Origin of the sequence: Streptococcus sp. 27098_8_82, assembly GCF_041431615.1 — a bacterium.
Taxonomy (GTDB): Bacteria; Bacillota; Bacilli; order Lactobacillales; family Streptococcaceae; genus Streptococcus; species Streptococcus sanguinis_K.
This window is the reverse complement of sequence record NZ_JAPVYB010000003.1, coordinates 57,672-288,357: the sequence shown is the minus strand read 5'-3', so window position 1 is coordinate 288,357 and position 230,686 is coordinate 57,672. Positions and strand designations below refer to the sequence as shown.

Here is a 230,686-nt window from a genome sequence, read left to right as displayed (position 1 = left end):
ACATAAAGGCCACTATAGAAGTCTTGAGTAGATTAGAACCCCATAGATTTTTAAATACAAAGGCTGAAAATCCAAAGCAGATATTAAAGAAAAAGTTAATCAGGTAGGCCAGCGTTAAGCTAAAGAGATAAAGGACAGTTAATCCCAGCACTTCTACAATCCCTTGCCCAGAAAGGATTTTTACCAATACAATGACACATAGAAATGGAACTCCAACAGAAATAAAAATCAACCACTTGGAACCAAGTTCGGTGAAGAGATAGGAGGCCGCAAAATGAACTGGTCTCAGCAAGCGCATGATAATGGAGCCATCCTTAACCTCCTCCCCAATCATAAAGGAAGAATCCGACTTGGTCAAAAGATTGGTCACAAAACTCATGATGATGTAGAGGGTGATATCTGCCATGCTGAAACCCTGAATCAAGGACTCTTGCGAGGAATCAAAGACTGCCTTCCAGAGATAAAAGGCCACAAAAGCTCCCATGACATCGCCAATTCGATAGAGAAGAAAGTTGACTCGATAGGTAATCAACTCCTGAACCCCTGCATTGATAAAGGGTTTGTAACGTCTCCACAATTTGACCATCTTAGAGCTCCTTTCGATAGAAGCGACGGATAATATCCTCAATATCCGTATCTAGCATCTTCAAATCACGAATTTCAAAATCAGACAGGGTTTGCTTGATAATATCAGCCGACTGGTAGCGGGAACTATCGAATTCAATATTGAGACTGTTTCCTTGTCTATCAATGGTCATATCCGAAAAATCTTCATAGTGAGAAACGAGGTGACTTTGACCTGGTAGTAGTTCAAAGGAGAGAGTCTTCATCTTGCCAAAGGTTTCCTTGAGCTGGTTAACCGTTCCATCAAAAATCTCCTGCCCCTTGTCAATCATAAAAATCCGATCACAGAGTTGCTCAATGTCGCTCAGGTCATGAGTGGTCAAGAGAATGGTTGTTTCTTCCTCCTGATTAATCTGGGTGATAGCCCGACGAATATTGTCCTTGACCGAAACGTCCAACCCAATGGTTGGTTCATCTAAAAAGAGAACCTTGGGATTATGAAGTAAGGAAGCCGCAATGTCCGCCCGCATCCGTTGACCAAGTGAAAGAGTCCGCACGGGATCTTTGATAAATTCCTTCAAATCCAAGACTTCATTCAAAAAGTCCATGCGCTTATGGAAAAGCGAGTCTGGCACATCATAAATTTCCTTCAAGACTGTATAGGTCTCTTGCAGTGCCAAATCCCACCATAGCTGGGTTCGTTGTCCGAAGACCACTCCAATATCCTTGACATAGTCTTGACGATTATCCTGCGGAATTTTGCCGTTGATTCGACAAAAACCAGATGTCGGTTTCAGAATTCCTGTCAGCATTTTGATGGTTGTCGACTTCCCAGCACCGTTGGCCCCGATAAAGCCTAAAATCTGCCCTTTTGGAACCTCAAAGGTTAAATCCTTGACCGCTTCAAAGGTCTGCTTTTCAGGATGAATAAAGGAGCGCAAAGCCCCCTTCAATCCCGGTTCCTTGACAGCCTTCACAAAATTTTTCTGAAGATGCTCTACTTCTATCATTGCCATACGTTTCTCAATATCCCATCATTCAATTCATGTTACAGATCATTTCCCTACTTAACTCAGGAAAATAGAATCTTATCTCCTCACTATACTACCACTTTTACTTTCAAACGAACATAGGTAATTTAAAAATAATTATCATATTTTGTCACACACCAAAAAAACCCACCTTTACAGGCAGGTTTCTGTTTTGTATTGTTCAGCTAGATTAAGCTTTACCTTCTCATTTCAATTCTTTAGCCAAGATACTCATGTTTTCTTCTAGATTCTCTAGGTAGTTTTTATCATTTTGAGGATCTGCTTCCAAAGGATTGAGAGTTTTTAGCCTGACACCTGTTGACTTTACGAGCGTTTCTGCCACTTTCGACGATGCATTACTTTCGGTAAAAATCGTCTTAACTTTATAGGTTTTCACAAATTCTTGAATTTCAGTAAGCTGCCTTGCATTTGGCTCTTGTTCAGGAGAAATCCCTGCAATACCTAGCTGCTGCAAACCAAACCGCTTTGCTAAATACGAGAACGCAGTATGTTGAGTGACGAAAGTCTTTTGCTTAGCCTTTTCAAAGATTGGTTGGTATTTTTTGGTCAATTCTTGAGCTTTAGCAATGAATTTCTTAGCATTTTTTTGATATATTTCCTTATGTTCTTTATCGAGTTCAGATAGCTTATCCGCAATAATCTGCGCTTCTTCACCAGCTTTTTCAGGATCTAGCCATGTATGAGGATCGTAGAGAGTTTTTTCATCGATTCCTTCGCCAGCTTCCACGTCTTCCAAACCCGGTACACGCTCCAAGGTCATTCCTTCGGATGCTTCCAGCACTTTCACCTTAGATTTTTGCAAATTTGGATCTAGGCTCCCCGCCCATGACTCTAAGGTATGTGAATGATAGACAAAAACATCCGCATCATAGATAGACGCTATATCATTAGCTGATGGTTCAAAAGAATGGATCCCTGTACTAGATTGAATCATGCGAACATCATTCAAATCACCAGATACTTCTTTAACCATGGCATAAACCGGATAAAAACTGGTCACAATCTTCAAACCTTTAGCTTGTTGTTCTTCTTTCTGAGTACACGCTCCCAGCATCAGAGCTAGTATACTCAGCGTTATTAATACTGCAGTTCTTTTCTTCATATTAACTCCAAAATTGTTGGTTCATCTTTTATTTATCAATAAAACATTCATATCTAAAAACAGATAAAAATCAAGGTGTTGTTTCTGTATTAGTAGCAGGTGTTGAAACAGCTGATTTCAACAAGGTTAACAGTTTTTCTACTTCTGCCATGATGTTATTATTATCCATAGTCCCTAAATTAAGATTATTTCGCAATCCTGTTAAGGTCTCAGTTGCATTGGATTTCAAACTTGGATCCGTCGTCTTTTCAAGTAAGTCTTCCGCCTCTTGCAACTTAGCTTCTACTTTAGCAGTTTCAACTTGAGGTACTTCTGGCTCAGTTGGTGTTTCCTCTTCAACTTCTTCTTGAGGTTTCTCTGGGCTAACAGCATCCTCCTTGTCATCTTTTTTACCTAAAACATGATCACTTGCATTCCCCCATCCATCGCTAGACTGTGGTCGCTCATCTGGATGTTCAACATAATACTTGATAGTTGCAAATAAATCCTCTAATGTATAGCCATTAGGAGCTCGGTAAGTCTTATCATCGAACCAAGCAAATTTGATGTTGTGGTAGTGATCCTTATGAGGGATAATCAGATTACCATTTTTTACTGCTACAGTATGCTCAACATTGTAAGGCAGACGAACGAGCGGTATCCGTTTCTCTCCTTGAACACGTTCGTAGATAGCAGACGCACTTTCTCCACTTGGATTGGCTTTGGAATCATCTGTTGGTGCAGGTGGAAGCAGACCTTTTTCTTTAGTATAGGTCTGAGCAGCTGCTTTTTCTTTAGCTGAAAGACTATCTTTTCCTATCCAGTGACTGTGTCCCATATGAGGGGTTACATAAGCATCTCCTTCGTCGCTGATAATATCGCGCGCATCAAAGATATATCCATCAGATGTCGTATATTTGTCAGCTAGCTGGGCTACTCGAACTTCGGTTTCAGTATACTCAATCTGTGAATTTGCTTTGCCTAGACGTTCTGGATGATTGATAGGCGCAAGAAATGCTAATAAGTCATCAATTAATTGCACCTTATCACTTGTTTCATCATTCAAACGCTTCACTAAATCATCCAAGGCTTGAAAATCTGACAAACGTCCCTTATTTTCTAGCAATTGCTGATGGGTCTGAGTCAGAAGACCATATACCTTATCATAAAACTCTTGATCTTTCGGTTCAACTGATTCTTTCTTAGCTTGCAGGACATGAGGTATGCTTTTCTGCTTCGCCAATTTATTTTCAATCGCTGTAATAATCTCTTTAGGCAAGTCTTTAGCTAAAAGATAGCGGGACACTCCTTTATCCTCTAGCACATAACCGTCAGCTATTTTCCTAACAACCTGCTGGATTAAATCCTTATCCAATGAATCCGCATGTTCCAAATTTAACTTTGGAGGAAGAATCGGTTTTAAAGCTGGTTGAGATGGAGTTAGTATCGGAGTTGGTATAGGTCTATAAGGTGTCAATCCTAACATAGGTTTATTAGGCTGACTTATAAGAGGAATTGTCCGAGCAAGCTTTTCTTCCAATGCCGACATTTGTGTATAAGGAATAAAGTGATAATGATTACCATGTGGCACTGCTACTCCATTTTGTGTTCGACTAGTAATTTGTGCTGGATCAAAGATCAAGCCATCTGATTCAACATGACGCTGACTAAATGGAAGATTATAAAGTTGCTGAAGGAGACCCTTAACATCTTCTCCTTGACTCGGTTGATAGTTGTTTGAAATTTGAGTAAAAGTAGGTTGTGTCTGTATCCAGCCACCGTTTCCATTATTATACGAACGGCTGACTACAGTACTAGCTACTTTTCCTCTACCTGATAGGTAAGCTTGAGCTGCAGCTAGCTCACTAGGCGACAAATCACTCTTTGGGATATAGTGAAAATGATTACCATGAGGTACGATATAGGCATCTCCCGTATCCTCAATAATGTCTGAAGCATTAAAAACATAGCCATCATCTGTTGTATAACGGCCTTGAGCTCTAGCTGCTGCTACTTCATTGCTTATTTTCGTAACATTATGACCATGTTCCTGCTTTTGACGATTAATCTCTTCCTTACTGCGAATATTATCCGCACGAGCTATATCTTTCAGATAAACATAATATTGCCCATTAACCTTGATAACATATCCACCCTTGACTTCATTGACAATATCCTCAGTCCTAAGTTGATAGTTGGGATCTTTCATCAAAAGATCTTCGCTGAAAATAGCATCATATGGAACTTTCCCATTATAATAATGATAGTGATCACCATGAGAAGTGACATAACCCTGATCAGTAATCTTGATAACAATCTGCTCCGCGTTAATCCCCTCTTTTTTGCTTACTTCGTCAGGCGTTAACTCCTCAGACTTTTGAACAGCTTGCTTACCATCAATATAGCTAACTCGATTGGATTTTTTAATCGAACTGTTTGCCTGATAATAACCTAGCTGATGAGCAAAAAGACCCACAGTAGCAATGACAACAATTCCTGTTAAGTATTTCTTATTTTTTTCCATTGAATATCACTTTCTTTTTTGATTATACAGAATTCGCTAAAACTTATCACAATTTACAATTAACTCATAATATACCCCCAAAGAAATCATCTAAATATTTTTTCTATAAAATATAGCAGAAACTCAATTTTTAACAACTTATTAAACTCATTAACTAGTTAATTAACTGGTTAATATTTTACTCCTCATCATCTAGTCTGTCAAGATTTTTTTATTAGATTGTAAGAAAAATATTATTTGTTCTTTATTTGTCCAATTGTCATAATACAAAAAAAGCTTATCCTTTCGGATAAACTTTTTTAAAAATATATCAAGCTTCTTAAGCTTTACCTTCTGAACCGAATACGTCGATACGTTCTTCAACTGATGCTTGGATAGCTTTTACACCGTCAGCCAAGAATTTACGTGGGTCGAAGAGTTTCTTCTTGTCGTATTCTGCTTCGTTTGCTTCGTAGTCGCGAGCAAATTTACGAGTTGCGTTAGCGAATGCGATTTGGCATTCAGTGTTAACGTTAACTTTCGCAACACCAAGTTTGATAGCTGCTTGGATTTGGTCATCAGGAATACCTGAACCACCGTGCAATACGATTGGGAAGCCTGGAAGAGCTTCTGTCAATTTCTTCAAGTGGTCAAGGTCAAGACCTTCCCAGTTTGCTGGGTATGGGCCGTGGATGTTACCGATACCAGCTGCCAAGAAGTCGATTCCAGTTTCAACCATTGCTTTAGCGTCTTCGATTGGAGCCAATTCACCTTTACCGATGATACCGTCTTCTTCACCACCGATAGTACCAACTTCAGCTTCTACTGAGATACCTTTAGCGTGTGCTTTTTCAACGACTTCCTTAGCCAATTTAAGGTTTTCTTCTACTGGAAGGTGTGAACCATCAAACATGATAGAAGTGTAACCAACTTCGATACACTCAAGTGCATCTTCGTAGTGACCATGGTCCAAGTGAATCGCAACTGGTACAGTGATGCCCATTGATTCTACAAGGTTAGCGATCAAGTTGCGAGCAACTTTGTAGCCACCCATGTATTTAGCAGCACCCATTGAAGTTTGGATAAGCACTGGTGCTTTCTTAGCTTCTGCCGCACGCAGGATAGCTTGAGTCCACTCAAGGTTGTTTGTGTTGAATCCACCAACTGCGTAACCATTGTCACGAGCTGCTTGGACAAATTTTTCTGCTGAAACGATTGCCATTCTTATCAGGCCTCCTCTTATTTTTTGTGGTTAAACCACTTACATTGTTTATTTTATCACTTTTTCACTGAAATTGCTAGTTTTTCCTGAAATTTTAAAGAATTACAGGTAGACCCTTAGCCTTTTTAAGCGTCTCTATCGCAAAAAGAAAAAGCTGGCCGAAGCCAGCTTACTTGATGCGGAGAGAGGGACTTGAACCCTCACGACCTAAAGCGGTCACAGGATCCTTAGTCCTGCGCGTCTGCCAATTCCGCCATCCCCGCGATTGAGTACCTTACTAGTATAACAGGACAGCTAAGGCTTGTCAAGAAAATTTTTGACTTTATTTCAAAAAATCAACTTTCTACTCAATCAGCAAATCTAAGAAATCTAAGCGAAAATGAAGCTAAGGCAGGAACATAGAAAACTCAAGGTTGCTGAGTCGCAATAAAGACAGCCACCGTTTGGTCGGGATCGTATTTTTCAAAGTCAATAGTGTAGTCCCGATGAAGCTCACCTGATTCTTCTGCCTGCCAAATCCTCTGCCAAGCATGAAGAATCGCTTGCGGATCCTCCTTATCCGCTTCAAAGACTTGATAGGTCTGCTCGGATGTGTCAAAATCATAGACTTCCCCATCTGTCAAACGGCAGATAGAGAGGCTGTAGTCTCCTTTGTAATCATTGGCATAGTCATGATAGACGGCATAAACCGGCTCCCCCTCAGCAAAAGCTTCTTTCACAGCTCCCTCTTGTTGCTGCCAGAGAGCTTGGATTTTTTCTATACAATGCTCATCTTGAAAATTATTAGTACGAATACTAGCTAAAATGTTTAGAAACATCTTCTTCCCTCCTTTTATTTTTCATTATAACATTTCTCTAGAAAAATCGCTTATCCTAGAAAAAGCAAGTCTATCTCTCCTGGCTCTTTTCTACCGCTGCTGTGACAAATGCCCTATAAAGACCTTCAGGTCGGTTCGGTCGGCTGGAAAGCTCTGGGTGATACTGACAAGCAACGAAGAATTTGTTTTCTGGGATTTCTACTATTTCGACCAAGCGATTGTCTGGTGAAACTCCTGAAAATACAAATCCGACCGCCTCAAACTGCTCGCGGAAAGCATTGTTAAACTCATAGCGATGGCGGTGACGGCGCTGCACGACTTCTTGATGGTCGTAAGCTGCTGCTGCCTTAGAGCCAGGCTTAAGCTTAGAAGGATAGAGCCCCAGTCTCAGCGTCCCACCCAAGTCTTCGACATCAATCTGATCACGCATGAGATCAATAATCGGAAATGCTGTGTCTGGATTGAGCTCCGCTGAGTTAGCATCTGCCAATCCCAGGACGTGACGGGCGAATTCGACACAGGTTAACTGCATACCCAAGCAAATACCCAACATAGGCACATCCTGCTCACGCGCATAGCGGATTGCCTGAATCTTACCCTCAGTTCCTCTCTGACCAAAGCCGCCCGGAACGATAATCCCATCCGCACTTCCAAGAAGCTCAGCTGCGTTTTCGGCCGTTACCTGATTCGCATCAATCCAGTTAATCTTAACCTCCGCATCATTAGCATAGCCGGCATGCTTGAGCGCTTCGACAACTGAAATATAGGCATCTGGCAACTCGACATACTTGCCGACCAGAGCAATCTGAACCTGCTTTTCCAGACTCATCACTTTCTCTACCATGGCTGACCATTCAGTCATATCCGCTGCCGGCACATCCAGCTTCAGATGGTCACAGACGATTTGGTCCATCTTTTGCGCCTGCAAATTGAGAGGAATTTGGTAAAGATGCTCCACATCTAGCGACTCAATGACCGCCTCCGGCGCCACATCACAGAATTGAGCCAGTTTGTTTTTGATATTTTGTCCAGCTGGCTTCTCTGTGCGGATGACCAGCATATTAGGCTGAATCCCCAAACCTCGCAACTCTTTGACAGAATGCTGAGTCGGTTTGGTCTTCATTTCGCCGGCTGCCTTGAGATAGGGCAGGAGAGTTGTATGGATATACATGACATTGTCTACACCGACATCCGCCTTCATCTGGCGCAAAGCTTCTAAGAAAGGAAGAGACTCGATGTCGCCCACTGTACCTCCGACCTCTGTGATAATCACATCCGAGTCCGTGGTCCGTGCTGCCCGCTTGATCTTGTCCTTGAGAGCATCTGTAATATGCGGAATGACTTGGACCGTCGCTCCCAGATACTCGCCTTTACGCTCCTTGCGTAGGACTTCGCTATAGATTTTACCAGTGGTGACATTGGAGTATTTATTGAGATTGATGTCAATAAAACGCTCATAGTGCCCCAGATCCAGATCCGTCTCGGCTCCATCATCTGTGACAAACACTTCCCCATGCTGATAAGGGCTCATGGTGCCGGGATCAATGTTGATATAAGGGTCAAATTTCTGAATCGTAACCTTGAGGCCTCGATTCTTCAAAAGCCGGCCCAAGCTAGCTGCCACAATCCCTTTTCCGATAGAAGAAACCACACCGCCGGTGACAAAAATATATTTAGTTGACATACGTACTCCTTTTCATAAAACAATTCATTCCAGCAACCACGTCGTTGCTGGAAACTTATCTAGAGGAGGATTTCCCATAATCTGTCTGAAAAAGAAAAATAGCTCCCTGAAAACAGGAAGCTCTGACCTCTAAAAGAGGTGCCCGAACAGTATAATATCGCAAACCTAAAAAATTGTCAAATATTTTCAGTCGGTTCTCATCCATTTTCCTCAATACTAATGACATGTGTTTCAAATTCTACATCGGGCATGCACTCTGCTAAATCGTGTCGGATTCGTTCCAAGGCTTCCAGACGCATTTCGACAGAGGTATTGGCATTCCCCTGAATGATGAAAATAGCATCCTTGGTCTCCTCATCAAACTTATAATAATCGCTGTCACGAACATCCAGCCAAGCCAAAATGCCTTTGGCATCCCGATAGACATAGTCCGTCTTGGCAACATGCTTCTCCTTGGACAAAATAGGCAGAAAAACATCTTCCTTTTGGCTTACGGTGAATTCTATCTGACCTTCAATCTTATCAAAATCATGCCCTCCAATAGCCAGTAGAGAATGCAGGGCTTCGACATTATAAATATCAATAATGCTATTAATATGAGGGAGCGATCCGCGGTGCTGGATATTGCGAATCAGAGCGGGAACCGTCGGAGGATTTTTCTTGACACTGCGACCTACGCGCTGCAGTATTTCTATATAACCTTTAACCACTGGCGACTCAAGCACCTCACCCAAGTCGCAGGATAAAGCCCAGTCTTCCATTTCCTTTTTCTTTTTTAGAAATGATGGGGATAGCTCTGCATGTGGATTAACATTCTTGGCAATCCCGATAACAACGCTCTTAATACCTAAATCACTCAAACTCTTATCAATGACAAATTTCATAGCAGCTTACCTCCGCCTTTTCTTTATTAAATTTTATTAGTATTCTACACCTTCCGAACTTATATTTCAAGGAACATTAAAAGAAACAAAGGATTTCGTCCCTTGCTTCTTTTGGTTGATTTATTCTTCCTCTTCGGTCTCCGTGTCTTCGTCAGAGTAGTCGTCATCTTCTTCGTTGAGTTCGACTTCTTCACCTAGATCATCCGGAGCAATTTCGTTGATTTCAGCATCGTAAGCTTCCACTTCATTCTTCTCATCGTCTGGATTTTCCTCATCGTATGAGAGAGCAGGATCAGCTTCGTAGCCGTCCTCATCTTCTGGATCGTCATCGCTGTAGTCAATGGCATCCTCGTCGCCATCCATAAAGGCATTGACGCGTTTCTTCTTGCGTTTCTTAGGTGCGTCATCCTCATCAGTCTCTTCTAAGGCGATGATTTCTTCATCCACTTCGTCGATAGCATACCATGAACGCAGGCCCCATTTATTATCTCCCAGCGGAATAAAGCTGCCGTCTACATTGAGTTCTGTGTAGAACAATGGCAGGGCATCACGAATCTCGCTGTTTGATTTTTCCAGATAATTTTGAATTTCATTGACCAGATCATTAAAATACATCTCATGGTCGCGGCCGCGGGCTTCCAAAATGGCACGCGCCACTTCAATCATAGAAAGCTCACTTTTTTCCTGTCCAGCAAATACTTCTAATTCCAAAGTTGATCTCCTTTAAGATTAAGTAAAGGCTTGTCGCCCTCTTACAATTTTTCGCTACTTTCTATTGTACGATAAATTTCTATTTTCGTCAAAAGAAAATCCAGGAAAAATCACGGAACAAGTACAAAAAGAAACTAATGCATTTATACACTAGTTTCAAATGATTTCATTTTGAATGATGAAGCTTTATTTCACTTTCGCAGTGCTTGTAATCACTTCAACAGCTTTCTTGATAGCAATGTCGTGTTTCAGCATGTCTTCTGACAGCAATTGACGAACACGTTCTACTTCCATGTTGTAGTCTGTAGCCAATGAAGTTACTTCTGCTTCGATTTCTTCTGCGCTAGCTTCAAAACCTTCTGCCTTAGCAACAGCTTCTACGACAAGGTTTGTCTTAGTACGTGACTCAGCATCTGCTTCGTATTGCTTGTGCAGGTCTTCCTGAGTAGTACCAGTGATTTGGAAGTACATGTCAGGTGAGATTCCTTGGCGTTGCATATTGCCCAAGAATTCATTGACTGCGCGGTGCACTTCTTCATGAACCATTTCAGATGGGAGCTCAACGATTTCAGCGTTTGCTACTGCTTGATCAATAGCTGCTGCTTCTACCGCATCCTTATAAGCTGTTTCCTTAGCTTCTGACAATTCTTTGCGGTACTTTTCTTTCAGCTCGTCAAGCGTTTCCACTTCTTCGTCAATATCTTTTGCAAGTTCATCGTCCAACGCTGGAACTTCTTTTTCTTTAACTTCGTGAATAGTTGTCACAAATTTAGCTTCCTTGCCTGCCAAGTCTTCTGCCTGATAGTCTTCTGGGAAAGTTACGACAACATCCACTGTTTCACCCGCACTGTGGCCAACCAACTGCTCTTCAAATCCTGGGATGAATTGACCGCTGCCCAGTCCAAGTGAGAAATTGTCACCCTTGCCGCCGTCAAATTCAACGCCGTCAACAGATCCAACAAAGTCAATCACAACTGTATCACCATCTGCTGCTGGACCTTCTTTGAGAACCAACTCAGCCAAGTTGTTGCGCTCACGCTCAATGCGCTCATCTACTTCAGCGTCAGTCACTTCTTTAGTAGCTTCAACAGTTACTTCCAAGTCTTTGTATGCACCCAGCTTAACTTCTGGCTTAGTGACTACTTCAGCTTTGATGACCCAGTCTTGACCTTTTTCCATAGACTCTACATCAAACTGAGGCTGAGCAACTACTTCGATACCTGCTTCTTTGACAGCAGCTTCGTATGCTTCTGGAAGAAGAGCGTTCAAAGCATCTTGGTAGAGAGCTTCTTCACCAAAACGTTGGTTGAAGATAGCACGTGGAAGGCGACCTTTACGGAAACCTGGTACAGCAATATCTTTTTTTACTGAGTTAAATACACGGTCCAAGGCTGGCTTGATTTTCTCTTGACTGATGCTAAAAGTCAAAAGACCGCGATTTGTTTCTTTGTTTTCAAATGATACAGACATTCTGTCATTTCTCCTTAAAATTTATTGAATACAACCCATTATAGCATAATTAGAGTTTTTTTCAAAATTATTTTTCCTTTTATCCCTTCCTGATTTTATCCTCTATATAGGCCGCTCTGGCGCCGCCAATCAGCTTGGGACGGCTGGCTAAAGCCGTGACATGGGCATCTCCCAATTCCTTGAGAATCGGTCGGATAGGAATCTGCACGTGCTTAACATGCATGCCGATAGCAGTATCGCCAATGTCTAGCCCCGCCTGAGCGACAATAAACTCTACCTCGACAGGATCCTTCATGTATTGGAAAGCAGCTAGCTGACCACTGCCGCCTGCGTGAAGAGTAGGCAGAACATTGACAATTTCCAAATCCTTCTTGTCTGCTAAGGCTCTTTCGACTACGAGGGCGCGATTGAGATGCTCACATCCCTGAACTGCTAGAAAGATACCCTTCTCTTCTAAGATATCCAGTATGGTTTTGACAATAACCTGTCCGACTTCCAGACTGGAATTCTGACCGATATGGCCTCCGACAACCTCACTAGAGGATAGACCCAGAACAAAAATATCTCCCTCGACCAAGGCAGCCTTGTCCAAAACATCTAGAACAATCTGACGAGTTTCTGCTCCAATCTTAGCTAAGTCCATGTCCCACCTCGTTTATTTCACTGTGACTGTCTTTTTCAAACTCTCCGGGAAAGCTTTGTAGAGGGCAAAACCGACTGCTAAACCAAAAGCATTCTGCATAAAATTACTTGAGATTTCGGCTAGGGCAGCCCCGACACCATTCATGATACTACCAAAGAGGGCATAGCCACCGACCATAGCCACCGTAGCCAAAACTAGCCCAAGGTAGCGTTTCTTGCCCTCCAAACCAGCAAAGAAACCTTGAAGTCCGTGGCAAATCAGGCTGAAAATCATCCACTGGGGATAGCCGGCAATCATATCAATCAAAAAGCCTGAAAGGCCTCCGACAATAGCCGCTTCCTTGCGGCCAAAGTAGAAGGCTGTAAAATAAATCCCTGCATCCAACAAGGTCAAAAAGCCAGTCGCCGTTGGGATTTTCACAAAATTCCCCAAAAGCACAGACAGTGCTGTGATGAAAGCTAAGATAACTAATTTTTTAACTTGATTATTTCTCATACTGAACTACCCCATATTGATCTGAGCGCTGAATCGCTCGGTAAACAAAATCTTTAGACAATTGAACTGCTGCAAGTGGAGACTTGCCTAGAAGCAGCTGACTGGCAATGCTGGAAGCAAATGTGCAGCCCGCTCCGGTATTGTTGCTGGCCAGCACTGGCGATTCAATGACCTCAAACTCTCGGCCGTCATAGTAAACATCCACCGCCCGCTCCTTGCTCAAGCGATTGCCACCCTTTATCACTACATGCTTGGCTCCTAAATCATAAAGCTCCTTCGCTGCTACCTGCATGTCCTCCAGAGTTTTGATTTCTTTTTGGGTCAATAGCTGAGCTTCTGCCAAATTAGGCGTGATGATGCTGACATAAGGGAAGAACCTGATGAGTTCTTCTCTCAATGCACTAACTTCCAGATCATGATTTTCCTTGCAGACCAGAACAGGATCCAGCACTACTGGTATGTCCGCATGTTGCTTGACAAAATCCAATGCCTGCTCTGCTATTTGCAGATTGGGTAAAAGCCCTATCTTAATAGCAGAAAAAGGAACATCCTTGAGACTGGCCAACTGTTGGGCAAAAACCTCCTCTTCAACCGGAATAACATCAAATCCTTTGTTTGTCATCGCAGTCAGGCAAGTCAAAGCTACAAACCCATGCAGACCATTGACTGTATAGGTAGCCAAGTCAGCGTGTAGTCCGCCGCCGCTGAAAATATCATTGCCCGAAAGGGCTAAAATCAACTTATTCTTCATAACGAATCTCCTTTAGATAAAGGCCGTTAGGGCCGGCTGTTGGCCCTGCCAGATGGCGATCTTTCTCCGCTAAAATCCTCTGAATCTGCTCCACCGGCATGCGCTTGTTGCCAATCTTGAGCAAGGTACCGACCATATTGCGGATCTGCTTGTAGAGAAAGCCATTGCCCGAAAAAGTAAAGACTAGAAAATTACGCTCCGCATCATAGCGGACCTTGGCCTCGGTGATGGTCCGAACCTTGTCTTCCACGCTGGTCCCAGAAGCCGTAAAGCCAGTAAAATCATGCGTCCCCTCTAACTGAGCAATCGCTTCTTCTATCAGACCCAGCTCCAACGGATAAGGATAATGCGTGGCATAATGGCGCATCATAGGATTTTTGGGCCGGCCGATATCCACCAAAAATTCATAGGTTTTGCTGTGCTTATTGTAGCGAGAGTGAAAATCGTCCGACACCTGCTCCACCCTAATAAAATCAATATCTTCTGGCGTCTGTGTATCCAAGGCAAAACGCAATTTCTCTTCATCCCGTCCCTCCGGTAAATCAAAATGCAGGACTTGTCCCAGAGCATGGACACCGCTGTCAGTCCGACCTGCTCCATGAATCACCACAGGCTGGCCTTTATTGATACGGGTCAGGGTCTTTTCAATCTCTTCCTGAACACTTCTGGCATGGGGCTGTCGCTGAAAACCAGCAAAGCCATAACCATCATAGGAAATAATAGCTTTATAACGTGTCATGTGTTTATTTTAGCAGGAAAAAAAGCCCCCAGCAAGCCCTAAAAGCAGGAACTGTCCGGGGACAGATTTTTTGAAAAATATTGTATAAGAAATAGGGATAATCTGCACTTTGACTTGCCATTATACAACAAAACAACCCATCTGAATCAGACCGTCAGTGACGACACAAACAGAGCAAATTCAAATGGGTTATTGATTACATATTGCTAAAGGTCATTATTTGCAGTTACACATCAGCAAATCTGACACTTTTTCTTAGGAACCCCAAATGGAGTTTTCATCCATAAAGCTGTTGGTGTTCTTGAGCAACTGCGTAAAGACAGCATACTTGAAGTCCTTGGTTGCCCGTTCATCGACACGAGATTTCTTCAGATCCTTGTCAACAGCTTCTGCAAAGCCACCTTTCAGCTCTTCAAAAGTACTGTAGACTTTTCCGTTGACTGTCACTGGCTTAATTCCTAAGTTTTGAGCTTTCTCAGCAACTTGTCTGAAGTAAGCTTTCTTGAAGGCTTCCATGGTTTCAAATTCGCCTTCAGAAATTTGCTTGATGATAAAGTTATCGCTCAAACCAGTCACACCTTGCTCATTGGCTGTCTTACGGTGTTTATTGGAAGCATAGCTTACAAAGCCTTTTTCATAGCCATAGTAACCCCAGATTCTGAAGGTATTATGCTTGAACATCAAGGCACCTGGCGCTCCAGTATTGTTTTGACCGCCACCATAGATACCCGTCATAAAGTCTATAGCAATATAACTAGAGTCGTAATCAGCAGGGTTATAAGTTCGATTGTCAACCGCACGGTTAGACAGCAAGCCTTGGTCAACCAAGTCCTCTACAGAAGAGACTGACATGGCCGCTTTCTCCTCTGCTGTCAACTCTCTCACGACATCATATTGAGTTCGAGCATCTACAACCTTCGGTTCAATCTTCTTGAACCATTTAGCTGCCGCTGCATTTCCTTTATCCACAACCGCTTGACCTTCAAGGTAATCCAGCAACATGAGGGTATCATTATAGCCCTTCATGTAATGGTCGATGTCTGCTCGGTTCTTGAAGAGACTTGGCGAGCTATTGAAAATGAGACTACCATTATTTGGACGATCAAAGGCCATATTGAGACCCAAAGCACCCCAGCCCGGCTGATCAGGAACAGGCGATTGGAGCATCCCTTGGGCATAGCCTTCTGGTCCAATCCCTTGTCGTCTGCCATGTCCGCCCAGATAAATATCTCTGTCATTGACGTGGGTAAGCTCGTGCGTGAAGACGGACACACCATATTCCGTCAAGAGGTCAAAGGCCTCGAAGTTCACACGGATTGAACCAGCAGCATGGGCGCCATAGCCATTTGACTTGTACCAGCCACCAGCTCTGCCACCAACTAGGTTAAAGAACTCGCGGGATGGTGCATAAGGATTGCCCTTATTATCATTTCCGTTGACATCAATCCAGCCACGTCCTTCTACATCGAAACCATCCCATACAGCTGTTACATTTTGCTTGACCATTCTGGACTTGATATCATCTGAGAGAAGCTTGTACCAAGTGTCTACGTGATTTCGATGCTGAGTCGCTACTTCCTTGATGCGCGCATTAAATCGTTCATCAGACCATGATCGGCGCTTGTCTCTGTTGACAAAGGCCATCGTGCTATAGTTTGACAGAATGGCTAAACGCGTATTCTTCAAGGTTAGAAGCGGAAGGATATAATTGCTGAAATATTCAGAGTTGAGGTTATCAAAGACGCGATACTTAGCAGACTTAATCTCCTCGACTTCTGACTGTCGTTCTTCAAACTGAATAAAGCCTCGGGTTGCATCCTTGAACCATGAATCCATATCCGCAAAGTCAGTCAGCAGGCGACGATTGTAATCCAAGTAAGCCACTAAATCACTAGACTTGGACTCAGCCTTCAACTGACGTGCAAACATATTGACATTGTCTGCCCCTTTCAGTTGATTTTCTGTCGAACGCCCAATCTTAATCAAGCGATCCAGCAATGGCACTTTTTCACCATAGAAGTCTGGTTTGAAGAGCACCAGCTCCTTGAGGTTGTAGTCGCCAAACTTGAGATCGTAATAACGGTTGAGGTAGGTCAGACCGAGCATGATAGCGGTCTTGTTTTCTTCGATTTTAGCTTTCAGAGCTTCGTTAGCTGCTGGATTGTCAGCATGGAATCTTGTCCATTCATTGGCTAGGAGCTTACTAAGCATATCCGACAAATTGGCTTTCACCTCAGCCAGAGATTCATCCAAGAAGAGGCGCTTCACTTTGTTGACCTTGTCATTATCATTAGGCAGACCAACAGAACGATAGACTTCATCACTGTATAGTTCAAAACTCTTCAAGCTCTCAGTCAGCTGAGTCAGCAGGTCTTCTTTGACTGCGGTTGAGTGATTTGGAGTATAGACTGTACCAAGCTCTGCAATCTGATATTCCGGCAGAGCCGTCTGTTCAAATCGTGCTTGATTTTGAAGATTGTAGATGGTCTTGCTTCCGTCTGCAAAATGGAGTAAGATCTTATCTGCATCTGTTACGCCAGCAACAAACTGATTGCCCTTCAGCGCTTGAACTGATAGGACTTTCTTAGTCAACAGGTCACCCGCCTTACCAGCATCCACCAGCTTATTGGCTTCATGAATCAAGAACTCTTGATTGTAGAAAGGCATAAAGCGCTCTAAGTTCTGATAAAGCTGTTCATTTTCTGCCTTGTATCCTGGCTTATCTTGATAAGTACTTGTTCTCAGGATAGCAGCATTTAGCTTCTCCGTTGTTACTTCGTTTGCGCTGGTTTGTTCAAGAGCCGTAATCCGATAGCTCTTGACTTTTTGCTCCGCTTCAGCTTCTGTCAAGCGACGGAACTTGGCATCTTTTCCTGTCTTGGTTCCAGAGCTTTGTCCCTGAACACCAAAGAGGTTTTGGAGTTTTTGTCCCATCCAAGCGTCGGTAATCTCATTATCTGAGCTAAAGAGCTCTTTACCGTTCACTACTGTGGCATAGCTGACTGTGTCATTGATAGTTCCATACGGCCAAATGGAAGCAGCGATACCAGCCGCATTTCTTGAGCCTGCATCCTCCAACTTACCTTTGGCAACTGATTGCATCAGCTTGCCCCAATTCCCCCAGCCTGAACCTGAATAGTCAGTGAAGTTTTGAGCGACCAGCATACCTGCATTTTGCCCACTCTTGACCCAAATATCCGCTTCGACATAAGCTCGGCTTACTAAGGACATGGCGTTGGTTCCAGCGATACCGGCTGTAACAGAGTTTCCACCCTTGGACTTAATACGACCCTTAAAGGAGACATTTTCAACTCGAGATTGGCCTTCTATATTGTTAACCAGACCGGCTATATGGTCTCTTCCTTCCAAGTAGCCTTGGACATTGACGTTTTCGATTACTCCTTTATTCTTCAAGCGAGCAGCAATTGTGGCAATCGTATCGCCCGCTTGCGAATCTGGATAAACCATATTGACCCGCTTAAAGTCAATATCCTTGACCGTTCCGCCAGTAATCGTATCAAATAAAGGATGCGCCAAGTCTAAAATAGCATGGCGTTCACCATTTTGACCACCAATCAGCTGACCTTTGAATTCACCTTGCAGGTAAGACTTGCTGTTGGCAGGTTTGTCAATCAGCTTGGCACTGATACTGCGGCCCAGAATAAAAGTTCCAGAAGGATCTTCCTTAATGCCGTCCAAGAGGTCTTGGAAGTCATAGTAGACATTTCCTTCACGCTTCTTGGCCTTTTCCAGATAGAAGTCAAAGCTATTTTGAAGACCAGTTGCACTTCTTTGCAGCAAGTCTGGCAGCTGAGCCTGGATCTTGAAGACAGGCTGGTTATCAACGACCACTTCCTCGATAGAGGTAACCGGCAGGACAGTGTCCTTAAATTGGTCTGATGTAAAGTGCAGGTAATATTGGTCCAGATTTGCTGGTTTTTCAGCCAAAGTAGGCATCAATTTTGTCTGGCCATTTTCAACCTTCATCAAAGCGACATTAGTGATGGATTTGAGTTCTACCTTCTTCAGATCAAGCTGGACTGTCTCTTGAGCTAATTCCTGACCTTCAGGGCCATTCCCTAAATCATAGGACAGAGTCGTCTCAATCTTATAAGGAGTATAGTAGTCCAAACCACTGAAGCTAGCAGTCAGCTGGCCTGCCATCAAGTTCTGCTCAGCTATCAGCTGGCCATCTTTCTTCAGACGAACATGAGCACTAGTAAAGGCTTGGTCCCTATCCGTCAGCTGGTATTGGACCTGAACTGACTTCTGCAATTCATCCTTCTTAACTGCTGAAACAGTCAGATTTGGCGCTGCTTTAAGGGCCAATAAGTCAGCTAAAGCCTGCTTGAGTTGGTTGACACCCGCATCTACTTCATCTTGACTAGACGAAGTTTGATAAACTGTCGCAGCCATATTCTTAATTGCTTGTAGCTGCTGATAGGATTGATTGGTGTAAACTCCTGGATCCACAGCCGCTGCTAAAGCTAGCTGCTTGCTCAATTCTTCTTTATTGATGCGAGCCTTGCTACCTCGAGTGACCACTGTATCAACTACTTCATGCAAGATTCTTTCAGTTGTTTGTGGCTCCGATATGCGATTACCGTCCAAGACTTCATAGCTGGTTACAATTTCTTTTTGTCCTGGAGTTCCATCGATAGTGGTCTCTTCATCAAGATACTTGCTATCATCTGTCTTGTTGACAACTTGAGGTTCAATCGTTTCTAGCTTGATGTCTGTATGTAGACTAGGCTGTTCTGGCTGAACTGTCGACTCACCATTAACGCCACCTGTGTATTCTGGCAAAGCTGGCTCAACTGGAGCCACGTCACTAACTGTAGCTACTGGAGCATCATAGACTGGATTGTCTGCTTGAACTGTCGATTCGCCGTTAACGCCGCCTGTATACTCTGGCAATGCAGGCTCAACTGGAGCTGTGTCGCCAGCTGTACCGACTGGTTCCGTGTAGACTGGATTGTCCGCTTGAACTACTGACTCGCCGTTAACGCCGCCCGTGTATTCTGGGAGGGCTGGCTCAACTGGAGCCGTGTCACTAACTGTAGCTACTGGAGCATCATAGACCGGATTGTCTGCTTGAACTAGCGATTCGCCGTTCACAGCACCGCTGTACTCTGGCAAGGCAGGTTCTTGTAAACTTTCCCCTTTTGCCGTTTCTATAGGTGGATTTGACGGCTGAGGAGCTGGACTAGGATTTGGAGTTGGAGCTGGAGTTGGAGCTGGAGCTGGAGTTGGAAGATTCCCTATCTGGCCAGAATCACTTTCATCAGGATTCAGCTGATACTGCAACCCTGCCTGAGCAGCTCGATCAATAGAATCAGAATCCTCTTTTGCAGCTTCTGATAATTCTGCTTGCGCTTGAGCCTCTTGACCAGCCGGCAGAGAGGTTGTCTTGGTCTCCGTCAAAGTACGCAAATCAGAAGCTGTAAAGTAACCGATATAGTTATAGCCTGCAATGGTCACATCCGCTTCAGAGACTGCTGACGACACCGCAACTTGACGATTATAAGAAAGCAATTCCCGATTTTCTAGCGCAAACGCTTGAGGAGACTGTAACACAGTTTGTCCCAAGCTACCTAGCAAAAGCACTCCTAGTAACTTACTAGATTTCTTACGTGAGAATACCAAGACAGCCAAAATAGCCGTTCCTGCAAATAAGCTGAGAAACGGCTGACCAGTATTTCCTGTACTCGGCAAGACAGTTTGCCCATCTTGCTTCCGATAAATCAGGTAATAATTTTCCCCTGTTTGCAGATTTTCAGGCAGACCTTTCTTAATCAGCCCTTTTTCCTGCTCTGTTAGCTCTTGCTCTTCAACATAAGTATAGTGAGCAGTCGCACCGCCTCCTACTTCATCTGCAGCAACTGTCGAACTGGACAAAGAGCTCCCAAAAATCAGAGCTGCAATGGCAACTGAGCCCACACCGACAGACAATTTGCGAATCGAATATTTCTGAATTCGCTCCTGCACTTTTTCAAAACGTTTCACTTTATAAATCCCCTTTTTCCTAAAATGTATAAAGTTAATCTCCCATTATCTTCCTAGCCAACTCCCCAGCAGGCTAAAAAGATGCGTCTTATACATATAGTATTATCATATATCTTTTAGGAAATTTTTACAATAGATTTTTCTTAAAAAAACAATTATTTTTTGTAAAAGTAAATAGAGAAAATCTCTTTACGCTTTTTATTGTGAATTTCTTTTGATTAAAGAGCTGATCAGAGCGGCTCTCTTCCTTGACTAGATTTACTTAAATAGCCTTCTAGAAAACACAAAAAGAACAGCATTAGGCTGCTCCTTTTTATATGATTACAAATCTTCCAAGGCATCTTTCATTTTGTCGAAGAAGCCTTTTTTCTTAGGATTGACCGAAATATTGCCAGCTTCCGCAAATTCTTTGAGGGCAGCTTTTTGACGGTCGTTGAGGCCAGTCGGCGTCACAACATTGACTGTAACATACTGGTCCCCCATGCTTCCACCACGCAGACTCGGTGCTCCCTTGCCACGCAGACGGAAACGCTTGCCAGTCTGTGTTCCTTCTGGGATATTCAGCTCCACATCCCCGTGAACAGTTGGAATATCCACACTGTCACCAAGAGCTGCTTGGACAAAGTTGAGATTGAGCTTGTAGTAAATGGTAGAGCCATCTCGCTCAAACTTGTCACTCGGCTCAACTTGGACCACAACATAAAGATCACCATAAGGACCGCCATTAAAGCCTGCTTCACCTTGACCAGACAGACGGACCTGCTGACCAGTTTCCACACCAGCTGGGATTTTCACCTTAACGCTGTGAGCCTGTTTTTCATGACCCGTTCCGTGACAGGTTTCACAAGGACTTTTGATTTCTTTTCCTCGGCCATGACAGACATCACAGGTCACTTGGCGACGCATCATGCCAAGCGGTGTCTGGGTATCAACATTGATAACACCTGATCCATGGCAGCGACCACAAGTAACAGGGCTAGTTCCTGGCTTAGCACCAGACCCGTCACAGGTACGACAAGTCGCTTCGCGGTTATACTTGATTTCCTTCTCAGCTCCGAAAATCGCTTCTTCAAAGCGGAGATTTACACGATATTGAAGATCATCCCCTTGGCGCGGAGCATTAGGATTACGCGAAGCACCGCCACCAAAGAAGCTAGAGAAGATGTCTTCGAAACCGCCAAAGCCGGAGCCATCAAAGCCACCGAAGCCGCCTGCACCACCGCCAAAGCCGCCATTAGCTCCCGCTGCGCCGTATTGATCATAGGCTGCCCGCTTTTGCTCGTCGCTCAGCGTTTCATAAGCCTCTTGGACTTCTTTATATTTGTCCTCCGCCCCAGCTTCCTTATTAATATCGGGGTGGTACTTTTTAGATAATTTCCGATAGGCTCTCTTGATCTCATCCTGAGAAGCATTCTTAGAGACACCTAGACGGTCATAATATTCTGTATTGTTCATGTAAGATACCAAGACCGTAAAATTCGACTGAAAAATAGGAAATCAGGCGACGGAGCGATGCTCCTAGGCTGATTTCTCTTTTTTCCAAGAATTTAGGTCGGGTTCAGTTCCTTTCTTTTATATTGAGTCAGAATTTTTGGAACCCGTGTTCAGTTGCGAACACCCATGTTCCTTTCTTTAAATTTTAGAAAATATTGATCAGAGGGTATTTTCAAATTCATGCTTCATTTCAGCAAACTCTTCTTCTGATAAAGTGAATATCAAGTCCTCTTCCGAATACTGATTACGTTCTTTAAAATAGTTATCAGCATTATCTACCAAACCTAGACTAAGAAGCACTTTTCTCGCAAACGCTTGATGTGCAAAGCCAACAGCCGTAATGATGTTCTTATTTTGCAGGACCGCTTGAGCTTTGAAATTCTCCCGTGGAAGAAATTCAAAATAGTCAAAGAAGTTTTGCCAAATCCCACCAGTAAATTTAGCGTCCTTCAACAAACCTGCTTTCGCCAATAAAATGGGTGCTGATGAAATAGCTGTAATTAAAACTTCTTGCTGCTTCAAACTTTTTAGGAAAGAAATCAATTTTTCATCATGCAAAGCAGGGACGATATTTATCATTCCTGGCAAAATGACACAAGAATAGTCTTCGATAACTACTTCATCCAGTATTCTAGTAGGTTGACAAGGAAGCCCATCTTCCGTTCTTATAACATTTCTATCTGAACTAGCATAATCAACCTCAACACCAAAAGATAGAGCTAAAGTACTGGTCAGACCAACTACTTCATAAAGTGAGAAATTAGGATAAATTAAACAGAGCACTTTCTTCATGAGCGTCACCCTCTAGTTTAGCGAAAAACAGAGGCTGGGTTGCAACCTCTGGATTTCTTCCTATCATTACGACGTGAAATTTTCAAAACAATATTTTTCGAAAAATTTTTGATGCGGTAGCTGATTGGATTTTAGGTTCGTCTTTCAGACTCCCAAAAATCCTAATCATCCTCGCGGGGGTTCGACTACGAACTAAAAACTTTCAATTTTTAGTTCTGTCTCACCGCCTATTTCTCAGTAAACTCTCCGTCTACAACATCGTCGTCTGCTTTAGTTGAGCCTGCGTTTTCAGCTCCTTCCGCTCCTGCTTGGGCTTGTTGAGCCGCAGCAGCTTGTTCGTAGAGTTTCACTGCCAACGCTTGAGCTTTTTCGTTGAGAGCTTCCAATTTCGCTTTCATGTCGTCCAAGTTATTATCTTCTTGCGCTTTCTTAAGTTCATCAAGAGCAGCTTGGGCAGCGTTACGCTCTGCGTCGAAGCCTTTGCCTTCTGTTTCCTTGATAGTCTTTTCAGTCGCAAAGATAGCTTGGTCAACTTCGTTACGAAGGTCAACTTCTTCTTTACGTTTCTTATCTGCTTCAGCATTCGCTTCTGCATCCTTCATCATACGGTCGATTTCTTCGTCAGTCAGGCCGCTGTTAGATTGGATAACAATGTGCTGTTCTTTTTGAGTTCCAAGGTCTTTAGCCTTAACAGATACGATACCGTTCTTGTCGATGTCAAATGTTACTTCGATTTGAGGGATTCCACGAGGAGCAGCTGGAATATCTGTCAATTGGAAACGTCCCAGAGTCTTGTTGTCTGCTGCCATTGGGCGTTCACCTTGAAGAACATGGATATCAACGGCTGGTTGGTTGTCTGCTGCTGTAGAGAAGACTTGTGATTTAGAAGTTGGGATTGTTGTGTTGCGGTCGATCAACTTAGTGAAGACGCCGCCCATTGTTTCAATACCAAGTGACAATGGTGTTACGTCAAGAAGGACAACGTCTTTGACATCACCAGTAATGACACCACCTTGGATAGCAGCACCCATGGCAACTACTTCGTCAGGGTTCACTGATTTGTTTGGCTCTTTACCAGTTTCAGCCTTAACAGCTTCTACAACAGCTGGAATACGAGTTGAACCACCAACCAAGATTACTTCGTCGATTTCTGACAAGCTCAAGCCTGCGTCAGAAAGAGCACGGCGAACTGGTTCTTTAGTGCGCTCTACCAAGTCACGAGTCAAATCGTCGAATTTAGCACGAGTCAGAGTCATTTCCAAGTGGAGAGGTCCAGCGTCCCCGGCTGTGATAAACGGCAAGCTGATTTGAGTTGAAGTCACGCCAGAAAGATCTTTTTTAGCCTTTTCAGCTGCATCTTTCAAGCGTTGAAGCGCCATCTTGTCATTTGACAAGTCGATGCCGTTCTCTTTCTTGAACTCAGCCACCATGTAGTCGATAATCTTTTGGTCAAAGTCGTCACCACCAAGTTTGTTATCACCAGCAGTTGCCAATACATCAAAGACACCATCACCCAACTCAAGGATTGAAACGTCAAAGGTACCGCCACCCAAGTCAAAGACCAAAATCTTTTCTTCTTTATCTTGTTTGTCAAGACCATAAGCAAGCGCTGCTGCAGTTGGTTCGTTGACGATACGTTCTACTTCAAGACCAGCGATTTTACCAGCGTCTTTAGTCGCTTGACGCTGTGCATCGTTAAAGTAAGCTGGAACTGTGATAACCGCTTTGCTTACTTTTTCACCAAGGTACTCTTCTGCATAGCCTTTCAAGTATTGCAGAATCATAGCTGAGATTTCTTGCGGAGTGTATTCTTTGCCATTGGCAGCTACTTTTTCAGATGTTCCCATTTTTGATTTAATAGAAATGATTGTATCTGGATTTGTTACTGCTTGACGTTTTGCCGCATCACCAACGATGATTTCACCATTTTTGAATGACACTACAGATGGTGTTGTACGGTTTCCTTCTGGGTTTGCAATGATTTTGCTCTCAGTTCCTTCAAGAACTGCAACTGCTGAGTTTGTTGTACCTAAGTCAATACCGATAATTTTAGACATATGTTTTTCTCCTTAAATTTTATATTCTATTTTCTTTTTGGTACTCTTCTTAGGTGGCGGCGCCGTCAGAGCTTGACTTTATCAATCTCTTTGACTAAACTTTGAGCCTAAGGTCTCAAAGTTTGCGCGAATAGCGCCACGGCGAAGAGTATCGTCTTTGGTTCGCTTCGCTCACTATTGCAAAGCTGAACAATTTTTTATCTTTCTTCATAGTTTATTGTCGTTTCGGACAAGATTTTTCAAGTTTTCTAGCCTAGTTATAGACCACTACCATTGCTGGGCGCAGGATACGGTCATGAAGTTTGTAGCCTTTTTGGAAGACCTGCGCTATAGTGTCAGCTGGGTGCTCATCATCAGCTGGAACTGTTTGAATGGCCATATGATAGTTATGGTCAAAAGCTCCGTCAGCTGGAATTTCTTCGATGCCCTCTTCTTTGAGAGCATGAATCAAGCTTTCCTGCACCATTTCCAGCCCCTTTTTGACATCATCTGTCAGACCTTCAACGGCAAGCGCGCGCTCCAGATTATCTATCGAAGGCAAAATAGCTTTTGCCAAATCCTGGCTGCGGTATCTTTGCAGCTGCTGGCGTTCTTCATTTGCTCGGCGCTGGATGTTCTGCATTTCTGCATGAGCGCGGAGATATTTGTTTTCAAAATCTTCTGCCCGCTCATTAGCTAGTTCTAACTCTGATTTTTCAGGGCTTACTGATTCAGCTTGCTCAGCTGTTTCTACAGCTTCCTCTTTTACTTCCACATCTTCTGGATGTTCTTCTTGTTTATGTTTTGCCACAAGGCACCTCCTTTTTAGGAATATTTATACTATATTTAGTGGACTTCGTAGTGATTACTGCTAAGGTAACGATAGAAGTCGGTTAGTTTCATAGTCAGCACGCGGTTGACGACATTCATCTGACTGACCAGTCGTTGGTAGTCAAGATTGACCGGACCGACAACTGCCAGCACTCCAAAGCCTCGATAAGGAATCAGGAATTTGCTGGAAATCAGTGTCAAATCAGCCAAACAGCTTTCTCTACTGTCTGCCACGCGCACGCTTTGCATCTGATCTTCAGCCAAACTATCGCGAATTTCAAATGCTACTTTCTGCGGGTCATCAAAAAACTGATAGGCCGTCAGGTCTGAGAATTCCAAGAGCTGAACCTTGCCAGACAGAATCACATTTTCCTTGAAAATATCACCAAAGATATGCTCAAAAAGCTGGATGACATTGTCCGTCGTAGTGAAATAGCGCTGGATAATCTGCGGAATTTCCGTCCGAATCTTGTAATGGATGTCCAGCACTGTCTGTCCCAAGAACCGCTCCCTTACTAGGCCTTTAAGCCTATCCAGGTCTTCTTTTAAGAAGTTGCGCGGAATCATAAACTGACTAGTGATGGTATTGGACTCATCCAAGGTGAAGACCGCCAGAGCCGTGTGCTGACTGAGCACAACGATGTCAAAAGCTGTCAAACGCTGCCGACTGGGTTCTACATCCAGTGCAACAACCGTGCATCCACTGAGCTTGGTTAAAAGGTCCGCTGCCTGTTGAAGAATGTCCTCCAAGTTGAAAAACTCATGGTCAAAGGCTTTGATAACCTCATAAAGTTCATTCTCAGCGAGACGATCAAAGGACAGAGAATGCTTGACAAAGTACTGAAAACCAGCCACGCTAGGCTTACGGCCGCTGGACGTATGCGCCTTTTCCAGAAGCCCCTGCTTTTCCAAAGCTGCCATATCGTTTCGGATGGTGGCACTACTGGAATTGATAGAATCCTGCAGGGCTTTGGAGCCGACCGGCTCGTGAGTCTTGGTAAAGATATCAATAATCAAATTCAAAATCTCATTTTGACGCTCCGTGACCACGGCATCACCTCCAATAAAGATTCTGCTGTCAATTAGCACTCAGCCACCTCGAGTGCTAACTCATGATTCTATTATACACTCTTCTACTCCAAAGTCAAGACAAAAACTCAAAAAATTAGCACTCTTTTTACAAGAGTGCTAAAAATCGGTCTAGCGACCTAGATTAGTCGTCCAAGATTTGCAAACGGCGCATCAAATAGAAAGAAATTCCTGAAAAAAGAAGCAGCCAAACTACAAGAGCCAAGAATTCTCCGCTCCATAAATGGAAATGAGACCAATCTTTCATATAACTAGTAAAGAGGCCCATAAAGCTATAACGCAGCACCTTAAATAAATCCTCGCTCATATTTGAAAACATAGGAATAAATGCCGCCAAGAGCATGGCTGGAACACTAAGAGATTGTGCCATGACCTGATTTTTACAAAACAGACCAACCATTAAAAAGAAGAAAATTAAGACCAGCATGGTCAATAAGAGAACCAAACTATAGCTGAACAGATGATTAGAAAGCTTGGCTCCCACCAAAAGTGGGGTAATAACGATATAAAAAATCCCAATAATCGCAGGCCAGATTAAAGCAGAGAGAATGTATTGACCCGCTGTCACACCAGCCAAGCGCAAACTTTGCAAATTACGTTTTTCCCTTTCCTCAGCTAAGATTATAATAATGGGTGTTCCAACAGACATGGCTAGAGAGAAAGGCAGAGAGATCGTAAGCAACATAATAGCTAGTTTATCCACTCCAATTTCCTTACCTGCTCCATTCAGAGAAAAAATAAATTTATAGAGAAAAATGAGGAAAATCGGCATAAAAACCTGCAATAGAATACTTTTATTAGCTAGTGTCACTTGACCTCTCAGCCAAATCATACCTTTGAATTTATTAGACATTTAAGGTACCTCCTGTCAACGTGATAAAAACATCTTCCAAAGTTGGTTCGCAGGAATGAATACTGATAACGTTGGACAAATCCAAACCACCTTGCAGTTCATCAAAGGTAACTGTCTTCGTCGTCAAATCTTCATATTCTAAACGAACCTTCTTATCTGTATTATACTTTTGGATTATCTCATGCGGACTGCCCACTTCGACTAATTTTCCTTTACTTAGCAAGGCCAAGCGATCACACAAGAGGGTAGCTTCTTGCATATCATGAGTCGTCAAAAAAATAGTTGTCCCCTGAGCTTTTAGTTCCAGCAGCAATTCGTGAATGGTGCGAGAGGTTGACGGATCTAAACCACTGGTTGGCTCATCCAAGAAGAGCAGTTTAGGTCGATTAATCAAGGCTCGGACCAGCAACATGCGCTGCTTCATACCCGTAGATAGTTTTTCAGCCACCTTGTTGCGACTATCATAAAGCCCCACTTTTCGGAGAAGTTCATCGACTTCTGTCATCTTAACACCAAAGAGCATAGCATAGGCTTTGAGATTTTTATAAAGTGACATCTTTTCATAAAAACCGCTGCCATCGCTGACAATCCCAATCTGCTCCAGCACTTCTGCCTTTAAATCCTCAACCGGTGCAGACAGCACATGAGCTGTCCCAGCATCTGCAGACAACTGACCAGTCAAGACATTGATAGTCGTCGTTTTACCAGATCCAGATGGTCCTAGGAAGCCAAAGATTTCTCCCTCTCGGATGGAAAAATCGATTCCTGCTAAGGCTTCTTGTTCCTTGAATTTCTTTTTCAAGCCTTGCACTTCAATAATGGTCTTTTTCATTGTTTTCCTCGCTTTCACAACAGTATTTAACAAAACTGCAATCAATCTTTCAGTTCCTGCCTCATTTTCCAAAAACGCAAGGCAATATGGACCAGTTGACAGAACAGAATGAGCAATATAAGACAGTCTATTGCTAAGATTGATTTGAATAACAGACTTGCTTTCAAACTTTTCTGGGAAATATCTAGAATGAGATAAGTCGTGACACACAAAACCATGATGGCTGGCAAAAATCGCCATACAAGCAAACGCTTGACCATTTCTAGCTTAGACCATGCGTCATTATAGATTTCAAGATCGCTGTCTGCATCAAGCTGAGAAACTGGCTTGCGGAAATAAGAGAACTGATTAAAGTTTGTAATATGCTCCCAGCCACAATCCTCAAACAGTTGATAATAGGATTCTTGCTCCGCCTTCTTTATGGGGCGAAAATCCAATTGATAGGCCACTTCCTGAGGCGGACAGGCTTCAAATGTATAACGAACTGCAACAAGAAAGGGAGAATAACTTACTTTCTTCAATTTCCAGCCTTGACTGTGCATTTTTTTAAAATAAGCTGCTTCTCTGTCATAGTCTGCAATGGTAAAGATTTTATAGACAATCTTCTTTTCCATCAAACTTCCTCCTTACTATTGCGGTAAAGGCGCTCAATCCGCTGGATTTCCAAGCCCAAAATTTTCTGTCCAAGTTCTGTAATCTGGTAGAGCTTTCTTTTTTCTTCCTCACGAACAAAGGCAATCAGACCATCTTTTTCCATCTTTGCCAAGGTCCCGTACATGGTCCCCGGGCTGATAGATAGCTGTCCTTCTGTCAGCTCCTTGACTTTTTGAGTAATACTGTAGCCATGCCTTTCTTTCTGAAGACAGAAGAGGATATAAAAACCTGTCTCTGTCATTGGCACATAGACTCTCCTAAGCTTTTCTGTCAATCCACTCATCTTCTCATCTCACTTTCACCTCGATATATCGAACCTTGATATAAAAAATTATATCGCAGTCCGATATAGTTGTCAAGGATTTATAAATATTTTTTTACAAAAAGTAATTCATTTTTATCTATCAATACTTGCAGCTGATTTGATCAGAAGCTAAAAGGATTAGAGACCTGCATCCTGATAAATCAGCATAAAAAAAGCCAGGAAATCCTGACTTACTTGTTTATTTCCCCGCTGCCTTGAGCAGGGCGATATATTCTTCCAGAACCAGATTGTGCTTCTGCATATACTGGGCATTCTCCACACCGACATAGCGGTAATGCCAATTCTCAAAGTCAACTCCGGTAATATCACTCTTGCCATCCGGATAGCGAAGGACAAAACCATACTGGGGAGCTAGCTCCGCAATCTTGGCTGCCAATTCATCCTCCTGGCCTTCTGGAGCGCTCATATCAATAGCCAAGCCCGTTTGATGCTCACTGGCTCCTGGAAGCTGCACTTGCTTCAGCACGATGTTGACTGCTTCTTCATTCGACAAGCCTTTGGCAACTTCCCCAGCAACTTTTTCGTTATAGAGTTCTTCCTGCTCAGCTCGGCTGCGATAGCCAGAGATTAAAGTTTCTTCAGGAGCTATCGCTTGGGCTGCTGCTAGAAATTGCCGAGTATTTTCAGCAATACGGCTGTCCACCTGGACCTCTCCAATCTGAGTCAGATCAGGTGTCTTTTCTTCTTGCTGGTTGTCACGATTGACCAAAATCAAATTCCAGTCAGCAGAAGAAACCTTGGGCAAATCAGACTGCGAACTCTCTGAGCCAGAAGAGCCTTTCGTAGCAGAACTGCTAGACGAACCCGAAAACTGAATCTTTGCAAGCAGATCTTGTAACAAGGACGGACGGAAATAAATCGCCGTTCCTCCAGCTGCCAGACACAAGACGATTAACAACAAAAGCGTTAACCCAATCTTCTTAGACTTCGATTTTCTCTTTTCTTTGCGATGTTTAGCGCGCTTCAACTTCTTCCTCCATTACTTTGGCACCGACCTCTCGATAAGACATGTCTCCGACGCAAGCTACTGTGAATTTACCGTCTTCATAGTCTATAACCGTCACACTGCCATTGTCCAAACCATGAGGCCGAGTTCGATTGATTAGATAGACAAAGGTTCCGATGGTCATGCCGTGGCTGACTACAAGAGCATTGCCGCCGCCAGCAGCTTCCAGCTCCTCAGCTACGGCTGAAAAACCTTCCCAGATTCGGCCGCTGAGTTTTTCCCAATTTTCTGCCCAGCCTGCTGTATCGACTTCTACAAGACCTTCTGCCAACTCAGCATAGCTGAGCTGATGAACGTGCTCAATATTGAAAACCCGGGGCATCACACCCATAAAGAGCTCTCCATCATAACCACCATCAAAACTGCCAAAGCACCATTCGCGAATCCGTTTGTCAAAGGTATAAGGAATCTGATCTGTCAGGCCCAGTTCCTCTAGAATAATGCTCATGGTCTGAATAGTCCGGCCGCTGTCGCTGGAACGAGCCATTTTGAAATCAAGCCCAGCTTCTCTCAAGCCAATGCCCAACTCATGAATGCCACGTTCCCCAACTTCAGTCAATGGGGTATCAGACCAGCCTTGAGCCCGGCCGATAGTATTAAACATGGTTTTGCCATGACGAACCAAGTATAATCTTGTTTTTGCCATTTCATTTCCTCCGTTGTTCTTTTCATATTATACCATTTTATGAAGAAATTGGCGCCATCTGGCTTTCAAAGCAAAAAGCAGGAGTTTCAAAACTCCTACTCATTCTTGGTTTTCTCGGTCTAATATGGCTGCGCCGACCTGACGGTAAGACACATCGCCCAAAGCTTGAATGGTAAAACGGCCATCTTCATACTCCAGCACTGTGACACTGCCATTTTCGACATTAGGATTTTTCGTGATATTCTCATCAACCAGATAAGCCAAAGTACCAATGGTCATACTGTGGCTGACGACCAGAGCATTGCCACCGCCTGAGGACTCTACTTCTCTAGCAATGGCTTCAAATCCTTCTAAAATCCGACCGCTAAGCTTATCCCAAGGCTCAGCCCAACCTGCCGAATCCACTTCTACCAGGCCATTCGCCAAATCTGGCCAACTGAGTTCTTTGTAATTATCCGTCTTAAGAACTCGTGGGATAACACCATGAAAGAGCTCACCACCATAAGCACCATCAAAACTGCCAAAGCACCACTCCCTGATGCGCTTGTCATAGCGATAGGGAATCTGGCCAGTCAGGCCCAGCTCCTCTAGGATAATCCCCATGGTCTGAATGGTCCGGCCGCTATCACTGGAAAAAGCCTTGACAAAAGGCAAACCCGACTCTCGCAATCCGATGCCCAGCTCACGAATACCGCGCTCGCCTTTAGCAGTCAGCGGGGTATCAGACCAGCCCTGAGCCCGGCCGATAGTATTGAACATGGTCTTGCCATGACGGATAACATAGAGTCTTGTTTTTGACATAGTTTACCTCTTTTATTTTTCCTTTGTTTATTATAGTATAGGCCTTCGTATTCTTTAGATAAAGAAGAGGGAGAACACGCTTCCTCATCATGATAGACAGCGGCTCACCGTGAAGTCAGCATCTAATCAACTATAGAGACTTAATATGAACTTTGACGGCACTGACACACCCAAGAATAATGTACAGATAATGGAGCCAATAATTAAGACCAAACTGTCCGGATAGAGCCGCTTTATTAATAGCGATAATGGCTTGCAAAATATTGCCTTCCCCTTGATAAAAAGAATTAGCATAGCCGATTTGAACAGCTACAAAACTCATCGCTAAAGTAAAAAAGAAACTTGCTACAATTCCTAAAACAGAAATGCCTTTGACAAACTTTTCATAGCAAGCAATGCTAAATAGCAGTGTAAAACCTGATATGAAGCCCATGGCCAAGGATGCACCTGTCAGAAAGAAGACAAGACATGCACCAAGTAAGCTCGTCAAGAATGCTCCGAGAACACCCAGAAAATAATGTATTTTCTGCGGATTTTGATGAGGAAGGGAGCGCTTTGTCGCCTTATCCAGCGAGATGGAGACCATCCGCTCATAGCTAGATGGCGTGAGAAAGAGCCAATCTCCTTTGAACTGATACAAGTCCACATCTCCGGTTTCACCGGTTTTTTCACAGGCGCTAACCAGCCCTTGCTCCTCAAAGTAGCGGGTGCAGTCCTCGATAGCCTCCTCCAAAATATCCGGCAGCAGATCCCGATCCTGATCAGCCAAAATCTGACAGGCTAGACAATAGCCAGCTCTCTCAAAATCAATCAAAACCTCGGAATCGTTGATCAGAGCTTCCAAGGTATCTCGACCGATATAGCCCTGCTCACATCTGACCGAGAAAAAAATCGCAAATTCATCGCCATCTGTTATGGTCTCTAGATAAAAAGCATAATCCCTTCTACGGCCATATATAATGCCGCTCTCTTTATCAAAATCCAAACCTAAATCAAGGGCCAGCTCAGCTAGCTCTCTTTTATTCATAACCTAAACAATCTCCTTATAATCCCCTACATTTCAAGCATCCAGCTAGATTCAATCCCGCAAACTCCTACTCGGAAACTGAATAACTGTCCTTTACGCTGCTTTCTTAAAAACTGTTTCAAATCTAGCTTTTTAGTTTTTAAAGCTGTGAATAGGCGCTGGAATCTGACCGCCCCGCGCGATAAAGGCAGCAGACGAAGCTTGATTGACCTTCATGACCGGAGCTGTTCCCAAGAGCCCGCCAAATTCAATCATATCGCCTTCCTTGCCTTTCGGAATAATCCGCACAGCTGTTGTCTTCTGATTGATAACTCCAATCGCCGCTTCATCCGCAATCATGGCTGCGATGGTTTCAGCCGGTGTCGCTTCTGGAATGGCAATCATATCCAAACCTACCGAGCAGATAGCTGTCATAGCTTCTAGCTTTTCTAGATTGAGCGAGCCGTTTTGCACAGCCGCAATCATGCCCTCGTCTTCTGACACAGGGATGAAAGCACCAGACAAACCACCAACTTGATTGCAAGCCATGACACCGCCTTTTTTGACTTGGTCATTGAGCAGGGCAAGTGCAGCTGTCGTGCCATGAGTGCCGACTGTTTCCAAGCCCATTTCTTCCAAGACACGGGCCACTGAATCCCCAACCGCTGGTGTTGGAGCCAGACTCAAGTCAACAATCCCGAACTTGACGCCCAGACGCTCGCTGGCCATCTGACCGACCAACTGACCGATACGAGTGATTTTGAAGGCCGTTTTCTTGACCGTTTCAGCGACCACGTCAAAGCTCTCACCACGGACCTTTTCCAAGGCCCGCTTGACAACACCTGGCCCAGAAACACCAACGTTGATGACCACATCTGCTTCACCGACACCATGGAAGGCGCCTGCCATGAAAGGATTATCCTCTACCGCATTGGCAAAGACGACCAGCTTGGCCGCCCCCATGTCAGAAAGCTGGGCCGTTTCCTTGATAATCCGCCCCATATCCGCAACTGCCGTCATATTGATGCCAGTCTTGGTTGAGCCGATATTGACAGAGGAGCAGACCTTATCCGTCTCAGCCAAAGCACGTGGAATAGAATTAATGAGGATTTCATCGCCTTTTTGATAGCCCTTTTGAACCAAGGCCGAGAAACCACCGATAAAATCAACACCGATTTCCTTGGCCGCCTTGTCTAAAGCCTTGGCCAATGGAACATAGTCAATGCTGTCTGTCGCTGCCCCAATCAGAGAAATCGGAGTCACAGATACCCGCTTGTTGACGATAGGAATCCCAAGCTCTGCAGCAATTTCATCCCCAACTGCCACCAGGTCTTTCGCTTTGGTCGTGATTTTTTGGTAAATCTTCTCCGCTGCCCGATCAATATCTGTGTCGATACAGTCCAAAAGTGAAATGCCCATGGTGATGGTCCGAATATCAAAATTCTGCTCCTCAATCATGGCAATGGTTTCTGTTACTTGTCTAATATCCATCCTTCACTCCTTAGATATTGTACATGGCATCAAAAATGGCTGCACTTTGAATGTTGATTTTGACATTGAGCTCTTGGCCGAAAGCTTCAAACTCATTGCGAAGGACCGTAAAATCTTGCTTTTCATCGCTGGACACCAAGGCCATCATGGTAAAATATTCCTCCAAAACGGTTTGGGAAATATCATCAATATTCAACCCCAGCTCCGCAATCTTAGTGGAAACTCCGGCTACAATCCCTGTTTTATCTTTTCCGATAACGGTAATAATTGCTTTCATGCTTGGCTCCAATCATTTTTAGTTTGTCTCATTGTAGCATAAATTCGAGGATTTTGTATACTATTTCAGAAAATAAAGGCAGAAGGTTCGGATATTGCAAATAGCACTTGAAACAAGGAAGATTCTCATATGCTCAGCAATTCACCTGAGAAACTATTTTGAACATCTTTGTATGTTTTTCTATTTTTGTTTGAAAGCGTTTTCGATATTTGTTATACTAAATATAGAATGTTTTACACAAAGGAGATTTCCTAATGAACGATTCATACAAGAAGCGTCTCTATACTCAGGCTTTGAGTTTATCAGCCGCTGTATTGATGGCTGTCTTAGCTCAGGGCAAGGCCACAGCTGACCAGCAGAACAGTACCGACTCACAGCCAGCCACCAATCAGGTAGAGGCTGTAACTCCTGCGACAGAAGCTGCTCCAAATCAGACAGGAGAAAAAGAACAGACTCCTGCTCCTGCAGCGGACAATCCAGCTGTCTCTGCAGCAGCTCAAACAAGAGCAGTTGCTTCTGAGGAAGCCAAGACCCAGCTGGCCGACAGTACCGTTTATATGTCCGAGCCTGCAGAGTTCAAGGAAACCGTCCAAGGACAGGCTTCTCAGGCGGGTAAGCTGACTTGGACTCTGGACAATAAACCAATAGCCGACTGGAAAACCTGGAATATGGACAGCGGCACCTTTACCGGCCAACCCTTTGTCACAATTGAGGAAAAGGTCGACGGTAACGACCTTCATCTGAATTTGCAGTTTCAAAAACTCTTCGGAGACGATCTCAGCCTTCGCTCTCCCCATAATATCCGCCGGACCTATCGAAACTTCATTGGCAGCCATGAACTGGTCGGTACGAGCCAGGACCTGAGCCTGACTATTCGCAAAAATATCGTCTTGCGTCCTTATGAAGACTTCCACAGCCATGAGGAGATGCTGGCATCTATTGAAAAAAGCAGACAGGATGCCAAAACAGATCGTTTGGTACAGATTGAGAACATTGGAAAGAGCGCTCAGGGGCGCGATATCAAGCTGGGTATCATCAGTTCTGACCAAAAGAGCATCGACGACTACCTCAGCACAACTAATCCGCAGGCCTTGACCAAACCAGCAGAAATGCTGGCAGCTCTCAAAAATGGCAACTTAGACTATAAACTGCCTGTGCTCATTAACAACACCCACGCTGATGAACAGCCTGCTATTGATATTATCACAGGTCTATTTAAGACCTTTGCCACCAAAGACCAAGTCAGCTTCAAAACAACCGCTGCCGATGGTTCTGAAAAACTTGTTACTCTCAAAATCCAAGATTTACTGAAGAAGTTTATCTTCCTCTTTGACTTTACGGAGAACCCTGACGGCGATGTCCTCAACACTCGGGCTCTGGCCAATGGCCTTGACCCTAACCGAGATACTGGCTACCAAGCCAATCCTGAAACCCGCACCGTTGCTGGATTGATTAACAAATGGAACCCAATTGCCCTCTATGATATTCACGGCTTTGTCAAGGAATTCCTGATTGAGCCAGCAACCCCGCCTCACGATCCTAACTTTGAATATGACCTTTTAGCCGACCTCATGCTGGACAATGCCCATCATATGGGGCGGGCCGGCGTTGCAAACTCTAGCTACGACAAATACATCATCCCAAAACTGGACTGGGGAGACGGATGGGACGATTCCTTCTCCGGCTACACAGCGGTTTATTCTATGTACCATGGCATCCTGGGACATACCATCGAAATTCCCGAGGGCAATCAAGAGTCCTACAAGGCTGGATATTACGCAGTTCTAGGAGGCCTTGACTATCTAGCCCAAAACCCAGACAAGCTCATGGAGATGCGCCTCAACTTCTACCTGCGCGGTATCAATAAAGTCGAAGATCCTAAGGCAGAAAATGAACTCGTCGGACCTGATGGTCAGGTCGTCGGCCGGATTAAAAAAGGCCAAGAAAAATTCTTCCCAGACTACTATGTCATCCCAACGGGAGTGGACAAGGACAACGATACCCAAGAAGCCTTTAATATGATTGACTATTTCAAGCGCAACGGTGTCCTTGTCAAAGAACTCAAGGAAGACAGCGGCAACTATAAAAAAGGTGATTTGGTTGTCGATATGGCACAGGCCAAGCGTGGCTATGCCAACCATGTCCTCTACAAAGGCTCAAATGAATCCAAGTGGGCTGCCATGTATGCGGAATTGGTTGTCAATTTCCCTGATATGAAAGGCTTCAAAGCCCAGCCAGTCTTTGGCGACAAGCTCTTTGAAGGCAAGCTAGGCGAGGTGACAGCCCTCCGTGCTGCACGTACCAGTCAGGTTGATCATAAAGCGCCTTATTACGTCATTGCCAATACGTCTGAGAGCGCGGTCAAGGCCGTCAACCAAGCTCTTGCTGAAGGCAAGAAGGTCTACCTGACAGATGACGGCTACATCGTTGATACACCGACCTTTACCAGCCTTTTAGATCGTTATGCTATTTACGGTGACGCCCTTTATAAGATTCCACAAGGACCGACTCTGAAGCCTCTCAAGGTCTACGCACCGCTGCATCAGTTTTACTGGGCAGGTGTGGACTCACCAGCTCACACTGCTTTGGCTCTGAAAAATATGGGCTTTGAAATCGTCGACAGCCCAGAAGAAGCGGACGTCATAGTTCTTGAAAGCAACAACTATGACAAGTCTCTTGTCGGACTTAAGCCAACCATCGTCGTCGGAGGTTCTGCTATGCAGCGCTTGGAAAAACTAGGTGTCCTAGATGGATTTGACGCTGAGCGCTTCAAGAACGGCAGTGACTATGAAGGATTGATGAAAGCCGTTATTCAAGACCAAGACCCGCTGACCAGCGGCTACAAGAAGGATGGACTCTTTTACTCCAACTCTGGTAACTGGATTGCTAAGATTCCTGCCAACTTTAGGACTCTTGCCAGCATTGCTGGCAGTGACTTCTACATCGCTGGCTGGTGGTCTGGCAATGAACAACTGGCCAACAAAGTCGTAGCCATTGCCGGCACTTATAAAGAACAACCTCTCTTTGTCTATGCTGGCAATCCGACCAACCGGCTTCACCCTGTTCACTTCTACCGTTGGATCTCAAATGCTATCTTTGGCAGCCAGTTGGCCGAACTGACAGACCTCCCAAGTCCTGCGACACCTGATCCAACCTATCAAGCGCCAAGTCAGACTGTCCTTGACTGGAAGCCTGCTACAGTGAATCCACCGGCTCAAACGGTAGTCCTGACCTACAAGAGTCAGCCCCTTCCGCAGACCGGCAGTCAAGAAAAAACTGCTAGCTTTGCTCTAGCTGGACTCCTAATCGCAGGGGCAGCTGGACTCTTACTTTTAAAGAAAAAGGAAAACTAATACTTAAAAACACACCTCCCAATTGATGCGGGAGGTGTATTTTTAGTTATAAGCTTTGTTATTTTTCCACATAGGTATGAAGTGGATAAGTCGGATAGGCCAAGTCACGCGCCAACTCTGAGGTTACATAACCTGCCGGTGCGTCTAACACAGAAGGGATTCGATTGACGATAGTGGCACAGGTCAAGGCTACGGTATTAGGCTTGCTGACTGAGAAGACTAGATTTGGCTCACCAGTAATTTCCCAATCACACATATCGCCGTCATTTTCACGATAGACCTTGCCAATACACTCTACTTCTAACTCAATTCCCTGATGGGTATGAATGGTTGTCACAGCTGACATACCCGTTACTTGCCCCGCTGGAACTGTGCGTCCCAGCGTTTCAGAATAAACATCTTCATCCAAAATGTAAGGAACACTCTTTTGCGAAATATCCTGAATGGTCCAGTTCATCTTAGAGCAAATAGCTTCAGCAGCATTCCACATATAGGACGGCAGACTCTCAGCACTGGCAATTTCCTTTTCAAATCGCTCTGAATCGTAACCAGCACCATGCGCTTCTGCCAAAGCCAGACCATAATCTTCCACATTATAGCTGACAATCCCTTTCACCTTTTGAATGCGATTAAGGCCAGACATAGCCAGGCAAGGCATATTAATCCAGTAAATATCCTGCATGCCTGAGCCCATTACAGTGACACCATATTCTTTAGCCAGCTTGTCCAAGCGGTTTGTTTCGGATGGCGACGTCGTCCAAGGGTAGATGGCTTCCTCACAGGTCGTGATGATATTAACTCCATGCTTGATGGCTGTTTCAAAAAAATCATACATTTCCGGCATATAAGAAGCAATGGTGACAATGGCAATGTCAGCGTCACACTCTCCAAAGACACGTTCAGCATTATCAGAAATCAGGACACCAGTCTTATAGCCTAACTCTGCAAAATCACCAACATCCTGCCCTACAACAGCTGGATTGTTATCAATAGCTCCGACGATTTCTACACCGTGATCCAGCAGATACTTGAAAATCACTTTAGACATCTTGCCGCAGCCATACTGGACAGCACGAATTTTTGTATTTCTCATGGCAAACCCTCCATTAATTGTTATTATTTTCACAATTATAGTATAATATCTCTAGTAACTAGAGAGTCAATAGAGGTTTTTAAAAAATGAAAAAAATTTTGCGTATCGGAGAGTTTTCCCAAATAAATCAGATTTCCATCCAAACTCTACGATTCTATGACCAAATCGGTCTTTTAAAACCCTATAAAGTCGATCCAGAAACCAACTATCGCTACTACCACATCAATCAATCTTCTCTGGTTGACTCCATTCAGTACCTGCGTCAACTAAATTTTTCTCTTGAAGACATCAAAGAAATCCTATCTGAGAAAGACCATTTTCAACTGCACCAGCTTATCGAGGAGCGCTATCAGCGCCTTCTAGAGGAAAAAGAGAATTTAGAAAAACAAATCCAAGAAATCGAAATCTTTCGGTCTGGTGCCCGTATCTATGGCGAAAAACAGAGCGAGCAAGAACTAGAAATCCAAACTTTTCCTGAACGGCAGCTGCTTACTTTTGAAATCGATCAAAATATTTATCAAATGAAAAGTGAGGAATACGAACTTGCTCTCCGCTGCTTCAAACAAGAAATCCTGCGTTACAGTCCTTTTTTCACCCATTTCAGTCGTGTTGGCTCCATTATGAAACAAGAAGATTTCCAAAAAGAAAGATGGATTTCCAAGCAACTCTGTCTCTTCCATCATACTCCCAATGAACTCCCTCACTTAAATCGAATATTGCTGCCGGCAGGAAATTATGCTGTTGCTTACTGCTCTTCCTTTGCAGATGAACTTAAAGCTCTGCCGCATTTTCACCAAGCTCTGACCCAAGCTGGATATACTCCTGTGGGCGATTATATCTGCGAGGTGATTCATGAACAGCCACAACTCCAGGAGCAGCACCGCGATATGTTCATCCGGATGCAAGTTCGGATAGAGGAGTAAAAAAAGAGGAAGATGGATGTGGCGAAATTTCTTGCCAGATACTAGAGCATGCTCAGCCAAAAAAGAATCATTTCGCAAGCCATAATTATATCAAAAAAGGACGGGAAAACCCCATCCTTTTTATGTGCAAATAACCATTGCTTAGCACCTTAGTCTTCTTGCTTCTTTCTTCCAGCTAGAAGCCCCATTCCCAGAAAAGCTAAACCAGCCAGAGGCAGAAACTTATCTTCTTGAGTGCCAGTCTTAGGCAGAGCTGAATCTGAATTTGGCTGCAATCTTGGCGACGGAATAACTTTCCCTTCCTCACCTTGCTTCAGAGCTTGAGGCTGGGTCCTTGTCAAAGGCTGTTTAGCACTTTCAGCCACCACCTTGCTTCCAACTTCTACTAGTTCGTCAACTGCTAGAGAGAGCACTTCCTGACCGAGGATGGTTCGCTGACCGTTCAAGACTTCTACAAAGACTCGCTTTTGACCTTTTTGGCCAGCTACAAGTATCCTCCTCTGTCCTCTTTCCAGTTCTGGATTTTCCTGTTCTCGAGTCTGATATGCAATCTCTTCCATTATGACTTCTAAGAAAGGCTTTTCTTCCACTAGGTCCTTTATCCCTTCTTCCGGAGTGACCTGATGACTTGGTTTCACAGCCAGAGCAGCAAGAGCTGTCTTCAGTTCCTGCTCTGCTCTATCTAAATCCGCCTGCTCCGCTTTTTCATCTGCCAAGAGAGACTGAGCTTGAGCCAAGGCTGCCTGGTAAGCCTGAACTGTCTCATCTGTGTAGAGGCTTGGATCTAGACTAGCCGTACTGTCTACCACTTTCTGCAGAGAAGCCTTATTAACTGCTGGCGCATGAAGATTGGTCACAAAGAAATTACGCGCTTCCAAGTCCCCATCCCAGAGTCCCAGACCGACGTAGGCATCATTATAATAAGGCTCAACCGTATCAAATTGGTGGTTCAGGTATTCTACACCATCCACAGATACACTGACACCATTTTTAGTTTTCACTAGCTTAACATGGTGGAACTGGCTGTCATCAAGATGCTTGCCATTCATGCTACTTTCTGCAATCGTCTCTCCCATAAAGCGGTAAAGTCGAATCTTATCATTATCGCCAAATTGAATAGAATAAGCATTGCGAGGATCAACATTTTCAGACGCATAGAAAATATTAATCAAGCCTTTTTGATACTTGAGATCCACATCCAAGTTATACTCAGAGAAAGGAATCTTCTGATCTCCCATATAATAATCATTGGCGCTGGTATTCTGATTATAGAGGCTTTCACCGTCGACATACCACTTACCGGAAACAGCTTTTAGATCTGGAACATTGGTCTTAAAGTCATTGCGGCTGATATTGATGGTGAAGACCTTGGAAAGGCTTGGATTTTCCTTAGAGGTCGCCGTTACCTTGACCACACCCCTTTGCAGAGCAGTCACTCGCAGCTTATTGCCATCTTCCGTGACAGAGACCAAGTCTGGCTGATCCACACTCCAGCTGACCGCTTGAGAGACACTTGCTGGCATGATATATGCTTTCAAATCCAAAGTATCACCGACATAAATATTATTTGTTACAGGAGAAGCCTGCACTAGTTCCAGTGGTTTGGTCACTGCCTGCTTGTCTTCCCAGATGCCCTTCAGCGGATAAAGAGCAATGTCAGCCTTAGCAGCACCACCTTCTACAAAAACACTAGCCGCAAGGCTATTTGGCGCAGGGAAAATCTGATTGGCACCCGCTACAGTATATCCTTTGGCAAAGACTTCTAGGCTGGAGCGATCTACGTAGAGATGCAGATCTATGCTGCCATCCGCATTGCGCTTGACAGACTGACTATCCACCTGAGCAAATTTATTACTGAGAAGAATGCCGGACCGGCTGCGGTCAATAGAGAGAGTTTCCTTTTCTAAATCATAGGTAACTCTAGTCACTTCTCCATCTCCAACCCGTAGGTTAAAACCGACTTTCTTGGTCGTTTCACTCGGCTGGAAAGTAGAGACAATTTCATACTGATCACCGGAAAAATCTTTCAACAGCTCATTCTTCTCACTAACTTCCACGTCTTTATACAACACAGCCTTGTCTTCCTGACGCAGAGACTGATAAGCTGTAATTGGCGTCTGAGTCAGCCGATAGCTGCCGTCTTGCTTGATAAGGCCTAGTTTGAGGTTAAGATTGAAGGTGCCGTTGAACTTCTGACCGACGGTATCGGCTACCAGATTACAGTAGTCCTCCCAGGTATTCATCCAGTTAGACGCGATAATGTCGGGTAGGGTTGGATTAGCCTTGCTGCCAAAGTCCTGAACGTAGTAAGTCATGGCCGCATAAGAGTCTTTACCAAAGTTCATGACCTGATCAGCCTGAGCAAACTCAGCCTCTGGGACGAAAGTCCACTTGCCCTCCACCTGTCTAAAATCACCGACCTTATAGGAGCGCCCGCCACGAGACAGGACCCACTTAAGGCTGCCATCGTCTGCCAGTAGAGGATAGAGATCTGGGCACTCCGTATGGAGATCCGCATAAGTTGACTCCACCTTCCAATTACGCAGATTATCAGACGAATAAATTCTCAGCGGTCCGCCTGCAACGACCATAAACCATTTGCCCTCCCAACGGAAGACCTTAGGGTCACGAAAATCTTGAGATTGCAGTGGATCATCCGTCCAGTCAGCTGCAATTTGATCAAGCTTCGTCCAAGTCCGGCCCTCATCTTTACTGTAGGCTAACTTAATGCGCTGACCGTTTCCGTCGGCAGTAATCAGTGCGACTAAACCGCCCTGGTCATTGTCAAACAAACCAGAGGAATTGGTGGTATCTGCTACTATTGATCCTGAGAACATAGCCCCATTAGCATCCGGATAAAAGGCAACCGGCTGTTCTTCCCAATGAATCAAATCCTTGCTGGTCGCATGGCCCCAGTGCATAGGCCCCCACTTGGTATCGTCATAAAACTGATAGAAGAAATGATAGACTCCCTTGTAATAAACCAGCCCGTTGGGATCATTGGCCCAACCGTCCTTGACCGAATAATGATACTGACCGCGATAGAGCTCATTGTAGTAAATCTCATCTGCCTGCCGACGATGGACATTGAGCCGGTAAGTTAGGCTGACCTCCTGCCCATCCGCATCCGTCACAGTGCTGGTTACAGTCAGATAGTTTGCCCCCACTGCCAGCGGAATATTCTTCAAATCACTATAAACCCTACCTGCAGCATCGGTCACGCTTACCTTGGCAGCAGGATTTTTTGCTACGACGGTCAAGTCTACAGTCTCAGCATCATGCTTGACATACTGGATGGTAATAGGAGCACTAAACTGACCTTTCTGTTCCACTTTCCCAACCGAAGAAGTCACCCTTATATCCTCCAACTCAGGATTAGACTGAGAAGTGATTTCTTTATAAAAGGTATTTTGAAAAAGCAGCTCGCTATTCCAGTTAAGTAAGCCAAAATAACCTTCTGACAGATAAGTATTCTGCCCCTTATCATCTCTCTGAAGCGTGTAATCTCCTGAGCTGGCCACTAGAATATCATTGACATAGTAGGATACCCAAGAGCCGATAGAAACGACCTTGAGTCGATATTTATTATCATCCGTTGGCTCGATATGTTTTTCATTGATAAACTGATAGTCACGCCCGCCTTGCCAACGCCAAAACTTCACATTGTTGCTACCACCATCAATATTAACTGCATAGCTGCTCTTGTCATCCGGATTATTATTACTGCGGAAAATGAGGGCTGCCGCCCCTTCCTTACTGAGGAAAGTTACATCCGTTGAGTAAACAAAATCCTTGCCCTGACTTTGAGAGTAAAGAAAACTATCACCTTTGCCTCTGGCATCACTATAAAGTCCTTGCTCCCGGACTTCCCAAACTCCATTTTTGTCTCCCTTGGCTTCTGCCAAATTAGTATTGAAGCCTGACTGCTTATCTACAGTCTCTGCGGCAGGGAGTTTTTCCGAAGCAACTTCCTTCGTTACTGGCTGTTCGTCTTCTTCCTGTTTGCTCTCTTTAGCATTTGCTGTGACTTGATCTTCCTTATCAGCCTTTCGATTAGCCGACTCTACTGCTGCATCCTGACTACCTGCTTCCGTCGCTACAGTTGCAGCAGTCTCCCCAGCTACAATGTTCTCTGTCTTATCGGCATTCCTTGTAGAAGCAGCTGTTTGCTCACTCTCAGGCTCCGAGACAGCTGATGAATCAGTCTGCAAGAACTGAGCAGGGGCTGGATTAGCCTTCCCCTCATCCGCATAAACCACTCCGCCACCATCTAACAAGAAAGCTCCAAAAGCAAGCAGGGCGCACCCAAACACCCAACGCTTGCCGCTTTTTCTCATAAACCAATTTTTACACACTTTTTCCTGATGATTTTTCATGACACACCTCAATATTCTAAAAATAAAATCAGACTCCTCACAACCAAATTTACTTCTACATAAGGCACTCCTTTCACCTTTTCTTGTTCAAAATGAACACCTCATTTAGCACCTAACTCCTTTATAAAAAAGAAGCAATCTCAATAATCTAAATATAACAAATTTTTGTAAGCGCTTCACCTGACGCTTGTCACAAAAACAAAATGACAGATGTCATATTTTGGAAACGAAGAACAAACAAAAAGCCTCCTAAACGGAAAGCTTTTGTTTGTTTTAAATTTATTCTGAATAGGATGCGGCCAGCTCGTTCTTTAGATATTCTGCCAAGTGCTGATGAGCAAAAATTCCTGCTTTTTCTTCTGCTGTCGGATTATAGTTGGTATTGGTGTTCACATCATAGACATAGATCTGACCTGCCTCCGACTCTACCCACTCAATAGCTGCCACATCAATACCAGCCTGAGATAGAAAGGTTTCATAAGCCTGTCTTTGACTAGCAGGCAGCGGCTCCGTGATTTGAAACTTATCCGATGTTTCCAACTGAGCAGGCTTTTGCCCAATCTGGCACCCATCTGCCGGACAAAGCTGAAAGCCATCTGATGAATCAATGGACACCGTATAAAGAAACTTCTGGTTAATAAACTCCGAACGACGAATGCGACCATCCGCAGGCTTGATATAGGCCTGAAGCAGAGTGATCCCATCCACAGAAGGCTCAAAAGCAGGACTGTCTACATAGGCTTCTAACTCTGCCTCACTATTGAAGAGCTGCACTCCCAAACCTTTCCCAGCCCGATTATGCTTGGTAATCAGGGGATAAATATCAAGCTTTCTAGCCGCCTCAAGAATATTCTCCTGTCCCAAAACGGCTACCGTCTCTGGATAAGCAATTCCAACCTCAGAAAGCTTCAAATACTGTTTAATTTTGCTGATTTCTAGATTAATAGCCCCGCTGCCGTTGATGACCTTGCGACCGTGAGCTTCCAGCCAAGTTAGAACTTGTTCTGTAAATTCCGGTGCATAGCGGTGTCCACGCGTATGAGAAGAAGCAGACATCCGATTGTAGAAAATTCCTGTTGGGGGCGGACTCTGCAGATCTAAGATCCCACTTGACAAATCCCACAGTTCATAAGGCACCTTGTCTTTCTCTAGCCATTTGACCAAGTGCTGGGTCCACTCCAAATTTTCATGAATAACATAAACTTTTGCTTGACTCATAATTCTTCTCTCCTTTAGGAATATCGAACAGCCAGCTTACTGCTTTTCGATTCTTCTACTACATTGACTTCCGTTTTTTCAATGACACTGACAGCCAAGACCTGACCTAGAACATTGAGGGCAGTACGACCAGCATTGACAAAGAAATCAACTGCAAAAATCAAAGCAACTCCTTCCACCGGCAGGCCTAGCTGAGGTGCAGCTGCCAGCAAGACAACAATCGCTCCAGAAGGCACTGTTGCAGCTGTTTTACCAATCAAAGTCAAAAGCAAAACAGTAAAGAAAAGTCCTGATACAGAAAAAGCAATCCCATAAGCATGAGCGATAAAGATGGTGGCTACTGAGAAATAGACAGCGGCCCCCTCAAGATTAAAAGTGTAACCCAAAGGCACAACCAAATCTATGACATGCTCATCATACCCCTGCTTCTTTAAATCTTTCAACAGCGGTGGCAGGACAACACTGGAACTACCAGAGACAAAAGCCAAAGTCAAAAGGCTCCAAATCCGTTGTAAACTTGTCAAATAAGGAATTCTGAAAGCAAGAGCAATCAAAGGAAAAATCACTAAAGCTAGCACCGCATAAGCCAGATAAGTCCCTGCTACAAATTGCCCCAAACCGACCAACTTGTCAACTCCTGTCGTAGCCACATCCTTAGCAATAAAGCCAAAAATGCCAATCGGAGACAGTTTCACAATCACACCGACAATTTTGTAAATCGCCTCAATCCAAATTTGCAATAAATCAATAAACTTCTGTAACTTGTCTTCCTTAAGATTTCCAAGACCATAACCCAAGAATATCGCAAAGACGATGATAGGAAGCAAAGCCCCTTCAGAAAGCGACTTAACAATATTAGCCGGAATGAAACTGAGAAAGAACTCATTTAACTGGATGCTCTTAGCAATCCCATCAATATTTCCTCCAGTCTGACCGATATTGACACCTTGACCAAAGCCTAGATAATAAGCAGCAAAGACAAAGATCAAAGTAATAACCGTCGTGACACCAAAGAAATAGAGCAAACTCTTTGTCAAAAGCTTCCCAAAAGATTTCTTACCAATCACACCAGCCACCGCTACAACCACAACCGGAAAGACCAGTGGAATAATCACCATATTAATCAAACTTATAAAAGCTTGACCCAGAAACTGGTAAAAAGCCGAAAACTGCGGCCAGATAAGAGCAACAAGAACACCCAAAATTAAAGCAATCAACAATTGCAAGCCCAGAGAAACCTTTGACCATAAAGAAACTAACTTCATTCCAAACTCCTTTAGTCTATTTTGATAGCTATTTTACTATGAGTGCCCCTATCTGGCTAATATATAATTTCTATGAAAGTAATAGAAGAATTTTATAGGTGAGTTGAATAGCGTAAAAAAGCCATCCAAGAAATAACTCCTGGATGTCTATTAGTTTTATCCCTATAGAATGATTCCTCTAACGAAGCATATATTATTAAAACTTTTCAAATTCCAATTAGTCAATCGGTTCACCTTCGATACTTATGTAATTACCTATAATCATTTCTTCAAGATTTACACTTTCATCATTATTAATCGGTATATCCACTCCCCACCCCGATTCTTCAATATTATTGATACGCCCAAAAACATTAATATAATACTCGGGATTTGTAAGACCGCCATCACTCCATTGCGTCTCTTCCCAATCAATCTGAACTGATTCGACTTTTGGACTTTGAGCTTTTACCAAATCTATAATTTCTTGCTCATGATTTTTTAGATAAGCGAGCTGTTTTTGCTTGATGGCTTCTTTATCATCTTTGATAGCCTTTTTTGAAGAAGCAACTTTCTTATCTTGTTTATTACTTTCTTTTTGAGTCATGGCACATCCTCCCAGACTTACGAGCGCCACTATTGATGCAATTGTTGCAATTATGCTTTTCGTTCGTTTTTTCATAACGTCTCCTTAAATTTTTTGATACCACAATAATTTTCTAAAACAGCTGGTAACATCCATACTAATTTTTCAGTCACTCAAAACTCAATATTACACATCTAGTGTACTATATAAATTTTTAAAAATCTATAAAATACTAAATCTTAGCAAGCTATTTACTTAGACTTATTTTACAAATCATAGCCACCCGTCTATGGACCACACACGCAAGGCAGGTGGTTTATTTTTCTTGTACCTTGGAGAGTGAGACAAGCTGAAAGCCACATAACTACTTTTCTATCTTCAATATCTTTGCCCCCTCTTCATTACAACTAATAGATCTCTGCTAACATTACTTCAATTTCTATCGGAGAAGTTGTTCTAAAATCTTTAAAACAAAGAGATAAGCAAAATCATTAAATTGACTCTTTTAATTTCTAATATGATATAATTATTTAAAATATCATATTAGTGAGAATATTATGTCAAAGACAAAAGGTAACAAAAAAAGAAATTCTTCTAAAGTAAAATACATCTTCGTAAGCGGAGCTTTAATTTTAGCCTCTACAGTTCTTCTGCCTAGAGTATTGAAAAAAACTAGGAATTATGTATATAAAAAACAAGTAACACTAACCAATCATCTAAAAACTAGTTTTGATGGGAAGGACACGTTAGTTAAAAAATCTGACTATAACAAAGGTAGAAGATAATGCAAATCAATACAGATAATATTGCGCAGCAATGTCTCAACGCGATTAATGATAAAATTAATAATTTAAAAAGATTAAACATCATCGTCATTGGCAAATCAGGTGTTGGCAAAAGCACACTAATTAACAGTTTGTTTAGAGGGAATTTTGCTGATACTGGACTAGGCCGACCAGTAACTCAGGAAATTCGCAAAATTGAAAAAACCGGATATCCTTTGGCTATTTACGATACACCTGGCTTTGAATTGTCATATACCCAACAGGAGGGTGTCAAAGATGAAGTCATTAAACTAATTAACAACGGTTACTCTTCTAATGATATCAATGAGGCCATTCACTGCATTTGGTATTGTATTAACGTCGGTTCAAACCGTACTTTCGATAGTTCGGAAGTGGAATGGCTCAGAGAGTTTTCTGAGAAGAATAAACAGTCTAAGGTCCCAATCATCGTTGTCCTTACTCAATCTGTACCTAAGAAGAAAGCACTAGAAATGAAAGCTCATGTTGAGCAGGAAAACTTAGATGTTTGTAAAGTTGTGCCAATTTTAGCTCAAGATATGGATTTTGATGAGGAATATGTCGCTAAAGCTTTTGGATTAGATACTCTGATTGATGTTATGTCTGAAGTCTTGCCAACTGAACTACAGGATACACTGCAAAATATCCAAAAAGTATCTCTGGAATCTAAAAAAAACATGCTAGGGCAGTCATTGCAACTGCAGTAGCAGCAAGTTTTGGTGAAGGTTTCGCACCAGTTCCATTTGCGGATGCCTTCATGCTTGTGCCGACCCAGATAAGCATGATTACTGGCATTACTGTAATATTTGGGCTTGATATAAATAAAACTTTTCTAACCGCCTTTGTATCCTCAACTTTAGGATCTGGGGGAGCAACATTCCTTGGAAAAACAATTGTCTCCAATATACTCAAATTTATTCCCGGAGTAGGAACAGCAGTTGGCGGAACGATTTCTGGAACTACTGCTGGATTAATTACAACTGCTTTAGGCGAGGCTTACCTATTTTTAATGGAACAAATATTTAAAGGAGAAATAAGCAAAGAAGCTCTAGGTACTGCTGCCGGACAAAAACAAATGACAAAACTTTTTAGAGAACAATTGTCTAAAAAAAGATAATACACCAAGATTTTGAATCTTGGTGTATTTTTAGATTAAATGACTTTTTACATCAAAAAAGACATCCAAGAGAAAATTCTTGAATGTCTGTAAAGGTTGATAACTCCATCAGTCCTATCAACAAACTGGGAATGATGATGTTATTGATTCGTTATCTCAAATACTGCTGTATGCACCCACTCATTATTAATCTGTAAATCATTTTCTATGATCCTAATAAAAGTGAAACCATTTTTCAAAAGCACTCTCTTAGAGGCCAGATTATCCGTTGCTGTTCCCGCAATGATTCTATTTAAACCATAAGTATGAAACGCCCTTTCTAAAACGAGTTTAACCGCTTCGCTTGCATAGCCTAAATTGGTGTAATTTTCTCCAATCCTATATCCAAGTTCTACTGTTTTTCTATCATTCCCTAAAACACTTAAATTGATTCTTCCGACCATAGCACCTTGCGAATCTCTAATAAGATGCATGTAGATGTCATGATTTGCTTGTTCCGTTAACAATTCCCTTGTAATTTCCTTAAAACTTTCTGGATCAAAATAGTTACCTGGTCTAGGAGGTAAATTCTGCTCAAAATACTCTTGATTTTCTTTTTCAAAAGTATATACATCTATACTATTTTCTTCAGACATCAACTCTAAACTTATCATTGCAAAACATCTCCCATCATTATCTACATTCAAATTTTCTCATCTTTACACAAAGTGAAATTTACAGAATTTAAACCAATACTTTTGTTTTGTCATATCTTTTCTACATTATAACACAAAAGAATATTAACAAAAGAATATTCAAGATTAAGGTAAAACTAAGGTGGATTTTGAGGTGAACTTTTTCAAAAAACACGAAAAAAGCACCCATGAGGTAAACTCTTGAGTGCTTTGAAATATCGATATAATCGTATTGATTAACGTTTTGAGAATTGTGACGCTTTACGAGCTTTCTTAAGACCTGGTTTGGAAAGTATGAATTTCAGTTGGACTAAAAACAGCGTAATATCAAGACTTTTCTCCGCTTTTATAAAAGCTTTTTTCCAATCAAATTCAACTAATTTTATCCGAATGGTGTGGATTTTACCCCCAAAATTACAGAGAATGGAGCTGATAAACACTAAACGTTCACACCATTAGTTAAATGATTTTTTGTTCATCATTTTTCTTAGATGATAGAACTTCTAATTTATTTCTTATTCAAGCAAAAACAACCTGCTATAAGTAAGAAAGAGGAAGATACAAGAAAAACACGGCGTAAAAACCGATTCAGTTCATTGTCCTCAATCCTTGTCTGCTTCATTTTCTTTTACGAGATCGTTTTGTGAATCTTTTTCAGAGAGTTTTTGATCAATATACTTGTCAATGTTTTCATAAAATTCCTTGGTCGCTTCACTATCTAATGTTGGCGAGTTCTGAACTTGATTCACTTTCAATTGAACAGATTGAATACCGTAAGAGGCTTGTTTTTGGTGGAGTGTTTCTAATTCTTCTTCTGAAATCGGATCTCCAACAACCGTCAAGACCAATTCATTGTTACTTGACTTGTAGACTTGATTAATAACCGTATAATTGGCGAACTCTTTTCCTACAAACTGTTTGATCCCTTCTTTGCGCGCTTGTTCTATTGTCAGAGTAACTGCCGAATAGCTAGCTGGAAGAATCAACAATACAATCAAAGATATCAAGCCAATTCTCATTTTAATGCTCAGCTCTTTAAATGAAGTTAAAGGAGATTTTCTCATCAAAATTCTTGTTCCAACAATGTTGGCTAGCATGATAAAGACACAGTTGATCAAGAAAAGATAGAGAGCCCCCAATAAAAATCGTACATTCCCATTAGCTAAACCATAGCCAGCAGTACAGATAGGCGGCATCAGAGCTGTAGCAATGGCTACTCCTGGCACGATATTGTTTGCTTCTTTTTTCCTTGAACCGATCACACCAGCAATCCCACCAGCAATAGCAATGAGGACATCCCAAATGGTTGGAGAGGTTCGTGCAATCAACTCGCTACTTGCATAAGACAAGGGAGAAATCCAGAAATACAGAGTCGAGACAAGCAAACTGACCAACACTTGAGTCAATAAAACCTCTAGAGATTGCTTGATTAAACGCGTATCAAAAATAGCTAAACCGAATCCCAGTCCAACAATCGGTGTCATGAGAGGTGAAATCAACATGGCTCCTATAATGACAGCTGTTGAATTCATATTTAGTCCGATAGAGGCAATAAAAATTGCACACATCAAAATCGCTGTATCTCTCAATCGAACATGAAGGTCATCGTATAATTTCTCACGGTATTCCCGTGTTGAATAATTGGCAGTCATTTGTCCTCTCCTCTTTCCTTATTTAAATTGGTATAATAATTAAAAATAACAGCTGATAAACAGCCAAAAAATATGAGCCCATAAATCGTCAAGAAGACACTGGTAATCCTTCCAATCAAGGTCACAGCTAGGAGATCCCCGTAGCCGACAGTCGTCGAAGTCACAAAAGCATACCAAAGACCGTCTCCGTAATTTGTGATAGCAGGTTCAACTAGGAAAAGCACGCCTCCTGACCCAAAAACAAAGGTCACAAAACTCAGAGCAAACCGAGTAAAACCCGTAACCTGCATAATATGCCATAACATTTTTAAACGTTTCATTTGTTCTCCTTATTCATACTAGCTCCTGACCGAGCCGTTTTTTTCCAATAATCAAAGTGAAGATAGGACATGATCTCCATCAGAGAAAGATAGACAAACTGATAGATCTGATTTAAGCTGATTATCAACTGATATTGTTTGAAAAATGACTGGAAGAAAGACCAGATATGACTGTCTTGAATCAGTCCCTTCTTAATATCAGACAGGATATTAGCTAAAGCTCCCAAGGACTGAAACGGTAAATCCTTGACATTTATATAGATCCGGTCCACCACATCATTCAGACTGGTATCTTGGATGGCATGAAATTCTCCAAAGAGAACTCCTGCCGCTCCAAGAGTAGAAACAAATTCCACCAAATAATTTCTGAGGAAATTTTCTCAACCTTTTCCCATAATGTGTTTAGTGCCATCCATAACGATCCCAACCAGAAAAAGGAAAGAAAACAAGCAAAGAAATTTTGCCGTAAATCCCAAAAAGCTTCAAGACTTGGTGTTGTTGGTTTTTCTAACTCTAAAACCAAGATGGTCATAATAATTGCTAGAACAGCATCTGTCAATGCAATTAATCTATCTTTCTTCATCGGATTACATTGCCTTTCATTTTGTAGTATTCTATCTCATCGTATAATATTTATTAATCTTAAATATTGGATAGTCACTTCATATTTTGAGTACAAACAAGATACACTAAAAAGCATGTATCTGTCATATTTTATTTAACTTTAGAAATATTCATCCATCTAATCAATAAATATATCATATTTCACAATAAATGACTACTATCAAAGATACATTTTCTTTCAGATTTCTCCCTTTTCAACTTGGCTAACTTGACCTGCATTACCTAGGTCGCTTTGCTTTAAATTATACTTTTTTCTTAAACATTTGCTACGAGTAGTCTTTTTTGTGAGTAATTTTCATCAAAAAATTTCATAGATAAGTCCTATATATAATCATGATAAAGTAGTAAAAATAGTTGTTATCCTAGTTGATTAAAAAAGTCTTTGATTTCCTCATCTTTTATAAAATAATATATAATTTTCCCCTCTCTTCTAGTATCCAAGATGTTTTGATTGGCTAGTTTACGAAGATGGTGGGAGGCAGATGCCATACTGAGATTTAGTAAATAGGCTATATCACAGACACAGAGTTCTTCAACAGCAAGGAGATAAAAGATGATATTTATCTGTTTATTATCGGTAAATTTTGATAAAATGCGAAGTGATTTTTGGACTTTTTCCTTTTCAAGGTAGTTCGTTGCGGTTGTAACATTTTGTTGATTAATAACATCCACTTGACAGATACTATCTTTTTTCATAATTTTTTCTCCTAGCCTAACACAGCCCTTAGCATGTCAAAGCTGTTGTTTTCAATCAGGATATACATCCCCAATCCTAAATAGACAACGGCAATAAACCATCTGCTATATTTTTCCAAAGTTTCTCCAACAGAAGGGACTTGTGCCAATTTTTGGGCAGAAAAAACCAAGAGATAAATCATGACTAGAAAGGTAAGTAAAGCCACTATCAAATTCGCTAAATTTAAGGTAATAAAATATGGGACAAAAACACCAATATTGTCAGCACCACAACTTGCAAAAGTAATCATAGCGACTAGAAAAATCAGGTTTTTATTATCTTTGCGCAAACCATCTTTTGCAATAGCTTCTCCATCAGAATCTCCTAAAAGCAAAACTTTGAGTCCTAGGAAAATTGGAATCAAACCGAGCAAACCTAAAATCTCTTTACTAGGAATATAATTTAAGACAAATGCAAAAAGTAAACTTAGCAATATTAGACTAACAGAGCCTAGAAATTGTCCTAAATAGATGTTAATGATGTCTTTTCTGCTTTTTCTTTTGGCAAAAAATAACATTAGGATAATAAGTAAGTCTACGGCTGTCCCAGAATACAGGATTATTGAAGTAACAACATTTTGAACCATAAAGCACCTCATTCAAATATATTTTTGAATGTATTTTAACATTAACCTTTGTAGATGTCAACTTAAAATCCACCAATTAATAATTGCATGTCAATATTTGTATTGTGAAACTAGTTTCAGAAATATATAGTCTTAAAGTATGTCCACTGCCAATGGTTTTTTCAATATTTAAAAGGAGAGAACCAATTTGGTCCTCTCCAGGGTATAATTTTCCACCAACCCACTACAGTTGACAAAGAGCCGTTATTCTCAAATGAGACAACTCCTTTTAGTTTTTATAACCTCAGCTTCTCGGTCTCTTACCTACTTTTAATAGAAAGACTACGAAGGACGATTCTTAAAGTAGTCAGATTGTGCAATATCGAAAGATTAGATGGGCTTAACCAATTTAACAACCCAAATCCAATTAAACTTCCATTTATTACAACTGTTTCTTGAATATTTCTTTGAATTAATTTCTGCAACGATTCAGATAAAGAATTCAATTCCTCGAAGAAATCTAAACGATTATCTAATAATAAAATATCACTCATCTGCTTAGAAATATCAGCACTTTCATTCATCACAACCCCAATATCTGCAAGCGTCAAGGCAGCAGAGTCGTTTAACCCGTCTCCAACCATCAAAATAGTTCGGCCAGCTTTCTGTAATTCCTGAACCAACTGAAACTTACCATCTGGTTTTAAATCAGTATAAACGTTGTCAAATGGCAGATCTTTAACCAACTCTTCTGTTCTAGCCAACGTATCACCAGTTGCCAGAATCAGTTTTTTCCCTTGGCGCTTTAGCTTTTTCAATGCAACTTTCGCCTCGCTTCTCAAGGGAGTGTGGATACAAAACATCCCAATTAATTCTTTCTTATAAGCCAAAAACAATAAATTGTAATGAGTCTTATATTGCTCAATCAAGGCCAGCTGCTCAGAACTAATTCTTACCTGTTCGTCTTGCATTAGTACATAATTTCCAATGACAACCGATTGACCATCAATTTGCGATTTAATCCCTTTGCTTGCAACATACTGAAGCTTGCCATGCATTTCTTCGTGTTCAATGCCTTCAATTTCAGCTTGTTTAACAATTGCATTGGCAATAGGATGATAGATATGTTCCTCCAAACATGCACTTATTCTTAAAATATCTTTCTCAGTATAATCTCCGAAAGGAAGAACCTTTTCAACCAAAGGATAACTCGTCGTGATGGTACCCGTTTTATCAAACAAGAAAGTATCCACTTCCAGATATTTTTCTAATACATCACCATCTTTAATAACCATTTCTCGATTTAGACCTTCCTTTATGGCCGTAAGGTAGGCTACAGGTGTGGATATTTTTAGAGCACATGAAAAATCCACCAATAAAAAGGAAATGGCTTTTGAAAACGAACCTGTTAACAGATAAGTCAAACCAGCACCTAAGAAGTTATATTTTACAACCTTGTCTGCCATCCTAATAAAATGACGTTGTTTTGTCTTCTTACTCTCTTCAGATTTTTTCATCAGATTGATGAGTTGCAAAATACGACTGTTTATCTGATTATCAGTCACACGAATTCTTAACTCTCCTGTTTCCAAAACAGTATTCGCACATACAGAATCTCCCTCTTTCTTTTCAACAGGGAAGCTCTCTCCAGTCAAGGAACTCTCATTGACCATGCCTAATCCTGAAACCACTTGGCCGTCAAACAAGATTTCATTACCTTGGGAGACAACTAATACATCACCTACTTGAACATCAGAACTCTTGATGCTGATGACCATGTCTCCCCGCACTAAGAAAACATCACTTTCTTTAGCAAGAAGGCTTTGTTCCAAATCTGTTGCTGTTTTTTTTAAAGACCACTGATCCAGATGATTACCCAAATCAAGCATAAACATGATGTTGCTAGCTGTCTTGGATTGGTTCATAAACAAGGACAACAAAATGGCCGAACAGTCCAAGACCTCCATGGTTAGTTCCTTGCGCGCTAAAGTTTGATAGGCTTCTTTGACATAACCCAAAGCCTGATAACAAGTCCAAATATAACGAATAGGGTAGGGTACAAAACTTCGAAACAGCAAACGCTTAACCGCTGCACCCGATACAATTGAATAAGCACTCTCTTCTCTACGAATGGGAAGAGTCATCAAGTCCGAAACTTTCCCCTTGTCAATTTTTTTTAAAAAGGCCTCTGCATTTTCTAATACAGAGAAGCCTTCTTTCATACGTAGAGTAAAGTGCTGCTGATCCATATAAAACTGAATAGAGTCGATCCCTTTTTCATCTTTAGCCAAGGAACGAAGATAATCTTGAATATCCAAGGTCAGTGAAAACGAGGACGATAATCGGATATGTTGATATCCTCTGTGTAGCACTTTAAAAGACATATTATTCACCTGTCAGGCTATCTAATTGTTCTTCTTTCTTTTCCTGTTCGTATAAATATTTAGCGTCTTGTAAAACATCATCACCGTGTTGTTTTACAACAGAAACAGATGCATCCAGTCCATCTTTCAATTTGTAAGCTTTAGCCAAGGCCTTAGAATAGCCTTTCTTAGCTTCTTTACTTGCTAAGACTTTCAAGCCAAGCGTCCCAAATGCTACCCCTCCTAAGAAGAGAGATGATTTTTTCGCAACTTTTGCGACGTTTAATACTTCTTTTAACATGTTTATTTCCTCCTTGTAACTATTGTAGCGAAAAATGACAGCAAAAGCAATTGCTGATATCTGATATATAGATAAAATTCTCTATACTGATATTTAATTATATTATGATGAAAACAATATACTTTATTTTTTGATACTGTAAATAATTATGTGTAAACACTTAAGTAGAGTTACGGAGTGTTAATTAAATAAGCTTTCAAGTGTATCAGAACATTGACCAAACCCTTTATGGATTCGTTGACTTTGCTTGAAATTATAATCTTCAAACAACGTAACTAAGTAACGTTCCAGAGCCTCCTCATTAGGAAAAAGAACCTTCTTTTTCGTTTGATGTTTGATTTCTTTGTTAAGAGACTCAATGAGGTTTGTCGAATACATGCTGTGCCAAATCTGGTAGGGAAACTGATAAAAAGTTAAAAGATTATCCGTCTTCTCCAGACTTTCCATGACTTTCCTATACTTTGGTTTCCATTCGGCGAGAAAGTCCTCTAAAGCTTGTCCTGCCATTTCTAAATTTTCAGCACGATAAATCATTATAAATTGCCCCAGAATAACCGCTCTATCTGCTCGTTTCACTTTACTAGCTAGATTTCGACTAATATGAATTAAGCAACATTGTTGTTTAGCTAATGGGTGAGCCTGACTGATAATCTGCTCAAGCCCCTTAAAGCCATCTGTAACTACAAGAGAAATCTGTTGGATTCCTTGGTTTTGAAGCTTGTCTAACAGGGTGGACCAAGAAGCATTGTTTTCTTGAGGCAACTGTGCATAGCATATCTCTATGCGACTAAAGTCGCTAGAGCTATCCTAATTGCGCACCGCCAGTTCTCATAGAAAAAAACACCTTGCAAGATGCAAAGTGTTTTCGTTTGTATTCTGCTGTCCAGCAACGAATTAACGTTTAGAGAACTGGCTAGCTTTACGAGCCTTTTTCAAGCCTGTTTTCTAGTATTTTTATATCTATTGGCAGATTATCCGACTTATCCCCATCAACATCTGACTCTAACTCAACCTCTGAAGAAATCCTAATATTGCGTACTTTGATATATTCGATATTATTGTTACCTACTAGATCCCCTTTTTAATAAATCTGGGATAGCCGATAATTTAGAAATGATGGATGAATCCTTTAAAATCAAGATATTTCCATATTCATCTGTATTTTCATCAAATAGTTTTTTGTCTGCATAGTAATTGGATAGAAGAACTAAGACCTGAGTAGCTTCACCTTCATAATTGCCATTTTTGCTTTCAAAAGGTAATAATTGCTTGTTCATAGCTTGGCGAATCAGTTGCACCAGCCAAATTAATTGTCTTGACCGACGAATAAAGCGACTTCTTTCAAGGATTCGACCATAAGGAAACAGTTGGCAGATTCTATAAAAGTGTCGATGTGATTCGGCACGCTCATCAGACTCGCTACACAGAGCTGGTACATAATATCTGCTATAATTTTCTGGAAGATTTGGTCAAGCGGTCTTTTAGCCGTGTGACAGGCATACAGGAAAAACACTATTTATTTACTTTTTGCACGGGAGGCTTTAAGATGTTGCTGGACGCCTTTCTTGATAATCACTCAGAGTCGCCAGAGTGTCTGGGCTGGGATATGGCAAAGATATACCGCTGCCTGAAACTGTTCTTTGACGCTGATAAACGCGACATATCAATTAAAATGTCGCACTAAAATGATTGAAAAGTGATTGAAATTGTATTATAATGAACGTATATATTTAGAAAAGAGGTACTAACTATGGAAAACCTAGTAGTTTCAGTCTTTAACACTGAAAGCGAAGCTTATCAGTCCTTTGCGGATTTGAAGGCTTTCCGCCAAACTCAGACGACCAAGGTTGCTCAAATCGCCTTGGTCAAAAATGAAAACGGTCACATCGTTGAAAAAGAACGCTATGACTTTGAAGATTCAACGACGGATGCAACCCTAGAAGGTGGCTTGCTCGGTGCAGTTATCGGGCTTTTGGGTGGTCCTATCGGCGTCTTGTTTGGTTATGGTATTGGCAGCCTCTATGGTTTGGCTGCTGGTGATACCGTTGATACGGCAGAAGCTGGCTTGATTGACGTTGTGTCTCAAAAATTGATCGACGGCGAAACAGCCGTTGTCGCCTTGGTGCAAGAAAACAACGAAGCAGTCATCGATGCTTACTTCACCAAGTACGACACCCAAATCGTGCGTTGGGATGTAGCAACCGTCGTAGCCGAAATCGAAGCAGCTCTGCAAGTCCAAGAAGACCTCTACAACCAGGCACGTGCACAAATGAAGGCTGAACGTAAAGCCGAACGCAAGGCTAAACTTGAAGAATTCAAGGCAAATGTCAAAGCAAAATTTGACAAATTGAAAGCCTAACGTCTAAGCGTCTCATAAATTTAAATGTGACTGAGACGCCATTTAAAATTTATGTGCGTCGGATTCTCACAGTTAAATAATTGCGTTGACAAAGCCGTTACAGCCGTTCTTCCATTCTTTGAAAAGAATGTTTAATAGACAAGAAATCTGGACTAGTATTGGTCTGGATTTTTTTGTGAATATAGAGGTCATAGCTTTTTGACTATGCTTCGTTATAATTAGAAAAATTTTAAGTTTTATCAAGATGAAATCAGTCAGACGAAGACATCCCGAATTAGCACCAGCATCACCACACAAACTAAGACATACTGGTGCTACTCTTGCTAAACAAGCAGGTGTTTCTCTTGAAGCCTTCTCAGAAGCTCTTACTCATAGTGATAAAGAGATTACAAAAACTTACGTTAATATCAAAGATAAAGTCAATCAGACTGTAGGTGATATTGCTTTTCGTAGTTTAAAAAATTGATGGGGTGAATATGGGGTGAATTTTGGGGTGAACTTTGATTTTTTGAAACAAAAAAGACATCCAAGAAATAATTCTTGAATGTCTGTAAACGTTGATATAATCGTATTGATTAACGTTTTGAGAATTGTGATGCTTTACGAGCTTTCTTAAGACCTGGTTTCTTACGCTCAACTTTACGTGAGTCACGTGTAAGAAGTCCTGCGCGTTTCAATGAATCGCGGAAGTCTGGGTCTACTTGAAGAAGAGCACGAGCGATACCGTGACGGATAGCTCCTGCTTGACCAGCGTAACCACCACCTACAACGTTAACGAAAACGTCGTATGAACCTGCAGTTGAAGTAACTGCGAATGGTTGGTTGATAACCAAGCGAAGGTCAGCGTGTGGGATGTACTCTTCAACATCTTTTTTGTTTACAGTGATTTTACCAGTTCCTGGAACAAGGCGAACGCGTGCAACAGCGTTTTTACGACGTCCAGTACCTGCATATTGTGCTTGTGACATAGCTTATTTGTTCCTTTCCTTAGATAAGTCCTGAAATATCAAGAACTTCTGGTTGTTGTGCAGCGTGAGTGTGCTCAGCGCCTACAAATACTTTCAGCTTCATACCTTGAGCGCGGCCAAGAGTATTGTGCGGAAGCATACCTTTAACAGATTTTTCGATCAAACGAACAGCATTCTTAGAGCGAAGCTCACCTGCTGAGATTTGTTTCAATCCACCTGGGTACATAGAGTGAGTGTAGTAGATCTTATCAGTCGCTTTTTTACCAGTCAATTTTACTTTTTCAGCGTTGATAACGATTACGAAGTCACCTGTATCAGTGTGTGGTGTAAAGGTTGGTTTGTTTTTTCCGCGAAGTACGCTTGCTACAACAGCAGAAAGGCGTCCAAGAGGGACATCAGTAGCGTCCACTACATACCATTTGCGTTCAACTTCACCTGGCTTAGCCATGTATGTTGTTTTGTTCATGATTTCTCCTATGAATATCGTTTTTGTTTACAGGGCGGATGTTCCGGTCCGCGAGTTATTTGAAAGGTTCCGGGGCCTTACAAATGGGGTAAACAATACCGCCTACTATCATATCAAAAATAGTAGGCAAAAGCAATAGATTTGAAGCAATTATTTATGAAATAGCGATTTCATGTTTTCTTAGTCTTGAATGTCTTGGGCAATACTAAAGAGTCCCAAAGTTCCAGGACCAGTATGGGTAGAAATGACAGGTCCCAGAGGCATGAGGAGAACTTCCTCTACTTGGTCGCTTTCCAGCAGCTGGGCTTTTAGACTCTCAGCAACTTCTTTGGCACCTGCATAGGCAATAACCACCCGCGGGTCAGCAACTCCTTCCAGAGTCATGCGGACTACTTCTGCCTGCGCCTTCTTCTTGCCGCGAACCTTAGCGACCGAGTCCAGAGTCCCATCTCCCCTGACAGCGATAATCGGCTTGATATTGACCAAACTCCCCATAAGCGCAGCAGTTTTGGAAATCCGACCTCCCCGCATGAGGTGATTGAGGTCATCAACCAGAAAATATGTCTTGACCTTAGGCACCAAGCTCTCAATCAGGTCCGCTGTCTGCTCCAAGGTCTGGCCTGCCGCTCTAGCTTCTGCCGCCTTCATGACTAAAAGTCCTTCACCCATAGAAGCCGCCTTGGTATCAATGATACGAATCAGTGCATCTGGAAAATCTTCTAAGACTATCTCCCGTGCCATGACAGCACTCTGATAAGTACCTGATAGAGCCGAAGCAAAGGCTACATAGAGAACTGGTGTCTCTTCCTTGGCATAGCTTCGAAAGACATCTTCAAACTGGCCGACATTAATCTGGCTGGTAGTCGGCTTGCTGCCGGACTCCATCTTGTCCAGAAGTTCTTGGCTGGTCAGCTTGTCCGCACCAACTGTCTCATAAGTTTGGCCATCCAGCTGAATGGTCAGGCCTAGGACCTGCACATCATTTTCCTGGATCCAGTTTTCTGGCAGGTCTGCTGTTGAATCGGTTAAAATTTTAAAGGTCATCTTTTTTCTCCATCATTTTTTGTAAATCGCGCAAAGATTGGCTGTCCATCGGTCGCAAGGGCGGTCTTTGCAGGTTGATTTGTCCGCTCAGCTTATTGAGGTCTGATTTGGTAACAGCCACTCGCTTCTCTAGCTCTCTAGCGGAAACTCTCAAAGCCCCTTGGGCAAAGACAGTCCACTGCTCATTGAGATCGCTGGTCGCAACCGACACCTGATTTTTGGGTGTATTGAGTTCAGCTGCCAAGCGCTCGATATAGTCATCCGCCGTTTCCTCCTCTTCAGTGAAAACGACCGTTACATTAAACTCCTCATAAGTCTGCCGGACTCCCGGCATATACTGGGCATCAAAGACGCAGATAACTTCCAGTCCTTCAAAACTGGCATAATTACTGAGCTTCTGAAGCAGAATCGTTCGTGCGGCATCTAGTTCTCCGCGGTTAAAGTAAGGACGAGTCTCCCGCCAAAAGGCCGTCATATTGTAGCCGTCCACCAGTAAGATTTTTCTTTTCATAGGCGATTGCGAAAGACTTCATACATGAGAATAGCCGCTGCGACACTAGCATTAAGGCTCTGGACATGGCCATTCATGGGAATGGAAATCATCTCGTCCACCTGCTTTTTAATATTGCTTGAAATCCCCTTGCCTTCGTTGCCGATGATGAGGGCCAGCTTTCCAGTTGTATTCCACTTATGAGAAGGCGTCCCCTGCATATCTGTACCGAAAATCCAGAAACCAGCTTCCTTGAGCTTGTCCAGAGTCTGGCTGAGATTGGTCACACGGGCAATGGGAATATGCTCAATGGCACCCGTTGAAGTCTTGGCTACGACTGGTGTCACACCGACTGCCCGGTGCTTGGGAATGATGACTCCCGCTACATTGGTCGCGTCAGCCGTCCGCAAGATAGAACCCAGATTATGCGGGTCAGTCAGTCCGTCCAAAATCAATAAGAGTGGATTGTCTTCCTGCTCTGCTTTTTTCAACAGCACCTCGAAGTCAGTATAGGCGAACTCCGCCACTCGCATGACAAAGCCTTGGTGAACTGCCCCATCAGTCATCTCCTGCAAGGTTTTCTTAGGCGTCCATGAGATGGAGACCTTCTTTTCTGCTGCTAAATCTTTGATTTTGTCGACCTTTTTACCACGCAGGTCATCTTGAATGTAGAGTTTATTTCCAGTGTTAGCTGCGAGAGCCTCTGTCACCGCATGCACACCGTAGACAATATCGTTTTTTTCCATAGGACTAGTATAACACAAAGGCGAAAAAATGGCGGCAGGATTTACTCGGGCGAGACAGAATTCTGCTCTGATAAAAAGCAATCAGCAGTCCCCAAGATTCCCCATTAGTCGTGCTATAATAAAAAGAAGTCTAAAAAAGGAAACTCTTACTCATGTCTCTTCTCCAACGCACCATCAAGCTGGTACTGGCTACCTGTTTAGCTGCTTGGCTGGCTGACTTTTTAGGTCTGGCCTACTCAACTTCAGCCGGAATTATTGCCATCCTCAGCGTGACCGATACCCGCCGCAGTACTGCAAAGCTAGCTGGCAATCGCTTTTTATCTACCCTGCTGGCTCTGGCTATCGGAAGCCTGGCTTTTCACTTTCTAGGTTTTCATCTCGGAGCATTGGCCATCTATATCGCGCTCTATGTACCTCTGGCCTTTCGGCTTGGCTGGGAAATCGGCATTACCCCCAGTACCGTCCTGGTCACCCATCTGCTCTTAGAAAAATCCACCTCCTGGTCACTGCTTGGAAATGAGCTAGCTCTATTTCTTATTGGAACTGGCTTTGCTCTGCTAGCCAATCTCTATATGCCCTCGCGCCAGCAAGAAATTGACAGCTACCATGAGCAAGTGGAGGAACAGCTGAAAAAGATTTTGCTACGCTTTGAATATTTCTTAAAAGCTGGAGACGGCCGAAATGATGCAGCTCTGATTAAGGAGCTGGACAAGATTTTGCAGCAGGCCTTGCAGCTGGTCTATCTGGACCACTCCAACCACCTCTTTCACCAGACCAACTACCATATTCACTATTTTGAAATGCGACAGGCCCAAAACCGCATCCTGCAAGACATGGCCAGCAATATTAATAACTGCCATCTAGCAGCCAGTGAAAGCTTGATTTTAGCCCGCCTCTTCTCCCAGACCGCTAAGCAGCTGAGCCAAGAAAATCCCGCCCGAGACCTCTTGGACGAGATTGACAACTATTTGACCGTATTTCGCGAGCGGCCGCTCCCTAAAACCCGCCAGGAATTTGAAACACGCGCCATGCTCCTGCAGCTCCTGCGAGACTTAGAAACCTTTATTAGAATTAAGGTAGAATTTTACGAAAATTATAAAGAAGACTAGCGGCTTTGTTTGGTAAATAAAGTACTAAAACTAAAAAAGAGATAAAGACTTTTAACCATCTTTATCTCCGCATTAAAACAACAAGTTTTTATTTCATGACATCGGCTATATAGCTGATGTCTTTTTAATTAGGTTCCTTAATATCATAAACCTTGTTTCCCTTAAAATAGACGTAATAGTCCTTATCATCCTCGTCCGCCCAAACGAAGCGAGTAAACATACCTGTCACATCCAGTCCACGTGGTTTACCTAGTTTTTTGACAACATCTTGGGCTGACATTCCTTTAGAAATACCGCTTAAACTTTCCACCTGCTTAGAAGAAGTGAATGTAATCAGCTTATTCATGACAACAGAATTTTCATCATAAGCAATAAGGATAGTATAATTATCTGATTTCCACAGGTCACCTCCACTACTGAGCTCTGAAGTTGGCTGACCCAACTTAGCACGTACTTCATCCTTTTTAGTAGCAACCCGATCAGACTCCTCTTCAAAATAAATGAGATTGATTGATTTAAATTCTTCCCACTTATCAATATCTTGCATATCAGTAAGGGCATCCAAAGATTGACCAAAATCATTAAAGAGAGTATATGGATCATCTTCAATTGCAGAAGACGAACTAGATGAGCTATAGTCATAGTCGTCATCAGAGTATTCTTTTTTCGAAGATGAACTCTGTTTTCTAGAGTAGCTAGAGCTAGATGAGGACGAAGTATTGCCACTTCGTCTGAAAAGAGGGACAAACATGCAGGCGCTAAGTGTCATCAGACTAAATAAGCATACTGCAAACAATATAAATTTTTTCATAAGATTCCTTTATTCAATTTAGATACATTATTTTACTGTATCTTAGGTTTATCTATCGCTTTTTCATAAAACATAAGAGCGTTATTACTAAATATTACTCTTCGATATCAATTCCTTTGGATTCAAATAAATCACGTACTTCTTTAGAAAATGGAAAGATTGTTCCGTCTATGGTTTTTAAATTCGAAAACTGTGATAGCTCTTTTTCACTCACATTTTCCAAATCAAATTGATCATCTTCACCATCCCATAAAGGGATTAATTGCGCATAGATATCATTACCTCCATCAAAGAAGAGGCTTTCCACATTCTGCGCATACTCTTTAGGTATTTCCAACTGTTTAAAATAAGTCTCTACTTCAGGAATTGGTGTCTCATCGAAGTCTTCTGGATCTACAGATAATTTCTCAGATTCACAAAAACTGTAAACGTTAAATCGTGGCTCAAGCACGTTTTGTTCATACATCAACTCCTGAATAATAGCCAACTTGAAATTAAAATTGTCAAATTGTAAGAAATCACTCATAAATTGGTTCCTTTCATAATCAGAACGAACCCTCTATCTTCCGAATACACCAGTCAATCAGCTCTTCCAGTCGCTCAATGGCTTCGGTCATATGCAGGTAGCCCATGACTGCCTCAAAGCCGGTAGACATCCGATAGGTGACGATATCTGTATTCTTAGCCTTGGTGTGGCTGTTGGCATTGCGGCCGCGCTTGTAAATATCCTCTTCCTTCTCCGTCAGAAATCCTTCTTCCAACATCAGAGAGATGAGATTAGCCTGAGCCTTGGCAGAAACGTACTTGGTCGCTTCCCTGTGCAGCTGATTAGGCTTGGTCAGCCCCTGAAAAATCAGGTGCCGCCGGATATACATGGAGTAGACAGCATCTCCCTCAAAGGCGAGGGCAATACCGTTAATCAGGTTGACATCAGTCACGGGTCCACCTCACTCCGTCCTTAGTATCCAAAAGCTTGATGCCCTGAGCGGCCAATTCATCTCGAATACGGTCTGCAGTCGCAAAGTCCCGATTAGCACGCGCCACCTGGCGTTCCTCAATCAAGCGCTCAATGTCCGCGTCCAAAACTTCTTCTACAAAGACGATACCAAAAACTTCTAAGAGCTTGGCAAAGGCTGCCTTGACTTGAGCTGTGTAGTTGCCAGAGTTGATCCACTTGGCCAGCTCGAAGACAACCGTGATACCGTTGGCCGCATTGAAATCTTCGTCCATGGCGGCGGTGAACTTGTCCAGAAAGGCCTGAAGCTGATTAGAGTCTGCCTGACCAGTGAAAGGCTGCTCATAGGTGTTCTTCAAATATTTGAGATTAGTCGCTGCATCATGAACAGCTTTTTCCGTGAAATTAATCGGCTTGCGATAATGCTGAGTAGCAAAGAAGAAACGCAGCACCTGACCATCAATGGTCTTGAGGGCATCGTGAACAGTGATGAAATTGCCTAGAGATTTAGACATCTTGACGTCATCAATGTTGACAAAGCCATTGTGCATCCAGTAGTTGGCAAAAGTCTGACCAGTCTTGGCCTCTGACTGGGCGATTTCATTGGTATGGTGAGGAAACTCTAGGTCTGCCCCGCCACCGTGGATATCAATTGTATCACCCAAAATCTCCGTCGACATGACCGAGCACTCGATGTGCCAGCCCGGACGACCTGCTCCCCAAGGACTGTCCCAGGAAATCTCACCCGGCTTAGCTGCCTTCCAGAGAGCAAAATCTACTGGATTTTCCTTGCGGGCGGTCTCCTCATTTGTCCGACCAGAAGCACCCAACTCCAAGTCTGCCAAAGTTTTGTTGGCTAATTTGGCATAATCACGAGACTTTTCGACGCGGAAGTAGACATCGCCCTCTGACTCATAGGCGTAGCCTTTGTCCACCAAAGTCCGCACGAAGTCAATGATTGCCTCCATAAAGTCAATCACGCGCGGATGCTGAGTAGCCGGCTTGACACCTAAGGTCGTCACATCCTCACGAAAAGCAGCGATATACTTGTCAGCCACTTCTTTGGGAGTGATGCCTTCTTCCCTGGCGCGATGGATAATCTTATCATCTACATCTGTAAAATTGGAAATATAATTGACCTCAAATCCCCGATACTCAAAATAGCGACGAACTGTGTCAAAAGCTACTGTTGAGCGGGCATTGCCGACATGGATATAGTTATATACCGTAGGCCCACAGACATACATGCGAACCTTGCCCTCTTCAATGGGCACAAATTCACGTAGGCTGCGGGTCATGGTGTCGTAAATTTTAATCATGCGGTCCACTCCTTTCTCTATTTCTGACTTTTTCGGCTGAAAACCAGCTCTGCAAAAGGGCCAAATTGTCTGAGGCTATCCAGTTGGTAAAAGCGCTGCCCTTCCTCTTGGGTAAAGAGGGGAACCCCCTTTCCAAGGATAAGGGGCGCTATCTGAATAATGAGGTGGTCGAAAAGATCCGCATCCAAGAGCGGTCCTAGCAAGGAATTACCACCAATCACAAAGACATTTTTGCCTTTGTCAATCTGGTGAACAAAGTCCACCACATCCCCAGCTAATGGCTGGTAATTGCTGACAGGCAGGTGCCTATCATGCGTAAAGACATAGTTTTCCGTAGCTTGATAAAAACTTTCTACATCTTGCAAATCTTGGATTTCCTCAAAGGTCCGCTTGCCCATGATGGTGATATCCATTTGCCTGTAAAAGTCATCATAGCCTGTATCCTCTACAGAACCAAGCTGATGCAGCCAGTCTATCCTGTGCTGGCTGTCTGCCAAGTAGCCATCCATGGTGATACAGCCGTAAAAATATACTGCCATTCTTGTAGTTACCTTTCTAATTCCTTTGCTATTGTCAAAGCGATAGTGAAAAAAGTCATGGCATCAGCTGTCCGCTCTTCATGGCGGGCATCCCAGGTTCGGTTATGATGATCCACATAGTCAGCTGTGTAGAAGAATTGATAGACCTTGGTCTTGCGAAATTGGCTCCAAGCCATGATAGCCGAAGCTTCCATGTCCACCACTTGGGCTCCAGCAGCCAAGCGACGCTTGACCTTATCAGGTGTTTCCCGATAAAAGGCATCCGTCGTCCAAGACTTAGTGCGGATATGCTCGATATCGTGCTTGTCAAAGATGGCTTCAAGCTTAATCAACAGGGATTCGTCATAGGCGACTTCATCACCCGGTGGGGCATAGTGATAGCTAGTCCCTTCGTCTCGCAAAGCGGCCGCAGGCAGGATGATTTTATCAGCCTCAATTGAGCGATCCAAAACGCCACAGGAACCTAGAATGATGAAATTCTTGAAGCCTCTAGCCTCCAACTCTTCCAGCTGACCAACTATCATGGGAGCCCCAATCGGAGCCAACATAACTGCTAGCTTGCTAGGACCTTGGCGGTAAATATACCATGGATGCTGTCCGTTTATGCTTTTCAAATAGCCTCCTGGATAGACTTCTTCTGACTCAATCAAACGTTTCAGAATTTCCCCATTAAAGGACAGGATAATGGTTTCGCACACCTCACCCTTGTCATGGACTGGCTTTTCAGTTGGCTCAATGACTGCTGCTACATCTTCAAATTCCTCTAATAGCATAACTTCTCTTTCTTTAAGGCTTCAGCAAATCCGCCTTCATCTTTTCTATGCGGCGCAGCTTGGTCTCATCTTTTTTGGCGTCACTGATATAGCGAGCCCATTCGCGCTGGTGGCTAGGCGGCAGTTTGGTAAAACGCTCCTTGGCGGGACCGTCCAAGCCTTCTTTTAGTTCAAGGACTACTTGGGTCAAAATAGCATCTGATAAATCTGACATGTCGATTCCTCCTGTCATATTTTGATTAGCTAACTTTGCCAACCTTTTCTACAGACTTGATGAATGGTGGCTGGCTTCACGGGCATGCTCTAGCTTGTCTAGATAGTATTCCCGCTTCTCCTCTACCTCGTGAATGGTTGGCTCGTCTTTCTCACCGTGAACACGGACAATCTTCGCCGGAACTCCGACCACCGTCACATCACTTGGGACATCGGCTACAACAACTGCACCGGCTCCGACCTTGGCTTTTTTACCAATCTCAATTGGTCCAATAACTTGGGCATGGGCAGAGACCAAGGCGCCCCGACGCACGGTCGGGTGGCGTTTGCCTGTATCCTTGCCCGTACCGCCTAGGGTCACACCGTGGTAAAGCATGGCCCCCTTCTCCACAATGGCTGTCTCACCAATCACTAGGCCACTGCCATGGTCGATGAAGACACCTGACTCAATCTGAGCACCGGGATGAATCTCAATCTGGGTCCAGAAACGCCAGAATTGACTGTGCATTCGTGCTAATAGCTTGAAACCACGCTTCCACAAAAAATGAGAAAGACGATGAGCCGCCAAAGCTTTAATGCCCGGATAGGTTAGTAAGACTTCCAGCGACGTTCGTGCCGCCGGGTCATTTTCTTTTACAATATCAATAGATTCCTTCCACCAACCCATGCTAGCCTCCTTCCTTCTCTAAACAAGGAGAGACGAGAACTAGGCTCGCCTCTGCCGATTTCTGATGAGGTCTACAGGAATAAGTGACCTCTTATTCTTCTGTTTTAGGGCTTTCTTGATGGTCTTTGTGACCTTTGTGTTCCTTGTGCGGATGATGTCCCTTGTCATGATGATGTTTCGGCTTATCAGACTTTGGCGGACGTGGCAGCAATACTTTCATGGAAGCATCTACCCGACCTTTGGCATCAATCTTGATCACCTTGACATCTACTTCATCACCGATTTGTACGACATCTTCGACATTGTTGGTCCGAGTCCAGGCTAACTCTGAGATGTGAACCAGGGCATCTGTCTTGTCAAAGAGGTTGACAAAGGCACCGAATTTCTCAATCCGAACAACCTTGGCATGGTAAACTTCGTCCACTTTTGCTTCGCGGACCAGACCAGCAATGATTTCCTTAGCACGATTAATCGCGTCTTGGTCGCTGGAGTAGATGGATACATTTCCCTCTTCATCAATGTCAATCTTAACACCGGTCTCAGCGATAATCTTGTCGATGGTTTCCCCACCTTTACCGATGACAATTTTAATCTTGTCCACATCAATCTTGATGGTGTCGATTTTAGGAGCAGTTGGAGCCAACTCAGGACGCGGAGCTGGAATCGTCGCTTCAATCAAGTCCAGAATTTCAAAGCGGGCTTTCTTAGCCTGAGCCAAAGCTTCTGTTAAGATCTCTGCTGTAATTCCTTCAATCTTGATATCCATCTGCAGGGCGGTAATCCCTTCACGAGTACCAGCTACCTTAAAGTCCATGTCGCCAAAATGGTCTTCCAAACCTTGAATATCCGTCAGAACCGTGTAGTTGCTGCCATCTGAAATCAAGCCCATAGCAATGCCAGCAACCGGAGCCTTAATCGGCACACCACCAGCCATCAGAGCCAAAGTGCCCGCACAGATAGAGGCCTGTGAGGAAGAACCGTTTGACTCCAAGACTTCCGCTACCAGACGGATAGCGTAAGGAAACTCTTCCAAGCTAGGCAAGACTTGCTCCAGAGCACGCTCCCCAAGAGCACCATGTCCAATTTCACGACGGCCAGGAGCCCCATAACGGCCTGTCTCGCCGACAGAATATTGCGGAAAATTATAGTGGTGCATGAAGCGTTTCTTGTATTCCGGATCCAAGCCGTCCACGATTTGCGTTTCGCCCATTGGTGCCAGAGTCAGAACAGACAAGGCTTGGGTTTGCCCGCGAGTAAAAAGACCAGAACCATGCACGCGCGGCAGGTAATCCACTTCCGCATCCAGCGGACGGATTTCATCAACCTTACGACCGTCAGGACGGACCTTATCTTCGGTAATCAAACGACGCACTTCTGCATGCTCCATTTGCTCCAAGATTTCAGCCACATCACGCATGATACGGTCGAATTCTTCGTGGTCCACGTATTTCTCTTCATAAACTGCTGTAACTTGGTCTTTGACAGCCTGAGTTGCGGCTTCACGCGCCAGTTTTTCTTCTACCTGAACAGCCTTTTGCAAGTCGCTATTATAGGCTGCGATAATCTCTGCCTGCAGCTCTTCATCAACATGCAGCAATTCTACTTCTGCTTTTTCCTTGCCGACTGCTGCGACAATTTCTTCTTGGAAGGCAATCAATTCTTTAACTGCTTCGTGTCCTTTGAGAAGAGCTTCCAGCATGACATCTTCAGAAAGTTCCTTAGCTCCAGATTCTACCATGTTGATAGCATCTTTGGTACCAGCCACTGTCAGTTCCAAAAGCGAAACTTCTTTTTGTTCCTTGCTAGGGTTGATGATGAATTCACCATCTACATAGCCAACCTGAACTCCTGCGATAGGGCCATTAAAAGGAATATCTGAGATAGAAAGAGCCAAAGAGCTACCGAACATAGCAGCCATTTGAGGCGAAGCATCTTCGTCATAAGAAAGAACAGTATTGATAACCTGAACCTCATTGCGGAAACCTTCCGCAAACATAGGACGAATCGGACGGTCAATCAAGCGGGCAGTCAAAGTCGCATCCGTTGACGGACGGCCTTCGCGCTTGTTAAAGCCACCAGGATATTTCCCAGCTGCATACATTTTTTCCTCATAGTTGACCTGCAATGGGAAAAAGTCACCAGTAGCCATCTTTTTGGACATGGTTGCCGCAGTTAAAACGGTACTTTCTCCATATCGAACAACGGCGCTGCCATTTGCCTGCTTTGCAACCTGACCGGTTTCAACTACCAGCTCACGACCTGCAAAAACGGTTTTAAAAACTTGTTTTGTCATAAAGACTCCTTGCCGAGCACATGCTCAAATTTTTTCATACGCCTTGGCTACAAAGATCAAGATATTAAGCCCGTCAAAAGCAAAGTAAAAATTGGAAACTGATGAAGTCTTCGATGAAGACAAGACAGTTTATCTTTTTTACACAGCTTTTAGGTCGTATTCAGTTCATCAAGATATTAAGCCCTTAAGCAACCTATAGGACGTGTTCAGTTAGCACTGTGACTTTAATTTCATGGTCTTAGTAGCTTATTATATCCTCATCTTTGTATCAAGCACGTATAGACCTTATTTTACCACAATTTCAGGCAAAAGAAAAAGGCTGAAAATGGCTTTTTTCTATAAAAGTACTGAAAATCTATTTTTCTTTTCTATAGCTGATTATAGTTGGCTGTCAGAGTTCGTTTTTTCCCTTTCGATTCGTCAAATAAGATGGCGGTATAGCCACTATTCACTTTTCAAAGAGGACTTCTTGCTTTATAATAAATACAGTGACTCATTTCAAACATGTAAAGGAGACAATCGTGCCAAATCATCAAACAGTTGAAAAGAAAGATTTTTTCTCGCTCCTTGCGACAGCCTTAGTCTGCTTTGCAGGCATCTTATCTGAAACCAGTATGAATGTAACCTTCCCGCATCTAAGTAAGGTCTTTGGCTTAGGATTGGCAACGCTACAATGGATTACAACAGGATATTTGTTAGCAGTGGCCATTACGATTACTTTAGGAGCAACCTTAGCCCACAATTGGAAAGAGAGAACCATCCTCTTTACCGCTTTGACCAACTTTTGCTTGGGAACTCTGATTGCCATGTTGGCTTCAAGCTTTCCCATCTTGATGATAGGGAGAATCCTACAAGGAGGAGCTACTGGATTAGCCATTCCTTTGCTCTTTAACTTGATTGTTGAGCGTGTTCCTAAGCAAAAAATCGGAACCTACATGGGCTTATCTGGGATGGTGGTCAGCCTAGCACCAGCAATTGGGCCGACTTACGGTGGTTTTATGATTAGTCGTTTTGACTGGCATATGATTTATACCTTTATTCTTCCTGTCCCAATCATTTCCTTTATTCTTGGCTTTTTCTTTCTAAGAAATTCCGAGAAGTCTAGGAAACGCGCCTTTGATCTCCTCTCATTTCTCCTCTTAGCAAGCTCACTTGTCTTTGCCATTGTAGCCATTTCCAGCTTAGAAGAAGGACATATCGATTGGCTCTATCTTGTTCTCTGCATACTGCCACTAGCTTGCTTTATCTATCGGAGCTTGAAGATTGACTATCCATTCTTAGATATTCGGATTTTAAAGCAACCAACGGTCTTATTGGCTATTTTACCCTTCTTCATTTTTCAGTTTATCAACCTATCGGCTAATTTTCTGATTCCCAACTTCCTGGTCATAGAAAAAGACATTTCAACTGCTCAGGCAGGCTTTGCATTACTTCCAGGAACTATGCTTGGAGCCTTCCTCTCTCCTCTCTTTGGCAAACTATATGATAGAAATGGTCCTAAACTAACCCTTTTTACAGGAAATTCACTTCTTTTCCTGGCTGTACTCTTGCTCCTTATCTTTACAAAAGAACTCACCTTAACAGCTGTTATTGCGATTTATATTTGCTTTACCTTGGGGCGAAACATGGCCTTTAATAACACACTTGCCCTAGCGACGACTCAAGTTGATAAAGAAAAAACTGCAGATACGACCGCGCTCTTTCAGCTGGCCCAGACCTTTGCGGGCGCTATAGGTACTGCAGTTACAGCTGTCATCGCCAATCAAGCTCCCAATATGACAAAAGGAACTCAAAACGTCTTCACCCTTCTATTAGGCTTGGTTATCTTCGTATTCTTGTCTTATCTACTGCTTTTTAAAAAGATTGCTACAAAGAAACTTTGACTTTTATCCTCGATCTGATAAACAGCTAAAAATTACTGACTTATCCTTCTCCCCCAAAGACATTTTGGGGGATTTTTTGCTATACTATTTCTATATACGACAAAAGGAGTAGACTATGGAACAAAAACATCGTTCTGAATTTCCAGAAAATGAACTCTGGGATCTAACAGCCCTTTACCAAGATCAGGAGGACTTCCTGCGAGCCATCGAAAAGACCAGAGAAGACATCCAGAAATTCGTCCGTGATTACCAAGGTAAGCTCAGCACTTTCGAAGATTTTGAGCGGGCATTTGCTGAGTTAGAGCAGATTTATATCCAAATCAGCCACATCGGCAACTACGGTTTTATGCCACAGACCACTGACTTTGGTGACGAGAGCTTTGCGCAGATTGCCCAAGCAGCTATGGAGTTTGAGACCGAGGCCAATGTCGCACTCAGCTTCTTTGACGACGCTCTGGTCGGTGCAGACGAAGCTGTCTTAGAGAGATTAGGCCAAGAACCCCATTTGACCTCAGCCATTCGCCAGGCTAAAATCAAAAAAGCCCACTATCTGGGAGCGGATGTCGAAAAAGCTCTGACCAATCTGGGCGAAGTCTTCTACAGTCCACAGGATATTTACACCAAGATGCGGGCTGGCGACTTTGCCATGGCTGACTTTGAAGTAGACGGCAAAGTTTACAAAAACAGCTTTGTCACCTATGAGAATTTCTATCAAAACCATGAAAATGCAGAAATTCGCGAAAAAGCTTTCCGCTCTTTCTCTGATGGCCTTCGTAAGCACCAAAATGCTGCTGCAGCTGCCTATCTGGCTCAGGTCAAGTCTGAAAAATTACTGGCTGACATGAAGGGCTATGAGTCTGTCTTTGACTACTTGCTGGCAGAACAGGAAGTTGATCGCTCTATGTTTGACCGGCAGATTGACTTGATTATGAGTGAATTTGCCCCAGTAGCTCAGAAATACCTCAAGCATGTCGCTAAGGTAAACGGACTTGAAAAAATGACCTTTGCCGACTGGAAACTGGACTTGGACAGCGAGCTCAATCCCGAAGTCAGCATTGATGATGCCTATGACCTGGTCATGAAGTCAGTCGAGCCACTCGGACAAGAGTATTGTCAAGAAGTTGCCCGCTACAAGGAAGAACGCTGGGTCGACTTTGCGGCCAATGCCGGAAAGGACTCTGGAGGCTATGCTGCTGATCCTTATCGGGTTCACCCTTATGTCCTCATGAGCTGGACTGGACGTATGAGTGATGTCTATACTCTGATTCACGAGATTGGCCACTCCGGTCAGTTTATCTTCTCCGACAATCACCAAAGCTATTTCAATGCCCACATGTCCACCTACTATGTGGAAGCACCGTCTACCTTTAATGAGCTCCTGCTCAGTGATTATCTGGAACGCCAGTTTGATAACCCTCGCCAGAAACGCTTTGCCCTGGCTCACCGTCTGACGGATACTTACTTCCACAACTTCATTACTCACTTGCTGGAAGCTGCCTTCCAACGCAAGGTCTATACTTTGATTGAAGAAGGCGGAACCTTCGGCGCAAGCAAACTCAACGCTATCATGAAAGAAGTCTTGACAGAATTTTGGGGCGATGCCGTTGAGATTGACGACGACGCTGCCCTGACTTGGATGCGCCAAGCCCACTACTACATGGGGCTCTACAGTTATACTTACTCAGCAGGTCTGGTCATCTCTACTGCCGGTTACCTACACCTGAAAAATGACGAAAATGGTGCCCGAGACTGGCTTGAGCTACTCAAATCTGGCGGCAGCAAGACTCCGCTTGAGTCAGCTATGATTATCGGGGCAGATATTTCGACAGACAAACCACTCCGCGACACCATCCAGTTCTTGTCAGACACGGTTGATCAGATTATTGCTTACAGCGAGGAGTTGGGGGAGTAAGCCCATATCTTTAGAATCAGACTCAGATGAATCATCTGAGTCTGATTTTTTCTTTAAAACAAACAAAATCAAATCTATATTTTCAATTACTACAAAACATTATTGAAAGCGCTTCCGTTTTGTGATATGATGTCCTTGGATAAATATCCGAAGGGAGTTTTAATATGAAAAAAATTTTTGAAAAGCCGACCTTGAAGAAAATACTGCTTGTTCTAGCAGTTCTCTCCATCATCATTCTTGCACCAATCATCATGCCATTGATGTTCCTAGGGGGATGCTTTGGTATTTGGCGTTTCACTAAACGAAAACCGAATATTCAAAAGCGCAATATCGCCATTGCTGTCACTATTGTCGGAATATTAGGAACCTATGCAGTAGGGAAGTTAACTCCTGATGTTATTAAAGAGCAGACAGAACAAAGTCAGGTAACAGAATTTACATCTAATAGTTCCTCGACTAGCTCATCGTCATCACAAACTAGTAGCTCTACAGCATCTAGCAGTAAAAAAGAAAAACAAGAGAAAGAACGTAAAGAAAAAGAGCTAAAGGAAGCTCAGAAACAAAAGCAGGAAGAGGAGAAAAAAGCTCGCGAGGAACAAGCACGTAAAGAAGCGGAGACTAAGAAAATTGTTGAAGAAGCCAATCAGGCTGTCCAACAGCTTGAAAATAATCAAGTCGCAGAAAATATTTCTCCGGCACAGGCAGCAGTCGAACGCGTTGCAGATCCAACTACAAAATCTAACTTGACGGATCGCATCGGACGAGTTCAAAATGCAATTAACCAGCGGTCTGAAGAAGCACGCCTTGCAGAGCAAGAACGCCAAGAAGCAGAGAGACAGGCAGCGGAAAGACAAGCGGCAGAACAACAAGAAATAGTAACTGCCAGTGGATATTTTAAAGATTCTAATGGTAGGTGGCATCGCCCTAACGGCCAGTTCGCTTCAAAAAAAGAAATAGCAAATGCAGGATTAGAATGGTAACATCTATTCTTTTCTAAATTTGTTCAGCTTTCATCAGTAAATATGTATAAGACAGACAAACCATTGCGCGACACGATTCAATTCTTGTCCGACACAGTTGATCAGATTATTGCTTACAGCGAGGAGTTGGGGGAATAAAGAATAAACAAAATCAGCTTGAAGATTTGCTTCAAGCTGATTTTTAAATAGTTTAATAAAAATAAAGAGGCCCAAAAAAGCGGAGATAAAGTAAAATATAGGCACTAAAACAAGCGATAAATATAAGCCATCTTGTCCAGTACTGTGACTTAGTATAATTCTTCATTCGCAGCAACCCGATGAAAAACCAAATCAGACTCCAAAAAACCAGACCTAATATCTGAGGAGCAAAATACGAAATTAAAAGTAAAACAGGAATCAACAAAGCCAATACTAGTATGATTCTTTTTTGCGTTATCTGCTCTCTAGGAATCATCCAGCCTACAAAAAAACACAAAACCGCTGGAGCGATGAATGGTGTAAAAATCATAAAGACAAATAAAAGATGTTTTAGCAACTCAATAATAATCATTATCTCATTCCCATCATGTTTTAGATAACCCAGCTCTCTAGCGCAACCCATTGGAAAAAATTTACCTCTACTTATTATACCTTAAAATATGCATTTTCAAACAAAAATTTTAAATTGACTCATTATTGTTATAATCGAAATAAAAAAGACCGCTCCAAAATAAGAGCAGTCTCATTTTAAAATAGGTCTATTTTAGTCTTGTACTCACTGACTATCCCAACTCCGCCACAATGGCTTTAATCTGCTGGGCAGTGTGAACACCCGCTACCTTCTTGACGACTTGACCGTCTTTTTTAAAGAGTAAGGTCGGGATTGACATGATGCCAAAGTCTCGTGCTGTAGCTGGATTTTCGTCCACATCCATCTTGACAATCTTGAGCTCATCTTCGGAAAGTTCCTCTGAGAGCTTGTCAAGGATTGGCCCTTGCATTCGACATGGTCCGCACCATGTCGCCCAAAAATCAACTAAAACTAATCCGTCTTTTGTTTCTTGCTCAAATGTCGCATCTGTGATTGCTTTTACCATTATTTTTCTCCTTTATTCTTAGTCAAACTTTGTCAAATCCTGCTTCATCAGGAAAAAGAAGACATCTCCATAAGTGCCCTGGTAGTTCAAATCATGACCTTTATAAGTCAATTTTTTAACTGGGTAATAATCTGCCACTCCAATCAAGCAGGCTTGCTGGGATTGCTCAAACTCCTGATAAGACTCAAAGGTCATCTTCCGCTCCTGCTTGACAGCATCCAAATATGTGATTTCAATCATAACTTCTCCTTTTCAAAACTACTCTTGTAATTTTTATTTTATGATTATATTGTAATCTCTTTTGTTACATCTGTCAAATAAAACGACTTGGAGAAATCACTTCACTTTTCAAGCAACTCACCAATTTCCTGACAAACAAAAAAGCCTCCCATCGGAAGACTTTCCCATATAAATAAGAAAAACTAGGCTCAATGCCCCTTGTGCTTTTCCAATCGTTTTTGCTGTTTGAGTTCGAATTTCCTTTGCTTAGCCAGTTCTTTCTGCTGCTTGCGCTTGACTCGAGCAATTTTCTTTTGCTCTTCTAATTGCAGACTCAGCGCTTCCTGAGACTTTGAAGAACGTGAAGCCATCTGCTCTTTTTTAGCCTGTCTCTGCAGGCGTTTAGGACTGACCGACTTAGTCTTCTCCTTCACCCTGATGCTAGGACTAAACTGCAACCGATGATAATAACGGTTTAGAAAATCCAACAATTCCCGCGTGCTAGGCTCTGCACCAAAGGTGACTCGGCAAACTCTATAAGATTGAGCATGTTCCTGCTCGAAAAGACCGTGCCAAAATCCCTCTTCAAAATAAACTGTCAGCGTCATTGAAATCTTATCCATGACAGCACCTCCTTTAAAAAATCCCTAAGAATGGACAACCAAGGAGGAAGGTTACTGACAAAAAATGGATTTTTTGCGTCTGGACTACCAACCAGAACTGTGTTTTTATCTTAGTAGCTACAGTCTAGCAAGATTTTCTAAAAAATTCAAGATTATCAGAATCTCGCTTAGATAAGTGAATTGGATTTTCTTGTATGAAAGGTAGAAAAATCAAAAAGTAAGAAAACTCTCTTCTTGTAAAATACATTCATTTCCGCTATAATACTACAAATACTGAAAGGAGAGAACTATGAAGTATATTTGGGCTTTCTTAGCAACCTTGAGCTTGGCTGGACTGGTTCTTTTCTTCTGGCATTCCCAAACCAAATCAAATCCTACTCCTCCTAAGCCAGAAACCACACAGACAGCTTCTAGCGAGAAAATGGACAATCAACCGACTCCGACAGAAGACATCGTGTCTGAAGAATACAGCGTTTCATACGATGACAAGCAGCTCTACGGAAAGATTACTGCTCCTTCTGACTACAAGAGTAAAAAATTGCCGACTATTGTTATCGCACATGGATTGAACAACACCCTTGAGCAATATGAAATGTACAGCCAGCTGTTGGCAAAGCAAGGTTATCTGGTTTACAGCTTTGATTTCTACGGCGGCAGCCGCCAATCGAAAAGCGGCGGACAGGATATGCTGAATATGTCGGTCAAGACCGAACTGACAGACTTGACCCAAGTCATGGAAAAGCTGAGTTCCGAGGCCTTTGTAAATAAGACCAAGATGAGCTTATTCGGTGCCAGCCAAGGCGGTATCGTTGCCAGTCTCTATGCTGCTGCTTATCCGGACCGCGTACACAAACTCCTGCTTATCTTTCCAGCTTTCGTTCTTTTCGATGATGCCAAAGCGACTTATCATGAGCTAGGGAGCCCTGACTTCGACCAACTTCCTGATAGCCTGACACACCACAATACTACTTTGGGCAAGATTTATCTAATCGATGCCTTAGACATTGACATCCAAGCCGAACAGACCAAAATCACAGCTCCGACCCTCATTATCCACGGTACTGATGATGCAGTCGTGCCCTACCAGTATGCCGTTCAAGCGAGTCAGACCATTCCAAATGCAAAGCTGGTCACTGTAGAAGGTGGGGAGCACCGTATCGACGAAAGATTTGCTATCACTGCCGCTCCTGCAATCCAAAAATTCTTGAAAGAGTAAATCCGCTAGTAGAAAAAGTTCTTCTAAAGAAATAGAAGGACTTTTTATTTGGAAAAATAAGAAATGTTGTCTGAAGATAGAAAAAATACTGATATTCAAATCAATTGATATAGGCTAACAAGCAAACAAAGTATTTTAGAGAAAAGCCCAACCAAAAACTATACCAACATCCTCTAACAAGAACAGCAAGGATCAATCAATTCTTTGTCCGAAGAGTACAGTGTCTCAGATAATGATAAATAACTCTACAGTATGACCAGCGCTCTTCGTGCTTACAAGAATAAGCATTTCCAATCATGGTCATTGCACATGGCCTTAACAATTTACTTGAGAAAATAGATTTTAAAAAAACCTTGACACTTGGTCAAAGTTTTTTCTGTATCTCTTCTCTAAAACTAACCTCACTAATTATTCAATCACTTCATAGATTTCATTCGTCTGCCAACGAGTTTTAGGAGTAATTTCTTGATTGCGGTATCCAAAGCTAGCCATCACAGACACACCAAATTCTTCTGTGTCTAGATAACCTTTCTCTTCTAGATAAGCCTCCACCTTCGCTCGATCAAATCCTTCAATCGGACAAGAATCAATCCCTAACATAGTCGCTGCTGTCATCATATTTGCCATTTGAATATAGGTCTGCTTACTGGCCCAATCAAACAAAGAACGCTCATCCGTCAATTGAGCATCCTGCTCTTGGTAGCTCTTTACTCTTTGAGCAAAGTCCGAGTTTGGGTCATAATCTCTACGCTTAACTTCTCGCATCAATTCCTTAACATAATCACTATCATAAGTGACACCCTTTCGTGCAAGAAAGATAACAAAATGACTCGCAGCTTCTAAACTAGCAACCGCTCCCCAAGCTATCGATTTTAACTCCTCTTTCATGCTTTCGTTTTTCAATAAAAGCATTTTCCATGGTTCAAATCCCATTGAGGAAGGAGCTAACCTCCCGACCTCAACAAGAGTTTCCCAATCCTCATCAGAAATAGGTCGATTGGGGTCATATTGCTTCGTTGCAAAACGCTGGTGTTGCAAGGAAAGAACTTGTTCTCTATCCATATTAATCTTCTCTCTTCTTTCTAGATAATCATAAACTGCTGCAATATCTGATTCGTCTAAACCGGCTCTTTCTCCCCCAAATATAGTTCTTCAGTGAAATAAGAAGAGCAATTCACTAGACTCCTCCGACTCATTTTTAGGCCATTTAATTGCATTCATTGTTATCATATTTTTTCTCCATTTCTTTAATGGATAAAAAAAGTATAACATATATTCGTTGTACATACAATTGATTTGCTTGATTTTTTTCAAAATAAATAAAAAGAAAGAGCAGAAACTCCTTCTTTCATAACTATTCTTTCAAGTTTTCAGCTGCATCATTGAGTGTAATAGCTAAGTCATCACCCAACGTTTTTCCTAATATCGCAAAATATCTATCATGCAAAGAATCCCAACTTTTTTTAACTTCTTTTGTCATTTCATGACCTTTTTCTGTTAAGAAAATACTTGTTTCTCTTCCTTGGGTTTGGGTACTAACCAATTGCTTATAGACCAGTTTTTCTATAAAACGCGTCAATGTAGACGGAGCTAAGTGTAACAACTGACTCAAGTCTTTCTGTCTTAACCCATCCTTTTCCTCCAAAGCTAATAAAATGAAACCATAGGTTGGTGACAAACCTGTTGGGGCAAAAGCAACATCTGCATAAGTATTTAAAATACGATCTAATTTTTTCACCGTAAAAAAGAGGCATGTGTTAAGTGAATCTTCAAAGGTTTTATCTTTTGACATATTCTTCTCCTTTCTAACAAATTTCCTAATTTAAAGACTTTTTCTTTCAATTGAGTATTAAGAAATTGCTCATAATTGTTAGTTTCATCTACAAAACTTCCCCCGAAGGGAGATTTCTGTTTTATTTTTCCTTACAATGCTAGGAACCGTAACCGAAGATAATACTTAGGTATATCGAGGTAAGGTGACGTAACAGAAAAAGCTCCCTGGAGTCAGAGAGCCAATTTGAGCTCGGGCTAAAATCATAGCGAAAAAGATGAAACTCCTTGTGTTCATCGAACACGGTGTCGTTTCCCTATTTTCATACGGATTTTTGACGCCCTTAGCATCATGATTCTTGCTGGATAAAACGTTTATAAACTAGGCGACGAGGCGAAGTCAACGAAGTATAGAAACGTTTTAAACGCAAGATTAGCGACGAAGTCCAAGAGAGTTAATCAACTCACGGTAACGGTTAACATCGTTCTTACGAAGGTAAGCCAAGAGGTTACGACGGCGACCGATTTTCTTCATCAAGCCACGGTAAGTAGCGTGGTCTTTTTTATGTTGTTTGATGTGTTCGTTGAGGTGGTTGATTTCCCAAGTAAGGACAGCAACTTGTACCTCTACTGAACCAGTGTCACCTTCGTGACGTGCGTATTGTGCAATGATTTCATTTTTTTTCTCTTTTGAGATTGCCATGATATACTCCTTTTCTTTACGCTTCATCCGAGTGACAGGTTTGGCATGGCCTGCAACCAAGAAGAAGTTATTTGTCATTACGACATTCTTATTCTACCAAGAAGGTTTACCTTTGTCAAATGATTCTGTTTCAACCCTTTTGTATGAGGAATTCAGGCTTTTTCATTTACAATTCTACCCCAAAGATTTCTAAAGAAAGTATTTCTTCCTCGGTCAATCTCCGCCACTCTCCAAGAACCAATGCGGGATCTAACTGTAGGGGTCCCATCGTGAGGCGCTGAAGATCCGTAACTTCTTTTCCGCAGGCAGCCACCATGCGCTTGACCTGGTGGAACTTGCCTTCAGCTAGGGTAATTTCTACGAGAGAAGACTCTTTTTCTTCGTCCAGCTCTAAAATCTTGAGATGAGCTGGCTGACAGGTGAAGTCTTTCAGTTCTATTCCTGCAGCAAATCGCTCTACATCTGCTTGGTTCATTAGACCTGCCACTTGAGCTCGGTAGATTTTCTCTACGTGCTTTTTGGGTGACAGCATGGCATGGGCTAACTTGCCATTATTGGTCAGAAGGAGCAGGCCGTGGGTATCAATATCCAAACGGCCGACAGGAAAGACTTCTTTCTGACGGGCAGTCTCGTCCAGCAAGTCCAGAACTGTCTTATGATGGTCATCTTCTGTAGCCGAAATAACTCCCTGCGGCTTGTTGAGAAGGTAGTAGACGAATTTCTCATAGATCAGCCTTTGGCCAGAAACAACAATGTCATCTGCTGCCTCATCAATCTGGGTCTTAGGTGATTTCTCTGCTCTGCCATTGACCAAAACCAGCCCTTTCTTTAGGAGCTGCTTAACCTGGGCGCGTGAGCCCAGACCATTTTCTGCTAAAAATTTATCCAGACGCATTGTATAACCTCCTAGCTTTTTGGAGCCAATCCGCTCTTTTCTTTGCTAAATCGTAGAACAAAGAGAGAGGTCAGGATCATAGTCAGACCCAAAACGCTGAAGATAAAGGATGGAGCGTTGGAGAATCTCCCAATGAAACTGAGGATAAAAGTAGTGGACGTTGCTCCGATACTGCAGCCTAAAATCACGATAGAAGTGGCTTGATTGAGCAGGTGAGCGGAAATGCGCTCGGACAGGGTGTAAAAAATGGTCGTCAGACCAACACTATAGACAAAGCCAGCACTAATAGTAGCCATGCTGAGTGACAAGAGATTTGGTGAGAAGCCAATAACAATCTGAGTCAGTCCAAAAACCAGACCAGAAAGCATCAGCAATTTATCTCTAAAAAGACGGGTCAAACTAGCAAAGCTGATACCCGCTGCAATCCCAATCAACTGCATCAAGGAAAGAATCACGCCTGCAATCTGGGCTGTTCCCATACCAGACTTCTCTACAATCCCCGGCACCCGCACATTGATGGCAATATAAGTCAGCACAATGACCCCCGCCACAAATGCAAAAACTAGACTCAACTGCCAATCCTGCTGGCTTAGCTTAGGAGTCGATTCAGACTGTTCTTGCTGCTTTTCAGAGATCTTGTCATAAGGGACAAAAAGCAGATAAAGCGCCAAAACCACCAGTCCGAAGGTATAGACGAGAAAGGCAGCCTGCCAGCCGAGAGGAAGAAGTCGACTGACTCCAAAAGTCAAGAGTGCTGTCCCGACTACTTCTGCCGACCCTCTCAGTCCTAAAAGCCGAACGCGTTCCTGTCCCTTGTAGCGCTCGCTAACAATCGAGATAGCCTTGGCATTGAGCAGACCGATTCCCATCCCAAAGACAAGCCGAGATACAAACATAAGCCAGTAAGACTGATTAAGTAGAGGAAGAAGCCCGCAAAGTGAAAAAATCAGAAGCCCGCTCACAATCATCTGACGCTCTGTCAGGTATTTTTCAATGACCCTATTAAACAGCAACATCAGCATAATCCCAGCCGAAGGCAAAGAAACCAGAAGTTCTACCCAACTTTCTGGAATCCCTTTATAAAAAGCAAACATGGCCGACTGGGCACTGGAAATCGAAAAAGCCGTCGTCAGAATCAAAGAAAGCGAGAGGATACTCACCTTTTCCATCAATTTTTTCATTCTATTTTCCTTTAAAATTCACACTACCTCTATCATACAGTTTTTTGGGCCAAGACGCAATTTCTTTGTCAGGAATATTATGGGTCGCTGTGGCTTCATTCAAAATCAGGCACTACCAGCCAGTCAAAACCGCTCCCGCCTTTATTTCTTGGAGGTTTTATGTTATGATGAAGGATAGAAAAAGGAGAGAATCATGTCTGTGAGTGAAAAAACATCTGTTATTGAACGATTAACCAAACCAGCCCATTTAATTGATATGAAGGACATTATCCGCGAGGGCAATCCGACCCTGCGCGCTATCGCTGAGGAAGTCAGCTTCCCTCTATCAGACCAAGAAATCATTCTGGGCGAGAAGATGATGCAATTTCTCAAGCATTCCCAAGACCCAGTCATGGCAGAAAAAATGGGGCTGCGCGGCGGTGTTGGTCTAGCTGCTCCTCAGCTGGATATTTCTAAACGGCTCATCGCTGTTTTAGTTCCCAACCCTGACGACGAAGAGGGCAATCCGCCTAAGGAAGCTTATAGCCTGCAAACGCTGATGTACAATCCTAAGATTGTAGCCCACTCTGTTCAGGATGCAGCCTTAGCCGATGGTGAAGGCTGTCTGTCAGTTGATCGAGAAGTACCGGGCTACGTGGTTCGTCATGCGCGAGTGACAGTGGATTACTTTGACAAGGACGGGCAAAAGCATCGTATCAAGCTCAAAGGCTATAACGCCATTGTCGTTCAGCATGAAATTGACCATATCAACGGCATTATGTTCTATGACCGCATCAATGAAAAAGACCCGTTTGCAGTCAAAGACGGCATGTTGGTGATTGAGTAAATAACTTATATATCATTATCAAAAATACCTAGATAGAAACTATCTAGGTATTTTTCTATTCTAACTATCCCGTCTCCAGAAAATAGCCAAGAGGATAACTGCTCCTAGCACTGATGGAACAATAGCTGTATCAGCAAGCATTGGTCCCCAATGGCCAAAGAGAAATTGACCAATCAAGGAACCAAACCAGCCCAAAAGGATTTTTCCGATACAGCCCATGCGCTCCCCACGGCTGGTAATAGCCCCGGCGATAAGGCCGATGATAAAACCGACAAACATACTACCAATCATATATTCCCCTTCTTTCTATATTTCTAGCAAGGCTTCTAAAGAAGCAAGTGGAAGCTATCATTATGGAATGCGCCATTTAAGGCAACTCGAAATCTTAGATTGCCCAGTCTCCATTTCTAAAGATTGCTACACGGCTGCCGTCTTCTCGGATACCGTCAATATCCATCTGGTTAGAGCCAATCATAAAGTCCACATGGACATCCGAGCGGTTGAGACCCGCTGCTTCTAGCTCTTCTTCGGATAAATTCTCTCCACCAACTACACTGGTCGCATAGGCTGCACCGATAGCCAAGTGGTTAGAAGCATTTTCATCAAAGAGAGTATTGAAGAAGGTGATGCCTGACTGAGAAATCGGACTTGGATCTGGTACCAAGGCACACTCACCTAAAGCACGCGCACCAGCATTTTCAAAGACAAGATCTTTCATAACCTGGTCTCCCTTTTCAGCAGTAATATCCACAATCTGGCCATCCTTGAAGGTCACCTTGATGCCTTCGATGATGTTGCCATTGTAGCTGAGAGGCTTGGTGCTAGTCACAAAACCTTCAGCTCGACGGAAATCCGGTGCTGTAAAGACCTCTTCTGTTGGCATATTAGCAATGAAATACTCGCCCTGGGCATTGAGACTGCCAGCTGACTCCCAGTGGTGGTTCTTTGGCAAGCCCAATGTCAAGTCTGTCCCCGGAGCTGTGTAGTGCAGAGCAGTAAATTGCTCCTCATTTAGAACCTTAGCTTTTGAGCTGAGTTTTTCTTCATGGGCCTGCCAAGCGGCTACTGGATCATCCTCATAGACACGGCAGGTTTTGAAAATCTGATCCCAAAGCAAGTCTACCGCTTCCTCATCACTGGCTGCGTTTGGAAAGACCTTCTTAGCCCACTCTGTACCGGCTGCTGCAGCGACTGTCCAGCTGACTTTATTGGATTGGGTTGCGATCCGCATCGGCTTCATGGCTATGCCCATAGCCTTAGCAGAAGCTGATAATTTCTCAGCATCCACGCCATTCAAAGCCCCCGGATCAGATGAACGAACGCCCAAGCGGCTGGCTTTCTTTTCGAGGAGATAGTTCATCTCAGCCACCTTATAGTCTGGAACATTGTCCAAGCGCTCCATCGGCGCATGGAGGAATTTCTCCCGCGTAGTCAAATCATCCGCCCACTGGACGATGACCTCGTGAGCACCCAGAGCATAGGCCTCCTTGACAATCAAGTGAGCCAGCTCACGCTGCTCCACATCAATATTGAGCGCCACCGTGTGACCCGGCTGCACATTGATACCATTGGCAACCAATAGTTTAGCGTATTTTTCTAAGTTTTCTTTAAAATTTGGCAGAACCATGCTGCTTCTCCTTTTCTTTTGTTATTTCTCTTTAAACAGGGACAGTAGGCTAACCGCTGCCACTGTGCCGCAAATCAAGGCAGTCATTTTCAAAATCGTATCTGGGTCAAGATCCAGCTGGTAATCAAAAACTCCTTGTTCTGGCTTATCCTGAGCGGAAATGGTAAGTTTCATAAAAACCTCTTTCTATATTTTAGAAAAACTCATCAAAGAGACTTAACTGGTTATCCTCGGGCATATTACCTAGGATACCCATATCGTCCATTTTTTCGACTAGGGTGCTAGAGAGACCGCCGCGCTTGCGGAGCTCTGTCTTGGAGAGGAATTCGCCTTCTTCCCGAGCTCTGACCACTTGGCGGGCAACGTTGTCACCCAGACCGTCCATAGCGGAGAATGGTGGAATAAGGGTATCTCCTTCGATGAGAAACTCCGTTGCATGGCTCTTGTAGAGATCTAACTTTCCGAATTTGAAACCCCGCTCCAGCATTTCATTAACGATTTCCAGAGTCGTATAAAGGTCAATTTCTACATTGGAGGCTTCGTTGTTCTTACGCTTCTCAGCAATTTCGTTCATCCGACGCTTGACGGCATCAAGTCCGCCACTCATGGTCTTGATATCAAACGCTTTAGCCCGGATGGAGAAATAAGCACAGTAGTAATAAATCGGATGATGCACCTTGAAATAGGCCACCCGCAGGGCCATCATAACATAGGCTGCCGCATGGGCCTTGGGGAACATGTACTTGATCTTTCCACAGGACTCGATGTACCACTCTGGCACATTGTTTTCCTTCATGGCTGCGATGTAGCCATTGCGCTCTTCTTCAGAAATCTTCAGCCAAAGGCCCTTCCGCACGCGCTCCATGATCGTAAAGGCCATCTTAGGATCCAAGCCCTTGTGCATGAGGTAAACCATGATGTCGTCCCGACAGCCGATAACGGTAGACAGGTCGGCAATCCCTTGCTTAATCAAGTCCTGAGCATTGCCCAGCCAAACGTCCGTACCATGAGAGAGACCAGATAGCTGTAAGAGCTCGGCAAAAGTTGTCGGATGGGTCTCATCAACCATGCCCCGTACAAAATTAGTCCCAAACTCCGGAATCCCCAGCATACCAGTCGGCGTGCCGATTTGCTCCTGATTCACACCCAAAATGTCTGTTCCAGAAAAGAGGGCCATGACACCAGAGTCATCCATAGGAATGTCATTAGGATCAATGCCAGATAAGTCCTGAAGCTTCCGAATCATGGTCGGATCATCGTGTCCCAGAACGTCTAGCTTGAGGACATTTTCATCGATATCGTGGAAGTTAAAGTGGGTGGTCTGCCACTCGGCCGTCACATCGTCAGCTGGATATTGGACCGGTGTAAAGTCATAAACATCCATGTAGTTAGGGATAACAACGATTCCGCCCGGGTGTTGTCCAGTCGTCCTCTTGACTCCGGCCGCTCCCTGTGCCAGACGCTCAACTTCGGCGTCCCGGTAGAACTTCCCGTAGTCGCGCTCATAGCCCTTGACAAATCCATAGGCCGTCTTAGCCGCAACGGTACCAACGGTTCCAGCCCGAAAGGCATACTCCGCACCAAAGATATCCCGCACGTCCAAATGGGCGCTCGGCTGATCCTCTCCGGAGAAGTTCAAGTCAATATCGGGTACCTTGTCCCCGTCAAATCCAAGGAAGGTCTCAAACGGAATATCCTGACCGTTCTTGCTCAGCTTGTGACCACACTCTGGACAGTCCTTATCCGGCATATCAAATCCAGAACCATAGGAGCCGTCCGTAATGAACTCGCTGTATTGACATTTGCCACAAACATAGTGGGGCGACAGAGGATTAACCTCGGTAATCCCAATCATGGTCGCAACAAAACTTGATCCGACAGACCCCCGCGATCCTACCAGATAGCCCCGCTCATTGGAGCGTTGCACCAGCATCTGCGAAGCCAGGTAAATCACGGCAAAGCCATTCCCCAAGATAGAGGTCAGCTCTTTTTCAATCCGCAAGTCCACGATATCTGGCAGCGGATTGCCATAAATCTCAAAGGCCTTTTGATAGGTCAGCTCGGCAACTGTCTCCTCGGCCTTGTCAATGAAAGGCGTATACAGGTCGCCCTTGACCACCTCGACCGGCTCAAAGGTCTCCGCCAGCTGATTCGGATTGGTAATGACCAGCTTCTTAGCCAAATCCTCGCCTAGGAAGGCAAATTCGTCCAGCATATCATTGGTGGTTCGGAAGTGAGCCTTAGGAAGCGGAGCCGGCTGGGCATTTTCACCGTGACCAATGGTCCGGTTAATCATGGCTCCCTGACCCAGACTGCGGACGATAATTTCACGGTAAATCTCTTCTTCCGGTTCGATATAGTGAACGTTCCCCGTCGCAAGGACAGGCTTGCCCAAGCGATCGCCGACCTCAATCAGATTGCGAATAATGGTCTGCAGTTCTTCCTGGTCTTTGATCTGCTCCTTGGCAATCAGCGGCTCATAGATAGCCGGCGGCATGACCTCGATAAAGTCATAATACTTGGCTACTTCGACAGCCGCATCCACTCCCTGAGAGACAACGGCATCATAGACTTCGCCTTCTGAACAGGCTGAGCCCAGAATCAAGCCTTCACGATGGGCATCCAGCACGGTCCGTGGAATCCGCGGGACACCTTCAAAATATTTAGTATTGGACAGACTGACTAACTTGAAAATATTCTTGAGCCCCGTCTGATTTTTCACATAAATGGTCGCATGCTTGACACGTGCCTTCTTGTAAGAATTCTCATCGACCAGATCCGTATTCAAATCCTTGAGATTGGTCACACCATGCTTCTCAGCCACATCCTTGATAAAGATAAAGAGGAGACGGCCCGTCGCTTCCGCGTCATAGTTGGCCATGTGGTGGTGCTCCAGAGCAATCTGGAAACGCTTGGTCAAAGGCCCTAGGCCATGCCGCTTGTACTCCGGATAGAGGTTGCGGGCAAATTCCAGCGTGTCAATGACTGGCTGAGTGATTTTCGGCAGGCCATGCCGCTCATAGTTGACATTCATAAAGCCCACGTCAAAGGTGGCATTATGGGCAACGAGGACACTGTCCTGGCAAAATTCCTGAAACTCTTTCAGCACTTGCTCAAGTGGCTTTGCATTGCGGACATGCTCATCTGTAATCCCGGTCAGATCCGTCGTAAAGGCCGACAGAGGATGCCCCGGATTGATAAACTCATCAAACTCAGCGATGATATTGCCCTTGTGCATCTTGCTAGCAGCGACTTGAATCAAGTCATTGTAGACCGCTGAAAGCCCCGTCGTTTCCACGTCAAAGACAACATAGGTCGCATCGCTCAGCTCCATGTCCACTTCATTGTAGACGATAGGCACTCGGTCTTCTACAATATTGGCCTCCATACCGTAAATCAGCTGGATACCAGCTTTCTTGGCAGCTTTGTAGCCATGGGGAAAGCTCTGCACATTGCCATGGTCGGTAATGGCGACAGCCTTGTGGCCCCACTTGGCGGCCGTTGCCACGATTTCCTCCACCTCAGGCAGGGCATCCATAGTAGACATATTGGTATGGGCGTGAAACTCAACCCGCTTCTGGCCCTCAGGCATCAAATCCTTGCGCTCATAGTGGGTAACGGCCTGCACATCCTGCACATTCATGGTCAGGTCGCGGGTGAAATTGTTCATCTCCACATTTCCGCGCACGCGCAGCCAGGCGCCTTTCTTAATCATGTCAAACTTCTTGGCTTCTTCTTCATTTTTCATCCATTTCTGCAAGGAAAAGCTAGAAGTGTAGTCTGTCATCTTGAAATTGAGCAAGACCCGGCCGGTCCGAGTGACCTTCTGCTCCAAGTCAAAGACCATTCCCTCAAAGACCAGACGATTTTCCTCAGTCTGAACTTCAATCATAGGGGTAATCTCTGCCTTGTCTAGCTTTGGTTTAGCCGCCGCCTTGCGAGCTTGGAAGTCATAAGCCGGCTTTTCCTCTGGCGGTGGTGCCATCTGCTGCAGGGATTCCATGGCTTTGAGCGCCTCTTCATTGGCCGCCTGGACAATCTTATCATTCTCCGCCTGGAAATTCTCCGCTTGCTGCTGGGTCAGCTCATCGCTGTGCTGAACCTGACAGGTCAACTGAGGAAAGCCGTACTTGATCAGCTGCTGGCTGAGATTGGGCAGGTGATTCTTGCGAAAATGCTCCGTATCAATGGTCGAAGCCCCCTCAATCAGCAGCTTGTCCCCATCCAAATGAACCCGCAAATCCTGATACAGACTCTTGAAGCCATGGCTGGCACATGGACCTTCCTCAAAGGCCAGCTGGTAATATGCCTGCAAGATCTCATCCGATACCTGGGGAGCCTGACAGTGAATTTCAAAAATAGCTTGATTGCCTGTCTTCGAAAACTCTTGAGCTAGGCGTTTCTGCAATTCCTGAAAAATCTCAATGGGCAGAATATTCTCAAAAGAAAAATGAAACTCCCAGACCCGACTGACCTTGTGGACCAGAACCTTCTCAATTTCAGCATTCAAAAAGGCCTCTGAATTTCTCATTTCCAGTGGCATATCCAGCTGATGCATTAAAATTTCAAACTTGTTTGACATGACATTTCCTCGTACAGTAGTGACCTTATTTTACCATAAATCAGCACTTTTTTCGACAGAAAAAGAGTAGGGCAAAGCGCGAGTCCTGCACAATTATCAAGACATTCTTCTGGAGATAAGTTATGATATAATAGAAAAAACATTTATCAAAAGGAGTCTTAATTGTGAAGAAAATTCTATTTGCCAGCGCTTGTCTGCTGACCCTGACTGCCTGCAGTATGCCTAATCAGCATAAGCAAGAAAACAAACCCAAGCAAAATCAGAGTCAAAGCAAAGCTAAAGAAGAAAAGGTGAAGACGAAAACTTTTTCTAAAAAAATCGATGAGTATTATACTAATTCAGTCAAACTTTTCTATACTAAAGACAAGATCCTATCTTTCCAGCTCATTTCCAGCCAGGCCATCCCTGAAGAAAATCAAAAAATGAGCGTCGAAGAATTAACGAAATCCTATAGAGAAGATCTTAAAAAAAGTCCCATGATTGAAAATCAAGAAAAGCTAAAAGGACTTAAAATTCATCTTAAAATTTCTGAAGACAAGAAAAAAGCTATAGCCATTTTTGACTTTGACCTCAGCAAAATAAATCAAGAACAGCTGATTCAGTCAGCAAGTGACTCTGAAAGTAGTCAAACTTTCTTCAGGAAACTCCAAGATAAACCGGATGTTGTCTTTGATTTTTTGAAGGGGCAAGGACTTAAAGAAGAATAAAAAAGCTTTCTGAGTGATTTAACTTTACAGTTAATACTCAGAAGGCTTTTTCTGTCTATCTTAAGACTGCTTCCGCTAAGGCTTTTTGGATGGCGATGACGCTGCGATCGCTGGTAAATTGCAGGACTTCTGCTGGCTCTTGAGCGCTGGAAACCCAGATTTTCAGCTCAGCATCTAAGTCGAAATGCCCAGCTGTTTCTACTGAGAAGCGACTGATAGAGCGATAAGGAAAGGACTTATAAGAAGTCTTTTTGCCAGTCATTCCCTGCTTGTCGACCAAGATTAATCGCTTATCTGTAAAGACAATCAAGTCGCGAATGAGACTAAAAGCCAGTTCCACATTCTCTGTTGTTGTCAGAATATCCTCCAATTGTCTTTCTGTTTTTTCAATATCTTTCTGAGAGGCATTGCCTAATAAACCGCTGAATAATCCCATCATTCGGTCCTCCAATCTATTTTTTCCTACTATAGCATTTTCACCTCCAATTAGCAAAAGAAAACTGCCAGACAAAACTGGCAGTTTGTTTTATTTTGTCAAAATAGACAAGGTTTCTAGCAAATTATCAGCGTGGACTTCAATGGTATCGCCAGTAGCCTTAATCTTGACTTCGACAATGCCTTCTGCAGCTTTCTTACCAACTGTCACACGGATTGGGAGACCAATCAAATCGCTGTCGCTGAACTTAACACCAGCGCGCTCATTGCGATCATCCACCAAGACCTCATAACCAGCACTTAGCAAGTTAGCCTCGATTTGGTCTGTTAGAGTCAAGGCTTCCTCGTCCTTGACATTGACCGGAATTAAGTGCACATCAAATGGTGCCAGCTCTTTCGGGAAGTTGATGCCCCAAGCATAGCGGAATTCGCCCTTAGGAGTTTTATTGACAAAGAGGCGAGCATGCTGCTCCATAACAGCAGACAGAAGACGGCTGACGCCGATACCGTAACAACCCATAATCATTGGTACTGCTCGACCATTTTCGTCCAAAACATTAGCGTTCATGCTGTCAGAATAGCGAGTTCCCAGCTTAAAGATATGCCCAATCTCAATCCCGCGAGCAAACTTGAGGACACCTTGGCCGTCTGGTGAAATTTCACCTTCACGAACTTCACGGATATCCACATACTCAGCGGTAAAGTCACGGCCTGGATTGACACCGGTCAAGTGATAACCATCTTCGTTAGCGCCAACTACAGCGTTAGCCAGATCTTGCACCTTACGATCAGCAATGATTCTCACGCCTTCTGGCAGATTGACTGGCCCTAGCGAGCCAAATCCCGCTCCCAAGAGCTGACGGACTTCATCCTCACTCGCCACATCAAAGAAATCCGCTGCCAAATAATTTTTCAGCTTGACTTCATTAAGCTGGTCATTGCCGACCAGAAGTGCTACGACAGGAGACTCGTCAGCCATGTAAACCAAGGTCTTGATTGTCTGGCTTTCATCTAACCCAAGGAAGGCAGCAACTTCGTCAATGGTCTTGCAGTCAGGCGTTGAAACACGGGCTACTTCTTCCTCAGTCACGACACGTCCTGCTGGTTTGTATTCATCCGTCGCCATTTCAAGATTGGCAGCATAGCTAGACTCACTGGAGTAGGCAATGGTATCCTCACCAGATACCATCCAGCTGGTCAATTCTGTCCGAATAGCCTCCTGAACATCCTCAGGAATCTCATCAAAGCTGGCTACAGACTTGTCCAAGACAACCCAGCGATTCAAATCTGTCCGGTCTGGCGTAATAGCCATGAATTCTTGGCTGTCCTTGCCCCCCATGGCACCACCATCGCCGATAATGGCTTTGAAATCCAGTTCGCTGCGGGTAAAGATTTTCTCATAGGCAGACTTGTATTCATCATAAGCTACATCCAAGCTGTCATAGTTAGCGTGGAAACTGTAGGCATCTTTCATGATAAACTCACGCGTCCGCAAGAGCCCGTTACGAGGACGCTTTTCATCACGGTATTTAGGCTGAATCTGATAGAGATTAAGTGGCAGCTGTTTATAGGATTTAACCGAATCACGGACGATAGCCGTAAAGGTTTCCTCATGGGTTGGCCCTAGGATAAAGTCGGATTTCTCACGATTTTTCAGCTTGTAGAGGTCTTCACCATAGGTCTCATAACGGCCAGACTCGCGCCAGAGGTCTGCACTGAGCAGGGCCGGCGCCAGCATCTCCACTGCACCAATCTTGTCAAACTCTTCCCTCATAATTCTTTTGGCTTTTTCAATCACGCGATTGGCCAGCGGCAGATAAGAATAGACCCCAGCTGAAACCTGACGGACATAGCCAGCCCGCAGCATCAGAGCGTGACTGATAACTTGAGCATCGCTAGGCATCTCACGCAGGGTTGGAATTAACATTTTACTTTGTTTCATAAAAACAAAACTCCTTGACTTTCATTGAATAATTTCTTTTTCATGGCTATATGAGCTTCGAGCTCTTAGAAGAATAATTTCATAATATCGTTCCAAGTAACGGCAATCATCAAGATGACCATAATAGCCACTCCAGACAGAGTGATATAGGTCTCCGTTTCTCTTTTCAGAGGTTTTCTGCGGATAGCCTCCAGAATATTGAGGACGATTTTCCCGCCGTCCAAGGCTGGAATGGGAATCAGGTTGAAAATACCAATATTGAGCGACAGCATGGCCAAAAGGCTGAGGACTGCTGGCAAGCCTTGCTCTGCAGCCTGACTGCTGAAATTGTAAATAGCGACCGGACCGCCCAACTTATTGATATTGAAATTGAAGATGATATCTTTCAGAGCTGACAAAATGCGAACTGTGGTAGACCAAGCTGCAGTAAATCCGCCAATGACCTTGTCCCAGAAGCCTGTCTTGACCGTTGGAGATACCCCTAGCAGATAACGATTGCCGTCTTTTTTAGGCTGTACGGTAATCTCTTTCGTTTCGCTGCCGTGTTTGTAGGTAACAGACAAGGTCGGCGCTTCCTTGCTCTTGCCTGTGATTTTCGCCAGAGCACTGGTTAGATCCGCCCAGTTGCTAATCTTATAGTCATTAATCTTAAGGATTTGGTCGTTATTTTGAACCCCAGCAGCTGCTATGGCACTACCATCCATGACTTGAAAATGATTGCTGTTTTCATCACGAACGCCGCCCTGAACAAAGGCCAGCAGCATAAATACCAGCACGCTCAGGATGAAGTTATTCATAGGGCCAGCAAAGTTGGTAATGAGACGACCCCAGATACTAGCATTCTGATACTGAACATCCAGTGGTGCAATCCTCACCTCAGTACCGTCTTCTTCAACAATCGTTGCATCATGATCTACTGCATAAGTCTTGAGCTCATCAAGAACAAGACCAGTGATTTCCAGCTTTTCCTCAAAGTCAAAGCCGGTCACATTCATGGGCAGAGCTGTCTGGTCAACCTTTTTGCCAGAAAGATTGATGCGAACCACCTTGCCCTCTGCATCCAAGGTCAGACTAGCCGGTGTCCCCACCTTAATGTCAGTAGAGTCTTCCCCCCAGCCGGCCATACGCACATAGCCCCCCAAGGGTAAAATCCGAATCGTGTAGGCCGTTCCGTCCTTGCCAATATGGGAGAAAATTTTGGGTCCCATACCGATAGCGAACTCTCTGACCAAAATGCCGGACTTCTTCGCAAAGTAGAAGTGTCCGAACTCATGGACCACCACAATGATCCCAAAAATAATAATAAAGGTTATAAACTGCATGGACTTCTATATTTTACCTTTCCTAGAAATCTTGTTTTTTCTTTAAATCAAAGAAGGAGCAGAAAACGGCCAAATACCGAGCTTTCCGCCCCTGCATAGCTGACACTCCTGAAAATAGGTTAGAAGCTCAATTCAAAATTTTTGAGCTCCAAATCCCAGTTTCTTCTCAGATTGTGCGGTCGTTAGACAAGCTTGCCATCCCTTGCTTTCAGCTATGCTCGACTGTCTTAGAACAAGCCGAAGAAATGCATCAGCGGAAAGACGAAGAGAAGGCTGTCAAAACGATCCAAGACACCGCCGTGGCCAGGAATGAATTTCCCAGAATCCTTGACCCCGAAATGACGCTTGACTGAGCTTTCGACCAAATCACCCAACTGGCCTGCAATACTAAAGAGCACTGCCAGAATCAAAAAGACAAAGGCATTATAAGGTGCGTACACTTGCGGTCGAACCAACATAAAGATTCCAGTCACTAGAACGGCTGATAGAATGCCGCCCAGGCTTCCTTCAATAGTCTTATTAGGAGAAACTCTCGGCGCCAGCTTTCTTTTACCGAAACGCACCCCAATCAGATAAGCTCCGCTGTCAGTAGCCCAGACGATAAAGAGAGCTAGCAGGACCTTGTCAATATTCATCAAGCGGGCATCAATCAAGGCATTAAAGCCAAGACCGACATAAAAACTCGCTGCAATCGGATAGGCCGCATCTTCAAAGGTGTAGTTGGAACCTAGAACAGTCGAAATCAAGAGAAGGAAGACGACCAAGCCATAGGCCACGACATTGCCGTCGACCGGCAGAAACTTCAGATAGTTTTCCAGGGGCAGGGTTAGGACAAAGGCTGCCAGCATGGCTAAGACACCTTCGATGGTCGCTGTCGGCAGGCCTTTCATTTGGAGAAATTCATGCACCGCCAGCATAGCCAGCAGCCCCACAAAAATCTGAAAGACGACTCCTCCTGTCAATACCAGAGGAATAAAAATAGCAAGAGCGATTCCTCCAAAGATTAGACGTTTTTGTAAATTTTTACTCATACTCTTTTTTACTTTCTCCCTTAAACACCGCCAAAGCGTCGATTCCGACGGCTGTATTCTGCAATTGCAGCCTTCAAAGCCTTCTCATCAAAGTCAGGCCAGAGAATATCCGTAAAATACAGCTCACTGTAGGCTGACTGCCAAGGCAGAAAATTGCTGAGGCGCAGCTCTCCACTGGTCCGAATCACCAGATCCGGATCGCGCAGCATCTTGGGCAAATTGCTGGTATAGAGGTAGTTGCCAATGACTTCCTCAGTAATGTCACCAGGACTGAGTTTGGCATCCAAAACATCCTGAGCAATCAGTTTAACCGCCTGATTGATTTCATATCGGCCACCGTAGTTCAGGGCAAAATTGAGAATCAAACCTGTATTGAGCTTGGTCAGGCTTTCAGCCTTTTCCAGAGCTTCAAATGTCGCCTTAGGAAGCTTAGCCGTGTCACCAATCATCTGGATCTTAACTTTGTTCTTGTGCAGCTCCGGCACATAGCGGTCGTAAAATTCAACCGGCAAATTCATGATAAAGGAAACTTCCTTTTCCGGCCGAGACCAATTTTCCGTTGAAAAGGCATAGACAGTCAAGACCTGAACACCCATTTCCTTGGCGGCAATCGTCACCCTTTGCAAGGTTTCCATGCCAGCCTTATGACCGAACACGCGCGGCTGCATCCTTTTTTTGGCCCAGCGGCCGTTGCCGTCCATAATAACAGCAATGTGTTTGGGAACATTCAGCGGTGCGTTCAGCTTTTCTTTTTTCTTAAAACTAAACATACTTTTTATCCTATTTAAAGTTTTGTCAGTTCATTATATCATAAATCCTTGGAATGTGGGCAATTCATCCGCTTTTTCAAGCCTGAGAGCATAAAATAAAGACAGAATATCAACCAGAGAATCCAAACTCACCCAGCCTGTCCAAACTGCGAGGCAGATAAGGTTGCAATCAAACACCTCCTAGCTACATGAACCAAAACAAAAAAACAGCCCGTAAGCTGTTTATTTCTTTACTCTTCAATCGCTGATTCTTCCTCGGGAAGGTCAACGCTTCCTTCACCGCCAGCAGCAGCAGGAATGCCCTCAGTCAATGGCAGTACAGTTTTAATAGCTGTCAGTTCAAAGGTCAGGTAAACACCGTCCACATCCAGAACAACTGTTTTCTTATCTGTGTCCACTTCATCTACCGTTCCATACAAACCGCCGATGGTAATAACTTCATAGCCCTTTTGCAGCTTGTTAAGACTTTCCATACGCTGCTGAGCCTGTTTCTTTTGGGCACGCATCTGGAAATAAGTCATCCCTACCAGTACAACCGCAAATACAATAAGCATAATTGGATTCATATCTTTTCTCCTTCGAATGTCATATATGAACTACTATAGCAGATTTCCCTTATTTTTACAAGACGATTCTGACTTTTCAAGTAAAGTCCGTCTCAAGTCGGAGGAAGCATGACTGGCCTAACCACATTTTTTAAAAAGCAAAAATCAGGATGAACAACACCCTGATTTTATGTCTTTTTATTTAAGATTTTTAACAACTTCTGCTACGTGCTCAACTGTAAAGCCGTATTCTTCCAGCACCTTGCCTGCTGGAGCAGATGCACCGAACTGGTCGATTCCGATAACTGCACCGTCAAGACCAACATACTTGTACCAAGGCTGGCTAGCTGCCATTTCGATAGCTACACGGCGACGAACTGCATTTGGCAGAATTTCTTCTTTGTAGGCTGCATCTTGAGCATCAAAAAGCTCTGTTGATGGCACGCTAACCACGCGGATTTTAGCGCCTTCTGCAGCAAGTGCTTTAGCAGCTGCAACTGCCAAATTAACCTCAGAACCAGAAGCCAGCAAGATAGTATCGAAATCTGCTCCTGTTTCGTAGACCACATAAGCACCTTTAGCTACCTTGTCAAAGTTTGTGCCTTCTTCGACTGTTAGATTTTGACGAGTCAAGACCAGAGCAGTCGGAGTGGATTGGCTCTTAAGGGCCAGATACCAAGCTGCCTGAGTTTCACGCGCATCTGCTGGGCGGAAAACAGTCAGGTTTGGAATGGCACGCAGACCAGCCAAATGCTCAATCGGCTCGTGAGTTGGTCCATCTTCACCAACTGCAATTGAGTCATGTGTGAAGACATAAGTCACTGGTAAACCTTGAAGGGCAGACAAACGGACAGCTGCCTTAACATAGTCTGAGAATACGAAGAAGGTACCACCGTAAACACGAAGACCACCATGAAGCGCCATACCATTAAGAATCGTACCCATCGCAAACTCGCGCACACCAAATTGGATGTTGCGGTTGAGACGGTGAGCATCATCTTGCAGGCTGTCTTCCTTGATGTAGGTCATATTGGAGTGAGCCAAGTCAGCAGAACCACCGAGGAAAGTCGGAAGCACCTTAGCTGCTGCATTGAGGGCATCCTGACTGGAATTACGGGTCGCTTGAGAGAAGCCATTTTCAAGCACTGGGAAGTCTTCTGGTTTGATTTCTACTGGATCCTGACCAGCGATGATAGCTGTTACTTCTGCTGCCAATTCTGGATGGGCTTGCTTGTAGTCCTCTACCAGCTGTTTCCAAGCATCGTAAGCTGCTGCACCACGCTCTGCTACATTTGTACGGTAATCTGCATAGACTTCCTCAGGAATCTCAAATGGCGCATAGTCCCAGCCTAATGCTTTACGAGTAGCTTCTGCTTCTTCTGCTCCCAGAGGCGCACCGTGAACTGCATTCGTTCCTTGCTTGTTTGGAGAACCGTAACCAATAACCGTCTTAACTTCAATCAAAGATGGTTTTCCGGAAGCTTTAGCTTCATTGATAGCTGCATCAATCGCTGCAAGGTCTGTTCCGTCTTCCACCAAGGCAGTATGCCAACCGTAGGCTCCATAGCGGGCACGAACATCTTCTGTAAAGGAATCCTTGGTCTCTCCATCTAGGTTGATATCATTTGAATCATAGAGAACAACCAACTTATCCAGCTTTTGCAGACCAGCATAAGAAGCAGCTTCAGCTGAAACCCCCTCCATCAAATCGCCATCACCACAGATGACATAAGTGTAATGGTCGAAAATTGGATAGCCTTCACGATTATACTTAGCAGCCAAGAAACGCTCTGCCTGAGCAAATCCAGTAGCTGTAGAAATACCCTGTCCCAGTGGGCCAGTAGTGGCATCAACACCAGCTGTGTGGCCAAACTCTGGGTGACCAGGTGTCTTAGAACCCCATTGGCGGAAGTTTTTGATTTCCTCCATGCTGACATCTTTAAAGCCAGACAGATGAAGCAAAGCATAAAGCAGCATAGAGCCATGTCCTGCAGACAGGACGAAGCGATCGCGGTTAATCCAGTTTGGCTGTTCTGGATTGATACGAAGTTGTTTAGTAAACAAGTCATAAGCCATCGGTGCAGCACCCATGACTACGCCAGGGTGACCTGACTTAGACTTTTCAATCGCGTCAATCCCTAAAAAGCGAATGGCATTAACTGATAATTGTGACATTGGATTCTCCTTATTTTTACTAAAATCTGTCCTGACATCAGAACAGGATAAACAATGGTCGTAGAAACGATAAAAATTGTCTCATATCTATTATAAGAAAATTATCCCTATATCGCAAGATAGGGATAATCTCATCGGATACTTTCTGAAGCCTTTATCCATTTGAACTTTTGCTTCATCAAGTAGAAAAACATTTTATAATCAATGAAAATCTAAGGGCAAACTTGAAAGCTAGCCAAGGACTGAATTTGAAAACAGCATGGCAGGGCTGACAAGGTTTAAAGATTTTCAAAGAATATTAAAGGAGGGCTTTAAATTGAATATTGGACTCTTGCTCGAAACAGTCATCAAAGCCACGAGGATGGTGGTATTCGATTCTATCTTTGTCCAGAGGATAGGTATACTTGCCGCCCACTTCCCAGATGAATGGATGGAACTGATATTGAAGGCGCTCTTTGCGCATCTTCCACAAGGCTAAAATCTCATCCGTTGAAGCCATAAAGTTGGACCAGATATCATAGTGAACTGGGATGATGACCTTGGCCCGCAGGTTTTCAGCCATACGCAGTAAGTCGATAGACGTCATCTTGTCCTGAATACCGACAGGATTGTCACCATAGTTATTGATAGCTACATCAATCTGGAAGTCCTTACCGTGCTTGGCAAAGTAGTTAGAGAAGTGAGAGTCTGCACCGTGATAGATGGTTCCGCCTGGTGTTTCAAAGACATAGTTAACTGCCTTGCGTGCCATTTCTTCATCGGTCACAGCCAGTCCCGCCAGTTCCCCATCTTGAGCTTCAGCACCTTCGACTGGCAGAGTCACCAGACAGGTACGGTCAAATGATTCAACAGCTGTCACCTTGATGTCCTTAAACTCAAAGCTTTCACCTGGCTTGATTACCATGATGCGTTCTTCAGGCACACCCCATTTTTTCCAAATTTCGCCACACTCATAAGGTCCGACAAACTTAACATGGTCCAAGTTAGGATTGTTGACAATAGCCGCTGCGGTATTGATGTCAATGTGATCGCTATGGAAATGAGAAACCAAATAATAATCCAGTTCATTAATAGCAAAAGGGTCAATCACCATAGGCTGCACACGCAGATTCGGCTGCAGCTTGCGAACACCGGCCATATTAGCCATTTGGTGCCCTCTGACCATATCTTTGACCTTTTTGGTTGATTTTCCGCGATTAGACCACAGGTCCATGACTACATTAGCACCGCCCGGCGTCTTAATCCATACACCGCAGTTGCCCAGCCACCACATAGCAAAGTTGCCTTCTGGCACCACTTCTTCTTCAATTTCTTCATTGAGCCAAGTGCCCCATTCTGGAAAAGTTGACAAAATCCAAGATTCTCTGGTAATGTCTTTCACGTTTGGCATAGTCCATTCCTCCTCAAAAAATGATTGATTTCTATGCTTCTAGTATAGTCTGCTTCAGGGGATAAAAAAAGACCAAATAAAACACAGGTCTGTGTTCAAAGCTGGACTATGAAGCAAGACTTGCTCTTATCCCTTTTTTAAGAAAATACTCCTTTTTCAGCTAAAAAGCTAGGAACTATTTCCTAGCTAATATTTTTCATCCAGTCTTCTGTGTCTTCAGCGGAGCCAGTCAGCAGTTTCTCGTGGACTAATTTTTGAATTTTTTCTTTTAATTCCTGAGTGCGGCTGACATCTTTTACATAGCATGATAGCAGTTTTTCCAAATCATGATTAAAAGTGTTGGCCTGTTCAGGACTCTGAGTCATGACAAAATGACTGATATTGAGAATATCCTCATGATCCAAAATCGGATGAACCTGAATGACTGGCAGATCTGTCTCCAAATCTTCATTGGTAGTGATTAACAGATCAGCAGTGAGCACATCTTCGACACTTTTGAACTGCTCGGTTGTAAAGACAGCTTCCAAACGCTCATTAGGCAAGTAATAACGGCATTGTTTCAGCAGTAGCTTTGAAAGGCCCACTCCTTCATCACAGACCAGATAGATTTGTCGATTATCCTGCTGCTCTGCTTGACTATTTTTCAAAGAGCCTCCGATATGGATAGTCAGATAAGCAATATCGTCATCTGTCAGCGCCACAAACCACGCTTCTTCTAAAATCACAGCAGAGGATTTTGTAAAAGTAAATAAATCAGCATACTTGGACTTTATGAGACGCGTGAGCGGATTTTTGGACATAATGCCGTAGGTCTTGCGAAAGAGCAGCGCCTTACAGTGGGTTAGGAGATTACGCAGCAAGTCATCCCTATTCTCAATCTCATAGGAAGAAGCTTCAAAACGCCAGAGAAAGGCCTCCAGAGCCTCCTGCAGTTGGGCAAAATCCTGACTAGTCGCATGAATATCCTTATCCTTACGATAAGACAGTAAAAGCACGGCCAGAAGCGAGATTTCAATATCATTCAGTCGAATGTCTAGCTCATGCTCCATGCGCTCACTCAAGAGCTTGGCCACCCGATACTCGATCCGCTTGCGAATGAGACTAAATTCCTGAGAGATACTGTTCTCTTCTTTCGCTTCCAGCTCCATATTGCGACAGCTGAGTAGCAGATAAGGCAGTACTTCCAGCATAAAGCCAATCTCATGACTGTTGATTTTTTTGCCCAAGTCCTGCTCTACTAAGGGAACTTGCTGACTGAGAAAGCTCTGTAGTTGATGAGATAGGAGCACTTCTCCATCAAAGAGTTCCTTGAACTTCTTCACCAAAACATCTACGAAAGCTTGGCTGCCCTCAATAAAAATATGATAGAGCAGGGAGTGCACATATTGAATCTTATTAAGAGGATGGCAGTCCAGATAATAGCCTCTGGCCTTGGTAGAATATAAGTTAACTAAATACTGCTCTGTCGTCAGTTGATTGCGGATATCGTTTAGGTCATTAAGCACGGTATTGCGCGAGACATCTGTCAAATCCATCAGCTTTTCGATGGTCACCCGCTCCTTGGCCGTACAGATATAGAGGGATACGAGCTGCATGCGCTCATTTGCACTCAGGATGTAGCTGTGGGTATCCACATGAAGCAACAACTCTCGGCACAAATTCTTCTGCTGCTCTGTCAGTAAAATCCCCACCCGCGGCTGGCTAACAATCTCTTCTTCATAGTCCGCCAGAGCATCATTGATTTTTTCCAAATGATAATAAACTTTTCTGCGCGATTGGCCCAGCTCTCGGGAAATAGTCATAATAGTAGCTGCTTCTTGCAGCCCAATCAGGTAGCGCAAGAGTTCACAACTTGTTTTATCCAATAAAATCATGATTCCTCCTTTAAAAAATATTTACAGGACATTATAACATTAGGATATTACAATATGATGAACGAGACGTGACGACAACTCCTAATCCCTTCCCAGCCGACCTACTGCTCAAACGACAAAAGGAGAGAGCATCTGTCTCTCCAACTTGCAAAGCATTTCTAGTAAACTTTGCTTAACCTCTCTGTCCATAATAGGCGTTAGGACCGTGTTTGCGCAAATAGTGCTTGTCCATCAGATATTTAGGTGCTGGCTTGACGCGTGGATTAATCTGCTCTGTAAAGCGCGCCATCTTAGCCACTTCTTCCAGCACAACGCTATGATAGACTGCTTCTTCCGGCGACTTACCCCAAGTGAAAGGACCGTGGTTGCGCACGGTGACGCCAGGTACTGCCATTGGATCAATGTCACGCTCGCGGAAGGTCTCAATAATCACACTGCCTGTTTCCAACTCATAGGCGCGGTTGATTTCATCCTCAGTCAGAGAACGAGCTGCTGGAATGGGACCATAGAAATAGTCTGCATGAGTCGTCCCGTAGAAAGGAATATCCCGACCAGCCTGAGCCCAGCCAACAGCCTCTGTCGAGTGCGTATGAACAACACCGCCAATCTTAGGGAAGGCCTTATAGAGTTCCACATGGGTTGGAAGATCAGAGGAAGGATTGAGCTCTCCTTCTACAAACCGGCCGTCCAGATCTGTAACTACCATATTTTCTGGCGACAGCTTTTCATAAGGGACTCCGCTAGGTTTAATCACGATGTAGCCAACCTCTCGGTCAATTGCAGAGACATTGCCCCAGGTAAATTTGACCAAACCGTGCTGGGGCAAGGCTACATTGGCATCATAGACACGTTTTCTCAATTCTGGTAAGAGCATTACATCAACCCCGCTTTCTCAATGAGTGGATAGAGGAAGTCTTTGGCTTCCTGAATGGCTGCTTTGGTTTCTTCTACTGTCTCGCAGTTTTCAGACCACATTTCAATAAGGAATGGCCCCTGATAGTTGGTCTGCTTGAGGACAGCAAACATTTCTTCCCAGTCAACGCAACCCTTGCCAAAAGGCACATCTCGAAACTGGCCTTTGGACTGCTCGGTCACGGCATAGGTATCTTTCAAATGCAGGGCTGCAATAGCTTGATGCCCCAGCAGAAACTCACTGTAAAGGTCATTGTGCCAGGCAGAGACATTGCCTGTATCCGGATAGACAAAGAGATAAGGCGAATTGATTTCTTTCGCGACAGCCAGATATTTCTCAATGCTGTTGATAAAAGGATCATCCATAATCTCAATCGCCAGCATGACCTGAGTCTGCTCCGCCCAATCACAAGCCTGGCGGAGATTTTTCAGGAAACGAGCACGAGTTTCAGGAGATTTCTCCTCATAATAAACATCGTAGCCTGCTAGCTGAATGACCCGTACTCCCAAGTCCTGAGCTAGCTCGATACACTGCTTCATAGTTTCCAGTGACTTAGCTTCCAGCTCTGGATCATTGGAGCCCAGCGGGTAGCGGCGATGGCCGCTAAAGCATATGGTCGGAATGCGGACGCTGCTTTCATAAATGGCCTTTACTAACTCCAGCCTCTGCTCCTTAGACCAGGAAAGGCGAGCTAGACGTTCGTCCGACTCATCCACCGACATTTCGACAAAGTCAAAGCCTAGTTCTTTGGCAAAAGCTAAACGCTCAGGCCAGGAAAAATGCTTGGGTGTCGCCTTTTCATAAATTCCAATTGGACGTGCCATGGCTTACCCCCAAATTCGCTTGATTTCATCTTTAAAGGCCCGCGCAGCAGCAGCCGGATCTTCAGCCTCAGTAATACCGCGTCCAGCAATGAAGGTGAAGACATCAACTCCTTCAAAGAGTTTGAGCGTATCAATATTCAGACCGCCTGTCACTGATACACGGAAGCCCATTTCAATCAGCTTCTTGACCTTATTAAGATCCTTTTCTCCCCAAGTTTCCCCAGCCAAAAGAGCATCACGGGATTGGTGGTAAATAGCCTGAGAAATACCTGCATCCAGCCAAGTCTGAGCCTGTTCATAAGTCCAGTCTCCGTAGAGTTCAACCTGAATTTCCCCACGTTGGCCGCGCTCTTCCTGAATAGCTTTCAAGGCTGCCTTCATGGTTGGAATGGTGGCTGAGCAAATACAGGTCATCCAGTCTGCACCACGCACTGCATTGTTTTTAGCTACGGTTCCGCCGGCATCCGCACACTTGGTATCAGCCACGATGATTTTCTCTGGGAAAAGGCTGCGGAGCACTTCAACAAGCTCGCTTCCCACCTGCAAGAGACAGACCGTTCCTGCCTCAATGACATCTACTTCATGGCCGACAGAGACAGTCGCCTTGATGGCTCCCTGCAAGTCCGAATGATCCAATGCTACCTGTAAATTTGGAATCTGTTTTGACATCTTTTTACCTCTCTTCTTAGTTTCAATCATATTCTAATCTTTCTAAGCATCCATCAGGAATCCAGATCCAAGCCCTGCAAGTAAGGACTGTCCTTTGATTCCTCTATCAGAGCCAGCACTTCTTCGTCACTCTTGCAAGCCTTAATCCGCTCAATGGAATTTTCCAGCTCAAAAAGTGCAATAATCTGCGGAATGGCTACGCTGGTATGAATCTTGGAGCTGGTAGCCGCCAAAGAAAGCAGAACACTGACCTCCTTACCATCTGAAAAAGTGACTGGTTCTGTCAGCGTAATCAGGGAGAAAGCGTCGCGATTAACCCCAGCTTCTGGTCTGGCATGAGGCATCGCCATGCCCGGCATGAGAATGTAATAGGGGCCATATTCTTCTGTCGACTCGACGATGGCATCGTAGTACTGAGGCTGAACAGCACCGCTCTCAATCAAGGGATCTACAGCCAGTTTGACTGCTTCCTGCCAAGTCGCGGCTGAAAGACCCAAACGAATAGACTTGTTGTCTGTCAATGCTTGTTTTAAATTCATTTCTCTTCCTTTCATTAGATACAAGGGGCATCCTCAATCCTTTCCAGAATTTTAGCCCCTGCTCAATCTCACAATAGATAATATAGGAAGGTGGGGCAGCCTAACCACCCCACCCTAACTGAGAACCCATCTTCATAGATATAAATTCTTACAATACCTGACTTAATTTTTCAGTGATTTCCTTATCATCCATCAAGTTATCCAAGCCGATTAATTTTCCATTGGTTCGGCCTTCCAATTCATTGATTAAATGCAGAGAAGCAATGACAATATCGTAGCCCGAAGCTAAACTTTTAGCTTCTCCGACACTGCAAGAATTGACCGTAAAGTCTGTTTGTCCCAAATTACGAAGTGCATTTTCCACTTTCATTTTAATCACCATAGATGATCCCATGCCATTTCCGCATGCTGTTAATACTTTAACCATTTTAGTTTCCTCCGAAATCTTATTTTATATTAATCTTCTGCCTGTACCTGACCTTGATAGTAGGCTTCCTTATCCTTCGCTCTAGCGAATTGCAGCTGAGGAATGAGTAAGAAGAAGAAGCAAACCAGAGCGTAACCGATAATACCCAGATATTTGAAGATGTAGCCAAAGCCTAACCATGGAATTTCAAAATCGATATTACCGTGATATCCGCCGTAAGAAGCCAAGCCTAGCAGAGCCACACAGAGAGCACCAAGGGCTACCTGCAGCACACCTGAAATAAATGATAGGACAAGGGCTGCTTTCCAACCACCACGCTTGTCGGCATAGACTGCAATCGCTGCATTGTCAAAGAAGACAGGAACGAAACCAGTGATAATCAGGATTGGATTTTTGAAAACAATCAATAGTACAATGGTAATCAGTTGACCAACCAAACCAAAGGCAAAGCCGGAAAGAACGGCATTTGGTGAGCCAAATCCATAAGACGCTGCCACATCCACCGCTGGGAAGGAACCTGGCAAGAGCTTGCTTGAAATACCTTGAAAGGCATTAGTCAGTTCTGATACGAACATGCGCACCCCTTGCATGAGGATGAAGAGATAGACTGAGAAGGTAAAGGCTGTCTGAATGATATACATATAGAAGTCTTGCTTGGCAGGGTCAAATGGTGTACCAGTCGTGATAACTTCTTTGTTGGCCATAACATCTGGTCCCAAGACTAAGAGGATAGCACCGAAGAAGACTAGCATCAAAGTTGCAGAAGCAACGACAGTATCATGGAAGATAGACAGGAACTTAGGCAGCTTCAGATTGTCCAGATTTTCTTCTTTTTTACCAAAGAAAGGCGCAACCTTATCAACGAACCAGATGGCAAATTGCTGCTGGTGACCGATGGCGAAACCACCATCTCCAGTCAAACGCTGAGTAGCTTCGACAGTCATATTGGAACTGACAGCCCAGTAGAGACCACAGATGAGGCCGATAGCCAAAGTTCCCCAGCTATTGCGCAGCTGCGGTACCAGCAAGAGCACCATCAGTGATACAGTAGCAGCCTGCTGAACCATGATGTGACCAGTGATGAAGAGAGTCCGAATCTTAGTGACCTTACGGAAAGCTACTAGTAGGATGTTGAAGCCAAACCCAATCAAGAGAGCTGTTGTAGCTGTTCCGACAAAGTTTGGGAATTCTTCCGCAATCTTTGTATTCGCCGCTGTCAATCCAAAGTAAGGATCAATGACTGCAGCCCCAATTTTGAACTTAAAGTTCAGGGCTGCCAGAATTGGTCGGAAAGTATTCACCAGACCGGCTGCTCCGGCATTAAGAATCAAATAGCCGACCGTTGCTTTAATGAAGCCAGCGAACACATCGTGGGCCGGTTTCTTGAGCAGTGCATAACCGATTAGCACCAAAAGGCCGACGAAGAAAGCTGGATTTTGCAGAATGTTCTGCGAGAACCAATTTAGAATATTAAGAAGGATATTCATGGTAACTCCCCTTTATTTTTTATTTTTCTTATTCTTATAGATTTATTATAAATCTTGAAAACGGTAACAAAAAGACCAAGAATTACACAGGTGACTGTTCACTCTTGGACTGTCAAAAAAATCTGCCCATAAGGACAGAAAAAAGTAAGAAAGTGAGCATCGCTGCTCCTAAGTTCGACTGCGCCTCTGGCTTGTCTCATTAAGTTTTTTCAGAACGTAGTTTTCGCTTACGCTCAAACTGCATCAATGCCTCTAAGCTCTGCTCGACTCTGCGAGCCGGCAATTGCTAAGAAATTAGCGGAACGTAGACTTCGCCTGCGCTCAGTCTGCATCAATGCCTCTAAATTCGACGGCGCCCACGGCTTGTCTCATTAAGTTTTTGCGGAACGTAGTTTTCGCTTACGCTCAAACTGCATCTATGCCTCTAAGCTCTGCTCGACTCTGCGAGCCGGCAATCGCTAAGAGGCATAGAAAAACCCAGCTATCCAAATGGTTAGCTGGGTTAGGGTTGAGCTACATCATAGTTTTAAACTATCCTGCGGCCTTTTGATGAATAGTGATGCCATATTTTTCATGGTTTTCTTCATACCAATTAATTAAGGCCATCGCAGTTTGATAAGTAATGTTTTTAATTTTGCTGGTTCCTTTAGTTAAGGTCAGGATACTCATCTTGCTGATGTTTGCATCCGTCGCAATTCGATAACTAGTTAAGGTTCCATTAACTAACAACTGAACAACAGCCTCGACTTTCCTATAGTCGGGCATGGTTGTAATATCCAACTTTTTCATAATTAAATCCTCTCCTAAAATTTAATTTACTAATCCATTATACACTTTTTTCTGACATTTACATATATAAAAACTTGAAAATGTACAAAAAAATTAGAACATAACTCATTGAAATGTCAACTTTTTTCATTTTTTACAGACTTTTGATAGCCTTTTACCTCTATTAAATAAAAAAAGAATCAACATTATCGTCTTTTGTTACTCTGTTAGCTCGACTTTCCATACTCCTGTTTTTTTCTCCATTTCCGTATAGCTAGGCCGACGAGTAGATAAAGAGTAGTCGGAATCATCCCCACTGAAAGCGAGAAGAGGAAAGCTTGATTTTTTTTACCGAGACAAATCCTAGTAATAGTAAAGGATTTATAACTGCATCCTCCATAGTGTACATAATTACCAGGGGCAATACAGACTTAGTAATTCTAAAAATCTCTGTATACATAACCGTCCAGCATGAAACAGTTATCATCCCGATAAGGAAGAATGTAAACCTTCCAAACAGATTCTTCAAAAATATTTTTTATGAATTGAGTCCCTACATGTGTAAGCAAGATTCCAAGATAGACCATGAGCTCAACCTTCACATCTGTCACTCTGATGCCTTGTGTCATCAGTCCCAAGAGTATCACTATCATCGTAACAAGAGGTAGACTAAAAAGCCAATCAGGTATAATTTTTTATTATTCTTAAAATTAATGAAAAACCCCGCCTCTTTTCAGCCGTCTTCGCCAAAGTTTCGGAGAAAGAGGGTACAGATTAACGGGGGTTCCAGCCAAATCAGCATCCTAAAAAGCCGCTTCCTATCTCTGTTCCGATATTTTCGTAATGAGCCTGGCCGGTTATTTTATCAACAACATAACCAATCCAGCCGCATAGAGTGCTGAGAATGGCAAAGATAATGACATTGAGCTTAATTGTAGTTACTGTTTCATAGCAGTCTGCTTTCGTCAAAAATTATTCATCTCTCTTGTTTTAAATCCTTCTGCATAAAGCTGATCCCCCTGATAGGCTAATATACTGGCTTTATAAAGTTGCTTGCTTTTAGGTTCTGTTAAGGAGAGTCAAGTTGATATTTTGGAATAAACGCTAATTTATTTCCAGAAAGGAGAGTTATTTGAAATTCATACTCAGCAAAAAAGACCTGCCGTCATCTAAGAAGGAGGTCTTTGAAAATTTAGTTGACTTAGTAAGCTTTATTCTGCCTGCTTGTCTTCTTCAGATGCGGCAGCGCCTTTTTCCCGGATAACCAAGACACCATCTTCCAAATCGGCCGTCAAGTGCTTAGCATCTAGATTATCCAAGTGGAAGTCAGTCACCTTGTCACGAATTTGCTGCTCGATGACACGGCGGAGTGGACGAACACCCATGACTTGGTCATAACCAGCATCGCGCAGGAATTCCTTAGCTGCATCAGATACAGCCAGATCAATTTCTTTCTTGCTCAAGGTTTGATTTACTTCGATCAACATGAGATTCACAATCTCCATCAAATCTTCTTTCTTGAGATGAGAGAACACAATAACCGCGTTGAAACGATTGAGGAATTCTGGACGGAAATAAGCTTTGAGTCGATCCATCAGATCTGGTTTTTCTGCATCCTCTTCCAAGCCTGCTTCATAGCCAAATCCGGCATTGGAAGTCGCAATGATGACCGTGTTCTTGAAGTTGACTGTATTCCCTTGACCATCCGTCAAACGACCATCATCCAGAACTTGAAGGAGAAGGGTAATCACCTGTGGATCCGCCTTTTCAATCTCATCCAAGAGAATGATAGAGTATGGATTGCGGCGCACTCGCTCGGTCAAGGTATTGCTGTTATCATCATAGCCGACATAGCCCGCAGTGGTACCAATCAGCTTGGAAACGGCAGTCCGGTCGGAGTATTCTGACATATCCAGACGGATGATGGCTTCCTTGGTACCGAACATATCTAGAGCCAGCTGCTTAGCCAGCTCAGTCTTGCCGACACCTGTCGGACCAACAAAGAGGAAGCTTCCGATTGGACGGTTGCCTTCATCAAAGCCTGCACGGTTTCGGCGGATAGCCCTAGCTACAGCTTCTACAGCCTTGTCTTGACCAATAACCTTGGCTTTGAGACGGTCATTCATGCCCTTGAGGCGCTCAATGTCGCTGGCACCCATTTGAGATACCGGCACACCTGTCATCCGCTCAACAGACTCTGCTACGTCGTTGACTGTAGCTGTCACCTTCATATCCTCAGTGTGGTTTTGAATTTTCTTTTCCAACTCTTCAATGCGGGTCTTGGCATTTAGAGCTGCTTCATAATCTTCTTTTTCAACAGCCGCTTCCTGCTTGTCTTTTTGCTCAGCAATCTCATTTTCAACCGCATGAACATCGGTTACTGGATGCTGGGCTGCCAAGTGGGCAGCAGTCACATCGACCAGGTCAATCGCCTTGTCTGGCAAGCTCCGTTGTGGAATATACTGGACAGAGTAGTCCACAGCTGCTTTCAGCACTTCATCTGGCAGGATGACATTGTGGTGCTTTTCATACAGGTCCCGAATGCCTCGAAGGATCTGATAGGTATCTTCGGCAGACGGTGCATTGACCTTGACTTCATTGAAACGGCGAGCCAGAGCTGCATTTTTGAGAATGGTGTTACGATACTCGTCCTGAGTGGTAGCCCCGATAACTGTCAACTCTCCACGAGAAAGTGCTGGTTTGAGAATATCCGCCATGCCCTTAGAGCCACTATCTCCACCGATAGATCCTGCTCCTAGGATTTGATGGATTTCATCAAAGAAGAGGATAATGTTGCCGGCTTCCTTGACTTCATTGACCAGGTTTTGGATATTTTCTTCAAAGCTACCACGATATTGGGTTCCAGCTTCCAGACCGGAAATATCAACAGAAATAATTTCCTTATTCTTGATAGCCGCTGGCACATCACCGTTGACGATAGCCTGAGCCAATCCTTCTACGACAGCTGTCTTACCAACTCCGGCGTCTCCGACCAATACAGGATTGTTCTTGGTTCGACGAGAAAGGATTTCTGCAGTTTCTTGGATTTCCTTATTGCGCCCAATGACTGGATCTAACTTACCATCACGAGCTTCCTGGGTCAGATTGCGACCCAGCTTAGCCAGGATACCATCTTGCTTAGGTCCTTGAGCAGTAGCTTGTCCAGTCTGCTCACCTGTTCCTTGACCAGGGAGCTTACCAGTAGCCCGGTACTGAGCAAACTCTTCCGGTGTGACCTCTCTACCATTAATCAAGTAGCGCCGATGTTCGCTGTTGTAGCCACCCATGCGCCCCATGAGTTGGTTGAAAAGGTCGTCCATATTGTTAAAATTGTTGTAGTTGTTGTTCATAGCATTACCTCGCTTTTTTCATATTTTGCTTTACATAATTTTTGATTTTACCAAAGTTTCAGATAAGAAATCTCTTCCTTATCCACTATAAATTTTGATTTGGGAGATCTTCTGCAATCTATTATTTTACATAACTTATTCTCTTTTCAAAAATCAAGACTGATTCAGTCTCTATTTTTATGAGTGATTTGATCTCTTTCAGAAGAAGATAATTTTACATAATTTTTAATCCTCCCAAAAATAATTGCCTTCCGGCTGTATTCATACCTTCTGATTAAATTTACGTAAACTTTTTTGTTTACAGTTGTAATTTTATCATGACAGAATTTATTTGTCAATAGATTTTACATAATTTTTTAAAATAAATTTACAGTTGTAATCGAAGTTATCGTTTAGGTCCTTTTCGTTCCTATAAAGACGCTTTTTTATAATAAAAATCTGGACATAATCCAGATTTTTAAATCATATACTCTACACTATAGCTGGCATCGGACAGAATGCGGGACAGAAACTGTTGGGTCCGCTCTTCCTTTGGACTGCTGAAGAATTCCTGAGGAGGGTTTTCTTCGACGATATGACCTCCGTCCATAAAGATGACATGGTTAGCCACATCACGGGCAAAGCTCATCTCGTGGGTCACAACGACCATGGTCACTCCCTCCTGAGCTAGCTGCTTCATGACACTGAGAACTTCACCAACCAATTCCGGATCTAGGGCCGAAGTTGGTTCATCCAGCAGGATGACATCTGGCTTGACAGCAATGGCACGGGCAATTCCAATCCGCTGCTGCTGGCCGCCTGATAGCTGCGAAGGATAATAGTCCTTGTAGGCCAAGAGGCCCACGCGCTTCAAGGACTCTTCCGCAATCTCAAGCGCTTCTTCCCTCGGTATCTTACGAGCGATCACTAAGCCCTCTAAGATATTTTCAAGGGCTGTTTTATTGGCAAAGAGATTATAATGCTGAAAGACAAAGGCTGTCTTTCTACGAATTTCCAAAATCTCCTTTTTGCTGAGTTTAGCCAAATCATAGTCCTTACCAGACAAAGTCAGCTGGCCGCTATCCGCTTTTTCTAAGTGATTCAGACAGCGCAGAAATGTTGTTTTCCCAGAGCCTGAGGGTCCCAGAATAACCACAACATCACCTTGATTGACCTTGAGACTGACATCTGCCAGCACCTGGTGCTCTCCAAATCGTTTGGAGATATGTTTTACTTCTAACATAATCTTTCCTTCCTAAGCAAGAGCATAGCGCTTTTCCAAGCCCCTAAAAATCCACTGAATCAAGCCACAAATAATGAGATAAATAACAAAAATCACCAGATAAGACTCTGAATACTGGTAAGAATGGGAGGCCTCTATCTTAGCCAAGGCTGTGATATCCTTGACCGTCATGACAAATACCAGCGAGGTTCCCTTGACTAGATTGATAACCAGATTGGCCAGATTGGGCAGGGCAGAACGCAATGCCTGAGGAAAAACAATCCTCCGATAGGCTTGAAAATTCGTTAAACCAATCGCCTGCGCCGCTTCCAACTGTCCTTTATCCACTGTCAAAATGGCAGAGCGCAGAATTTCCGACAAACTGCCTGTCGTCATCAGGCTATAGATGATGAAAGCATAGTAAAGCGGATTGAACTTAAAGACGTCTACCTGACTGCCCAGACTTTTGAAAATTTGATTCAGTAAGCTAGGAAAAAGACTGTAGAAAAAGAGAATGAGCAAAATGGGCGGCGTCGCCCGAATGAAGGCCAGATAAACCACCGAAAAGGTCCGCACACCTCGAACTTTATAAATCTGTCCCAGAGCTAGAAGCAGAGCCGGAATAAAGCTGAGCAGAATAGCCACCACCATAATGATCAGGGTTACTGGAATGCCTTTCAGAGTAACCAGAAAGGTATTTACAATATAATTCAAATCCATGCTTTACCTCTCCTTGACAGTCAGACTTTTTTCCAGAAGCTGGGAAGCCAGTGAAACCACTAGGGCAATCCCCCAGTAAATCAAGGCCACCGCTGTATAGGTTTCGAGGGAATAATTGCCCAGATTCCGGCTGATGAGATTTTGTCCTGCTCCCATGACATCAACTGCTCCAATCGTATAAGCCAGCGCAGCATCCCGCATGAGGTTAAGCAGAGCGGTAGTGAGATTGGGTAGGGCGATGCGAAAAGCCTGTGGTAGGACGATGCGCAGAAAAGTCTGCATCGGTGTCAAGCCAATACTGAGACCTGCCTCGGTCTGTCCCTTGGGAACAGCAAGATAAGCTGCCTTGAAGACTTCCGCAATCATAGCCGCAAAGAGCAGAATCATGGTGATGATGACAAAAACAGTCCGCGACCAATTATTGATATCCAGCCCCAGCCACCATTCTAAAAACTCTGGAATGCCATAAAAAACCAAGAAAAGCAAGACAATAGGCGGTGTACATCTAAGAATAAATATATATCCTCTAGCCAGGCCAGCAAAAGACTGCTCCTCAGCAATCTGACCCCAAGCCAACAGACCACCCAGCAATGAGCCAATCAATGCTGTCACAAACATAATCCATAAAGTGGTCGGCAGAGCCTGCAGCAGACTAGGCAGCAGGCCAAAGACACGGGATAAGTCATACGAGACCATAATTTTCTTCTCCTTCGACAGTGATTAGATAGAATAAGCTTCTCCTGGACGGGCACTTTCAGATTGGAGCAGCCTTGCTCTCTCTTTGAAAATTCCTTCAAACAGCATCAAGGTCAGCTTAGAAGCCACCAGCACTGTATTCAGCTAGCTTCTCAGTCAGCCTTTGATTTTCCGTGATCAGCAGACAGCAGCCACTAATCCTTGTCCACATAAGAGAAGACATCTTCTCCGAAATATTTCTCAGATAGTTTAGCCAAGGTTCCGTCTTTTTCCAGTTCCTTAATTGCCTTCTCGTATGCTTTGGCAAATTCTTCATTTTTTTCGTTTTTATGAAGCAGGGGATAGGTCGGAATCCCCTTGTAAGGAAACCAAGTCAGTTGATCCGCATACTGATGGTAAGAACCTTCCTTGTCCGTCACTGCTTTTTCAAACGACAGCTTGATGTCAAAGAAAGCATCGTAGCGCCCTTCCAGAACCCAAGCATAAGCATCAGCTACCTTGAAGGACTCTGCTGCAGTCAAATCAATAGGAGCACCGCTATGCTTTTTGTTATACTCTTCGATAACGGCCCATTGAGCATTCTGCGGAGAGATTGGTACCAGCTTACCCTTTTCCTTGGCAAAATCATCAATAGTCTTGTATTTTTCAGCGTCTTCCTTTCGGATAGTGAAACCGATAATGCTAGCCCCGATTGGGCTTTCTGGAATGATGAACTTCTTCGCCCGCTCTTCGGTGTACCATGCTCCCTTGGTTCCAATATCATATTTCCCAGATTCCAGACCGACTAAGAGATCCTCGTCACTAGTACCAGTATATTCAAACTGATAGTCTGGCAACTTCTCATCAATGGCCTTGAGAACAGCAACCTCATAGCCATCTGATTCTCCCTTTTCATCCACAAAGTCATAAGGAACATAGTTCTGTGTATGTGCCACTTTCAAAGTCGTGACCTTACCGCTGCCTGATGCAGAGCTGCTTGTCTTGTTAGATGAAGCACCTGTCAAGGTTCGCCCCAAATAAGTCGCCGCTACAATAGCAATCACTGCTGCTCCACCAATAATCCATTTTTTCTTGCTCATTCTTTCGTCTCCTTCTTATGTTAAGCTTGCTGCTTGGCGAACCCACTGAATCCGCTCTGTCTTAATATCGCTTGGAATAGTACAGTCAGCCCCGATAATCAAAGCTTCCTTGCCAGCCTCTGCTATCAGTCGCTTGGTCTCGTCTTGAATAGCCGCTTGACTGCCCGTGTAAAGCAGGCCGTCCTTGCCATTTTCAAAGCCACCCAGAACAGTGCGACCGCCAAACAATTCCCGTCCCTCCGCTAAGCTGATGCCTTCTGGCCCCACTGCCCAGTTGATGACCTGAGCTGGATAATCTGTGAAAAGATGAACATCATTTCGCGCGCCTTCGTAACCGCAAATGTGCAGGATATTCACTCCGCCAGCGGCATTGGCTGCTTCCAGCACCGCCAATTCACTAGGAGCAATAAAAGCCTTATAGTCTTCAGCCGACACCCGTGCATCCTGAATGCTCTGAACGCTGAGGTAGATTCCATCCGCACCAGCTTCCTTGATAATCCGCTCCGTCAGAGCTGCAATATCTTGAGCAATCACATCCAGCACCCGCTTCGTGAGCACTGCATCCTCTGCCAGGAAATCTGCAATGATATCATCCCCTCCGGCAACCTTACCGACCAACCATTTGAAGTAGGTCACTGGCGCAAAAATATTGTAAATAGCGACCAAGTCCTCTGTAAAGCCAGCCCTAATCTTCTGAACCAGTTCCACCTGCTCACTAATCCAAGGGTGGTCAGCACCTAGCGGCTCAATATCTGCTAACTCCTTGATAGATTGGACTTTTTTCAAGAGTTCATTAGGATAGGAAAAATAACCATCACTCATCAACTTGATAAAGTCTGGGTCGACTTCTGCCAGAAAAGCTTGATGACCAGCCAGATTTTTATCAATAATGGCCTGATTTCCAAAACCAGCCAGCCACTCATCCTCGCTGGTAAAATGATGCCAGAAACCAACTGGCACTCGGTCAACGGGCTCTCCTCTGAAAGCCTTCAGTACTAATTCTCTTTTTGAAGTCATCTTCTCTCCTTTTTTATTATCCTTATTTAGCCAATGGGTTGTTTTTTAGCTTGCTCATTGAGCTAAGTCAACCTTTTAGTAAAAATTCTAATCAGACAAGAGCAGAGCAGCGATATCATTGGGCTGCATCAATCCAGTTGATTGCTCAGGCAGTCTCTTGAGCACCTGCAAATCATCTTCTTTTTTGTCTGAAGACTGGTGAGCGTAAATTTGACCGATGCTCAGAAATGTTCCTATTATCAAGAATATCAGAGCAAGAGCAGCAAGCCTTTTTTGATACCAGTTCATCTATCTTCCTCCTTGAAAGAGTTGAAAATTACTCTTTGATTGCTTTGGCAAATCTATCAGAACTGACTAGCTGCCTGACGAATCCAGTCCAGTCTTTCTACTTCGAAATCATCTGGTACAGTGCAGTCAGCCCCTAGAATCACTCCTTGACTGCCAGTTTCAGCCAGCAGCCGCTTGGTCTCAGTCTCTAACTCTGCACGACTGCCCGTATTTAGAAGAGCTGCTCTGCCATTTTCAAAGCCGCCCAGGACAGTCTGACCGCCAAAGAGCTTGCTCCCTTCCGCTAAGCTGACTCCCTCATGATGGGTTGCCCAGTTAAACACTTGAGCCGGATAGTCTTTAAACAGTTCCAAATAATTGCTGGCCCCTTCAAAGCCGCAAATGTGGAGAATATTCTGACCACCAGCCGCATTGGCCGCTTCCAGGACCTTAACCGTACTAGGCTCAATATAACGACGATAACCGGCCGCATCTACCCGACCGTCTTGGATTTGCTGGGTACTGAGATAAATCCCCTCAATGCCCGCTTCCTCAATGATACGTCTAGTCAAAATAGCAATATCACCGGCAATGACATCTAAAATATGTCCTGTCAGCTCAGGATCCTCTGCTAGAAAATCTGCAATTTCTCTATCTCCTCGCGACCCTTCCCTGCGGAACCAGCGCTTGAGATAGGAGACCGGCGAAAAGATATTGTAGAAGGAAGCGAGGTCCTCCGGATAGCTTTCTTTCACAGCCTTCACCATCTCAATCTGCTGCTCAATCCAAGGATGATGCTCACCGATAGACTGGATAGCTGCCAAGTCCCGAATGGACTCAATATGATCCGAATAAAGCTCGCTGGGATACTTAAAGAAGCCATCGCTCATAATCTTGACAAAGTCTGGCCGTGCAGCTCGAACATAAGCAGCATGCCCCTCAACACTTTTATTGAAAATCACTGGATTGTCCAGGCCCAGCATCTTTTCCTCTTGGCTTACAAAGTGAAACCAGAATCCAACAGGCACTCGGTCAACTTCTTCACCCCGAAAAGCTCTCAGCACTAATTCTTTCTTGCTGGCCATTACTTCCTCCTTCTTTGAATTTGTAATATATCTTACCATCCCCTCCTTCTCCTGGGAAATATATTTTCCCTATCAGCCTGATTAAAAATATTTATCAAAGCAAAATAAAAAAGCTAGACTAAGCTAGCTTTTTCAAGGCTTTTCAGACTCTGCTGAACAACCTTGTTTTTTGTACCTCTTTTAGATAAGTACCATATATATTTTCTATAGACGAGATAGGTAATTTTTATCAAAAAACTGCTACTCCGATCTTACTTGCCCTTGGCCGCAAAATACTCCCGCACGAGCGGTGCAACCTTGGTGCCAAAGAGTTCGATAGACTGGAGAACCTGCTCATGCGGAAGCGATCCCAACGGCAGATGCAGCATGAAGCGGTCCAGTCCCAGCTCCTCTATCATCTTGATCAATTTCTGAGCGACCTTTTCTGGGCTACCGACAAACATGGCCCCCTCTGGTCCTACCTGATCTAGGTATTGCTCATAGGTCATCTCCCGCCATTGAGGACGGTCCTTAGAGATAGCGTCCACTACCTGCTTGGTAGGATGGAAGTAAGTCCGGATCGCCTCCTCATTATCCTCCATGACCCAGCCCCAAGAGTGGGCAGCGATCTTCAACTTTTCATCTGAGTGGCCACTTTCCTGCCCAATCCGGCGATACGCATCCAGCAAGGGTTTGAAGCGCTTAGGCTGTCCACCGATAATGGCATACGCAATTGGCAGGCCCTTCTGGGCGACCTTAATGGTGGACTCGACATTGCCCCCCGTCGCTACCCAAACTGGCAATGTTTCTTGCACAGCCCGTGGGTAGACTTCCCGATTGTCAATAGTCTGCGTCAGCTTGCCCTTCCAATTTAGCCGAGTCTCGGCACTGGCATAGAGGAGCAGGTCCAGCTTTTCATCAAAAAGCTCTTCATAATCCTTCAAGTCATAGCCAAAGAGCGGAAAGGACTCGATAAAAGAGCCACGGCCAGCCATGACCTCTGCTCTGCCATTTGACAATGCATCAATCGTCGCATACTGCTGGTAGACTCGAATAGGATCCAAGCTCGACAGGACACTGACAGCACTGGTCAGGCGAATCTTCTCCGTCTTGATCGCACCAGCCGCCAGCACAATCTCCGGCGCAGAGACCGCAAAGTCCTCCCTGTGATGCTCTCCAATGCCATACACGTCCAGCCCCACCTTGTCTGCCAGCTCAATCTCTGCTACCAGCTGCCGAATCCGCTCGTCATGAATATAGGTTTGCCCTGTCCCCTCCAGCGGCGTTGTCTCTCCAAAAGTAGAAATACCTAATTCCACCATGTTTTTGTCCTCCTGATATTTAAGATAAAAATATTTTATCACTAATTAGTGATATATACAAAAATGATGCTCATCCTATTTGTCCATCTGTATGAAATAGGATGACTGTCGTCAGCATGGCTTTGCCATGGTCGAAAGAGACTTCCAAAGAGCATCGTCACCAAAATACCATACCAAAAGCCCCAGAAAAATCTGAGGCTTAGTATTATTATCAAGATTCGTTAGAAAGCTTACTCTACAGTGACAGACTTAGCCAGATTACGCGGTTTGTCAACATCCAGACCACGGTGCAAGGTTGCAAAGTAAGCAATCAATTGAGTTGGTACCACCATAGAGATTGGTGACAGGTAAGGGTGAACCTGATTGAGTACGATATCGTCACCTTCTTTAGCTACATTCTCCTCAGCAATAGTCAGCACCTTGGCACCCCGAGCTACGACTTCTGAAATATTGCCTCGTGTATGACTAGCCAAGACTTCGTCTGAAAGCAGGGCCAAAACCGGTGTTCCATCTTCAATCAGAGAGATCGTACCGTGTTTGAGCTCACCAGCCGCGAAACCTTCACACTGGATATAAGAAATTTCTTTGAGTTTTAAGCTAGCTTCCATCGCCACATAGTAGTCTTGACCACGGCCGATATAGAATGCATTGCGGGTCGTTTCCAGAAGGCCACGGACTTTATTGTCGATCAACTCCTTTTCTGACAAAGTGGACTCAATAGACTGCGCAACTATGGACAGCTCGTGAACCAAGTCAAAGGCTGCCGCTTTTTCAGAAGCATTGGCATCGCCAACAGCTTTAGCCAAGAAAGCCAAGGTTGCGATTTGAGCTGTATAGGCCTTAGTAGAAGCAACCGCAATCTCAGGACCTGCATGCAGCAGCATGGTATGATTGGCTTCCCGAGAAAGCGTAGAACCTGGAACATTGGTCACGGTCAAACTTGGAATACCCATCTGATTCGCCTTGACTAAGACCTGACGGCTGTCAGCTGTTTCACCAGATTGGCTGATAAAGATAAAGAGAGGCTTCTTGCTAAGGAGCGGCATGGCATAGCCCCACTCAGAAGCAATGCCCAGTTCAACAGGTGTATCCGTCAGCTCTTCCAGCATACGCTTAGAAGCATAGCCAGCATGGTAAGAAGTTCCAGCCGCAAGGATATAGAGACGGTCAGCTTCCTGAACAGCCTTGACAATATCCGCATCTACTGATACTTGCCCCTTATCATCTGTATAAGCGCTGATTAGCTTACGCATCACAGTTGGCTGCTCGTCGATTTCCTTGAGCATATAGTATGGATAAGTTCCCTTACCGATATCGGACAGATCTAACTCAGCAGTATAGCTTTCACGCTCCAGAGTATGCCCGTCATAATCTTGCACTTCCACACTGTCTTTACGGACAATAACCAGCTCTTGATCATGAATTTCCATAAACTGACTTGTCTCGCGAATCATAGCCATAGCATCTGAGCAGACCATATTGTAGCCTTCACCCAGTCCGACTAGAAGAGGGGATTTATTTTTAGCAACATAGATAACATCTGCATCTTCTGAATCCACCAAAGCAAAGGCATAAGAACCACGGATAATGTGGAGAGCTTTTTTAAAGGCTTCTAAAAGACACAAGCCTTCTTCTTCAGCGAATTTGCCAATCAGATGCACAGCAATCTCTGTATCTGTCTGCCCCTTGAAGTCATGACCAGCTAGATAATTATTCTTAATATCAAGGTAGTTCTCAATCACACCGTTGTGAACCAAGACAAAATGGCCAGTCTGTGAAGTATGAGGATGGGCATTGTTTTCACTTGGTTTCCCATGAGTAGCCCAACGAGTATGTCCGATACCAGTAGTCCCAGCAACATCAATGCCAATTTTAGCATGTAGGTCAGCGATACGACCGACAGACTTGACAAGACTAGAAGTTTTCCCTGTTGTTACAAAAATTCCAGCTGAGTCATAACCTCGGTATTCCAGCTTTTCCAAGCCCTGCATCAAGATATCAGTTGCATTGCGATTTCCGACAACTCCGACAATTCCACACATAACGTTACTTCTGATTTCTAACCTTAGAAACCAGCCCTTCTTATTGAAAATTGGTATAGTCTTCTTGGAGTATAAAAACTCCAACAAGGCTAGTATACACACTGTTTTTTGGTTTGTCAAGTGTAAAATTGGTATAGTTTTCTTTAAGAAAAGTATGCTTAGCTTCTCTTACCGCAAAATAGCTCCTTGAAGCATTTAGAAAAATGGACAGATATAACAAAAATGACTTTCTATATGACTAAAAATTTGGGGAAATAGAAGCTCAATAAACCACAGACCTGTCTTTGATGATTTTCACAAAGCAAGGTACAGAAAAAGAGACTCAAATGAGCCTCTTTCTTTTACCATTGAATTATTTAGCGATTTTCGCGAAGTATTCAAGAGTACGTACAAGTTGTGCAGTGTATGACATTTCGTTGTCGTACCATGATACAACTTTAACCAATTGTTTGCCGTCAACATCAAGAACTTTAGTTTGAGTTGCGTCGAACAATGAACCATAAGCCATACCTACGATATCTGAAGATACGATTGGATCTTCTGTGTAACCGTATGATTCGTTAGCTGCTGCTTTCATAGCTGCGTTTACTTCATCAACTGTTACGTTCTTTTCAAGAACAGCAACCAATTCAGTAACTGATCCAGTTGGAGTTGGAACGCGTTGTGCAGAACCGTCCAATTTACCATTCAATTCTGGGATAACCAAACCGATAGCTTTAGCAGCACCAGTTGAGTTAGGAACGATGTTTGCAGCACCAGCACGAGCACGACGAAGGTCACCACCACGGTGTGGTCCGTCAAGGATCATTTGGTCACCAGTGTAAGCGTGGATAGTAGTCATCAAACCTTCAACAACACCGAAGTTGTCTTGAAGTGCTTTAGCCATTGGAGCCAAGCAGTTTGTAGTACATGAAGCACCTGAGATAACTGTTTCAGTACCATCAAGAATGTCGTGGTTAGTGTTAAATACAATTGTTTTAACATCATTTCCACCAGGAGCAGTGATAACAACTTTCTTAGCTCCACCTTTAAGGTGTTTTTCAGCAGCATCTTTCTTAGCAAAGAAACCAGTTGCTTCAAGAACGATTTCTACACCGTCAGTAGCCCAGTCAATTTGTTCTGGGTCACGTTCAGCAGAAACTTTAACGAATTTACCGTTAACTTCGAATCCACCTTCTTTAACTTCAACAGTACCATCGAAACGACCTTGAGTTGTGTCGTATTTCAACAGGTGTGCAAGCATTACTGGATCTGTAAGGTCGTTGATGCGAGTAACTTCAACACCTTCTACGTTTTGGATACGACGGAAAGCAAGACGACCGATACGACCGAAACCGTTAATACCAACTTTAACTACCATTCGTGATTTCCTCCTTATGAAAATCAAAAAATTTTTATGTGAAAAGAGTAACTTGAGTTGCTACAAATCACCTTTCAACATTTCTATTATATACTTAATTGAGGTAAAATGCAACTGATTTCATTGTTATTAACAAGTATTATGAATTCTTTCACTAACTTTCATTTCTGCTTTCATTGATTTGAAAAAGCGAAGCAGTAACTTTTGAAAATGCAGGAATACAACTTACAAGATAAATCATTTACTCTTTTTATTAAGGGACGGTTCTATATAAATAGAAAAAGCACCCGCAAATGCGAGTGCCAAGGTTTGCTCAAAGATTAAGCTTCACCTTTGTTTTTCTTAATGATTTCTTCTTGTACTGACTTAGGTACATCTTCGTAGTGGTCAAATACCATCATGAAGGTACCGCGTCCTTGTGATGCTGAACGAAGAACTGTCGCATAACCGAACATTTCAGCAAGTGGCACATAAGCACGAACGATTTGGCTGTTACCATGCGCTTCCATACCATCAACACGTCCACGACGAGCTGTTACGTGACCCATAACGTCACCAAGGTTTTCTTCAGGAACAGTGATTGTTACCAACATCATTGGCTCAAGGATAGCAGGCTGAGCAGTCTTAGCAGCTTCTTTCAAAGCAAGTGAAGCCGCAACCTTGAAGGCTGTTTCAGATGAGTCGACATCGTGGTATGAACCATCGTAAAGTTTAGCTTTTACGTCAACGATTGGGTAACCAGCAAGGACACCATTAGCCATTGACTCAACCAAACCTTTTTCTACCGCTGGGATGAATTCACGTGGAACCACACCACCGACGATAGCATTTTCAAACTCGAAGCCTTTTCCTTCTTCGTTTGGTGTAAATTCGATCCAAACGTCACCGAACTGACCTTTACCACCAGATTGGCGTTTGAAGAATCCACGAGCTTGAGTTGGAGCACGGAATGTTTCACGGTAAGATACTTGAGGTGCACCTACGTTAGCTTCAACCTTGAACTCACGACGCATACGGTCAACAAGGACATCCAAGTGAAGCTCACCCATACCAGAGATAACTGTTTCACCAGTTTCAACGTTTGTTTCAACACGGAATGTTGGATCTTCTTCAGCCAGTTTTTGCAGAGCAATACCCATCTTGTCTTGGTCAGCCTTAGACTTAGGCTCAACCATCAGCTGGATAACTGGTTCTGGAACATTGATAGACTCAAGGATGATTTTAGCTTTTTCATCTGTCAATGAGTCACCAGTAGTTGTATCTTTCAAACCTACGGCAGCAGCGATATCACCAGCGTATACTGTTTCGATTTCGTTACGGCTGTTAGCGTGCATTTGCAGGATACGTCCGATACGCTCACGTTTACCTTTAGAAGTGTTCAATACGTATGAACCACTGTTCAAGACACCTGAGTAAACACGGAAGAAAGTCAAACGACCTACGAATGGGTCAGTCATGATCTTGAAGGCAAGAGCTGCAAATGGCTCTTCATCAGATGCAGGACGAGTTTCTTCTTCTTCAGTGTCTGGGTTGATACCTTTGATTGCTGGAATATCAAGTGGGCTTGGCAAGTAGTCGATAACTGCATCAAGCATCAACTGAACACCCTTGTTCTTGAAGGCTGAACCACACAATACTGGGAAGAATTCAACATTGATAGTTGCTTTACGGATACCAGCTTTCAATTCTTCGTTAGTGATTTCTTCACCTTCAAGGTATTTCATCATCAAGTCTTCATCAGTTTCCGCAACTGCTTCCACCAATTTTTCACGGTATTCTTGAGCTTGCTCAAGGTATTCAGCTGGGATATCTTCTTCCAAAATATCTGTACCAAGGTCATTAGTATAGATTTCAGCCTTCATCTTGATCAAGTCGATAATTCCGCGGAAGTCATCTTCTGAACCAATTGGCAATTGGATTGGATGAGCGTTTGCTTGAAGACGATCATGCAAAGTGCTTACTGAGTAAAGGAAGTCAGCACCAATCTTGTCCATCTTGTTAGCAAATACGATACGAGGAACTCCGTATTCAGTTGCTTGGCGCCAAACTGTTTCAGTTTGAGGCTCAACACCTGATTGTGAGTCAAGAACGGTTACCGCACCGTCCAAGACACGAAGAGAACGTTGTACTTCGATTGTGAAGTCCACGTGTCCTGGTGTGTCGATGATGTTTACGCGGTGGTTGTTCCATTGAGCAGTTGTCGCAGCAGATGTGATAGTGATACCACGTTCTTGCTCTTGCTCCATCCAGTCCATTTGTGACGCACCTTCGTGAGTTTCACCGATTTTGTGGATTTTACCAGTGTAATAAAGAATACGCTCAGTTGTTGTTGTTTTACCAGCATCGACGTGGGCCATGATACCGATATTACGAGTTTTTTCAAGTGAAAATTCGCGAGCCATTTGGTTATTTCTCCTATTAATTTATTTTACAGTTTATTATAACATTATTTAGCAAAAACGGATAGGCAGGACCTACCCGTTCTCAATGTTTATCTTGTTTTTGTTGGTCTCAACTTGTAGATAAGTTGAATTGAACTCGGGCTAAAAGCTCTTAGTATCTTATTCTTACCAACGGAAGTGTGCGAAGGCACGGTTAGCTTCTGCCATACGGTGAGTGTCTTCACGTTTCTTAACAGCTGCACCAGTATTGTTAGATGCATCCAAGATTTCTTTTGCAAGGCGGTCAACCATTGTGTGCTCACCACGTTGACGAGCAATCGTTACCAACCAGCGAAGTCCAAGTGTTGTACGGCGTTCTGGACGAACTTCAACCGGAACTTGGTAGTTTGAACCACCGACACGGCGAGCACGAACTTCAAGTACAGGCATGATGTTTTCCATAGCTGTTTCAAATACTTCCAGCGCATCGTTTCCAGTTGCTTCTTTGATTTGGTCAAAAGCTCCGTAAACGATAGAAGCCGCTGTACCACGCTTACCATCAAGCATAACGCGGTTGATAAGACGAGTAACTAATTTTGAATTGTAAAGCGGATCTGGCAATACTTCGCGCTTAGGCGCTTGGTTTTTACGACTCATTTATCTTTCTCCCCTTTCCTTATGCTTTTGGTTTTTTAGTACCGTATTTAGAACGGCCTTGTTTACGATCAGTAACACCTGCTGTATCAAGTGCACCGCGGACGATATGGTAACGTACCCCTGGAAGGTCTTTTACACGTCCACCACGAAGAAGCACTACGCTGTGCTCTTGCAGGTTGTGTCCGATACCTGGGATGTAAGCTGTAACTTCAATCAGGTTGCTCAGACGTACACGGGCAAACTTACGAAGGGCAGAGTTTGGTTTCTTAGGTGTCATAGTTCCGACACGGGTTGCAACTCCACGTTTTTGTGGTGAAGATACGTTTGTTTGAACTTTTTTATGGCTGTTGTAACCAACGTTCAAAGCTGGTGATTTAGATTTTTCTACTTTTGATTTACGCGGTTTGCGAACCAATTGGTTAATTGTAGGCATCTACATTCTCCTGTATTTTTTTAATTTTGGTGATGATACACTTGGTGACAGCTACCATCTGCGTGTACTTTTGCAACATTTGTCAGCACGTCTCTGTACACTTTTGAGAGACCAAAAGTAAAAAGTACCGTCTATCATTATAGCACGACGATACTTCTCTGTCAATACATTTTTTCTATTTTAAGCCTATCTCTGCTTATTAGATTGCTGCTAACTTATTGCTGCGGCTGAGCCACTGCTTCTTCTGATACAGCAGTTGGATTTTCAGAAACAGCGGCCTGAGCTGCTTCCGGATCAATCAAGACTGCTATCGCCTGAATACGGCTTTGGAATCTAGCCTTCGTCGCTGCATCCTTAACCTTCTCTACTGCAGTCTTAGCTAGCTGCAAATCTTCCAAAGTTTGCATGGTTTCAAGCTGTTTAACCGCTTCTTCTGCGCCCTGAACTGCTTGCTCCTCTTCCTGAATTTCTTTTTCCTGTGCTTCTTTTTGAGCAGAAGACAGTTGTAAGGAAGAGCTGCTTGATGCGATGCTGGCAGCTGAACTAACTGAATTTCTGGTGGAATTAGACTGACCCTGCACAAAAACCATGCCGGTAATCAGAATCCCAAATAAAATCGACAATACTCCTAAACGAATCCACAGCGGACTGTGGTCAAACTTTTCTAAAACTGTTTTCATCTATAATCTCCGCCCTTTTCCCTAATCAAAAATATTTCCAATTTCCACATCAATGGTATTCGCCTTGACATCAATATTGGTTACTTTCAAGAGCGATTTATAGTCCAGATAATCGCGATTGGCCTGCGCGTTGTCCGCAAAGACAGCTACACCTGCCAACTCAGAGTCAAACTCAGATAAGAGGCTAATCATCCCTGTAATGGTCCCCCCGCCTTTGAGGAAGTCATCCACAATCAAGACGCGGCTGCCGGCCTTGAGACTGCGCTTGGACAAGAACATCTTTTCAATACGATCTCCGCTGGAGCCCGATACATAGTTGACACTAACCGTTGATCCTTCTGTAATCTTTAAATCCCGACGAACGATGACAAAAGGTACATTGAGAACATTGGCTACTGCATTGGCCAAAGGTACACCCTTGGTCGCAACCGTCATAACTGCATCAATCTGCTGATCTTTAAAGCTTTTGGCAATAATCCGCCCGATATTATTCAAAATGGATGGAGTACTGAGCAGATCAGATAGGTAAATGTAGCCCCCCGGAAGAATCCGATTGCTTTCAGACAGCTGATCACAAAGACCTTGTACAATGGTCTTAGCTTCTGTATCGGAGATGGATGGGCTGAAAATCACTCCTCCACCGGCACCAGTAATCGTTTCTATAGTCCCAATTTCAATCTCTTCAAATGCACGCTTAATAATGACAATATCTTCTGAAATAGAAGATTTGGCAGATTCATATTTTTCTGCAAATGTATTTAAGCTTGTTAATTCATAAGGATGGTTAATCAAATAATTAGAAATAACCACCATACGCTCACTTCTTCTTAATTTCATTTTTTCACCAATTAAAGTTATTTTATTCATTATACCATAACAGAAACAAAAAAACGAACATTCTTTTCCAAGTAATGTCCATTTTTCGTATTTTACTGTTCAAGTTTTGGTTTGTAGAAAGAACGGCCTTCAAGAGCGAATATTTTATTGCTCATTTGACCTGGATCTACAAGCCCTAAGGCAGCAGTCATCATCATCATCTCCGCATCCAGATTATCAATCATGTGCAAGATTTCTGCCTCCATAATCTTAGGCCGGACAGGACTGCCATATTCCAAGAGACCGTGGTGGCTGAGAAGCACATGCCGCAGGACGATAACCTCTTCCTTGCTGTCATCAATTTTCAGCTCCATCAGGGTCTTGGTCAACTCTTCATCAATCAAAGCGATGTGACCAATCAGATTGCCTCGTACGGTGTACTCTGTATTTTCCGGACCGCTGAGCTCAATAACCTTGGCCAAGTCATGGAGCATGATCCCTGCGAATAACAAGCTTTTATTAAGCTGAGGATAAATGTCTCCGATAGCATCTGCCAGCTTGACCATGGTAGCGGTATGAAAGGCTAGACCAGACTCAAAAGCATGGTGATTGGTCTTAGCAGCTGGATAAGAATAAAACTCCTTATCATACTTGCTATAAAGCGAACGGACCACGCGCTGCCAGACCGAATTCTCAATCTTGAAAATCATCTGAGATAAATAGTCTCGGATTTCTTTCTGGTCTACTGGCGGTTTTTCCTTGAAATCCGCTGGGTCATTGGGCTCTCCAGCCTTAGGAAGACGCAGGGTCAGTTGATTGACCTGGGGTGTGTTATTGTAGACTTCCCGTCGGCCTTGCATATGCACGACCTTGCCAGCAGTGAATTCTTCAACATTATGTGGCTGAGCATCCCAGAGTTTACCCTCGATTACCCCTGTATCGTCTTGGAAAGTGAAGGCCAGATAATTTTTCCCAGCCCTTGTCTGACGGACTTCTGCTGACTTGATCAGATAGAAACCTTCAAACAGTTCATCTTTTTTCATTTGATTAATCTTCATTGTTTTCCCTTTCTTCTGAAAAATCAAGTAAGTTCAAATCGAGGTCTTGGTCAGACAGCTCAATATGGCGTAAGGTTCTTTCGATAGCTCCTGTCCGCCGGGTTAATAGTTCATCAATATTGCCCGAAGCATGCTGCAAATGTTTCTGTGCCTTGGTCAGAATGCCACCGAACTTGTTAAACTCGGATTTGACAGAACCCAGAACCTTGCTGATGTCGTCCGCACTTTTTTGAATATTGAGCGTTTTAAAGCCGACAGACAGTGAATTGAGTAAGGCAGATAGGGTAGATGGCCCCGCTACCACAATCTGCTCCTCCCGTCGCAAACTGTCAAAAAAGGCTGGATTGCGGACAACTTCCGAATAGAGACCTTCCGTTGGCAGAAACATAATTCCAAAATTAGTCGTAGCTGGCGGTGCCAGATATTTACTCTTAATATCCTTGGCAAAGCGTTTAACACTTGCTAAGAGAGACTTGCGATAGAGCTCAATTTCTTCCTTGCTGCCAGACTCATAAGCATCTTCCAAACGGTAGTAATCAGCTAGAGGAAACTTAGAATCAATGGGCAGATAGACATATTCATGCTCCGTCTGTCCTGGCAGTTTAATGGCATATTCGACACGCTCGCTGGAGCCGGCCACCGTCACAAACTCTCGCTCATACTGACTGGCCGTCATGATATCCTCGATAATCTGGCCCAACTGCAATTCCCCTAGAATCCCTCGGGTCTTGGTGTTGGAAAGGACCTTGTTCAGCGTGCCGACATCTCGGGCAACACTCTGCATTTCTCCCAGACCACGATTGACAGACTCCAACTGCTTAGAGACCGTTTCAAAAGAAGTCTGAAGACGAGTCTGAAGTGTTTTTTCCAGTTTCTCTTCAACGGTCTGCCGCATCTGCTCTAGACGGGTTTCATTGGACTCTTGGATTTGCCGCATACGCTCGTCAGTTTTATCCCGATTCTTGGTCAGGTTGTCACTGATTTCCATGCGCAGCTCTGTCAAGTTGCGATGCAAATCTGTCCTGACCTCGCTCAAACGGTCTCCCAGAGCTAATTCCAGCTCTTTCTGAGCCGTTTGCTTTTTCTGGCTTTCTTGCTCCAAGCGATAGTCCAACTGATCCGACAGATGATCCGCCTGATTTTCTAAGACTTGCTTTAGCGTCTCGGTCTGCTGACTAAGCTTTTGCCATAAAAGAAATGTCAGCACTAGATTTCCTAAAAGAATGAGGATGATTATAAACTCCATATCAGCTCCTGTCTTTGCTATAAATGACGACTGTATAGCCGCTATCAAAGTCCAAATAAATGGGCTTATCTATAAATTCGTTAGAAGCATACACTTTTTTGAAAAAAAAGTTATCTTTGTTGAGCGGATATTTGGCGCCCTCAATTGTTAAGGCAGCATCATCCGACGGCAGAAAGGCTAGATAACGCATGCCAGCTACTGGTTTGATTTCATGGTGCCCCTTGGGAACATAGGTCAGCAGATTCTGTTCGTCTTCCAGAAAAATCTTCTCCATATAAGGTGCAATTTTTTCATTACTGGGCAGGAAAACATTGGCCAAGGCATGATCCAGACGGCCGCCAAAGGCTCCGAAAATGGTCAGAGAAGCATCTGGATACCGCTCAAAACAAGCTAGAACAGCTAATTCCAAATCTGTATCATCCTTTTCAGGATGGGCCTGAACGACTTCTTTGGCACTATCTTTTATGCGCAGCAATTCTTCCTTGCTCACAGAGTCAAAATCCCCGACAGCCAAGTCAGGACAAACTCCCTGCTCAAGCAAAAAGAGGCTCCCACGGTCTACTCCGACCAACACATCAAAATCTAATCTAAAATGCTCCAAATTCCCGCCAGCAAACAGTGCAACCTTAGTCATGCAGGACATCCCGTAAGGTCTGAACTTGATGATTGACATCACCTTTGAAGACATAGCTGCCTGCTACGAAGACATTGGCACCAGCTTCTTTAGCAATCCCAATGGTCTTATCGTCAATACCGCCATCCACTTCAATATCAAAATTCAGCTGATTGACTTCACGCAGAACGACCAGCTCACGGATCTTATCCATGGTTTCTGTCAGAAAGGCCTGACCGCCAAAACCTGGATTAACTGTCATCACAAGGACTTGATCGACCAAATTCAAAACATTTTTGACTGCTTCGACTGGTGTTCCCGGATTAATCACAACACTAGGCTTGACTCCCGCTGCCCGAATCTTCTGCAGCGCTCCGTGGATATGTGGCGTCGCTTCGGCATGGATGCTGATGATATCTGCACCAGCACGAGCGAATTCTTCGATATGGTGCTCAGGATTGGAAACCATCAGATGACAGTCAAAGACTAGCTTGCTGTGAGGACGCATACTGGCAACAACCCCAGCCCCAAAGCTGATATTGGGTACAAAATGACCATCCATAATATCAATATGGGCATACTCAGCGCCTGTTGCTTCTAACTTTTTTAGTTCTGATTCAAAATTAGCATAGTCCGCACTTAAGATTGAAGGGGCAATTTTGAATGAAGTCATAGTTCTTCTCCTTATTTAGAATTTTTTTTGGCAACTTTTTTATAGGTTTCCCGACGATTTTCAATCTCGCTGAGAAACTGCAGGTAATTATCAAAGCGGAATGACGCTATCTGGCCGGACTCGACTGCTGGCTTAACGGCACAAGCTGGCTCATGGGTATGAGTGCAAGTACGAAATTTACAGGACTGGCTGACCTCAGCAATCTCCGGAAAAGCTTGATTGAGATCTTCAGCTGTAGTCACCTCGTAATCCAAAGACGAAAATCCTGGTGTGTCGGCAATCTTCCCACCGTTTAGATTGTAAAAACTGACAGCCCTCGTCGTATGACGGCCGCGGCCAAGACTTTCAGAAATCTCTCCTGTTTCTAGCTGCAGGTCTGGGGCAATTTTATTGAGCAGAGTGGACTTTCCAACCCCAGTCTGTCCCATGAAAACAGTGATTTTCCCTGTCAGCAATGGCAGCAACTCCTCAGTCGTCTTAATGACCTCATAGCCGATGGACTGATAGGCCTGTACATAGACATCCAAGCTCTGCTCATCTTCAAGCAGGTCTAACTTGCTGATGTAGATAATAGGATGAATCCTCTTATGCTCTAAAAGCACCAGAAAACGATCTAACAGATTGGCATTGAAATCTGGCTCTTTCGCGCTCATGATTACAACTGCCTGGTCAATGTTGACAATCGGCGGCCGCACGAGACTGTTCTTTCGCTCTGCTATTTTTAAAATATAGCCTTCCGAGTCTTTTTCTGCTGAAAATTCGACTTCATCACCGACATAAGGTGTCTGCCCTTTTTTACGAAAATTACCCCGCGCTCTGGTTTGATAAACCTGTCCGTCCGACTCTACATAATAGAAACCAGCCAGAGCCTTAATGATTTTTCCTTGCAAGATTGCTCCTTAAAAGTTAATACACTCATTATAACAAAAAATGCGAGATTTAGCTTGCTTGTTTTGCATAGAAGGCATTTCTTAAGGTCAGGTTCATTTTTCATAGAAAGCAGCTACTTTAAAATACTTGAGATGAAACTGACATGATAAAAGCGAACAAGTCCAAAAGAACCTGTTCGCTTTTTCGAATGAGATGCTCACTGTAATTTTCAGTAAGTATCAAAACAAATTAGCTGCGTTTCGCCTTAGCCATCAGCATTCCTCCTGCGAGAAGCGCTGCTAGGAAGCCAAGAATAGTTACAAGGAGATTTTCTTCCTGTCCAGTACGAGGAAGAGCTTTACCTCCGACTTTCGGAGCTTGACCGCCTGGCTTATTAGTTATCGCTCCGTCAACAACCTCTTTCTTAGCAGGGATATGACTAAAGGTCAGCTGAGTACCGTTGATCTCAAGCTTGTAGCCATCAACTGGATCAGCCGCAACACTATAGACAATTTCCTTGCCATCCTTGTACTTAGGAAGGCCGCTAAAGTCATACTGCCAACCATTTTCTCCTGACACAACCTCTTCTTTGATTGGTTTGCCATCTGCCAAGAGGCGAACAGTAACCTTAGAAGGTCGAACCTTATCTTGATTTTCAGCATCTGACCATACCACAGTTCCCTTAACAGCAATCTGTGTTGGTTTATAGCTATTAGTCAAAGTAAAGCTGCCATCTGTTGCTTGTTCTTGGCTGCTGCTATAACCCTCAACTGTCACTTCTTCAAGGACTGTATAGTTGATTTTCTTGCCCTTCTTATTCTTAGGTAAATCCTTAGACTCAAACTTCCAGTCAGTAGCTGCTGTCACTTCCAGCTCATCTACCACCTTATCTCCGTCCAAAATCTTAACCTTGATAGATGCTGGGCGCTTGCCATCTTGATTATTAGCATCATCCCAAACCTTTTGACCAGAGACTTTAACAGTTTCTGGAGTGTAAGAGTTGGTAACGGTGAACTTATCAATCTTAGTTTCATACTGAGCAACAGCATCTTCCTTAAGTGTGTAGGCAATCTCTTGACCATTTCTATATTTAGGCAGGTCTTTAGATTCAAACTTCCATCCATTAGCAGCTGTTACTTCAAGTGTATCAACAACTGTGCTTCCATCCATTACCTTAACTGTAATAGATGTTGGGCGTTTGCCGTCTTGATCGTCTGCATCATCCCAGACTTTCTGACCAGAAACTTTAACCTGCTCTGGAGTATGAGAGTTAGTGATTGTCTGACCTTCTACTTTCGGACTGTAACCTTTTTCTTTCAAAGCGGCTACAGTTACATCATCCTCTTTGACAGAGTAGGTAATCTTCTGTCCCTTGTCAAATTGAGGCAGATTGGTGAAGCTTGCTTTCCAAGTGTTAGCAGCTACCTCATTATCAGCCGTCAAGGTCAATGTCTTACCTGCGACAGCAACTGGATCTTGACCGTTTACTGAGCTATACAGCTGCACCGTGATAGAAGCTGGACGCTTGCCATCTTGGTTATCTCCATCTTCCCAGACCTTAGTCACAGTATATTCTGTACTTTGAGGAGTGTAAGAATTAGTAATGGTGAACTTATCAATCTTAGTTTGATATTCCGCAACCGCTTCTTCAGTGACAGTATAGGCAATCTCTTGACCTGCTGCATACTTAGGAAGAGCTTTAGACTCAAACTTCCAATCGTTAGCAGCTGTTACTTCCAGCTCATCTACGATAGTATCGCCATTTTTCACTTTAACCTTAACAGAAGCTGGACGCTTGCCGTCTTGGTTATCAGCGTCATCCCAGACTTTTTGACCAGAAATCTTAATCATCTCTGGAGTGTAAGAGTTGGTAACTGTGAAATCTTTGATTTCTTTAGTATAGCCAGCTACATCATCTTCCTCGATAGAGTAATCAATCTTCTGACCATTTTCATAAACTGGCAGATTTTCAAATTTGGTTTGCCATTGATCAGCAGCCGTCACTTCCTTGCTAGCGACTTCTGTCTTGACACCGCCGACTGTCTTCATCAGCTTAATGCTAATCTTAGTTGGACGCTTGCCGTCTTGATTGTCGCTGTCATTCCAGGTCTTTCTGGCAGTGATTTCTGTCTTTTCTGGTGTATAAGAGTTAGTGATATTGTAGCCGTTGAGATTGGTTGAATAACCCGGTACAGCTTCTTCTGTCACTGTATAGGTGATCCGTTGGCCATCCTTATAGACTGGCAAGCCAGTAAAGTTGTAAGACCAACCTTCTGCCTCACTGACTGTTTGGGTATTGACTTTTTGACCGTCAGCTAGCAGATTAACTGTGATAGAAGCTGGACGTTTGCCATCTTGGTTATCGCCATCTTCCCAAGTCTTGCTTCCAGACACAGTCGTTGTCTCTGGAGTGTAAGAATTGGTGATGTTGTAACCATCCACTTTGCTAGTATAACCTGGAACAGCTTCCTCACTTACAGTATAAGTGATTTCTTGGCCTGCTGCGTACTTAGGCAAAGCCTTGGACTCATACTTCCAGTCGTTAGCGGAAGTCACATTTTGCTCATCAACAACCGTATCACCATTCAGAATCTTAACCTTAACAGAAGCTGGACGCTTACCATCTTGGTTGTCCGCATCTTCCCATTTCTTCTGACCAGAAATCTTAACCGTTTCTGGGGTGTAAGAGTTGGTGATGTTATAGCCGTCCACCTTGCTCGTGTAGCCTGAGACAGCTTCTTCTGCAACAGTATAAGCAATTTCTTGGCCTGCTGCATATTTAGGAAGAGGATTAGATTCATATTTCCAACCGTTAGCAGCCGTCACTTCCTGTACATCAACAATATCTTGGCCTTTCAAGATCTTGACTCTAACAGCATTTGGACGCTTGCCATCTTGGTTATCCGCATCATCCCACTTCTTCAGACCGGAAATCTTGATGGTTTCTGGCTTGTAAGTGTTGGTCACTACAAAGCCATCAGCAGCATTGCCAGTTACCTGAGATTGATAGTGAGGGACCGCGTCTTCTTCCAGAGAATAAACAACTTCTTGGCCCTTTTCATATTTGTTCAAGTTGGTGAACTCGGTTGCCCACTGGTCAGCTTCAGTCAGAGTTCGGTTCGCAACTTCTGATTTCTGACCACCAACTTCTTTATAAAGTTTGACAACAACATTGGCAGGACGTTTGCCATCTTGATTTTCAGCATCATCCCATTTCTTGCTGGCTTTGATAGCGATTTTCTCTGGCGTACGAGTATTGGTAACAGTGAGATTTTCCTGATCTACTTCTGGAGCATCGTAGCCATCAAGCTGATCTTCACCGATTGTATAGGTGATTTTTTGACCGCTTGCATCAAAGATTGGTAAATCAGTTGTCTGAGCTGTCCACTCCGCATCTGTACTACCGCCAGTTACGGTCACTGTCTTATCAGCCAGTTTTTGACCGTTAGCGTAGACATCTACAGCAATAGAAGCTGGACGCTTGCCGTCCTGATTGCTTTCATCTTTCCAAATTTTCTTGACTGTCAGCTTTTTGCTGGCATTTGGATCTACCGTATTCTTGACTGTTTTGACTGCACCATCAGCCTTGATAGTCACTTTCATCGGATTGCTGTCCAGTACATAGCCTTCCGGAGCTGTGACTTCTTCTACTGTGAATTGGCCTTTCTTGATTTCTTCACTTGAGAAAGGCTGTGTAGAAACCCGCCCGTTAGCATCAGTCGGCGGCAGAGTAATCTCTTGGCCGCTAGGAGTTGTCACCTTAAAGACAGCACCTTCCAGCATTTTACCAGTCTTAGAATCTTGTTTGTAGAGAACCAGACTGTTGCTGATATCTGCTGTGATGACACCGCCTTCTGTAATCCGGCTGCTACGCTCTACCGTAGAGCTCGTCTGACCAGGACGATCATCTCTGAATGGCAGTTTTGTATTATCAACTTCCATCTCAGCCGTATTGGATACCAAAGAACCATCAGCTGGTGAAGTTGTCATATAGTTCAACATAAAGGCACGATTGCCTGGGTTATTGATAGTTAGAGTAAACTCTGTATAAGTGTCATTATAGGCAACCGTATAATCTTGACCTTCTTTCAAGATAACAGAATTCGCAATACTTGATAAACTCTGCGTGTACTCCCCTTGGCGAAGGACAAGTTGCTCCGGAACGAATTGCATTGGTGCACTGCTATCTGGAATGACGTCCTTGATAACAATCGGAGAATTATAGGTCTTTTGCTGAGTATTGATACGAACAGTCCAGTTATGCGAGTAGTCACCGCTCTTGCCTAGAATAGCCGAATTATATGGCTTCTTAGCAATGACCCCTCCAATCTTAGCGTAGTTTTCACCAGCTGTTGAAAAACTGTTTTGTTTGCGCTCGTTAATGGTTACCTTATGGCTCATCGCCCCTTGAGTTTCCTCAGGATTATAATTCCAGTCTTGATCAGCACCTACTGTCGTCGCCTGAAAGTCAAAGAAGAAGCTCCCTCTAACTCCACTAGCAGTTGTCTTGGCCTTGTAATCTGCCAAATTCTGAATAGTAACCGTGATAAGACCGCCCTTACCTGAACCATTCGACGTCATCTTAGCAGCTCCAAGCTGGACCTGCGTTTCATTATCCGTCAGGGTAAAGGTTGTACCATTAGCAATGGTTGCACCGTTTGGTACTGTAAAGGTAAAGGTATCCCCATCCTTGAGCTTGTTATCGTAAGCAGACAAATCAAAAACTAGCTCATAGCGATAATTTCCCCCTTGAACCAAATTGTATGCACCGTTAACCTTGGTTGCTTCACGGCCATTAGAGTGGTCCCAAATCTTAATATCTGTGATTGCATTCTTCAAAGCATCGGCTTGAGCAGTTGCTGTAAACAGCTTCAAATCCAGCAAAAACAGAAGGGGCAGCATCAAAAATAGCAGCCATTTTTTCAGTTTCATAACATTCTCCTTTTTTATTTCGTTACCTAAATAAGTAATTAATCTAATTGTAACAAATACTTGCTATAATGGCAATATCATAGAACTATTTTAGTAAAGAAAAAATAGAAATTTTTCTGCTTTTTTCATACAGTGAAAAAAACTGATATTCGCTATTGGCATTTTCACAAAAATAAGTTATAATAGAATCTCAAGCGGAGGTGGTGGAACGGCAGACACGCATGCTTCAGGCGCATGTGCCCGTACGGGTGTGAGGGTTCAAATCCCTTCCTCCGCATAAAAAGCAATCCTATCATGATTGATAGGATTTTTTGTTATTATGAAGTAAAATTACACTGCTGAGAAAAGCCAGAAAGGTCAGTCCCCCTGTTAAATACTTCTCTAATAGACTCGTGGTCACAAAGAAATTGAAAACAGTAGCCAAAAAGAGAAAAACAGTTCCACTTAAGATGATCTTTCCCAAAACAGAAGACTTCAAGCTACTTCTTAGCCAACCACCAAAAGATAGATAACTAAGACTAAAGAAACCCCACAGCAAGAAAAGCAGGAAGTTAACTGGCCGCAACCATAAAGGAAATATTATATAAGCGCCGCCAAATACCAAACGTCCCAGAGGCAGACCTAGCATAAGCAGGAAATGGAGTAAAGACTGCGAAAACCAGAGCAAGGCAGAAAACAAAGACAGAAATTTCACTTTCATATGTACCTCATGAGCAAAATAGAAGACCAGCTATATAGAGCAGATCTTCTATTTTTTATAATCCCTCTGACTTCAAAGCGTCTGCCAAGCGAGCAAATTCCTCTAAACTCAGAGCTTCTCCCCGAACGCTTGGAGATAACTCCGCTCGTTCTAAAGCTGCTGTCAGTTTGCCTTTAGTCTCCTCAGACTTCCCAAAACAACTGGTCAGGTTATTCCAGAGAGTTTTCCTGCGGTGGACAAAACTGGCCTTGGAGACCTTGAAAAAGAATTTCTCATCCTGAACCTCAACTGCCGGCTGCTCTCTGCGCACCATCTTGAGAATAGCCGAATCCACATTAGGCGCTGGCACAAAGACTGTCCTCGGCACGATAAAGGCAACCTTGGCCGTCATGTAATACTGCACCGCAATCGACAAACTACCATAAGCCTTGGTATTCGGCTGAGCCGAAATCCGATCGGCCACTTCTCGCTGCATCATAACGACAAACTCACTAAAAGGAATCCCGCTCTCAATCAAATGCATGAGAATCGGTGTTGTGATGTAGTAGGGCAAGTTCGCCACTACCTTGATAGGCAGGTCTGGATTTTTAAACTCTGCTATGTACTGAGCCAGATCAACCTTGAGAATATCCTGATTGACCACGGTCACATTGTCAAAATCGCGCAGAGTATCCGCCAAAATCGGTACCAGCCGTTCATCAATCTCAAAGGCCATGACTTCGGCGGCACTTTCGGCCAAAAATTCTGTCAACGCCCCAATACCAGGACCAATCTCGATGACATTGACCTTTTTATCAATCTCAGCTGTGTCCACAATCTTCTGGAGGATGTTGGTATCAGTCAGGAAATTCTGACCGAAAGATTTTTTAAAAGTGAAACCGTGACGCTCCAGAATGGCACGGGTCACACTATGGTCTGCAATTCGCATCTTTTCTCTTTTCTAATTCTTTATTCATTATCTTTTAAGGAGGTCATTTGCCCTAGCAAGGTGTAGAGTTTTTTCTGCTCTTCTTCCTCGTAAGCAAATGCATTAGCCTTAACTTCTCTGTATTTCTCGTCATACAAAAAACCCTCATAGCCATCTTCTGTAGATAAGGCTGTATAGACTTTCGCCATTTCTTCAGGACTAATCGAAAATCTCGACTTAATTTTATACAGATTTTTCATAAAAGCGCTGAGGTGATCATAGCGGCGCATATCTACTTTGACATTGGTCACACGGATGGCCTGAACCTTGATACCTTTCCAATGCTTCCGCATATAAAGCGACAGCATCAACAAGGCCAGTTTATTCTGATAATAGGTCTTAGCAGGACTGTAATGTTTTTGTCCAGATAAATTTTCAAAATCAAGCTTCATGAAAGGATAAAGCACCAGCCCTTGGGAAGAAATATTAATAATCCGACCACTTTCTGACTTTCCCAACAAGTCTTTCAATAAGGAAGAAAGCAAGAAAGGAGCGCCCACATTGGTCGCAAATTGTTTTTCCAATCCGTCTTTGGTAAGAATCGGCTTTTTGACCGATAAATCAAAATCGGCCGCATTGTTAATTAAAACATCTAAAGTCTCTTCTTTGTGGATATACTGTTCTACCGCTTGCCTGACACTTTTCATATCAGATAAATCAACCAAGATATAATCTACATGCGGATTTTCTGCTTGTTGACGGATTTCCTCACAGGCTTGCTCAGCAGCTGCTTTTCGCCGGCAAAATAGGGTCACTGACCACCCCTTTTCAGCCAACTGTTTTGCAGCCTGATAGCCAATCCCACTATTGCCACCTGTAATAATTACTTTTTTCATTTCTTACTCCGTTAGACCTGAATATCTGAGCATGGTTTCTTCCACTTCCGCCAAAGTCACCCCAAACAATTCCAAGCGTTTAAGCAGCTGTTTGCCGTTAGAATAGCCGATACGGATCTGCTCTCCCAGATACTCTCGGCGCTGACGGCTGTCGCTTCCCATAAGCAGACCTAGGCGCACAAGATCGCTTTTGGTAATGTCAAAATTATCCTCATCATCAAAATATCCGACTAGACCAGCCAATGCCTGTTGTAAGTCCTCAAATGAAGCGTGCTCGACTCCGAGCGACCGACCTTTGTTCTTAGACTTAGGAGTCGCCTCATCTCGACGGAGAAAGGCATGCTGAGCAGTTGGCACTGCCTCCATAATCATTCGACGGATACGCTCGCCATTGTAGTCTGGATCAGTAAAGACAATAACCCCACGCAGCTGGTGCAGTTTCTCAATCCGCTCTAGGTCTTCTTCATTGATAGCGGAACCTCTCGTCTCGTAAGTGTCAACTTCGTAAAATCGCTGCAGATTGGCTGTATCATCCTTGCCCTCAACGACAATCACCTGAGTAATTTTTATCTTCTCAGTCAAGCCCAAACACCTTCTTTGCATTTTCATAGGTCGCCTGTGCCACTTCTTCAACAGGTAGCCCACGCAGCTCAGCAATTTTCTCTACAACATAGCGGGTATAGGCTGTTTTGTTTTCTCGGCCACGCTTGGGAACAGGCGCCAAGTAAGGTGCATCAGTCTCGACGAGGATTTTGTCCAAAGGCAGGTTCTGCGCAGCCTCCTGAATATCCGTCGCTTTCTTAAAGGTCACAACTCCAGAAAAGGAAATCATCATCCCTAGCTCGATAAAGCACTCTGCCATTTCCAAAGAACCCGAATAAGAATGCATAATACCACCTCGAGGGCCGACACCCTCACTATTGATAATCTCATAGGTATCCTCCAATGCGTCACGTGTGTGAACAACAAAGGGCAGGTTCAGCTCTTTGGAAAGCTGGATTTGGCGTCGAAAAACCCGCTCCTGAACATCCTTGGGCGAAGTCATCCAGTGATAGTCCAGCCCAATCTCGCCCAGAGCTAGCACTTTGGGGTGACGAAGCTTATCCAGCAGATAAGCTTCCACCGCCTCATCATAAGTCCCAGCCTCAGTCGGATGCCAGCCAATCGTAGCATAAAGCTGATCATAGTTGTCCGCTAACTCCAAGGCGCGCTCAATGGTCGGTCGGTCAAAACCGACAATATTTATTTTGCTGACGCCCATTTCTGCAGCCAGCTGCAGCTCCTCTTCCTCTCGACCAGCAAATTCTTCCACATTTAAATGCGTGTGTGTATCAAAAATTTTCATGCTTTACTTCCTTGTATTTCCTGTCCTTTATTATACCAAAAATGACCTAAAAAATCAGAAGTCTCTTCAAAGGAGAAAAAATAAGATAGCTGCCATTCAACAGCTATCCGAATCTGCCTTCAAGTTCTCCATTGGAATAATTAAGTAGAAAGACAGTGCCAGCATTAACACAAGAGGGAGGAGAATATAAATAATCCCCAAACTGCTGGCAAGAGCTATTAGCAGCATGGATAAAACACTCGGAACAGCCATACTAAATAGATTAATAGCCGACTGAATAGCTCCCATGGACTCTTCTGGAATCATACTGAATACAGATTTCTGCAATCTAGGACTTAGCAGACCGACTGTAACAGAGCAAGCAAAGCTCGCTATCAGGACAAGTAAAAAATTTTGCCAGAAAAAACCGCAAAGAATAAAACCTTCACATACTTGGCTACTATACATAGCAAGCTTCGTCGAAAGTTTTTTCAGCAAACTGCCACTCAAAATGTTCCCTAAGATCAGACCAGCGGAACTTAGAACAATTAACACGGCAATGGACTGACCAACCTGCAAATTCCAAAAAGGCCTTTTCAGCAACAAAAGAGTCGCTACTGGCGTCAGAATATTCAGAGTGACCTGTCCAAAGGTTGAAACCAATAATAACCTCACAACATTTTTCAATCCCAGTAAGACTTTAAGAGAATCCAATAAATGCTGCCAATAATTTTCTCTATTTAGCTCCTTGGCACTGCTGAGCTCCGGTTCTAAATCCTGTAAGCTTTTACTAATATGCCAAAAACCAAGGTAAGCTAGTAAGAATGTCAGAGCATTTAGTCCTGCCAAAGCTCCAATACTCATCCAAGCGATGAGAAAACCGCCAGCTAGATTCCCCAAAATATGAACCAGACTCATACTAGCCTGTCGAAAGCCCATAGCAGAGGTCATATCTTGCTCAATCACCTTTACATAAACAGGGGTCAGCATGGCACCTGAAAAATAACTCAGACTATCCGACAGAAAGTTAATCAGGCAAATCACAAGCAGAGTCAAGAAAGAGAAATCTTGTCCAAGAAGCAAAAACGTTACCAGGCTATATAGCACGACCTTACTAAACTGTATAAGCAGGTATTTATGAATACGATTCTTTTGAAAGTCCGCCGCAACTCCCGTAAAAACTTGAATTAACTGGGGTAGCGTTTCAGAAAGAGAAATCAATAAAACCGCAAGTGGAGCAAAGGAATAGGCGGAAACATAGTTCATCAAAGCCAAATAAAAAACAACGTCTCCAAAACCTGAAATCCATTGATTGATGAGCAACTGGCGAAAATTTTTGTTTTTTGTAAAAACAATCATACGACATCTCCTTTACTCTTGTTAGATTTTTGTTTAACAAATCATAGCAATAAATTAGTCAATTGTCAAATTTTTATTAGATTATTATTTTACAAAAAGAAGACCTAGAATGAATCCAGGTCTTCTCAAACTATTTTAGGTCTTGTTTGAGCTTCTCTATAATTTTTTGAATCAGTTCTTTGTTGACCGTGTATTTAACAGAATCATCATCCACCACAAGCTCCAGCAAGCCAGAATTTAGCAGCTTCTGCGTATGGAATGAGATAGAGGCTCTTGTAAGCCCCAGTTTTTTAGCTATATCTTTATTCTTGGCATGCGGTTGAATCAATTCAATCAAGACTTTATAGCGGGTTTCATCACCAAGAGTTTTTAAGGTCAGAGCCAATGTTTCATCGTTAAGCTCTGATTCCGCCTTTGATAACTGGGAACTTCTCGTCGAAAGGACTAAGGAATAGGAAGTGAAATCAGGAACCTTTTCGAGAAAAGAGTCAATAAACATGGGTGACAGAACAAAGACTCGTGTGTCCTTTTCAAGGAGCTTGGCATTCTGCTCTTCATCATCCATCACATCAGATAGGCTAAATTCTTGTTCAAAAGCTAGTACTTCCTGCTCAAACTGCTTATAAATAGGCTGATAGAGCTCGAACACTCTTTCCAGCAAGGAAACCAATTTGTCTCGAAGCTTCTCTGGATGCTGAATAGCTTGGTACCAGTACCATTTATTTTCCGGAGACTTGTCACTATTCTCTATAAGAGACAGTAGATCCTCAGGACATCCCTTAGTGACTTCCCCAGCAGAAAGCTTAAGCGATAAGCAATAGAGGATTTGCTCTGCGTCTAGTTTTTTCAAACATTCTAACAAGTCATGCAAATTGGCCGGATCTTCTCCTTTTTCTAGCAAGTAGAGGTAGAGGAGCGGAGCCAGTCCCACCGTAGCTCCTTCAAACAAACTAACCGCAACAAGCTCTCTCTTCAAGGGAAGTAAATCCTGATAGAGCTTATCATAGTGCGGCTGTACATCAAGAAGCAGCTCCTTTTGATTCTGCCGTAAATCCTTCCACATATGTTTATCAACCCTTGAAACGATGGCAGGCACCATGAGAAATTCATATAACTTACTACGATAATGAACAAGCTTTACACCCACAGATTCTTCCCTCCTTACGCATACTCCGCTTCTGACCAGAAAGAGTATACAATTCCTGTTTTTCATTATACCAAAAATCAAGCAAAATATTCATCGTCTTCTGCTCTGTTCATCTCCTGACAAGAAATCCATCTCTATAAAATAAGAACTTTTTTAGAAACTTTCATCTAGTCCTTAAGACCGATTTTGTCTTTTTTCGATATTTTCTTATTGATTATCGATAATATTCGTGTTATAGTTACTAAGAAATGAAACGTTAGTCGGAGGAAATTATGACAGACAAAATGAAAAAGACAGCTGAAGACATGAGCATTACTCTTACAAAAATCAGTATCAGCCTTTTATTTATTGCTTCCATTATCCTGATTGCTCTTGGACCTTGGGTCGTCAACCTAGTTATCGAATTTCCCTCTCCTTTCTTTCAAGGGGAGACGCGCTTTTGGGTCTTGCTGCTGCTCGGCTATGTACTAGGCTGCCTAGCTCTAGCCTGCATTGTCCATCTCTATCGGCTCCTTAGCCGCATCGGTAAAAATCAGGTTTTTATCACACAAAATGTTCAGTACATGCGCTATCTTGGCTGGGAAGTGGGCACTGTCGCTCTTATCTCTCTTTTTATGGGACTGACAGCCTACTTGCCCATGCTCTTAGTCACTGTTTCCTGCAGTATCTTGACCCTGATTATCCGTGTCATCCGCAATGCCTTTGGCAAGGCCATTGAGCTGCAGGATCAAGTGGACTACACTATTTAGGAGGTCTTATGATTCAGATAAATTTAGACCTTGTCATGGCACAAAAGCGCATCAGCGCTGGCCGTTTAGCAGAGTTGATTGACCTAACACCAGCCAATCTATCTATCCTAAAAAATAATCGAGCCAAGGCTGTCCGCTTTTCAACACTCAACGCTCTCTGCCGTGAACTAGACTGCCAGCCTGGCGACATTTTGGAGTATATCCCTGACGATGAGGAGGAGAAATAATTATGGAATATCCAGCACAAGAGCAGATGAATGTCCAGCCTTGTCTGCCCGCAGAAGCAGAACGACAGACCATCTTCACAGGCCTAGAGGATAAGCAACTGCGATTCTTTAAAATCAGCTATCTAATCCTCTATCTTTTAACCTACTTTTACTCTGCAGTATTTTTTAATTATCAAACTGCATCCTTTTTCCCTTTTGCAATCGGCCTTATATTATTAAGCGAGGCCTTAATCAGGAAATTAGCCTATCCATCTCTACAGATAAAGAATCTTGACAGCAGATTAGAGGCTAGAAGCTTTTTGGTCATGACGCTAGCTCAAGCCCTAGCTTTAAGTCTCTGGGGACTTCATCGCCAGCTAGAACTTTTCCAATTTCTGGCCATCCACATCTCATTCGCCTTCTATATTCTGTCCCGCACAGGCTGGTTAAGCCAGGGGCGTTTGGGGATTCTGGTCTGGTTTGACACGATTCAAGCCTTCTGCATCCTGCCCTTTAAAAATTTCATTGCTGCTATTCTAGTCTTTATAGAAGGCAAGCAGCAGGACTCTTCTGATAGCTCTGACAGTATGTCTTCAAAGAAAGCCCAACAGCTCGTGATTATCGTCAGCAGCTTCTTTGTTGCAGGAATCTTGGTCTACTTTGTCTGGTCCCAGCTGAGTCAGGTTTCAGACAGCTTTGCCTCCTTCTTCAGCAATACCGCTGATGTTATTGAGAATCTACTCGACTCCCTCTTTTCAAGTCTTGATAGCAGCATGATTCTCTTCAAGGCCTGCCTGGCTGTTCCTGTCAGTCTTTACCTTTATGGCCTCCTAGTTGGCAGTCTGTTAGGCAAAAAAGATACTAAACTTAGCTACAAAAAATTTCAAGCAAGCATCCGTCCTTTGCGAGTAGCACCTGCTTTCGCAGCCTACATTATCATCGGCAGCCTCTGCCTGACCTATGCTCTCTTCTTCCTAACGGGTCTGGGTGAGCTCGGTCAGCTCCTAAGCGCCGGAACAGTAGCTCAGGCTATTTCTCCGCAGAATGCTTCGACTGTTGCCGTAGCTGGCTTCTGGCAGCTGGTTCGGGTGTCTATCCTTAACTTTGTAGTCCTAGGCGTCTTCTATCTGATTGCCAAAAAGCCACTCTGGGATCAGAAAGGGACGCGATTCGCAGCTACTATTCTCTTTATCTTTACTGGTCTACTGGCCTTGCTAGCTGGCTGGAAATTATTTGGCATCTACATCTACCTTTACGGGCCAACACCGCTGCGCTTGATTTCAGCATGGTTCATCCTAGTTCTCTTGGTTTGGTGCCTACTAACTCTGATTCGTTTCTACAAACCTATCCAAGCCATTCGCATCGGTATCTTTTATGCCTTGATAAGCTTTACCTTGCTCTGCTATCTTTATCCAATGCTTTTACCAGTAGCAAAATAAGCAACTGTGCTTAACTATACACAAAAAACCAGAAAGAAAATCAATTTCTTTCTGGTTTTTTTCTCTTTTTATATCATTTACCGGCATTCGATAATAGACCGCTCATTCTTCTAACTCAAAGGAAAAAAATTATATCCTAAAATCACAGGTCAGCAAATGATCATTGACCATGCCAATGGACTGCATAAAGGCATATACAGTCGTAGAACCAACAAAAGAAAAACCTTTCTTTTTGAGTTCTTTACTAATTTTATCGGATAGATCTGTTCGAGCGGGCACCTCTTCAATACTGGACCATGAATTAAGAATCGGTTCATTATTTACAAAAGACCAAATATAAGAATCCAAACTATCATATTCTTCTTTTAATTTTAAATAGGCTTTAGCATTTTTTATAACTGCCTTTATTTTCAGCCTATTTCGTATCACTCTTTGATCACTAAGTAATTCTTCAATCTTCTGCTCGTCATAATTGGAGAGTATTTCAGGATTGAAGTTTTCATAAGCCTCTGTCATAGCATCCATTTTTGACAAAATAGTATGCCAGCTCAAGCCCGCCTGCTGACCTTCTAAAATCAACATTTTAAAGAGTTTATGCTCGTCATGCACAGGTCGCCCCCATTCATGGTCATGATAATTTCTCTCAAGCTCACTATTTTCGGCCCAATCGCACCTTTTTATCTCAACCATCTATTTTCTCCTTATAGTTTGATTTTCTCAACTTGATTATTATCTAAGACCAAGAAAGCATCCGAAAAAGATACTTCAAAAAGTTGCAAGGAGTTGCTATGCTGCTCAATAATATCTTGATAATAAGGATACTTCTGGATAAAAACGCTTTTTATATCCTCAATAGAAAGCTGGCTTTCTTTGACACTCCCTTGAATCCGGATATACCTCCCATCACCTTTCGGGACTGTTGTAAGAGCAATACGATTATTGATTGCCAGCTCTTGGATTTTATGACTATTTTTAAATGATATAAAGAACAATTTCTTTGTCTCCTCATCATAGTAAAAATTGACAATTCTTACATTTGGGATATCCTTTACAGAAGTAGCTAGAGCCATTTCTGTCTGTTCTGCCAATAAGGTCTTAAAATATTGCTTCATATTTGACTCCTTTATTATTTTCTCTAAAACTAGTATAATATAAAAAGGTATCATTATTTGAAACCATTTTATAAAAATATGGAGTTTCTCATGAATAAATCTCAAAGAATTAACGATATGCTTATTTTTCTCAATAAGAAAAGACAATTCAATCTAAAAGATATTATGAATCGATATCATATTTCAAAAAGCACTGCCCTTCGTGATATTGCCAGCCTTGAAACGTTAGGCATTCCAATTTATTCTGACTTAGGCCGGAATGGCAGTTATAAAATTCTTAGCAACGACTTGTTATCTCCTATTATTTTCTCCATAGATGAAATTTCTGCCTTGTATTTTTCCATGCTGACTCTAGAAAACTACAATATGTGCCCTTTTGATATTGACCTACAAAAATTAAAGGAAAAATTTGAAAACTCGATTTCAGAACAGCAGTTAAGCAAGATCACAAAAATTGAAAAAATCCTTCAACCAGAAGTCAGGAAAACAATCAACAACTCTCAGTTGCGAATCATTCTTGATATTTTATTGCACAGGCAGGAAGAATTTTTTCCAATTAAGTATGAACAGCAGTCTCTCCAAGTTCAATTTATCAAACTATTTAGCCACAAAGGAGACTGGTATGTGGAGGTCATAAATAAAAACACTAGCCAAAAAGAGGAACTATCCTGCCAGTCTATCGACTTTAGTCAATAAATTTAACACACAAAAAAACCAGCGGTCTCGAGTCTCCGCTGGTTTCTTGATAAATCGTTTGGATTAAGCAGCCAAAACTTTGCGTCCTTTACGACGGCGAGCTGCCAATACACGACGACCGTTTTTAGTTGACATACGGTGGCGGAAACCATGTTTACGCGCACGACGGATTTTACTTGGTTGATAAGTACGTTTCACGATGAATACCTCCTCTTAGATTCTTGTATTCGTTTAGCCGGCTAGTTGTGATCAGTTACTAAACATACTTTACTATTCTATATGATTCCGGGGCTTTTGTCAATACTTACTTAAATAACTTTCTCTTTGTAAACGTAATCATATAACCCGAGTCGCTTCATAAAAGGGAATCAAGACTGTCATGGCCTCCTGCAGCTGGGACAGCACCTGCTCTCTTGAAGCAGCTTGAGAAAGGGGAACATCGTATTTGATCAAGACCTTACGAACCTGACCGGCTGCTAACTGCTGAGTAAGGAACTGGCGATTTTCCTCAGTACCTTCAAAACGCTGACTCACACCATCTATCTGAGCAAAATAGTAAGCTGGCGGCTGAATAGGTAGCTCCAATACCCGATTTTGCTTGCTGAGGCTGTGCTCATCTTTCTTGCGCTCCATGAAGCTCACCTCCAGCGACACTCCAAAATCTTCTGTAGTTCCATACAAGCGAAGGGCGAACATCGGTTCTGTGATTTCCCCATAGCCTTTAAGATAATTCCAAAAATGCGGCCGCAGTATCTGTGCCTGATTCATCCACTGGCTGGTTCGCTCCAAGGTCAGCTTAGGATATAGGCTCTGAAAATCCTTGACCAAATCCGCAAACTCCTTACGTGCCGCCTGGCCCTTAGCTCTCAACTCCAACATAGACTCACGCAGCTGCCCTGCCTTGTCTGGAGATATATACTTAGCCCCTTGATGAGGCAGATAAGTTTCAATAGCTGGAAAAAGTGACATAAAAAATCCTTTCTTTTTTACTCTTTATAATAGAATACCTCTGAGTTATTAACATTAACACTTTGCGTAATAAGAATCCTGTCCCTCTTACGATTAGAAGCATCCATTATTTTTTGATTATCCAAAGTCATAGACATATCTACACCAGCAGGAATAAATAATATTGCTGCACCCGGACCACCATAGGATACACCACCCTCTAAATAGGAGTTGACTATTTTAAACTGATTTCCTAATTTTAGCCCATTAGTCACCAAACCATTTTTATCAAAGGTCAGCTCTTCTCCATTTCCATTTTTCCACGTACCTTCAATACTTGAGAAATCACCGTTTTGAATGCTCGATAAATCCATTTGAGTTGAAATTTCTGGATTGTCCTCTGCTCCTACGGAGCTTATTGATTTATAAGATTCAATATCTTTCCAAGTCAACGAAGCTAGATCAACTTCTTTTTTAGAAGCTAACCCAAAAACTGAATCTACGCTTTTTTCAGAATTTGAATCTACACCTGCTATTTGAAAATCTGCTTCTTTTAGCACATCTATACCACTATTATCAGATCTCAGTCGATAAAGATAACCCTTAGCATCAGGACTTAGAGAGTGCCATTGAGCATAAAAGACTGTTCCATCTGTATATATTGTGGCGCTTTCTCGACTTCCACCTGCTGAAGCTACTTTTGATTGAGCTAAATAAGTTGATGTTCCTTGATTCAAATAATAAATAGCCGCTAAATAATAAGCCCCATCAGAATGATGTCCTGTGATTAATTCATTCGTTCCATTTTTATCAATATCATAGAATGTGTATATCTGCGCACGGCCTTCAGAAGTATCTTTTGTTAATTTATCCAAAGTCGAAGCATATAATTTTTCATCTTGTTCTACTGAAATCGAAGAACTCTTTTGCTCTTTGTCCAATGTACTCTTACTCGAATCAGGAGTATTCTCCTGATTCTTTATTTTATTTTGACCACAGGCAGCAAGTAATGCTAACCCTAAAATAATTAGAAAAACTCTCTTCTTCATAATTCTTTCTCCTGGTTTATTACTACAAAAACCAGCATCTCTGCTGGCTTTCTTTTTATTCGCTGTCAATATCTACAACGACATAGCGGTTAGGCTCGTCGCCTTCGGAATAGCTTGTCACGCCATCGATGCGAGAGATGATGCGGTGGATAATTTTGCGCTCGCTGTTAGACATAGGGTCTGTGTGCTGACCGCGTCGGTCTTCCAAAGCCCGCTGAGCCAGTTTCTGCGCATAGCTTTGCAGTACTTCTGCCCGATGCTCAACATAGTCATTGACATTAATGGAAATATAGAAGCTCTTAGAATATTGGTTATAAAGATAGTTTTGCGCCAATAGCTGCAGAGCTTTCAAGACTTTTCCATGGTAGCCAATCACGCGCCCTGGTTCATTGGTATCAATCTGCATGTTGATAGTTCGGCGGTTGTGGCTGCTGGAAATGCCCGCTTCCACATCCATCTCATCCACGATTTGCTGAACATAGTTCGTTACGTTTTCAACTACTTCTTCGATATCATAGTCTGCTTCGACTTGGATACCTAAGTCAGCAAAAGAGCTTTCTTCTGTTTCTGTCGGCTCAGTCTTGTCTTTAGCCGCTTGTTCAAAAGAGATAACCTTGCTATCGTCCGCTTCTGCTTGAGCAACGGCCTCATCAATAGCTTGATTGGTCTTGAGAAGATCAATGGTACCAGTCTCTTCTAAAATCGTATTGGCTTGCTTGTCATTTTTGAGAATTTCAGCCTTGACCTCATCCGAGATAACTTCGCCTTCTCCTTCGACCTTCTTGATAGCAGCTACCACACGGCCCAAATCAACCGTTGCTTCACTGACAGACTGCACAGGCTCATTCTGAGCGTTAATCTCTTCGGGAACACCTTTTACAGCCTTTTGATTGGCTTTAACAACTGTCGTCTCAGCAATCGGCTCGACATCCACCTGAGCTGGCTTCTTGCCAAACAGACCTAAAAAGCCTTTTTTCTCACGTGAAATAACAGTGATATGCGCTCTCATACGTGGAATATCCAACGTTTTCAAACCATTTTGAATGGCTTCTTCAACACTTGCTCCTGTAAAAATAACCATTGCAAGAGTCCTCCTTCTTACTTACTTTTTCTTTTTCTGTGCTTTTTTTAGGGCACGTTTCTTTTTCTGTTCCAATTGGCGCTCTGACCGTTCCTTGGCTTCCCGCTCGGCAATGATTTTAAAAGGATTGCTCAGCAGCAAGGTCTGAACCACCTGATAAGCATTTGAGACCGCCCAGTAGAGAGCTACCCCACTCGCTGCATAGAAGGCAAAAAAGAAAATCGCAACTGGCAACAGGTACATCATGACTGTCATCCCGCCATTTCTCTCAGGCAAGGCTTTGTTTGAAAGCCACGTACTGAGGAAAGTGAAGAGAGCCGCCAACAGCGGAAGAATAAAGGTCGGATCTGTCGCTCCTAGATTGAGCCAGAGGAAGTGACCTGTCTTCATAAAATCAACCCGAGTCAGGGCTTGAAACAGAGCCAAGAGCACTGGCATCTGGATAAAGAGCGGAATGAATGAGGCATAAGGATTGACACCCATTTCTTTGTAGAGCTTTTGAGTTTCCTCAGCCAAGGCTGTTCTGCTCTCCATGTCCTTGCCAGGATACTTTTCCTGCAGGCGCTTGATATGCGGCTGTGCTTCCTGCAGCTTGCGCGAAGAAGTCGTCTGGAATTGGAAGACCGGCAGGAGCACTGTCCGGATAATCAAGGTAAAGAGAATAATCCCAATCCCCTTGCTTCCACCAAAGGATAGAAAACGAATGGTATCCGCAAAGAAATAGACCAACTTTTCCCAGAAGCCATGTGAATCGGCCGTTACTTGACTGGTTCCGCAGGCTGTGAGAAAGAGCAGCGAGGCAACCAGCAAAATCCCTAATTTACTTTTCTGTTTCACAAATGAATCCTTCCTGATAAAGTTTAGCAATTTTTAACACATGCAATAAATTTTGTTCAACTTGGTGGTAGTCCAACTCTTCCACTCCTTTGCGAGCGATAACGACGAAGTCCGCCTGGACTAACTGTTTCTGATGCTGCATCAAAACATGGCGGATTTTTCTTTTAATACGATTACGAACCACTGCATTCCCCAGCTTTTTGCTGACCGAAATTCCAACCCGAAAATGCTTTTGCTCTTTTTCTAACATGTAAACGACAAATTTTCGATTAGCAAAACTCTGTCCTCTTTTAAAAATCGCATTAAAATCTTTTTCGCTCTTGACGCGATAGTTTTTTCTCAAAACTCAACTCCATCCACCAAAATTATATCTATTATACCATATTTTTCGAAAATGCCAATAAGAGCCGCTATGACGCCGTTTTTGCAAATATTTAAAAGGTCAATTCACCAAAAGAACACCGCAATTCTCTTGCGATGTTCCCTATATCTTATTCCTTTTTCAGCTGTCTCTTCGCCCTTTCCAACTCCTGACGAATCTGTGCAAATCCTGTTCCGCCAAGGGAATCCCGCTTTTGTACAGCGGTCTGCGACTCAAGAGCTTGATAAATATCTCCCTCAATCAGCGACGACACTTCCTGATAGCGAGTCAGCGGGATATCCTGTAGATAATAGCCTGCCTTGCTGCATTCCAGCACTAACTTTCCGACAATCTCATGGGCTTCCCGGAAAGGCAGTCCTTTCTTGGCCAGATAGTCAGCCAATTCCGTCGCATTGGAGAAGTCTTGCTGAGTTGAAACCAGCATTTTTTCTTTGTTTACTGTCATACTAGACAGCATACCCGCCATAATATCCAGCGATTTTTGGATGGTATCTACTGTATTGAACATGCCCTCCTTGTCTTCCTGCAAATCCTTATTATAGGCCAAGGGCAGGGATTTCATTACCGTCAGAAGACTGAAGAGATGGCCATAAACCCGGCCGCTCTTACCCCGAATCAGCTCCGCCATGTCCGGATTTTTCTTTTGTGGCATGATGGAAGAGCCAGTGCTAAAGGTGTCTGACAGACTGACAAAGCCATATTCATAGCTGCACCAGTTAATCAGCTCCTCGCAGAGACGAGACAGATGCATGATGAGAATGCTGCTGTTAGATAGAAATTCCAAGATAAAGTCTCGATCACTGACCGCATCCAAGGAATTGTGGTAAATGCCTTTGAATCCCAATAAATCAGCCGTCAGCTCTCGGTTAATCGGAAATGTTGTCCCCGCCAGAGCCGCCGCTCCCAAAGGAGACAAATCCGTATGCTCCAGATTAAAGGCAAAGCGCTGACTATCCCGGCTGAACATCTGATAATAGGCCAGCAGATGATGGGCAAAGCTAATCGGCTGAGCATGCTGCAGATGGGTATAGCCTGGCATGATAGTCTCTACATGCTCCTCAGCCAAGTCCAGCAGCACCTGACGCAGATTCAAGAGTTTATCCGCAATCTGACCGAGCTGATCCTTGAGATAGAGGTGCATATCTGTCGCCACCTGGTCATTACGGGAGCGAGCCGTATGAAGCTTGCCAGCTACTGGCCCAATCTCCTCAGTCAGAAGAGCCTCCATATTCATATGAATATCTTCATTACGCACATCAAACTCAAGCTCTCCAGCCTCATAACGTGCTAACAGCTTTTCCAAGCCCGCTTGAATAGCAGCTGCTTCCTCTGGAGCAATAATTCCTGTCTGCCCCAGCATTTTGACATGGGCTAGGCTGCCCTGCAGATCATAAGGAGCCAGACGATAGTCAAAGCCAATGCTGGCGCCAAATTCCTCTACCCAGCCTTCGAGAGAGGCTTCAAAACGTCCGCCCCACAGTTTATGATTCGCCATAGGAAAGCCCCTTTCTATTTGTCCTTGTGAGCCTGAACCTCTGCGTGAACCTTAGACGGAAGGCCCCACAGCTTGATAAAGCCAATCGCGGCATCCTGGTCAAAGGTATCTGCACTGGTATAGGTAGCCAGACTTTCATCGTAAAGAGAATTGTCAGACTTACGCGCTACAACTGTAGCAGAACCCTTATAAAGCTTCACCTTAGCTGTACCATTGACCACCTGCTGGGTGGACTTGAGATAGGCAATCAGAGCTTCTGTCGCTGGGTTAAACCAGAGGCCATTGTAGATGAGATTAGATAGTTCGTTTTCGATAATTGGCTTGAAATGAGCCAGTTCTCTGACTAGAGTCAGATCCTCGATTTCCTTGTGGGCAGCCAATAGAGTCACCGCCCCAGGGCATTCATAGATTTCCCGAGACTTAATCCCTACCAGACGATTTTCTACATGGTCAATCCGCCCAACACCGTGCTGTCCAGCTAGGTCATTTAGCTCAAGAATCAAGTCCGCCAGCTTCATCTTTTTGCCATCTAAAGCAACTGGCACGCCCGCCTCAAAGTCAATATTTACATAGAGTGGGCTGTCTGGTGCTGCTTCTGGTGCAACCGTCAAATCATAGGCGTCTTCCGGTGCTTCATTCCAAGGATTTTCCAAGACACCGCACTCATTGGCTCGTCCCCAAAGGTTTTGATCGACTGAGTAAGGACTATCCAGATCTGCAGGAATTGGCACACCATTAGCTTTGGCGTAATTGATTTCTTCTTCCCGAGACCATTTCCACTCCCGAACCGGAGCAATGACCTTGAGACTGGGATCCAAGGAAGCGATAGCGACTTCAAAACGAACCTGATCATTTCCTTTTCCGGTACAGCCATGGGCAATGGTTGTCGCCCCCGTCTTGTGGGCAATTTCAACCAATTTCTTAGAAATCAAAGGTCGGCTCAGAGCGGACACTAGAGGATATTTTCGTTCGTAGAAGGTGTGTCCTTGCAGAGCAACCAAGACGTAGTCTTCTGCAAACTCGTCTTTAACATCAATAACATGTGATTCGATAGCACCAACTTTCAGCGCCTTGTCATGAATGAAATCCAAATCATTTCCTTCACCTACGTCCATACAGACCGCGATCACATCATAATCCTTGTTCAGCCAAGTAATGGCCACCGAAGTGTCCAAGCCGCCGGAATATGCTAAAATGACTTTCTCTTTAACCATATGATTACCTCTATCCTTCTACATTTTATTTTTAAACATTCTACTGTATGAAAATGCGAATGTCAAGAGAAATTTTAATATTTATTAAAATAAAAGCGTTTTATCGATTTTTATTCAGAATCAATATATTATATACTGGACTTAAAATAAGAAAAAAGAGTCCATCAAGACTCCTTATTTTACGCGGTAAAAAACATCAGGATGTTCGGAAACGCTCTGGGTGATGATGAAACGATCTTGACTGGTATCAGTCGGATCTGTCCCATTGACAGTCTCTCCAGCTGGCAGACTCTTTCCTGCTGGAATGATGAGAAAGGCAGCACCGGTTTGGTTTTTCCAACGAATTCCTGCTCGAAAAATCCCATTTTCATCTGGCCCAGAGTAATCTCCTGTCTCAAGCTTGGCAACATCTGACTCTATACCAGACGCATCGAATGTATAGCTGTTCCCTTTGGCATCCTGCCAAGTACCAATCATGCTGGAAAAATCTCCAGAAGCAATAGCCTTCATATCCAAACTAGAAGTTGGTGCCGTCTCTTTCTCTCCTTTGCTAGCTTCCTTGGCAGACTTTTCAGCTTCAGTTTCCGAATTCTGCTTAGAGCCTGTATCAGAAGTTTCCTGACTATCTGCGTCGCCAGAAAGTTCGCTCGAATTGCTCTCTCTTTCAGACTTTTTAGAAGATGCAGAGCTAGGCGAACTTACTTTAGAATTGTTGGAAGCTGGAGTCGTTTGCTCTTTCTTTTGATTACAGGTTACTAGCACGAGTAAGGCTAGTAATCCTCCAATCAAGATAATGATCCATTTTTTCATTTCTCTCTCCTTAAGGTATTTTCTTATTACAATTGTGACATAAAAACAAAAATTTGCAAAGTAAAAACCAGCTTTCAAGCTGGTTTGTCTTATTGAATTTGATTCAGCATGTTTTCGATATGCTGGATGGATTTTTCACGGCCTAATAGGTAAATCGTATCTGGCAGTTCTGGTCCATGCATTTCACCCGAAACGGCAATCCGAATCGGCATAAAGAGGTTTTTGCCCTTGATTCCTGTCTCTTTTTGGACAGCCTTGATTTGAGGGAAGATGTTTTCTGTCACAAAATCTGCATCCGACATAGCTTCTAGCTTTTCCTTGAAAGCTGTCAACACGGTCGGTACCGTTTCACCAGCCATGACCTCACGCTCCGCATCTGTCAACTCTGGGAAGTCCGCAAAGAAGAGGTCTGTCAGCGGCACAATTTCATCTACAGACTTCATTTGTGGTTTGTAGAGCTCTACAAGCTTTTCTGCCTTATCGGTCAAACGGCCCGCTTCTTCCAAATATGGCTTAGCTAGAGCGAAAATTGTGTCAAAATCCGCATTCTTGATGTATTCGTTGTTCATCCAGTCCAGCTTCTTCTGGTCAAAAGCAGCTGGAGACTTGCTGAGACGTTTTTCATCAAAAAGCTCGATCAATTCTTGGCGAGAGAAAATCTCATGCTCACCGCCAGGATTCCAGCCTAGCAGTGCAATAAAGTTAAAGACTGCTTCTGGCAGGTAGCCCTTCTTGCGATAATCCTCGATAAACTGCAAGGTATTGGTGTCGCGCTTGGACAGCTTCTTACCTGTTTCAGAGTTGATAATCAGGGTCATGTGCCCAAATTCTGGAGCTTCCCAGCCTAGAGCTTCATAAACCATGAGCTGCTTAGGGGTGTTGGCAATGTGGTCATCTCCACGAATAACGTGTGAGATTTCCATCAGATGGTCATCAATAACCACAGCAAAGTTATAAGTTGGGTAGCCGTCTTTCTTCTGGATTACCCAGTCACCACCGATATTTCCGCCTTCAAACTCAATTTCGCCCTTGACCATGTCAGTCCACTTATAGACACCAGCTTCATTGACAACCAGACGAACCGTCGGAATAATCCCCGCTGCTTCACGCTCAGCGATGTAGGCTGCCTTTTCTTCCTCTGACATGCCTAGAAACTCATTGATATAACGCGGGGTTTCACCAGCTGCTTCCTGACGTTCACGTTCGGCCGCTAATTCTTCCTCAGTCACATAGGACTTGTAAGCCAAGCCCTTGTCCAAGAGTTCATTAACGTATTTTTGGTAAATATCCAAGCGCTCAGACTGGCGGTAGTTTTCGTGAGTCTCAGGACTTTCATCCCAGTCAATACCCAGCCAGCGTAAGTTTTCAAGCTGTGAGCGTTCTCCGTCTTCTACATGGCGCTTGCGGTCTGTATCCTCAATACGGATAATGAAGGTTCCACCATAGTGACGAGCATAGAGGTAGTTAAAGAGCGCAGTCCGCGCATTTCCGATGTGTAAAAGTCCAGTCGGACTTGGTGCATAACGCACTCGAATCGCTTTTGTCAAAGTTCCATTCTCCTATTTGCATTTCGGGGAATCACTCCCACTCCGATTTTCAAACGTAATCATTATATCATACTCTGAAGGCAGAATACGACTTTACAGTCTATTTTTATGACAGGCGCTCTTCCAGCTGGAAGTCGATAGGAAGCCAGGCCAGTACATTCTCCAACTGCTTTTCCCAGTAATACCACTCATGCTTACCTGGACTGTGGCTGTAAGTAATCTCCAAGCCTAAGTCTTGCAGGTTTTTCACTGCCTCCTGATTGGCCTTGTAGAGAAAGTCTTCTTCGCCACACCATGCCCAAAGCTTAGTCTTTTTATCAGATTGCTTGGCTATACTTTCCAGCGAATGGGGGCTGCTGGTCCAGTCTTTATAGTCTCCAAAAACTCCTCGCCAATAGGCTGGCGTTGCCATCTCAGCATTGTCTGGACGAGCATCAAGAAAACTCAAAGCGCCAGAAAGACTAGCTGCGTATGAAAAGCGGTTAGACTTGAGAGCCAGCTTAAAGGCTCCATATCCGCCCATGGAAAGACCAGCGATAAAATTCTTCTCCCGCTTATCCGACATATTTGGGAAAAAGCGCTTGAGCACCCGAGGCAGCTCCTCAGCGATGGCTTCGTAATAGTTAAAACCGTACTGAGTATCGGTGTACCAGCCATTGCTAGTATTAGGCATGACAACAATCAAGTTGGTTGAGCGAACCAGACGCTCAATATTTGAGCGCTTGAGCCAGCTATTGTGATTCCCGTTCATACCATGAAGCAGATACAAAACAGGAATGTCCTTATCATCCGGCTTGTCCACGCGTGCTGCATCCGGATAGAGGATATTGACACCCCATTCCATCTCCAAAGCCTCAGAATAATACTCTATTTTCATCACTGCCATTCGCATTTCTCCTTCGTATCTTCCTGACAAGAAAAAGCCGAAACCCGACTTTTCTTGTATTTGTGTTGAGATTTTTACCGCACTTCCATAACAACCGGCAAAATAGCTGGGCGACGCTTGGTTTGGTCAAAGAGATATTTGGCCAGACTGTCACGGACAGCTCCCTTCAGTTCACCCCAGTCAAAGCTATCCTGCGCCAGATAGTCTTCCACGGTTTTATTGATAATGTCAGAGCTTTCGCGCAAAATATCTCTGCTCTTCTTGACATAGACAAATCCACGGGTGTGTACCTTAGCCTTGGAAATGATTTTCTTTTCCTTACGGTTAACCGTGAGTGCCACGATGAAAATGCCATCTTCAGACAAAACCTTGCGGTCACGCAGGACGATATTGCCCACATCCCCAATCGCATTTCCATCAATCATGACATCTCCTGCTGACACAGCACCAGCCGGCACAAAATCACCATGGTCGTATTCCATGATGCTGCCCCGCTTAGGAATGAAGATATTTTCCGGCAGCATGCCAACTTCCATGGCAGCCTTGGCATGAGCATCCAGTCCGCGGTACTCACCCTGAATAGGGAAGAGGTACTTAGGCTGCAGCAGGTTAATCATGAGCTGCAAATCACGCGCATTCCCGTGACCTGAAACCCGCAGGTTTTGGGTAATCAGCTTGACAATGCCCCCAGCCTGATAAATCATATTTTCCACGCGAGCCACGACCGCTTCCTTGGCAATAGAAGGCGTTGTTACGATGTAAATCAAATCGCCTTCCTTGATTTCCACATAGCGGTGGCGGCCGATTGACATCTTGCGCAGACCATTGATAGGCTCACCCATCCGGCCAGTCTCCAAGATAATCAGCTCATGATCTTCAAACTTAGACATTTCCTTGGGCTTGATCAAGAGGCGTTCGTCCACCAAGGACAGCTTCTTGAGGCGGATAGCCGTACGAACGATGTTTTCAACATCAAAGCCTGTCAAAACCACTCGGCGGCCAGTCTCTGCAGCTGCATCAAAGACCTGCTGGATACGAGACAAGTTGCTGGCAACCGCCGCAACAATCACACGACCATCCCAGTCAGCAATCGTATCTTCGATTTCCTTGCCGACCTCGCTCTCACTAGCCACCTGAACAGTGCTGTCGGCATTGGCTGAATCACTGAGCAAGGCCAGAACACCCTCGCGGCCAATCTCAGCCAGACGGCCAAAGTCTGTCGCATAGGATGGGCTGGCAGACTGGTCAAACTTGAAATCGCCTGTATAAACGATGCTGCCTTTTCTGGTCTTGATGACAACTCCCAAACTCTCAGGAATCGAGTGAGTCGTCCGGAAGAAGGAAACTACTGTTTTGCCAAATTCAATCTCAGTATTTTCATCAATCACATGGAAATCATTGAACTTCTTAACCGCATCGTTATTTTTAACAAAAAGCTTAGCTAGCTCAATTGTCAACTCTGATCCAAAAACTGGCACCTTAGCATCTGCCAGAAGATTAGGCAGAGCACCAATCGCATCCGCGTGCCCGTGCGTCAGAAAGACACCCGCAATCCGCTTCTTGTTTTCAAACAAATAGTCCATGTTGGGAACGACATAATCCACACCCAATTGTTCATTTTCTGGATACTTCAGCCCAACATCCAATACAAAAATGGAATCATCCACTTCGGCAACGTAGAGATTTTTTCCATTTTCACGTACGCCGCCCAAAGCAATCAGTTTAATATTGCTCTTGCTCATTTTTTCTCCTATTCAATTTTCAGAACCTCACTTTTATCAAAGATTCTTTATTTTATTACTAACGGTCCTTGGCTAGCCAAGTCGAATTACAGTCTTGCAAACCAAAGGTTCGCATATCCAATCTATTATAGCATTTTTTCATGTTTTTTCAAAGTCAAGTGTGCCTTCTTAGCGCCCTTGGCTACAAAAAAAGCAGTTCAAAATATGAACTACCATTTTTTATTAATTTCTAGTATGCATACTTGCTACCGGAAGGTAATCGCTGAATCAAGTATGTGAAGCCTCTACTAACTTTATAACCTATTAAAGAGTTAGTTTTTATTTGTTACTTTCTCGCCAGTCAGTTTTTCATATTGCTCCTTGAGCTTTATCATCTCAGCTAGAGCGGTCTTTTTATATTCTTCCCCCTCTTTCGTTCCCTCAAGATACTTATCCGAAATGATATACAGAACTCGTTGATAGCCATAGTATAAGTTCAATGAATTTTTATCATCTGAATAATCCTTGGCATTTTCTATAACCAGAGGTTGCACTTTTGCAATTTGCTTCACCAAATAATCTTTGGTTTTTTGGTCTACTTCCTCTTTCTCCAATGTATCTAAATCTAATTTTTTTTGAGGGTCAGGAAAATTTGCTATCCCCCTAGGGTCTCCTACCCCATTTAATGTTAGAGGCAGACTTTCAAATTTTTGTTCAGAAGAACAAGCAACTAACAAGATGACAGCCATTAAAGCTATTAACAAACCAATAATCTTTTTTACCATTTTTCTTTCCTTTCCTACTGTTTACTTAAAAATCAAAGGTATCTGACGTATTGTCCTCTTGGAGATTCCGTCATAGTCCTTGATAAGCTAGCGCCTGACGGTTTCCCTTTATTTTCATCTGTTCATCAGAATTCGCGATTTGCTTCTCAGTTCGTCTGGTTATCACAATAGATTTATTATAGCATTTTTTCATGTTTTTTCAAAGTCAAGCGTGCCTTCTTAGCGCTCTTGACTACAAAAAACGACCTCTAGCTTTACTCGGCTAGAGGTCTGGTTTACTTCGCTGGTATGAGAGCAATCAGTTCATCCAAGGTGTAACTGAATAACAATTTTTTGATTTATTGTTTTTATTATTTTTTATAAACTTTTAATTCCTTTAACCGCTAATGATTTTCTTTTTATCTTAGCATTGGAAATCTCTATAACATAATAAAGCACTATTGATTGAATTCTCGAAGTTTGAAAACCATCTAAAAGCTTCTACTTTCTATACTATCGTTACAATCAGGCAGGCTAAGCGGGCCTGTCTGACAATTCAACCAATATGTCAAGTAAAGCAACTACTTATGTATCACAAACAACTATACCAACAAAGTAAACTTTAAAGCGAATGAATTTAGTTTCCTTTCTTTCTATTTCCTTAATTCTATTATAGTACTCTATCCAGATTTTTGCAAGCGTTTACACTTAAGAAGTAGAAAAACTTTTTAGCTATAAATCATGCAAGCAAAAAGGAAAGGAGACCTTAAAATGATCTCCTTTAAACTCTAGATAATTTTTATCAGTGACTATAGCTAACAAAGACTTTTTATAAGGAAAATCAACTATTGGTTTTATTTATCGTCTTTTTTAACCATATTTTTAACGCCTTCGATGGCTCCTTCAACAGCATCTTTGGCATCTTCTGCAACTTCTTTAACTTTAGAAACTACTTTTTCAGCAGCTCCTTCTTTTTCTGTTTTTTTATCACCAGTTAATTTGCCTAGGCCTTCTTTAACAGAACCTTTAGCTTGGTTGAATTTTTCTTCTGTAGACATAATTTAGACCTCCATTGTCAGTTTCAATTTTTAAAGAAATGAAACAATATAAGAATCTCTAATTCCAGTTCGAGGATTAATGAACGCGAGCTTTTTCATTTGATGCAGCGTCTTTAACAGCCTCTACACCATCGCCAACTTTTTCTTGAACAGCTGAGAAACCACCGCTAATGCCAGATTTTGCTTTTTCGAATTGCTCAGAAGCAAATTCGCCTGTTGATTCAGCAACATCTGTCACTCGGTCTTGAAGGCTTACTGAATCCGCTTCGTGTTGTTCTTTCGTTTTAATATCAACAACATTGACATTTACTTCAACAACTTCCAAATCAGTCATCTTAGAAACTTCTTCTGCAACGACTTTCTTGATTTCTTTGTATAAAGTAGGAACATTCTTTTGATATTCTGCAACAACATTCAAGTCAACAGCTACTTGTTCTTTACCAACTTCAACATTGACACCATGAGTGACATTGTCAGAGTTGACCAATTTATCTTTTATGTTAGAGAAGAAACCACCATCAACAGCCAGCAAGCCTGAAACTTTCTCTAAAGAGAGACCGATAATTTTTTGAATGACCTTATCATCGTAAGTCAATTCACCTTTTACTTCGTGAGCTACTTGAGCAACTTCTTTTTTAGCAACATCTTTAACATCTTTATTTGACATGTTAAACTCCTTTATTTTTATTTAAATATATTATTTTTTTGAATATAATATCCGATTCCTGCCCCTAGAGTAGCGCAAATCAAGACAAATAGAGTCTTAAAGAAGCCAAAGGATAGGATAAAACATGCTAGAATAATGCCTGCCAATCCAGACAAGATTGGATATTGATATTTTTTAAACCATTCCATTTTTTACTTCCTTACTTTACTCGGCTAGTAGTTTTTGTAGCCGCTTCTTTTGGCTTGAAGTCTGAGACAGAGATTTTAAGCTTGACATTATGATTGATTCCGAAGAATTCTGTCAATCCAGACGCAATTTCTTCTTGAATCAACTGACTTCTCTTGATGATGTTTTCCGAAGGAACAATCGCTCCTTTAACAGAAACCATGCATTTGTTTTTACGGCTATTTACTGAAACTGTAGGATCTTTAATTAAACCGTGTTCTGTTAACAGACTACGAACAAACCCTTCAATGGCTGAATTTTTCAGCATCAGTTTCCCATCCGCATCAGCTAGCTGAATTTCCAAACGTCTCTTAGGATAAAAAACTATCACTAACATTAGTAGTAAGATTAAGCTTGCTAAAACCACAGTGCCCCAGAAAACATACCTAGAAAGATAGTAGCCCACAAAAGGAATCTGCTTCCACGTGAATAACTTCCAACTAAATAACTGGAGCCCCAGACCGCTGACTTTATGAAAGTCTAGCAAAACAGGAATCAAAATTGTCAAGATTAAAATACAGAAAATAAGGGAAAGTATTTTTCTTGATTTTGACATATTGAATCCTCACATCATTAAATTTTAAATTGTATTTTGAAAGTAAAAAGACAATTTATGCATTTTTACCTACAAAAAATGATACAACAGCTACTACAATAACTGCACCAATGATAGAAGGAAGCAAGGCCATACCAGCCAAACTAGGGCCCCAAGTTCCCAAAAGTGACTGACCGACAGCAGAACCAACTAAACCTGCAACAACGTTTGCAATAACACCCATTGAGCCGCCTTTTTTAGTGATTGATCCAGCAATAAGACCAATAACACCTCCAACAATAATAGACCAAAGCATATTGATTCTCCTTTCTAATTTTTTCTAAATCAAAATTGTTTAATAATATTTTTTACTATTATTTTTTGATTAACATAATTATATAATTTTCCAACTTGGAAACATAATAATTCAACTTGGTTTTCTTTCCGTTTATCTGTACTATAGATACGCAAAGATAAGAATTCCTTGTTCTATAGGCTTTTATCAGCATTTTTAGATATATTTTAGAGTTGTTAAACGAGGTTAAATGCATAAAATATGGTATAATTGCCTGATAATAAAAACACTATATAAAGAAAGATAATATTTTAATGCGAGAATTACTGTCTAAAAAGAGCCACAGGCAATTAGAACTATTAGAACTACTATTTAAAAACAAACGCTGGTTTCATATTTCTGAACTGGCTGAACTATTGAATTGTACAGAACGTTCAGTAAAAGATGATTTATCCCATGTCAAGTCTGCGTTTCCTCAATTGATTTTTCACTCGTCCACTAATGGTATACGTATCATTAATACCGATGATAGTGATATTGAGATGGTGTATCACCATTTTTTTAAGCATTCAACCCATTTTTCAATTTTAGAATTCATCTTCTTTAACGAAGGATATGAAACTGAGAGTCTTTGTAAAGAGTTTTATATAAGCTCTTCCTCACTCTATCGTATAATCAGTCATATTAACAAAATCATAAAAAAACAATATAATTTTAAAATTAGTCTCAATCCTGCTCGGATTATTGGAGATGAGATTGATATCCGTTATTTTTTTGCACAATATTTTTCGGAAAAATATTATTTCCTTGAATGGCCCTTTACAGATTTTTCAGTAGAACCTTTGTGTAAACTGTTAGAACTGGTCTATAAAGAAACTGCATTTCCTGTCAATTTCGCAACTCAAAGAATGTTAAAATTGCTCCTGGTTACAAATTTATACCGAATAAAGTTTGGTCATTTCTTGGAAGTTGAGAAAGATTCTTTTAACAATCAATTGTTAGAATCTTTTATGCAGGCAGAAGGAATCGAAGACATTGTAGCGAGCTTTGATTCTGAATATCATATCTCTTTGAATAAAGAAGTGATAGGCCAACTATTTGTCTCCTATTTTCAAAAAATGTTTTTCATTGATGAAAATCTATTTATGAGCTGCGCAAAAACAGACAGCTATGTAAAAAATTCGTATCAATTATTAAGTGATTTAATTGATCAGATAGAAAGCAAATATAATCTAAAAATAGACAATAATGACAATCTTATTTGGCATTTGCATAATACAGCACATCTGCACCGTCAGGAACTATCTACAGAATTTATTCTGTTTGATCAAAAAGGGAATACAATCAAGAACTTTCAAAATATTTTCCCTCAATTTGTTTCAGATATTAAAAAAGGGATTGAACATTACCTAGAGACTTTGGATATCCATAGCACACCAATGAAAGTCAACCATCTATCCTATACTTTTATCACTCACAGCAAACATTTAGTACTGAATCTTTTACAAAATCAGCCTAAATTAAAAGTTTTAGTCATGAGCAATTTTGATCAGTATCATGCAAGATCGGTAGCAGAGACACTTTCTTATTATTGCAGTAACAATTTTGAACTTGAAGTTTGGAATAAATTAGAACTATCAATCGATTCTTTAAAAGAATCACCTTACGATATCATCATTTCTAATTTTATTATTCCACCCATTGAGAACAAGAGACTGATATATTCCAATAATATTAATACGGTCGCACTCATCTCCTTACTTAACGCAATGATGTTTATTCGCTTAGATGAGTGATTTAGACTATTTTGATAACAAAAAAACCGCAATCAAGCGGTTTTTATTCATCTATTAGGGCGATTTGAAGAAAAAGGACATAGTCCTATTTAACAGAGAACTAGATCCTTTTGATTATTATTTATCTAACTTTGTGGGAGCAGTACATTATTTAGTACGTTTTCTTTCTCTTGTTTTTACAAAACTCTGAGCAAGCCTATTCAAACAAGCCGTAATAGTCTGCGATGGTCATCTTGGCCTTCTCGTCTTTGTTTAAGTCCTGAATAATCTGTCCATCTTTCATGACGATTAATCGGTTGCCGTATTTGAGGGCATCCTCCATGTGATGAGTAATCATAAGAGCTGTGAGGCGGTCACGATTGACAAATTCATTGGTCAGCTCCATCAAGGCTACACTAGTCTTGGGATCCAGCGCCGCAGTGTGCTCATCCAGAAGCAAAAGCTCTGGACGCTTGAGCGTTGCCATGAGCAGACTCAAAGCCTGTCTTTGTCCGCCAGAAAGAAATTCAATCGGTGTATCCAGATGCTTGTCCAGACCATTGCCGATTTTCTCAATCGTCGCCTGAAACTCTTCCCTGTAACTGTTGAGTCCACGGGGCACCAAGCCACGCTTTTCACCTCGGAATTTGGCGATAAGAAGATTTTCCGCCACTGTCATACGCGGAGCCGTTCCCATCTTAGGATCCTGAAAGACACGGGACAGGTACTTGGCCCGCTTTTCTGGTGAAAAATGAGTGACATTCTCACCCAAGATATGAATGCTGCCGCTGGTTAAAGGGAGAGTGCCGGCAATGACATTGAACAAGGTTGACTTTCCTGCTCCGTTTCCGCCTAAAATCGTAATAAAATCATGCTCGTGAATGTCTAAAGAAACATCATTTAGGATGATTTTTTCTTCATCAAAGCCGCTCTTTACAAGCTTGGTTGCATTTCTTAATTCTACAATCGCTGTCATTTGCTTAACTTGGCTCCTTTAAAGAATTTATTTTTCAGGGTTGGAATCATGAGACAGACGGCCAGAATCACCGCACTATAGAGACGGAGATAGTTGGTATTAAACCCGAGAGCAATAACGCCCCAGATCAAGAACTGATAGGCAATCGCACCAACTACAATGGTGATTAGCCGCTCTGCCAAGGTCAGACTATGGAAGAGCACCTCGCCAATGATAAGACTGGCCAGACCAACTACGATTACTCCAATCCCGCGGGAAACATCTGCATAGCCTTCCTGCTGGGCAATCAGCGCTCCAGCCAGAGCAATCAAGCCATTAGACAGAATCAGTCCCATCAACTCCATACAGCCAGTATTGATCCCAAAACTGCGAGCCATGTCCGGATTATCTCCAGTCGCGATATAAGCCTGCCCTAGCTTAGTATCCAAGAAAAAGAGCAGGGCTGCAATCACTAGGCTGACAAAAATTAAACCAGTCAAGAGGTCATTGACTTCCCCTGAAAAGGGCAGAATATCCTGAATTTTACTGCTGCCTAAAAGCCCCAGATTGGCACGGCCCATCAGCATCAGCATGATAGAGTGGCAGGAGGTCATGACCAAAATCCCAGAAAGCAAGGTCGGAATTTTCCCCTTGGTATAGAGCAGACCTGTCACGGCACCCGCAGCACAGCCTGCTAAAACGGCCGCTGCTGTTGCCAGAAAAGGATTGACTCCTTTGGTAATCAAGGTAACAGCTACCGCCCCGCCCAAGGGGAAGGAGCCTTCTGTCGTCATATCAGGAAAGCCCAGAATCCGGAAGGTCATAAAAATACCTAGACCTAGGACGGCCCAAACCAGTCCCTGAGAAATAATGGAAAGAATCATAACATTGTCCTAACTAATTAAAATCGTTTCTCTATTTTAACATAAAAAAGGAGCCAATTTCAATGCTGATGCGCAGACAAAGAAATTGACTTCCCAACTATTCCTCAACAACTGTCATTCGACCAGTATCTACATCATAAACCGCACCTGAGATTTTTACATCAGCTGGGATTAGCGGTGACTGCCGCAGCAAGGCCATATCCTCACGCACACTTTCCTCTACATCTGTAAAGGGCAAAAAGTCCTGTTCGCTGACATCGACACCTAGCTCTTTATGAAGATAGGCCGTAAAATCTTCATTCTTAAAGGTCTGTGCCCCGCAGTCTGTATGATGCAAAACCACGATTTCCCGCGTTCCTAGCTGCTGCTGAGAGATGACCAGTGAGCGAATCATGTCCTCCGTCACCCGACCGCCGGCATTTCGCAAGATATGGGCATCTCCTAGTGCCAGTCCCAGAGCCTGAGCCACGTGGAGCCTAGAGTCCATGCAGGTCACGATAGCTACCTTGGTCTTGGGATTAATGGGCAGATGTGCCGTTCCATGCAGATCGACATAAGCTTTATTGGCCTTCATAAAGTTTTCAAAATATGACATTTTGACTCCTGACTAATTATATTATTTGATCTTCAAACGAATTAACCTTATCATACTAGGTTTTGGCTTTAGAACTTCCCTAACTTCAAAAAAGAGAGAACCTATATGAACTGCTCTCTGTGCTAGTTTTTATCACCCACTACAGTTGACAAAGAGCCATGTGTTACAACTTCTTAAAGTAGCGAGCAACGGGCCATTGTTCAAAACCAAAGTTCTCATAGGTTTTACGAGCCGGTGCATGACCTAGATCACCGCCCGTCTCAACCATGACCATTTCCATTCCTTTTTGTTTAATCTGATCACAAGCATAGGTCATGAGCGCTTTTCCGATACCTTGACGCTGATATCTTGGAGCAACAGCTAGGATATAAATCTCACCCATCTTATCCTCAGGGTGCAAGCGAATGTGAATCCATCCGACTAATTCTTCCTCCAGAAAAGCTAACCAGGAAAACTGACTCTCTTCATCTAAGACTGCTGTTAGATCATTGATTTGCCTTGTTTCCCACCCTTGAGGATAAAAATTGTCATAAACAAACTTAGGAACTCCTTTTTCCATTTTTGGAAAAACTGGAGACCAAGCTTGAATTGATAATTCTAAAACAGCCTCTTTATGCAATTTCTGATAAGGTTTTATAGTAATTGTCACTTTATTCTCCTAACGTTTCTTTAATCCGCCAAAAATGCCACGAACGAGTTCGCGTCCGATGGTGCTAACAGCTAGATCATAAAGGCGGCTGTTGCCTTTTCAAGGCTTGATTAGCCTTCATAAAGTTTTCAAAATAAGACATTCTTTCCCCTTACTGGTACTTTGATATCCAAATAATTTTATATTATCTTACCATCTTTTCTGCTATTTGTCAGTTCTCGACTTTGTTATAAAAAAATAGGACAGATAAATCCAGCATCTAGCCTGATCTTCTGTCCTAGTTTTATTTGTTATGAGCTTCTTGGAATATACTTGCTGAGTGAGCCTGCAAAGGTTTGAAGATTGAGACTTTGCACATAGACTTCACCAGTTCCTTGGAAAGTGTTGACGACTCCTTCACCCGTTCCAATAGACTGCCAGAAGCCATTTTCCAGATGGATATTATAATTCAAAGACTGGCTCCAAGCTACTACATGGGCATTGTCAATAGTCACTTCTTGGTTATGAAGCTCAATTTTCTTAATAGATCCAAAGGCATTAGCCAACAGAGTGCCCTGACCTTGAGTTGTCATAACGAAGAGACCCCCTTGCCCTCCAAAGATAGCCTTGCCGACAGACTGACGCTCCATGGTATAGTAAGCCGTACCATCAAGAGCCAGAAATGCGCCGTCATTAAGTCGATATTGCTTTTCGCCTAGCTGAAGAGGAATGACTTGGCCAGGAGAATCTGGCGCTAAAGCAAGGTAGCCATTATCAGACTGGGCAACAGCCTGGGTAATGAAGGTACTTTCACCAGAAACCATAGAACGCCCCACAGCCTTGACAAAACGTCCCAAGCCAGAACCGCTTGCATTGAGCTGGGTATTCAGGGTCACATTCGGCGTGTGGTAGACCATGCTGCCACGCTGGATAAAGACCGTTTCACCTTGATTGAGCGACAACTCAACCAAAGGAAACTGCATATTACTGTCCATAGAAAATCGCATAAGAAATGCCTCCTTCTCATTATGACTTGATTATAACATTTTCATATATTTTGGACAAAGGAAAACTGAAGCATCAAAAAAGAAGAGACAACCTGAGTCTCTCCTAGAAATTTTCAAGAATTGTCAATATGCAGGTGTGGGCGAAGAACATTTGCAAAGGTTTCAATATTGAGACTTTGGATGTAAATTTCGCCAGTTCCATAGAAGGTATTAACCACTCCTTCACCAGTCCCCATGGACTGCCAGAGACCATTTTCTAAATGAATATCATACTCCAGCTCTCGACTCCATGCTACTACGTGAGCATTGTCAATCGTTATCCTATCATTATGCAGCTCGACCTTTTGAATCGAGCCAAAGGAATTTACCAAGAGTGTCCCCTGACCTTGGGTACTCATCACATAAAAGCCTCCTTGGCCACCAAAGAGAGCTCGACCTACCGACTGCCTCTCCAAAGTATAAGAGGCAGAACCATCCATAGCCAGAAAAGCCCCATCATTAAGGCGGTATTGCTTTTCACCTAGTTCCAGAGCAACAATCTGACCAGGTACATTAGGTGCCAAGGCTAGACGACCGTTATTTGATTGAGCAGTTGCTTCAGTGACAAACACTCCTTCGCCAGAAGCCATAGAACGGCCCACAGCTTGGATTGCCTTGCCAAAGATTGATTGAGACTCTGCATTCACTTTAGCATTCAGGACAACATTGGGAGTGTGGTATATCATGCTCCCAGTCTGAATACGAACAGACTCTGATGCATCTAAGGCAATCTCCGCCAAGGGAAATTGAGCATTGTTGGTAATAGAAACATTCATACGATGATCTACCATGGTTGATTATCCTCCTAAAAAATCTGGAAAAACAACTTATAGGAAATTCCAGACAAATCCTAATTTTTTCTAGCAATATTATAGCACGCGCAATAACTTTTCGCAATACTGTTAAATCAGGAAAATACTTTCTTTAAGACTTCCCCAATCGTTGTCACACCGATGACTTGGATATTGTCTGGAACTTTGAGACCGTTCAGAGAGTTTTTAGGAGCGTAGACTTTGGTGAAGCCCAGCTTTGCTGCTTCGTTGATGCGCTGCTCGATGCGATTGACCCGACGGATTTCGCCAGTCAGGCCAATTTCACCGATAAAGCACTCTTGGGGATTGGTAGGTAAATCCTTGTAGCTGGAAGCAATGGCTACCGCCACCGCCAAATCAATGGCTGGCTCATCTAGCTTGACGCCGCCAGCAGACTTGAGGTAGGCATCTTGATTTTGCAGGAGGAGTCCTGCTCTCTTTTCCAGAACTGCCATGATGAGGCTGGCTCGGTTAAAGTCCAGACCAGTCGTGGTCCTCTTAGCATTGCCGAACATGGTCGGTGTAACCAAGGCCTGCACCTCTGCCAAAATCGGACGCGTCCCTTCCATGGTCACAACGATGGAAGAGCCTGTCGCACCATCCAGTCGCTCTTCTAGAAAGACTTCACTGGGGTTGATAACCTCAACTAGCCCACCCGATTGCATTTCAAAAATACCAATCTCATTGGTCGAGCCAAAGCGGTTTTTAACTGCCCGTAAAATACGGAAAGTATGCTGACGTTCGCCCTCAAAATAAAGCACGGTATCCACCATGTGCTCCAATGTTCGAGGACCAGCTAAGGTTCCTTCCTTGGTCATGTGACCAACGATAAAGGTCGCAATATTATTAGTCTTGGCCAGCTGCATGAGCTCGGCTGTCACCTCTCGGACCTGAGAAACAGAGCCTTGAACACTGGAAATTTCTGGCGACATCACTGTCTGAATGGAGTCAATAATCAGAAAATCTGGCTTAATCTTTTCAATCTCTGTGCGGATATTTTGCATATTGGTCTCGGCGTAGAGATAAAATTCACTGTCAATATCACCGAGGCGTTCCGCCCGCAGCTTAATCTGCTCAGCTGATTCCTCCCCGCTGACATAGAGAACGGTGCCCTGATGAGAAAGCTGGGTGGATACCTGCAGAAGCAGGGTGGACTTCCCGATACCGGGATCTCCACCAATCAGAACCAGACTGCCAGGCACTACACCACCACCCAGCACACGATTGAATTCGTCCATTTCTGTCTTGGTCCGGTTGACATCAATCGAAGTAACCTCAGCTAGCTTCATGGGCCGGGTCTTTTCGCCCGTCAAGGAAACACGGGCATGCTTGACTTCTGCAGCCTCTACTTCCTCAACAAAAGAAGACCAAGAGCCGCAGTTAGGACAGCGGCCTAGATACTTGGGCGAATGATATTCACAATTTTGACAGACAAAGGTCGTTTTTTTCTTAGCGATGGTGATTCTCCTTATTTTCTAATAATCCAAACAAAAGTTGATAAAACCTGACACACTTGCTCTATATTAGTAAAGCCAGCCTCTTCCAGCATGTCTGCAACTTCTTGAGGCGAGAGGGAATTCATCAAACCAGCTTGATTCTCATAAGTACGCTGAACTTGTTGCTGATTAGCTCCTAGCTCTGAAGCAAGTGTTTTCCAATAGCCCAGTTGCTGGTTGGAAAAAAAGCTAAGAATCAGAAGGCCATCTTCACTTAAAGAATCATAAATTTTTCGAAGAAATAAGCATGGATTTTCAACAAACTGCAATACTAGCAAGCAAGAACAAATCTGATAAGCAGAAGGCAGCACTGCTTCTTCAAACCGACTATTAAGATACTCCGCTTGAGGCAGATGAGCCTGTCTTTTAAGCTCTTGTAGCATCGCCTCACTTGGCTCTACTACCGTCAATCCGGCCTTAGGAAATAAGGATGCCAAACCATTCAGCTCATCCGTCTGGCTTGCCAAAGCTAACACCTTATCGACTTTTAAACTGGGTGCTAACCTAAGCAATACTCCTCGGAAAATCACATCTAGCATCACATCATAGCCTGGAATTTTCTGACGAATTTCTGTTGCATAGTCCTTGTTCTTAAATTCTTTCATATTTTCTTCTATCTCAAAATCCTTTTATTAAGATTCTTTTTACAACGAAACATTAAAACTTCAGTTCACATTCAACAAACTGGCAAAAATCAATCTGCTCATCAGGCACAAACTGACGGATGAGCATGCGATGGGCTACAAGAGCTACCGTCTCGTAGTCTCTGTATTTGCTTAAGGCACGGAAAAAGCGGGCTTTCATCTGCTCAGCCGTTTCATACTGGACAGGACTTCCTGCAGGAAGAGAACCATTATTTTCAAAAAACAACTCCCGAGCTTGCTCAAACTTTTCTATCCCACTCTCATATACCTGCCATTCATGCAGAAAAGGCTCCACAAAAAGCTGCAGTTGGCGGTCTCGAATCAGATAGGAGGCCGTCTCCAAAGACCGCGTCACAGAAGAGGAGATCAGAATTTCCGCCTGTTCCAGCAAAGGATTATCAGCGGCCTCTGTCGCCATCCGACGACCAGCAGCAGACAAGGGAGCCAAATCTAGTCCAAAGCCAGTGTAACCAGCCTCTTCCAAAAGTGAATAATCTGGCTCTCCGTGACGGATAAAAATGATTTTCATACTAATGTCCTGTCGACCCAAATCCACCGGTCCGCACACCTTCCGCTTCATCTCCATCCGCAATCAAAAATGGTGCAAAGACAGCCTGAACCACACGTTCCCCAACTTCGAGGACGACTTCCTGATTTGTGATGTTTTTCATCTGAGCAAAGATATGCCCTTCGTTTCCGGGATTGCCATAGTAGTCGCCGTCAATGACCCCAACGGAGTTAATCAAGACCAGGCCTTTTTTACGAGGGTTGGACGAGCGGTCGTAAAGATAGAGCACCTCGCCCGGCTGCATATAGGCCTTGACACCAGTCGGAACCAACTTAATCTCCCCTGGCGCAACGAGGGTACGCTCTGCCACTTTCAAATCGTAGCCCGCTGCGTGAGCCGTCTCTCTCTTGGGCAACAAATCTTCATTTGTAAAGCTGGAAACCAGCTCGAATCCGCGAATTTTCATGCATTTCTCTTTTCTATTTTTGCTGTCCCTATTATACTAAATTCGCAAAGAACAAGCAAAAAAACCGCCAATTGGGCGGTTCTTATAGGGAGATTATTATGAAAAAGAAAAGTTTTAGGATTTCTAAACAAAGTTAGGAGGTCTTTGTTTATGGTCTTAGTATAGAACACTTATCTTAAATTTTCCTAAAAGTAACTTAAAAAAATGAAATTATTTTTTACAGCTCTTGCAAGAGGTACTGAAACAGCTCCAAATTGCCTTTTTCTTCGTTTATTAAAAACTCTGGATGCCATTGGAGACCGATGATACGATGATTGTCAACCGATTCAATCGCTTCGATGGTATTGTCTCTAGGATCAAAGGCTGTCGCACGGAAATTAGGCGCCAAGTCTTTGATGCTTTGACGATGAACCGAATTAATCTGGCTAGCCTGACCAAACAAACGCTCCACAACACTGTCTTTCTCCGTGCGAATGGAGTGCGAAGTACCAAATGGCAAGCCCTGCCAGTGATTTTCGATATGCTGATTAAGAGTGCCACCAAAAGCAACATTGACCAACTGCAGACCGCGGCAAATAGCCATGACAGGCTTGTTTTGACGCAGAGCTTCTTTCAAAAGTGCTAGCTCAAACTCATCGCGGACAATATTGTAATCATCACTATCAATGGTCTTTTCTTCCCCATAAAATTGTGGGTGAACATTTTGCCCGCCTGACAAAATCAGCTTGTCAATCGTTTCTACATAATCCTGAACTAAACTTTTATCTCCAACGGGAATCACCATCGGCAGGCCACCAACCATTCGTACACCGTCTACAAACTTGCGTGAAACAGAGGTGTGAATATTTTTCCCAGCTTCATCGACTGGACAAAGATTGGCTGAAATTCCAACAATTGTTCTGCACATACCGTGATTCCCCCTTATTTTGATATAGTATATCTTACCACTCCTCTGCGAAGCCGTCCAATAGATTTTTTTAAAGCTGGTTATAAAAATTTTTTATCAGAATATGCAACACTATAAATCTCTTTTTTAAAATTTAGAAAAACATTTCAGAATTATCAGAAAATTATTTACTTTTGACAGAAATTTGTTATAATAAGCAGTGTAAAAACTCATGACTTGGAGGTCCCTATGAGAAAATCAAAAATTCTTCTTACCGCAGGGCTCACTCTGCTCTCTGTCGGCTTACTTACAGCTTGCTCTGGAGGCGGAAGTTCCCAATCCAGTAAAAAAATCTACAGCTATGTCTTTACGTCTGATCCAACAACTTTGGACTACATCCAGTCGGCAAAGGGGTCTACCCACGAGCTGACTACAAATGGTGTAGATGGCTTGCTGGAAAATGATAAATATGGAAACTTAGCTCCGTCTATCGCAGAAGATTGGACAGTCTCTCCAGATGGTCTCGTCTATACCTATAAGCTGCGCAAAGATGCCAAGTGGTATACCGCTGATGGCGAAGAATACGCAGATGTCACGGCTCAGGACTTTGTTGCAGGTATCAAACATGCTGCCGATATCAAATCAGACGCCCTCCCTCTTATCCAAGATTCTATCAAGGGGCTGAGTGAATATGCAGCCGGTACCAACAAAGACTTTTCAGCTGTTGGAGTCAAGGCACTGGACGATCATACGGTTCAATATACACTCAACAAGCCTGAAACCTACTGGAACTCTAAAACAACATCAGGTGTTATGATGCCGGTCAACGAGGCCTTCCTAGAAAAGCAAGGCAAGGAATTCGGTCAGGCAACCAAAGCCGACTCCATTCTGTATAACGGTCCATTTATCATGAAATCCATTACTTCTAAATCCTCTGTCGAATTTGAGAAGAACCCTAACTACTGGGATAAGGACAAGGTCAAGATTGATGGTGTCAAACTGTCTTACTACGATGGTTCTGACCAAGATTCATTAGCGCGGACCTTTGGAGATGGCGGCTACAGTTTGGCAAGACTCTACCCAGCCACTTCCAGTTATTCCTCAATCGCTGAGAAATACAAAGATAATATCTTCATGACAGAAGCAGGAGCGGGTGTCGCTCTAATCAGCTTTAACATTGACCGTCAAAGTTATAACCACACTTCTAAAACCAGCGATGAACAAAAAGAAGCTACCAAAAAAGCTCTGCTAAACAAGGACTTCCGCCAAGCTCTAGCTTTTGCCCTTAACCGCGAAAGCTATTCAGCTCAGGTCAACGGAGAAGATGCAGCCAAGCCAGCTGTCCGTAATCTCTTTGTTCCGCCAACTTTCGTTCAAGCCAATGGCAAGGAATTTGGCACTCTGGTCGAAGAATCACTGGCTTCCTATGGTGACGAGTGGAAAGGTATCAAGCTGGATGACGGCCAAGACGGTCTCCACAATACTGACAAAGCCAAAGCGGAATTTGCCAAAGCTAAGCAGGCTCTGGCAAATGAAGGCGTACAATTCCCAATCCATCTAGACGTTCCTGTCGCTCAGAATTCTACTAACTTCGTCAACCGTATGCAATCTCTGAAACAGTCACTAGAAGAGGCTTTAGGAAAGGACAACGTCTCTGTAGACCTGCAGATGCTGTCTGAGGACGAAGCACTAAACATCACCTTCAATGCTGAAGCTGCTAGCCAGGAAGACTGGGATATCAACGGTCTCGTTGGCTGGGAGCCAGACTACCAAGATCCATCTACTTATCTGGACATTTTAGTCCCAGGTAACAGCACTCAGACCAGAACCTACCTTGGATTTGAAGACAAAGACAATGCTGCTGCTAAAGCTGTAGGACTGGATGAGTACAGCAAGCTAATCGAAGAGGCCGGAAACGAAACACAAGATGTTGACAAGCGTTATGAAAAATATGCTGCAGCTCAAGCATGGCTGACAGATAGTGCCCTCGTTGTGCCAACTATGAGCAGCAGAGGAGCAGCACCGTTCATTTCTCGGATTGTGCCATTTACCAACTCTTATGCTCAGACAGGTACAAAAGACGCGAACTATCATAAATATGTAGAAATCGGTGATGAGATTGTCACGACTAAAGACTATCAAAAGGCCCAAGAAAAGTGGAAAAAAGAAAAAGAGGAATCCAATAAAAAGACCCAAGAGGATCTGGCTAAACATGTGAAATAATCACTACTTTGATGTTAATTAAAAATCCAGCAGGAACAGAAACCTGCTGGATTTTTTAACTTTTCTATCTAATATTTTAAAAGCCTGGTTGATTATCCAGCTGCAAAACCAACCATCTACTCAAACACAAACTGGTTGTGATAGAGTTCTGAATAGAAACCGCCGAGTTTGAGGAGCTGGTGATGATTGCCCTGTTCGATAACCTCTCCGTCTTTGAGGACGATAATCTGGTCTGCATTGAGGATCGTCTTGAGGCGATGAGCAATGACAAAGCTAGTCCGTCCAGCTACAACTGCTTCCATAGCTTGCTGAATCTTACTCTCCGTCACCGTATCGACATTAGAAGTCGCTTCATCCAAAATCAAGACTTGCGGATCCGTCAGCAAAGTTCTAGCAATGGAAATCAGCTGTTTCTGCCCAGTTGAGAAAATATTCTGGTCATCATCTACCAGGGTATCGTATTTGTCTGGCAGACTTTCGATATAGTCATGGATATGAGTCGCACGCGCAGCCGTTTCGACCATTTCCTGACTGGCATCTGGTACACCGAAGCGGATATTGTCCCGAATCGTGCCACTAAAGAGCACCGAATCCTGCAAGACAATGCCCACATGGCTCCGTAAGCTATCCAGCTCATAGTCCCGAATGTCGCGACCGTCAAACTCAATGCTGCCACTATCCACATCGTAAAAGCGATTGAGCAGGTTCATAATGGTCGTCTTACCTGAACCAGTAGGGCCAACAACAGCCGTCATCTTGCCCTTAGGGGCTAAAATAGATACGTCTTTGAGAATAGGCTTGCCTTCTACATAAGAGAAGTCCACATGCTTGATCTCCACGGAGTCTGTGAGCTCTGTGAAAGCAGGCGCATTCTCTGGCCGGACCTCCTCCGGCGCATCAAACATCTCCTGAATCCGGTCAGCCCCTGTAAAGGCCAACTGCAAACTGCCCCAGCTGGCTGCAATCTGGATGATGGGCTGATAATACTGCTGGGAAAACTGAGTAAAAGTAGTAATCAGGCCAACTGCAACAGCCGTTTCAACATTAGGATCGCTCAGTAAGACAGCCGATCCAACAAAAATAACAATGGCTGTATTAATCAAATTCATCCCGTTCATAATAGGGAAAAGAAGCCCTGAAAATGTTCGGCCTTTAAAGGTTGCTGAGCGCACTCGATCATTCTGCTCAATGAACCCTTTGATGACCTCCTCCTGCATCCCCTGAACGATAACAGCCTTCTGACCGGAAATAGTCTCGTCCATATAAGCATTGAGGCGGCCGACTTCTTTTTGCTGAAGATTGGTGTATTTCCGAGCCAGCCTAACAATGACCACTAGGAGAAGAAAAGCAACCGGTGTGCTGGCTACCGTTATCCAGGCCAATCTAGCATTTTGGACAAACATGATAATCACGAGCCCCAGATAGAGCAAGGCATTGCTCATAACCTGAATCATGCTCTCATTTAGAGCTTGCAGGATATTGTCCAAGTCGCTGGTAAAGCGCGACAGAATGTCTCCATCCTGATGGCGGTCAAAGAAAGCAACTGTCATCTTGGACAGCTTGCCAAACAGGCCCTTGCGCATCTCATTGGTCGAATGGGCAATAACTCGGGTCATCAAAAGCATGTAAATCAGGCTAGAAACAGACAGGCAGACAAAGGATACCAATACACTGCCCATGACGCTGCCAAAAGTCGACAGAATTTGATCAGTCTCACCCTTCTCTGCAAAAGCACGTCCCAACTCAACCAAATGCTGAACAGCCTGACCGACATAAACCGGAAAAAGGACCTGAAAAACAGTCGCTGTTATCATCATCAAAAGGACAACGGTAAAGGATAATTTGTAACGCTTAAAATATTGCCAGAAAAATGCAATCGTCCGCATCTTAGTCCTCCTTTCCTTTCTGAGTTTCATAGATTTCACGGTAGACATCGTTAGTGGCGACCAATTCCGCATGCGTCCCTTGGCCAATCAGCCGCCCTTGATCCATGACCAGAATCTTATCTGCATGAACGACGGAGCTAATCTTTTGAGCGATGATAATCGTCGTCGTTCCTTGCAGCTCTTTATTCAAGGCTTCTTGAACCAGCTTTTCTGACTTGGCATCTAAGGCTGAGGTCGAATCATCTAAAATCAAAATATTCGGATTGTTGACAACACCTCTGGCAATGGACATTCGCTGCTTCTGACCGCCGGAGAAGTTGCTGCCGCGCTCCTCCACTGCACTATCAAAACTCTCTTCCATACGGCTGATAAATTCACTGGCTTGGGCAATACGAGCCGCCCGCTCCATCTCAGGCAGCGAAGCGTTGAGCTTGCCCTGACGGAGATTGTCCGCAATGGTCCCGCTAAATAGAATCGCCCGCTGCAGCACGATGGAAACATTTTTACGAAGAGTTCCCTGACTAAGCTCTCGCAGATCTTGACCGCCAATCTTGATAGAACCTTCTTGCGGATCAAAAAGACGGGGAATCAGCTGGGCCAAGGTAGACTTACCCGCACCCGTCGCACCGACAACGCCAATCATTTGCCCCGGCTCAACCTCAAAGCTGATATCCTTTAGCATTGGCTCGTCATCGTTGGGATAGAAAAAAGTCACATGCTCAAAGCTGAGGCTGCCTTCTAGTTCTTCATCTGGCGAGTCTGGGAAAGTCATAGCTGGCTCCGTCGCCAATACTTCCTTGATCCGACGGATAGAAATGATCCCCCTCGTCACACCATTGCCCAAGAAGCCAACCATAATGATGGTGAAAATAATCTGGCTCAGATAACCGATAAAAGAAGCGATAGAGCTGACCAGTCCTGGCTCCGCCTGAATCATGCCAGATAAAGTCCAGATAGCCAAGTAAACAGAGCTGTAGCCGACCAACATCATCATTGGCTCAATGATTGAAAAAGCATAGCCAATATAGAGATTCTCTGATAAAAGTTCATCAGACACCTGACTGAACTTATGAAACTGGTCTTCCTCCCGAACGAAGGACTTGACCACTCGCACACCACGAAGATTTTCCTTGGCAATGGCATTGATTTTATCCAAAAGAATCTGGAATTTCTTAAAACGAGGCCCCATCATCCCCATCATGACAGCCGTTAGACCAGCTATGAGCACGATTAGCAAGAAAATAATCCACCAGAGTGAAGGCATGGTCACAATGGCCAGGATGACTGAACCGATAAAAAGGATGGGCAAGCGAAGAAGAATTTGAAAGAGCATCATGGTTACGTTTTGAATCTGATTGATGTCATTGGTCATCCGCACGACTAGATTTCCAGCGTTGAATTCCTCGATATTGGCATAAGAAAAGGTCTGAATCTTGCGGAAAGTCTCCTCACGGAGATCTGATGAGACAGCCTGGGCAATGTAAGCCGCCAAGGTCACATTAATCCCTCCTGCCACCAGTCCAACAAAACCGATACCAATCAGCCAGCCGCCCATACTGTAGATGGTCTGGCTATTTTGCTCCTGCAGAGCATCTAAGATGTGCTTTAAAAACCAGGGCAGTAAAAGAGAGCTGGCAATCATCAGCGAGGTCATCAAAAACGAACTCAGGGCATACCATTTATACCGTAATAGACTTTTAAAAAACATGCTTCCTCCTACTTTTTTCATATTTGACTTAGTTTCCTTACTATATCACAGATAAAAACAATGTCAAGCAAGAAATTTCTTATATTATATGGTAAAATGAGATATAGAACTCTAAAACTGATTTAAATTCAGACTCGGAATTTCATCATAAGGAGAAGATATGGATAAACAACGAGTTGCTGTGATTGGTCCTGGTTCTTGGGGAACGGCCTTATCACAAGTGTTAAATGACAACGGACACGAGGTTCGTATTTGGGGAAATATCGCTGAGCAAATCAACGAAATCAACGACGAACACACCAATAAACGCTATTTCAAAGATATTGTACTAGACGAAAACATCAAGGCCTATCATGACTTAGAAGAAGCTTTAAAAGATGCGGATGCTGTGCTTTTTGTCGTTCCTACCAAGGTAACCCGTCTGGTAGCCGAACAAGTAGCTCAAGCTCTGGACCACAAGGTGAAAATCATGCACGCCTCCAAGGGACTGGAGCCCAATACCCACGAACGGATTTCAACTATCCTAGAAGAAGAAATCCCTGCAGAGCTTCGCAGCGAGATTATCGTTGTCTCAGGTCCCAGCCATGCCGAGGAAACCATTGTACGCGATATTACCCTGATTACTGCTGCTTCTAAGGACCTAGAAACAGCTAAGTATGTGCAGGAGCTCTTCAGCAATCACTACTTCCGCCTCTACACTAATACTGATGTTATCGGAGTGGAGACTGCAGGCGCTCTGAAAAACATCATCGCAGTCGGAGCCGGTGCTCTCCACGGATTAGGCTATGGTGACAACGCCAAGGCAGCTATTATCACACGCGGTCTGGCCGAAATCACGCGTCTAGGTGTCAAGCTAGGAGCCAATCCTCTGACTTATAGCGGCCTATCTGGTGTTGGTGACCTGATTGTCACAGGGACCTCTGTCCACTCTCGCAACTGGCGGGCCGGCAATGCTCTAGGACGCGGCGAGAAGTTAGCTGATATTGAAGCCAATATGGGCATGGTTATCGAAGGAATTTCTACCACCAAGGCTGCCTATGAACTGGCCCAAGAGCTGGATGTTTATATGCCGATTACCCAAGCTATCTACAAGGTTATTTATCAAAACTGTAATATCAAAGAAGCCATTTATGAAATCATGAACAATGAATTCAAGGCTGAGAACGAATGGACTTCGTTCTAATAGAAAGGAAATAATTATGTCAAAAGTTAAGAAAGCCGTCATCCCTGCAGCTGGTCTCGGAACCCGCTTCCTTCCAGCTACTAAAGCTCTGGCCAAGGAAATGTTGCCGATTGTCGACAAGCCAACCATCCAGTTTATCGTTGAGGAAGCTCTCAAATCTGGAATTGAAGATATTCTAGTTGTCACAGGTAAGTCAAAACGCTCCATCGAAGACCACTTTGACTCAAACTTTGAATTGGAATACAACCTCAAAGAAAAGGGTAAAGACGACTTGCTCAAATTGGTCGATGAAACCACTGGTATCGGTCTGCACTTCATCCGTCAAAGCCATCCGCGCGGACTGGGAGATGCTGTCCTTCAGGCTAAGGCTTTCGTAGGAAACGAGCCTTTCGTTGTCATGCTGGGCGATGACCTTATGGACATCACCAATGATAAGGCTGTGCCGCTGACCAAGCAATTGATTGATGACTACGAGGCTACTCATGCTTCTACCATCGCTGTCATGCAGGTACCTCATGATGAAGTTTCCTCTTATGGTGTGATTGCCCCTCAAGGCGAAGGTGTCAAAGGTCTCTACAGCGTGGAAACTTTCGTCGAAAAGCCAAAACCTGAAGATGCACCGAGTGATTTGGCTATTATCGGCCGCTACCTGCTGACACCAGAAATTTTTGAAATCTTGGAAAAGCAAGAGCCAGGTGCTGGAAATGAGATTCAGCTGACCGATGCGATTGATACTCTTAACAAGACGCAGCGCGTCTTCGCTCGCGAATTCAAGGGCGATCGCTATGATGTCGGCGACAAGTTCGGCTTTATGAAGACTTCTATCGACTACGCCCTCAAACATCCGCAGGTCAAAGACTCCTTGAAGCAGTATATCATTGACTTGGGTCATACGTTAGAGAAAAAACAAAGTAAAAAATAATTGATTCAAACAACTAACTTTGAAAATAAAATTTTAGCTATAAAAAAGAGGTTCCCAACCTCTTTTTTTGATATTTCATCAGTTATTTTCTAAAGATTCATTAAATCAAGGAATGATGAAAGCCAAGAAAAATCAGAAGGGCAGCCAAGGCTAGATAACCAAATAGGACTAGCCAGCGCTGAGTAGGTTTAAAGGCATTGCTTGAGCTTTTGACAGGAAGAATGACCGCGCAGAGTATACCACCAATCAAACCACCCAAATGCCCAGCCAGACTGATGCCAGGCATGAAACTAAAGATGATATTGACCACAATCAAGGTCATATAAGACTGCCCCAGCTGCTGAATATAGCTGTCGCGAACGACATATTGCAGGGTCACGATAGAGGCAAAAAGTCCAAACAAGGCTGTAGAGGCTCCTGCTGACAGAGTATCCGGACTGAAAAAGAAGACAAAGATATTTCCCATCAGGCCTGACATCATATAAAGCAGAAAGAAATTTCGCGAGCCAAAAATATCTTCTGCCTGCCGTCCAATAAAATAAAGAGTAATAACATTTACCACAAAGTGCTCCAAGCCAATATGCACAAAGATAGCAGAAAAGAGACGCCATATCTGAATGGGATTCATGATAATAGTTGGAGAATACACTGCTCCAAATTCAAAGACCGTTTGTGCTTCAGCATAAGAAAAGCCACGTAAAATCAGCATCCCCACAAAGACAAGTGTTGTTAGAATTAACAAAACACTGGTCACAGGATATTTTTTATCATAGATGTAGTTCATAAGTCAACACTTCCTTTACTGCTATATCGTGATAATCAGGCTCAAAATCAGATTTTTGAAAACTATAGATGCTGCTGATGGATGCTCCTGCAAAATCAGCCAGATAGCGGTCATAGTAGCCACCGCCGTAACCAATCCGAAAGCCTTGAGAATTGAAGACCACACCCGGCACATGAATCAGATCAATTTCTGTCTTGTCCACAGCCTCTTCACTTATCGGCTCCATAAGACCAAAAGAGCTTTTTTGCAGGCAACTTTCATCATAATCCACAAATATCATCCGACCCTGGCCATAGGTTTTGGGCACTAAAACCCGCTTGCCGTCCAACTGAGCCTGCTTGATAAAGGATGCAGTTGAGACTTCATGCGGCATAGAAAGATAGGTAGCGATAACCTGAGCGTTTTGATAAGCTGCTGAACTGAGCAAGTGCTGGGTCAGCCAGCTATCTGCCTGTTCTTTTTCTTTTCCTGACAGTTTCTTCATCTGGTTCAGTACAGTTTGTCTCAGCTCTTTTTTCATGCAGCTCGTCCACCCTTTCCTTATCTTTCGTTGATTTTATAATCTAGGAATTTCCCAATCTTTTCAATAGCAAAGGGCAGTGCTGCCTCGTCCGGTGTCATCTTGGGATGATGGAGGGCATAGGGACTATCCACTCCCAGCCAGAACATGACGCCCTTGACCTTGCTGAGCAAATAACCGAAATCCTCGCCTGTCATAGCCGGCGCAATATCAATCAGCTCCACTCCTTCTTCCTTCTGGAAAAAGTCCATCAATTCGTCTGCTAAGCCAGGATGATTTTCCACAGGCAGGTAGCCACCTTGTTTAAGCTCCAAGTCCAATTCCAGACCGAAACTTTGGGCTAGGCCCTCTGCTATTTCCCGTAAGCGCTTCTGAGTCAAGATGTTCATCTCCTGAGTCAGAGTCCGAATGGTGCCATGCAAAAAGGCCGTTTCTGCGATGACATTGTTGGTCGTGCCAGCATGGAGCGAACCAAAGGTCACAACCGCCCCCTCGATAGGATCGACATTGCGGCTGACAATGGTCTGCACCTGGGTGATAAAGTAGCTAGCCGCCACCAAAGCATCATTGGCTTCATGAGGAAAGGCCGCATGGCCTCCCTTCCCCTTAAAAGTCAGCTTGACCTCACAGGTGCCAGCAAAGAGAGTTCCTCTGTTAGTCGCAATATCACCAACTTTGAGATCCGGCCGCACATGAAGTCCGTAAAATTCATCTGGCAGCCAGTCGCCAAAAGCACCGTCTTCATACATGAGCATTCCGCCAGCTTCATTTTCCTCAGCAGGCTGAAAGAGAAAGAGCAGATTGTGGGTAGGCTGAGCGCTCACAGCTTGTTCCAGCAGACCTAGAGCCACCGTCATGTGCATATCATGTCCGCAGGCATGCATGCGACCTTCATGAGTACTGGCAAAGTCCAGTCCTGTATCCTCCACAATCGGCAAACCATCAATATCTGTTCGCCAGCCAATCGTCTTATCTGGTGAACTTCCTTTGATAAAGACCAAAATACCAGTCCGCCAAGTTCGGATTTCCACAAAGTCTAGGCCAGCTGTCAGGTCATCAATGACCTGCATCAAGTAGGCATGAGTCTTGTATTCTTCCAGACCAATTTCTGGTATCTGGTGTAAATCGCGGCGAATGTTCAGATAATCAAGCATCGTTTCTTTCCTTTATGGTCTTGTCAAACCAGATAAAAGTCGGACCGCACCCAATCAACTTCGGGCGCGGCACTCTTGTTTATGCAATATTAAAGTGTGCGAAGTGCGTCTTCCAGAGCTGTCTTCTGCTGGGTCTTCTCGTCAATAGTCTTGATAACTCTTGCCGGAACACCAGCAACCACTACGTTCTCTGGAACATCTTGGGTCACAATCGCACCAGCCGCAACAACGGAACCACTGCCAATTTGTACACCTTCGATTACAACCGCATTGGCACCAATCAGCACGTTGTCTCCGACCCGAACTGGCTCAGCACTAGCCGGCTCAATCACGCCTGCTAAAACAGCTCCTGCACCGACATGGCTATTTTTGCCGACAATCGCTCGGCCACCCAGAATAGCACCCATATCAATCATAGTTCCAGCGCCAATCTCTGCACCGATATTGATGACCGCCCCCATCATGATAACAGCATTGTCACCAATTTCAACTTGGTCACGGATAATAGCACCCGGCTCAATGCGGGCATTGATGGCGCGCTTATCCAAAAGCGGGACCGCTGAGTTGCGGGCATCCTGCTCTACGACATAGGTCTTATTTTCCTCTAAATTCACTAGAAGTGGCTTAATTTCTTCCCAGTCTCCAAAAAGAACATTGCCTAACTTCACAACAGACCAAGGGATTGATCCACGTAATTCTCCATCAAAGATCACCTTGACCGGAGTTTTTTTCTTGGCATCAGCGATAAATTTGATAATTTCTTGAGCGTTCATTTTAGTAGCAGACATAGCTTTACCTCTTTGTTCTTTCCATTTCTTTATGTAGAGAAAGATACACTCTCTCCTAGCCATCTAATATTTATCTATTATAACACAATTCAGAAGTTTAGTTTGCACTTTATTAGAATGATACTATTATTTCCTACTCAGAGGATTGAATATTTTTTAAATGAAGTTTCCTATCTTTATCCTCCGCACAGTTCAAATGACAGTAGATTCTATCTAACATAGACTCAGATTAATACTCCTTGATTCCTACTTTGTAATAAGTATTTGGAAGCTCCAAATGTTTTAGGACTCTCTAGATACCCGATTGAGATAAGGTCCATTACGACTGGTCCCATCTATTCCTTAGACTTTTACTACCTCAATACCTTTCTGATGCTCTCATCAGGATTTTTCTAGTTCTATTTTTGCCAGCCTCTTGATTTTTAAAGAAGATCCTAGCGTTTCTGGTCTATCTTCTCAGACCGTGCTAGTCAACAAACTTTTTAGACGGTAAAGCCCATTCACTTCGTCAAAATACAAAGAAACAGTCATATTGTCTGTGGTTGAGTAACTTAGACTAATTGAATTAACTTGCCCCTTAACTGATTTAGAAGCATAAATAGTCTTAGGCATCCCCAGTTCTGCTATGGCCTGTTTTACTTCCAATCCTTCTTGCTTATCTTGAGGGATAAGAGTTCGGTAATCATCAACCGATTTCGTAACTGGCCCCCAAGCATTACGAAATAATCTAACGTATACTAATGAGAGCTCTGTTCTACCCTCAACATCCCTAAACCTTAAGGTAATATCTCCTTTCTCTCCTATTAGTTTATATGTCAGTTCTACTAGTTGACTGCCTTTCACGCTATTATCGATGCTACCGGAACTAGCTTTTCCATACTTCTCGACAACATCCTGTGGAAGCACATTAGGTTCTTTCATCGTTTTTACCATCTGTAGTATATCTTCTATTTGGAAGTCTATTTGTCGATTCTCTTCTATAAGGTCAGAATAATCTTCAGTCAGCTTCTTTATGTTATCTTCTGATTCATTCTGAACTGTACTAGCAGACTGCACTGATGACTGGTTTCGTACTTGCTTGGACCTTGGCCACATATATGATACAAGTATTGCAAAACAAGTAATTAGCACTAGACCTGTAGAAACTACTAACAAAGAGGCGTATCGAGACTGACCTAAACTTGATATAAGTTTAGGTTTTCGACTACCTGCCAACTTTTTTTGCTGTTTTTCTTTAGCTGTAGCCTCAAAAACTTCCCCCTGAGGACTGCTATCAGAGAACACACTAGTTGCTTGCTTGTTGAATCCTGGCTTCTTTGACCACTCCCGTTGAACTTTCCGCCCTCTTCCCATGCTCTTCTCCTTAAATAAACCAAATTCCTTTTTTCTAGCAATTATTTTTTCAAAACAAAGAATACCATCTGCCTACTTTTTCAAAATCTGACAAATACTATTCATTCAATTAAAATGAACCTTGGTCGCACAATAGAGGATATTTTTAATTTTCCACTGCAATGAATACTCATAAGCATCTTCAATCATTGCCTACCGATACTTTTCGCTCTCAAGGTAGCTAACATCAAGTGATATGTTTTTCGTAAAGAAGATAGTCACCGGCCTGAGAAACGGTGAACCAGAGACTTACATATTTCCCATTCTCCAACTTATACAACACATTCAGCTTTTGACCACTCTCGCCACCGGAATCAACTTCTATATATTTTGATAGGCCAAATTTCTCTAAAATTTCCTGATAGCTAGTTCCATCTTCGTTTTGAAACTCTTTACCAAGGACAAGATGTTCAAAATCTTCCTCTTTTAGATCCGTTCGGCTTTGAGCATACTGCGAACTAGCAAGATTATAAGAATAAATACCTGACAACTGATATTCATTATTTATTTTTTCAAAGTAGAAAGACAAACGCTGCCGCGGTTCTTCTCGAGAATAGAAAAGACTCATGCGCCCATCAGTCTGATTCAGGAAAGGAGCTAGATTACCTGACTGCGCTTTACCAAATTTCTTCACAATATCCTTGGGTGTTAGTCCAGACCCGCTTCGCTCATCAACATCACTTTTTTTCTGTAGTTGAAGCTGGCTAATATCCTCATAAGTCCAGTCAAAATGATCGTTCCCCTCATCCACATATTCATCCAATATTCTCTGAGGGGATAAGAAATATTCAAGCTGTTTCACCAAATAAGGAACTGATAAAAGCAAGAGGATGGACAAGAAACCTACTGATAACCACAGCACTTGTTTATTAAAAAGCATACGTCCAAGAATTCCTTTCCCGTCTCTCTCGACCTGAGTAGAGCTCTTGTTTTCCACCCTATTCTTCGCAAATTCTTGGTACTCTGCTTCAGTAATAGCTAGTTTCTGTTCTCCTTGAACTTTTCCTGCTCTCTTCTGACCCTGTTGAAATTTAGTTTGACGCTTCTGACGCAGACTCTCCCAGTCTTTTCTTGCCATCCTTCTCTCCTTTATGACCCAACTATCATCTCCAAACAAATAATTCTAAACCATAGAATAAGAATCTTCTTATCAATAAACATACTTCCGAGTCAGTCGATAATCCCCTGTCTTTGATAAGGCAAAGTCTAAGTAAAGATAGCTTTTATTCGTCAGCTTATATTTGAGATAGACAATCGTTCTGTCTTTATAGTCTACAGACTTGTTGATAACTTGTGGCAAACCAAAACGCGACACCACATCTTGAATGTGGGCACCTTGACCAAACTCGTCTGCTTTCAAGTCCTGGAAATCTGCTTCAGTCAGCGTTTCTGAGCCACTTGAGTAAAGCGAACTGCTCAGTTGGTTACCACGAATTGTGCTCAGTCGGTACTTGCCGTCAATTTTTTTGAACAAAAGACTAGCTGTTTGTTGTCCACTCGATTCACTATAAAAAAGATAAAGTGTATCGTCGCTACCGTTATTGCTTTCTCCTCCAGAAGTTGCCTTCCCAAACCGTTCGATAATTTCTTCGGCAGTTGGAGCGTCTTGTCCACTTCCTTGCTGTTCAGATGAATAGACTTGAAGAGCTAAGATATCATCAAATGTCCAAGCGAAGTTAGCTGCTTTCTTATCAACATAAGCTGTGGCCTCTTGAGAAGTCTCATCCTCAGGAACCTCCCATGAGCGAGATGATGTTTCCGAAAAAGAGTAACTCTCACTTTCCTTACTAGAGGACCAACTAGATTGATAGGTGTTGCGTTCCTGACTTCCCTTATTTGAAGAAACATATCGAAAAATAGGAATAAGCACCAATATCACTAAAAGAATTGACCCGCTTGTCCAGACCCACTTTAAATTTTTTCTCCTCTTCTCTACAAACTCCCCTTGCTTCCAATCAGTTTTTGTTTCGAGTTTCTTCTCTCCTGTTGGTAACTGATGTGATTCTTCTTTCGTTTTATCAATATCAGGACTTTTTTGAGGTTGTCGCTGCTCTTTTTTAGCTGACGCCGATTTACCTCCTGTAAATTTAGCCTTGTGCTGTTGTCTCAATGACTCTAAATCTCTTTTTTTCATCCATTCTCCTATTGTATTTTTTAAACTCTATGCTTTTGCACCTTGAACAAAATTAGCTTCTACATCAAGCACTAAGTGTTTGTTTCTCCTGCTCCATCCTCTAAGTCAGGACTTTTTTCTAATATATAATCTTGAGAATCAGAGATTTCAAAAGAAAGATGAACTATTTGGCCATCAGATAACTGGTAACTAATAGACACTTTGCTAGAAGATATGTAATTTGTATAGATAGAAAGACTATCTGGCAATCCCAATTGACCGACAACTTCTTGGTAGGATTTTCCTTTCTCTATACCAGAAAAATCTTGACGAGTTAATTGAGAATTTCGATTTGGTAAACTATTGCTGCTAAGATGATGACTGAATAGAGAATCTAATTTAGGCGTTCCTACACTACCGTAACTAGAAAAAGAAATTGAAACCGAAGCATTTGATCCTGCATCAGGATAATCTAAATTCAGTGTTATTATTTGATTATCATAATTATGTTCTCTCCCAGATTTCGCTTTTCCTAACTTAGCAACCACTTCATCTGCTGTTAAACGAGAGGCAGTTCCTTTAAAATCCGCAAACAAAAGTGCGATATCATCATAAGTGATATGGAACTGATAGTCTTCTCCAGCAATCAATTCTGAACGATTAGTAGAAGTTAAATCCTTTTCGCTGTTAGATGACGTTCCCCCCTGATAAATATCAAAAGAATCATTATAAATATTATTTGTTTTAGAGCTCGGATTGGAAACTAGCCCTGCAGCTCCTAGTCCTATGAGTAACATAAAAAACGCCCACATAAGTTTCCAACCCATAGAACTATCAGATGAAGACTCCGAATTTTCCTTCCAAAAAGCCTCATTCTCTTCTTTTTTAGCGAGCTCCTCAGCACTAAATCTCGGACGAAGCTCATACTCTTCTGCTTCAGATACAAGTTCTGAGTCTGGACGATTAGTTTCATCCTTAAAATAGAGTGATTCTTTCTTCTTAGATTTCAAGGATTCTAAAGCAAAAATAAGGCGAGATAACTCTCTCTCCCTCAGGTGTAAGAAGTCATCTGACTCAGCCGTTGAAACTCGTTTAATCTCTGTTTCAGTTCTCAAGCCGTCTGGAGTCTCTGAAACATCCTGATAGCTTAACTGAGCCCTACTATCTTTGTCGCTTACATTAATTACTGGATTAGAAGAGGATTCATTGAACTCAATGTTTTCTATTTTTTCTACTACTTTTTTCTCAATCATTTGAGATTGAGCCAAAACCTGAGATTTCTCTTCTTCAGATTTTTTGGATTGTGATACAGAATGTTTGATGCCACTTCTTTTAGGCTGAACCTTGTTAAATTTTGATTTATGTTCCCGTCTTAAGGCTTCCAGATTTCTTTTTTCCATATATTCTCCCAATCATATTTTTTAAACTAATCAGCATTAGTAAGATAGCATTTGTTATTTATTTTGATAGATCTGCTCTAACAGACAGTCGCTAGCTTCTCTTTCTTCAATAAGCTAGAAATACCATATCTGTATCAATAACTTTTTTAAAACATCATTTACTATTTAAAATATTTTACAACAAAAATAACTAATGTGAGACTTTGATGAATAGTCCTTTTAACTTCTCAGTTCACCCTTCCTCTAAACACTTTGAAAAGGCAATGTTTCGCTAAGACAGTCTTGTTCCAGTATATCATATTTTGAACAGGTTTAGCTCTAAATCTACAAGGAAAAAGACACGAACTTTCGTCCGTGCCTAACAAAGCAATTCCAAACCATATACCAACGATATTATTTAATTCTTTCGTTCAAAATGTTCCCGCTGTTAGCATCAATGGTTATTTTAATCTTTTGCGTACCGTTCAGAGCTTCCAGCTTGTGAGATAAGCACCCCTATTCATTTATTCTATTTAGAAAGATTACTCAATAGATACTGTCCGTTTTCCTGACGGATAAAAGTCAAAGTTATCTCCTTATTTGAAGAGGTTTCATAGTTTACAAGCATCTTCGGCTCTGATTCACCATCCCCATAAACTGAGATATGTTGATATTCTGGGTATTCCTTGATTACTTCTTTAAAGGAAGAACCGCCCTCGCCTGTTTCCGCATCACCCGTCTTTAAGCTCTCTGTAATCTGGCTAGATACCTTTTTATTATAGCTGTCACTGCCGGGCATAATACTCATACCCTGAAGATGGTAGCTACCATCCTCGTGTTTCATAAAGGTCAGAGTGGTATAACTAGAGTCAGGTAACCAAGACAATGAGAGCCCTTCTTCCTGAAACGTCACACTGCTAGCCAAGCCAAAATCTTTGACTACTTGTTCAGGGGTCAATCCTTCATCATCCGCACTAACAATGCTCAGCTTTTCAAGGTCTTTCACTTCCCACTCATACACATCCTCTTTTGACGGAGCCACAAAAGAAGCAACATCGCTTTGATGTCCCTTTCGAGACAGACTTGGCACACTTCCCCCACCCATAAAATCATTTAGGAAATAGCCGCCAAGACCTCCTAGCAATAGTCCCGCTGCCAAACCTATTCCTAAAAATCCTATCAGCTTGCCCGTACTATTTTTCTTTGGCTCTGGACTTGGCTGGGCAGCGAAGTTTGCAGCTTGCTGTGGTCCGGCAAAGTTCTGACCAGCTGGATTAAATCCCTGAGGAATTGCTTCTTGAAAAGCAGGATTTCCCCAATTATCCTGCTGAGGCATCTGCTGCTGAGGAGCATCAAAAATTGGTTGCTGAACACCAAAATCTTGATTAGGATTCGGCATTTCAGGACTGCCCCCTTCTACTGGAAGAGGCTGCCCCTCTACTGAGTTAGCTACAAATTGTCCTGGATCTGATGACGGGACTTGCTGTGGATACGGAGCTAATCCTTCTAAAGATTGTTCCTGCGGTTTATTTTGTTCTGACATCGTTTCTCCTTTTATTATTTGAGTTCTGTTTTATTTGTTGGCAGTAATGGACAAAAGATAGTTTCCGTCCTCCTGCTGAACGAAGAACAACCTATAAGTACCATCATTAGGAGCGTCATAAGCCGCCTCCATAATGGTTTGACTAGTATCCTCACTGAAATCTTCATCTACACGAATAGAGATACTTCGCGGACTGCCATATTCCTTAAAAACTTCCTTATAGGAAATGCCGTCCTTACCAGTCTTTGCATCGCCTTTTTTCAGTTTTTCAAAGTAATCAGCGGCCATGGCTTCGTCCTTAGCATTATGATTGCTTCCTTCAAAGCGAATATTATAGATATGAAGGCTATTCAGATAGAAACCATCTTTTTTCTTCTCAAAATCCAGAGAAGCAGTTTGATCTGTATAATAAACTGGCCAGTCCTCCTCATCATCAGAATCTTGAAGCGTTCCCCACTCTAAATCAAGGCTGTCATGAGAGATTTCTTCTTTTAAAGCCTTGCCATATTTATCAAGAATATCTTCCACAGAAGTACCATTCGTATCTGTCTGAATAGTATTGAACCGTAACTCTGACAAACTATCAATATCCCACTTGAACTCAGTAGTATCAGGGTCAATGTACTGATCTGATTGATCTCTCTTTGATTCCCCAGCATCTGCTAAAGGATGGAGCACAGGATATTCCCCTTTGATAACATCCGCTACTCCCATTCTATAGCCCCAGATTCCCCCTCCGATTAGTCCAAGACCAAGAGAGAGCAAGGCTCCGCCTATCAGGATTCCTTTCCAAGATTTATTCTTGGCCAAAGGTGGGGTTGGTCCCTGCGGACTGAAAACATGGCCTTGCTGAGATTGAAAATGTCGCGGAATTCCTTCTTCTGGCCGAACATTCTTTGACGATTCAAAAGAATGCTGTGATTGCTGTTCTGTCAATCTTCTTTCCTCTTTCTTGTTTATTTCCAATAGTTTTATCAGTTCTCTTTTAATAACGAAATGCTTTGAAAGCAGTCAGTCACAAAAGATAAACTAAATAACTAAAAACTTACATTTCCTCTGACTTTATATATAAGAAATTTCCATCTGGCTGGCCTACAAACAATAGGTATTCATAACCATCTTCTGTTTTATAAGTTACCTCAGCAATCAGACGGTTGGAGATAATCTTATTATCTACGTCACGTTCGGTTGCGATGACAATTTCTGACGGAACAGGATGCTTCTTCAGGACCTCTGATAAAGCTATTCCTCCTTCACCCGTTTCCTTGTCTCCTTCTTTCAAACGTTCAAGGTCTTTGGGAGATAATACGCTCCAATCTGTCGTTTCCTTCCCTTTTCTATATTCTTTAAAAGAATCTCCAACTACCACTTGTCTCAGATAGTAGTTCTGGTCAACTTTATCAAATTGAAAAGAAATATTTTGCTCCTTATCCCTGACAGAAGGGCCCCATCGGAGTAACAGACGATTACGATCATATTCTGCTGAACTAGCCAAGCCATAAGTTTCAACGATTTGATCAGCCGTCAGGCCTAATCCCTCATCATTTGTATAGCTCAACCGTCCCAAGTCTTTCAAAGTCCAATTAAACTGAACCGACTGCCCGTCTGTAGTAAAGCTGTAACTCTTGTCTTTAGCTTCTTCCTGAGCCTTACTCAGACGCTTAATCCTTTGTATATCCTTATTTGTCTGCGCCTGCTTGCCGATAAAATAAGCTGAACCGCTACCAATCAAAAGACCAATTATAAGAGCAAAAACTGAAAGTCCTATGACTTTTCCGATATTGCCTTTCTTATCAGGTAATTCTTGCGACTGAAGCTGCTGGAAATTCCCTTGCATTGGCTGGCTAGTTTGATTTTCTTGCCAAGCCCCTTGCACTTGACCTTGTCCATCTTTATCTGACATGGTTTTCTCCTTATAAATTTTGTTGATTTGTCATATTGCGAAAATATTGAAAAATAATGACAAATTTTACAATATTATAACATAAATTATTCTTCCAATCAAAAAGGGAGTGGGAAAGAACTTCAAACAAGTTAAAAAGTTCGTCTTCCCACCCCCGCACAGTTGATCAGGCAATCTTTGGGGCTTAAAAAGCGAAGGAAGATGCCAATCAACCACTGCGTCATCTATTTTTTCTAATTTAGACCCAAAAGCCTGGACTTTTTGCCCAGGCTCTGAATCAAGTTTTTAGACTCTTATTTTTCTAGTATTCTTATTTAGATATTTTATCCTACTTGAGCTACTTCAAAAATCTGAATGGTAGAGCCTTTTTCAATTACTACTGCTTGGTCTGCTGCGACATGGAGTGTACCAGGAAGACTCCCCTCTTTTGAACCATCAAAAGAAATCGTGATATGGCCCAGTCCAGTTAAATTTTTTTCTACTACATTTCCCACAGAACTAATTGAATATTCCTGATTATCTACCACCAGCTTGCCGCCTTCTAGTATTGAACCTAGCAGATTTTTGTTATCAATCTTAAAACAATACTCTGCTAAATCTTCCGGTGCTTCTTCTCCAAATAAAATGAGCATATTGGCATCTTGAATCATATTCTGAGCTTCAGGTCCCACTTGAATTACTTTAGCTTCAAAAATTTTCTTCATCTAATTCCTATTTATCCTTTCTCTAATTTGTCTTAAACTTATGCTTATAGATAAGTTTAACATAATAGTTGCTTTGTTTACGTGCATCTATCAAAGGTCTATTGATAAAGACCAATACTAGCTATCCAAGCTACTAGCACCCGCGGAACACCATTGAGAAAGCGTGAATAAAGCACAGAAGGGACACCAACCTCAACTGTTTCAGACTTGGCTTCAGATAGACCGAGTGCTACAGGAATGAAATCACAACCGTTTTGAGTGTTGATAGCAAATATAGCTGGCAGAGCCATTTGGGGCGGAATATTCCCTTTTCCGATTTCGACTCCAATTAAGGTTCCGATAATCTGACTGATAACAGCTCCGGGGCCTAACAAAGGAGATAGGAATGGCAAGGAACAGATAAAGCCAATCAAAATGAGTCCCCAGATGTTCCCCGCTAGGGGAACCATTAATTTTGCCAGCCAATTTCCAACACCTGAACCTTGAATAACCCCAATCAGCAAGGAAACAAAGGCCATGAAAGGAATGATTGTGTTGAGCATTGTTTGGATGGCTTCACGAGCTGCCTGGTTGAAAGTCGCAACGACCTTCCCAGCGCCCATCCCAATTCTTGCTACAATACTTGTTTCAGCTTTTTGCTCTGTAATTTTTTTACTAGTATCGTAAGTTGGCTTTTCTGTTACCACAGTTGTCGCTTTTTCGTCTTCATTAGCAGCAGAAATTTGATTAAGGCCAACTGCTGACACATAGATTTCCTCGGTGATATATTGTGCTAGAGGGCCACTTTTCCCTGTAGCGACAATATTGATTGTAGGGATCCCCTTTTTAGGATAAATACCGCAGCGAAGAGTACCGCCGCAATCCACGATTGCTAAAGCAATTTCCTCATCAGGGATAGAAGTTTTAAACCCATTAACAGCTTCCATACCGGTCAAATCAGCAATTTTATCTACAATATCTGGCTTTTCTCCGCCGCCAGTGATATAGATAAATTTATGCTTAGCCTCACTAGGGGTAATGACCAAAGGTCCTCCGAAACCGCCATTTCCTTTAACAACTTTTATACTCTTATATGACATAATTTCACTCTTTCTATCAATCAAATGTTTTACTCAAGGTAACACCTTGCTGTTTTGCTACATAAGCAGTTGTAAAATCGGTTACCCAACCGCCTACAAAGTTCATGACAAGCCCAACAAGCATGTAACGAATGGCTAAGTCCATTTGACTTAAACCTAAAGTTTGAATTCCTGTTGCAATTCCCATCCATACAAACAATTCCCCAGGATTGATATGCGGGAATACCCCGTTTGAAGTATGGCAGAACTGCATCTGAGCTGCTACAAAACTAGGTTTATAATATTCTGGCAAGAAGCGTCCCATACTGATCGCCATCGGATTCCCCAGCATAAAGGCTGAAATGAAAGGTAAAATCATATAACGGCTAACAGGATTTTTGGCAGAAATCTTAGCCAAGGAATTGACCTTTTCTTCTCCCAAGAAAGCGATAAGGGTATTCATTGCAATCAATAGCATTAAGACAAGCGGTACAATATTTGTCATCCAGCTAATAAAGGTTTCTCCACCTAATTGGAAGAGTTTCATAAAACTCTCTGCAAATTTTGTAATGTGATTCATAAGGAACTCCTTTTCTTATTTTTTTTAAATAACTGTTTAATAGATAATTGTAAGTAATTCGTATAAAAGCCGAATCCCAGAAAAGAATCAGAAGAACTTGTCTCTTTCTCAATACCTGCCTCATGCCAAAGATAGACTTTTCTAGCATCTTCTATGACTGATTGCATCAACTTATTTTCTTTTCTCACAAGAGGATTATACTTGTCAAAATAATGGATGTCTTCTCCGACATAATCATCCATATTTTGAAAACGCGCTAAGATTGTTACTCCTTGCATTTTGCTAGCTTTAAGAACCCGACCGTTTTCATCAACCGCGAACATGACAATCGTACCGGATTTTATTCTTCCGGACTTCCTGCCAATCGCTACGCGCCCCAGTTTTCGGAGCATCGTATAGGTCTTATTGAAGTCTTTGAGTTGCTGCCAGCCGAGGAACATTTGAAATATATAAGCTGCCATGACAAACACAGCGAAAATTATTAGCGAATTCATTAAAATACTCCTTTGCTCTTAGAAAATGATAGAAACTCTGTCTCTGTTTCTACAGCCCTCAATGCTTCTTTTAGAGAAGGCTCTCCTGCAATTCGAAAAATATCGTCATACAATTCCAGCAATTCACTTTCCATTTTTCTTTCAATTTCTGAGGGTATGGCGACTAGAAAGATAAATTCAATCCATTCATCTCCTTTTTGATAAGGCTCTTCTAGTTTTCCGAACATTAAAATAGTCTTTGCATAACCCTGGTTAATTGTATGGGGGAAGGCAATTCCTCCACCAAAAATGGTTGATTGCTTTTTCTCCCTATCAATTATCCGATTTCTAAAACCTTCATCAATCATCTGAAGTTTCTCTAACTCTGCAACCATATTTAGCAAGTATTGCTGATAGGTTTTTTGGGGGCTCAACCGAAGAAAACGTAAGCTGACTGTTTCTAGATTTTTTTGATGAAAAGCATTGGCCCTCTGCCATTCTTCCTGCAGCCATTGATCATCAAAAAGATGATTAACTTGAATGACTGGAGATTTAGAATCTTTATATTTTAGAGGAACTGTCGTAAAAATCGCGAAATAGTCCTGATTCAAATCCACATTAAAATCCTCTTCAGAATACTGAGTAATGTCTACATCATTTCCAAGGACTCGTCTGAGTTGCTGAATAATCATCGTAGCAGTTCCTCTTCCTGTTGTGCAAACTACAGCTATCTGCTTGCGAGAACCCTTTACAGCAGAATTTTGCTTTCTTAAAATCATTTCAAAATACAAAGCCAGATATCCGATTTCAGATAATTCCAATTCAGAACCAAAAATTGCAGATAGTTCTTCTCCAGCTATTTTTGCCATTTCAAAAGCAAAAGGATATTGAGTTTGAACCTCGCCATGAAATATATCATTAGCTTGCACATGGAAAATCAGTCGATTGATTAAGGGGCCTAGATGAGATTTGATTTCTTCAAATAATTCTTCATCATCAAAGTGAACCAACATTGTTTCTTTGACTTTCTTGACAATCCCTTGAAAAATCTTTGCAAGCTGTTCAGATTGATAAGATGTCTTGCTTAAAGTGTCAATAAAACGGACATTAAACGGAAAACACAAAAAGTCTATCTCAAACTGACTGAGGGAAATCTTATAAGTCATTTCAATATGATAGATTAATTTCTCAGCTAAAGGTGTCTCTGTTAAATCATTCCTATAGTAAGGAATAGGACAATTCAACACTCTAGATGTATGAATACGCTCCACCATAATTGAAATGGTCTTTCGAAGGAGTTCCTGTGTTTCTTTAGGGATTTTATAGTCCTGGACTAGCGTCTCCAGAAAAGAAGATGTTGCCTCAGTGAGTGTCCTTCCTTCAAAGTAAGGAGCCACTTGGTGAATATAGAGCAAGCGCAAATTCAGCTCGCTCCCCAAGACCTCCAGCCCACGGTTGGGCTTTCCTGAAATAGTGATAGAGTAACTCTCTGCCAAAGATTTTACTTGTTTTAAATCCTTATTAAGGGTACTTCTACTAACACCTACTTCCTCAGCCAAGTCGTCAATAAGAAGAGGGGAGGTTGACTCAATTAAACGTTTTAGCAAATAGGCAATTCTTTTACTGGAAGAATTGAAGTCACTCTCCTGTTTTAAACTACCAGATAAAATCCTTTCCAACTCTGTATAGTCATACACTTCTAACATTAACTGATCATCTTGTGCGATAATCTGGATATTAGGAGCCAAAACATCATTTAATTGTTGGATACTCTTTTGCAAGGTTTGCAAGCTAATATCCAGTTCTGAGCGCATATCTACCAAGGAATAAGTTGGCTGCGAGACCATTTTATCTAAAATATTATACCACCGATTTACTAAGGTCAACTCTCTTCCCTACCTTCATTGTTTTAACCGCGAGTTTTACCTCCGGCAATATTTGTAGTGACACCTGTTATATAGCTAGAACGGTCTGAAATATAGAACGCTACAAGATCAGCTACTTCCCGTAGTTTCCCACTCCGTCCCAATGGAGTCGTTGAAGTTGAAGCATAACCAGCTCGAATATCTTCTACCGTCTTTCCACGGGTATAAGCAAGAGCTTCCTCGTAAGAAAGAGTTCGAAGACCCGTAGCTTCCATAATTCCTGGAGCAATTCCAACCACACGTACACCATGTTTCCCAAGCTCTTTCGCCCATGAACGAGTATAACTATAGACTGCCGCTTTCGTTGCAGCATAGGCACTTTGTCCTTCAGAACCTTCCAAGCCTGCTTCTGAAGCCATGTTCACAATTACACCTTTCCCATTTTTCACTAAAATACGTCCTACTGCCTGACTAACCAGATACAAACCTTTTTGATTAATCATTGTTACTTTTTCGAACGTCTCATCGTCCAACTCGTAAGGACCTTTAGGATTTTCTGCATCGATTAATAATCTAGGGACATTAATCCCCGCATTGTTGACTACCGCATCAATATTGCCAAATCTTTCAACTATTTTGGCAACACCCTCTTCTACTTCAGAGCGAGAAGTTACATCAACTTTTACAAATAATAGATTCGGGTGACGCAAATCGTTGTCGCTAAGATCAAAATTCGCTACATTGACTCCTAATTCCAACAATTCTTCGACGATTGCCTTACCGATCCCAGATGACGCACCCGTCACAAGAACTGTTTTGCCTTTAATGTCTAACCAATCATTCATTTTGATACCTCTCAAATTTTATTTACAAGGCAATTATACAGCGCTTTCATAAAAGAATTAAGACACTCTTTTTTTCACTGTTCAAAAAAATAATAAACTAATTAAGAGGCTTGTACTAAAAAATCCACAAGAAATGAACTTGTGGATCTTTTTATATTCTAAATGAACTCAAAGCATATGAGAATCAAAGGCGTGCATTCAACTCAGCACCCAGCTCTTCAAAGCCTGGTTTCCCAAGAAGAGCAAACATGTTTTTCTTATAAGCCTCAACTCCTGGCTGGTCAAATGGATTGATACCATTCAGGTAGCCAGAAAGAGCAATAGCTAACTCAAAGAAGTAAATAGTATAGCCCAAAGTGAACTCATCTTGCTCAGGCAGGGTCACAAACATATTTGGCACTCCGCCGTCTGTGTGAGCTAACAGCACTCCATCTGTTGCTTTCTTATTGACAAAGTCAACATCTTTTCCTTGCAGATAGCCAAGGCCATCCAAGTCTTCTGCTAATTCAGGAATCAACACATTTTTGCGAGGCTTATCTACACGAATAACTGTTTCAAAGAGGATACGAGTTCCTTCTTGAATAAATTGCCCCAAAGAGTGCAGGTCTGTTGAGAAGTTGGCTGAAGTTGGGTAGATACCTTTTTGGTCTTTACCTTCTGACTCACCAGCCAATTGCTTCCACCATTCTGAGAAGTATTGCAAAGATGGTTCGTAGTTAGCTAGAACTTCTGTCAGATAACCTTTACGGTACAAGATATTGCGTACAACTGCATATTGATATGCTTCATTTTCAGCCAACTTATCAGAAGCATAAGCCTTGCGAGCAGCATTTGCTCCTTCCATCAACTTGCTGATATCAGCCCCTGCAGCTGCGATTGGCAAGAGTCCCACTGCTGTCAATACTGTAAAACGACCACCTACACTATCAGGCACTACAAAAGTATCCCAGCCATTAGCATCTGCTTCAACCTTAACTGCACCTTTAGCGCGGTCTGTAGTTGCATAAATCCGTTTATTTGCTTCTTCCTGACCATACTTCTTAACCAAGAGTTCTTTGAAGACACGGAAAGCAATAGCAGGCTCTGTTGTTGTTCCTGACTTAGAAATAACATTGACAGAGAAATCTTTGTCTGATACATAGTCTACCAAATCAGCCAAATAGCTTGAAGAGATAGAGTTTCCAGCATAGAGGATCTGAGGTGCCTCGCGTTCTTCTTTGCTTTGCAAGTTTACAAATGAATTATTCAAGAAATCAATAGCTGCACGAGCTCCTAAATAGGAACCACCAATACCGATTACGATCAATACCTCACTATCAGATTGGATTTTAGCAGCAGCCTTTTGAATACGAGCAAATTCATCTTTGTCATATTCTTCAGGCAAGTTCAACCAGCCAGTCATTTCTGCCCCAGGACCTGTACCATTTCGCAGAGCAGAATCTGCTGCAGTCACTTGAGGCTGCATATAATCTAGTTCATGTGGTGCTACAAATTTATCTAATACCTTTGAGTAGTCAAATTTAATATGTGTCATGTTTATCCTCCAATTGTTCTTTTCTTTTATGATAACGCTTTAAGAAAAAATAAGCAAGTGCTTTTACTATTTTAAAACGTTTACATTTTTTATTATATACTATTTTTCTAAATAAGCTAATCCTAGGACATGACTGAGAGCAATCGTTTGCATTTATCTTATGAAAACAGGGTTAGCTATTGCCATTTCTTCCGAATAAATTCTTTATAACGTTTTACTAAAAATAAAAAAGACCAGCATGTAAATTCAACTGCGTCAATGTCTCTAAACTCATCTTCCTCCTTCGGAGTTGATTCGTTAAGAGCAATAGAAAAGAGCACACAGCTTACTTCGCTTAGGGCTGCTGGATTCCTCCCCTGACCCGCTTCACGCAAAACTGTTGCTCCACTAATTAGTATAACACAAACTTTTGATTTTGGCTAATTTTATTTTTTCCTTCTCTGTCTGAAAAATTCCTGCATAATTTGAGCGCACTCTTCTTGGAGAACACCTGTCTCCACTTCTACTCGATGATTCAGACGCTCATCTGTCAAAATATCATAAAGGCTGCCAGCTGCTCCAAATTTCTGATTTGCTGCCCCATAAACAACATGAGGAATGCGTGCCAGACCGATTGCTCCACTGCACATGACACATGGCTCAATAGTCACAAAAAGCGTTGTATCCAGCAAGCGCCAGCTATTTTCATGCCGATTCGCCTCTTCGATAGCCATAATCTCCGCATGCATAACAGCCCGCTGCAGCTCCTCACGTGCATTGTGACCGCGGCCGATAATCTTACCTTCTTTAACCAAGACACAGCCGATAGGAATTTCATCATGAGCTAGGGCAATCTCCGCCTCCTTTAAAGCTTCCCGCATAAATACTTCTTTTTCTTCAATCGTATAATTCATCATTGTCTTTCTAAATCTGTAGTCGTCTATCTCATTATACCACAAGCCTGTCGCACTTCTCAGAAAAAGTAAAAGCCACCACTGGGGTGACTTTCAGGAGATTATTATGAAAAAAGTTTAGGATTTTTAAACAAAGTTAGGAGGTCTTTGTTTATGCTGTTAGTATAAAATATATATCTTAAATGAGTCTTAATATTAAATTTTCCTACAAAAAAGCACAAGAAGCAATTTTCTTGTGCTGACTTTTTTATAAATTTGACCAGACGCTTTCCAAGATGTTGGTCTGCTCGCGGCCAGGGCCGACTGAAAAGGTAGAAATACGAACACCAACCAGCTCACTCACTCGGCGAACATAGTTGCGGGCATTTTCTGGCAAGTCTTCCAGACTGCGGACACCAGTGATGTCCTCTGACCAGCCTGGCAGCTCTTCGTAAATCGGCTTGCAGCGCTTGAGCTGTTCCAAACTAGCGGGGTAATGGTTTATTCGCTGACCATCCAAGTCATAGGCTACACAAATCTTGACTGTATCCAGACCGCTCAAAACATCGATGGAGTTAAGCGAAAGATTGGTAATCCCTGAGACACGGCGGCTATGACGCATGACAACAGAGTCAAACCAGCCTACCCGACGCGGACGGCCAGTGGTAGTGCCATATTCGTGGCCGATATCACGAATCCGATTGCCTACTTCATCGAAAAGCTCTGTTGGGAATGGTCCATCTCCGACCCGACTGGTGTAGGCCTTGCAGACACCAACTACCTTGTCAATCTTGCTCGGACCAACACCGGAACCAATAGTCACTCCCCCCGCAACTGGGTTAGATGAAGTTACAAATGGATAAGTACCTTGGTCAATATCCAGCATAACCCCTTGAGCCCCTTCAAAGAGAACTCTCTTGCCTTGATCCAGCGCATCGTTGAGGATAACAGAAGTGTCCGTCACATACTGCTTAATTTGCTGACCATATTCATAGTATTCTTCAAAAATATCATCAAAGCTGATTCCTGTACTATCGTACAATTTCTCAAAGAGGCGGTTTTTCTCAGTTAAATTCCGCTCCAAGCGTTCTCTGAAAATATCTTTATCCAAAAGGTCAGCGATGCGGATACCGATACGAGCAGCCTTGTCCATATAGGCAGGACCGATTCCCTTGATTGTCGTCCCGATTTTATTGTCGCCTTTTGCTTCTTCCTGCAGACGATCCAGCTCGATATGGTAAGGCAGGATGACATGGGCTCGATCAGAGATGCGAAGGTTGTCTGTCGTCACACCTTCCTCATGCAGGTAGTTCAATTCTTTGACCAGAGATTTAGGATTGACCACCATTCCATTTCCAATGACAGAAATTTTTTCTGGGAAGAAAATCCCTGACGGAATCAGGTGCAGCTTGTACTTCTTGCCGTCAATCACGATAGTATGGCCGGCATTGTCACCACCCTGATAGCGGGCAATCACTTCGGCATTGGCTGAAAGGAAGTCTGTAATCTTCCCTTTTCCTTCATCTCCCCACTGGGTTCCTACAACAACTACTGATGTCATAATTTTGTCTGAGCTAAAGCAGCTCTTCCTTTCTTGAAAAGCAGGCAGGAATCTCACCTGCGATTATGTTTTATACCTCATTATATGAAAAATTTAACAATTTTTCAAGGTGGGATCCATTCTTGATTTGCTTTTTCCTTTTTGAAAACGAATTAAACTTTCAAAAAATCTGTTTTTTCTGAAAGTTGTTAGTTTATTAAAAATAAAAGTTCGGAATTTTTGTAAAATCGTAGCGGAAATTTGTTTTCTTTTTCTGTTTGTAATAGACTAAAATTACTATCATAGGACGGTGAAACGATGACGATTAATCAATTACTGCAGAAACTAGATGCATCAAGCCCTATTCTCCAAGCGACCTTTGGTCTGGAGAGGGAAAATCTGCGGGTGACAGCTGACGGACACTTAGCTCAAACTGCCCATCCGAGTCAGCTGGGTTCCCGCAATTTCCACCCGACCATCCAAACAGACTTCAGCGAGCAACAACTGGAGCTAATTACACCTATCGCTCACTCGACTAAGGAAGCACGGCGCTTACTGGGAGCTATCAGCGATGTGGCTGGCCGCTCGATTGACCGGAATGAACGCCTCTGGCCCCTGTCCATGCCACCACAGCTGACGGAAGAAGAGATTGCCATCGCCCATCTGGAAAACGACTATGAACGCCACTACCGAGAGGGCTTAGCTAAAAAATATGGCAAAAAACTGCAGGCTATCTCTGGCATCCACTACAACATGGAGCTAGGGAAAGATCTGGTCACTGCTCTCTTTCAAGTCAGCTCCCACCATTCGCTCAAGGACTTTAAAAATGACCTCTATCTCAAGCTGGCTAGAAACTTTCTGCGTTTCCGCTGGATCTCAACCTATCTCTACGGGGCTGCCCCTCTAGCAGAAGCTGGCTTCTACAGTCAGAAAATTTCCCAGCCTATCCGCTCTTTTCGCAACAGCGACTATGGCTATGTCAATGACGAGAATATTCAGGTATCCTACGCTTCTTTGAAGCAATATGTAACTGATATTGAAAACTACGTTCAGTCAGGCGAGCTCAGCGCTGAAAAAGAATTTTACTCAGCCGTTCGCTTCCGTGGACAGAAGCACAATCGTGCCTATCTGGAGCAAGGCATCACTTATCTGGAATTCCGCTGCTTCGATCTCAATCCTTTTGACCATTTAGGTATTAGCCAAGAGACCTTAGATACTGTCCATCTCTTTTTACTGAGCCTGCTCTGGCTAGATGATGTAGAAAATGTTGATACGGCATTAAAAGCTGCCCACGACTTAAACCAAAAAATTGCTTGTAGCCACCCGCTGACTGCCCTGCCAGATGAGGCAGACAGCTCAGCCCTTCTTCAAGCTATGGAAGAGCTCATCCAGCATTTTGAACTGCCGACATACTACCAAACCTTACTTCAACAGCTTAAAGAGGCACTACTAAATCCTCAGCTAACCCTATCTGGTCAGCTCCTGCCTCATATCCAGCATGATTCCTTAATGACATTTGGACTAGAAAAAGCAGAGGAATATCACCGCTACGCTTGGACTGCTCCTTATGCCCTCAAAGGATACGAAAATATGGAACTATCCACCCAGATGCTGCTCTTTGATGCTATTCAAAAGGGGCTTAATGTCGAAATCTTAGATGAAAACGACCAATTTCTCAAGCTTTGGCATGGTCACCATGTGGAGTATGTCAAGAACGGAAACATGACCTCCAAGGATAACTATGTCATCCCTCTGGCTATGGCCAATAAAACCGTCACCAAAAAGATTTTGGCTGCAGCTGACTTTCCTGTTCCGGCTGGAGCAGAATTTTCTTCTCTTGAAGAAGGACTGGCCTATTACCCTTTGATTAAGGATCGTCAAATTGTTGTCAAACCAAAGTCAACCAACTTCGGACTGGGCATCTCTATCTTCCAAGAACCAGCTAGTCTGGAATCTTATCGCAAGGCTTTAGAGATTGCCTTTTCAGAAGACGCTGCTGTCTTAGTCGAAGAATTTATCGCTGGAACGGAATACCGCTTCTTTGTCTTAGACGGTCAATGTGAGGCAGTCCTCTTGCGAGTAGCAGCCAATGTCGTCGGAGACGGTCAGCATACCGTGAGAGAATTGGTTGCCATCAAAAATGACAATCCTCTGCGCGGGCGAGACCATCGTTCACCACTCGAAATCATTGAACTGGGGGACATTGAACTGCTCATGCTGGACCAGCAAGGTTATGGACCAGATGATATCCTGCCTGCTGGAGTTAAGGTTGACTTGCGCCGCAATTCCAATATTTCTACTGGCGGAGACTCGATCGATGTCACAAACAGCATGCACCCATCTTATAAGGAACTCGCTGCGGACATGGCAAGGGCTATGGGAGCTTGGGCTTGTGGCGTTGACCTAATCATCCCTGACAGCTCTGCTATTTCCACAAAAGAAAATCCCAACTGTACCTGCATCGAGCTCAACTTCAACCCCTCTATGTATATGCACACCTATTGTGCTGAGGGACCGGGACAAAGCATCACACCTAAAATACTGGCCAAACTTTTCCCAGAAATGGACTGATAAAACACGAATCGCAAGGAATGCCCTGCGATTTTTGTTTGAATACTTGAGAGAAACGAAGAAACTTTCGTTTTAGAAATGACGCTTGCTTTATTGATAGGAATCAAATGTCTTTTTGAATTAAGCAAATATAAAAAATGGTCTCAATATATAAAATCATTTCAATCTTTATCCTTCAAAAACCAGCTTTTATGTTAAAATAGAGATATCACATTGAGAAGAAAGAGCAAAGTCCATGTCGAGAAAAAAGGATGATTCTAACCAGCAACCAGAATGGTTTAGCTGGATTTGGATACTTGTATTTGTATTTGGTTCTGGAGCTGTAGCCAGCTATCTAATTCCCATAGCTATTCTGGGGGCTATTGGTTACGGAATCTATCGCCACCAAAGCCAGAAAAAAGTTCGGATTGAAGCAAAGCAAGCTAGCATTGGCCGTATTGAAGATTTGAAATCAGAGATTGGTCAGGCTGACCGCCGCATAAAAAAATTGGAAGCCTACCAAGAAGATGGGGACCAAGAAAGCTATCAGAATTTAGCTCTAGAAATTCTTCCCCAGCTAACCTATATCAAAAATGCTGCTAACGACCTACGGGGAGAAATTCCTGCTTCAGTCTACCAGCGAATCCAGACCAAAATTCGTACTGTAACCGATGAAATTGATGAACAACTGAGAAAGATTGAACGAGAGAAAAAACGAAAAGAAGCGCAGCCTAAGAAAACTAGTCTAGAAGAGCTAGCCCCAGAATTGGTCGCTACGGTTCGCAATATTCAGATTGACCATGAGGCCATTCTTCAAAAAATCTCTCAATCCGAAAGCAACAATAAGGAAGAGCTGACTGCCATTCATCAGTCCCAGATGGAGCACTACGAAGATATTTTAGAAGGCTACCTCAAAATCAAAGCTTCTCCCAAAGATTTTTACAATGCAGAGGAGCGGCTAGCCAAGGCCAAAGCAGCCATCGAGCAGTTTGACTTGGACCTAGACGAAGCGCTGCGCCAGTTAAATGAAGCTGATTTGAGGGACTTTGACATTAGCCTGCGTATCTTAGACAAGGAAAAGCACACAGAAACCGGCTTTTAAGCTAGATAAACCAAAGGAGAAACTATGAGCCAAGAATTTAATTTTGATATTGATAAAATTGCCAATAATGCTATCAGCAAAAGCGACAAAACAACAGAAATCATCGAAGCCAACACGACTCAAGAAAATGGTCAGCTAACTTTTCTGGAAAAGCTGACTCCTGAGCAACAGAGTGCGATTACGGCTAAAGCTCCGCAGCTGGTGGATAATTTCGTATCAGACCAAAATGCCTTGCTGGACTTTGGCCAATCTGCTGTAGAAGAGGTCAACGGTACTGTCAATCGTATCTTAGCCGAACAGAAAAAATTACAAATTCCCCAGGTAGATGAGCTTTTAAAAAATACCAACAAAGAACTCAATGGCTTTGTCGCAAAATACAAGGATGCTCAAGTAGCAGAACTGGACAAGAAGCCTAATTTCCTGGAAAAACTCTTCAAACAGAGCAAAAACACTCTTCAAGAATTCTATTTTGATTCACAAAATATTGAGCAGAAAATGGACGGCATGGCTGCAACCGTCGTCAAGCAAGAAGACGTTCTGGCTCGCAATATTGTTTCTGCTGAAATGCTGATTGAGGACAATACCAAATCGATTGAAAACCTAGTTGGAGTTATTTCCTTTATCGAAGCTGCTCAGCAAGAATCTGGCAATCGAGCGCTCAAACTGCAGGCTGAAGTCGCTCAGTTAGATATGACAACCGTTGACTACCAAGTAAAATCGCAAGAATTAGCCCGAATAACAGAGGTGGTCAATACCTTAGAGCAGCAACATACTGAATATGTCAGCCGTCTCTATGTAGCTTGGGCGACGACTCCTCAAATGCGTAATCTGGTCAAGGTTTCCTCTGATATGCGCCAAAAACTTGGAATGCTCCGTCGAAATACCATTCCAACTATGAAACTGTCTATCGCCCAATTAGGCATTCTCCAGCAATCGATGAAGTCTGGTCAGGTAGCTGACGCTATCTCTAATGCGAATAACGCTGCCCTGCAAATGCTCGCCGAAACGAGCAAGGAAGTCATTCCTCAACTGGAGCGGATTTCCCAAAGCCCTACTATCGCTGTTGAATCTGTCACTAAGCTGGCAGAAAGCCTCGTCGCACAAAATCAAGGCATTATCGAAGCCATTGATAAAGGACGAGAAAAACGCGCTCTGCTAGAAGCCACTGTTATCCAATCTGCAGAGACCATCAACAACTCTGTCAAACTGCGTGATCAAAAGATTATCCAAGCCCTGTTGGACCAAGGCAAGGAAGCCCAGAAAGAATTAACTACAGAATAAGCAAAAGAGCCTAGATGGCTCTTTTAATGTTTTACTTTTTAAATGATCAATACAGTCCTGTCTTCCGATTATCCCTTTAAAACAAGCAGCTTTCCAACAGTTCTTTATTACGCAGCTGGGCTAGCCAGTTGTCAGGAATCCCTTCCAAACCATAGATGATACCAGCCAAGCCACCAGCAACTGCTGCTACTGTATCAGTGTCATCGCCCAAATTAACAGCTTTCAGGACAGTTCCCAGATAAGAAGTGCTAGTCAGCAGACACCACAGTGCTGCTTTCAAGGTATCCACCACATAGCCAGTGGAGAGAATGTCATCTTCGGTCAGCTCTGCTAAAGTTTGCAAACGAGCGTAGGTCGTACTAGTCTCTAAGCCTGATAGTATTTCCGGTAGTTGCTGGCCTTTTAAGAGCCTACGAGCAATATCCACATAAAGCAAGCAGGCCTCTACGGAAGTCGCATGGGCATGTGTAATACTGGAAACAGCTTCAATATCAGACGGACTGGCTTCCGTAAAGGCAAGGGGCAGAATCCGCATCAAAGAACCATTTCCGTTGGAATATTCATCAGACAGACCGTGTCCTCTTGTCAAGGCTTCGCGAGTCGCATTTCCTACATCAAAGGTTAGACCATCTGGTGTATAAGCTCCCTCGAAGAGCCAATGTTTAAACCGATGCTGCATATCAGTAAGATCAATCTTACCTTTTTCCCTAATAGAATCACAGGTCGCCAAAACAAGGCTAGTATCATCTGACCAAGTTCCAGCAGGTTGCTGATGGCTGCCATAGCCCGTCATCTCAATCGCTTTAAAACTGCCTCGGGTTAAAAATTCATACGGAACTCCTAATGCATCAGCTACCGCCAAACCATAGACTGCCGCTTTCAAAGATTGGTTCATACTAGCCTCCTTTGTTTTATTATACTATTTTTGATCTTAAAATTCTTCCTAACCCCAAAAAACAAGCGCAGCCTCGCGCTTGTTTTTCTATTTTATGTTAAAATAAAAGGTATGGACAAAATTATCAAAACTATCTCAGAAAATGGTTCATTCCGCGCTTATGTGCTGGATAGCACAGAGACGGTTCGGACCGCTCAAGAAAAACATCAAACTCAAGCAAGTTCTACTGTTGCACTTGGCCGCACACTGATTGCCAGCCAGATTTTGGCTGCAAATGAAAAAGGCCAGACCAAGATTACCGTCAAGGTCCTCGGAACCAGCTCATTAGGCGCGATTATCACAGTAGCAGATACCGAGGGCAATGTCAAAGGTTATGTACAGAATCCCGGTGTAGATATCAAAAAGACTGCCACCGGTGAGGTTCTAGTTGGTCCTTTTGTCGGCCAAGGTGAATTCCTCGTTATCACGGACTATGGTACGGGCAATCCTTACAACTCCATGACCCCTCTCATCTCTGGAGAAATCGGCGAAGACCTAGCCTTTTACCTGACCGAAAGCCAGCAGACACCTTCCGCAGTTGGCCTCAATGTCCTCTTGGATGAGAATGATAAAGTCAAGGTTGCTGGCGGTTTCTTGGTACAAGTTCTGCCTGGTGCTAAGGAAGCCGAAATCGCCCGCTTTGAGAAGCGGATCCAAGAAATGCCTGCTATCTCAAAACTGCTGGAATCAGATAACCATATCGAAGCTCTGCTGGCTGCCATCTATGGTGATGAGCCATACAAACGCCTGTCTGAAGAAGAAATCCGCTTCCAGTGCGACTGTAGCAAAGAGCGCTTCATGAATGCCTTGGCTACCCTGCCAAAGGCTGACTTAGAAGAGATGCGTGACCAAGACCAAGGAGCCGAAATCGTCTGCCAATTCTGCCAAACTGCTTATCACTTTGACCAAAATGACTTGGAGGAACTGATTCGTGACAAATCTTAATACCCCTTTTATGATCGGGAAAGTCGAAATTCCCAACCGTACGGTTCTAGCACCTATGGCCGGCGTAACCAACTCTGCTTTCCGAACCATTGCCAAAGAGTTGGGAGCAGGCCTGGTCGTGATGGAAATGGTCTCTGACAAGGGCATCCAATACAACAACGAAAAAACCCTCCACATGCTCCATATTGATGAGGGAGAAAATCCCGTTTCTATCCAGCTTTTCGGTAGCGACGAAGACAGTTTAGCCCGCGCAGCAGAATTTATCCAAGAAAACACCAAGACGGATATCGTCGATATCAATATGGGCTGCCCGGTCAATAAAATCGTTAAAAACGAAGCCGGAGCTAAATGGCTCAAGGACCCTGAGAAAATCTATAAAATCATCAACAAGGTCCAGTCAGTGCTAGATATTCCTCTGACAGTTAAGATGCGGACTGGCTGGTCTGACAGCTCACTAGCTGTAGAAAATGCTCTAGCAGCCGAAGCCGCTGGAGTCTCAGCCCTGGCTATGCACGGTCGCACCCGTGAGCAAATGTATACTGGTCATGCTGACCTTGAGACCTTGCACGACGTAGCCCATGCTCTGACTAAGATTCCTTTCATCGCTAACGGTGATATCCGCAGCGTCCAAGACGCTAAACAGCGTATCGAGGAAGTCGGTGCCGATGCCGTCATGGTAGGTCGAGCAGCTATGGGAAATCCCTACCTCTTTAACCAAATCAACCACTACTTTGAAACTGGCGAAATCCTTCCAGACCTCAGCTTCGAGGACAAGATGAAAATCGCCCACGACCACCTCTCCCGCTTGGTAAATCTCAAAGGAGAATACGTGGCCATCCGCGAATTCCGGGGCCTAGCTCCGCACTATCTGCGCGGTACTGCCGGAGCAGCCAAGCTCCGCGGTGCTATTTCACAAGCTGAAAGTCTGGCTGAAATTGAAGAACTCTTACAAATTCAAAAATAAAAACAAAAGGAAGCCAATTGGACTTCCTTTTTTGTTCTGTTTAGGATTGAGTCACTACAACGCTTGTTACTGAGCCATCTGCTCCTGTTGTAATCTGCAGATTGGCATTGCCTTGCCCGCTTAACTGCGCATTGTATTTGCCATCATCCAGCGTATAGGAGTAGGAGGCGATGGAATAATTAGCTGTCTTTCCATCGGCAGACTGAACTGTGAATTGACCATTACCTGATACGGTCACAGTATTTCCATTGGCATCCTTCCAATTACCAGCAGCCGCTGAGAAATCCCCATCCACCATAGTCAAGACACCTTTATAGCGAGCATTGCTGGCTGCCTGTTTATTCTGAAGCTGGCGATTGCTTTCGGGCGCTTGGGCTGGTTGAGTTGCTTGATTCTGAGTGTTTTGTCGACCTGAGGCTTGCTGTGGCTGCGTTTGTTGGACTTGAGGAGCTTCGACAGTAGACTGTTGCTGACTGGCAGGAGCTTGGGCTTGTCCAGGCTGGCTAACTGCTCCTTCTGAAGAAGCTCTATTGCTGGCCTTAGGAGAAGCGCTGGCCTTGCTGGATGACGCAACTTTTGAGCTAGAAGAAGCTTGAACAGTTTTGCTAGAACTAGCACTTGTTGCACTTTCTTCTTTCTTACCACATGCCCCTAAAAACAGACTAGAAGCCAGAACTGTAGCTGCCATCATTTTTGTATAAGTACGTGTTTTCATCTTTTATCTCCTTGTAATATTAAGAAATCTTTTTGTAACATTATTGTAACACTGTGATTTTACTATGTCAATCATTTATGCAAAATTCTTAAAAAATTTTTTACTCAAGCGAAGTTCTGTTTCTCAATCTGTTTCTTTTGTCATGAGAAACTTGCTCCTACTTATCTATTCGTAATTAGAAACGAAAAAACAGGACAAATTTGTCCTGCAGAGAAATATATGATCAGCTTTCTTTTAATCTGATTTTTCTGCCTTCAACCGATAGACTTTTCTCGGCTTCTTCTTTGGCACGCGCTTAACGCCAGCCTCCTCCAAGTATTCTCCAAATTTCACTAGAAAATTATTGCTGACAATAGGTCGTCTAGGCGTGATGAGATTGACCAACTCAGTCCCTTCATAAACAGTAAACGGTGATTCCAGCAGATGGAGAAAAGTTGGATTCCAGTCCAGTCGCCCCTGAATCCGCTTGATAGATTCCAGCAGGATTTGGTAGTGGTCAAAGGCAAAGTCCTCTGCTGTCAGGAGCCGCTCACCATCTCTAAAACTCCTTGTCTTAAAGTCTACATCAAGAAAGGTAACTTCCTTAGCATCATCGCCAGCTTGTACTTGATTTACTGCTATGGCCGGCAGATAGACCAGATGAGCAATAGTGATGACCCATCCGCGTGGATCACGCCCTGGAGTAGAAACTGTCATCAGCTGCTCCACCTTTTTCAGCGGTATCTCCAGCCCCACCTCTTCCTTGACTTCCCGAATGCAGGCCTGATAGGCATCCTCATGCTTGTCTACAAAACCTCCGACTAAAGCATATTTATTTTGATAAGGGTGAGCCTTGCGCTTGATGACCAAGAGTTTTATCTGACCTTCCACGAAACAGTAGGCTACCATATCCGCTGTTACGCTAGGTGTCTCATACTTGGGCAAATCCTGTGTCTTGTACCATGCCAAAAAGGCGGACTCATCCGCCATGGTTTCATAGTACTCTTTTTCCGACATTCCCGCTGGGATATCCTGTTTGGTCATAAGTTTCTTCCTTTCCTAAGCTATTTTTTCTATCAAAAAATCTCAAATCTTAGTCTAAGCTTTCTTCACCGCCTTGGTCCACTGATACCATCCGACGATACTATTGAGAGTATAGACCCAGTACATAGCCTGTATGTGAAGGTTGCTGCCCCACCAGAGATAGATACTGAAGAGATTGGTCGCAATCCAGAAGATCCACTGTTCGCGGTAGAGACCAGTCATGAGAAGCTGACCGATACCATTGGTCGCATCTGTCACGCTATCACGGAAAGGTCGGTGACTGTGAATGCTCTTATAAGCAAAGCCCATGCCAATCCAAATCAAAGCCGTCAAGGCCAAATATTTAAGCCAGCCACGCCAGTCTAACTTCTTAGCTTCAAAATGAGATGGCCCTTCCTTATCTTGTTCATTGACCCGGTTGGACAGCCAAGTATAAAGGCCAATCGGCTGCATGATAAAGAAGTAGACCGTAGTCAACACTTCTCCGTAAAAGCTAGCCTGAAAAGACAATAGGAGATAAATTGCCGAATTAACCGCTCCAAAGAGGTAATTGCTGGCCCGCCCCTCGGCCACTAGAATAACGCAAACGATGCCTGTCCAAGAAGCAAAGAGTCCCAGCCAGTCATGCTGCTTCTGGCCACTGGTGAACTCCAGAATGAAAGGCAAACTGGAAAGAGTAATCAAGTAGAGCCATTGAGCCAAGCTGCGCCCGCCAAATAAATCTTGCCAGAGCAATTTCGCGCCCCCTTTTATCCCCTGCTTTTTAGCTGCGGCACAGACATTGCGGAAATTCCGAGCAAAGGTTTGAAATTTTTGTTTCAGTCCTGCGTAGAGATTCGCAGGAGCGAGTTTTTGATTTTTTACTACCATTCTATTTTACCACTTTCTTTTTTAATCCGCTTGATAAATCATGTCAATCGCTTCTTTGGCCGCCTGGTAATTATCCAAATAACTACCAGCTAGATAGACCGTCGGAATATGAGCCAAACACTGGTCTTTCAGCCTTTTTAGATGGCTGGAAAAATCACTGCGGATAGCCTCGTCTGCCATGCTCATATCGCGAAAACCATCGTTAACATAGGTGCCGACCGGCTCAGCAAAGAGAATCAAATCCCATTTTTCCTTGGACAAAATACTGGCAAAGAGATTGTCAAAGGTATCTGTTTCTTCGTCCTGAACTGGACTTTCTTTCAGATAGTAATCATAGTAAGCCTTGGTTACCAGAGAATTTGTATCAGCCACAACCAGACCACGGTTGGCGCTGCTGTCAATTAATCTGGAAGTCTGAGCATATTGTCCTAAGAGCAGATAATAGTAGTCTTTAGGAGTCAGCTCATCGTCTCGCACGTTATTTTGAATCTGGTATTCTCGAGCATATTCCAGACTAACCGGAGCATCATAGTAGCGAGCCAAATCCTTAGCCAAGGTCGTTTTACCATTGCTGGCGCTACCCATAATCAGCACTTTCTTGGTAAAGTGACGGCGGAAAGGCTGGGCGATATATTTCCAATAACGACTAGGATTTTCCCGAATCATCGTAGCTGAGATACCAAACTGGCGCTCTTCCAAACAGGTTTCAAAACCACGCTTTGTCAGCTCCGCTTGATAGTCTGATTCTCCTACAAAGAAAATCAGTTCCTCGCGTTCTGCATCATAGCCCACCAACTCCAATAAAGCCGGCAGCCACTTGTCCCAACCCAGAGGATAGCGAGGAAAAGAAGTTTCATCCAGTTTGTAAACCTGTGTCAATTCATCATCTGCGAAAGTCTCCCGCGTATAGCGGAATCGTTTCTGCAGAGATAGACCCACTTCCTGCCCACGGTCTCCCTCATAACCTGAAACCACCACGCGCACCTTGTCGTAAGAACGCTTAGCCTTCTGAATCAAATCTATATGCCCCTGATGCAAGGGAGCAAATGTTCCAAAGACGATTGCAATTTTTTCTTTCATACGTTTAACCTTTTTATCATTTTTTATATTTTATTTTTTCTATGATTTTATTATAAACTATATTTTTCTTTTGTCAATAGTTTTTTATAAAATTTTATAAAAATATTTTTAAGACACTTTAAAACTGTATTAAGCGCAAAAAAAGAACCTAATGTCTTAAGCATCAGATTCTTTCTATAAAAGATTTATTGCTGATAGACTTCTTGGTAGAATTCCAGCTTGTCTCCATCCTTGACAGTGATTTGATTGGCTGCCTTAGGAGCCATTTCTCCGTTGACCTTAAACATCCAGTAGAGGCCCTTTGCTTCATCCTGAGCATGGCCGTCAATAGAAGTGATAAAACCATCTTTTTCTTCGACCTTATAGGCCTTCTTCAAAGCATCCATAGCTGTCTTTCCTTCTTCAACAGCCACCGTTTTCTCGCTCTTCTCCTGACCATCTGGTGCAATACTGATGCTGATTTTCAGTTCCTTTTTGACAGAAGAATCAGCGGAACTAGAGCCCTTGTCAGTATTTGTCTGGCTGCTGCCGCAACCAACTAGGAGAAGGGCAAAAGCAAGTGTCAGCAAACTAAAGATTTTTTTCATTATAGAGCCTCCTTAAAATAGGGTACAAGAGTGGGTAAAAAAACAAAGTTGACAGTCCGTGCGCTATATTGAAAGTCAAAGCGTTGATAATCGCATAAGACCACCAGTGATAGTTGTACAGCAAGGCTGTCAGTGTATCGATGGCAATGCCATAGCCAAAGGATAGGAGAGCTGCTACTATTCCCTGTCCCACTAGATTTAACCGAGGATAGAGCAGCCGCCAAAGGCAAAGAATCAGTCCAAAGGACAGCAACTGAAAGAGGACGATCGGACTCATTCCCAAAAGAAAGGCTGATGTAAACATCGTCACAGCCATCACTAGGAGTGAAGTCTGCAAATCCTCAAAGATAACTATCAGGAAAAAGATAGCTGAAATAGGCTGCACATTGGGCAAAAAGGAAAATGCATAGCGAAAGGCCACACATAAAGCCGATAGGATGGCAATTTTAGCCATTTTACGAGCGGACAAAGGTACCTCCTTTTCTAATTGAGTGAATCAAGAGAAGTTGGACTAGGTATGCAGCTCAACAGCATCCCAGTCTTGGGCCGTATTTAGCCCCAGCAGCCAGTCAAGGCCAGACCGCCTCTCCAGAACAACACTTTCATCAAGGCCTGCCGGTGCTGGCTGGTCATGAATCCGAGCATCAACACAGGCCCAATGATAACGATAAATCAAATCATCCTCATCCAGTAACTCTTCTAAGCTGCGCGGTTGGCATTTGCCCAGAAATTCCTGAAAGTCAACCGCACTAGCGACTGCGTCAATAGCAGCATCACAATCACAAATCTTATCTGGAAACGGTAAAGTATCTACTAGACCTAAGTACCAAATCAGGGACCAATAGGCCTCGTATTTCCAAACCATATTAATAATAGCTGCCGAGTCGGCACGATCTTCCAAGACTGCCCTTTCTTTGGGCGTCAACTCTTCCTGCACCCCGTATTGCTGCAGTTTATCTTGCAGCCACTGGCGGCTCTCCTCATTATAATTATTATTTTCGATATCCAAGGCCGCCTGAATAATCAAGAGGCTGGTAACAGCTCGACGCGCAATTTCTTCTAGCGAGCGCGGCCTTACTTGCTCAGCACTTTCGATGACTGGCAAATGCTCAATGTAAGGAATGCCTTCCTTTTTCAAACGCTGGATACTGGCCGCCTTGCGCTCTTCTGGTGCTTTTACTCTAGCTTTCTTGCCAGCAAACAAGTCTTTAAAAAACGACATATCAGCCTCCAATCCTTCAATTCCCAGTTTCATTGAATGATGAAATAACTGTTCGGTATCTATAGGTATGCTTTCTATCAAGGATTAACCGAAAGCACTCAACTTTCCATTGCAAGGTTTCGCTTTCTAGGCCACTTCGAACTTGAGTTGGCCAGCCTTGACCCCGACCTTAAGAGTCTGACCCGTTGTCAAATCTCCTGTCAAGAGGAGCTCAGACAGCTTGTCCTCCACCTGAGTCTGCAGAGTGCGGCGCAATGGCCGTGCCCCCATTTCCACATCGTAGCCTTCCTGAGCCAGCAGCTTAAGGGCACTGGCCTGGAACTTCAGCTCAATTCCCTTTTCAGCAAGACTGGCAATGAGCGGTTTGACCATAACCTTGACCACTTCCTGCATATCTTCTGCAGATAGGCTGTGGAAGACTACCTTCTCGTCGATACGGTTGATAAACTCCGGTCTATATGCTTTCTTGAGTTCTTCCAGCATCCGTTTTTCCATATTGGCATGGTCCAAGCGAATATCCCGCGCTCCAAAGCCCACCGTCTTATCATCCCGCAAACTGGTCGCCCCCAGATTGCTGGTCATGATAATAATCGTGTTGGAGAAGTCCACCTTGCGACCCTTGCTGTCAGTCAGCTGACCATCATCCAAGACCTGCAGGAGAACATTGAAAATATCTGGGTGCGCCTTTTCCACCTCGTCAAAGAGCAGGACAGAATAAGGTCGGTTGCGTACCTTCTCCGTCAGCTCCCCTCCTTCTTCATAGCCTACATAGCCTGGAGGCGCTCCATTGAGGCGGCTAGCCGCGAATTTCTCCATGTACTCACTCATATCAAAGCGGATGAGAGCAGATTCGTCATCAAAGAGACTTTCAGCCAAGGCCTTGGCTAGCTCTGTTTTTCCGACTCCTGTCGGACCTAGGAACATAAAGGAGCCAATAGGCCGCTTGCTGCTGCGGATACCAGACTGGTTCCGCCGGATAGCTCGGCTGATAGCTGAAATCGCCTCGTCCTGCCCAATCACGCGTTTATGCAGTTCTGTTTCCAAATTGAGGTATTTCTTCGCATCTGTCTGAGTCAGCTTCTGCACTGGAATACCAGACAAAGCACTAAGAGTAGCCAAGACATCGTCTTCTTCCACTTTCAGTTTATAGAGCTTGGGTTGCTGCTCTTGCTCAAGCAGTTGTGAAACCTTTTTAAAATCCGCTGCCATCAAGGCTTGATCCACTGGCGACAAATCCGACTGCTCGTAATTCTGCGGTCCTCTGTTCTGGACTGTCGCACTAGCCTCATCTAAAAGATCAATAGCAGAGTCCGGCAGATGCTTGCTAGTCAGATAGCGATGGGCATATTTCACCGCCGTCTCAATAGCCTGATCACTAATCTGTACCTTGTGATGGTCCTCATAGCTCTTTCTCAGACCTTGTAAAATAGCAATGCTGTCAGCCACATTTGGCTCTTCTATGCTGACCTTAGCAAAACGCCGGGAAAGGGCCGCATCTTTTTCAATATGTTTCTGATACTCTTCCTGCGTCGTGGCACCAACTGTTCGCAGAGTTCCGCGAGCCAGAGCCGGTTTCAGGATATTGGCCGCATCCAAGGTCGAGTCAATACCGCTGCCAGAGCCCATGATAGTATGCAGCTCATCAATGAAGAGAATGACATGACCATCTTCTTCAATGTCATTGATGATGTTGTTCATCCGCTCCTCGAAATCTCCGCGAAAGCGAGTGCCAGCGACTACATTCATCAAGTCCAGCTCCAAAACCCGCATCTTAGCAAGTTCAGCCGGAACCTGACCAGCTGCTACACGCTGAGCCAGTCCTAAAGCCAGAGCTGTCTTACCAACCCCAGCATCTCCAACCAGCACTGGATTGTTTTTAGTCTTGCGACTGAGAATCTGAACTATCCGTGAAATTTCCTGATCGCGGCCAATGACGGGCTCCAATCGGCCATCTCTAGCCAGATCCGTCAAATCACGAGTGTAATCTTCTAGCCCCCCGCTAGTAGAAGCCGGCATCCCCATCATATTAGCCATGGTCTGCTTGGCAGCCATTACCCCCTTATTCAGACTGCGAATAGCCTTGATATCTTCCTTGCCCCAGCCAGCTCGCTGCTCCAAGACCTTTCGCAAATCACTAATTTTCGGTCCCTGCTCCTTGTCCTCGTAGCTAAAGCCGGTAAATTCCAGAATACGAGAAGCCAAGGTCCCCCGGTCAAATAGCATGGCCAGCAGCACATGCTCAGTACCTACATGCTTAGCGCGAACAGCTTCTGCAATTTGCCCCGCTTCCTCAAACAACTCCTCTAAGCGATAAGAAAAAGGCAGCAGCTCGAAGTGACCGTCTTTCTGATAAGCTTGACCAGTAATCTGAAAAGCCGCTTCTTCAAATCCATCCACTTCCACAGGAAACTCATTGAGGACTGAACCAGCAACGCTGTAGGGATTATTAGCCAGAGCAATCAGCAGATGCCATGATTCCAGATAATCTGTCGTAAAATGGCCGGCCAAGAGCTGGGCTGCTTCCAAGCTTTCTATTAAGGCTTTTGAGTATTTCATTTATGATTCCATTCCTTTTCTGTCTAGTTGTTGTAAAATCTTTTTTAATATTCGGGCACGAATCACCGCAGCTCCGTCACCCAAAATCGAGTCCGACGCTGTTGACAAGATTAGATTGCCCTCACGTTCAGTCATAATCTTCTCATCAAAAAGAAGCTGAATAACATCTGTGAAAACCTGCTGGCTGACACGCTCTCCCACACTGTCGTACAGGCCGCAAAGCATCTGATGCCTGTCGGAAAATTCAATCTTTCCAATCCGAATATAGCCTCCGCCGCCACGCTTACTCTCGACGATATAGCCCCGACTTTCCGTAAAACGCGTCTTAATCACATAGTTAATCTGACTGGGAACCACCTGAAAAACATCAGCCAATTCACTGCGTTTTAATTCAACCATCCCCGCCTGAGCCAGAATAGACTTGATATATGCTTCAATACTGTCCGATGTGTTTTTTGCACTCATGACTTCCCTTTCCAGTTGAGAATTTCAGAATAAATCTCTTTTTTCCTTGCTTCTCTAACATTGACTATCTTTGACTAATATTATACCGGAAAAGTCTCTATTTTGAAAGAAAAAGGGATGACTGAAAGGTCTGACAATTCAAACTAGTGAAAAAGCTTTGTCAGGTTTGTGTAACCGCTTGCTTTTTGCTTTTAAAGCGTTATAATATAGGTGGAAATCCACAAGGAAAAGACAGACAGAAACTCCTGCCTGCCAACTATCATCTAAACAAGGAGGATAATCCAATGAAAATGGATTGGCTCAACTATTCTCGTCATGTGCTCAAATGGCTCTTTGCAGCCCTGAGTATTTTCACCATCTTTTCTGCTGACTATGTTGATATTCCTATCGGAGCTCTCATCGCCTGTCTTTATGCTCCCCTGCTCTTCGAACAGGAGCTGGTCAGCAACCGAGTCAAATGGTATAGCTTTCTAATCATGATGGTGGTTACTCTGCCCCTTTTGTTTATTACCAAAGTCTATCAGTTTAGCCTGACTTACCCCCAAACGACAGTGCTTCTCTTCATATTGGTGGTCTTGATTTTTACCAATGGCTTGATTGCTCATAAGGAAGAAAGAGAAAAAGCAGCTAAGTGATGCTGCTCACCATTCTAAACTTGATGTTTCAAAATGCTACAAATGAAAAGGTCTGAGAAAAATCTCAGACCTTTTTATCGTTCAATTTCTAAGCTAAAAACGATTAGTTTTGACCAAGAGCGGCAGCCATTGTTGCAGCTACTTCATTTTCAAAGTCGTTAGCAGCTTTTTCGATACCTTCACCAACTTCAAAGCGAGCGAACTCAACTACTGAAGCATTTACTGATTCAAGGTAAGCTTCAACTGTCTTGCTGTCGTCCATGATGTACACTTGTGCAAGAAGTGTGTATGCTTGGTCAACTTTAGTATTGTCAAGCATGAAGCGGTCCATTTTACCTGGGATAATCTTGTCCCAGATCTTTTCTGGTTTGCCTTCAGCAGCCAACTCAGCCTTGATGTCTTCTTCAGCTTGAGCAACAACTGCATCAGTCAATTGAGCTTTAGAACCGTATTTCAAGTGTGGAAGAGCTGGTTTACCAACCATTGCACGGCTTTCGTTGTCTTGATCGATGACATGGTTCAATTGTGCCAATTCATCTTTAACAAATTGCTCATCCAATTCTTTGTAAGAAAGAACTGTTGGTTTCATCGCAGCAATGTGCATAGAGATTTGCTTAGCAAGAGCATCGTCTCCACCTTCGATAACGGAGATAACTCCGATACGGCCACCGTTGTGTTGGTAAGCACCAAAGTGTTGAGCATCTGTCTTTTCAATCAAAGCAAAGCGACGGAAAGAGATTTTTTCTCCGATAGTTGCAGTTGCAGATACGTATGCAGCTTCAAGAGTTTCACCTGAAGGCATTGTCAAAGCAAGAGCTTCTTCGTTGTTAGCTGGTTTACCTTCAGCGATTACTTTCGCAGTTGCATTTACCAAATCAACAAATTGAGCATTTTTCGCAACGAAGTCAGTTTCAGCATTCACTTCAACAACAGCGGCAACATTACCGTTTACGTAAACGCCTGTCAGACCTTCAGCGGCAACACGGTCAGCTTTCTTAGCTGCTTTTGCCATCCCTTTTTCGCGAAGCAATTCAATCGCTTTTTCGATGTCGCCATCAGTTTCAACAAGTGCTTTCTTAGCGTCCATGACACCAGCACCAGATTTTTCACGCAATTCTTTGACAAGCTTAGCTGTAATTTCTGCCATTTTTCTTCTCCTATTTTTTAATGTAAATAAAGGAGCTGGGCTGAGCCCTGCCCCTTTAGGTTAGTTTACTGATTATTCGTTTGAACCTTCAACAACTTCAACGATTTCTTCGATAGAATCTGCTTGAGTTTCAGTTGCAGCCAATTCTGCTTCTACTGATTCAACGCTATCTTCACCTTGACGGCCTTCGATAACAGCATCAGCCATTTTCGCAGTGATCAATTTAACCGCACGGATTGCATCGTCGTTAGCTGGGATGATAACATCGATATCATCAGGATCAGTGTTAGTATCAACCATAGCAACCACTGGGATACCTAATTTCTTAGCTTCCTTAACAGCGATTTGCTCTTTATGAGGGTCAACTACGTACATCACATCTGGGATACGAGGCATATCTTCGATACCGCCCAAGAATTTTTCAAGACGAGCACGTTGTTTGTTGAGAAGAGCGACTTCTTTCTTAGGAAGAACTTCGAAAGTTCCGTCTTCTTCCATGCGTTTGATTTCTTTCAAACGAGCTACACGTTTTTGGATAGTAGACCAGTTTGTAAGAGTCCCACCCAACCAACGGTGGTTGATGAAATATTGACCTGAACGTTCTGCTTCTTCTTTGACAGCGTCAGCAGCTTGCTTTTTAGTACCAACGAAGAGGATAACTGCATCGTTAGCAGCAGCATCACGCATAAAATCGTAAGCTTGGTCAGCATACTTTACAGTTTGCTGCAAGTCGATTACGTGGATGCCATTACGCTCAGTGAAGATGTACTTAGCCATCTTAGGGTTCCAGCGACGAGTTTGGTGACCAAAGTGAACACCAGCCTCAAGAAGTTGTTTCATTGAAATTACTGCCATGAGTAAATTCTCCTTTTTGTTTTTTTCCTCTTTTAGATTTCAGCTCGCAGGACCACCCAAGGGCAACAGTCCCACAATTCATCTAAAATGAGTATTTTGCCATTTACACGGCACTCTCTATTATAACAAATGCGCAGCTCTTTGACAAGGCATTTACCAGATTTTTTGCCGCTATCTGCCTCTAAGAATGAATTTTACCTCTCAGTAGAACATGTACTTCCCGAAGAGTTCTGAATGACAGCGTCTAACATTTTCTGATTTGACTTTGAAAGACTCTTGACGAAAGCAAGTATTTACGATAGAATAATAAGAGTTGTGGCGGTATAGCCAAGTGGTAAGGCACGGCTCTGCAAAAGCTTGATCGTCGGTTCAAATCCGTCTACCGCCTTCGTAAATATATTTCTAGAAGTCCTCAAAGGGCTTTTTTTATTGCACTTCCTATTGTTTCTAGCAAACTTTGCTGATATAATATTATAAAAATATCATTCATCATCAGCGAAAGGAAAAAAGATTGATTATGAAAAAAGTTAGCTTCTATGCCCTCAGCCTTCTCTCTCTGCTAGCTCTCTCAGCCTGTATGCCTGCCAAGCAGACGCAGCAAAGAAAAAAGACGCCTAGCTCCCTCAAAGCTTCAAAAAGTTCATCCTCAACAAAGGAATCTAGCAAAAAAAGTTCCTCTTCTAGTGAAGATGATGAAGACTACTCTACTTCTTCTAGCTCTAATACTCGCAAGGACCCTAATGCTCAAATCAGCCTAATTGATCAGGGAGAGGCTCTGGAAGCTCTTGGGGATATCCCTGAAATTCCAAAATGGGCTGAATTTAAAACCATAAAAGTTGAGTCCCTTATAGGATCTGCTGGTCCTACTCCCAGCACCAAAGATGAGGTTGTCAGCAAAATGGGACCCGCTGACTCAGATATGGGAAGTGGCGGCTTTTGGCGAGGAACTGATTACAGCATCTTGATAAGTTTTAGTGACCAGGGAGCAGTAACTACCAAGACAGCCAGCCTACCTAATCCTAAGAAAATCAACAATCTCAAGGATGTGCAACCTGGGATGTCCGCGCAGGAGGTCGTTGCTAAACATGGACGCCCAGAAACAATCGCAGTCTTTGGCCACTCAACTGTTTTTGGATGGGAAGGTCAAGATGGCAAAGATTACAGCGTCATGTTCGATCAAGATAAAGTCTATCAGATTGTTGAACCGTAAAATGTAAATTTGCTATTTTAAACTTTAGATTTTATAGAACTCTATTAATTTCTCTACTCAGAATAATCAAATCGTTGGGGTAATGTCTACCTATCAAATGAAACAAACTAAAGACATTATTGACTCCGTCATTAAGGATAAGTAATCTCACACTTCGTTCCAAAAACACAAAAATCCAAGACTGAAAAAAGTCTTGGATTTTATTTTTGACGAGGATAGCGGCTTCGTCAATTAAAGCTCTGCAATTTGGCTAAGATTAACTTCGGCCACGGTGTCATTACCAAACATGGAAATAATCATCTTGACCTTGTTATTATCAATCTCCGTAATCTTACCTGTATAGTCAGTGAAGGCACCATCGATGATACGAACAGTATCCCCAACCTTAACGTCCAAGTCAAACTCCTGCACTGTTTGACCCATAGAAATGAGAATATTGCGAATTTCTTCTTCCAAGAGTGGCGTTGGTTTAGAGCGGTTCCCGTGTGAGCCGACAAATCCTGTTACATTCGGAGTATTCCGCACGACAAACCAAGCTTCGTCTGTCATTACCATTTCCACCAAGACATAACCAGGGAAGCGATTTTCTTCGATTTCCTTGGTCTTGCCATTTTTCTCGACTTGCACGGTCTGAGTAGGGATTTCCACGCGCAAGATATTTTCAAGCATATTATAAGTCTGAGCGCGCTGCAAAAGATTTTCTTTTACCTTGTTTTCATAGCCTGAATAGGTCTGCAGTACAAACCAGCCTTTGTCAAAACTGTCCATGAGTTCATCCTTTCCTAAATAAAAAAGCCTATGGGCTTCTGCTTCTTTCTAGCCCTATTATACCATAATTTCCTCAAATGCAAAGGAATTTATTAACTATTTTCCTGACAAATCAAAGTCTTTTAATTCTGCCTCAAAATTCTTGACAAGGGAATATAAAATGGTATAATAAATCTATAATTTAATATTTTTACTTTTCAGTTGGGTATGAGGCCTGTCGGCTTCATTCTATCTTTAAGAACTGACTTTCTACTCTTTACTGAGATTTAGACTGCTTAAGAGATAGTGCCAAAATACAGAAAAACAATCTACGAAGCTATGGGATTGGTATTTTGAAAGATTTTGTGTAACAGCTTAGACATTTATGACTATCGGTAATATTATGACTTTTCGGGCTATGGCTTGAAGAACACTAAGAAAGATTTTTTCAAAACTGACTACATAGGATGTTTTGTTATTAGAATCGCTTTTTGGTGTGCTTTGAACTTGTTTGAAGGGTCTTTTTTTGCTGAACAAATGAATGTCGAATCAGAAAGTATTTCCAGTTGGAAAAAATTCTGATTTCACAGGTGTTCAAATGGCAAGCTGCGAGTGTGGCTTTTTTATTTGAACAAATTATTGATATCTTTAAGGAGGCGAGATTATGAAGAAAGAGACTGCAGACCAGCAGCCCATCAACTAATCTTCTCCTTAGAGTACAAGCAAGCCTGACAAGCCATTAAAGAAGACATGTATTCTTTAGCAGCATTCAGGTACATCCGCATGTCCTATGAAAGGAGACGATTGACATGCTCAACACTATCACGGACGCCATCCACTCTCTCGCTCCCAACATCTCGGTTGTTATCACCGTCGTCCTGCTCTACTTGGGCAAGAAGACGGCTGATAAGCTCGTTGACGAGGTCCTCAAGGACCTCATTGCTTCGGGAAAGAAGTTCCTGGAGAAGCGCAAGCAAAAGCGTCAGCAGAGCCTGCGGAAGCAGATCAGTCTTCTTCGGAAGAAGAATGCTGAACTTCGCAAGCTCACTAAGCTGGACGAGCGCAAGCTCGAGGAGCTTTTGCTCAACAAGAACGAGCAGCAGCGCAAGCAAAACCGCAGCAATAAGAAGCGGGGAAAGCACAACAACAAGCGCCGGAAGAAGTAATTCCGGTGCAACCAAGGAGCCCTCATCTACGCCAATAGATGAGGGCTCCGGCTTTATTCTGGGAGAATTTCTATAAAAAAACTCTCACCTACGCCAATAGATGAGAGCCCTCGATTGTACATGCATACAACCTATCACGGAATTATATTATAACTTATTTTTTATACCTTGTCAAGTGTTATATAAAAATAGTATGTGTCATAGATTTTGAGAAGATAAAAAATCTAAACTCACTAACAACTATTTAGAAAATTATATCCTGCCAGAATGGTTCATTAAAAAACTCTCATCTACGCCAATAGATGAGAGTCCTCGATTGTACATGCATACAACCTATCCTAGGTATACTATTTTAGCCCCTTTTTTATACTTTGTCAAGCTTCACCTAGAATAGAATAACTACATACGTCAAAAGTCCCACCTACTCACAATAGGTGGGACTTTGAATGATATGCCTGTTATAGACTTTTTTATTTCTACTTAAATCATTAAGAGAAAATATTCAGAATCTGGAAAAGACCGCTTGCCACTACTTTATCAAAGATATAGATGATTACTACAAAGAATGCAGTGTATTCCATGACAGAGATAAAATCTGTCCATCTCTCTTTTCGGGTAGGCCAAGTTGTATCTTTCAATAGTTTAAAAACATCTTTAAAGAATTTCACAACAATCTCCTATCTAGTTTCTTTATGCAGGGTGTATTTACTGCAATGTTTACAAAATTTATTAACTTCTAAACGCGTTGGTTTTGGAGTGCTACTGAGCTTAACCGAGTAGTTCCGAGAACCACAGACTGTACACGCTAGACTCGCTTTTTTTAATGCCATAACGCCTCCATCTTTCTTATTATAGCAGGATTCTATGCTTTTGACAAGCCGTTCAGCTCTTTTAAATCCTATTGAAACCAGCTGGTAACAGTGTCCCAGAGGTTTTTCGCCTTTTCAGGAATACCAGTGTCATCAATGGCTTTCTTGGCTTCATCCACCAGGTTTTGAGCTCGGTCCTGAACGTCCTGCAGGAAGTCTTTGTTTTCAGTTGTAGTACCCGTTTCCTCCGTACCATAGGTGTCCACAGGGGCAATACCGTTGGCAGCATAGGCATTCTTCTGCCCTTCAAAGGAAGTTCCTTCTGTATATGGCAGGATGCTATTGGCAACATTTCGGAAAACCGCCGAGGCTTCATTCGCACTGGTTCCAGTCAGATAGTGGGTTTCATCAGTTTTTGGAAAGCCTAGCCACTGGCTGATAACCACATCCGGCGTATAACCAATAACCCATTGGTCACCAGATAGATCTGGGTTAAAGTCCGTTTCAGTCGTACCGGTCTTACCAGCCATAGTATAGCCATACGGAGCCGCATAGATACCTGTACCATTCGAGAAAGTCCCCAGCATCATGCTGTTCATCTTGTCAGTAGTCGAGCCATTAAGAACTCGGGTAGAGGTTTGGCGATGGGTCTTGACGACCTGACCGCTGGCATTTTCAATTTTTGTAATGAGATGGGCATCATTCATCACACCGCCGTTGGCAAAGACCGAGTAGGCCTGCGCCATCTGCATTGGATTGGTCGTGACTCCGCTTCCTAGTGCTACTCCCAAAGTCTTATCAACCTTGTCCATATTCAGACCAAACTTTTTCCCGTACTCAAAGGCTTTGTTAATGCCTAGCTCGTCTACAGTTGAAACAGCTGGAATGTTCAGAGATTCTGCCAAGGCTTGATACATTGGAACTTTAGGGGAACTTTGGATATTGCCGTAGTTGTTGATAGTGTAGTCGCCAAAGGTGGTTCTGGTATTATCCAGCTCCTTATCTGTCGGCCAACCAGCAGCAACGGCTGGACTGTAAGCAACCAAAGGCTTGATAGTAGAGCCGGGGCTGCGGGAAGACTGGGTTGCATAGTTAAAGCTTCTGAAGGTCGAACCTTCTGCACTATTGACTCGCCCTACTAATGCCCGCACACCGCCGGTTTTTGGATCCAAGGCAACACTGCCCGACTCAGCCATAGTACCATCTTCTGCTACAGGAAAGAGAGAGACATTGCTGTAAATAACCTGCATGCTGGCTTGGTAGTTCTGATCCAATTCAGTATAAATGCGATAGCCATTATTGACAATCTCTTCTTCTGTCAAGCCGTAGTCATTCACCGCTTCATTGATAACCGCATCGAAATAGGATGGATAGCGATAGTCTTCTGACTTACCGGCATACGCATCAACCAGCTGGCCACCGATTCCTACAGCGGCAGCCTGATCGGCTGTCCCCTGATCAATAAAGCCTGCAGCAACCATATTTTGCAGCACCGTATTACGGCGATTGGTCGCATTTTCAACTGAATACAGCGGATTGTAAATCTCTGGTCCCTTGAGCATACCAGCCAGAACAGCCGACTGGTCCAGACTGAGCTGGCTAGCCGAAACTCCGAAATATTTCTTAGAAGCATCCTCCACACCCCAAACACCATTCCCAAAGTAAGAGTTATTGAGGTACATGGTCAGGATTTCCTGCTTGCTATATTTCTTATTGATTTCCAGAGCCAGGAAAAATTCCTTGGCCTTCCGCTCGATAGTCTGGTCTTGAGACAGATAGGCATTCTTGGCCAACTGCTGGGTGATGGTGGACCCCCCACCCGAACGACCGGCTGTCAGGATAGCCAGAATAAACCGACTGTAGTTAATCCCGCCATTCTCATAGAAAGTCCGGTCCTCTGTCGCGATGACAGCATTTTGCAGGTCTTGACTAATCTCAGTCAGCTCGACATAGGTCCCTTTCTGACCAGACAGGCTTCCCGCTTCATTGCCATCCTTGTCAAAGATGAGCGTGGTAGCTTTAAGGGCATTCTGCAAATCCTTGACATTGGTCGTCTTAGCCACATAAAAGAGATAGCCGCCGACCACCAGACCAAAGGTCAAGCCGAGAATCAGTAATATCTTGGTCAGATGAAACCTGCGCCAAAAACGGCGGATAGGGTGCTGAGAGAGAGGTTTCTTCTTGGTCTTGCCCGAACGGCTGAGACCAGACTTAGCCTGCTCTTCTGTCAGCTCTACCTCCTCTGCTGCTTCTTTTTGAGGTTTCTGTATAGTAAAATAATCTACTAACTTTTCAAACAAATCTTTTAAATTCTTCATAAACCTTATTTTATCACCTTATTTAGGTGCAGACAAGAAAGTACCCTATTTCCTGTCTGATTTTTAGTTATTTTTAAGAAAAAGGGTATATTAAATAGCCTTTTAAAGCCCTCTGCAGCAAGTTTTATCCGACACTGCCTATTTCCAAAGTTATGGCTTTCTGCTACAATAAATGTATGAAATTTACACTGACTATCCCAGATGGACTGCCTGCCATGACAGTCAAAGAGCTGCTGGAAGAACAATTTCTCATTCCGCGAAAAATTCGGCACTTTCTGCGGACCAAAAAGCACGTGTCTGTCAACGGCCTGGCTATCAACTGGCAGACCTTGGTTAACCCCGGAGATGACATCTGCCTGATATTTGATGAAGAGGATTATCCTCAAAAGACAATCTTGCTTGGAAATGGCGAACTCGTAGAAGAGCTCTACCAGGACCAACACCTCATTATAGTCAATAAACCCGAGGGTATGAAAACCCATGCTAATGAAGCAACAGAGCTGGCCCTGCTTAATCATGTTTCTGCCTATGTTGGCGAGACCTGCTATGTCGTTCACCGGCTGGATAAGGAAACCAGCGGCGCTGTCCTCTTTGCCAAGAATCCCTTTGTCCTGCCCATCCTCAATCGACTGCTGGAAAAGCGAGAAATCAGCCGCGCATATTGGGCTCTGGTTCAAGGCAAGTTCCCAAGCAAAAAGCTTATCTATAAAGACAAGATTGGCCGCGACCGCCATGATCGCAGAAAACGGCTGGTTGACCCCCGAAAAGGACTCTATGCAGAGACCCATGTGACTAGGCTCAAGCAACTTGGGCAGGCTGCCTTGGTCAAATGCCAACTCAAGACTGGCCGCACCCATCAGATCCGTGTTCATCTAGCTCACCACGGACACCCACTTATCGGTGACCCCCTTTATCATCCGCAGCCTAAAGGGCGGCTTATGCTCCATGCCCATCGCCTGACCTTCACCCACCCTTTTACGCTAGAAAAAATAACCGTCGAAGCTCGCTCTGACAGTTTTGAAAAAGTATTGAGCAGTCTGAACCCAAGATAGACCAAGAAAAGCAACAGTATTCTCTGTTGCTTTTAGTTTGGAGTCAAAGCGAGGATAAGCTATGACAGCTTACATCACTAAGCCAGAAGTGCACTGATAAGTCTGGGCCTGATGGCTTTCTGAAAAGCTATGCTCAGCAAATAAGACAGTAAGAAAATGATAAAAAAGCCAAAACTATAAATAGTATTCCGAGGCATTATCGACCTGAAAATGAAGATAATGAAAGGATGAATGATATAAATCATGGTGGCGTACTTTTTGGCGATATTATTCAAAATCGGAATATCAATATTGGTCCCGTTTCTGACCGCATAGAGGAAAATTGCACTGGAAGACAAAAGGGTACTAGGATAGAGGTCATACTCCGTACCCATGAAACAGTACTCAAGCAAAATCAAAGCCGCTATTCCCAAGCCAATCGCCCATTTCCTGACAGACGACAAGTCGTAGGCTAAAATCCGATCCCGATGATTGGCAAACTGCATGCCTAAAATGAAAAACGGAAGACCCATAAACAGGAAGTTTCGATAGTAAAATTCGCTATCTGTATTGAACTCAATACAAAAGGCCAGAACCAACAAGAACAGGGACACACCAAAGCTAGTTAAGCGGTGGAAATGCTTATAAAAAATCAGATAAAGCGTGTAGATATAAGAAATCGCCAGCAAATACCAGGTCGGTGTAGCGGCCGAGCCAATCAAGTCTCTGGGACTGTTAAAGAGGAAAAAGTCCGCAAAATCAGACAGGTCTATAGCTGCCATCTTTTCTGTTAGCTCTCTGGTCAGCACTAGGTTGACAAAATGCACAATCGTGTAAAACAGGAGACTAGCAGCTGTCAAAAGGAGCATCTGCTTGAGACGATACTTGACCTTATCTCTGGAAATATTAAAGGAAAAATAGCCCGACAGCATCATGAAAAAGGGAACTGCAAAGCGGGCTACAATTTGATAAAAAACGCCAAATTGCCCCGGCAGCAGAAAGTGTAAGGAAACAATACTAAAGCAAGCTAGGGCCTTAAAAGCGTGCAAAGTTGTGTTTTCAGTCTTCATGCAGACATTATAGCATGTTTATTATTACAGCTCATCAAGACCAGATTACACGCCCATTAAAAAACATATCAATTGATGACAGGAGAGTGCATATAAAAAGCCCGGACAGGGCTTAGCGTTTAGATTGTTAAACTATTTATAATTTCTCGAGCATCAACGAGCCCGCAATTGCTGGAGCAGACCTTTCAAACTTTTGTATTTGTAAATGCTGTAGGTCAGATAGACAAATCCGTAAGCTGCAGCAGCTAGATAAACTGATAAAAACCAATTCGAAGCAATAAATACAAGCGTCATTAGCAACTCAACCCAGATATCTTTGACGACTTCGATCTGCATCCTCTTGGCTAAGATTAGCTCTGCCAGTATACTCCTAGTCGCCAGCAACAGCACGATAGACAGTACTGTGGCATTCAGATTGCGCAGAAAAACTGCAAAAATCAAGGTAGT

Annotated in this window: 218 protein-coding genes, 3 tRNA genes, 1 other RNA gene and 6 pseudogenes (2 of these 228 only partly in view); 33 read left to right on the top strand and 195 right to left on the bottom strand. The window is 43.2% G+C overall.

Going from position 1 to position 230,686, the window contains the following annotated elements:
* The 31 genes from O3627_RS07560 to O3627_RS07410 all read right to left on the bottom strand — a co-directional run.
* Window positions 1–586, bottom strand: the 5' portion of a protein-coding gene (locus tag O3627_RS07560; RefSeq protein WP_002905303.1) for an ABC-2 family transporter protein. The gene continues 233 nt to the left of window position 1, outside the view; the window shows 586 of its 819 coding nt (coding positions 1–586); it begins with the start codon at window positions 584–586; its stop codon lies beyond the left edge, outside the window.
* A 1-nt stretch (window position 587) separates the two neighbouring features.
* Window positions 588–1,580 carry an ATP-binding cassette domain-containing protein gene (locus tag O3627_RS07555; RefSeq protein WP_002905304.1) on the bottom strand — a complete coding sequence of 331 codons (993 nt, stop codon included), beginning with the start codon at window positions 1,578–1,580 and terminating at the stop codon, window positions 588–590.
* A 220-nt stretch (window positions 1,581–1,800) separates the two neighbouring features.
* Window positions 1,801–2,718 carry a metal ABC transporter solute-binding protein, Zn/Mn family gene (locus tag O3627_RS07550; RefSeq protein ID WP_002905305.1) on the bottom strand — a complete coding sequence of 306 codons (918 nt, stop codon included), beginning with the start codon at window positions 2,716–2,718 and terminating at the stop codon, window positions 1,801–1,803.
* Between the two features lie 70 nt (window positions 2,719–2,788).
* Window positions 2,789–5,221 (bottom strand): pneumococcal-type histidine triad protein, encoded by a 2,433-nt coding sequence (locus O3627_RS07545; protein ID WP_125382508.1) that lies wholly within the window; start codon window positions 5,219–5,221, stop codon window positions 2,789–2,791.
* A 319-nt stretch (window positions 5,222–5,540) separates the two neighbouring features.
* The gene (locus tag O3627_RS07540) at window positions 5,541–6,422 is read right to left on the bottom strand and encodes a class II fructose-bisphosphate aldolase (RefSeq protein WP_002908770.1); all 882 of its coding nucleotides are present in this window, start codon (window positions 6,420–6,422) and stop codon (window positions 5,541–5,543) included.
* Between the two features lie 177 nt (window positions 6,423–6,599).
* Window positions 6,600–6,685, bottom strand: a tRNA-Leu gene (locus O3627_RS07535).
* 144 nt (window positions 6,686–6,829) lie between these two features.
* Complete coding sequence (locus tag O3627_RS07530; RefSeq protein ID WP_002908767.1) at window positions 6,830–7,240, bottom strand: GyrI-like domain-containing protein; 411 nt, start codon at window positions 7,238–7,240, stop codon at window positions 6,830–6,832.
* Window positions 7,241–7,310: 70 nt separating this feature from the next.
* Window positions 7,311–8,924, bottom strand: a complete 1,614-nt coding sequence (locus O3627_RS07525; protein WP_125382510.1) for a CTP synthase — start codon at window positions 8,922–8,924, stop codon at window positions 7,311–7,313.
* A 197-nt stretch (window positions 8,925–9,121) separates the two neighbouring features.
* The gene (locus O3627_RS07520) at window positions 9,122–9,808 is read right to left on the bottom strand and encodes a B3/4 domain-containing protein (protein WP_125382512.1); all 687 of its coding nucleotides are present in this window, start codon (window positions 9,806–9,808) and stop codon (window positions 9,122–9,124) included.
* Window positions 9,809–9,928: 120 nt separating this feature from the next.
* Window positions 9,929–10,519 carry a DNA-directed RNA polymerase subunit delta gene (gene rpoE / locus O3627_RS07515; RefSeq protein ID WP_002898937.1) on the bottom strand — a complete coding sequence of 197 codons (591 nt, stop codon included), beginning with the start codon at window positions 10,517–10,519 and terminating at the stop codon, window positions 9,929–9,931.
* Window positions 10,520–10,705: 186 nt separating this feature from the next.
* A complete protein-coding gene (tig, locus tag O3627_RS07510; RefSeq protein WP_125382513.1) occupies window positions 10,706–11,989 on the bottom strand; it encodes a trigger factor in 1,284 nt (427 codons plus the stop codon).
* 79 nt (window positions 11,990–12,068) lie between these two features.
* Window positions 12,069–12,632, bottom strand: coding sequence for a TIGR01440 family protein (locus O3627_RS07505; RefSeq protein WP_314366822.1), 564 nt, complete (start codon window positions 12,630–12,632; stop codon window positions 12,069–12,071).
* A 12-nt stretch (window positions 12,633–12,644) separates the two neighbouring features.
* A complete protein-coding gene (locus O3627_RS07500) occupies window positions 12,645–13,127 on the bottom strand; it encodes an ECF transporter S component (protein ID WP_247908953.1) in 483 nt (160 codons plus the stop codon).
* Window positions 13,117–13,878 carry a bifunctional hydroxymethylpyrimidine kinase/phosphomethylpyrimidine kinase gene (locus tag O3627_RS07495; RefSeq protein WP_343092099.1) on the bottom strand — a complete coding sequence of 254 codons (762 nt, stop codon included), beginning with the start codon at window positions 13,876–13,878 and terminating at the stop codon, window positions 13,117–13,119. The genes O3627_RS07500 and O3627_RS07495 overlap by 11 nt, the downstream gene beginning before the upstream one ends.
* Window positions 13,868–14,617 (bottom strand): tRNA pseudouridine(38-40) synthase TruA, encoded by a 750-nt coding sequence (truA, locus tag O3627_RS07490; RefSeq protein ID WP_125382518.1) that lies wholly within the window; start codon window positions 14,615–14,617, stop codon window positions 13,868–13,870. Before truA ends, O3627_RS07495 begins: the two co-directional genes overlap by 11 nt.
* A gap of 255 nt (window positions 14,618–14,872) precedes the next feature.
* On the bottom strand, window positions 14,873–20,623 hold the full coding sequence (locus tag O3627_RS07485; RefSeq protein ID WP_125382520.1) for a ZmpA/ZmpB/ZmpC family metallo-endopeptidase: 5,751 nt from the start codon (window positions 20,621–20,623) through the stop codon (window positions 14,873–14,875).
* 321 nt (window positions 20,624–20,944) lie between these two features.
* The gene (gene dnaJ, locus O3627_RS07480) at window positions 20,945–22,078 is read right to left on the bottom strand and encodes a molecular chaperone DnaJ (RefSeq protein ID WP_002905343.1); all 1,134 of its coding nucleotides are present in this window, start codon (window positions 22,076–22,078) and stop codon (window positions 20,945–20,947) included.
* Window positions 22,079–22,276: 198 nt separating this feature from the next.
* On the bottom strand, window positions 22,277–22,909 hold the full coding sequence (locus tag O3627_RS07475) for a DJ-1/PfpI family protein (RefSeq protein ID WP_011837492.1): 633 nt from the start codon (window positions 22,907–22,909) through the stop codon (window positions 22,277–22,279).
* 227 nt (window positions 22,910–23,136) lie between these two features.
* Window positions 23,137–24,966, bottom strand: a complete 1,830-nt coding sequence (gene dnaK, locus O3627_RS07470; RefSeq protein ID WP_371621328.1) for a molecular chaperone DnaK — start codon at window positions 24,964–24,966, stop codon at window positions 23,137–23,139.
* Between the two features lie 253 nt (window positions 24,967–25,219).
* The gene (grpE, locus tag O3627_RS07465; RefSeq protein WP_002908021.1) at window positions 25,220–25,756 is read right to left on the bottom strand and encodes a nucleotide exchange factor GrpE; all 537 of its coding nucleotides are present in this window, start codon (window positions 25,754–25,756) and stop codon (window positions 25,220–25,222) included.
* Window positions 25,757–25,791: 35 nt separating this feature from the next.
* A complete protein-coding gene (gene hrcA / locus O3627_RS07460; protein WP_011837494.1) occupies window positions 25,792–26,826 on the bottom strand; it encodes a heat-inducible transcriptional repressor HrcA in 1,035 nt (344 codons plus the stop codon).
* A 163-nt stretch (window positions 26,827–26,989) separates the two neighbouring features.
* A complete protein-coding gene (locus O3627_RS07455; protein ID WP_343092096.1) occupies window positions 26,990–27,718 on the bottom strand; it encodes an ABC transporter permease in 729 nt (242 codons plus the stop codon).
* A complete protein-coding gene (locus O3627_RS07450) occupies window positions 27,711–28,550 on the bottom strand; it encodes an ABC transporter ATP-binding protein (protein ID WP_223310341.1) in 840 nt (279 codons plus the stop codon). The genes O3627_RS07455 and O3627_RS07450 overlap by 8 nt, the downstream gene beginning before the upstream one ends.
* A gap of 41 nt (window positions 28,551–28,591) precedes the next feature.
* A complete protein-coding gene (locus tag O3627_RS07445) occupies window positions 28,592–29,164 on the bottom strand; it encodes a DUF2812 domain-containing protein (RefSeq protein WP_111675324.1) in 573 nt (190 codons plus the stop codon).
* The gene (locus O3627_RS07440) at window positions 29,164–29,487 is read right to left on the bottom strand and encodes a PadR family transcriptional regulator (RefSeq protein ID WP_111675323.1); all 324 of its coding nucleotides are present in this window, start codon (window positions 29,485–29,487) and stop codon (window positions 29,164–29,166) included. The genes O3627_RS07445 and O3627_RS07440 overlap by 1 nt, the downstream gene beginning before the upstream one ends.
* A 220-nt stretch (window positions 29,488–29,707) precedes the next feature.
* Window positions 29,708–30,496: a D-alanyl-D-alanine carboxypeptidase family protein gene (locus O3627_RS07435; RefSeq protein ID WP_223310342.1), complete on the bottom strand. Its 789-nt coding sequence runs from the start codon at window positions 30,494–30,496 to the stop codon at window positions 29,708–29,710.
* Window positions 30,483–31,181, bottom strand: coding sequence for a histidine phosphatase family protein (locus O3627_RS07430; protein ID WP_343092095.1), 699 nt, complete (start codon window positions 31,179–31,181; stop codon window positions 30,483–30,485). The genes O3627_RS07435 and O3627_RS07430 overlap by 14 nt, the downstream gene beginning before the upstream one ends.
* 99 nt (window positions 31,182–31,280) lie before the next feature.
* Window positions 31,281–31,982: a histidine phosphatase family protein gene (locus O3627_RS07425; protein ID WP_125382525.1), complete on the bottom strand. Its 702-nt coding sequence runs from the start codon at window positions 31,980–31,982 to the stop codon at window positions 31,281–31,283.
* A gap of 130 nt (window positions 31,983–32,112) precedes the next feature.
* Complete coding sequence (locus O3627_RS07420; protein WP_343092192.1) at window positions 32,113–33,009, bottom strand: hypothetical protein; 897 nt, start codon at window positions 33,007–33,009, stop codon at window positions 32,113–32,115.
* 132 nt (window positions 33,010–33,141) lie between these two features.
* Entirely contained in the window at window positions 33,142–34,479 is a 1,338-nt protein-coding gene (locus O3627_RS07415) for a PFL family protein (RefSeq protein WP_002917733.1), read from the bottom strand.
* 10 nt (window positions 34,480–34,489) lie between these two features.
* A complete protein-coding gene (locus tag O3627_RS07410) occupies window positions 34,490–34,756 on the bottom strand; it encodes an ACT domain-containing protein (RefSeq protein WP_002917734.1) in 267 nt (88 codons plus the stop codon).
* A gap of 254 nt (window positions 34,757–35,010) precedes the next feature.
* Between O3627_RS07410 and O3627_RS07405 the strand changes: the two genes are divergently transcribed.
* A complete protein-coding gene (locus O3627_RS07405) occupies window positions 35,011–38,109 on the top strand; it encodes an LPXTG-anchored zinc carboxypeptidase (protein ID WP_371621327.1) in 3,099 nt (1,032 codons plus the stop codon).
* Window positions 38,110–38,167: 58 nt separating this feature from the next.
* Here the strand turns inward: O3627_RS07405 and O3627_RS07400 are convergent, their stop codons facing one another.
* Window positions 38,168–39,202 (bottom strand): dihydrodipicolinate reductase, encoded by a 1,035-nt coding sequence (locus O3627_RS07400; protein ID WP_049553375.1) that lies wholly within the window; start codon window positions 39,200–39,202, stop codon window positions 38,168–38,170.
* An 86-nt stretch (window positions 39,203–39,288) separates the two neighbouring features.
* On the opposite strand from O3627_RS07400, the gene O3627_RS07395 reads away from it, so the two are divergent.
* The gene (locus tag O3627_RS07395; protein WP_049553376.1) at window positions 39,289–40,125 is read left to right on the top strand and encodes a helix-turn-helix domain-containing protein; all 837 of its coding nucleotides are present in this window, start codon (window positions 39,289–39,291) and stop codon (window positions 40,123–40,125) included.
* A gap of 149 nt (window positions 40,126–40,274) precedes the next feature.
* On the opposite strand, the gene O3627_RS07390 is transcribed toward O3627_RS07395, so the two are convergent.
* From O3627_RS07390 to O3627_RS07375, 4 genes are all read right to left on the bottom strand, one after another.
* The gene (locus O3627_RS07390; protein ID WP_343092194.1) at window positions 40,275–44,501 is read right to left on the bottom strand and encodes a GH32 C-terminal domain-containing protein; all 4,227 of its coding nucleotides are present in this window, start codon (window positions 44,499–44,501) and stop codon (window positions 40,275–40,277) included.
* Between the two features lie 279 nt (window positions 44,502–44,780).
* Window positions 44,781–45,719, bottom strand: a complete 939-nt coding sequence (locus tag O3627_RS07385) for a RimK family alpha-L-glutamate ligase (RefSeq protein WP_185756123.1) — start codon at window positions 45,717–45,719, stop codon at window positions 44,781–44,783.
* A gap of 14 nt (window positions 45,720–45,733) precedes the next feature.
* A complete protein-coding gene (locus O3627_RS07380; protein ID WP_125382531.1) occupies window positions 45,734–46,984 on the bottom strand; it encodes a dicarboxylate/amino acid:cation symporter in 1,251 nt (416 codons plus the stop codon).
* A 217-nt stretch (window positions 46,985–47,201) separates the two neighbouring features.
* Window positions 47,202–47,645, bottom strand: coding sequence for a hypothetical protein (locus O3627_RS07375; protein WP_002926010.1), 444 nt, complete (start codon window positions 47,643–47,645; stop codon window positions 47,202–47,204).
* Between the two features lie 461 nt (window positions 47,646–48,106).
* Between O3627_RS07375 and O3627_RS07370 the strand changes: the two genes are divergently transcribed.
* Both O3627_RS07370 and O3627_RS07365 read left to right on the top strand, forming a co-directional pair.
* On the top strand, window positions 48,107–48,334 hold the full coding sequence (locus tag O3627_RS07370; protein ID WP_002916454.1) for a hypothetical protein: 228 nt from the start codon (window positions 48,107–48,109) through the stop codon (window positions 48,332–48,334).
* Window positions 48,334–49,469: pseudogene (locus O3627_RS07365) on the top strand (YcjF family protein). The gene O3627_RS07370 and the pseudogene O3627_RS07365 overlap by 1 nt, the downstream one beginning before the upstream one ends.
* Before the next feature lie 140 nt (window positions 49,470–49,609).
* Here the strand turns inward: O3627_RS07365 and O3627_RS07360 are convergent.
* The 12 genes and pseudogenes from O3627_RS07360 to O3627_RS07305 all read right to left on the bottom strand — a co-directional run.
* A complete protein-coding gene (locus tag O3627_RS07360) occupies window positions 49,610–50,122 on the bottom strand; it encodes a GNAT family N-acetyltransferase (protein WP_002916458.1) in 513 nt (170 codons plus the stop codon).
* Between the two features lie 623 nt (window positions 50,123–50,745).
* A complete protein-coding gene (locus O3627_RS07355; protein ID WP_000126416.1) occupies window positions 50,746–51,795 on the bottom strand; it encodes a DUF389 domain-containing protein in 1,050 nt (349 codons plus the stop codon).
* Window positions 51,792–52,115: a potassium channel family protein gene (locus tag O3627_RS07350; protein WP_000825751.1), complete on the bottom strand. Its 324-nt coding sequence runs from the start codon at window positions 52,113–52,115 to the stop codon at window positions 51,792–51,794. Before O3627_RS07350 ends, O3627_RS07355 begins: the two co-directional genes overlap by 4 nt.
* Window positions 52,112–52,471 carry a hypothetical protein gene (locus O3627_RS07345; RefSeq protein WP_000397555.1) on the bottom strand — a complete coding sequence of 120 codons (360 nt, stop codon included), beginning with the start codon at window positions 52,469–52,471 and terminating at the stop codon, window positions 52,112–52,114. The genes O3627_RS07350 and O3627_RS07345 overlap by 4 nt, the downstream gene beginning before the upstream one ends.
* Window positions 52,396–52,698 (bottom strand): TMEM175 family protein, encoded by a 303-nt coding sequence (locus tag O3627_RS07340; RefSeq protein ID WP_002920216.1) that lies wholly within the window; start codon window positions 52,696–52,698, stop codon window positions 52,396–52,398. Before O3627_RS07340 ends, O3627_RS07345 begins: the two co-directional genes overlap by 76 nt.
* Window positions 52,699–53,096: 398 nt before the next feature.
* Window positions 53,097–53,435: a Cd(II)/Zn(II)-sensing metalloregulatory transcriptional regulator CadX gene (gene cadX, locus O3627_RS07335; protein WP_002908713.1), complete on the bottom strand. Its 339-nt coding sequence runs from the start codon at window positions 53,433–53,435 to the stop codon at window positions 53,097–53,099.
* A gap of 11 nt (window positions 53,436–53,446) precedes the next feature.
* Window positions 53,447–54,061 (bottom strand): CadD family cadmium resistance transporter, encoded by a 615-nt coding sequence (locus O3627_RS07330; protein ID WP_002908712.1) that lies wholly within the window; start codon window positions 54,059–54,061, stop codon window positions 53,447–53,449.
* 299 nt (window positions 54,062–54,360) lie between these two features.
* Window positions 54,361–56,424, bottom strand: coding sequence for a heavy metal translocating P-type ATPase (locus tag O3627_RS07325; RefSeq protein WP_125382534.1), 2,064 nt, complete (start codon window positions 56,422–56,424; stop codon window positions 54,361–54,363).
* A 1-nt stretch (window position 56,425) separates the two neighbouring features.
* Window positions 56,426–56,704, bottom strand: coding sequence for a DUF6110 family protein (locus O3627_RS07320; RefSeq protein ID WP_002893755.1), 279 nt, complete (start codon window positions 56,702–56,704; stop codon window positions 56,426–56,428).
* 180 nt (window positions 56,705–56,884) lie between these two features.
* Window positions 56,885–57,475, bottom strand: a pseudogene (locus O3627_RS07315) (transposase); the annotation flags it as partial.
* A 148-nt stretch (window positions 57,476–57,623) separates the two neighbouring features.
* A pseudogene (locus O3627_RS07310) lies at window positions 57,624–57,957 on the bottom strand (diacylglycerol kinase family lipid kinase); the annotation flags it as partial.
* Between the two features lie 3 nt (window positions 57,958–57,960).
* A pseudogene (locus tag O3627_RS07305) lies at window positions 57,961–58,104 on the bottom strand (IS982 family transposase); the annotation flags it as partial.
* Here O3627_RS07305 and O3627_RS07300 point away from each other — a divergent pair.
* From O3627_RS07300 to O3627_RS07290, 3 genes are all read left to right on the top strand, one after another.
* A complete protein-coding gene (locus O3627_RS07300) occupies window positions 58,098–58,388 on the top strand; it encodes a hypothetical protein (protein ID WP_037614148.1) in 291 nt (96 codons plus the stop codon). The pseudogene O3627_RS07305 and the gene O3627_RS07300 overlap by 7 nt on opposite strands.
* A 66-nt stretch (window positions 58,389–58,454) precedes the next feature.
* Complete coding sequence (locus O3627_RS07295; RefSeq protein WP_002893760.1) at window positions 58,455–59,063, top strand: DUF1269 domain-containing protein; 609 nt, start codon at window positions 58,455–58,457, stop codon at window positions 59,061–59,063.
* Between the two features lie 244 nt (window positions 59,064–59,307).
* Window positions 59,308–59,529: a tyrosine-type recombinase/integrase gene (locus O3627_RS07290; protein ID WP_002893762.1), complete on the top strand. Its 222-nt coding sequence runs from the start codon at window positions 59,308–59,310 to the stop codon at window positions 59,527–59,529.
* Between the two features lie 109 nt (window positions 59,530–59,638).
* Here O3627_RS07290 and rpsI read toward each other — a convergent pair whose 3' ends face one another.
* From rpsI to rlmB, 5 genes are all read right to left on the bottom strand, one after another.
* Window positions 59,639–60,031, bottom strand: coding sequence for a 30S ribosomal protein S9 (rpsI, locus tag O3627_RS07285; RefSeq protein WP_002893764.1), 393 nt, complete (start codon window positions 60,029–60,031; stop codon window positions 59,639–59,641).
* 19 nt (window positions 60,032–60,050) lie between these two features.
* Complete coding sequence (gene rplM / locus O3627_RS07280; RefSeq protein ID WP_002893769.1) at window positions 60,051–60,497, bottom strand: 50S ribosomal protein L13; 447 nt, start codon at window positions 60,495–60,497, stop codon at window positions 60,051–60,053.
* Window positions 60,498–60,677: 180 nt separating this feature from the next.
* On the bottom strand, window positions 60,678–61,541 hold the full coding sequence (locus O3627_RS07275; RefSeq protein WP_002922382.1) for a DegV family protein: 864 nt from the start codon (window positions 61,539–61,541) through the stop codon (window positions 60,678–60,680).
* Window positions 61,531–62,052 (bottom strand): NYN domain-containing protein, encoded by a 522-nt coding sequence (locus O3627_RS07270; protein WP_002902298.1) that lies wholly within the window; start codon window positions 62,050–62,052, stop codon window positions 61,531–61,533. Before O3627_RS07270 ends, O3627_RS07275 begins: the two co-directional genes overlap by 11 nt.
* Window positions 62,049–62,777, bottom strand: a complete 729-nt coding sequence (gene rlmB, locus O3627_RS07265; protein WP_061592508.1) for a 23S rRNA (guanosine(2251)-2'-O)-methyltransferase RlmB — start codon at window positions 62,775–62,777, stop codon at window positions 62,049–62,051. The genes O3627_RS07270 and rlmB overlap by 4 nt, the downstream gene beginning before the upstream one ends.
* 152 nt (window positions 62,778–62,929) lie before the next feature.
* On the opposite strand from rlmB, the gene O3627_RS07260 reads away from it, so the two are divergent.
* Window positions 62,930–63,886: an aromatic acid exporter family protein gene (locus tag O3627_RS07260; protein WP_125382536.1), complete on the top strand. Its 957-nt coding sequence runs from the start codon at window positions 62,930–62,932 to the stop codon at window positions 63,884–63,886.
* 124 nt (window positions 63,887–64,010) lie between these two features.
* On the opposite strand, the gene O3627_RS07255 is transcribed toward O3627_RS07260, so the two are convergent.
* The 9 genes from O3627_RS07255 to pnp all read right to left on the bottom strand — a co-directional run bounded on the left by O3627_RS07255 (window position 64,011) and on the right by pnp (window position 71,456).
* Entirely contained in the window at window positions 64,011–64,433 is a 423-nt protein-coding gene (locus O3627_RS07255; RefSeq protein ID WP_002893775.1) for a hypothetical protein, read from the bottom strand.
* Window positions 64,434–64,791: 358 nt separating this feature from the next.
* Entirely contained in the window at window positions 64,792–65,223 is a 432-nt protein-coding gene (locus O3627_RS07250) for a hypothetical protein (RefSeq protein WP_002899001.1), read from the bottom strand.
* 19 nt (window positions 65,224–65,242) lie between these two features.
* Window positions 65,243–65,635 (bottom strand): Mini-ribonuclease 3, encoded by a 393-nt coding sequence (locus O3627_RS07245; RefSeq protein WP_002907988.1) that lies wholly within the window; start codon window positions 65,633–65,635, stop codon window positions 65,243–65,245.
* The gene (cysS, locus tag O3627_RS07240) at window positions 65,628–66,971 is read right to left on the bottom strand and encodes a cysteine--tRNA ligase (RefSeq protein WP_124765476.1); all 1,344 of its coding nucleotides are present in this window, start codon (window positions 66,969–66,971) and stop codon (window positions 65,628–65,630) included. The genes O3627_RS07245 and cysS overlap by 8 nt, the downstream gene beginning before the upstream one ends.
* 17 nt (window positions 66,972–66,988) lie before the next feature.
* Window positions 66,989–67,510 carry a dihydrofolate reductase family protein gene (locus O3627_RS07235; RefSeq protein WP_124765478.1) on the bottom strand — a complete coding sequence of 174 codons (522 nt, stop codon included), beginning with the start codon at window positions 67,508–67,510 and terminating at the stop codon, window positions 66,989–66,991.
* 8 nt (window positions 67,511–67,518) lie between these two features.
* Window positions 67,519–68,283, bottom strand: a complete 765-nt coding sequence (locus O3627_RS07230; RefSeq protein WP_124765480.1) for a nucleoside phosphorylase — start codon at window positions 68,281–68,283, stop codon at window positions 67,519–67,521.
* 13 nt (window positions 68,284–68,296) lie between these two features.
* Entirely contained in the window at window positions 68,297–68,515 is a 219-nt protein-coding gene (locus O3627_RS07225; protein ID WP_125382707.1) for a YdeI/OmpD-associated family protein, read from the bottom strand.
* Between the two features lie 30 nt (window positions 68,516–68,545).
* On the bottom strand, window positions 68,546–69,163 hold the full coding sequence (gene cysE / locus O3627_RS07220; RefSeq protein ID WP_125382537.1) for a serine O-acetyltransferase: 618 nt from the start codon (window positions 69,161–69,163) through the stop codon (window positions 68,546–68,548).
* 91 nt (window positions 69,164–69,254) lie between these two features.
* A complete protein-coding gene (gene pnp, locus O3627_RS07215; RefSeq protein ID WP_002911669.1) occupies window positions 69,255–71,456 on the bottom strand; it encodes a polyribonucleotide nucleotidyltransferase in 2,202 nt (733 codons plus the stop codon).
* A 521-nt stretch (window positions 71,457–71,977) separates the two neighbouring features.
* Between pnp and O3627_RS07210 the strand changes: the two genes are divergently transcribed.
* The 3 genes from O3627_RS07210 to O3627_RS07200 all read left to right on the top strand — a co-directional run bounded on the left by O3627_RS07210 (window position 71,978) and on the right by O3627_RS07200 (window position 76,231).
* Entirely contained in the window at window positions 71,978–73,339 is a 1,362-nt protein-coding gene (locus tag O3627_RS07210) for an MFS transporter (protein WP_125382539.1), read from the top strand.
* 115 nt (window positions 73,340–73,454) lie between these two features.
* Window positions 73,455–75,251 carry an oligoendopeptidase F gene (gene pepF / locus O3627_RS07205; RefSeq protein ID WP_125382540.1) on the top strand — a complete coding sequence of 599 codons (1,797 nt, stop codon included), beginning with the start codon at window positions 73,455–73,457 and terminating at the stop codon, window positions 75,249–75,251.
* Window positions 75,252–75,415: 164 nt separating this feature from the next.
* Entirely contained in the window at window positions 75,416–76,231 is an 816-nt protein-coding gene (locus tag O3627_RS07200) for a hypothetical protein (RefSeq protein ID WP_125382542.1), read from the top strand.
* Between the two features lie 190 nt (window positions 76,232–76,421).
* Here the strand turns inward: O3627_RS07200 and O3627_RS07195 are convergent, their stop codons facing one another.
* From O3627_RS07195 to O3627_RS07180, 4 genes are all read right to left on the bottom strand, one after another.
* Window positions 76,422–76,832, bottom strand: coding sequence for a hypothetical protein (locus tag O3627_RS07195; RefSeq protein ID WP_125382544.1), 411 nt, complete (start codon window positions 76,830–76,832; stop codon window positions 76,422–76,424).
* A 160-nt stretch (window positions 76,833–76,992) separates the two neighbouring features.
* Complete coding sequence (trxA, locus tag O3627_RS07190) at window positions 76,993–77,307, bottom strand: thioredoxin (protein WP_002916491.1); 315 nt, start codon at window positions 77,305–77,307, stop codon at window positions 76,993–76,995.
* Window positions 77,308–77,325: 18 nt separating this feature from the next.
* A complete protein-coding gene (locus O3627_RS07185; protein ID WP_002899027.1) occupies window positions 77,326–77,547 on the bottom strand; it encodes a DUF4649 family protein in 222 nt (73 codons plus the stop codon).
* A gap of 188 nt (window positions 77,548–77,735) precedes the next feature.
* The gene (locus O3627_RS07180; protein ID WP_125382546.1) at window positions 77,736–78,149 is read right to left on the bottom strand and encodes a YjdF family protein; all 414 of its coding nucleotides are present in this window, start codon (window positions 78,147–78,149) and stop codon (window positions 77,736–77,738) included.
* A 289-nt stretch (window positions 78,150–78,438) separates the two neighbouring features.
* Here O3627_RS07180 and O3627_RS07175 point away from each other — a divergent pair, with 289 nt between their 5' ends.
* A complete protein-coding gene (locus tag O3627_RS07175; RefSeq protein WP_125382547.1) occupies window positions 78,439–79,365 on the top strand; it encodes a S9 family peptidase in 927 nt (308 codons plus the stop codon).
* Window positions 79,366–79,773: 408 nt separating this feature from the next.
* On the opposite strand, the gene O3627_RS07170 is transcribed toward O3627_RS07175, so the two are convergent.
* From O3627_RS07170 to O3627_RS07150, 5 genes are all read right to left on the bottom strand, one after another.
* Window positions 79,774–80,427, bottom strand: coding sequence for an NAD(P)H-dependent oxidoreductase (locus O3627_RS07170; protein ID WP_125382549.1), 654 nt, complete (start codon window positions 80,425–80,427; stop codon window positions 79,774–79,776).
* A 292-nt stretch (window positions 80,428–80,719) separates the two neighbouring features.
* Window positions 80,720–81,157, bottom strand: a complete 438-nt coding sequence (locus O3627_RS07165; RefSeq protein WP_125382551.1) for a MarR family winged helix-turn-helix transcriptional regulator — start codon at window positions 81,155–81,157, stop codon at window positions 80,720–80,722.
* Between the two features lie 411 nt (window positions 81,158–81,568).
* Window positions 81,569–81,838 carry a 30S ribosomal protein S15 gene (rpsO, locus tag O3627_RS07160; RefSeq protein ID WP_001018251.1) on the bottom strand — a complete coding sequence of 90 codons (270 nt, stop codon included), beginning with the start codon at window positions 81,836–81,838 and terminating at the stop codon, window positions 81,569–81,571.
* Between the two features lie 166 nt (window positions 81,839–82,004).
* A complete protein-coding gene (locus O3627_RS07155; protein WP_125382554.1) occupies window positions 82,005–82,733 on the bottom strand; it encodes a pseudouridine synthase in 729 nt (242 codons plus the stop codon).
* Between the two features lie 11 nt (window positions 82,734–82,744).
* Entirely contained in the window at window positions 82,745–83,914 is a 1,170-nt protein-coding gene (locus tag O3627_RS07150; RefSeq protein ID WP_011837525.1) for an MFS transporter, read from the bottom strand.
* A 193-nt stretch (window positions 83,915–84,107) separates the two neighbouring features.
* Between O3627_RS07150 and def the strand changes: the two genes are divergently transcribed.
* The gene (gene def / locus O3627_RS07145) at window positions 84,108–84,740 is read left to right on the top strand and encodes a peptide deformylase (protein ID WP_002902258.1); all 633 of its coding nucleotides are present in this window, start codon (window positions 84,108–84,110) and stop codon (window positions 84,738–84,740) included.
* A gap of 60 nt (window positions 84,741–84,800) precedes the next feature.
* Here the strand turns inward: def and O3627_RS07140 are convergent, their stop codons facing one another.
* The 4 genes from O3627_RS07140 to O3627_RS07125 form a co-directional block, all read right to left on the bottom strand.
* Window positions 84,801–85,031, bottom strand: coding sequence for a GlsB/YeaQ/YmgE family stress response membrane protein (locus tag O3627_RS07140; RefSeq protein ID WP_002893807.1), 231 nt, complete (start codon window positions 85,029–85,031; stop codon window positions 84,801–84,803).
* A 94-nt stretch (window positions 85,032–85,125) separates the two neighbouring features.
* Window positions 85,126–86,367, bottom strand: coding sequence for an aminopeptidase (locus O3627_RS07135; RefSeq protein WP_101771933.1), 1,242 nt, complete (start codon window positions 86,365–86,367; stop codon window positions 85,126–85,128).
* A 21-nt stretch (window positions 86,368–86,388) separates the two neighbouring features.
* Window positions 86,389–86,541 (bottom strand): hypothetical protein, encoded by a 153-nt coding sequence (locus tag O3627_RS07130; RefSeq protein WP_270623578.1) that lies wholly within the window; start codon window positions 86,539–86,541, stop codon window positions 86,389–86,391.
* A 19-nt stretch (window positions 86,542–86,560) separates the two neighbouring features.
* Window positions 86,561–90,949 carry a PolC-type DNA polymerase III gene (locus O3627_RS07125; RefSeq protein WP_125382557.1) on the bottom strand — a complete coding sequence of 1,463 codons (4,389 nt, stop codon included), beginning with the start codon at window positions 90,947–90,949 and terminating at the stop codon, window positions 86,561–86,563.
* A gap of 164 nt (window positions 90,950–91,113) precedes the next feature.
* Between O3627_RS07125 and O3627_RS07120 the strand changes: the two genes are divergently transcribed.
* Complete coding sequence (locus O3627_RS07120; protein ID WP_125382559.1) at window positions 91,114–91,656, top strand: DUF1307 domain-containing protein; 543 nt, start codon at window positions 91,114–91,116, stop codon at window positions 91,654–91,656.
* Between the two features lie 55 nt (window positions 91,657–91,711).
* Here the strand turns inward: O3627_RS07120 and O3627_RS07115 are convergent, their stop codons facing one another.
* The 39 genes from O3627_RS07115 to O3627_RS06925 form a co-directional block, all read right to left on the bottom strand.
* On the bottom strand, window positions 91,712–92,092 hold the full coding sequence (locus tag O3627_RS07115) for a PH domain-containing protein (protein WP_032905620.1): 381 nt from the start codon (window positions 92,090–92,092) through the stop codon (window positions 91,712–91,714).
* Window positions 92,093–92,182: 90 nt separating this feature from the next.
* Window positions 92,183–94,033: a proline--tRNA ligase gene (locus O3627_RS07110; RefSeq protein ID WP_125382560.1), complete on the bottom strand. Its 1,851-nt coding sequence runs from the start codon at window positions 94,031–94,033 to the stop codon at window positions 92,183–92,185.
* Window positions 94,034–94,098: 65 nt separating this feature from the next.
* On the bottom strand, window positions 94,099–95,355 hold the full coding sequence (rseP, locus tag O3627_RS07105; RefSeq protein WP_004192407.1) for an RIP metalloprotease RseP: 1,257 nt from the start codon (window positions 95,353–95,355) through the stop codon (window positions 94,099–94,101).
* Window positions 95,356–95,582: 227 nt separating this feature from the next.
* On the bottom strand, window positions 95,583–96,386 hold the full coding sequence (locus O3627_RS07100) for a phosphatidate cytidylyltransferase (protein WP_004192411.1): 804 nt from the start codon (window positions 96,384–96,386) through the stop codon (window positions 95,583–95,585).
* 20 nt (window positions 96,387–96,406) lie between these two features.
* Window positions 96,407–97,156 (bottom strand): isoprenyl transferase, encoded by a 750-nt coding sequence (locus tag O3627_RS07095; protein WP_011837535.1) that lies wholly within the window; start codon window positions 97,154–97,156, stop codon window positions 96,407–96,409.
* A gap of 230 nt (window positions 97,157–97,386) precedes the next feature.
* A complete protein-coding gene (gene yajC / locus O3627_RS07090; RefSeq protein WP_004192420.1) occupies window positions 97,387–97,722 on the bottom strand; it encodes a preprotein translocase subunit YajC in 336 nt (111 codons plus the stop codon).
* Between the two features lie 177 nt (window positions 97,723–97,899).
* Window positions 97,900–99,876 carry a transketolase gene (tkt, locus tag O3627_RS07085; protein WP_004192423.1) on the bottom strand — a complete coding sequence of 659 codons (1,977 nt, stop codon included), beginning with the start codon at window positions 99,874–99,876 and terminating at the stop codon, window positions 97,900–97,902.
* A 298-nt stretch (window positions 99,877–100,174) separates the two neighbouring features.
* The gene (gene ulaG / locus O3627_RS07080) at window positions 100,175–101,266 is read right to left on the bottom strand and encodes an L-ascorbate 6-phosphate lactonase (RefSeq protein WP_002899062.1); all 1,092 of its coding nucleotides are present in this window, start codon (window positions 101,264–101,266) and stop codon (window positions 100,175–100,177) included.
* Between the two features lie 182 nt (window positions 101,267–101,448).
* Window positions 101,449–103,140 carry a transcription antiterminator gene (locus tag O3627_RS07075; protein ID WP_002916527.1) on the bottom strand — a complete coding sequence of 564 codons (1,692 nt, stop codon included), beginning with the start codon at window positions 103,138–103,140 and terminating at the stop codon, window positions 101,449–101,451.
* A gap of 172 nt (window positions 103,141–103,312) precedes the next feature.
* Window positions 103,313–104,014 carry an L-ribulose-5-phosphate 4-epimerase gene (locus O3627_RS07070; protein WP_002916529.1) on the bottom strand — a complete coding sequence of 234 codons (702 nt, stop codon included), beginning with the start codon at window positions 104,012–104,014 and terminating at the stop codon, window positions 103,313–103,315.
* Window positions 104,014–104,877 (bottom strand): L-ribulose-5-phosphate 3-epimerase, encoded by an 864-nt coding sequence (locus O3627_RS07065; protein WP_002916530.1) that lies wholly within the window; start codon window positions 104,875–104,877, stop codon window positions 104,014–104,016. The genes O3627_RS07070 and O3627_RS07065 overlap by 1 nt, the downstream gene beginning before the upstream one ends.
* Before the next feature lie 3 nt (window positions 104,878–104,880).
* A complete protein-coding gene (locus O3627_RS07060) occupies window positions 104,881–105,546 on the bottom strand; it encodes a 3-keto-L-gulonate-6-phosphate decarboxylase UlaD (RefSeq protein ID WP_032909969.1) in 666 nt (221 codons plus the stop codon).
* A gap of 53 nt (window positions 105,547–105,599) precedes the next feature.
* The gene (locus O3627_RS07055; protein ID WP_032909924.1) at window positions 105,600–106,085 is read right to left on the bottom strand and encodes a PTS sugar transporter subunit IIA; all 486 of its coding nucleotides are present in this window, start codon (window positions 106,083–106,085) and stop codon (window positions 105,600–105,602) included.
* Between the two features lie 148 nt (window positions 106,086–106,233).
* Window positions 106,234–106,512, bottom strand: a complete 279-nt coding sequence (locus tag O3627_RS07050; protein WP_002899074.1) for a PTS sugar transporter subunit IIB — start codon at window positions 106,510–106,512, stop codon at window positions 106,234–106,236.
* A gap of 29 nt (window positions 106,513–106,541) precedes the next feature.
* Window positions 106,542–107,999, bottom strand: coding sequence for a PTS ascorbate transporter subunit IIC (locus tag O3627_RS07045; protein ID WP_125382564.1), 1,458 nt, complete (start codon window positions 107,997–107,999; stop codon window positions 106,542–106,544).
* Between the two features lie 531 nt (window positions 108,000–108,530).
* Window positions 108,531–108,788, bottom strand: a complete 258-nt coding sequence (locus tag O3627_RS07040; RefSeq protein ID WP_002893837.1) for a hypothetical protein — start codon at window positions 108,786–108,788, stop codon at window positions 108,531–108,533.
* Window positions 108,789–109,562: 774 nt separating this feature from the next.
* Entirely contained in the window at window positions 109,563–109,736 is a 174-nt protein-coding gene (locus O3627_RS07035) for a hypothetical protein (protein ID WP_002916534.1), read from the bottom strand.
* Between the two features lie 242 nt (window positions 109,737–109,978).
* Window positions 109,979–112,117 (bottom strand): ATP-dependent Clp protease ATP-binding subunit, encoded by a 2,139-nt coding sequence (locus O3627_RS07030; protein WP_061592476.1) that lies wholly within the window; start codon window positions 112,115–112,117, stop codon window positions 109,979–109,981.
* A gap of 457 nt (window positions 112,118–112,574) precedes the next feature.
* The gene (locus tag O3627_RS07025; RefSeq protein ID WP_002899083.1) at window positions 112,575–113,339 is read right to left on the bottom strand and encodes an amino acid ABC transporter ATP-binding protein; all 765 of its coding nucleotides are present in this window, start codon (window positions 113,337–113,339) and stop codon (window positions 112,575–112,577) included.
* Window positions 113,340–113,351: 12 nt separating this feature from the next.
* Window positions 113,352–114,038 carry an amino acid ABC transporter permease gene (locus O3627_RS07020; protein ID WP_002893845.1) on the bottom strand — a complete coding sequence of 229 codons (687 nt, stop codon included), beginning with the start codon at window positions 114,036–114,038 and terminating at the stop codon, window positions 113,352–113,354.
* 3 nt (window positions 114,039–114,041) lie between these two features.
* Window positions 114,042–114,734 (bottom strand): amino acid ABC transporter permease, encoded by a 693-nt coding sequence (locus O3627_RS07015; protein WP_061592475.1) that lies wholly within the window; start codon window positions 114,732–114,734, stop codon window positions 114,042–114,044.
* Window positions 114,735–114,928: 194 nt separating this feature from the next.
* Window positions 114,929–115,813: a transporter substrate-binding domain-containing protein gene (locus O3627_RS07010; RefSeq protein WP_061592474.1), complete on the bottom strand. Its 885-nt coding sequence runs from the start codon at window positions 115,811–115,813 to the stop codon at window positions 114,929–114,931.
* Window positions 115,814–115,828: 15 nt separating this feature from the next.
* Window positions 115,829–116,830 (bottom strand): uroporphyrinogen decarboxylase family protein, encoded by a 1,002-nt coding sequence (locus O3627_RS07005; protein ID WP_343092124.1) that lies wholly within the window; start codon window positions 116,828–116,830, stop codon window positions 115,829–115,831.
* An 87-nt stretch (window positions 116,831–116,917) separates the two neighbouring features.
* Window positions 116,918–117,118: a hypothetical protein gene (locus tag O3627_RS07000; RefSeq protein WP_343092125.1), complete on the bottom strand. Its 201-nt coding sequence runs from the start codon at window positions 117,116–117,118 to the stop codon at window positions 116,918–116,920.
* Between the two features lie 56 nt (window positions 117,119–117,174).
* The gene (locus O3627_RS06995) at window positions 117,175–118,221 is read right to left on the bottom strand and encodes a uroporphyrinogen decarboxylase family protein (protein ID WP_343092126.1); all 1,047 of its coding nucleotides are present in this window, start codon (window positions 118,219–118,221) and stop codon (window positions 117,175–117,177) included.
* 212 nt (window positions 118,222–118,433) lie between these two features.
* Window positions 118,434–119,483, bottom strand: coding sequence for an LLM class flavin-dependent oxidoreductase (locus O3627_RS06990; protein ID WP_032915067.1), 1,050 nt, complete (start codon window positions 119,481–119,483; stop codon window positions 118,434–118,436).
* Window positions 119,484–119,713: 230 nt separating this feature from the next.
* A complete protein-coding gene (gene glmS / locus O3627_RS06985) occupies window positions 119,714–121,525 on the bottom strand; it encodes a glutamine--fructose-6-phosphate transaminase (isomerizing) (RefSeq protein ID WP_371621326.1) in 1,812 nt (603 codons plus the stop codon).
* A 352-nt stretch (window positions 121,526–121,877) separates the two neighbouring features.
* The gene (gap, locus tag O3627_RS06980; protein WP_002899102.1) at window positions 121,878–122,885 is read right to left on the bottom strand and encodes a type I glyceraldehyde-3-phosphate dehydrogenase; all 1,008 of its coding nucleotides are present in this window, start codon (window positions 122,883–122,885) and stop codon (window positions 121,878–121,880) included.
* 320 nt (window positions 122,886–123,205) lie between these two features.
* A complete protein-coding gene (gene fusA / locus O3627_RS06975; protein ID WP_125337631.1) occupies window positions 123,206–125,287 on the bottom strand; it encodes an elongation factor G in 2,082 nt (693 codons plus the stop codon).
* Between the two features lie 165 nt (window positions 125,288–125,452).
* Window positions 125,453–125,923, bottom strand: a complete 471-nt coding sequence (gene rpsG / locus O3627_RS06970; RefSeq protein WP_002893865.1) for a 30S ribosomal protein S7 — start codon at window positions 125,921–125,923, stop codon at window positions 125,453–125,455.
* Between the two features lie 19 nt (window positions 125,924–125,942).
* Window positions 125,943–126,356, bottom strand: coding sequence for a 30S ribosomal protein S12 (rpsL, locus tag O3627_RS06965; protein WP_002893867.1), 414 nt, complete (start codon window positions 126,354–126,356; stop codon window positions 125,943–125,945).
* A gap of 215 nt (window positions 126,357–126,571) precedes the next feature.
* Window positions 126,572–127,036, bottom strand: a complete 465-nt coding sequence (locus O3627_RS06960) for a hypothetical protein (protein WP_125382575.1) — start codon at window positions 127,034–127,036, stop codon at window positions 126,572–126,574.
* 21 nt (window positions 127,037–127,057) lie between these two features.
* Window positions 127,058–127,873 carry a pur operon repressor gene (purR, locus tag O3627_RS06955; RefSeq protein WP_032905583.1) on the bottom strand — a complete coding sequence of 272 codons (816 nt, stop codon included), beginning with the start codon at window positions 127,871–127,873 and terminating at the stop codon, window positions 127,058–127,060.
* A 92-nt stretch (window positions 127,874–127,965) separates the two neighbouring features.
* Window positions 127,966–128,910: a 3'-5' exoribonuclease YhaM family protein gene (locus O3627_RS06950; protein WP_061595329.1), complete on the bottom strand. Its 945-nt coding sequence runs from the start codon at window positions 128,908–128,910 to the stop codon at window positions 127,966–127,968.
* On the bottom strand, window positions 128,900–130,156 hold the full coding sequence (gene rmuC, locus O3627_RS06945; RefSeq protein ID WP_125382578.1) for a DNA recombination protein RmuC: 1,257 nt from the start codon (window positions 130,154–130,156) through the stop codon (window positions 128,900–128,902). Before rmuC ends, O3627_RS06950 begins: the two co-directional genes overlap by 11 nt.
* A 1-nt stretch (window position 130,157) precedes the next feature.
* Window positions 130,158–130,790, bottom strand: coding sequence for a thiamine diphosphokinase (locus tag O3627_RS06940; RefSeq protein WP_185756125.1), 633 nt, complete (start codon window positions 130,788–130,790; stop codon window positions 130,158–130,160).
* Complete coding sequence (gene rpe / locus O3627_RS06935) at window positions 130,783–131,442, bottom strand: ribulose-phosphate 3-epimerase (protein ID WP_125382581.1); 660 nt, start codon at window positions 131,440–131,442, stop codon at window positions 130,783–130,785. The genes O3627_RS06940 and rpe overlap by 8 nt, the downstream gene beginning before the upstream one ends.
* Window positions 131,443–131,453: 11 nt before the next feature.
* Window positions 131,454–132,332, bottom strand: coding sequence for a ribosome small subunit-dependent GTPase A (gene rsgA, locus O3627_RS06930; RefSeq protein WP_061602673.1), 879 nt, complete (start codon window positions 132,330–132,332; stop codon window positions 131,454–131,456).
* Window positions 132,333–132,561: 229 nt separating this feature from the next.
* A complete protein-coding gene (locus tag O3627_RS06925; RefSeq protein WP_343092295.1) occupies window positions 132,562–137,244 on the bottom strand; it encodes a Cna B-type domain-containing protein in 4,683 nt (1,560 codons plus the stop codon).
* 194 nt (window positions 137,245–137,438) lie between these two features.
* On the opposite strand from O3627_RS06925, the gene O3627_RS06920 reads away from it, so the two are divergent.
* Window positions 137,439–137,521, top strand: a tRNA-Leu gene (locus O3627_RS06920).
* 15 nt (window positions 137,522–137,536) lie between these two features.
* Here the strand turns inward: O3627_RS06920 and O3627_RS06915 are convergent.
* The 7 genes from O3627_RS06915 to O3627_RS06885 all read right to left on the bottom strand — a co-directional run bounded on the left by O3627_RS06915 (window position 137,537) and on the right by O3627_RS06885 (window position 143,643).
* A complete protein-coding gene (locus O3627_RS06915) occupies window positions 137,537–137,944 on the bottom strand; it encodes a hypothetical protein (RefSeq protein WP_149565817.1) in 408 nt (135 codons plus the stop codon).
* A 55-nt stretch (window positions 137,945–137,999) separates the two neighbouring features.
* The gene (rsmA, locus tag O3627_RS06910) at window positions 138,000–138,872 is read right to left on the bottom strand and encodes a 16S rRNA (adenine(1518)-N(6)/adenine(1519)-N(6))-dimethyltransferase RsmA (RefSeq protein ID WP_125382586.1); all 873 of its coding nucleotides are present in this window, start codon (window positions 138,870–138,872) and stop codon (window positions 138,000–138,002) included.
* Window positions 138,873–138,892: 20 nt separating this feature from the next.
* Window positions 138,893–139,747, bottom strand: a complete 855-nt coding sequence (locus O3627_RS06905) for an SDR family NAD(P)-dependent oxidoreductase (RefSeq protein ID WP_125382587.1) — start codon at window positions 139,745–139,747, stop codon at window positions 138,893–138,895.
* Window positions 139,748–139,750: 3 nt separating this feature from the next.
* A complete protein-coding gene (rnmV, locus tag O3627_RS06900; protein ID WP_185756136.1) occupies window positions 139,751–140,350 on the bottom strand; it encodes a ribonuclease M5 in 600 nt (199 codons plus the stop codon).
* The gene (locus O3627_RS06895) at window positions 140,322–141,092 is read right to left on the bottom strand and encodes a TatD family hydrolase (protein ID WP_125382590.1); all 771 of its coding nucleotides are present in this window, start codon (window positions 141,090–141,092) and stop codon (window positions 140,322–140,324) included. The genes rnmV and O3627_RS06895 overlap by 29 nt, the downstream gene beginning before the upstream one ends.
* A 96-nt stretch (window positions 141,093–141,188) precedes the next feature.
* Window positions 141,189–142,430 carry an MFS transporter gene (locus O3627_RS06890; protein ID WP_125382592.1) on the bottom strand — a complete coding sequence of 414 codons (1,242 nt, stop codon included), beginning with the start codon at window positions 142,428–142,430 and terminating at the stop codon, window positions 141,189–141,191.
* A gap of 130 nt (window positions 142,431–142,560) precedes the next feature.
* Window positions 142,561–143,643: a winged helix-turn-helix transcriptional regulator gene (locus O3627_RS06885; protein WP_343092296.1), complete on the bottom strand. Its 1,083-nt coding sequence runs from the start codon at window positions 143,641–143,643 to the stop codon at window positions 142,561–142,563.
* Window positions 143,644–143,849: 206 nt separating this feature from the next.
* Between O3627_RS06885 and O3627_RS06880 the strand changes: the two genes are divergently transcribed.
* The 3 genes from O3627_RS06880 to O3627_RS06870 are packed head-to-tail and all read left to right on the top strand — an operon-like array spanning window position 143,850 to window position 145,971.
* On the top strand, window positions 143,850–144,326 hold the full coding sequence (locus O3627_RS06880; protein ID WP_002899125.1) for a DUF2975 domain-containing protein: 477 nt from the start codon (window positions 143,850–143,852) through the stop codon (window positions 144,324–144,326).
* A gap of 8 nt (window positions 144,327–144,334) precedes the next feature.
* Window positions 144,335–144,553 carry a helix-turn-helix transcriptional regulator gene (locus O3627_RS06875; RefSeq protein ID WP_002899126.1) on the top strand — a complete coding sequence of 73 codons (219 nt, stop codon included), beginning with the start codon at window positions 144,335–144,337 and terminating at the stop codon, window positions 144,551–144,553.
* A gap of 2 nt (window positions 144,554–144,555) precedes the next feature.
* Window positions 144,556–145,971 carry a DUF4153 domain-containing protein gene (locus O3627_RS06870; protein WP_343092297.1) on the top strand — a complete coding sequence of 472 codons (1,416 nt, stop codon included), beginning with the start codon at window positions 144,556–144,558 and terminating at the stop codon, window positions 145,969–145,971.
* A 129-nt stretch (window positions 145,972–146,100) separates the two neighbouring features.
* Here O3627_RS06870 and O3627_RS06865 read toward each other — a convergent pair whose 3' ends face one another.
* Both O3627_RS06865 and O3627_RS06860 read right to left on the bottom strand, forming a co-directional pair.
* Window positions 146,101–146,661 (bottom strand): DNA-3-methyladenine glycosylase I, encoded by a 561-nt coding sequence (locus O3627_RS06865; RefSeq protein WP_002917774.1) that lies wholly within the window; start codon window positions 146,659–146,661, stop codon window positions 146,101–146,103.
* Window positions 146,662–146,672: 11 nt separating this feature from the next.
* Window positions 146,673–147,137 (bottom strand): pyridoxamine 5'-phosphate oxidase family protein, encoded by a 465-nt coding sequence (locus O3627_RS06860; protein WP_002917775.1) that lies wholly within the window; start codon window positions 147,135–147,137, stop codon window positions 146,673–146,675.
* Window positions 147,138–147,161: 24 nt separating this feature from the next.
* Here O3627_RS06860 and O3627_RS06855 point away from each other — a divergent pair, with 24 nt between their 5' ends.
* The gene (locus O3627_RS06855; RefSeq protein WP_002917776.1) at window positions 147,162–147,779 is read left to right on the top strand and encodes a YafY family protein; all 618 of its coding nucleotides are present in this window, start codon (window positions 147,162–147,164) and stop codon (window positions 147,777–147,779) included.
* A gap of 63 nt (window positions 147,780–147,842) precedes the next feature.
* On the opposite strand, the gene rpmH is transcribed toward O3627_RS06855, so the two are convergent.
* The 18 genes from rpmH to O3627_RS06765 form a co-directional block, all read right to left on the bottom strand.
* The gene (gene rpmH, locus O3627_RS06850; protein WP_002893904.1) at window positions 147,843–147,977 is read right to left on the bottom strand and encodes a 50S ribosomal protein L34; all 135 of its coding nucleotides are present in this window, start codon (window positions 147,975–147,977) and stop codon (window positions 147,843–147,845) included.
* 138 nt (window positions 147,978–148,115) lie between these two features.
* Window positions 148,116–148,748, bottom strand: a complete 633-nt coding sequence (locus O3627_RS06845) for a hypothetical protein (protein ID WP_002917777.1) — start codon at window positions 148,746–148,748, stop codon at window positions 148,116–148,118.
* 17 nt (window positions 148,749–148,765) lie between these two features.
* Entirely contained in the window at window positions 148,766–149,776 is a 1,011-nt protein-coding gene (locus O3627_RS06840; protein ID WP_023916938.1) for a DUF6287 domain-containing protein, read from the bottom strand.
* A 55-nt stretch (window positions 149,777–149,831) separates the two neighbouring features.
* The gene (gene jag / locus O3627_RS06835) at window positions 149,832–150,857 is read right to left on the bottom strand and encodes an RNA-binding cell elongation regulator Jag/EloR (RefSeq protein WP_002917779.1); all 1,026 of its coding nucleotides are present in this window, start codon (window positions 150,855–150,857) and stop codon (window positions 149,832–149,834) included.
* A gap of 21 nt (window positions 150,858–150,878) precedes the next feature.
* On the bottom strand, window positions 150,879–151,694 hold the full coding sequence (locus tag O3627_RS06830; RefSeq protein ID WP_002917780.1) for a membrane protein insertase YidC: 816 nt from the start codon (window positions 151,692–151,694) through the stop codon (window positions 150,879–150,881).
* Complete coding sequence (gene rnpA, locus O3627_RS06825) at window positions 151,678–152,037, bottom strand: ribonuclease P protein component (RefSeq protein ID WP_002917781.1); 360 nt, start codon at window positions 152,035–152,037, stop codon at window positions 151,678–151,680. Before rnpA ends, O3627_RS06830 begins: the two co-directional genes overlap by 17 nt.
* A gap of 148 nt (window positions 152,038–152,185) precedes the next feature.
* A complete protein-coding gene (argH, locus tag O3627_RS06820; RefSeq protein ID WP_002917782.1) occupies window positions 152,186–153,571 on the bottom strand; it encodes an argininosuccinate lyase in 1,386 nt (461 codons plus the stop codon).
* Window positions 153,572–153,585: 14 nt separating this feature from the next.
* Window positions 153,586–154,785: an argininosuccinate synthase gene (locus O3627_RS06815; RefSeq protein WP_002917783.1), complete on the bottom strand. Its 1,200-nt coding sequence runs from the start codon at window positions 154,783–154,785 to the stop codon at window positions 153,586–153,588.
* A gap of 174 nt (window positions 154,786–154,959) precedes the next feature.
* The gene (locus tag O3627_RS06810; protein ID WP_125380384.1) at window positions 154,960–155,595 is read right to left on the bottom strand and encodes a DUF6287 domain-containing protein; all 636 of its coding nucleotides are present in this window, start codon (window positions 155,593–155,595) and stop codon (window positions 154,960–154,962) included.
* A gap of 89 nt (window positions 155,596–155,684) precedes the next feature.
* On the bottom strand, window positions 155,685–157,142 hold the full coding sequence (gene gltX, locus O3627_RS06805; protein ID WP_125380383.1) for a glutamate--tRNA ligase: 1,458 nt from the start codon (window positions 157,140–157,142) through the stop codon (window positions 155,685–155,687).
* A 106-nt stretch (window positions 157,143–157,248) separates the two neighbouring features.
* Window positions 157,249–158,028 carry an alpha/beta hydrolase family protein gene (locus O3627_RS06800; RefSeq protein ID WP_002911577.1) on the bottom strand — a complete coding sequence of 260 codons (780 nt, stop codon included), beginning with the start codon at window positions 158,026–158,028 and terminating at the stop codon, window positions 157,249–157,251.
* 74 nt (window positions 158,029–158,102) lie between these two features.
* Window positions 158,103–159,770: a ribonuclease J gene (locus O3627_RS06795; RefSeq protein ID WP_002899143.1), complete on the bottom strand. Its 1,668-nt coding sequence runs from the start codon at window positions 159,768–159,770 to the stop codon at window positions 158,103–158,105.
* A 311-nt stretch (window positions 159,771–160,081) separates the two neighbouring features.
* Complete coding sequence (locus O3627_RS06790; RefSeq protein ID WP_125380381.1) at window positions 160,082–160,534, bottom strand: hypothetical protein; 453 nt, start codon at window positions 160,532–160,534, stop codon at window positions 160,082–160,084.
* Between the two features lie 833 nt (window positions 160,535–161,367).
* Window positions 161,368–161,571, bottom strand: coding sequence for a CsbD family protein (locus O3627_RS06785; protein ID WP_002893927.1), 204 nt, complete (start codon window positions 161,569–161,571; stop codon window positions 161,368–161,370).
* A gap of 76 nt (window positions 161,572–161,647) precedes the next feature.
* Entirely contained in the window at window positions 161,648–162,238 is a 591-nt protein-coding gene (locus tag O3627_RS06780) for an Asp23/Gls24 family envelope stress response protein (protein WP_125380380.1), read from the bottom strand.
* Between the two features lie 17 nt (window positions 162,239–162,255).
* Window positions 162,256–162,426: a DUF2273 domain-containing protein gene (locus tag O3627_RS06775; RefSeq protein ID WP_002905455.1), complete on the bottom strand. Its 171-nt coding sequence runs from the start codon at window positions 162,424–162,426 to the stop codon at window positions 162,256–162,258.
* Between the two features lie 11 nt (window positions 162,427–162,437).
* Window positions 162,438–163,019 carry an alkaline shock response membrane anchor protein AmaP gene (amaP, locus tag O3627_RS06770; RefSeq protein ID WP_125380378.1) on the bottom strand — a complete coding sequence of 194 codons (582 nt, stop codon included), beginning with the start codon at window positions 163,017–163,019 and terminating at the stop codon, window positions 162,438–162,440.
* A 55-nt stretch (window positions 163,020–163,074) separates the two neighbouring features.
* Window positions 163,075–163,314 carry a GlsB/YeaQ/YmgE family stress response membrane protein gene (locus tag O3627_RS06765; RefSeq protein WP_002920347.1) on the bottom strand — a complete coding sequence of 80 codons (240 nt, stop codon included), beginning with the start codon at window positions 163,312–163,314 and terminating at the stop codon, window positions 163,075–163,077.
* 293 nt (window positions 163,315–163,607) lie between these two features.
* Here O3627_RS06765 and O3627_RS06760 point away from each other — a divergent pair, with 293 nt between their 5' ends.
* Window positions 163,608–165,089, top strand: a complete 1,482-nt coding sequence (locus O3627_RS06760) for a M protein trans-acting positive regulator PRD domain-containing protein (RefSeq protein WP_268688622.1) — start codon at window positions 163,608–163,610, stop codon at window positions 165,087–165,089.
* Between the two features lie 196 nt (window positions 165,090–165,285).
* Here the strand turns inward: O3627_RS06760 and O3627_RS06755 are convergent, their stop codons facing one another.
* From O3627_RS06755 to O3627_RS06705, 11 genes are all read right to left on the bottom strand, one after another.
* Window positions 165,286–166,044 (bottom strand): ABC transporter ATP-binding protein, encoded by a 759-nt coding sequence (locus O3627_RS06755; protein ID WP_002905458.1) that lies wholly within the window; start codon window positions 166,042–166,044, stop codon window positions 165,286–165,288.
* Window positions 166,041–166,907 carry an ABC transporter permease gene (locus tag O3627_RS06750; protein WP_125379799.1) on the bottom strand — a complete coding sequence of 289 codons (867 nt, stop codon included), beginning with the start codon at window positions 166,905–166,907 and terminating at the stop codon, window positions 166,041–166,043. The genes O3627_RS06755 and O3627_RS06750 overlap by 4 nt, the downstream gene beginning before the upstream one ends.
* Before the next feature lie 97 nt (window positions 166,908–167,004).
* Entirely contained in the window at window positions 167,005–167,502 is a 498-nt protein-coding gene (locus tag O3627_RS06745) for a carbonic anhydrase (RefSeq protein ID WP_002905460.1), read from the bottom strand.
* Window positions 167,503–167,665: 163 nt separating this feature from the next.
* Window positions 167,666–168,151 (bottom strand): GNAT family N-acetyltransferase, encoded by a 486-nt coding sequence (locus O3627_RS06740; protein ID WP_101771899.1) that lies wholly within the window; start codon window positions 168,149–168,151, stop codon window positions 167,666–167,668.
* 290 nt (window positions 168,152–168,441) lie between these two features.
* The gene (locus tag O3627_RS06735) at window positions 168,442–169,137 is read right to left on the bottom strand and encodes a TIGR00266 family protein (RefSeq protein ID WP_101771898.1); all 696 of its coding nucleotides are present in this window, start codon (window positions 169,135–169,137) and stop codon (window positions 168,442–168,444) included.
* Between the two features lie 113 nt (window positions 169,138–169,250).
* On the bottom strand, window positions 169,251–169,967 hold the full coding sequence (locus tag O3627_RS06730) for a TIGR00266 family protein (RefSeq protein WP_125357190.1): 717 nt from the start codon (window positions 169,965–169,967) through the stop codon (window positions 169,251–169,253).
* 116 nt (window positions 169,968–170,083) lie between these two features.
* Window positions 170,084–171,451, bottom strand: a complete 1,368-nt coding sequence (gene radA / locus O3627_RS06725) for a DNA repair protein RadA (protein WP_081102994.1) — start codon at window positions 171,449–171,451, stop codon at window positions 170,084–170,086.
* Window positions 171,452–171,456: 5 nt separating this feature from the next.
* On the bottom strand, window positions 171,457–172,089 hold the full coding sequence (locus O3627_RS06720; protein ID WP_125357189.1) for a methyltransferase domain-containing protein: 633 nt from the start codon (window positions 172,087–172,089) through the stop codon (window positions 171,457–171,459).
* 52 nt (window positions 172,090–172,141) lie between these two features.
* Window positions 172,142–172,657 (bottom strand): histidine phosphatase family protein, encoded by a 516-nt coding sequence (locus O3627_RS06715; RefSeq protein WP_371621325.1) that lies wholly within the window; start codon window positions 172,655–172,657, stop codon window positions 172,142–172,144.
* A 1-nt stretch (window position 172,658) separates the two neighbouring features.
* On the bottom strand, window positions 172,659–173,102 hold the full coding sequence (locus O3627_RS06710; protein ID WP_125337610.1) for a dUTP diphosphatase: 444 nt from the start codon (window positions 173,100–173,102) through the stop codon (window positions 172,659–172,661).
* A 217-nt stretch (window positions 173,103–173,319) separates the two neighbouring features.
* The gene (locus O3627_RS06705) at window positions 173,320–174,009 is read right to left on the bottom strand and encodes a gamma-glutamyl-gamma-aminobutyrate hydrolase family protein (protein ID WP_002893948.1); all 690 of its coding nucleotides are present in this window, start codon (window positions 174,007–174,009) and stop codon (window positions 173,320–173,322) included.
* Window positions 174,010–174,237: 228 nt separating this feature from the next.
* Here O3627_RS06705 and O3627_RS06700 point away from each other — a divergent pair, with 228 nt between their 5' ends.
* Window positions 174,238–176,211 carry a peptide ABC transporter substrate-binding protein gene (locus O3627_RS06700; RefSeq protein WP_371621324.1) on the top strand — a complete coding sequence of 658 codons (1,974 nt, stop codon included), beginning with the start codon at window positions 174,238–174,240 and terminating at the stop codon, window positions 176,209–176,211.
* 116 nt (window positions 176,212–176,327) lie between these two features.
* Here O3627_RS06700 and O3627_RS06695 read toward each other — a convergent pair whose 3' ends face one another.
* The 4 genes and pseudogenes from O3627_RS06695 to O3627_RS06680 all read right to left on the bottom strand — a co-directional run bounded on the left by O3627_RS06695 (window position 176,328) and on the right by O3627_RS06680 (window position 179,805).
* Window positions 176,328–177,116: an ABC transporter ATP-binding protein gene (locus O3627_RS06695; protein WP_371621329.1), complete on the bottom strand. Its 789-nt coding sequence runs from the start codon at window positions 177,114–177,116 to the stop codon at window positions 176,328–176,330.
* A 135-nt stretch (window positions 177,117–177,251) separates the two neighbouring features.
* Window positions 177,252–177,980, bottom strand: a pseudogene (locus tag O3627_RS06690) (ABC transporter ATP-binding protein); the annotation flags it as partial.
* Window positions 177,959–178,097: pseudogene (locus O3627_RS06685) on the bottom strand (ABC transporter ATP-binding protein); the annotation flags it as partial. The pseudogenes O3627_RS06685 and O3627_RS06690, both read right to left, overlap by 22 nt.
* 1 nt (window position 178,098) lies before the next feature.
* A complete protein-coding gene (locus O3627_RS06680) occupies window positions 178,099–179,805 on the bottom strand; it encodes an ABC transporter ATP-binding protein (RefSeq protein ID WP_371621323.1) in 1,707 nt (568 codons plus the stop codon).
* Window positions 179,806–179,965: 160 nt separating this feature from the next.
* Between O3627_RS06680 and O3627_RS06675 the strand changes: the two genes are divergently transcribed.
* Together O3627_RS06675 and galU are read left to right on the top strand one after the other, a co-directional pair.
* Entirely contained in the window at window positions 179,966–180,988 is a 1,023-nt protein-coding gene (locus O3627_RS06675; protein WP_125382626.1) for an NAD(P)H-dependent glycerol-3-phosphate dehydrogenase, read from the top strand.
* A gap of 16 nt (window positions 180,989–181,004) precedes the next feature.
* Window positions 181,005–181,910: a UTP--glucose-1-phosphate uridylyltransferase GalU gene (gene galU, locus O3627_RS06670; protein WP_185756128.1), complete on the top strand. Its 906-nt coding sequence runs from the start codon at window positions 181,005–181,007 to the stop codon at window positions 181,908–181,910.
* A gap of 100 nt (window positions 181,911–182,010) precedes the next feature.
* On the opposite strand, the gene O3627_RS06665 is transcribed toward galU, so the two are convergent.
* From O3627_RS06665 to O3627_RS06565, 21 genes are all read right to left on the bottom strand, one after another.
* Window positions 182,011–182,694, bottom strand: a complete 684-nt coding sequence (locus tag O3627_RS06665; protein ID WP_002907866.1) for a rhomboid family intramembrane serine protease — start codon at window positions 182,692–182,694, stop codon at window positions 182,011–182,013.
* Complete coding sequence (locus tag O3627_RS06660; RefSeq protein WP_343092131.1) at window positions 182,678–183,214, bottom strand: 5-formyltetrahydrofolate cyclo-ligase; 537 nt, start codon at window positions 183,212–183,214, stop codon at window positions 182,678–182,680. Before O3627_RS06660 ends, O3627_RS06665 begins: the two co-directional genes overlap by 17 nt.
* 20 nt (window positions 183,215–183,234) lie before the next feature.
* Window positions 183,235–184,368 (bottom strand): N-acetyldiaminopimelate deacetylase, encoded by a 1,134-nt coding sequence (locus O3627_RS06655; RefSeq protein WP_125351497.1) that lies wholly within the window; start codon window positions 184,366–184,368, stop codon window positions 183,235–183,237.
* A gap of 89 nt (window positions 184,369–184,457) precedes the next feature.
* Complete coding sequence (gene dapD, locus O3627_RS06650; protein ID WP_125351498.1) at window positions 184,458–185,156, bottom strand: 2,3,4,5-tetrahydropyridine-2,6-dicarboxylate N-acetyltransferase; 699 nt, start codon at window positions 185,154–185,156, stop codon at window positions 184,458–184,460.
* A gap of 456 nt (window positions 185,157–185,612) precedes the next feature.
* A complete protein-coding gene (locus O3627_RS06645; protein WP_343092132.1) occupies window positions 185,613–186,509 on the bottom strand; it encodes a hypothetical protein in 897 nt (298 codons plus the stop codon).
* A gap of 226 nt (window positions 186,510–186,735) precedes the next feature.
* Entirely contained in the window at window positions 186,736–187,626 is an 891-nt protein-coding gene (locus tag O3627_RS06640; RefSeq protein ID WP_002905479.1) for a hypothetical protein, read from the bottom strand.
* Window positions 187,627–187,698: 72 nt separating this feature from the next.
* Complete coding sequence (locus O3627_RS06635) at window positions 187,699–188,682, bottom strand: hypothetical protein (protein WP_002893971.1); 984 nt, start codon at window positions 188,680–188,682, stop codon at window positions 187,699–187,701.
* Window positions 188,683–188,753: 71 nt separating this feature from the next.
* Entirely contained in the window at window positions 188,754–190,061 is a 1,308-nt protein-coding gene (locus tag O3627_RS06630; RefSeq protein ID WP_002899199.1) for a hypothetical protein, read from the bottom strand.
* A 508-nt stretch (window positions 190,062–190,569) separates the two neighbouring features.
* Window positions 190,570–191,583: a hypothetical protein gene (locus O3627_RS06625; protein WP_223321647.1), complete on the bottom strand. Its 1,014-nt coding sequence runs from the start codon at window positions 191,581–191,583 to the stop codon at window positions 190,570–190,572.
* Window positions 191,584–191,613: 30 nt separating this feature from the next.
* Complete coding sequence (locus O3627_RS06620; protein ID WP_002902110.1) at window positions 191,614–192,549, bottom strand: hypothetical protein; 936 nt, start codon at window positions 192,547–192,549, stop codon at window positions 191,614–191,616.
* A gap of 79 nt (window positions 192,550–192,628) precedes the next feature.
* Window positions 192,629–193,486 carry a hypothetical protein gene (locus tag O3627_RS06615; protein WP_002902109.1) on the bottom strand — a complete coding sequence of 286 codons (858 nt, stop codon included), beginning with the start codon at window positions 193,484–193,486 and terminating at the stop codon, window positions 192,629–192,631.
* Window positions 193,487–193,809: 323 nt separating this feature from the next.
* Window positions 193,810–194,190, bottom strand: a complete 381-nt coding sequence (locus O3627_RS06610; protein WP_002902105.1) for a PTS glucitol/sorbitol transporter subunit IIA — start codon at window positions 194,188–194,190, stop codon at window positions 193,810–193,812.
* 98 nt (window positions 194,191–194,288) lie between these two features.
* Window positions 194,289–195,269 (bottom strand): PTS glucitol/sorbitol transporter subunit IIB, encoded by a 981-nt coding sequence (locus O3627_RS06605; protein WP_009660130.1) that lies wholly within the window; start codon window positions 195,267–195,269, stop codon window positions 194,289–194,291.
* A gap of 16 nt (window positions 195,270–195,285) precedes the next feature.
* Window positions 195,286–195,828, bottom strand: coding sequence for a PTS glucitol/sorbitol transporter subunit IIC (locus tag O3627_RS06600; protein ID WP_002902103.1), 543 nt, complete (start codon window positions 195,826–195,828; stop codon window positions 195,286–195,288).
* Window positions 195,825–196,322, bottom strand: a complete 498-nt coding sequence (locus O3627_RS06595) for a transcriptional regulator GutM (protein WP_002902102.1) — start codon at window positions 196,320–196,322, stop codon at window positions 195,825–195,827. The genes O3627_RS06600 and O3627_RS06595 overlap by 4 nt, the downstream gene beginning before the upstream one ends.
* Window positions 196,322–198,148 carry a PTS sugar transporter subunit IIA gene (locus O3627_RS06590; RefSeq protein ID WP_002902101.1) on the bottom strand — a complete coding sequence of 609 codons (1,827 nt, stop codon included), beginning with the start codon at window positions 198,146–198,148 and terminating at the stop codon, window positions 196,322–196,324. The genes O3627_RS06595 and O3627_RS06590 overlap by 1 nt, the downstream gene beginning before the upstream one ends.
* 62 nt (window positions 198,149–198,210) lie before the next feature.
* On the bottom strand, window positions 198,211–199,011 hold the full coding sequence (locus O3627_RS06585) for an SDR family oxidoreductase (RefSeq protein ID WP_002902100.1): 801 nt from the start codon (window positions 199,009–199,011) through the stop codon (window positions 198,211–198,213).
* Between the two features lie 184 nt (window positions 199,012–199,195).
* Window positions 199,196–200,545: a glucose-6-phosphate isomerase gene (locus tag O3627_RS06580; RefSeq protein WP_002902099.1), complete on the bottom strand. Its 1,350-nt coding sequence runs from the start codon at window positions 200,543–200,545 to the stop codon at window positions 199,196–199,198.
* A gap of 298 nt (window positions 200,546–200,843) precedes the next feature.
* Window positions 200,844–200,942, bottom strand: an RNA gene (gene ffs, locus O3627_RS06575) — signal recognition particle sRNA small type.
* A 28-nt stretch (window positions 200,943–200,970) separates the two neighbouring features.
* The gene (tadA, locus tag O3627_RS06570) at window positions 200,971–201,441 is read right to left on the bottom strand and encodes a tRNA adenosine(34) deaminase TadA (protein ID WP_343092133.1); all 471 of its coding nucleotides are present in this window, start codon (window positions 201,439–201,441) and stop codon (window positions 200,971–200,973) included.
* 244 nt (window positions 201,442–201,685) lie between these two features.
* Window positions 201,686–202,978, bottom strand: coding sequence for an adenylosuccinate synthase (locus O3627_RS06565; protein WP_343092134.1), 1,293 nt, complete (start codon window positions 202,976–202,978; stop codon window positions 201,686–201,688).
* A 297-nt stretch (window positions 202,979–203,275) separates the two neighbouring features.
* Here O3627_RS06565 and gshAB point away from each other — a divergent pair, with 297 nt between their 5' ends.
* From gshAB to O3627_RS06550, 3 genes are all read left to right on the top strand, one after another.
* Window positions 203,276–205,528, top strand: a complete 2,253-nt coding sequence (gene gshAB, locus O3627_RS06560; RefSeq protein ID WP_343092135.1) for a bifunctional glutamate--cysteine ligase GshA/glutathione synthetase GshB — start codon at window positions 203,276–203,278, stop codon at window positions 205,526–205,528.
* A 235-nt stretch (window positions 205,529–205,763) separates the two neighbouring features.
* Window positions 205,764–206,609, top strand: coding sequence for a hypothetical protein (locus O3627_RS06555; RefSeq protein ID WP_343092136.1), 846 nt, complete (start codon window positions 205,764–205,766; stop codon window positions 206,607–206,609).
* Window positions 206,610–206,633: 24 nt separating this feature from the next.
* Window positions 206,634–207,890 (top strand): toxic anion resistance protein, encoded by a 1,257-nt coding sequence (locus O3627_RS06550; RefSeq protein WP_125351504.1) that lies wholly within the window; start codon window positions 206,634–206,636, stop codon window positions 207,888–207,890.
* A gap of 76 nt (window positions 207,891–207,966) precedes the next feature.
* Here O3627_RS06550 and O3627_RS06545 read toward each other — a convergent pair whose 3' ends face one another.
* Window positions 207,967–208,785 (bottom strand): ADP-ribosylglycohydrolase family protein, encoded by an 819-nt coding sequence (locus O3627_RS06545; protein ID WP_371621322.1) that lies wholly within the window; start codon window positions 208,783–208,785, stop codon window positions 207,967–207,969.
* A 111-nt stretch (window positions 208,786–208,896) separates the two neighbouring features.
* On the opposite strand from O3627_RS06545, the gene hslO reads away from it, so the two are divergent.
* On the top strand, window positions 208,897–209,769 hold the full coding sequence (gene hslO / locus O3627_RS06540; RefSeq protein ID WP_032910575.1) for an Hsp33 family molecular chaperone HslO: 873 nt from the start codon (window positions 208,897–208,899) through the stop codon (window positions 209,767–209,769).
* Window positions 209,756–210,733 (top strand): tRNA dihydrouridine synthase DusB, encoded by a 978-nt coding sequence (gene dusB, locus O3627_RS06535; RefSeq protein ID WP_004193956.1) that lies wholly within the window; start codon window positions 209,756–209,758, stop codon window positions 210,731–210,733. The genes hslO and dusB overlap by 14 nt, the downstream gene beginning before the upstream one ends.
* Before the next feature lie 40 nt (window positions 210,734–210,773).
* Here dusB and O3627_RS06530 read toward each other — a convergent pair whose 3' ends face one another.
* From O3627_RS06530 to O3627_RS06490, 9 genes are all read right to left on the bottom strand, one after another.
* Window positions 210,774–211,448, bottom strand: coding sequence for a hypothetical protein (locus O3627_RS06530; RefSeq protein WP_125382639.1), 675 nt, complete (start codon window positions 211,446–211,448; stop codon window positions 210,774–210,776).
* A gap of 234 nt (window positions 211,449–211,682) precedes the next feature.
* Entirely contained in the window at window positions 211,683–212,471 is a 789-nt protein-coding gene (locus O3627_RS06525) for an NUDIX hydrolase (protein WP_125382641.1), read from the bottom strand.
* A 54-nt stretch (window positions 212,472–212,525) separates the two neighbouring features.
* The gene (pnuC, locus tag O3627_RS06520) at window positions 212,526–213,341 is read right to left on the bottom strand and encodes a nicotinamide riboside transporter PnuC (RefSeq protein WP_125382642.1); all 816 of its coding nucleotides are present in this window, start codon (window positions 213,339–213,341) and stop codon (window positions 212,526–212,528) included.
* 21 nt (window positions 213,342–213,362) lie between these two features.
* A complete protein-coding gene (locus tag O3627_RS06515; protein WP_011837610.1) occupies window positions 213,363–214,421 on the bottom strand; it encodes an AAA family ATPase in 1,059 nt (352 codons plus the stop codon).
* A 185-nt stretch (window positions 214,422–214,606) separates the two neighbouring features.
* Window positions 214,607–215,008: a DUF4430 domain-containing protein gene (locus O3627_RS06510; RefSeq protein WP_002894007.1), complete on the bottom strand. Its 402-nt coding sequence runs from the start codon at window positions 215,006–215,008 to the stop codon at window positions 214,607–214,609.
* Window positions 214,992–215,477, bottom strand: a complete 486-nt coding sequence (locus O3627_RS06505; protein WP_002899229.1) for a hypothetical protein — start codon at window positions 215,475–215,477, stop codon at window positions 214,992–214,994. The genes O3627_RS06510 and O3627_RS06505 overlap by 17 nt, the downstream gene beginning before the upstream one ends.
* Window positions 215,478–215,519: 42 nt before the next feature.
* On the bottom strand, window positions 215,520–216,263 hold the full coding sequence (locus O3627_RS06500) for a DUF4272 domain-containing protein (protein ID WP_002899230.1): 744 nt from the start codon (window positions 216,261–216,263) through the stop codon (window positions 215,520–215,522).
* Between the two features lie 93 nt (window positions 216,264–216,356).
* Entirely contained in the window at window positions 216,357–218,786 is a 2,430-nt protein-coding gene (locus tag O3627_RS06495; RefSeq protein WP_125382643.1) for an ATP-dependent Clp protease ATP-binding subunit, read from the bottom strand.
* A complete protein-coding gene (locus tag O3627_RS06490) occupies window positions 218,787–219,251 on the bottom strand; it encodes a CtsR family transcriptional regulator (RefSeq protein ID WP_002894012.1) in 465 nt (154 codons plus the stop codon).
* A 146-nt stretch (window positions 219,252–219,397) separates the two neighbouring features.
* On the opposite strand from O3627_RS06490, the gene O3627_RS06485 reads away from it, so the two are divergent.
* Window positions 219,398–219,886, top strand: a complete 489-nt coding sequence (locus O3627_RS06485; protein WP_185756130.1) for a hypothetical protein — start codon at window positions 219,398–219,400, stop codon at window positions 219,884–219,886.
* A gap of 103 nt (window positions 219,887–219,989) precedes the next feature.
* Here O3627_RS06485 and tsf read toward each other — a convergent pair whose 3' ends face one another.
* Both tsf and rpsB read right to left on the bottom strand, forming a co-directional pair.
* Window positions 219,990–221,033, bottom strand: a complete 1,044-nt coding sequence (gene tsf, locus O3627_RS06480) for a translation elongation factor Ts (RefSeq protein ID WP_002894014.1) — start codon at window positions 221,031–221,033, stop codon at window positions 219,990–219,992.
* 72 nt (window positions 221,034–221,105) lie between these two features.
* Complete coding sequence (gene rpsB, locus O3627_RS06475; RefSeq protein ID WP_002894015.1) at window positions 221,106–221,888, bottom strand: 30S ribosomal protein S2; 783 nt, start codon at window positions 221,886–221,888, stop codon at window positions 221,106–221,108.
* Between the two features lie 317 nt (window positions 221,889–222,205).
* Here rpsB and O3627_RS06470 point away from each other — a divergent pair.
* Both O3627_RS06470 and O3627_RS06465 read left to right on the top strand, forming a co-directional pair.
* Window positions 222,206–222,276, top strand: a tRNA-Cys gene (locus O3627_RS06470).
* A 129-nt stretch (window positions 222,277–222,405) separates the two neighbouring features.
* The gene (locus tag O3627_RS06465; protein WP_125382645.1) at window positions 222,406–223,098 is read left to right on the top strand and encodes a hypothetical protein; all 693 of its coding nucleotides are present in this window, start codon (window positions 222,406–222,408) and stop codon (window positions 223,096–223,098) included.
* A gap of 231 nt (window positions 223,099–223,329) precedes the next feature.
* Here O3627_RS06465 and nusG read toward each other — a convergent pair whose 3' ends face one another.
* Window positions 223,330–223,866, bottom strand: coding sequence for a transcription termination/antitermination protein NusG (gene nusG, locus O3627_RS06460; protein WP_002894018.1), 537 nt, complete (start codon window positions 223,864–223,866; stop codon window positions 223,330–223,332).
* 788 nt (window positions 223,867–224,654) lie between these two features.
* On the opposite strand from nusG, the gene O3627_RS06455 reads away from it, so the two are divergent.
* On the top strand, window positions 224,655–225,011 hold the full coding sequence (locus tag O3627_RS06455) for a hypothetical protein (protein WP_125382646.1): 357 nt from the start codon (window positions 224,655–224,657) through the stop codon (window positions 225,009–225,011).
* Window positions 225,012–225,499: 488 nt separating this feature from the next.
* Here the strand turns inward: O3627_RS06455 and secE are convergent, their stop codons facing one another.
* The 3 genes from secE to pbp2a all read right to left on the bottom strand — a co-directional run bounded on the left by secE (window position 225,500) and on the right by pbp2a (window position 228,138).
* Window positions 225,500–225,679 (bottom strand): preprotein translocase subunit SecE, encoded by a 180-nt coding sequence (secE, locus tag O3627_RS06450; protein ID WP_002894022.1) that lies wholly within the window; start codon window positions 225,677–225,679, stop codon window positions 225,500–225,502.
* Window positions 225,680–225,688: 9 nt separating this feature from the next.
* Window positions 225,689–225,841: a 50S ribosomal protein L33 gene (gene rpmG, locus O3627_RS06445; protein WP_002894024.1), complete on the bottom strand. Its 153-nt coding sequence runs from the start codon at window positions 225,839–225,841 to the stop codon at window positions 225,689–225,691.
* Between the two features lie 68 nt (window positions 225,842–225,909).
* Window positions 225,910–228,138: a penicillin-binding protein PBP2A gene (gene pbp2a / locus O3627_RS06440; RefSeq protein WP_011837617.1), complete on the bottom strand. Its 2,229-nt coding sequence runs from the start codon at window positions 228,136–228,138 to the stop codon at window positions 225,910–225,912.
* 176 nt (window positions 228,139–228,314) lie between these two features.
* On the opposite strand from pbp2a, the gene O3627_RS06435 reads away from it, so the two are divergent.
* Window positions 228,315–229,190, top strand: a complete 876-nt coding sequence (locus O3627_RS06435) for an RluA family pseudouridine synthase (protein ID WP_371621321.1) — start codon at window positions 228,315–228,317, stop codon at window positions 229,188–229,190.
* Window positions 229,191–229,267: 77 nt separating this feature from the next.
* On the opposite strand, the gene O3627_RS06430 is transcribed toward O3627_RS06435, so the two are convergent.
* Window positions 229,268–230,239 (bottom strand): acyltransferase family protein, encoded by a 972-nt coding sequence (locus tag O3627_RS06430; RefSeq protein WP_371621320.1) that lies wholly within the window; start codon window positions 230,237–230,239, stop codon window positions 229,268–229,270.
* 153 nt (window positions 230,240–230,392) lie between these two features.
* Window positions 230,393–230,686: the 3' portion of a hypothetical protein gene (locus O3627_RS06425; protein WP_125382652.1), read on the bottom strand. Its footprint extends 1,116 nt past the window's final position; the window shows 294 of its 1,410 coding nt (coding positions 1,117–1,410); its start codon lies off the right edge, out of view; it ends in the stop codon at window positions 230,393–230,395.

Bases quoted from the DNA above. Each gene is read 5' to 3' on its own strand.
- O3627_RS07555 (WP_002905304.1), bottom strand. From the start codon at position 1,580: ATGGCAATGATAGAAGTAGAGCATCTTCAGAAAAATTTTGTGAAGGCT.
- O3627_RS07550 (WP_002905305.1), bottom strand. From the start codon at position 2,718: ATGAAGAAAAGAACTGCAGTATTAATAACGCTGAGTATACTAGCTCTG.
- O3627_RS07545 (WP_125382508.1), bottom strand. From the start codon at position 5,221: ATGGAAAAAAATAAGAAATACTTAACAGGAATTGTTGTCATTGCTACT.
- O3627_RS07540 (WP_002908770.1), bottom strand. From the start codon at position 6,422: ATGGCAATCGTTTCAGCAGAAAAATTTGTCCAAGCAGCTCGTGACAAT.
- O3627_RS07530 (WP_002908767.1), bottom strand. From the start codon at position 7,240: ATGTTTCTAAACATTTTAGCTAGTATTCGTACTAATAATTTTCAAGAT.
- O3627_RS07525 (WP_125382510.1), bottom strand. From the start codon at position 8,924: ATGTCAACTAAATATATTTTTGTCACCGGCGGTGTGGTTTCTTCTATC.
- O3627_RS07520 (WP_125382512.1), bottom strand. From the start codon at position 9,808: ATGAAATTTGTCATTGATAAGAGTTTGAGTGATTTAGGTATTAAGAGC.
- tig (WP_125382513.1), bottom strand. From the start codon at position 11,989: ATGTCTGTATCATTTGAAAACAAAGAAACAAATCGCGGTCTTTTGACT.
- O3627_RS07505 (WP_314366822.1), bottom strand. From the start codon at position 12,632: ATGGACTTAGCTAAGATTGGAGCAGAAACTCGTCAGATTGTTCTAGAT.
- O3627_RS07500 (WP_247908953.1), bottom strand. From the start codon at position 13,127: ATGAGAAATAATCAAGTTAAAAAATTAGTTATCTTAGCTTTCATCACA.
- O3627_RS07495 (WP_343092099.1), bottom strand. From the start codon at position 13,878: ATGAAGAATAAGTTGATTTTAGCCCTTTCGGGCAATGATATTTTCAGC.
- truA (WP_125382518.1), bottom strand. From the start codon at position 14,617: ATGACACGTTATAAAGCTATTATTTCCTATGATGGTTATGGCTTTGCT.
- dnaJ (WP_002905343.1), bottom strand. From the start codon at position 22,078: ATGAACAATACAGAATATTATGACCGTCTAGGTGTCTCTAAGAATGCT.
- O3627_RS07475 (WP_011837492.1), bottom strand. From the start codon at position 22,909: ATGAAGAAAGTGCTCTGTTTAATTTATCCTAATTTCTCACTTTATGAA.
- dnaK (WP_371621328.1), bottom strand. From the start codon at position 24,966: ATGTCTAAAATTATCGGTATTGACTTAGGTACAACAAACTCAGCAGTT.
- O3627_RS07455 (WP_343092096.1), bottom strand. From the start codon at position 27,718: ATGTCTAATAAATTCAAAGGTATGATTTGGCTGAGAGGTCAAGTGACA.
- O3627_RS07450 (WP_223310341.1), bottom strand. From the start codon at position 28,550: ATGAAAAAGACCATTATTGAAGTGCAAGGCTTGAAAAAGAAATTCAAG.
- O3627_RS07445 (WP_111675324.1), bottom strand. From the start codon at position 29,164: ATGGAAAAGAAGATTGTCTATAAAATCTTTACCATTGCAGACTATGAC.
- O3627_RS07440 (WP_111675323.1), bottom strand. From the start codon at position 29,487: ATGAGTGGATTGACAGAAAAGCTTAGGAGAGTCTATGTGCCAATGACA.
- O3627_RS07430 (WP_343092095.1), bottom strand. From the start codon at position 31,181: ATGGCAAAAACAAGATTATACTTGGTTCGTCATGGCAAAACCATGTTT.
- O3627_RS07425 (WP_125382525.1), bottom strand. From the start codon at position 31,982: ATGTCAAAAACAAGACTCTATGTTATCCGTCATGGCAAGACCATGTTC.
- O3627_RS07420 (WP_343092192.1), bottom strand. From the start codon at position 33,009: ATGAATAAAAGAGAGCTAGCTGAGCTGGCCCTTGATTTAGGTTTGGAT.
- O3627_RS07415 (WP_002917733.1), bottom strand. From the start codon at position 34,479: ATGGATATTAGACAAGTAACAGAAACCATTGCCATGATTGAGGAGCAG.
- O3627_RS07410 (WP_002917734.1), bottom strand. From the start codon at position 34,756: ATGAAAGCAATTATTACCGTTATCGGAAAAGATAAAACAGGGATTGTA.
- O3627_RS07405 (WP_371621327.1), top strand. From the start codon at position 35,011: ATGAACGATTCATACAAGAAGCGTCTCTATACTCAGGCTTTGAGTTTA.
- O3627_RS07400 (WP_049553375.1), bottom strand. From the start codon at position 39,202: ATGAGAAATACAAAAATTCGTGCTGTCCAGTATGGCTGCGGCAAGATG.
- O3627_RS07395 (WP_049553376.1), top strand. From the start codon at position 39,289: ATGAAAAAAATTTTGCGTATCGGAGAGTTTTCCCAAATAAATCAGATT.
- O3627_RS07390 (WP_343092194.1), bottom strand. From the start codon at position 44,501: ATGAAAAATCATCAGGAAAAAGTGTGTAAAAATTGGTTTATGAGAAAA.
- O3627_RS07385 (WP_185756123.1), bottom strand. From the start codon at position 45,719: ATGAGTCAAGCAAAAGTTTATGTTATTCATGAAAATTTGGAGTGGACC.
- O3627_RS07380 (WP_125382531.1), bottom strand. From the start codon at position 46,984: ATGAAGTTAGTTTCTTTATGGTCAAAGGTTTCTCTGGGCTTGCAATTG.
- O3627_RS07375 (WP_002926010.1), bottom strand. From the start codon at position 47,645: ATGAAAAAACGAACGAAAAGCATAATTGCAACAATTGCATCAATAGTG.
- O3627_RS07370 (WP_002916454.1), top strand. From the start codon at position 48,107: ATGTCAAAGACAAAAGGTAACAAAAAAAGAAATTCTTCTAAAGTAAAA.
- O3627_RS07360 (WP_002916458.1), bottom strand. From the start codon at position 50,122: ATGATAAGTTTAGAGTTGATGTCTGAAGAAAATAGTATAGATGTATAT.
- O3627_RS07355 (WP_000126416.1), bottom strand. From the start codon at position 51,795: ATGACTGCCAATTATTCAACACGGGAATACCGTGAGAAATTATACGAT.
- O3627_RS07350 (WP_000825751.1), bottom strand. From the start codon at position 52,115: ATGAAACGTTTAAAAATGTTATGGCATATTATGCAGGTTACGGGTTTT.
- O3627_RS07340 (WP_002920216.1), bottom strand. From the start codon at position 52,698: ATGAAGAAAGATAGATTAATTGCATTGACAGATGCTGTTCTAGCAATT.
- cadX (WP_002908713.1), bottom strand. From the start codon at position 53,435: ATGAAAAAAGATAGTATCTGTCAAGTGGATGTTATTAATCAACAAAAT.
- O3627_RS07330 (WP_002908712.1), bottom strand. From the start codon at position 54,061: ATGGTTCAAAATGTTGTTACTTCAATAATCCTGTATTCTGGGACAGCC.
- O3627_RS07325 (WP_125382534.1), bottom strand. From the start codon at position 56,424: ATGTCTTTTAAAGTGCTACACAGAGGATATCAACATATCCGATTATCG.
- O3627_RS07320 (WP_002893755.1), bottom strand. From the start codon at position 56,704: ATGTTAAAAGAAGTATTAAACGTCGCAAAAGTTGCGAAAAAATCATCT.
- O3627_RS07295 (WP_002893760.1), top strand. From the start codon at position 58,455: ATGGAAAACCTAGTAGTTTCAGTCTTTAACACTGAAAGCGAAGCTTAT.
- O3627_RS07290 (WP_002893762.1), top strand. From the start codon at position 59,308: ATGAAATCAGTCAGACGAAGACATCCCGAATTAGCACCAGCATCACCA.
- rpsI (WP_002893764.1), bottom strand. From the start codon at position 60,031: ATGTCACAAGCACAATATGCAGGTACTGGACGTCGTAAAAACGCTGTT.
- rplM (WP_002893769.1), bottom strand. From the start codon at position 60,497: ATGAACAAAACAACATACATGGCTAAGCCAGGTGAAGTTGAACGCAAA.
- O3627_RS07275 (WP_002922382.1), bottom strand. From the start codon at position 61,541: ATGACCTTTAAAATTTTAACCGATTCAACAGCAGACCTGCCAGAAAAC.
- O3627_RS07270 (WP_002902298.1), bottom strand. From the start codon at position 62,052: ATGAAAAGAAAAATCTTACTGGTGGACGGCTACAATATGACGGCCTTT.
- rlmB (WP_061592508.1), bottom strand. From the start codon at position 62,777: ATGGAAAAAAACGATATTGTCTACGGTGTGCATGCGGTGACAGAGGCT.
- O3627_RS07260 (WP_125382536.1), top strand. From the start codon at position 62,930: ATGTCTCTTCTCCAACGCACCATCAAGCTGGTACTGGCTACCTGTTTA.
- O3627_RS07255 (WP_002893775.1), bottom strand. From the start codon at position 64,433: ATGCAAGATATTGATAAGTGGGAAGAATTTAAATCAATCAATCTCATT.
- O3627_RS07250 (WP_002899001.1), bottom strand. From the start codon at position 65,223: ATGAGTGATTTCTTACAATTTGACAATTTTAATTTCAAGTTGGCTATT.
- cysS (WP_124765476.1), bottom strand. From the start codon at position 66,971: ATGATTAAAATTTACGACACCATGACCCGCAGCCTACGTGAATTTGTG.
- O3627_RS07235 (WP_124765478.1), bottom strand. From the start codon at position 67,510: ATGGCAGTATATTTTTACGGCTGTATCACCATGGATGGCTACTTGGCA.
- O3627_RS07230 (WP_124765480.1), bottom strand. From the start codon at position 68,283: ATGCTATTAGAGGAATTTGAAGATGTAGCAGCAGTCATTGAGCCAACT.
- O3627_RS07225 (WP_125382707.1), bottom strand. From the start codon at position 68,515: ATGACAGGAGGAATCGACATGTCAGATTTATCAGATGCTATTTTGACC.
- cysE (WP_125382537.1), bottom strand. From the start codon at position 69,163: ATGGGTTGGTGGAAGGAATCTATTGATATTGTAAAAGAAAATGACCCG.
- pnp (WP_002911669.1), bottom strand. From the start codon at position 71,456: ATGACAAAACAAGTTTTTAAAACCGTTTTTGCAGGTCGTGAGCTGGTA.
- pepF (WP_125382540.1), top strand. From the start codon at position 73,455: ATGGAACAAAAACATCGTTCTGAATTTCCAGAAAATGAACTCTGGGAT.
- O3627_RS07200 (WP_125382542.1), top strand. From the start codon at position 75,416: ATGAAAAAAATTTTTGAAAAGCCGACCTTGAAGAAAATACTGCTTGTT.
- O3627_RS07195 (WP_125382544.1), bottom strand. From the start codon at position 76,832: ATGGGTTGCGCTAGAGAGCTGGGTTATCTAAAACATGATGGGAATGAG.
- trxA (WP_002916491.1), bottom strand. From the start codon at position 77,307: ATGGTAAAAGCAATCACAGATGCGACATTTGAGCAAGAAACAAAAGAC.
- O3627_RS07185 (WP_002899027.1), bottom strand. From the start codon at position 77,547: ATGATTGAAATCACATATTTGGATGCTGTCAAGCAGGAGCGGAAGATG.
- O3627_RS07180 (WP_125382546.1), bottom strand. From the start codon at position 78,149: ATGGATAAGATTTCAATGACGCTGACAGTTTATTTTGAAGAGGGATTT.
- O3627_RS07175 (WP_125382547.1), top strand. From the start codon at position 78,439: ATGAAGTATATTTGGGCTTTCTTAGCAACCTTGAGCTTGGCTGGACTG.
- O3627_RS07170 (WP_125382549.1), bottom strand. From the start codon at position 80,427: ATGGATAGAGAACAAGTTCTTTCCTTGCAACACCAGCGTTTTGCAACG.
- O3627_RS07165 (WP_125382551.1), bottom strand. From the start codon at position 81,157: ATGTCAAAAGATAAAACCTTTGAAGATTCACTTAACACATGCCTCTTT.
- rpsO (WP_001018251.1), bottom strand. From the start codon at position 81,838: ATGGCAATCTCAAAAGAGAAAAAAAATGAAATCATTGCACAATACGCA.
- O3627_RS07155 (WP_125382554.1), bottom strand. From the start codon at position 82,733: ATGCGTCTGGATAAATTTTTAGCAGAAAATGGTCTGGGCTCACGCGCC.
- O3627_RS07150 (WP_011837525.1), bottom strand. From the start codon at position 83,914: ATGAAAAAATTGATGGAAAAGGTGAGTATCCTCTCGCTTTCTTTGATT.
- def (WP_002902258.1), top strand. From the start codon at position 84,108: ATGTCTGTGAGTGAAAAAACATCTGTTATTGAACGATTAACCAAACCA.
- O3627_RS07140 (WP_002893807.1), bottom strand. From the start codon at position 85,031: ATGATTGGTAGTATGTTTGTCGGTTTTATCATCGGCCTTATCGCCGGG.
- O3627_RS07135 (WP_101771933.1), bottom strand. From the start codon at position 86,367: ATGGTTCTGCCAAATTTTAAAGAAAACTTAGAAAAATACGCTAAACTA.
- O3627_RS07130 (WP_270623578.1), bottom strand. From the start codon at position 86,541: ATGAAACTTACCATTTCCGCTCAGGATAAGCCAGAACAAGGAGTTTTT.
- O3627_RS07125 (WP_125382557.1), bottom strand. From the start codon at position 90,949: ATGTCAAACAAGTTTGAAATTTTAATGCATCAGCTGGATATGCCACTG.
- O3627_RS07115 (WP_032905620.1), bottom strand. From the start codon at position 92,092: ATGGGATTATTCAGCGGTTTATTAGGCAATGCCTCTCAGAAAGATATT.
- O3627_RS07110 (WP_125382560.1), bottom strand. From the start codon at position 94,033: ATGAAACAAAGTAAAATGTTAATTCCAACCCTGCGTGAGATGCCTAGC.
- rseP (WP_004192407.1), bottom strand. From the start codon at position 95,355: ATGCAGTTTATAACCTTTATTATTATTTTTGGGATCATTGTGGTGGTC.
- O3627_RS07100 (WP_004192411.1), bottom strand. From the start codon at position 96,386: ATGAGTAAAAATTTACAAAAACGTCTAATCTTTGGAGGAATCGCTCTT.
- O3627_RS07095 (WP_011837535.1), bottom strand. From the start codon at position 97,156: ATGTTTAGTTTTAAGAAAAAAGAAAAGCTGAACGCACCGCTGAATGTT.
- yajC (WP_004192420.1), bottom strand. From the start codon at position 97,722: ATGAATCCAATTATGCTTATTGTATTTGCGGTTGTACTGGTAGGGATG.
- tkt (WP_004192423.1), bottom strand. From the start codon at position 99,876: ATGTCACAATTATCAGTTAATGCCATTCGCTTTTTAGGGATTGACGCG.
- ulaG (WP_002899062.1), bottom strand. From the start codon at position 101,266: ATGCCAAACGTGAAAGACATTACCAGAGAATCTTGGATTTTGTCAACT.
- O3627_RS07075 (WP_002916527.1), bottom strand. From the start codon at position 103,140: ATGATTTTATTGGATAAAACAAGTTGTGAACTCTTGCGCTACCTGATT.
- O3627_RS07070 (WP_002916529.1), bottom strand. From the start codon at position 104,014: ATGCTCTTACCAGAATTGAGAAAACGTGTCTATGATGCCAATGTAGCC.
- O3627_RS07065 (WP_002916530.1), bottom strand. From the start codon at position 104,877: ATGGCACGTCCAATTGGAATTTATGAAAAGGCGACACCCAAGCATTTT.
- O3627_RS07060 (WP_032909969.1), bottom strand. From the start codon at position 105,546: ATGTCAAAACAGATTCCAAATTTACAGGTAGCATTGGATCATTCGGAC.
- O3627_RS07055 (WP_032909924.1), bottom strand. From the start codon at position 106,085: ATGAATTTAAAACAAGCATTGACAGACAACAAGTCTATTCGTTTGGGT.
- O3627_RS07050 (WP_002899074.1), bottom strand. From the start codon at position 106,512: ATGGTTAAAGTATTAACAGCATGCGGAAATGGCATGGGATCATCTATG.
- O3627_RS07045 (WP_125382564.1), bottom strand. From the start codon at position 107,999: ATGAATATCCTTCTTAATATTCTAAATTGGTTCTCGCAGAACATTCTG.
- O3627_RS07040 (WP_002893837.1), bottom strand. From the start codon at position 108,788: ATGAAAAAGTTGGATATTACAACCATGCCCGACTATAGGAAAGTCGAG.
- O3627_RS07030 (WP_061592476.1), bottom strand. From the start codon at position 112,117: ATGAACAACAACTACAACAATTTTAACAATATGGACGACCTTTTCAAC.
- O3627_RS07025 (WP_002899083.1), bottom strand. From the start codon at position 113,339: ATGTTAGAAGTAAAACATATCTCCAAACGATTTGGAGAGCACCAGGTG.
- O3627_RS07020 (WP_002893845.1), bottom strand. From the start codon at position 114,038: ATGGATTTGAATTATATTGTAAATACCTTTCTGGTTACTCTGAAAGGC.
- O3627_RS07015 (WP_061592475.1), bottom strand. From the start codon at position 114,734: ATGGTCTCGTATGACTTATCCCGTGTCTTTGGCCTGCTGCCTAGTCTG.
- O3627_RS07010 (WP_061592474.1), bottom strand. From the start codon at position 115,813: ATGAGCAAGAAAAAATGGATTATTGGTGGAGCAGCAGTGATTGCTATT.
- O3627_RS07005 (WP_343092124.1), bottom strand. From the start codon at position 116,830: ATGACTTCAAAAAGAGAATTAGTACTGAAGGCTTTCAGAGGAGAGCCC.
- O3627_RS07000 (WP_343092125.1), bottom strand. From the start codon at position 117,118: ATGAACTGGTATCAAAAAAGGCTTGCTGCTCTTGCTCTGATATTCTTG.
- O3627_RS06995 (WP_343092126.1), bottom strand. From the start codon at position 118,221: ATGGTAAGATATATTACAAATTCAAAGAAGGAGGAAGTAATGGCCAGC.
- O3627_RS06990 (WP_032915067.1), bottom strand. From the start codon at position 119,483: ATGGTGGAATTAGGTATTTCTACTTTTGGAGAGACAACGCCGCTGGAG.
- glmS (WP_371621326.1), bottom strand. From the start codon at position 121,525: ATGTGTGGAATTGTCGGAGTTGTCGGAAATCGCAATGCAACTGATATC.
- gap (WP_002899102.1), bottom strand. From the start codon at position 122,885: ATGGTAGTTAAAGTTGGTATTAACGGTTTCGGTCGTATCGGTCGTCTT.
- fusA (WP_125337631.1), bottom strand. From the start codon at position 125,287: ATGGCTCGCGAATTTTCACTTGAAAAAACTCGTAATATCGGTATCATG.
- rpsG (WP_002893865.1), bottom strand. From the start codon at position 125,923: ATGAGTCGTAAAAACCAAGCGCCTAAGCGCGAAGTATTGCCAGATCCG.
- rpsL (WP_002893867.1), bottom strand. From the start codon at position 126,356: ATGCCTACAATTAACCAATTGGTTCGCAAACCGCGTAAATCAAAAGTA.
- O3627_RS06960 (WP_125382575.1), bottom strand. From the start codon at position 127,036: ATGAAAACAGTTTTAGAAAAGTTTGACCACAGTCCGCTGTGGATTCGT.
- purR (WP_032905583.1), bottom strand. From the start codon at position 127,873: ATGAAATTAAGAAGAAGTGAGCGTATGGTGGTTATTTCTAATTATTTG.
- O3627_RS06950 (WP_061595329.1), bottom strand. From the start codon at position 128,910: ATGAAGATTAATCAAATGAAAAAAGATGAACTGTTTGAAGGTTTCTAT.
- rmuC (WP_125382578.1), bottom strand. From the start codon at position 130,156: ATGGAGTTTATAATCATCCTCATTCTTTTAGGAAATCTAGTGCTGACA.
- O3627_RS06940 (WP_185756125.1), bottom strand. From the start codon at position 130,790: ATGACTAAGGTTGCACTGTTTGCTGGCGGGAATTTGGAGCATTTTAGA.
- rpe (WP_125382581.1), bottom strand. From the start codon at position 131,442: ATGACTTCATTCAAAATTGCCCCTTCAATCTTAAGTGCGGACTATGCT.
- O3627_RS06925 (WP_343092295.1), bottom strand. From the start codon at position 137,244: ATGAAACTGAAAAAATGGCTGCTATTTTTGATGCTGCCCCTTCTGTTT.
- O3627_RS06915 (WP_149565817.1), bottom strand. From the start codon at position 137,944: ATGAAAGTGAAATTTCTGTCTTTGTTTTCTGCCTTGCTCTGGTTTTCG.
- rsmA (WP_125382586.1), bottom strand. From the start codon at position 138,872: ATGCGAATTGCAGACCATAGTGTGACCCGTGCCATTCTGGAGCGTCAC.
- O3627_RS06905 (WP_125382587.1), bottom strand. From the start codon at position 139,747: ATGAAAAAAGTAATTATTACAGGTGGCAATAGTGGGATTGGCTATCAG.
- rnmV (WP_185756136.1), bottom strand. From the start codon at position 140,350: ATGCAAAGAAGGTGTTTGGGCTTGACTGAGAAGATAAAAATTACTCAG.
- O3627_RS06895 (WP_125382590.1), bottom strand. From the start codon at position 141,092: ATGAAAATTTTTGATACACACACGCATTTAAATGTGGAAGAATTTGCT.
- O3627_RS06890 (WP_125382592.1), bottom strand. From the start codon at position 142,430: ATGATTGTTTTTACAAAAAACAAAAATTTTCGCCAGTTGCTCATCAAT.
- O3627_RS06885 (WP_343092296.1), bottom strand. From the start codon at position 143,643: ATGAAAAACAGGAATTGTATACTCTTTCTGGTCAGAAGCGGAGTATGC.
- O3627_RS06880 (WP_002899125.1), top strand. From the start codon at position 143,850: ATGACAGACAAAATGAAAAAGACAGCTGAAGACATGAGCATTACTCTT.
- O3627_RS06875 (WP_002899126.1), top strand. From the start codon at position 144,335: ATGATTCAGATAAATTTAGACCTTGTCATGGCACAAAAGCGCATCAGC.
- O3627_RS06870 (WP_343092297.1), top strand. From the start codon at position 144,556: ATGGAATATCCAGCACAAGAGCAGATGAATGTCCAGCCTTGTCTGCCC.
- O3627_RS06865 (WP_002917774.1), bottom strand. From the start codon at position 146,661: ATGGTTGAGATAAAAAGGTGCGATTGGGCCGAAAATAGTGAGCTTGAG.
- O3627_RS06860 (WP_002917775.1), bottom strand. From the start codon at position 147,137: ATGATACCTTTTTATATTATACTAGTTTTAGAGAAAATAATAAAGGAG.
- O3627_RS06855 (WP_002917776.1), top strand. From the start codon at position 147,162: ATGGAGTTTCTCATGAATAAATCTCAAAGAATTAACGATATGCTTATT.
- O3627_RS06845 (WP_002917777.1), bottom strand. From the start codon at position 148,748: ATGTCACTTTTTCCAGCTATTGAAACTTATCTGCCTCATCAAGGGGCT.
- O3627_RS06840 (WP_023916938.1), bottom strand. From the start codon at position 149,776: ATGAAGAAGAGAGTTTTTCTAATTATTTTAGGGTTAGCATTACTTGCT.
- jag (WP_002917779.1), bottom strand. From the start codon at position 150,857: ATGGTTATTTTTACAGGAGCAAGTGTTGAAGAAGCCATTCAAAATGGT.
- argH (WP_002917782.1), bottom strand. From the start codon at position 153,571: ATGGCGAATCATAAACTGTGGGGCGGACGTTTTGAAGCCTCTCTCGAA.
- O3627_RS06815 (WP_002917783.1), bottom strand. From the start codon at position 154,785: ATGGTTAAAGAGAAAGTCATTTTAGCATATTCCGGCGGCTTGGACACT.
- O3627_RS06810 (WP_125380384.1), bottom strand. From the start codon at position 155,595: ATGAAAAAATGGATCATTATCTTGATTGGAGGATTACTAGCCTTACTC.
- O3627_RS06800 (WP_002911577.1), bottom strand. From the start codon at position 158,028: ATGGCAGTGATGAAAATAGAGTATTATTCTGAGGCTTTGGAGATGGAA.
- O3627_RS06795 (WP_002899143.1), bottom strand. From the start codon at position 159,770: ATGAGCAAGAGCAATATTAAACTGATTGCTTTGGGCGGCGTACGTGAA.
- O3627_RS06790 (WP_125380381.1), bottom strand. From the start codon at position 160,534: ATGGTAAAAAAGATTATTGGTTTGTTAATAGCTTTAATGGCTGTCATC.
- O3627_RS06785 (WP_002893927.1), bottom strand. From the start codon at position 161,571: ATGTCTACAGAAGAAAAATTCAACCAAGCTAAAGGTTCTGTTAAAGAA.
- O3627_RS06780 (WP_125380380.1), bottom strand. From the start codon at position 162,238: ATGTCAAATAAAGATGTTAAAGATGTTGCTAAAAAAGAAGTTGCTCAA.
- O3627_RS06775 (WP_002905455.1), bottom strand. From the start codon at position 162,426: ATGGAATGGTTTAAAAAATATCAATATCCAATCTTGTCTGGATTGGCA.
- amaP (WP_125380378.1), bottom strand. From the start codon at position 163,019: ATGTCAAAATCAAGAAAAATACTTTCCCTTATTTTCTGTATTTTAATC.
- O3627_RS06765 (WP_002920347.1), bottom strand. From the start codon at position 163,314: ATGCTTTGGTCTATTATTGTTGGAGGTGTTATTGGTCTTATTGCTGGA.
- O3627_RS06760 (WP_268688622.1), top strand. From the start codon at position 163,608: ATGCGAGAATTACTGTCTAAAAAGAGCCACAGGCAATTAGAACTATTA.
- O3627_RS06755 (WP_002905458.1), bottom strand. From the start codon at position 166,044: ATGACAGCGATTGTAGAATTAAGAAATGCAACCAAGCTTGTAAAGAGC.
- O3627_RS06750 (WP_125379799.1), bottom strand. From the start codon at position 166,907: ATGATTCTTTCCATTATTTCTCAGGGACTGGTTTGGGCCGTCCTAGGT.
- O3627_RS06745 (WP_002905460.1), bottom strand. From the start codon at position 167,502: ATGTCATATTTTGAAAACTTTATGAAGGCCAATAAAGCTTATGTCGAT.
- O3627_RS06735 (WP_101771898.1), bottom strand. From the start codon at position 169,137: ATGCGATTTTCTATGGACAGTAATATGCAGTTTCCTTTGGTTGAGTTG.
- O3627_RS06730 (WP_125357190.1), bottom strand. From the start codon at position 169,967: ATGGTAGATCATCGTATGAATGTTTCTATTACCAACAATGCTCAATTT.
- O3627_RS06720 (WP_125357189.1), bottom strand. From the start codon at position 172,089: ATGAAAGAATTTAAGAACAAGGACTATGCAACAGAAATTCGTCAGAAA.
- O3627_RS06715 (WP_371621325.1), bottom strand. From the start codon at position 172,657: ATGAAAATCATTTTTATCCGTCACGGAGAGCCAGATTATTCACTTTTG.
- O3627_RS06710 (WP_125337610.1), bottom strand. From the start codon at position 173,102: ATGAAAATTCGCGGATTCGAGCTGGTTTCCAGCTTTACAAATGAAGAT.
- O3627_RS06705 (WP_002893948.1), bottom strand. From the start codon at position 174,009: ATGTGCAGAACAATTGTTGGAATTTCAGCCAATCTTTGTCCAGTCGAT.
- O3627_RS06700 (WP_371621324.1), top strand. From the start codon at position 174,238: ATGAGAAAATCAAAAATTCTTCTTACCGCAGGGCTCACTCTGCTCTCT.
- O3627_RS06695 (WP_371621329.1), bottom strand. From the start codon at position 177,116: ATGTTTGATGCGCCGGAGGAGGTCCGGCCAGAGAATGCGCCTGCTTTC.
- O3627_RS06680 (WP_371621323.1), bottom strand. From the start codon at position 179,805: ATGTTTTTTAAAAGTCTATTACGGTATAAATGGTATGCCCTGAGTTCG.
- O3627_RS06675 (WP_125382626.1), top strand. From the start codon at position 179,966: ATGGATAAACAACGAGTTGCTGTGATTGGTCCTGGTTCTTGGGGAACG.
- galU (WP_185756128.1), top strand. From the start codon at position 181,005: ATGTCAAAAGTTAAGAAAGCCGTCATCCCTGCAGCTGGTCTCGGAACC.
- O3627_RS06665 (WP_002907866.1), bottom strand. From the start codon at position 182,694: ATGAACTACATCTATGATAAAAAATATCCTGTGACCAGTGTTTTGTTA.
- O3627_RS06660 (WP_343092131.1), bottom strand. From the start codon at position 183,214: ATGAAAAAAGAGCTGAGACAAACTGTACTGAACCAGATGAAGAAACTG.
- O3627_RS06655 (WP_125351497.1), bottom strand. From the start codon at position 184,368: ATGCTTGATTATCTGAACATTCGCCGCGATTTACACCAGATACCAGAA.
- dapD (WP_125351498.1), bottom strand. From the start codon at position 185,156: ATGTCTGCTACTAAAATGAACGCTCAAGAAATTATCAAATTTATCGCT.
- O3627_RS06645 (WP_343092132.1), bottom strand. From the start codon at position 186,509: ATGGGAAGAGGGCGGAAAGTTCAACGGGAGTGGTCAAAGAAGCCAGGA.
- O3627_RS06640 (WP_002905479.1), bottom strand. From the start codon at position 187,626: ATGGCAAGAAAAGACTGGGAGAGTCTGCGTCAGAAGCGTCAAACTAAA.
- O3627_RS06635 (WP_002893971.1), bottom strand. From the start codon at position 188,682: ATGAAAAAAAGAGATTTAGAGTCATTGAGACAACAGCACAAGGCTAAA.
- O3627_RS06630 (WP_002899199.1), bottom strand. From the start codon at position 190,061: ATGGAAAAAAGAAATCTGGAAGCCTTAAGACGGGAACATAAATCAAAA.
- O3627_RS06625 (WP_223321647.1), bottom strand. From the start codon at position 191,583: ATGTCAGAACAAAATAAACCGCAGGAACAATCTTTAGAAGGATTAGCT.
- O3627_RS06615 (WP_002902109.1), bottom strand. From the start codon at position 193,486: ATGTCAGATAAAGATGGACAAGGTCAAGTGCAAGGGGCTTGGCAAGAA.
- O3627_RS06610 (WP_002902105.1), bottom strand. From the start codon at position 194,190: ATGAAGAAAATTTTTGAAGCTAAAGTAATTCAAGTGGGACCTGAAGCT.
- O3627_RS06605 (WP_009660130.1), bottom strand. From the start codon at position 195,269: ATGTCATATAAGAGTATAAAAGTTGTTAAAGGAAATGGCGGTTTCGGA.
- O3627_RS06600 (WP_002902103.1), bottom strand. From the start codon at position 195,828: ATGAATCACATTACAAAATTTGCAGAGAGTTTTATGAAACTCTTCCAA.
- O3627_RS06595 (WP_002902102.1), bottom strand. From the start codon at position 196,322: ATGAATTCGCTAATAATTTTCGCTGTGTTTGTCATGGCAGCTTATATA.
- O3627_RS06590 (WP_002902101.1), bottom strand. From the start codon at position 198,148: ATGGTCTCGCAGCCAACTTATTCCTTGGTAGATATGCGCTCAGAACTG.
- O3627_RS06585 (WP_002902100.1), bottom strand. From the start codon at position 199,011: ATGAATGATTGGTTAGACATTAAAGGCAAAACAGTTCTTGTGACGGGT.
- O3627_RS06580 (WP_002902099.1), bottom strand. From the start codon at position 200,545: ATGACACATATTAAATTTGACTACTCAAAGGTATTAGATAAATTTGTA.
- tadA (WP_343092133.1), bottom strand. From the start codon at position 201,441: ATGATGAATTATACGATTGAAGAAAAAGAAGTATTTATGCGGGAAGCT.
- O3627_RS06565 (WP_343092134.1), bottom strand. From the start codon at position 202,978: ATGACATCAGTAGTTGTTGTAGGAACCCAGTGGGGAGATGAAGGAAAA.
- gshAB (WP_343092135.1), top strand. From the start codon at position 203,276: ATGACGATTAATCAATTACTGCAGAAACTAGATGCATCAAGCCCTATT.
- O3627_RS06555 (WP_343092136.1), top strand. From the start codon at position 205,764: ATGTCGAGAAAAAAGGATGATTCTAACCAGCAACCAGAATGGTTTAGC.
- O3627_RS06550 (WP_125351504.1), top strand. From the start codon at position 206,634: ATGAGCCAAGAATTTAATTTTGATATTGATAAAATTGCCAATAATGCT.
- O3627_RS06545 (WP_371621322.1), bottom strand. From the start codon at position 208,785: ATGAACCAATCTTTGAAAGCGGCAGTCTATGGTTTGGCGGTAGCTGAT.
- hslO (WP_032910575.1), top strand. From the start codon at position 208,897: ATGGACAAAATTATCAAAACTATCTCAGAAAATGGTTCATTCCGCGCT.
- O3627_RS06530 (WP_125382639.1), bottom strand. From the start codon at position 211,448: ATGAAAACACGTACTTATACAAAAATGATGGCAGCTACAGTTCTGGCT.
- O3627_RS06525 (WP_125382641.1), bottom strand. From the start codon at position 212,471: ATGACCAAACAGGATATCCCAGCGGGAATGTCGGAAAAAGAGTACTAT.
- pnuC (WP_125382642.1), bottom strand. From the start codon at position 213,341: ATGGTAGTAAAAAATCAAAAACTCGCTCCTGCGAATCTCTACGCAGGA.
- O3627_RS06515 (WP_011837610.1), bottom strand. From the start codon at position 214,421: ATGAAAGAAAAAATTGCAATCGTCTTTGGAACATTTGCTCCCTTGCAT.
- O3627_RS06510 (WP_002894007.1), bottom strand. From the start codon at position 215,008: ATGAAAAAAATCTTTAGTTTGCTGACACTTGCTTTTGCCCTTCTCCTA.
- O3627_RS06500 (WP_002899230.1), bottom strand. From the start codon at position 216,263: ATGAAACTGGGAATTGAAGGATTGGAGGCTGATATGTCGTTTTTTAAA.
- O3627_RS06495 (WP_125382643.1), bottom strand. From the start codon at position 218,786: ATGAAATACTCAAAAGCCTTAATAGAAAGCTTGGAAGCAGCCCAGCTC.
- O3627_RS06490 (WP_002894012.1), bottom strand. From the start codon at position 219,251: ATGAGTGCAAAAAACACATCGGACAGTATTGAAGCATATATCAAGTCT.
- tsf (WP_002894014.1), bottom strand. From the start codon at position 221,033: ATGGCAGAAATTACAGCTAAGCTTGTCAAAGAATTGCGTGAAAAATCT.
- rpsB (WP_002894015.1), bottom strand. From the start codon at position 221,888: ATGGCAGTAATTTCAATGAAACAACTTCTTGAGGCTGGTGTTCACTTT.
- O3627_RS06465 (WP_125382645.1), top strand. From the start codon at position 222,406: ATGAAAAAAGTTAGCTTCTATGCCCTCAGCCTTCTCTCTCTGCTAGCT.
- nusG (WP_002894018.1), bottom strand. From the start codon at position 223,866: ATGGACAGTTTTGACAAAGGCTGGTTTGTACTGCAGACCTATTCAGGC.
- O3627_RS06455 (WP_125382646.1), top strand. From the start codon at position 224,655: ATGCTCAACACTATCACGGACGCCATCCACTCTCTCGCTCCCAACATC.
- rpmG (WP_002894024.1), bottom strand. From the start codon at position 225,841: ATGGCATTAAAAAAAGCGAGTCTAGCGTGTACAGTCTGTGGTTCTCGG.
- pbp2a (WP_011837617.1), bottom strand. From the start codon at position 228,138: ATGAAGAATTTAAAAGATTTGTTTGAAAAGTTAGTAGATTATTTTACT.
- O3627_RS06435 (WP_371621321.1), top strand. From the start codon at position 228,315: ATGAAATTTACACTGACTATCCCAGATGGACTGCCTGCCATGACAGTC.
- O3627_RS06430 (WP_371621320.1), bottom strand. From the start codon at position 230,239: ATGAAGACTGAAAACACAACTTTGCACGCTTTTAAGGCCCTAGCTTGC.